At 51.5% G+C, this 172293-nt stretch carries 142 protein-coding genes, 1 tRNA gene and 2 pseudogenes (1 of these 145 cut by a window edge); 75 read left to right on the top strand and 70 right to left on the bottom strand.

Annotated features, from left to right (window positions below; translation table 11 throughout):
• Window positions 1-660: 660 nt before the first annotated feature.
• Together WC980_05540 and WC980_05535 are read right to left on the bottom strand one after the other, a co-directional pair.
• Complete coding sequence (locus WC980_05540; GenBank protein ID MFA5794514.1) at window positions 661-1821, bottom strand: hypothetical protein; 1161 nt, start codon at window positions 1819-1821, stop codon at window positions 661-663.
• Window positions 1822-1887: 66 nt separating this feature from the next.
• Window positions 1888-2925, bottom strand: a complete 1038-nt coding sequence (locus WC980_05535) for a glycosyltransferase family 9 protein (protein MFA5794513.1) — start codon at window positions 2923-2925, stop codon at window positions 1888-1890.
• Window positions 2926-3043: 118 nt separating this feature from the next.
• Here WC980_05535 and purB point away from each other — a divergent pair, with 118 nt between their 5' ends.
• Together purB and nifU are read left to right on the top strand one after the other, a co-directional pair.
• Window positions 3044-4438 (top strand): adenylosuccinate lyase, encoded by a 1395-nt coding sequence (gene purB / locus WC980_05530; GenBank protein MFA5794512.1) that lies wholly within the window; start codon window positions 3044-3046, stop codon window positions 4436-4438.
• Window positions 4439-4511: 73 nt separating this feature from the next.
• Window positions 4512-4880, top strand: a pseudogene (gene nifU / locus WC980_05525) (Fe-S cluster assembly scaffold protein NifU).
• Between the two features lie 289 nt (window positions 4881-5169).
• On the opposite strand, the gene WC980_05520 reads toward nifU, so the two are convergent.
• Complete coding sequence (locus WC980_05520) at window positions 5170-5835, bottom strand: endonuclease III domain-containing protein (GenBank protein MFA5794511.1); 666 nt, start codon at window positions 5833-5835, stop codon at window positions 5170-5172.
• 130 nt (window positions 5836-5965) lie between these two features.
• Here WC980_05520 and WC980_05515 point away from each other — a divergent pair, with 130 nt between their 5' ends.
• The 4 genes from WC980_05515 (at window position 5966) to WC980_05500 (ending at window position 8948) form a co-directional block, all read left to right on the top strand.
• Window positions 5966-6709: a DapH/DapD/GlmU-related protein gene (locus tag WC980_05515; GenBank protein ID MFA5794510.1), complete on the top strand. Its 744-nt coding sequence runs from the start codon at window positions 5966-5968 to the stop codon at window positions 6707-6709.
• 63 nt (window positions 6710-6772) lie between these two features.
• Window positions 6773-8383 (top strand): glycosyltransferase family 39 protein, encoded by a 1611-nt coding sequence (locus WC980_05510; protein MFA5794509.1) that lies wholly within the window; start codon window positions 6773-6775, stop codon window positions 8381-8383.
• A 55-nt stretch (window positions 8384-8438) separates the two neighbouring features.
• The gene (locus WC980_05505) at window positions 8439-8807 is read left to right on the top strand and encodes a hypothetical protein (GenBank protein MFA5794508.1); all 369 of its coding nucleotides are present in this window, start codon (window positions 8439-8441) and stop codon (window positions 8805-8807) included.
• Between the two features lie 3 nt (window positions 8808-8810).
• Window positions 8811-8948 (top strand): hypothetical protein, encoded by a 138-nt coding sequence (locus WC980_05500; protein ID MFA5794507.1) that lies wholly within the window; start codon window positions 8811-8813, stop codon window positions 8946-8948.
• On the opposite strand, the gene WC980_05495 is transcribed toward WC980_05500, so the two are convergent.
• From WC980_05495 to WC980_05480, 4 genes are all read right to left on the bottom strand, one after another.
• Window positions 8945-10207 carry a trypsin-like peptidase domain-containing protein gene (locus WC980_05495; GenBank protein MFA5794506.1) on the bottom strand — a complete coding sequence of 421 codons (1263 nt, stop codon included), beginning with the start codon at window positions 10205-10207 and terminating at the stop codon, window positions 8945-8947. The two genes, WC980_05500 and WC980_05495, sit on opposite strands and share 4 nt — an antisense overlap.
• A gap of 41 nt (window positions 10208-10248) precedes the next feature.
• Window positions 10249-10800, bottom strand: a complete 552-nt coding sequence (locus WC980_05490; protein ID MFA5794505.1) for a recombinase family protein — start codon at window positions 10798-10800, stop codon at window positions 10249-10251.
• Window positions 10801-10973: 173 nt separating this feature from the next.
• The gene (locus tag WC980_05485; protein MFA5794504.1) at window positions 10974-14177 is read right to left on the bottom strand and encodes a glycoside hydrolase family 20 zincin-like fold domain-containing protein; all 3204 of its coding nucleotides are present in this window, start codon (window positions 14175-14177) and stop codon (window positions 10974-10976) included.
• Between the two features lie 24 nt (window positions 14178-14201).
• Window positions 14202-15197, bottom strand: coding sequence for a beta-ketoacyl-ACP synthase III (locus WC980_05480; protein MFA5794503.1), 996 nt, complete (start codon window positions 15195-15197; stop codon window positions 14202-14204).
• 93 nt (window positions 15198-15290) lie between these two features.
• Here WC980_05480 and glyS point away from each other — a divergent pair, with 93 nt between their 5' ends.
• The 3 genes from glyS to WC980_05465 all read left to right on the top strand — a co-directional run bounded on the left by glyS (window position 15291) and on the right by WC980_05465 (window position 19492).
• Window positions 15291-17477, top strand: a complete 2187-nt coding sequence (gene glyS / locus WC980_05475) for a glycine--tRNA ligase subunit beta (protein ID MFA5794502.1) — start codon at window positions 15291-15293, stop codon at window positions 17475-17477.
• Between the two features lie 376 nt (window positions 17478-17853).
• Window positions 17854-19092, top strand: a complete 1239-nt coding sequence (locus WC980_05470; protein MFA5794501.1) for a prenyltransferase/squalene oxidase repeat-containing protein — start codon at window positions 17854-17856, stop codon at window positions 19090-19092.
• A 94-nt stretch (window positions 19093-19186) separates the two neighbouring features.
• Window positions 19187-19492 carry a zinc ribbon domain-containing protein gene (locus WC980_05465; GenBank protein ID MFA5794500.1) on the top strand — a complete coding sequence of 102 codons (306 nt, stop codon included), beginning with the start codon at window positions 19187-19189 and terminating at the stop codon, window positions 19490-19492.
• 805 nt (window positions 19493-20297) lie between these two features.
• Here WC980_05465 and WC980_05460 read toward each other — a convergent pair.
• The 3 genes from WC980_05460 to WC980_05450 all read right to left on the bottom strand — a co-directional run bounded on the left by WC980_05460 (window position 20298) and on the right by WC980_05450 (window position 23192).
• Window positions 20298-21482 (bottom strand): ATP-binding protein, encoded by a 1185-nt coding sequence (locus WC980_05460; protein MFA5794499.1) that lies wholly within the window; start codon window positions 21480-21482, stop codon window positions 20298-20300.
• 176 nt (window positions 21483-21658) lie between these two features.
• Complete coding sequence (purE, locus tag WC980_05455; protein ID MFA5794498.1) at window positions 21659-22111, bottom strand: 5-(carboxyamino)imidazole ribonucleotide mutase; 453 nt, start codon at window positions 22109-22111, stop codon at window positions 21659-21661.
• A 148-nt stretch (window positions 22112-22259) separates the two neighbouring features.
• The gene (locus tag WC980_05450) at window positions 22260-23192 is read right to left on the bottom strand and encodes a histone deacetylase (protein ID MFA5794497.1); all 933 of its coding nucleotides are present in this window, start codon (window positions 23190-23192) and stop codon (window positions 22260-22262) included.
• A gap of 284 nt (window positions 23193-23476) precedes the next feature.
• Here WC980_05450 and WC980_05445 point away from each other — a divergent pair, with 284 nt between their 5' ends.
• From WC980_05445 to hydG, 10 genes are all read left to right on the top strand, one after another.
• A complete protein-coding gene (locus WC980_05445) occupies window positions 23477-24454 on the top strand; it encodes a hypothetical protein (protein MFA5794496.1) in 978 nt (325 codons plus the stop codon).
• Window positions 24455-24478: 24 nt separating this feature from the next.
• The gene (locus tag WC980_05440) at window positions 24479-25054 is read left to right on the top strand and encodes a 4Fe-4S dicluster domain-containing protein (protein MFA5794495.1); all 576 of its coding nucleotides are present in this window, start codon (window positions 24479-24481) and stop codon (window positions 25052-25054) included.
• The gene (locus tag WC980_05435) at window positions 25051-25917 is read left to right on the top strand and encodes a CoB--CoM heterodisulfide reductase iron-sulfur subunit B family protein (protein MFA5794494.1); all 867 of its coding nucleotides are present in this window, start codon (window positions 25051-25053) and stop codon (window positions 25915-25917) included. Before WC980_05440 ends, WC980_05435 begins: the two co-directional genes overlap by 4 nt.
• A 54-nt stretch (window positions 25918-25971) precedes the next feature.
• The gene (locus WC980_05430; GenBank protein ID MFA5794493.1) at window positions 25972-29055 is read left to right on the top strand and encodes a CoB--CoM heterodisulfide reductase iron-sulfur subunit A family protein; all 3084 of its coding nucleotides are present in this window, start codon (window positions 25972-25974) and stop codon (window positions 29053-29055) included.
• A 15-nt stretch (window positions 29056-29070) separates the two neighbouring features.
• Complete coding sequence (locus tag WC980_05425; GenBank protein ID MFA5794492.1) at window positions 29071-29520, top strand: hydrogenase iron-sulfur subunit; 450 nt, start codon at window positions 29071-29073, stop codon at window positions 29518-29520.
• 11 nt (window positions 29521-29531) lie between these two features.
• Window positions 29532-30482 (top strand): methyl viologen-reducing hydrogenase, encoded by a 951-nt coding sequence (locus tag WC980_05420; GenBank protein ID MFA5794491.1) that lies wholly within the window; start codon window positions 29532-29534, stop codon window positions 30480-30482.
• 37 nt (window positions 30483-30519) lie between these two features.
• Window positions 30520-31965 (top strand): Ni/Fe hydrogenase subunit alpha, encoded by a 1446-nt coding sequence (locus tag WC980_05415; protein ID MFA5794490.1) that lies wholly within the window; start codon window positions 30520-30522, stop codon window positions 31963-31965.
• Between the two features lie 55 nt (window positions 31966-32020).
• Window positions 32021-32521, top strand: a complete 501-nt coding sequence (locus WC980_05410; protein MFA5794489.1) for a hydrogenase maturation protease — start codon at window positions 32021-32023, stop codon at window positions 32519-32521.
• Between the two features lie 79 nt (window positions 32522-32600).
• Window positions 32601-32849 carry a hydrogenase maturation nickel metallochaperone HypA gene (locus WC980_05405; GenBank protein ID MFA5794488.1) on the top strand — a complete coding sequence of 83 codons (249 nt, stop codon included), beginning with the start codon at window positions 32601-32603 and terminating at the stop codon, window positions 32847-32849.
• 124 nt (window positions 32850-32973) lie between these two features.
• Window positions 32974-34350: a [FeFe] hydrogenase H-cluster radical SAM maturase HydG gene (gene hydG, locus WC980_05400; protein ID MFA5794487.1), complete on the top strand. Its 1377-nt coding sequence runs from the start codon at window positions 32974-32976 to the stop codon at window positions 34348-34350.
• Between the two features lies 1 nt (window position 34351).
• On the opposite strand, the gene rfbD is transcribed toward hydG, so the two are convergent.
• The 11 genes from rfbD to WC980_05345 all read right to left on the bottom strand — a co-directional run bounded on the left by rfbD (window position 34352) and on the right by WC980_05345 (window position 47517).
• Window positions 34352-35197, bottom strand: a complete 846-nt coding sequence (rfbD, locus tag WC980_05395; protein MFA5794486.1) for a dTDP-4-dehydrorhamnose reductase — start codon at window positions 35195-35197, stop codon at window positions 34352-34354.
• 109 nt (window positions 35198-35306) lie between these two features.
• A complete protein-coding gene (locus WC980_05390; protein ID MFA5794485.1) occupies window positions 35307-36032 on the bottom strand; it encodes a succinate dehydrogenase iron-sulfur subunit in 726 nt (241 codons plus the stop codon).
• 119 nt (window positions 36033-36151) lie between these two features.
• Window positions 36152-37861 carry an FAD-binding protein gene (locus WC980_05385; protein ID MFA5794484.1) on the bottom strand — a complete coding sequence of 570 codons (1710 nt, stop codon included), beginning with the start codon at window positions 37859-37861 and terminating at the stop codon, window positions 36152-36154.
• On the bottom strand, window positions 37858-38259 hold the full coding sequence (locus tag WC980_05380; protein MFA5794483.1) for a succinate dehydrogenase, cytochrome b556 subunit: 402 nt from the start codon (window positions 38257-38259) through the stop codon (window positions 37858-37860). Before WC980_05380 ends, WC980_05385 begins: the two co-directional genes overlap by 4 nt.
• 3 nt (window positions 38260-38262) lie before the next feature.
• Window positions 38263-38628 carry a hypothetical protein gene (locus tag WC980_05375; GenBank protein ID MFA5794482.1) on the bottom strand — a complete coding sequence of 122 codons (366 nt, stop codon included), beginning with the start codon at window positions 38626-38628 and terminating at the stop codon, window positions 38263-38265.
• Between the two features lie 107 nt (window positions 38629-38735).
• On the bottom strand, window positions 38736-39275 hold the full coding sequence (locus WC980_05370; GenBank protein ID MFA5794481.1) for a Fe-S-containing hydro-lyase: 540 nt from the start codon (window positions 39273-39275) through the stop codon (window positions 38736-38738).
• Window positions 39276-39499: 224 nt separating this feature from the next.
• On the bottom strand, window positions 39500-40342 hold the full coding sequence (locus WC980_05365; GenBank protein MFA5794480.1) for a fumarate hydratase: 843 nt from the start codon (window positions 40340-40342) through the stop codon (window positions 39500-39502).
• 1684 nt (window positions 40343-42026) lie between these two features.
• Window positions 42027-44519 (bottom strand): transporter substrate-binding domain-containing protein, encoded by a 2493-nt coding sequence (locus tag WC980_05360; GenBank protein MFA5794479.1) that lies wholly within the window; start codon window positions 44517-44519, stop codon window positions 42027-42029.
• Window positions 44520-44908: 389 nt separating this feature from the next.
• The gene (locus tag WC980_05355; GenBank protein ID MFA5794478.1) at window positions 44909-45424 is read right to left on the bottom strand and encodes a hypothetical protein; all 516 of its coding nucleotides are present in this window, start codon (window positions 45422-45424) and stop codon (window positions 44909-44911) included.
• 192 nt (window positions 45425-45616) lie between these two features.
• Window positions 45617-46519 (bottom strand): quinolinate synthase NadA, encoded by a 903-nt coding sequence (gene nadA, locus WC980_05350; GenBank protein ID MFA5794477.1) that lies wholly within the window; start codon window positions 46517-46519, stop codon window positions 45617-45619.
• 107 nt (window positions 46520-46626) lie between these two features.
• Window positions 46627-47517 (bottom strand): tetratricopeptide repeat protein, encoded by an 891-nt coding sequence (locus WC980_05345; GenBank protein MFA5794476.1) that lies wholly within the window; start codon window positions 47515-47517, stop codon window positions 46627-46629.
• Between the two features lie 423 nt (window positions 47518-47940).
• Here WC980_05345 and WC980_05340 point away from each other — a divergent pair, with 423 nt between their 5' ends.
• Genes WC980_05340 through amrS form a run of 3 tightly spaced genes read left to right on the top strand, consistent with a single transcriptional unit; the run spans window position 47941 to window position 51054 of the window.
• The gene (locus WC980_05340) at window positions 47941-48933 is read left to right on the top strand and encodes a hypothetical protein (GenBank protein ID MFA5794475.1); all 993 of its coding nucleotides are present in this window, start codon (window positions 47941-47943) and stop codon (window positions 48931-48933) included.
• Window positions 48934-48961: 28 nt separating this feature from the next.
• Complete coding sequence (locus WC980_05335) at window positions 48962-49912, top strand: hypothetical protein (protein MFA5794474.1); 951 nt, start codon at window positions 48962-48964, stop codon at window positions 49910-49912.
• Window positions 49913-49917: 5 nt separating this feature from the next.
• Window positions 49918-51054, top strand: a complete 1137-nt coding sequence (amrS, locus tag WC980_05330; GenBank protein MFA5794473.1) for an AmmeMemoRadiSam system radical SAM enzyme — start codon at window positions 49918-49920, stop codon at window positions 51052-51054.
• A gap of 29 nt (window positions 51055-51083) precedes the next feature.
• Here amrS and cysS read toward each other — a convergent pair whose 3' ends face one another.
• From cysS to WC980_05305, 5 genes are all read right to left on the bottom strand, one after another.
• Window positions 51084-52712 carry a cysteine--tRNA ligase gene (gene cysS, locus WC980_05325; protein MFA5794472.1) on the bottom strand — a complete coding sequence of 543 codons (1629 nt, stop codon included), beginning with the start codon at window positions 52710-52712 and terminating at the stop codon, window positions 51084-51086.
• A gap of 2 nt (window positions 52713-52714) precedes the next feature.
• Window positions 52715-53170 (bottom strand): 2-C-methyl-D-erythritol 2,4-cyclodiphosphate synthase, encoded by a 456-nt coding sequence (ispF, locus tag WC980_05320; protein ID MFA5794471.1) that lies wholly within the window; start codon window positions 53168-53170, stop codon window positions 52715-52717.
• A gap of 142 nt (window positions 53171-53312) precedes the next feature.
• Window positions 53313-54713 (bottom strand): alginate export family protein, encoded by a 1401-nt coding sequence (locus tag WC980_05315; GenBank protein ID MFA5794470.1) that lies wholly within the window; start codon window positions 54711-54713, stop codon window positions 53313-53315.
• 351 nt (window positions 54714-55064) lie between these two features.
• Complete coding sequence (locus tag WC980_05310) at window positions 55065-55916, bottom strand: 3-hydroxybutyryl-CoA dehydrogenase (protein ID MFA5794469.1); 852 nt, start codon at window positions 55914-55916, stop codon at window positions 55065-55067.
• A gap of 119 nt (window positions 55917-56035) precedes the next feature.
• Window positions 56036-66493 (bottom strand): fibronectin type III domain-containing protein, encoded by a 10458-nt coding sequence (locus WC980_05305; GenBank protein MFA5794468.1) that lies wholly within the window; start codon window positions 66491-66493, stop codon window positions 56036-56038.
• A 309-nt stretch (window positions 66494-66802) separates the two neighbouring features.
• On the opposite strand from WC980_05305, the gene WC980_05300 reads away from it, so the two are divergent.
• The 3 genes from WC980_05300 (at window position 66803) to WC980_05290 (ending at window position 77922) form a co-directional block, all read left to right on the top strand.
• Window positions 66803-69697, top strand: a complete 2895-nt coding sequence (locus WC980_05300) for a bifunctional serine/threonine-protein kinase/formylglycine-generating enzyme family protein (protein MFA5794467.1) — start codon at window positions 66803-66805, stop codon at window positions 69695-69697.
• A 1-nt stretch (window position 69698) separates the two neighbouring features.
• The gene (locus WC980_05295; protein ID MFA5794466.1) at window positions 69699-70454 is read left to right on the top strand and encodes a hypothetical protein; all 756 of its coding nucleotides are present in this window, start codon (window positions 69699-69701) and stop codon (window positions 70452-70454) included.
• Between the two features lie 247 nt (window positions 70455-70701).
• Window positions 70702-77922 carry a fibronectin type III domain-containing protein gene (locus WC980_05290; GenBank protein MFA5794465.1) on the top strand — a complete coding sequence of 2407 codons (7221 nt, stop codon included), beginning with the start codon at window positions 70702-70704 and terminating at the stop codon, window positions 77920-77922.
• A gap of 615 nt (window positions 77923-78537) precedes the next feature.
• On the opposite strand, the gene WC980_05285 is transcribed toward WC980_05290, so the two are convergent.
• On the bottom strand, window positions 78538-78846 hold the full coding sequence (locus WC980_05285; protein ID MFA5794464.1) for a DUF4234 domain-containing protein: 309 nt from the start codon (window positions 78844-78846) through the stop codon (window positions 78538-78540).
• Window positions 78847-79048: 202 nt separating this feature from the next.
• Between WC980_05285 and WC980_05280 the strand changes: the two genes are divergently transcribed.
• Complete coding sequence (locus tag WC980_05280) at window positions 79049-79576, top strand: hypothetical protein (GenBank protein ID MFA5794463.1); 528 nt, start codon at window positions 79049-79051, stop codon at window positions 79574-79576.
• 29 nt (window positions 79577-79605) lie between these two features.
• Here the strand turns inward: WC980_05280 and WC980_05275 are convergent, their stop codons facing one another.
• The 6 genes and pseudogenes from WC980_05275 to WC980_05250 form a co-directional block, all read right to left on the bottom strand.
• Entirely contained in the window at window positions 79606-80733 is a 1128-nt protein-coding gene (locus WC980_05275; GenBank protein MFA5794462.1) for an ABC transporter permease, read from the bottom strand.
• Between the two features lie 2 nt (window positions 80734-80735).
• On the bottom strand, window positions 80736-81866 hold the full coding sequence (locus WC980_05270; protein MFA5794461.1) for an ABC transporter permease: 1131 nt from the start codon (window positions 81864-81866) through the stop codon (window positions 80736-80738).
• On the bottom strand, window positions 81847-82818 hold the full coding sequence (locus WC980_05265; GenBank protein ID MFA5794460.1) for an ABC transporter ATP-binding protein: 972 nt from the start codon (window positions 82816-82818) through the stop codon (window positions 81847-81849). The genes WC980_05270 and WC980_05265 overlap by 20 nt, the downstream gene beginning before the upstream one ends.
• Before the next feature lie 67 nt (window positions 82819-82885).
• Window positions 82886-83536: pseudogene (locus tag WC980_05260) on the bottom strand (ABC transporter ATP-binding protein).
• Between the two features lie 2 nt (window positions 83537-83538).
• Window positions 83539-84363: an efflux RND transporter periplasmic adaptor subunit gene (locus tag WC980_05255; protein MFA5794459.1), complete on the bottom strand. Its 825-nt coding sequence runs from the start codon at window positions 84361-84363 to the stop codon at window positions 83539-83541.
• On the bottom strand, window positions 84356-84802 hold the full coding sequence (locus tag WC980_05250; protein ID MFA5794458.1) for a MarR family transcriptional regulator: 447 nt from the start codon (window positions 84800-84802) through the stop codon (window positions 84356-84358). The genes WC980_05255 and WC980_05250 overlap by 8 nt, the downstream gene beginning before the upstream one ends.
• Window positions 84803-85082: 280 nt before the next feature.
• Here WC980_05250 and WC980_05245 point away from each other — a divergent pair, with 280 nt between their 5' ends.
• Window positions 85083-87281: a carboxypeptidase regulatory-like domain-containing protein gene (locus WC980_05245; GenBank protein ID MFA5794457.1), complete on the top strand. Its 2199-nt coding sequence runs from the start codon at window positions 85083-85085 to the stop codon at window positions 87279-87281.
• A gap of 125 nt (window positions 87282-87406) precedes the next feature.
• The gene (locus tag WC980_05240; GenBank protein MFA5794456.1) at window positions 87407-87799 is read left to right on the top strand and encodes a tetratricopeptide repeat protein; all 393 of its coding nucleotides are present in this window, start codon (window positions 87407-87409) and stop codon (window positions 87797-87799) included.
• 1 nt (window position 87800) lies between these two features.
• Here WC980_05240 and WC980_05235 read toward each other — a convergent pair whose 3' ends face one another.
• Together WC980_05235 and WC980_05230 are read right to left on the bottom strand one after the other, a co-directional pair.
• A complete protein-coding gene (locus tag WC980_05235; GenBank protein ID MFA5794455.1) occupies window positions 87801-88568 on the bottom strand; it encodes a hypothetical protein in 768 nt (255 codons plus the stop codon).
• A 6-nt stretch (window positions 88569-88574) separates the two neighbouring features.
• Window positions 88575-89177, bottom strand: a complete 603-nt coding sequence (locus WC980_05230; protein MFA5794454.1) for a cyclodeaminase/cyclohydrolase family protein — start codon at window positions 89175-89177, stop codon at window positions 88575-88577.
• Window positions 89178-89270: 93 nt separating this feature from the next.
• Here WC980_05230 and WC980_05225 point away from each other — a divergent pair, with 93 nt between their 5' ends.
• The 7 genes from WC980_05225 to rpsU all read left to right on the top strand — a co-directional run bounded on the left by WC980_05225 (window position 89271) and on the right by rpsU (window position 97682).
• The gene (locus WC980_05225; protein ID MFA5794453.1) at window positions 89271-90245 is read left to right on the top strand and encodes a hypothetical protein; all 975 of its coding nucleotides are present in this window, start codon (window positions 89271-89273) and stop codon (window positions 90243-90245) included.
• Window positions 90246-90503: 258 nt separating this feature from the next.
• Complete coding sequence (locus WC980_05220) at window positions 90504-91103, top strand: TetR/AcrR family transcriptional regulator (protein MFA5794452.1); 600 nt, start codon at window positions 90504-90506, stop codon at window positions 91101-91103.
• Between the two features lie 83 nt (window positions 91104-91186).
• A complete protein-coding gene (locus WC980_05215; protein ID MFA5794451.1) occupies window positions 91187-92527 on the top strand; it encodes a TolC family protein in 1341 nt (446 codons plus the stop codon).
• An 18-nt stretch (window positions 92528-92545) separates the two neighbouring features.
• The gene (locus tag WC980_05210) at window positions 92546-93709 is read left to right on the top strand and encodes an efflux RND transporter periplasmic adaptor subunit (GenBank protein MFA5794450.1); all 1164 of its coding nucleotides are present in this window, start codon (window positions 92546-92548) and stop codon (window positions 93707-93709) included.
• Window positions 93710-93735: 26 nt separating this feature from the next.
• Window positions 93736-96846 (top strand): efflux RND transporter permease subunit, encoded by a 3111-nt coding sequence (locus WC980_05205; protein MFA5794449.1) that lies wholly within the window; start codon window positions 93736-93738, stop codon window positions 96844-96846.
• Window positions 96847-97067: 221 nt separating this feature from the next.
• Window positions 97068-97361 carry a zinc-ribbon domain containing protein gene (locus tag WC980_05200; GenBank protein ID MFA5794448.1) on the top strand — a complete coding sequence of 98 codons (294 nt, stop codon included), beginning with the start codon at window positions 97068-97070 and terminating at the stop codon, window positions 97359-97361.
• A gap of 60 nt (window positions 97362-97421) precedes the next feature.
• A complete protein-coding gene (rpsU, locus tag WC980_05195) occupies window positions 97422-97682 on the top strand; it encodes a 30S ribosomal protein S21 (GenBank protein MFA5794447.1) in 261 nt (86 codons plus the stop codon).
• A gap of 15 nt (window positions 97683-97697) precedes the next feature.
• On the opposite strand, the gene WC980_05190 is transcribed toward rpsU, so the two are convergent.
• On the bottom strand, window positions 97698-98282 hold the full coding sequence (locus WC980_05190) for a hypothetical protein (GenBank protein MFA5794446.1): 585 nt from the start codon (window positions 98280-98282) through the stop codon (window positions 97698-97700).
• Window positions 98283-98404: 122 nt separating this feature from the next.
• On the opposite strand from WC980_05190, the gene WC980_05185 reads away from it, so the two are divergent.
• Window positions 98405-99286 carry a hypothetical protein gene (locus WC980_05185; protein ID MFA5794445.1) on the top strand — a complete coding sequence of 294 codons (882 nt, stop codon included), beginning with the start codon at window positions 98405-98407 and terminating at the stop codon, window positions 99284-99286.
• Between the two features lie 100 nt (window positions 99287-99386).
• Here the strand turns inward: WC980_05185 and WC980_05180 are convergent, their stop codons facing one another.
• The 4 genes from WC980_05180 to clpB form a co-directional block, all read right to left on the bottom strand.
• Window positions 99387-99785 (bottom strand): hypothetical protein, encoded by a 399-nt coding sequence (locus WC980_05180; protein MFA5794444.1) that lies wholly within the window; start codon window positions 99783-99785, stop codon window positions 99387-99389.
• Between the two features lie 17 nt (window positions 99786-99802).
• Window positions 99803-100585 (bottom strand): enoyl-CoA hydratase-related protein, encoded by a 783-nt coding sequence (locus tag WC980_05175; GenBank protein MFA5794443.1) that lies wholly within the window; start codon window positions 100583-100585, stop codon window positions 99803-99805.
• A 705-nt stretch (window positions 100586-101290) separates the two neighbouring features.
• A complete protein-coding gene (locus WC980_05170) occupies window positions 101291-101995 on the bottom strand; it encodes a SprT family zinc-dependent metalloprotease (protein ID MFA5794442.1) in 705 nt (234 codons plus the stop codon).
• Window positions 101996-102082: 87 nt separating this feature from the next.
• Entirely contained in the window at window positions 102083-104689 is a 2607-nt protein-coding gene (gene clpB / locus WC980_05165) for an ATP-dependent chaperone ClpB (GenBank protein ID MFA5794441.1), read from the bottom strand.
• 130 nt (window positions 104690-104819) lie between these two features.
• Between clpB and WC980_05160 the strand changes: the two genes are divergently transcribed.
• From WC980_05160 to WC980_05140, 5 genes are all read left to right on the top strand, one after another.
• On the top strand, window positions 104820-106061 hold the full coding sequence (locus tag WC980_05160; GenBank protein ID MFA5794440.1) for an inner membrane CreD family protein: 1242 nt from the start codon (window positions 104820-104822) through the stop codon (window positions 106059-106061).
• Between the two features lies 1 nt (window position 106062).
• Window positions 106063-106911, top strand: coding sequence for a substrate-binding domain-containing protein (locus tag WC980_05155; protein ID MFA5794439.1), 849 nt, complete (start codon window positions 106063-106065; stop codon window positions 106909-106911).
• Window positions 106912-107000: 89 nt separating this feature from the next.
• The gene (locus WC980_05150) at window positions 107001-107663 is read left to right on the top strand and encodes a hypothetical protein (protein MFA5794438.1); all 663 of its coding nucleotides are present in this window, start codon (window positions 107001-107003) and stop codon (window positions 107661-107663) included.
• 60 nt (window positions 107664-107723) lie between these two features.
• On the top strand, window positions 107724-108338 hold the full coding sequence (locus tag WC980_05145) for a HEAT repeat domain-containing protein (GenBank protein ID MFA5794437.1): 615 nt from the start codon (window positions 107724-107726) through the stop codon (window positions 108336-108338).
• 10 nt (window positions 108339-108348) lie between these two features.
• Window positions 108349-108909 (top strand): DUF366 family protein, encoded by a 561-nt coding sequence (locus WC980_05140; protein ID MFA5794436.1) that lies wholly within the window; start codon window positions 108349-108351, stop codon window positions 108907-108909.
• Here WC980_05140 and WC980_05135 read toward each other — a convergent pair.
• From WC980_05135 to WC980_05125, 3 genes are read right to left on the bottom strand one after another with little or no spacing between them, the layout of a single operon-like run.
• The gene (locus WC980_05135; GenBank protein ID MFA5794435.1) at window positions 108902-109918 is read right to left on the bottom strand and encodes a VanZ family protein; all 1017 of its coding nucleotides are present in this window, start codon (window positions 109916-109918) and stop codon (window positions 108902-108904) included. The genes WC980_05140 and WC980_05135 overlap by 8 nt on opposite strands.
• Before the next feature lie 4 nt (window positions 109919-109922).
• On the bottom strand, window positions 109923-110903 hold the full coding sequence (locus WC980_05130) for an electron transfer flavoprotein subunit alpha/FixB family protein (protein MFA5794434.1): 981 nt from the start codon (window positions 110901-110903) through the stop codon (window positions 109923-109925).
• Window positions 110904-110925: 22 nt separating this feature from the next.
• Window positions 110926-111684, bottom strand: coding sequence for an electron transfer flavoprotein subunit beta/FixA family protein (locus WC980_05125; protein MFA5794433.1), 759 nt, complete (start codon window positions 111682-111684; stop codon window positions 110926-110928).
• A gap of 211 nt (window positions 111685-111895) precedes the next feature.
• Between WC980_05125 and WC980_05120 the strand changes: the two genes are divergently transcribed.
• The 3 genes from WC980_05120 (at window position 111896) to WC980_05110 (ending at window position 114326) form a co-directional block, all read left to right on the top strand.
• Window positions 111896-112636, top strand: a complete 741-nt coding sequence (locus tag WC980_05120; GenBank protein ID MFA5794432.1) for a thymidylate synthase — start codon at window positions 111896-111898, stop codon at window positions 112634-112636.
• A gap of 84 nt (window positions 112637-112720) precedes the next feature.
• Window positions 112721-113686 (top strand): tRNA dihydrouridine synthase DusB, encoded by a 966-nt coding sequence (gene dusB, locus WC980_05115; GenBank protein ID MFA5794431.1) that lies wholly within the window; start codon window positions 112721-112723, stop codon window positions 113684-113686.
• A gap of 31 nt (window positions 113687-113717) precedes the next feature.
• Complete coding sequence (locus tag WC980_05110) at window positions 113718-114326, top strand: hypothetical protein (GenBank protein MFA5794430.1); 609 nt, start codon at window positions 113718-113720, stop codon at window positions 114324-114326.
• A gap of 154 nt (window positions 114327-114480) precedes the next feature.
• On the opposite strand, the gene WC980_05105 is transcribed toward WC980_05110, so the two are convergent.
• Window positions 114481-115899 (bottom strand): hypothetical protein, encoded by a 1419-nt coding sequence (locus tag WC980_05105; GenBank protein ID MFA5794429.1) that lies wholly within the window; start codon window positions 115897-115899, stop codon window positions 114481-114483.
• Between the two features lie 739 nt (window positions 115900-116638).
• Here WC980_05105 and WC980_05100 point away from each other — a divergent pair.
• The 9 genes from WC980_05100 to WC980_05060 all read left to right on the top strand — a co-directional run bounded on the left by WC980_05100 (window position 116639) and on the right by WC980_05060 (window position 123596).
• Window positions 116639-117292, top strand: a complete 654-nt coding sequence (locus WC980_05100) for a hypothetical protein (GenBank protein ID MFA5794428.1) — start codon at window positions 116639-116641, stop codon at window positions 117290-117292.
• A 14-nt stretch (window positions 117293-117306) separates the two neighbouring features.
• Window positions 117307-117711 carry a hypothetical protein gene (locus WC980_05095; GenBank protein ID MFA5794427.1) on the top strand — a complete coding sequence of 135 codons (405 nt, stop codon included), beginning with the start codon at window positions 117307-117309 and terminating at the stop codon, window positions 117709-117711.
• 207 nt (window positions 117712-117918) lie between these two features.
• Complete coding sequence (locus tag WC980_05090) at window positions 117919-119268, top strand: ATP-binding protein (protein ID MFA5794426.1); 1350 nt, start codon at window positions 117919-117921, stop codon at window positions 119266-119268.
• On the top strand, window positions 119261-119860 hold the full coding sequence (locus WC980_05085; protein ID MFA5794425.1) for a DUF4276 family protein: 600 nt from the start codon (window positions 119261-119263) through the stop codon (window positions 119858-119860). The genes WC980_05090 and WC980_05085 overlap by 8 nt, the downstream gene beginning before the upstream one ends.
• A 530-nt stretch (window positions 119861-120390) precedes the next feature.
• Window positions 120391-121119, top strand: a complete 729-nt coding sequence (locus WC980_05080; protein ID MFA5794424.1) for a serine protease — start codon at window positions 120391-120393, stop codon at window positions 121117-121119.
• 50 nt (window positions 121120-121169) lie between these two features.
• Window positions 121170-121403 carry a hypothetical protein gene (locus tag WC980_05075; GenBank protein MFA5794423.1) on the top strand — a complete coding sequence of 78 codons (234 nt, stop codon included), beginning with the start codon at window positions 121170-121172 and terminating at the stop codon, window positions 121401-121403.
• Window positions 121400-121585: a hypothetical protein gene (locus WC980_05070; GenBank protein MFA5794422.1), complete on the top strand. Its 186-nt coding sequence runs from the start codon at window positions 121400-121402 to the stop codon at window positions 121583-121585. The genes WC980_05075 and WC980_05070 overlap by 4 nt, the downstream gene beginning before the upstream one ends.
• A 103-nt stretch (window positions 121586-121688) precedes the next feature.
• A complete protein-coding gene (locus WC980_05065) occupies window positions 121689-122492 on the top strand; it encodes a hypothetical protein (protein MFA5794421.1) in 804 nt (267 codons plus the stop codon).
• Between the two features lie 141 nt (window positions 122493-122633).
• A complete protein-coding gene (locus WC980_05060; GenBank protein MFA5794420.1) occupies window positions 122634-123596 on the top strand; it encodes a hypothetical protein in 963 nt (320 codons plus the stop codon).
• A 599-nt stretch (window positions 123597-124195) separates the two neighbouring features.
• Here WC980_05060 and WC980_05055 read toward each other — a convergent pair.
• Together WC980_05055 and WC980_05050 are read right to left on the bottom strand one after the other, a co-directional pair.
• Entirely contained in the window at window positions 124196-124948 is a 753-nt protein-coding gene (locus WC980_05055) for a PD-(D/E)XK nuclease family protein (protein ID MFA5794419.1), read from the bottom strand.
• Window positions 124949-124960: 12 nt separating this feature from the next.
• A complete protein-coding gene (locus WC980_05050; GenBank protein MFA5794418.1) occupies window positions 124961-126355 on the bottom strand; it encodes a hypothetical protein in 1395 nt (464 codons plus the stop codon).
• A gap of 329 nt (window positions 126356-126684) precedes the next feature.
• On the opposite strand from WC980_05050, the gene WC980_05045 reads away from it, so the two are divergent.
• Genes WC980_05045 through WC980_05035 form a run of 3 tightly spaced genes read left to right on the top strand, consistent with a single transcriptional unit; the run spans window position 126685 to window position 129069 of the window.
• Window positions 126685-127506, top strand: coding sequence for an AAA family ATPase (locus WC980_05045; GenBank protein ID MFA5794417.1), 822 nt, complete (start codon window positions 126685-126687; stop codon window positions 127504-127506).
• Window positions 127506-128891, top strand: coding sequence for an HD domain-containing phosphohydrolase (locus WC980_05040; GenBank protein MFA5794416.1), 1386 nt, complete (start codon window positions 127506-127508; stop codon window positions 128889-128891). Before WC980_05045 ends, WC980_05040 begins: the two co-directional genes overlap by 1 nt.
• A 4-nt stretch (window positions 128892-128895) precedes the next feature.
• Window positions 128896-129069, top strand: a complete 174-nt coding sequence (locus tag WC980_05035) for a hypothetical protein (protein ID MFA5794415.1) — start codon at window positions 128896-128898, stop codon at window positions 129067-129069.
• A 10-nt stretch (window positions 129070-129079) separates the two neighbouring features.
• Here WC980_05035 and WC980_05030 read toward each other — a convergent pair.
• The 3 genes from WC980_05030 to coaE form a co-directional block, all read right to left on the bottom strand.
• Window positions 129080-129153: transfer RNA gene (locus WC980_05030), tRNA-Met, on the bottom strand.
• 86 nt (window positions 129154-129239) lie between these two features.
• Window positions 129240-130529 (bottom strand): transcription termination factor Rho, encoded by a 1290-nt coding sequence (rho, locus tag WC980_05025; GenBank protein MFA5794414.1) that lies wholly within the window; start codon window positions 130527-130529, stop codon window positions 129240-129242.
• A 168-nt stretch (window positions 130530-130697) separates the two neighbouring features.
• A complete protein-coding gene (gene coaE / locus WC980_05020) occupies window positions 130698-131333 on the bottom strand; it encodes a dephospho-CoA kinase (GenBank protein MFA5794413.1) in 636 nt (211 codons plus the stop codon).
• Window positions 131334-131600: 267 nt separating this feature from the next.
• Here coaE and WC980_05015 point away from each other — a divergent pair, with 267 nt between their 5' ends.
• The 7 genes from WC980_05015 (at window position 131601) to recJ (ending at window position 139381) form a co-directional block, all read left to right on the top strand.
• Complete coding sequence (locus tag WC980_05015) at window positions 131601-132818, top strand: hypothetical protein (GenBank protein ID MFA5794412.1); 1218 nt, start codon at window positions 131601-131603, stop codon at window positions 132816-132818.
• 6 nt (window positions 132819-132824) lie between these two features.
• Window positions 132825-134174, top strand: coding sequence for a BRCT domain-containing protein (locus WC980_05010; GenBank protein ID MFA5794411.1), 1350 nt, complete (start codon window positions 132825-132827; stop codon window positions 134172-134174).
• Window positions 134175-134253: 79 nt separating this feature from the next.
• Complete coding sequence (gene tatC / locus WC980_05005) at window positions 134254-135000, top strand: twin-arginine translocase subunit TatC (GenBank protein ID MFA5794410.1); 747 nt, start codon at window positions 134254-134256, stop codon at window positions 134998-135000.
• A 3-nt stretch (window positions 135001-135003) separates the two neighbouring features.
• Entirely contained in the window at window positions 135004-136083 is a 1080-nt protein-coding gene (locus WC980_05000) for a DUF933 domain-containing protein (GenBank protein MFA5794409.1), read from the top strand.
• Between the two features lie 3 nt (window positions 136084-136086).
• On the top strand, window positions 136087-137148 hold the full coding sequence (locus WC980_04995) for an argininosuccinate synthase (protein MFA5794408.1): 1062 nt from the start codon (window positions 136087-136089) through the stop codon (window positions 137146-137148).
• Window positions 137149-137161: 13 nt separating this feature from the next.
• The gene (locus WC980_04990; GenBank protein MFA5794407.1) at window positions 137162-137626 is read left to right on the top strand and encodes a CinA family protein; all 465 of its coding nucleotides are present in this window, start codon (window positions 137162-137164) and stop codon (window positions 137624-137626) included.
• Window positions 137627-139381: a single-stranded-DNA-specific exonuclease RecJ gene (gene recJ / locus WC980_04985; protein ID MFA5794406.1), complete on the top strand. Its 1755-nt coding sequence runs from the start codon at window positions 137627-137629 to the stop codon at window positions 139379-139381. It abuts the gene before it with no gap.
• Here recJ and pdxA read toward each other — a convergent pair.
• The 4 genes from pdxA to WC980_04965 form a co-directional block, all read right to left on the bottom strand.
• Window positions 139370-140380: a 4-hydroxythreonine-4-phosphate dehydrogenase PdxA gene (gene pdxA, locus WC980_04980; GenBank protein MFA5794405.1), complete on the bottom strand. Its 1011-nt coding sequence runs from the start codon at window positions 140378-140380 to the stop codon at window positions 139370-139372. The genes recJ and pdxA overlap by 12 nt on opposite strands.
• A gap of 36 nt (window positions 140381-140416) precedes the next feature.
• Window positions 140417-140791 carry an FHA domain-containing protein gene (locus WC980_04975; GenBank protein ID MFA5794404.1) on the bottom strand — a complete coding sequence of 125 codons (375 nt, stop codon included), beginning with the start codon at window positions 140789-140791 and terminating at the stop codon, window positions 140417-140419.
• 6 nt (window positions 140792-140797) lie between these two features.
• The gene (locus WC980_04970) at window positions 140798-141523 is read right to left on the bottom strand and encodes a YebC/PmpR family DNA-binding transcriptional regulator (GenBank protein MFA5794403.1); all 726 of its coding nucleotides are present in this window, start codon (window positions 141521-141523) and stop codon (window positions 140798-140800) included.
• Between the two features lie 63 nt (window positions 141524-141586).
• Window positions 141587-142378, bottom strand: a complete 792-nt coding sequence (locus WC980_04965) for a segregation/condensation protein A (GenBank protein MFA5794402.1) — start codon at window positions 142376-142378, stop codon at window positions 141587-141589.
• A gap of 99 nt (window positions 142379-142477) precedes the next feature.
• On the opposite strand from WC980_04965, the gene WC980_04960 reads away from it, so the two are divergent.
• The 5 genes from WC980_04960 to WC980_04940 all read left to right on the top strand — a co-directional run bounded on the left by WC980_04960 (window position 142478) and on the right by WC980_04940 (window position 149641).
• Window positions 142478-143248 carry an ABC transporter ATP-binding protein gene (locus WC980_04960; GenBank protein ID MFA5794401.1) on the top strand — a complete coding sequence of 257 codons (771 nt, stop codon included), beginning with the start codon at window positions 142478-142480 and terminating at the stop codon, window positions 143246-143248.
• 10 nt (window positions 143249-143258) lie between these two features.
• The gene (locus WC980_04955; GenBank protein ID MFA5794400.1) at window positions 143259-144599 is read left to right on the top strand and encodes an ABC transporter permease; all 1341 of its coding nucleotides are present in this window, start codon (window positions 143259-143261) and stop codon (window positions 144597-144599) included.
• Between the two features lie 2 nt (window positions 144600-144601).
• Window positions 144602-145849, top strand: a complete 1248-nt coding sequence (locus WC980_04950) for a hypothetical protein (GenBank protein ID MFA5794399.1) — start codon at window positions 144602-144604, stop codon at window positions 145847-145849.
• Window positions 145850-145894: 45 nt separating this feature from the next.
• Window positions 145895-148207, top strand: a complete 2313-nt coding sequence (locus tag WC980_04945; protein ID MFA5794398.1) for a sodium-translocating pyrophosphatase — start codon at window positions 145895-145897, stop codon at window positions 148205-148207.
• Between the two features lie 294 nt (window positions 148208-148501).
• Window positions 148502-149641 (top strand): hypothetical protein, encoded by a 1140-nt coding sequence (locus tag WC980_04940; protein ID MFA5794397.1) that lies wholly within the window; start codon window positions 148502-148504, stop codon window positions 149639-149641.
• 617 nt (window positions 149642-150258) lie between these two features.
• Here the strand turns inward: WC980_04940 and WC980_04935 are convergent.
• From WC980_04935 to WC980_04925, 3 genes are all read right to left on the bottom strand, one after another.
• Window positions 150259-151155 carry a hypothetical protein gene (locus WC980_04935; protein MFA5794396.1) on the bottom strand — a complete coding sequence of 299 codons (897 nt, stop codon included), beginning with the start codon at window positions 151153-151155 and terminating at the stop codon, window positions 150259-150261.
• Window positions 151156-151190: 35 nt separating this feature from the next.
• A complete protein-coding gene (locus WC980_04930; protein ID MFA5794395.1) occupies window positions 151191-151322 on the bottom strand; it encodes a hypothetical protein in 132 nt (43 codons plus the stop codon).
• Between the two features lie 68 nt (window positions 151323-151390).
• Entirely contained in the window at window positions 151391-152449 is a 1059-nt protein-coding gene (locus tag WC980_04925; protein MFA5794394.1) for a kelch repeat-containing protein, read from the bottom strand.
• A gap of 341 nt (window positions 152450-152790) precedes the next feature.
• Here WC980_04925 and larE point away from each other — a divergent pair, with 341 nt between their 5' ends.
• On the top strand, window positions 152791-154005 hold the full coding sequence (gene larE, locus WC980_04920; protein MFA5794393.1) for an ATP-dependent sacrificial sulfur transferase LarE: 1215 nt from the start codon (window positions 152791-152793) through the stop codon (window positions 154003-154005).
• A gap of 141 nt (window positions 154006-154146) precedes the next feature.
• Here the strand turns inward: larE and mtnA are convergent, their stop codons facing one another.
• From mtnA to WC980_04880, 8 genes are all read right to left on the bottom strand, one after another.
• The gene (mtnA, locus tag WC980_04915; GenBank protein ID MFA5794392.1) at window positions 154147-155187 is read right to left on the bottom strand and encodes an S-methyl-5-thioribose-1-phosphate isomerase; all 1041 of its coding nucleotides are present in this window, start codon (window positions 155185-155187) and stop codon (window positions 154147-154149) included.
• 60 nt (window positions 155188-155247) lie between these two features.
• Window positions 155248-155538, bottom strand: coding sequence for a 30S ribosomal protein S16 (rpsP, locus tag WC980_04910; protein ID MFA5794391.1), 291 nt, complete (start codon window positions 155536-155538; stop codon window positions 155248-155250).
• Between the two features lie 212 nt (window positions 155539-155750).
• Entirely contained in the window at window positions 155751-156887 is a 1137-nt protein-coding gene (locus tag WC980_04905; GenBank protein ID MFA5794390.1) for an MraY family glycosyltransferase, read from the bottom strand.
• A gap of 4 nt (window positions 156888-156891) precedes the next feature.
• Entirely contained in the window at window positions 156892-157791 is a 900-nt protein-coding gene (gene pyrF, locus WC980_04900) for an orotidine-5'-phosphate decarboxylase (GenBank protein ID MFA5794389.1), read from the bottom strand.
• Window positions 157792-157811: 20 nt separating this feature from the next.
• On the bottom strand, window positions 157812-159119 hold the full coding sequence (gene hflX / locus WC980_04895) for a GTPase HflX (protein MFA5794388.1): 1308 nt from the start codon (window positions 159117-159119) through the stop codon (window positions 157812-157814).
• Window positions 159120-159192: 73 nt separating this feature from the next.
• Window positions 159193-160065: an agmatinase gene (speB, locus tag WC980_04890; protein ID MFA5794387.1), complete on the bottom strand. Its 873-nt coding sequence runs from the start codon at window positions 160063-160065 to the stop codon at window positions 159193-159195.
• 49 nt (window positions 160066-160114) lie between these two features.
• A complete protein-coding gene (locus WC980_04885) occupies window positions 160115-160693 on the bottom strand; it encodes a DUF4416 family protein (protein ID MFA5794386.1) in 579 nt (192 codons plus the stop codon).
• 27 nt (window positions 160694-160720) lie between these two features.
• Window positions 160721-160984: a hypothetical protein gene (locus tag WC980_04880; GenBank protein MFA5794385.1), complete on the bottom strand. Its 264-nt coding sequence runs from the start codon at window positions 160982-160984 to the stop codon at window positions 160721-160723.
• Window positions 160985-161168: 184 nt separating this feature from the next.
• On the opposite strand from WC980_04880, the gene WC980_04875 reads away from it, so the two are divergent.
• From WC980_04875 to rsmA, 5 genes are all read left to right on the top strand, one after another.
• Complete coding sequence (locus WC980_04875) at window positions 161169-162638, top strand: hypothetical protein (GenBank protein MFA5794384.1); 1470 nt, start codon at window positions 161169-161171, stop codon at window positions 162636-162638.
• A 28-nt stretch (window positions 162639-162666) separates the two neighbouring features.
• Window positions 162667-163707 carry a type II secretion system protein gene (locus tag WC980_04870; GenBank protein MFA5794383.1) on the top strand — a complete coding sequence of 347 codons (1041 nt, stop codon included), beginning with the start codon at window positions 162667-162669 and terminating at the stop codon, window positions 163705-163707.
• Complete coding sequence (locus tag WC980_04865; protein ID MFA5794382.1) at window positions 163704-164117, top strand: prepilin-type N-terminal cleavage/methylation domain-containing protein; 414 nt, start codon at window positions 163704-163706, stop codon at window positions 164115-164117. Before WC980_04870 ends, WC980_04865 begins: the two co-directional genes overlap by 4 nt.
• Window positions 164118-164195: 78 nt before the next feature.
• Entirely contained in the window at window positions 164196-164903 is a 708-nt protein-coding gene (locus tag WC980_04860; GenBank protein MFA5794381.1) for a HEAT repeat domain-containing protein, read from the top strand.
• Between the two features lie 67 nt (window positions 164904-164970).
• Entirely contained in the window at window positions 164971-165873 is a 903-nt protein-coding gene (rsmA, locus tag WC980_04855; GenBank protein MFA5794380.1) for a 16S rRNA (adenine(1518)-N(6)/adenine(1519)-N(6))-dimethyltransferase RsmA, read from the top strand.
• Between the two features lie 967 nt (window positions 165874-166840).
• On the opposite strand, the gene WC980_04850 is transcribed toward rsmA, so the two are convergent.
• Window positions 166841-168037: a glycine C-acetyltransferase gene (locus WC980_04850; protein ID MFA5794379.1), complete on the bottom strand. Its 1197-nt coding sequence runs from the start codon at window positions 168035-168037 to the stop codon at window positions 166841-166843.
• A gap of 14 nt (window positions 168038-168051) precedes the next feature.
• Window positions 168052-169095, bottom strand: coding sequence for an L-threonine 3-dehydrogenase (gene tdh / locus WC980_04845; protein ID MFA5794378.1), 1044 nt, complete (start codon window positions 169093-169095; stop codon window positions 168052-168054).
• A gap of 177 nt (window positions 169096-169272) precedes the next feature.
• Between tdh and WC980_04840 the strand changes: the two genes are divergently transcribed.
• Window positions 169273-170232, top strand: a complete 960-nt coding sequence (locus WC980_04840) for a hypothetical protein (protein MFA5794377.1) — start codon at window positions 169273-169275, stop codon at window positions 170230-170232.
• Window positions 170233-170254: 22 nt separating this feature from the next.
• Here WC980_04840 and WC980_04835 read toward each other — a convergent pair whose 3' ends face one another.
• The 4 genes in view from WC980_04835 to WC980_04820 are tightly spaced (at most 36 nt apart) and all read right to left on the bottom strand, a layout consistent with a single transcriptional unit that may run on beyond the window.
• Window positions 170255-170653, bottom strand: a complete 399-nt coding sequence (locus WC980_04835) for a thioesterase family protein (GenBank protein ID MFA5794376.1) — start codon at window positions 170651-170653, stop codon at window positions 170255-170257.
• A 21-nt stretch (window positions 170654-170674) separates the two neighbouring features.
• On the bottom strand, window positions 170675-170995 hold the full coding sequence (locus WC980_04830; protein ID MFA5794375.1) for a hypothetical protein: 321 nt from the start codon (window positions 170993-170995) through the stop codon (window positions 170675-170677).
• Window positions 170996-171031: 36 nt separating this feature from the next.
• The gene (locus WC980_04825) at window positions 171032-171895 is read right to left on the bottom strand and encodes a polysaccharide deacetylase family protein (GenBank protein ID MFA5794374.1); all 864 of its coding nucleotides are present in this window, start codon (window positions 171893-171895) and stop codon (window positions 171032-171034) included.
• Between the two features lie 13 nt (window positions 171896-171908).
• A protein-coding gene (locus WC980_04820; GenBank protein ID MFA5794373.1) for a prenyltransferase/squalene oxidase repeat-containing protein crosses the window boundary here: on the bottom strand, window positions 171909-172293 show its end. Its footprint extends 671 nt past the window's final position; the window shows 385 of its 1056 coding nt (coding positions 672-1056); the start codon falls outside the window, past its right edge — the gene reads right to left on this strand; it ends in the stop codon at window positions 171909-171911.

The following is a 172293-nucleotide window of genomic DNA, read 5'->3' as shown; positions in this document are numbered from 1 at the left end:
AAAACGAAACGTTAAATCGTAGAAAGAAAGTAAATAGTAGAAGATTTTCAGGAGTCGGAAATGCAACTTAGTTTTAACCCCTTAAAACTATCACTTGCGCTGAAGACGTACACCCTCACCCTCTATCCTATCCAGACTCTTCTACAATAACTACCGGCCTAACCTACAACTTGTACCGGCCTACCCTACAACTTGTACCGGTCTACCCTACAACTTGTACCGGTCTACCCTACAACTTGTACCGGCACCACCTGCAACTTGTACCGGCCCTACCTACAACTTCTACCGGACTCACCTACAACTTCTATCGGCCCCACCTACAACTTGTACCGGCTCCACCTACAACTTGTACCGGACCCGCCTACAACTTGTACCGGTCCTACCTACGATAACTACCGGCATTACCTACGTATTGAACCGGAATCCATATCCCCTTTCATGGCTTTGAATACAGAAAAAAAATGCTTTAATGTTGGACGTCCGACAATTTTATGACGGGAAGTGAGTTATATTAAGAATTTCGGCGGTAAACCGACGGATTTGCCAAAAATAGCGCCCGGGAATGAGCCTGGCAGGCGGATTATAAAATTAGGTGTGTGTCACCGGATTGAACAAAATACCATGCCGTGGAGACCTCTGTCCTTGAGTAAACCTGTATAACTAAATATCTCTATTTATAATCCTATCTTCAGTGTCACTTCTTGCCTCCAGATATTTTGAGAAATTATAAGGCGTCGTCATTGTCTTTTTTATTTCATCTATCTTTTCTTTATTCATTGGAACCGGGAATCCCGCTTGTAGATACTGGATATAAAAACTATAAGGTTTATTCTTTTCTAAAAATTTAATAAACCCCCTGAAAGAATCTATCACTTTTACGGCATCATCATCCTTGATACAAAAGTTGCCGTAGTTAATTTTATTTGACAGATACTCATACGAGAGAGGGACCAATTCTTCCATGCTCAATAAACCCAAGTCTAATACGTCTAAAGAAACTAACACATCTTCTTCATTTCTTAATAGTCCATGGGCAAGAGGATTTCTGTACCTTTCTCGTATTTTAATAAACTCATCATAAAATCCTTTGGCTTCCGCATCCTTATTCACGGGAAATACTAACTTGAATCTTTCCTTAAAATCCATCTTCTTGTATTCCCAAAAGTTATCGGTTGGCCGTTCAAAAGAATATATAGCATCAAGCATAAATTCCAATAAAGAGAAAAACGACACTATTAGTGCGAAAGAATAATTTGATATCTTTGATTTTAAGTCGTGATTACGAGCAATATGTGTTACAAGACCCATCATTTTACCATCGCTGGTGCGAGAACTATTATACTGCTTTTCAGTGTCCAAAATCTCTTTTTCATAGAAGTGGTAAATACCAGATAATTTATGATATACATTTTGCAAGGAGAAATCCCCCATTTTTACTTTACTCCGTAACTTATTAGATAAAATACCATCTAATACCTTTACGGCCTTTGTAATTTTATTTTGTACTTCTAACCCTATGCGAGGTATCTCTTTTTTTCTATCCACGGGCCCGTATAGACACCAACTTCCCTTCCAATCACTTACCTCAAAAAGATAATTTTTATATTTAAAAGAAGTACCCCACAATGATTTATCTGCTATTCCGCGGTCTTTTAGATGAAGTATTTTTAATAAAAGGAATCGTACAATATAAGCTGGTGGATTAAAATATTCTTTTAAGAGTGCAGTTTTAGAAGTGGGGTCGGTTGCTTCATTCAAAGGAATAAAATTCTTAAGAATTTCACAAATCTGATCTATTTTGTTTTGGGATTCCGGTAACATACAAATTCCGGGAACATCCTTATTTATTTTCTATGCCACCACCTATATCCAATTTTACCGTTACTGTCAAGACAAAATCTCATTGGCCGTGGCAAATACGTCATCCACGATAATAGCATCCATGCACTTGGGAGCGTCGCAGGAGCGCTTGGTGCAGGGCGAGCAGTCCAGCTCTTTGCGGACGATAATAGCGTCGGCTCGGGCCGGCCAGGGGCCGTAGACCACCGGGTCTTTGGGGCCGTATAAGCCGATGAGCGGACGCCTGAGTATATTTGCTAAATGCAGCGGAGCCGAGTCGCTCCCGATAAACAGCGTCGCCTTTGACAACAACATCGCCAACTGCTTAAGAGTCAGGGAATAGTCCAGGATAATCGGTTTGTTTTTGGCCATAGCGGCTATGCCGTCAACTAATTCTTTTTCGCCCGGTCCCCAGGACAACAAAACCTGGCACTTGAGCTCGTTGATGAGCCGGTCAGCCAGCTGGGCATACCTGTCCGACGACCAGCGCTTATAAGCTCCGAAGGCGCTGGTGCCCGGGTGAAGAACGACCACCCTATCGGGAACCACGAATGGACACGAATTAACACGAATTAAATTTTCTATATTTATAATTGGCTCCTTGGGCAGGCCGGTCTCGTAGATGCCTATCGCCCGTAACAAATACAGGTTCTTCTGGATGCGGTTGATTCTTTGTTCGGGCAATGGCACGGTTTGGTTATTGAACAGGTAATTATATTCTTTCGAGGCCGGCGGGGCGAAACCGATGCGCTGTTTGGCCCGGCTGAGATATGACACCAGCCCGCTCTTGAGGTTGCCCTGGAAATCCAGCGCCAGGTCGTAATCGGTGTGGCGCAAGGCCTTGATGAAGGCCGGCACGGCGCTGAAGATATTGCCCGGAGACAGCGCGTGCCTGGTTCGGCGGAATACGATGAGTTCGTTGATGTCCAGGTCGCCGGCCAGGATTTCACGGGCACGTTCTTCCACGGCCCAGCCGATATGGGCATTGGGATAATGTTTCCTTAACAGGCGCAGGGCCGGCAAAGTGTTTATCACGTCGCCGACGGCGCTTAATCTTATTATCAATATTTTCTTGATTTCGGTCATCGGATTAATACGATAGTATTTTTCGCTCTATTGGCAAGGAAATAAATACAAGTAAGCTGATTAAGCAGATTAATCGGATTTTATCGGCTGAATCCGCTAAATCCGTGTACTAAACACTATGGACAAGAAAATATACCAATCGCCCCTGGTGACGCGCTATTGCGACGAGAAGATGGTTTACAACTTCTCCGACGAGCACCGGCTTATCACCTGGCGCCGGGTCTGGGTGGCGCTGGCCGAGGCGGAACGGGCGCTGGGCCTGCCCGTCTCCAAAGCCCAGATAGCCCAGCTCAAGCGATTCCAGTCCAGAATCAACTACGACAAAATTGCCCAATACGAAAAGCTGACCAAGCACGAGGTAGTCGGCCACATCAAGGCTTACGGCGAGCAATGCCCCAAGGCCAAGCCGATTATCCACCTGGGCGCCACCTCGGCCCTGGTGACCGATAACGCCGACCTGATTATCTACAAACAGGCGATTGATTTCATCAGGCAACAACTAAAAGACCTCATCCGCGAGCTGTCCCGGTTCGCGCTGAGATACAAGGATATGCCCACCTGCGGTTATACGCACCTGCAACCGGCTTTGCTGACCACCGTGGGCAAACGAGCCTGCCTGTGGCTCCAGGACCTGGTTATGGATTACCAGGATTTGGTTCATATGCAAAAAGGACTTAAATTCCTGGGCGCTAAGGGCGCCATCGGCACACAGGCTTCGTTCCTGGCTCTCTTTAACGGCAACGCCAACAAGGTTCAGCAGTTGGACAAACTGCTGGCCCGGAAACTGGGCTTCAACGATACCTTCATCATTGCCTCGCAGACCTACACCCGCAAGCAGGACTACCAGGTGCTGGCCGTGCTTTCGGGCCTGGCCCAGTCGGCGCATAAGTTCAGCACCGACCTGCGGCTGTTGCAGAGCTTCGGCGAGATGGAAGAACCGTTCTCAAAGGACCAGGTCGGCTCATCGGCCATGGCCTACAAGCGCAACCCGGTGCACAGCGAGCGGATAACGGCGCTGTCGCGCTACCTGATATCGCTGCTCAGCAACGCCGAGTTCACTCACGCCAGCCAGTGGCTGGAGCGTTCGCTGGACGATTCGGCCAACCGGCGGCTGACCATGCCCGAGTCGTTCCTGACGGCCAACGCCATACTTAACCTTTACATATATATAGTCAAGGGCATGAGCGTCAATCCGTCCGGGATACAGAAAAGGATAAACCAGGAACTGCCTTTTATGGTCACCGAGGATATCCTGATGGCCGCGGTCAAGGCCGGCGGCGACCGCCAGCAGTTGCACAAGTCCATCCGCGACCATTCCATGGCGGCCGTGGCCCGGATCCGCCGGGGCGAGGATAACGATTTGATAGACCGCATCCGCAACGACCCGGCCTTCTTAAAGATTACCCACCGCCTGGACGCGCTGACCAAGCCGGAAAGACATACCGGACTGTCGGCCAGACAGGTGGAAATGTTTACCAAGGAAGCGAATAGAATAATAAACTCTAAACACTAATTTCTAATGCGATAAACACGGGGCGTTTAGGATTTAGATATTAGTATTTAGAAATTACTCCAACGGAGGCATTATGGCTTATACCGACAAAGTAATGGATCATTTCCGTAATCCCCGTAATGTGGGCGAGATAGCCGACGCGGACGGCGTGGGCGAAATCGGTAACCCGGTCTGCGGCGATATGATGACTTTTTACATCAAGGTAAAAGATAACAAGCTGGCCGACGTCAAGTTCAAGACCTTCGGCTGCGGCGCGGCCATTGCCGTGTCATCAATGGTCAGCGAGATGGCCATCGGCAAGACCCTGGAAGAGGCCAAGAAGATTTCTCGCCAGGACGTGGCTAACCAGTTAGGCGGATTGCCGCCCAACAAGATGCACTGCTCTAACCTGGGCGCCGATGCCCTGCACCGGGCCATAGAGAATTACGAATGCAAGAAACAGGCCAAGCCCGCGGGCACGACTAAAGAAGCAGTCACCGCCGCGGCCTGTAAACCTCAATCAGAAGACAAGTGCGCCTGCCCGATGTGCGCCCATAAGTTATCCAAAGAATTACATTGCGAACCCTGCAATAAGGAATTTATAACCTGCCCCAACTGCAAGAAACCCATTCCAAAAGGCGTAAAGGAATGCCCGTTCTGTAAGGCTAAATTTTAGTCTGCCACAGAGACACTGAGCACACGGAGTAATCCGCATAATCTGCCTAATCCGCGGTTTCGTATTTATTCGTGGTTTAAGGAATCGGCGGGTAATCGTTAATACCGTTGAGCGGACATTCGGCGCAGAGCGGTTTGGATTTCTTGCAGAACTCCTTGCCTAATCTCACCAGCAAGGCGTGGTATTCGTTGAATAACTTCGCGTCCTTTTCCAGACTATCCTCAAAGAAGGCCTTGAGCTCGTCGTAGCCGGTATCTTCCTCGGGCACGTATCTGTGGCGCGAGAATATCCGGTAGGTGTAGGCGTCTACCACGAATGACGGCTGGCCGGCGGCATAGAGCACGATGGAATCGGCCGTTTCCGGACCAATGCCGCGCACGCTCAGCAACGCCTCGCGCAATGAAGCTGTGGGCAGTGCCAATAACCGGTCCAGGTCGCCGTCGTAGTTCTCCATCAGCCAGTCAATGAAGGTTTTCAGCCGTTTGGCCTTGACGTTGTAATATCCGGCCGGGCGGATGAGTTCGGACAGCTCGGACAGTCTGGTTTGGTGAAGCTTGTCCGGCGTAAGCGCCTTGGCTTTCTTGAGGTTGTTGATGGCCTTTTCCACGTTGGACCAGTTGGTGTTCTGGGTCAGGATGGCGCCGATAATCACCTCGAACGGCGTATCGCCCGGCCACCAGTGCTGCGGGCCGAAGCGCTTGTATAACCGTTGGTATATTTCTAACAGGTCTTTTTTAGCCATAATATTCAGTAAGCGGATTCATCTGACTGAACTGATAATAATAGTTTTTGTTGATAAGACAAGAATAATCAGGTGTTACTATGATTAATATTCTATTGACACTGTCTTTTTATAATGTAAGTTCACGCGCATGGATATATTCATTCACCGAACGGCCAAGGTCGGCAAGAACTCATCTATAGGCCAGTATGCGGTCATCGAGGGTGATGTGCGCATCGGCCGGAATTGCGACATCGGACATCACGTGGTCATCAAAAGCGGCACCGTCATCGGAGATAATGTCCGGATAGACGAGCATACCGTCATCGGCAAACAACCGATGAAGGCCAAGCGCTCGGCTACCACCAAAGTCCAGTCCCTGCCGCCGGCCCGCATCGGCAACAATGTCCTGATCGGCGCTTCGGTCATCATCTATTGCGGCTGTAAAATCGGCAACGATATTCTCATCGCCGATTTCGCATCCATCCGGGAAAACGTGGCCATCGGCAACGAGACCATCATCGGCCGGGGCGTGGCCATAGAAAACAAATGCTCCATCGGCAAGCGCTGCAAGGTCGAGACCGAGGTTTATATCTGCGCTTATTCCACGGTCAGTGACGACTGCTTCATCGCGCCGGAAGTAACCTTCACCAACGATAACTTCCTAGCCCGGACCAAAGAACGGTTCAAGCATTTCAAGGGACCGACCCTGAAGCGCGGCGCCCGTATCGGCGCCAATGCCACCATCCTGCCCGGACGAACGCTCGGACCGGACTGCCTGGTGGCGGCTGGGTCTGTCGTGACCAAAGACGTGCCGGCCCGGACGGTGGTGATGGGCGCTCCGGCCAGGCCAATCAGGCCGGTGCCTAAGGAACAACTGCTGGAGAATCAATAATACCAGTATGTAGTAGATAGAAGGTAGTATGCAGGGAAAATCCAGCCTACCTCATTATCCAGAATGAAATCATTATTAGACTACATCAAAAACCATCAATGGGCTATCATCCTTACATTAATAATCCTGGCCATCGCGGTCAGGCTGGTGATTGTCTGGAACACCTACGTCATCTCCAGCGACGGGCCGGTTTACATCAGTGTGGCCAAGGATTATTACGCCGGTAATTATAAGGCCGCGCTGAGCCACCCCTATCACCCGCTCTATCCGTTCCTGATGTCCGTTGCTTATCACCTGCGCGGCTCCTGGGAATGGGCCGGACTATTTATCTCCATCCTCTTCGGCGCGCTGGCAATAATACCGCTCTGGTTCATGGGCAAGAGAATATTCCCCGGAATTGACGGCAAGGCATCGCCGCTGATATTCATCGGATGCCTGTTTTACATATTCCATCCGTTGGCGGCTAGGTATTCGGCCGAGGTGCTGACCACCGGATTATTCATGAGCTTCCTGTTCTTTACGGCCTGGATGATGTTGTTGTCATTGTCAGTGGATTGTGAACGCAGTGCTCCATGGCGCTTCGGCGCCAAATGGAAATACCGTTATTTCTTCCTGACCGGAGTCGGCGCCATGATGGCGTACCTGGTCCGGCCGGACGGATTGATACTGCTTTTTACAGCCATGGCCCTGACGGTTCTGATAGATATCAGGCGCAATTACCTAAAAACTTCCGGCAAGCGGGCGCTGGCCGTATTAATCCTGACACTGCCCTGGCTGCTGGCCGCCACGCCTTATTTATATCATATGTATAAAACCCAGGGCCGGATAGAGATAACCCAGAAATTCTCGCTGGCCAAGGTCAAGGCCTTGTTAGGCAGCGCTGAATTGTCCGACGAAACGCCCGCGCCCGAGAAACCCGGCCCAAACCGCTATCTCAATGCGGTCTATATCGTGGCCAAGGAATCAGTCAAGGGCGTGCACGTCCTGCTGTTGCTGTTCCTGCTGGTTTATATCGTCAGTGTGGTGCGCAAGAACCCCGAACCGGCGACGGACCCGAAATCATCACTCATCATCTGGTTCACCTTCGGAGTATACATCATAGCCCTGCTGGGGTTCGCGGTAATATTCGGCCGGGTAAGCAAGCGTTACACCGTGCCGTTGGGAATTCTCTTGGTTTTCTTCTCCGCATCCGGGCTGGACTACCTGCTGGCTAAGATGCGCCTGACCAATCTCAGGTGGCTGGGCATTACGCTAACATTGCTAATCCTCTCGGTGCATACATTCGCGCCGGTGAGCAAGGATAAAATCGGACAGAAGATGGTCGGGTTTACTATCCGCAATGATTTCGCAGGAAAACATTCCGGAACAACAACCCAGGGCAAGACGGAATATCCACCCAGGATTATCACATCCATAAACAGGGTTCCTTATTACGCCCGCGGATACCAGATTGCTCCGGAAGGTAACCTTTTAGAAACCCTGAAAACAGCCGACTATCTGGTGACCGACAAGAATATCGAACTCGCATGGCCTGAAGTAAAATCATGGAGCGAATCCGTCGAATATCCGGATTTCAAAGTGTCGCTGGTCCGAAAACGCTCGGAATTTCCTTTTGAATCTTATAAAGTATATTGCATTATTGACAAAATCACAGGGAGGCACAGAAACAGATAACATAGTTTTATTTGACAGTGCTGAAAATATTTGTTCTATTCTCCCCAATTCCATTATGAGAAAAGTTCCTATTAGGAAGGACACACCGATGAAAAAGGTTGAGCTCAAGGACGTTGCCGAATCTCTAAAACTTGATATGGGACTGGTGCGCGACGCGCTGAGCGAAAGACCCGGCATTAATATCACCAAAGACGAACAAGACCGCATATTCCAAACCGCCCGGAAAATGGGTTATGATCTCAAGAAGCTCAAACTGGGCAAACGCCTTAACCTGCGCCAGGAAATAATCGGCGAAATCCTCTCTCAGATAGAAACCAACGCCAAATGGAAGCGTAAAGAAATAGTGGAATACCTCAAACGCTCGGCTGAAATGGTCGACCGCGTCCGTAAAAGAACTTTCATCGACGAATTCGACTGGCTCTAAACCATGGCATTACTGGTTCTAGCCCTGTGCTTCGCACAGGATAAGAGCCAGTACGTCCCGTTCACTTCGTTCAGGGATAAGTACCAGATAACTCGCTTTGCTCAAACCGGCACTAATGCACTTTGTTCCTACTGGCTCTAATCCCCATTACCAACCGGATTCACCGTCAAACCCTCGAACGGCATCGCCTTTATTGCGGGATTATACAGGAAATCCAGCCTCTTGCTGCTCAGCCATTGGAATATCGTTTCGGCCGGCACCATCAGGCCCAGGTGCGTCACCGGCGTGGGAATGACCTGGTTATAAACGCAGACCATAGATGAAATCCCGATTAAATCGTAAGTATCGCCCATGAAAATACCGCCGCCCGAGTTGCCGAATATTGTCGGGGCATTCATCACCCAGAATTTCTCGCCGTTCATCTGCTTGTACAGGCTGGAGATCTCCCCGCTGGTCGGCAGCGGGTCATAACCCAGCGGGCAACCTACCGCGTAGACCGGGCTGAAGACCTTGATTTGTTGAATCCTGTCCCTGGAAACAAAGTGCGCCGTGTGCTTGAACTGTTTGGAGACCTTAAGGTGCAGTATGGCCAGGTCCTTGACTTCGTCGTAAATAACTATTTCAGCCTTGAACTCATCCATGGCCGAGAAATCATCCCGGTAAACATCTATGTTTATCTCGGAAGCCTTATTAACGACCGGCTGCTCAATGCTGTCTTCCGGAGAGTTATCCTCAATCGACAAAACCGTGCCTTTAACCACGTGATAGGCGGTCAGGATATAGGTCTGGTACTCATCCTTGAAATACGGCTGGCTGTAGATGATGATTCCGCCGCCCACGTTACCCTTGGTCCGGACCCGGACCGACGGCAGAAGCAATTCCTCGTAAAGCCTTTCGTTGCGGACGGAATTATTGAGCGACTGCTTCAACCGATAGACCTCATCCAGGTTATTGACCAAACGGTCAGTGGTGGCGTTAAGCTGCTTTTCTATTACGCCCAGCTTGGTGCTGACCTTCTCGTCAGCGCTGGAAACTTCCTTGAGGAAGTCGGTCAGGCCGGCCCGTAAAGAAGCCACCTCTTCTTTGGTCATCTGGGACTCAATTTCCGTCCGCTTCAAAAGTATATTGATTCTCTGGCGAAGCGCCAGGATGGTATCGTCAGCCGACCGGATCTGTTCGTTGGCATCGGACAGCGATCCCTGCTGCGATATCTGTCCGGCCTGGAGTTCTTCCGAGAAGTTAATCAGGCTGTTAATCTGGATTTCCAGCACGGCCCAGACCGCGACTAATCCGGCGATGAACAGCGCTAAGGTGGACGGCTTTATCCTGATAAAGGCGCCGGAAAAGATCCGAATCAATCGCCTGATGATAACTGATTTCCGATTCTTGTTGTTTTTCATAAGCCACCTCCTTGCCTGATTTCCCGCCCCGGTAATCTGTATTACCCACTCCGCTTGTTTCCTCCTTTTATCTTCTGCACCATGTTAAACACAATCGGAGCAATGATAGCCTCGTGTCCGCCGTTAGCCTGAATCTGGCCGTAAGTCACCCGGCCCAGGTAAACCGGGTTGCTGAGCATAAAGCCCAGCGCCTGCCTGGACCAGACCGCGCCGGAGGGCGAAGGGATATTCATCTCGTTCATCCGCCTGGCCACCTTGCCCAAGCTCCTAAGCCTGAGATATTCACGATAAACCATCCGGACTATTGATGACTCAAAAACCTCCGGTCTCAGCACGAATCGTCCCTGGATAGGGTCAAAGTTCTTGCGGTATCCATAAGGCGTTACCCCGCCCTGATGCCGGCCCTGGCTGGCCGCACGGCGCTTGCCTGCCTGTATCCGGTCTAGCCAGGCATCTAACCCTATAACCTTAGCCCTTTCGGCTTCGGCGGACCCCTTTCTTAACTCAACCTTCTTTACTACAGGCATCTTCCCCTGCTGGTAATCAGATATCTTGCCCTGGTTCTGAATTTCCGGTTCCGGCGAATTTACCATATAATTACTCCTTTTTCAACCCAATTAGAGCTAATAACCAATTATCCTTAACAACCTTTCTTCTCTCTCCCTCCACATGTTATATCGGTATATTGTCAAAGATTCTTTAGAATATTTTACATATTTAGGCGATATTTTTATTAGATACTTATATGTGGGTCTATTCATGATGGCTATTCCCGGGCCTCGCCTTTGCCCCTCTGGATGACGAGCGTCCGGCTAGCCTGGTCTGCCGAATCAACCAAGCTGAACACCGACATTATCCGGTTCATCAGCTTGAACTGGTCCTCTTCGGTCCGGTCGCAATAGACCACGAAATGCGCTATGCCCTGCCGGTTGTCAATACCGCTCAAGTCTTTGCCGGCCACGTAATGTCCGGCCCGGTTATCCGGCGTGATGAATCCAAATGCCAACCCGTCCTTACGCTTGAGTACGGACCAGAATGCCTCCGGGCAATCCACCCGCCCGGAGCCGACCTGACCAGTCTGGTAATTAGAAAACAAATACTGCCCTTTTTCGAAGTTATCACCAAGCCCATTATTAAAACACTGGTTTAATCCGGCATTAGATAAAATATCCACTACCGGCAGGTCTTCATAAAATGTATATTGCCGGTAAAATCCGCCCGGCGCGACGGCCCGGTAGCGAGCCATCAGCGGCCCAACCGCCTCGGATTCCAGTTTGTAGCCGCCCTTATCGCCTCCCGACCCCAGCAAAACCCCGGGCGCTTCCAGTATGGCGCCCTTTCCGCCCAGTACGTTCAGGCTGCTGAATATCCCGGCGCCGATATCGCGGACATGCCATCTTCTGATGACGCCCTCCGCTTCCGGTTCCAGATAAGCCCTTATCCTCTCGTTTTTGACGCCATTGTCCCCGGATGGTTTAACCTGTAAAAGATTGTACGACTGTTCAGGTTTGGGCTGCTTGTTGTCAACATCAAAATAGATATAGAAATACCTGGTAGTATTCATATAAGCCTTCCCCCGAAGCGCCCAGTAAACATTGACCCGCGCGCTGTTCCGGGCGTCAAAGCCCGGCTGCTTATCGACCTGGCAGGGAGCCTCGCCCAGCGGCACGCCGGCCTCGTCATACTCCACCACCCGGATTGAATCCAAATCCAACCCAGCCTCCGGCTTTCGGCGCTGTACGCCCACCGGCAACCCGCGCACCTCGGGAAAGGCCTCGGATAAAAGCTGGCTGAAATCAAGGCTGACCTCGACCGGGCAGGCAAACTGGTTGGCGCCCAACGGCTCGCGGGTAACTTTGTTCTCCAGCCTGACAAATACCCGGTAAGGCCAGTCCTTTTGCCACCAGACAAACCTCTTGGCCACCTCCTGCCCCGGCATAATTACCTCCGGGTTAACCGCCCGGGCCGGGAACGATTTAAGCATAAAACCTATTTCCGCAGAAGATGCCAAACCGGCTCTTCCGGAAATCATTACTGCTTCCAGAATGTTTTTTAATTTAGCCGACTTATCCTCAAATAGTTTTACCAACTGCGCATAGTTATCATGTGATTTTTCATATTGACCGCTCATAAAACCATTGCTTATTGATTGTATCGCAACGGTCTTTTCGCGCAATAAGCGCAAGGTATTAATATATTCATTTATTACCCTCTGGTAATTGATTTTTTCCAGCTCAGTAAAATACAAATCATTATATGCATTTGCTACGACATGGCTCATCAGAAATTTATATGCCAGGTATTGCCACTGCTCAGCCACATATTTCCAAGTGTTGATATATTGTTTATGGCTATGCGCCCTTGCCTCCAACCGTCCCAACAACTTCTGCGCTTCGCCGGCCAATCTGACCACCTCGTCCAGCCGGGCGTTGAACTCCGGCACCTCCAAATGGAAATCGCTGGCAAAGGGGTCTTCATAGAGTCGGCTGACCACATCGTCCGGAAACCCCAGCAACCGGTTGCATTGGTTAAAAATATCAGCCACCTCGAAACCGGTATCGGTATCAATCCCGAATAACGAGCGCGAGAACCGCGCCGGGAACGAGCCATAATCCGCCTTGTCCGGACCCCAAGCGCATTCGGCCGCCCAGAGCACGTTGAGCCAGTTGGCCTCAAAGAACTCCGGCCCGGGCCGGCGCCAACCCAGTTCCAGCACCACGCCCAGCACCGGTTTGCCCGACTCGACAAACGGCACGCCAACCCGGCAAAATTCCAGAATACTGTCCCTGGCGTCATCTATTAACGGGAATATCCGGCCCTCGGCGTATCCTTTCGGGCACAGGAACTGCCCCAGCCCGGCCTTGCCAATCGCCTCGATGGATGAACGGTAACGCTTCGGGTCGCGGGTATTATTCATTATCACCGATTTGTCCGGTATCCGGGTCAACAGCTCCTGGTATTTCAGGAACATCTCGCCCCAGAACACCGGCGTCTTGTAATAAATCCGGGCTAGGTGCATCACCCGCTGGATGTGCGTATTAAATTCCAGCATGCTGTCGGTCGAACTGCCGCTAACCTCATCACCGCAGTTGAAATGCAAGTACTTGGACTCAAACGCTGGCACCGCCTTCTCATAAACCTGCTCCAGGTAATCGTAATAATCCTCCTGCCGCGGTGTTACCGACCCGTCCGGTGATTTAAGCGGAACCCCGGACTGGATATTGCCGATAAGCTCAATGTTATGCGCCTTGGCGTCGGCAGATACTTCCCGGATTTCGTCCGGAGTCAGGATATCCAGCGTTGATTCCACTGAGAACGTCAGCAGGTTCATCTTGTATAAAGCCAGGGTCCGGATGATGTGCTTGAACTGCTCCACGGTCGGGACGGCGTTATGGCTGATATCCATCTGTACGCCGCGGTATTTATAAATCGGGTAATCGGTGATGAAAACCCCCGGCACCAGCGCCTGGATACCCTGTCTCGTTATCAACTGGCGAAGCGTCTGGGCCGCGTAGAAAACTCCCTCAGGGTCATTACCCAAAAGCATCACCGCGTTCTGCTCCACCGACAACAAATAGCCCTGTGGTTCGAGCGCGTCGTTGACAACAACACCCCGCTTGACGGCCCGCTCGTTAACACCCTTATCGCGCTTGGGCACGCCCAACACTATAGAATTAGGCCTGGTCCGGGCATCGAAATCATCCAGCTCCACCGGCACCTTGACGCCGTAATCAAATTCCAGGTCTATGCTTATCTGCTCGGCCGCCCGGCGCTCCAGTCCGGTGCTGGTGCTTTCCAAAACTATCCGCCAGTCCGGGCTGATGGCACAGCCGTTATTCCGGTAAGTTACCTGCCTGGGCCGGGGAATGACGTTGATTTGTGATTTACCAGATTGACTGTCTGCCGGAGCGGATGACAAATCGCCGCAGCAGGAAATGATAACAAGTATGATTAGTAGTGCTTTACGCATTATGATTTAACGGGACGGTTAGAACTACCAGCGGATAACCGCTGAAGCCCAGGTCAGCCCGCCGCCGAACGCAACAAGAACCGCGATGTCGCCCTTCTGGAGCTTGTCGGCCCGGGTGACTTCGTCAAACGCTATCGGCACCGACGCCGACGAGGTGTTTCCGTATTTATGGATATTAACGAAGACCCGTTCCATAGGGAAGTTCAGCCGCTCGGCCGCCGCTTCCAGTATCCTCAGGTTGACCTGATGCGGCACAATCAGCTTGATGTCGTCCATGGTCAGCCCGCATTCCTGGACGGCTTTGCGGATCAGGTCGGACATTTTGGTCACCGCGAATTTATATACCTCGCGGCCTTTGAGCTTGACGCAGTGCCCGCGTTCGTCTACGGTTTTGTGACTGGGCGGGTTCCGGCTACCGCCGGCCGGCTGGTAGAGTAAATGGGTGCCGTTGCCGTCCGCACCCATATAGGTGTAAATTATCTCGTGTCCGTGGACCGTGTCGCCCGAATGCAGCACCACCGCGCCGGCCCCGTCGCCGAACAATACGCAGGTGCCCCGGTCTTTATAATCGGTAATCCGGGTGAGCGACTCGGCCCCGATGACCAGGGCGTATTTATAATTACTGCCCAGCATCAGCCTCGTGCCTACGCCGAAACTATACATAAACCCGCAACAGGCGGCTGAAATGTCGAAGGCCGCGGCGTTCTTGGCGCCCAGCCGGCTCTGCAAGTAACAGGCCGTCGACGGAAAAGGATGGTCCGGAGTAACCGTGCCGATGACTATCACATCCAGCTCCTCGGCTTTTATCTTGGCCGCCTCCAGCGCCTTTTTGGCCGCCTCAAAGCACATATCCGACGTGGCCATCTTCTCGTCTATCATCCGGCGTTCCTTGATGCCCGACCGGGTGACTATCCACTCATCGCTGGTATCGACTATACTCTCGAAATATTCGTTGGTCAGCACCTTGGACGGCACAAATGAGCCCGTCCCTATGATGCCTACTTTTCGGATTTTATTCATAGGCGGCCATTATACTCACGAATGCCTAATGTCAAGAAGATTTTATGTTATTATCTTGATTTCTGATAAAACCTTGCTTTACTACCAGCCTCTATGACAGACTTCCTGCTGGAACTGGGTTGCGAAGAAATCCCGGCCGGGTACATCAATCCGGCCCTGGAGCACAGCCGTAAATACCTGGCCGGATATCTCGGTGAAAAACGGCTCAACCCGGGACAGATCACGGCCCTGGCCTCACCCCGGCGCCTGGCATTCTTCGTGCCCGGACTGCCCGACGCCCAGGAGGATATCAACAAGGAAATACTCGGCCCGTCCGTGACCATAGCCTTCGACCATAACAACGACCCCACCGCCGCGCTCTACGGCTTCTCCAAAAAGAACAACGTCCAGCCGCATCAGGTCAAGATAAAAGATTCGCCCAAAGGCAAAATCTGCTACCTCCAGATAAGCATCAAGGGCGAAAAGACCGAAAAGCTCCTGGCCGACGCCGTGGCCGGACTGGTCAAATCAATACCATTCCCCAAATCGATGTGGTGGCTGGCCTCCAAAGAAGGCGGCAAATCGCTCACCTTTGCCCGGCCCCTGCGCTATATACTGGCTGTATTCGGCGCAAAAACGCTCAAGATAGAACTGTCCGGAGTGGCATCGGCCAAAACATCGGCCGGCCACCCATTCTATACCGGCAAGCCGGTGGACATCAAATCATCCGACCCGGCCAAGTACAAGGACGCCCTGCGCAAGGCACGCGTCATCGTCGACCCGGCCGAGCGCAAGGACATCATCCTCAAAGGCATCCGGGACATCGCGCAAAAGTGCGACGCCGTCTGCGACGAGCCGGCTCTGCTCGACGAGGTCACCCATCTGGTCGAGTTCCCATCCATCATCGAGTGCTCGTTTGACGAGTCGTTTCTGAAGATACCATCGGCCGTCATCGAATCGGCTATGAAATCGCACCAGCGCTATTTCCCGCTCAAGGATTCCAAGGGCAAGCTCCTGCCCCGGTTCGTGGTGGTCAGCAATAATCCCAATAATAGCCCTCTCATCAAGGAAGGCAACGAGCGCGTGCTCCGAGCCCGGCTGGCCGACGCCGTCTTCTTCTGGGAAAACGACCGTAAAATACCGCTGTCCGAATACGCCCAACGGCTTGAATCCATCACCTTCCTAGGCAAACTCGGCACTATGAAAGAAAAGTCGGCCCGCCTGAAAGAGCTGTCCGTATTCCTGACGGCCGAACTCAACTGCCAGGCCGCCGAGAAGACCGCTGCCCGGGCCGCCGAGCTCTGCAAGGCCGACCTGATGACCGGTATGGTCGGCGAATTCCCCGACCTCCAGGGCATTATGGGCTATGAATACCTCAAAGACTCCGAACCCGGCGTGGCCCTGGCCATCAAGGAGCACTACCAGCCCCGCTTTGCCGGCGACGCCTTGCCGCAAACACCGGCCGGCATCTGCCTGTCGCTGGCCGAGAAGTTCGACAACCTGGCCGCCTGCTTCATCAGCGGCCTGATTCCCACCGGCTCCAACGACCAATACGGGCTCCGGCGCCAAGTACTGGGCATCATCAATATCGTCGTCAAAAATAACCTCAGCCTGTCGCTCGGCAAGGTCTGGAAAAAAATACTCCCGCTTCTGGTCGAAACCGGCCGTCCAAAGGCCCCGGAACTGGCCAAGTCGCCTTATCCGGGAGCCCAATCATTCTGGACCAACGTAGCTAAGGCCGGCAACCCGTCCGACGCCGACATCCAGGCATTCAAAACCGATATCACCAAGTTCATCGAACAGCGCTGCTACCAGATGGCCGTCGAGGACGACGCCATCCCGCACGAAATCTTCAACGCCGTAATCATCCCGCACGGCATAGACAACCTGATTGACCGCTACCAGCGGATAAGAACGCTCCACAAGCTGTCCCAAGAACCCATCTGGGGCGAGCTGGTCGAGGTGGTCGAGCGCACCCATAACATCGCCAAAGGCGCCTCAAGCACGGGCGGCATCGACGAATCACTGCTCAAGGAAAAGGAAGAGCAGGAATTGTACGCCGCCTATAAAGATAACAAGGACCAAATCGCCCAACTGTCCGGCCGGGCCGACTACGAAGCCGCCTCGCGCTTATTCCACAAAACATTTGCCCAGCTGGCCCACACATTCTTCGATAAGGTCTTCGTCAACGTCGAAGACAAAGCGCTCCGGGACAACCGCATCGCACTCAACCGAAATATCAACCGGCTCTATTTTGACAACATCGCCGACCTGTCGCAGATACCTCGTAAAAAGTATTAGTGACACTTCGAGTGTAACGAGTTAGTGTCACTTATCCCCGAAGCGCAGCGAAGTGGGATTAGTGCGAATTACTGTCACTTATCCCCGAAACGCAGCGAAGTGGGATTACTGACAGTACGCAGCCTCCTGTAAGGACTTATCCAGTGCAAATATTAATACAATTGTGATTTGCACTGAAAAATAGCCCACAGATTTAAACACGAAAACTCTCCTGCTTTCCTGGACTCCTTATTAAATATCTTCTTCGTGCCCTCCGTGCCTCTGTGGCTAAACTAATCCGCCTTATCCGCTCAATCCGCGGTTACTGACTCGAATTACTTGCTTCTTCGCTCCAAATAGGCTATATTATATACACTTAAATAAAAGGAGGCCTTATATGAAATCATTCCTGTGTCTATTAGCCCTGGCAACAGCACTGCTGATTTACCCGTCCGCGCCGGGCGTCTCCGCCCCCAAGCCGGCCGAAAATAAACCGGCCGAGGAAACCGAGCAGGACAAAATCAACAAGGCCGTGGACCGGGGAGTGGAACTGTTGTTAAAACAGAAATTCGGCCGCGGCTCGAGCGAACTGGAACTGGTCGTGCTGACCCTGTCCCACTCCGGACTGAATGAAGACAACCCCAAATTCAAGGAATTGGTCGCGTCGATGCTTCAGAAAAACGAGCCGCAGGTCTATCCCGTCTCGCTCCGGGCCATGGCCCTGGAAAGCATCAACCGGGTCAAATACCAGGAGCAAATCGCCGACTGCGCCCAATCCTTAGTCAACTACCAGGCAACCAATGGGCAGTGGGGCTACGACGCTATGTTCCGCAAGGGTAAGGACATCAAGCCGGTGGTCACGCCTGACCCGCCCAAGGTCATCGAGGTCATCTCCGACGCGGCTGTGCCGGCGCCCCAGAGAAAAGACAGCAAAACCGAATCCAAAAAGGAAGACAAGCTCAAAAGCTACGCCGTCAACCGCAACAACCCCAAGCGCCCGCCCTCGGGCGATAATTCCAACACCCAGTTCGCACTGCTCGGGCTTAGGGCCGCCGCCCGGGCCGGCGTAGCCATCCCCAAAGAAGTCTGGGAGGACTCGGCCAAATGGTGGATAAAAGACCAGGAAAAAGAAGGCGGCTGGGCTTATTCCTACGGCACCACTTTCAAAGGCTCCCCCTACGGCTCGATGACCGTGGCCGGCATCTGCGGCCTGGCCATCTGCAAATGTTACCTGGGCGAGGACTACAAGAACGACCCGATCATCAAAAAGGCCATGGACTGGCTCAGCTCCGGCCTCAACTTCAGCGAGAACACCGGTTGCGGCAAATTCGTCTTGTTCTTGGATAAAACAACCTGGCTCTATTATTATATCTACGGTGTTGAGCGGGTCGGCGCCATAATGGATACCGATAAGCTCGGAGAAAAAGACTGGTATAAGATGGGCATCGAATATCTGTTGGCCAGCCAGGCCCGGGATGGTTCCTGGAACAGCTCCATCGACGACCGGTTCGGATGCACCTCCATGGCCGACACCTGCTTTGCTCTGATGTTTCTAAGAAAAGCCACGCCGGTGATGAAGACCAAGACCCCCAGCCCGGAAGAAAAGAAGATAGAAACCCCGGATAGCGGGAAGTAAACAAAATACAAAGTCGCAGAGGCGCAAAGCGAGCAAAAACTAAAAATAAAGCTATTGTCTTTTTCGTGTAACTTCGTGATTTCGTGGTAAAAGTATGAAGAAATGTCCTTTTTGCGCTGAGGAAATACAGGACGAAGCCATCAAGTGCCGGTACTGCGGCGAGTTCCTGAACAAGGTAAAATGGTATTACAAGACCAGCACCCTGATACTCGGGTTCCTGTGTGTCGGTCCGTTGGTCCTGCCACTAATCTGGCTCAATCCGCATTACAACAAATGGCTGAAAATCGGCCTGACCATTGCCTGCCTGGTAGCCGGATATTATATGGGCCTGGCCGTGATGGACTCCATCCGGATACTCAAAGACCTCTCCCGCGACCTAAGACAACAAGGATTATATTAGTGGCACTTATCCCAACACGAAGTGTTGGGGCTAGTGACACTTCAAGTCCCACCCAAAGGCGGGATAAACTCCGCGAGTTATACTCTGGCAGTTTGAGCGTTAGCAAATTATCTGCCAGGTATCCTCGGCTGTAACTCATTACATTCGAACAGCCGATGGGGCCAGCACTTATCCAGCGACCCTAGGGAGCTGGGTTAGTGACACTTCGAGTGTAACGAGTTAGTGTCACTTATCCCCGAAACGAAGTGGAGCGGGATTAGTACGAGGCGTAAAACAGGGTACCTCCCCCCTCCTCCCCACTATCCCCCTAGTAGTATGCCCCATACCCTCTAAGCGTATACCCCATACCTTAAGCTTATTAACCCAATACCTTAAATTTATTAACCCAATACCTTATACTTATCAACCCAATACCTTAAGCTTATTAGCCCAACATCTTATACTTATTAATCTAATAGCTTATGGATATTAATCCCATAGAGGAATAAGGTATGTCAAAAAACCGTTAAAATGTAAGATTGGGGTAAAAATGGGTGTTTTTTAGAAAAGATGCCTTGGAATACCCGTATTTACTGCTCTAGGAAATAAAGTGTCCTTACCCATGATGGTTCTTATAAAGACCCATCAGGGTCTAAGGGCAGGGGGCTTCGCTCTGTCATCGGATACCACTATCAGTGGCCTCAGAGCTCTCAGCGGTTTAATTCCCTCATCGGGATTAACCTATTTCGGTTGGGCCGCTTCCCGGCGGTGCTTGAGCAAGGCGCTCTGTCAATCCGTAGATGCGCCCGCTCTTTTTATTTTGGCCCTATAAATTATGGGCTAATATCGCCCGGGGAACCTCGGAATAATCACGGACGGCTAAATAATATTCCTTTATCTTTAAGCCGGAGGCGATTCTTTTTAACCTGTTTAAGTCGGAATTATCGCCTTTTATCTTGGCTTCAAACGCGGTCTTCTTGTTCAGGATAAAATCCACTTCCGGCCCTTTATATTTTTCGTAGTAGTTTAACGGGCCGTATTTTTTCAGGTTCAGGAAAACGGCGTTCTCAAAAACGGCGCCTTCGGTCAGACGGCCCAAATAGTTAAGCAACCCGGTATCGCAGAAATAGACCTTCTTTGCGCCCCGGACCTCTCCGTCAATGCCGCGGGAAAAGGGACTGAGCACGAATATGAAATAGGTCTTTTCCAGGAAGTTCAGGTAGGAATAAACCGTTTCCCTGGCCAGCCCGACTTCAGAGGCAATCTTACTGATTTCCGTTTTTGAGCCCACCCGGCCGGTCAAAAGCAGTATCAAATCCCTGAGTTTTCCTAATTCCTTGAAGTCCGATATGGTCTTTACGTCCTTTTCAAAATACGATTTGAAGACATCCTCTAATATTTGCCTCTTTACGGCCCGGTCCGGCTCGGCCACCACGGCCGGGAAACCGCCGAACTCCAGATACTCGTTATAAAACTTCTTGTGCAGTTCAAAAGCCACCTTATTCTTGCCTTTTGCCCCGGCTGAGAAACTGCTGAATATCCTGGTCGACTTTTCCTTGAACACCAGGAATTCTTCAAAATCCAGCGGGAAAAGCTCGTAAACCGCTTTTCTGCCGGCCAGCGATTCGGGAAAAAGATTTTTAAGGTAGTAACTGCTTGAGCCGGTCAGGAAGAACTTGATGTGATAATGGTCAAAAAGATACTTGATGGCCTTGACGATATTCGGGGCAACCTGCACCTCATCTAAAAAGACATAGGATTTCTTGCCTAATGAGAATCCGGCTTCCTGCAGGTTGGCAATGATATTATCGAAATTATCCTCTTCAAATATCTTCTGATTGAGCGGGTTTTCCAGGTCCAGAAATATTTTATGCGGACTTTTGATTTCCTGGAATATCCGGCGCATCAGGGTGGTTTTGCCGACCTGACGCATGCCGGTTAAAACAACAACCCGGGGTAGGTTAATCTCTTTCAACAACTGCCCGGACAGCCTTCTTTCGTATATCTTCATGGCTCGTGATTATACAGGATGTTTCAAAAGTGTCAATATATACCAGACAAAATTGGTATTAATTTGATAGCCATATTTATCCTGTCTGCTTCGCCTGTCCCCGCTAGTTCGGAAATACTCACTACAAGCAAAATCCGCTCGCCTGCCTCAGGCAGGGGCAGACGCCCGCGCTAACCTTACTTCGGCTGGGCCGCTTCCCGGCGGTGCTTGAGCAAGGCGCTCTTCAGCGACGGGTTGTTCAGGGCCAGTATCTGCACGGCCAGGTAGCCGGCGTTTTCGGCTCCGTCCACGGCCACGGTGGCTACCGGGATGCCTTTGGGCATCTGGACCGTTGACAGCAGAGCGTCCAGCCCGTTCAGGGCGCTGCCGGAAAGCGGGATGCCGATGACCGGCAGGACGCAGTTGGCGGCCACCGCACCGGCCAGGTGCGCGGCCATGCCGGCCCCGCAAATCAATACCTTGATGCCCCGCTGGTCGGCCTTCTGGGCGTAGTCGGCCACCTCTTCGGGCATGCGGTGAGCGGACAGGGTCTTGAACTCATATTCAACCCCAAAGTTCTTCAATACTTCAATGCATTTGTCCATCCTGGCCGTGTCGCTTTTACTGCCCATCAAAATTCCTATTTCCATATTTAAAATCTCTGGCGCCGAAGCGCCATGGTCCCGAAAGCATTCGGGACCACTTTCTTTAGTAAGCTGATTTAGCAGATTTAGCGGAAAACTAATTTATACAAATATTTTCGGCTTAATCCGTTCAATCCGCGTACCTACCTAATCATTACTCCATCAACGCCGCCAGGTGCGCTTCGATGCACAGCGGCAGGTCACTAAGGTTATATCCGCCTTCGAGGCTGGAGACTATCCGGCCTTTGCAGACGTCCTTGGCCAGCGCTTTGGCGATGCGGGTCAGCTGGCCGTAGTCGGCGATATTCAGGCCCAGCCCGCCCAGCGGGTCGTTCTTGTAAGAGTCGAACCCGGCCGAGATGAATATCAGCTCGGGCTTGAAAGTCCTTAGGTGCGAATCCAGCACTTCGCGGAACTCTTCGAGGTATTCGCCGGGCGAGACGTCGAACGAGAGCGGCAGGTTGATGGTGTAGCCGACGCCCGGGCCATGGCCGACTTCTTCGGCGTCGCCCGAGCCGGGGTAATACGGGGAGCGGTGCATGGAGAAGAACAGCACCGTATTGTCATCGTAAAATGCCTCCTGGGTGCCGTTGCCGTGGTGCAGGTCCCAATCTATGACGGCGACTTTTTTAAGCCCGTGCTTTGCCTGGGCGTAGCGGGCCGCGACGGCCACGTTGTTGAACAGGCAAAAGCCCATGGCGTGGTTCTTGGTGGCGTGGTGTCCGGGCGGCCGGACCAGGCACAGGGCGTTGGACTGGGGCGTTGACAGGACGGCGTCGACCGCGGCCATAACGCCGCCGGCGGCATAGAGGGCCGCTTCATAAGACCGGGCCGAGACAACCGTGTCGGCGTCGAGGTAGCGCTGGCCCGATTCGCAGAAGTCCTTGAGCATCTTGATATAAAATGGGTTGTGCACCCGGGCGATTTCCTCTTCGGTGGCCGGACGGGGCGGCACCTGGCTGAGTTTGCCCCAGAGCTTGGTGTTTTTCAGGTATGCCATGGTGCGCCGGAGCCGCTCGGCGTTTTCCGGATGCTCGCCGGTATCGTGCTCGAGGTAGATATCGGAATAGACTAAATGTGTTTTCATAGCGCTTTACTTCGGCAGTTGGAGTGGTCCCGAAAGCATTCGGGCCCAGGCTTACTGCCGAGTATCCTCGGCTGTTCCCGCTTCGGCGGGACGAACAGCCGATGGATAAGGAAATTTCTTAACATTTGTCCGGGCAAATACAACAAAATCAGCAAACTGATTTTTCGGGCCGCCAGCCAGCGGATAATGATTTTTACGGGCCGGGCTTGACGTAAAAGTCTTGACTAAAACAAATAGAAAAGGTAGAAAACGGTTTATATTTATCTATAAAGGAGTCTACTGCTATGGATGAAAAAATTCTGGTTCAATGCAACGGATGTCCGGCCCAGTATAACGTAGCCAAGCTCCAGCCCGGAGCCAAGTTCAAATGCGCCAAGTGCGGCACCATCAATATGGTTCCGGATTTAGGAGCGCCTGAAGAAGCTCCGGCAGAACAAGAACAGGCCCCGGCTCCGGCGCCACAGCGTCCGGTTGCGCCGCCCAGGCCAACCGCGTCAGCTCCGGCCGCTCCTAAAATCGGCACCTCCAAGATAAAAGTCAATATCGGCCCTAAGAAGACCAGCAAGTTCTCCAAACCCGTCACGGCAAGAACAGCCGCGGCCGGCGGAGAGGACAACGATATGGGCGGCATCCAGGTCAAGAAAAGCAACAAGAAGTTATTCATCATCATCGGCGCGGCCGTAGCGGTGATTTTAATCATCATTATAATCGCCATGAGCGGAGGTCCGAGCAAGGAAGAGCTTGCGGCCCAGGAAAAGGAAGCCCAGAAGACCGAGAAGAAGGATAATAAGAAGGAAGAAAAAAAGGTCATCAGGAGAACGGCCGATGACACCGACGAAGGCGCCGAGGAAAAGAAGACTGAAGAGAAAAAAGCCGAACCGGTCAAGGAAGAAAAGAAGGCTCCCAAGAAGGTCAAGTTTGCCGATTTCGTAGACGCCGACGTCAAGAAAGAGATATTTGAGATTCTGCAGAAGATGCCCAACCAGAAAGACGACGAGTTCAAACAGAACTCAGACGCCATCAAGGCCAAGGGCGAGAAGGCCATCCCGGTATTGATACTGGCCATCGGCATCACCGAAGACACCGACGACGCCAAGCGGATAGGCTCTTTTGCGTCCGATATCCTCAGAAAAATGGCCAAGTGGGAAGACGCGCCCAACGTCAATCCGATGATCGGAAAAATACAGATGAACGACTTCTGCGAGGACTGGAAGGAATGGTACCTGGAAAAATACGGGCCCAAGGAAGATACCGACAAGTAGAATAATTAGAATGTGAGCTGTAGGATGTCAGGAAAAACCACGGCCGCCACACCCAATGCGGCCTTTATGCAGGATATTCTCAGGGAAACCGGCGTCAACGCAAACCTGTGCTACCAATGTCGCAAATGCTCGGCCGGATGCCCGATGAGCTGGGCGATGGACTATTCCCCGGCCCAGATTATACACGCTATCCGGCTGGGACTTGAAGACAAGGTGCTCAGCTCCAAAACGATGTGGCTGTGTTCGGCCTGCATGACCTGCTCGACGCGCTGCCCCCAGGAAGTGGACATAGCCCGGCTGATGGACGCCTGTAAAATCATCGCCATACGCAAGGGCTACAAGTCACCCATTTCCAGAGTCCGCAAATTTAACAGTGCCGCCATGCGCAATGTCATGTGGTTCGGCCGGATGTACGAACTGGGCATGATCGGCGACCTGAAACTGCGCACCCTGGAATTCTTTACCGACGTCGGGCTGGGCATAAAGATGCTCCTCAAGGGCAAGCTGTCCATCATACCGTCCCTGTCGCTGTCCCGGAGCATAACCACCTGGAACATTTTCTCCAAGGTCAAGGCCAAAGACAAGGAGGCGCACCGATGAAATACGGTTATTATCCGGGTTGTTCGCTTCATTCGACCAGCGCGGAATACGATATCTCGTTCCGGGCCATAGCCGAAAAGACCGGCATCGAGCTGACCGAAGTACCTGGCTGGGTCTGCTGCGGAACATCGCCGGCGCACGCGACTTCGCACCTTTTGTCCATCGCCCTGCCCATCAAGAACCTGGCGCTGGCCGAATCGTCCGGGCTGAATGATTTAGCCGTGCCATGCGCGGCTTGTTTCTCACGGTTCAAGATTGCCATGCACGAAACCGGCAAGGACGCCAGGCTCAAAGCCGATGTCAAAGAGGTTACCGGCGTGGAACTGCAGGGGAAAATCAAGGTGGTCCATCCGCTGGAGATATTCGACGCCATGGACCCGGCCAAAGCCAAGGAGCTGGTCAAGAAAGACCTGTCGCACCTGAAAGTGGCCTGCTATTACGGGTGCCTGCTGACCCGTCCGCCCAAGGCCATGGCCTTCGATGACTGCGAATATCCCATGTCGATGGACCGGATTCTGGCCAAGTTCGGCGCCAAGACGGTGGACTGGTCGTATAAAACCGAGTGCTGCGGCGCGACATTCGCCCTGACCGAAGTCGACGCGGTGCTGAACCTGACCCATAAGATACTGGAAAACGCCAAGGCGGTCGGCGCCAACGCCATCGCCGCGGCCTGCCCGCTGTGCCAGTCAAACCTTGATACCCGGCAGGCGGAAATCGAAGCCAAATACAACACCAGTTATAATCTGCCGGTCCTGTATTTCACCCAAATAATCGGGCTGGCATTGGGAATAGAGCCCAAGAAACTGGCGCTGTCCAAGCATTTTGTGCCGGTAGAATCGGTATTGTCATCCGTAACCGGATAGGATTTATATTTTTGGGGTAGTTTGTGACATTTGTAACGAATTACGAGGACTGATATGAACAACGGCAATAAAATCGGCGCGGTCATGGTGGTGGGCGGCGGCATCGGCGGGATGCAGGCGTCGCTGGACCTGGCCGAATCCGGTTATAAGGTTTACCTGGTCGAGCAGTCGCCGTGCATCGGCGGAACCATGGCCCAGCTGGACAAGACGTTCCCGACCAACGACTGCGCCATGTGCACCCTGGCTCCGCGCATGGTCGATGCGGGCAGCCATCTTAATATCGAAAAGCTGACTTATTCCAACGTCCAGGCCATCGAAGGCGAACCGGGCAATTTCAAGGTGCGCGTCCTGCAGAAAGCCCGCTCCATCGACCCGGCTAAATGCACCGGCTGCGGCGTCTGCACCGAAAAATGCCCGGTCCAGAAACGGGCCAACGCGCCGCGCTCAGAATACGACGCCGGCATCGTGGCCCGGCCGGCCATCTATATCCCCTTCCCGCAGGCTATGCCCAAGATACCGGTGATTGACCGGGCTCATTGCCTTTATTTCCAAAAAGGCATCTGCCGGGTGTGCCAGAAATCCTGCGAAGCCAAGGCCATCGACTTCGACCAGAAGGACGAGACCAAGGAAATCAGCGTCGGCGCGGTCATCCTGGCGCCGGGATTCGAGCTGTTTGATTCCAACCTCAAGAAAGAATTCGGCTTCGGCCGCTACCCCAACGTGGTTTCATCCATCCAGTTCGAGCGGATACTTTCCGCGTCCGGCCCGTTCCAGGGCGACCTGCTCCGGGTGTCGGACAAGAAGCATCCGCGCAAGATCGCTTTTATCCAGTGCGTCGGCTCGCGGGAAACGGAACATAATTTCTGCTCCTCGGTCTGCTGCATATACGCCACCAAGCAGGCCATCATCGCCAAAGAACACAGCCCGGAGCTGGACTGCCATATTTTCTACATCGATATCCGCGCCTTCGGCAAGGGGTTCGAGCAGTATTACGAGCGGGCCAAGGAAATCGGGGTCAAGTACACCCGCTGCCGCCCGTCCAGCGTCAAGGAGGTCCCGGCCAGCAAGAATTTGGCGGTCAATTATTTCGACGAGGCCAACCAGCTGGCTAACGAAGAATTCGACATGGTGGTGCTGTCCTGCGGGCTGATGCCGCCGGAATCGATAAAGGAGCTGACCAAGATATTCAATATCGAGACCAATAAATTCGGGTTCTGCACTACGACCACATTCACTCCGGTCGAGACCAACCGGCCGGGCATTTACGCCTGCGGGCCGCTGACCGAGCCCAAAGACATCCCGGAAACGGTGATGCAGGCCTGCGGCGCGGCGTCCAAGGCGATGGGACTGCTGGCCGAAAGCCGGGGCACGCTGATTACCAAGCGGGAATTCCCCAAGGAAAACGACGTGTCCGGACAGGAGCCGCGCATCGGCGTGTTCGTCTGCCACTGCGGCAAGAACATCGGCGGCGTAGCCGACGTGCCGTCAATCAGGGATTACGCCAAGACGCTGGCTAACGTGGTTTACGCCGATGATAACCTTTACACCTGCTCTTCGGACACACAGAAGAAAATCAAGGATAAGATAAAAGAGCACAACCTCAATCGCGTGGTGGTGGCGGCCTGCACGCCCCGGACGCACGAGCCGCTCTTCAAGAACACCTGCCGCGAAGCGAACCTGAACCCTTATCTCTTCGAGATGGCCAACATCCGCGACCAGAACACCTGGGTGCATATGTCCGAGCCGGCCAAGGCCACCCAGAAAGCCAAGGACCTGCTCCGGATAGCCGTAGCCAAGTCGCGCCTGCTGGAACCGCTCAAGAACCGATTCCTGGATATCGAGCACGACGCCCTGATTATCGGCGGCGGGATAAGCGGCATGACCGCGGCGCTGGAACTGGCCAACCAGGGGTTCACGGCGCATCTGGTCGAGCGCTCGGCCGAGCTGGGCGGCAATATGAAACATCTGTTCTATTTAATCGAGGAAACCTGCAACCCCCAAAAAGAGCTGGCCGCAACCATAAACAAAGTCAGGACCAATCCCAAGATAAAACTTTACACCTCATCGAGCATCAAGACTGTCGAAGGCTCGATGGGTAATTTCAAAACCACCATCCAAACACTCAAAGGCGATGTATCCTTCAAGCACGGCATCATTATCGTGGCCACCGGCGGCGAGGAATACAAACCCAAGGAATACCTTTTCGGACAGGACGAAATGGTCATCACCCAGGTCAAGTTCGAGGAAAAGATAGCCCGGATGTTAAACATCGGGGCGGCCAACCCGACCCAGGCGGACCTAGCCAAGGTCAATTCGGTGGTAATGATACAATGCGTCGGTTCGCGCAACGAGGAACACCCCTATTGCAGCCGGATATGCTGTTCCATGGCCGTCAAGAACGCCCTGAAGTTCAAACAGCTTAAACCGGACGCCAATATCTACGTTTTATACCGCGATATGCGGACTTACGGGCTAAACGAGGAATACTACACCACGGCCCGCCAGCAGGGCGTAATCTTTATCCGATACCCCGAGGAAGATAAGCCGGAGGTGGTCCGCAAGAACGGAAAGCTGGCCGTAACCACCCACGACCCGATGCTCAACGAAAATATTACCATAGAAACCGACCTGTTAGTGCTGTCGGCCGGCAACGTGCCCGAACCAACTAACGAACAGTTGGCCCAGCAGTTGAAGGTGCCGCTTAACCAGGATAAATATTTCCTGGAAGCGCATATGAAACTCAGGCCAATCGATTTTGCCACGGATGGCATCTATTTATGCGGCCTGGCCCATTCTCCCAAGAACGTGGATGAAAGCATCATCCAGGCCGGCGGCGCGGCGTCACGAGCCTCGACCATACTGGCCAACAAACAGGTTGAACTGGACGGCATCGTTTCCGAAGTGGTTGATAAATACTGCGACGGGTGCGCCTACTGCATCGAATTATGCCCATACCACGCGCTGACCCTGATTGAATATACCCAAGACAACTCCGTTAAGAAGAAAATAACCCGCGACCAGGCGCTCTGCAAAGGCTGCGGCGTCTGCCAGGCGACCTGCCCCAAAGGAGGCATCGTCATCAACGGGTTCAAGCCGGAACAGCTGGCCGCTATGATAGATGCGGCGCTGGAAGTATAACCCAAGGAGTTTAATATGGCTGAGACAACGATTAAAAACACGGCGGCTGAGACTAAGTTCGAGCCTCTTATTGTGGCCCTGTGCTGTAACTGGTGCTCTTATGCCGGGGCCGACCTGGCCGGCACCTCGCGCGTCCAGTACCCGACCAATATCCGGATTATCCGGGTGATGTGTTCGGGTATGGTCCATCCCGGCATGGTCATAGACGCCCTGACCAAAGGCGCGGACGGCGTGCTGATGCTGGGCTGCCACATCGGCGACTGCCATTACCTGGAAGGCAATTATAAAACCCAATCGCGCAAAGAGGCGATTGAGATGATACTGGACGATATGGGCATTGAGCAGGGGCGCTTCCGGCTGGAATGGGTTTCGGCCTCCGAAGGCCAGCGCTTCGGACAGGTGGTCACCAATATGGTCGAACAGGTCCGAAAACTCGGGCCCAGCCCTTTTAGAAAAACTAAATAGAGGATAAATTTATGCCTGTCAGAGTATCCGAAGAATGGCTGAATATTTGCGGCGGATGCGAGGTCACCATCCTTGATATCGGCGAACCGCTGCTGGACCTGCTCCCGCATCTCCAGTTTGTCCATATACCGGTGCTGGCTGATAATAAATATTTCGGCCAGACCGGAGAGAAGACCAAGATGGAACTGCCCCAGGCCGACGTGGGCATCATCTCCGGCGGCGTCCGCAACGAAAAGGAACTGCACGTGGCCGAGGAGATGCGCCGGACCTGCAAAACCGTCATCGCTTTGGGCTCGTGCGCCTGTTTCGGCGGCATACCGGCGCTGGCCAATATGAGCAAGCTCAGCGACGTCTGCGACAAGATTTTCCGCGGTTCGGTTACCACCGAGTCTGGCCCGACGCCCTCGGAAAACCTGCCGCCGATGCTGGAATCCGTCAAGGCGCTGGACGAGGTCATTAAGGTTGACCTGGCCATACCGGGCTGTCCGACCTCGCCGGAACTGGTAGCCCAGGCGCTAACCGCTCTCCTGCAGGGCAAGCCGTTCAAGCTGGCCGACAAAAGCGTCTGCGACGAATGCCCCACCCGGCGCGAGAAAAAGTCATCCGACATAAAAATAAGGCGGCCGCTCGAACCGCTTAAATTCGACCAGTCATCATCCTGGGACAAAACCCGCTGTTTTCTGGAACAGGGCGTCCTGTGCCTGGGCCCGGCCACCCGGGCCGGCTGCGCCGGCATAACCACCGAAGCGGGCGAGACCAAGGTGCCCCGGTGCATCAAGGGCTATATGCCCTGCCGCGGCTGTTTCGGCCCGGTCCGCGACGGCGCCAACCCGCTGGTTGATATGATGACCGCGATTTCTTCCATCGGCCTGGACCTGAAACAGATTCCCGACCGGCGGGGATTATTCCTGCGCTATGTCGGTGCACAGGGTAGGTTGAAACCGTTGGCCGAGAAAAAATAATAAAGTCCCGCAAAAAAGAGGGATAAGGAGATACACAATGGGTAAAACTATTACCGTGGCCCCGGTTTCCCGGATAGAAGGCCACTGCAAGATCACCGTCCAGCTTGATGATAACGGCAACGTCGCCGATACTTTTGTAAATGTAGTCGAGCTCCGGGGCTTCGAAAAATTCTGCCTGGGCCGGCCGGTCGAGGAACTGCCCCGGATAGTCACTGCCATCTGCGGCGTCTGCCCCTGGTCGCATCACCTGGCTTCGGCCAAGGCCTGCGACGCCGTTTTCGGCGTCACGCCGGCGCCGACCGGAAAAAAGCTCCGCGACCTGTGCAACAGCGTGGCATTTACCGAAGAGCATATCCTGCACTTTTTCTTCCTGAGCGGTCCTGATTTCGTGATGGGGCCGGACGCCGACCCGTCCATCCGCAACGTCATCGGCATCGCCCAGGCCAACCCGGAAATCGGCAAAGCGGTGGTCCGCAACCGGCATCTCGGCTCGCGCCTGCTCAATATCATCTCCGGCAAATCCATCCACCCGGTCACGGCCGTGCCGGGCGGGTTCTCCAAACCGCTGACCGAAGACGAGCGCAAGCACTGCCTGCCCATGGCGCAGGAAGTGCTGGAATTCGCCAAGTTCGCCATCAAGTTCGCCAAGGAAAATATATTTCCCAAATACCTCGATGTAGTCAAGACCCTGGCCGTAATCAAGACCGGATTTATGGGCACGGTCGCCCCGGACGGATCGCTCAACTGCTATGAAGGCAAGATCAGGCTGATGAAGCCGGACGGCACCTATGTCGATTTCGCCTACGACAAATACACCGATTACATCAGCGAAAAGATTCTCAACTGGTCCTATTTAAAATTCCCCTACGCCAAGAGCTGGAACGAAGGGTTCTCAATGGACCTGGACAACCCCAAAGGCATCTACCGGACCAACACCCTGGCCCGGATAAACGTGGCTGAGAAAATGGCTACGCCGCTGGCCCAGAAAGAGTTCGAGGAATTCCGCAAGAACTTCGGCCGGCCGGTCCAGCTGACGATGTTATACCACTGGGCCCGGCTGATAGAACTGCTTTACCACGCCGAGCATATGGTCGAGCTCCTGAATGATAAGGACATCACCGGCAAAGACACCTGGACCAAGGTAACGCCAAGAGCCGGACGGGGCGTCGGTTGTGTCGAAGCTCCGCGCGGCACGCTCATCCACGACTACACCACCGACGAACAGGGTATGGTCACCAACTGCAACCTTATTGTCGGCACCACCCATAACAACGCGCCCATAAATATGTCCGTCAAGCAGTCCGCCAAGCTCCTGATTAAAAACGGCAAATACGACCAGGGCACGCTCAATCGGCTGGAGATGGCCATCAGGGCTTATGACCCGTGCATGTCCTGCGCCACCCATAAACTCGACGGCTCACTGCCGGTCAAGCTGACGATTCTCGACTCCACCGGCAAGGTAGTTGATACACTAATAAACTAAAAAAACTGAATTATGTCTTAAGCCCTCCACCAAGAACCGGAGGGCTTATGTTTTTATGGAAACTATTCCAGAATATTATAAGAAAGAAATCCTGGTCTTGGGCTGCGGGAATATCCTCTATAAAGACGACGGTTTCGGCCCGGCCGTGGCCGATTACCTCAACTGCAATTACCGCATCCCGGATAACGCGGCGGCCCTGAACCTGGGCCTGAGCACCCGCGGATTCATATTTGATATGCTCCTGTCCGAGGAAAAACCGCGCCGGCTGGTCATCGTCGACGCCATGACCGTGCCTGGCCGCAAGCCGGGCGAGGTATTCGAATTACCGCTGGACGGCTTGATTAAAGAAAAGATTGATGACTTCTCCCTGCACCAGGGGCCGACATCAAACCTGTTAAAAGAGTTGCGCGATATCTGCGGGCTGGAGGTTGTGATCATCGCCTGCCAACCGCAGAATATTCCCGGGGAAATGCAGTCTGGCCTGTCCGAACCGGTGCGTCAGGCTGTGGTTAAGGCCAGCCAGATAATATTCGAACGCTATTTAAACGCTATTTAGATACAGCGTCCACAGGGGCTTTGGGAATAATACTTTCGGCTTCCGTGTTCTCTGTGCCTCTGTGGCAAAAGGAGTCCATATGCACGAATGGGGAATCGCTCAAGACCTGGTGGATGAGGTCAAGCGCCAGGCAGCCAAGAACGGGATAACCAAGGTAACCAAAATCGGCGTATCGCTGGGCAAGCTGTCGCACCTGACGCCGCTGTCGCTGAAAACCTGCTTCAAGGCGCTGACCAAGGAAGACAAGATGCTCAAGCGCGCCCGGCTCCAGGTCAAAAAAACCCTTGACCACGCGGTAATTATTGATACAATACAAGGAGAAGCGTAATTCGTGGTTCGTTATTCGTAGTTTCGCTTTCGCAATCATTATTAGAAGCGTTTATCATGGCTACGAGTTAATCCCGATTCACAGGCAGACGAACTACAAAAAACGAAATACGAACAACGATTATATGATACCTAAAACATTGGAGACGGTTTTCCTGGATGGCGTTTTAAGCACTACCGCCAAACCGTCCCGCGAACAGGTACTGGCGGCAATCAAACGGGCTCAGGCCAAGCAGGGGCTGAACCTGACCGAGGTCGGTTATCTGGTCAATATGGATTACCCGGACCTGGTTGAACAGCTCTTTGAGACCTCCACCCGGATAAAGCGGGAGATTTACGGCGAGCGGCTGGTGTTCTTCGCGCCGCTGTATATCTCCGATTACTGCGCCAATGACTGCGAATACTGCAACTTCCACGTCCGCAACAGCCAGATGGCCCGGCGGGTGCTGACCATGGACGAAATCGCCGAGCAAACCAAATTCCTTATTAACCTGGGACACAAACGGGTATTGCTGGAACTGGGCGAAGACCCGCTCAATAACGGCATTGATTATGTCACCAAGGCCATAGCTGCCATCTATTCCGTGCGGACGGACAAAGGCAATATACGCCGGGTCAATGTCAATATCGCCGCCACCACGGTTGAGGATTACCGGAAACTCAAGGGCGCCAATATCGGCACTTACCAGCTCTTCCAGGAAACTTATCACCGCCCGACCTACAATAAACTGCATAAGGTCGGGCCCAAAGCCGACTACGAGCGCCAGCTGACCGGACATCTCCGGGCGATTGAGGCCGGACTGGACGACGTCGGGCTGGGCGTGCTGTTCGGACTGTATGACTGGCGTTTCGAGGTGCTCGCAATGGTGGCACACGCCCAATACCTGGAAACAACCTGCAAGGTCGGGCCGCATACCCTGTCCGTGCCAAGGTTCTGCGAAGCGCCAACCGTTAGTTACAAACCGGAGTATCCGGTATCGGACGCCGATTTCCTGAAACTAATCGCCATCCTCAGGCTGGCCGTGCCCTATACGGGAATGATAATATCCACCAGGGAACGGCCGGACATCCGGCATCAGGCGTTCAAGATAGGCATCTCCCAGGCCAGCGCCGGCTCGGTCACCACCACCGGCGGATACGGCAACAAGCCCAAGCAGCCGCAGTTCACCGTGCACGACGAACGCTCTCTGGAAGAAGTCATCGACAGCGCGCTGGACGCCAAGTTCCTGCCCAGTTTCTGCACGGCCTGTTACCGGAGCGGCCGGACCGGCCATCGGTTTATGGACCTGGCCAAGCCGGGCGAAATCCAGAAGCTCTGCCGGCCCAACGCCATACTTACTTTTGCCGAATATCTGGCCGACTTCTCCGGAGAAAAACTGGCTAAAAAGGGAAAAGGGCTTATAGACAAATACCTGTCGCAGATAGAAGACCAGTCCATCAAGAAAGAAACCCTTAAGCGGTTGGAATTGATTGCTAAGGGTAAGCGGGATACATTCTTCTAAACTACTTCTTCCGCTTGCTGATGTAATCCTTGAGCGCATCCTGCCAGGACCTGAGCGGCTGGAGCTTGGTGCTGTTGAGCACTGAATAGAGCGGGCGCCGGACGCCGGCCTGTTCCTCGGTCTCTTCCTTAGGCTCTATCTTGACCTTAAGCCCGACCAGCTTGTCTATCTCCTGCGCGAATTCATACCAGGAACACGAACCGCTGTTGGTCAAGTGGTAAAGACCCGAAGGCATATCCGCCTTGAGCATGGCTTTTATCTGCAGTGCCGCGTCGTAGGTGTAGGTCGGGCTGGAAATGATGTTGGATGTCACCTGAAGAACGGGCTTCTGGGCGGCGTTCTTGATGATAGCTTCGATGAAGTTGGTGCCTCCTTTGCCCATGCATCCGGCCAGGCCGAACAGGCCGGCCACCCGGATAAGGTAATGCTTAGGGGCCAGGGTGGCGAATAACTCGCCGGCCAGCTTGGAGATGGCGTAAACATTCAGCGGATGCGGCGAATCATTCTCGGTATAAGGCGACTTCTTCCGGCCGTCAAAGACGTAATCGGTGGAGATGTGTATCAGCCGGGCGTCGATATCGCGGCAGATCAACACAAGATTCCGGACGGCAATGGAATTTATCAGAAATGCCTTATCCGGTGATTTCTCGCATTCGGGCACGTTGTGGTAAGCCGCCGTGTTGATGACCACGCCGGGCCGGTGCTTTTCTATGACCGCACGGGCCTGGGCCGGGTCGGCGATATCGATGTCCTCAACGGTCAGCGGCACTAGCTCGAACTCTTGTTTAAAGACCGAACTGACATCCGTGCCCAACTGGCCGTTAGCGCCGATGAGAAGTACTTTCATGGATGTGATACTAATAAATACGGCTCAACAGTCAAGAAGTAAGAGATGTAATGCGAAATACGCGATGCACGATACGCGTATCGTGAATCACGCATCGTGTATCAGATTATTAACCGCCGAATATCCGCTTGACCTTATGCCAAAGCGCCTTGCGCTTGAGCTGGGTGATGGCTCCGGCCGGGTCAAGGTCCTTGGGACAGGCCGCCTGGCAGTTGAATATGGAATGGCAGCGCCAGACGCCCAAGTTGTCGGCCACCACGTTCAGGCGCTCAGTCTGAATGGTGTCGCGGGAATCGTTTATCCAGCGGGCCGCCCGCAGGATGCTGTGCGGTCCGATGTAATCCGGGTTGCTTCCGGCCACCGGGCAGGAACCGTAGCAGGCGCCGCACAAGATGCAGTCGATGAAGTTGTCTATCTTCTTGCGCTCCTCGGGCGATTGCGGGAATTCCTTCTCGGGCATGGCCGTGCTGGGCATCAGGTACGGCTTGATGCTTTCGTAATGCTTGAAGAACCGGCCCATATCCACCACCAGGTCTTTATGGATGGGCAGGTGGGCGACCGGCCGGACCGTTATGGTATCGCTGTTCAAGGCCTCAACCTGGGTCTTGCAGGACAACCGGTACTTGCCGTTGACGTGCATGGCGCAGGAACCGCACACCGCCGCCCGGCAGGATGACCTGAATGCCAGCGTGCCGTCCAGGTTTTCCATTATGTAATAGAGCCCTTCCAGCACCGTCAGCCCCTTTTCGAACGGCACCGTAAAGCTGTCAAACCGGCAATCCTTGTCCTTGGCCGGATCGAACCTGAATACCTTGAATGTTACCGAACTATTCATATTCTTAATTCTATTCTATAACTGGCTCTAGCCCCGATGTCGCTACATCTCTCCTGGCTCTAATCCCATTCGCTTCGCTCAGGGATAAATGCCAGTAAGTCGCTACGCTCCAACTGGCATTAATATTTCCTCTCCTGCGGTTGATACTTGGTTATAGTCACCGGTTTATATTTAATCTCCGGCCCATCCATCTTGTAATAGGCCAGCGTATGTTTCAGGAAGTTGACGTCGTCCCGCTTCAGGAAGTCCCGGCGGGAATGCGAACCGCGGCTTTCCTTGCGCTCCAACGCGCCTTTGACCACCACCTCGGCCACGTCCACGTTGGCCACCAGGTCCAGCCTCCAGAGCACGTCGTAGTTCCAGGATGAAAACGGCGTGCAAGGCTTCAGGTATTTCAGCCGCTCCTTGATGGACCGGACTTTTTCCAGCGCCTTCTGCATATCGGCTTCGGTCCGGAATATACCGACATTGTCGTCCATCGCCTGGCCCATTTCTTTCCTTATCTTGTATGGGTCTTCCTTGCCGGTATCGTTGCAAATCAGTTTGATCTCGGTCTCCTGCGCCGTCTTCATATGCGCAACCAGGTCGTCGACAAAACGTTTCTTATTGCTATTAGCCTGAGCGTATTCGGCCGACTTGAGCCCGACCCGTTCGCCGAATATGATGGTTTCCAGGAGCGAATTGCCGCCCAGCCGGTTGGCGCCGTGAACGCTGACGCAGGCGCATTCGCCGGCCGCGTAAAGCCCTTTGACCCCGGTGGCGCCGTCAACATCAGTATCAACCCCGCCCATGGTATAATGCTGAACCGGATGAATCGGTATCGGGTCTTTTATCGGGTCAACCGCCAGGAAGTCCATGCATATATCCCGGATGCCCGGCAGTCTTTCCTTAATCTTGGCCTCGCCCAAATGCCGCAGGTCGAGGTGAACATACTTGCCCCAGGGCGACTCGAACCCGCGCCCCTGCTCGATTTCCGTGGTAATGGAGCGAGAAACCACGTCGCGCGGCGACAACTCCATTGAGTTGGGCGCGTATTTGCTCATAAACCGCTCGCCGTCCTTGTTAACCAGATAACCGCCCTCGCCCCGGCAGCCTTCGGTCATCAGGATATGCTTGCCGATGATGCCGGTGGGGTGGAACTGGATAAACTCCATATCCTTCAACGGCGCCCCGGCCCAGTATGCCACGGCCATACCCATGGCGGTAGAGGTCAGCGCGTTACTGGTCCGGCCGTATATCCGGCCGGCGCCGCCGGTGGCCAGGACTACCGAGTGGCCCAGAATATGCTCTAATTTGCCCGAAGCCATGTCTATGCCGACCACTCCGTAGCAAACATTATCTTCAACCAATAACGAGGTGATAAAGAATTCCTCGCGGACCGGGATATTGCGCTTGAGCACCTGTTCGTACAGGGTGTGGAGCATATAATGTCCGGTCCGGTCGGCCCCGTAGCAGGTACGCGGATAACCGGCGCCGCCGAAAGGACGCTGTGCGATTTTGCCTTCATCGGTCCGGCTGAACGGACAGCCCCAGTGCTCCAAATCGTATATCGCCTTGGGCGCGGTCGAGGTCATCAGTTCCACCGCGTCCTGGTCGGCCAGGTAGTCGCTGCCTTTAATCGTATCAAAACAATGCCGCTCGGGCGAATCGTCCTTGCCGGCCGGGTTATTAGCCAGCGGCGCGTTGATACCGCCCTGAGCCGCGCCGGAATGCGACCGGAGCGGGTGCAGTTTGGAAATGATCAACACCCGGACGCCTTTGGCCTGCGCCGCAATGGCCGCCCTCATTCCGGCCAGCCCGCCGCCCACTATGATTACATCATAATTCATAAAGATTTCAATATGTGCGGAACGAACACCGCCAGCGTGGCCGCCATCCCGACCAGGAACAGCAACACCATAACCCAGAGTATTACCACGTGCTTGCGGGTCAATCCGAATAAATCTATGCCTATCAGCCTCAGGCCGTTGAATACGTGGCTGAATATGACGCCGACCAGGCAGATTTCCATCATCCGAATCAACGGATTCTTGAACATACCCATAAGGAAATTGAACGAGCCCGCCCCGAAGACAAACTCACTGCTCAGCACCACCAGGTGCATAAAGATGTATCCGGCCAGGACCAGGCCGGTCAGCCGGTGAATCACCCAGCTGAACGTGCCGGCATTGCGGTTTAGCAACACGTCGCTGATATTGCCGATGGCTCTTTTAATCATCTCGTTCATATATTAAACTATTTGCCTGGTTATCCATTCCCAGAGCGTGGCCCCACCCCAGTAAAGCGATATCACGCCGACAAACCAGAATCCAACGGCTATGGACATCTTAATCCATCTGGGCGGTTTGTAATCGTCGATTATCTCGTAGACGCCGTTCAGGGCGTGGAATAACGTGGATGATAAAAACGTCATGTAAAAGATAGACCAGAAAAGACTGGACTGAATGCGGACCAGGACCGACTTGAAATCTATGACCTCGCCACCGGTCAGGTGGATGACCACCACGTGAGTAATCAGGCAGGCCGAAAGGATGATGCCCGTAAACCTCTGCAAGAACCAGCGTAAACCACCGGCCCCCTTAGGTGTTTCCGACATACTAAACTATAGCTTTCTAACCCCGCTGCAATAAGCGGGATAACGTAGCATGTAACTCGCGCAATTTATCCCGCCTTTGGGCGGGACTCGAACTGCCACTAACCGTTTTACCTGCGGTACTTATTAACACCCTCTTTGAACAGGTCGTTACCGTGTATATCATTAGCAACCGTCAGAGGAAAGTCAAGAACTTCAAGACGTCGCACCGCCTCCGGCCCCAGGTCCGGGTAGGCGATGACCTGAGCTTTCTTAATGCATCCGCGTATCAAAGCGGCCGCGCCGCCGGTGGCTACCAGGTAAACGGCCTTGAATTTCTTCATGGCGTCTATCACGGCCGGAGCCCGCTCGCCCTTGGCGATGGTGGCCTTCAGCCCGCGCTCCAGCAGAAACGGAGTGTAGGCGTCCATCCGGTAAGCCGTGGTCGGCCCGGCCGAGCCGATGACCTCGCCCGGCCGCTCCGGGGTCGGCCCGACGTAATATATCACCTGGCCCTTAAGGTCAAAAGGCGGTTTGCCGGCCTTGATATCGTCCACCATGCGCTTATGGGCCGCGTCGCGGGCCGTATAGATAACGCCCGACAGAAGCACCTTGTCGCCAATCTTCAGATTGGCCACTGCCTCGTCGGTCAACGGTGTCGTAAGTTTCATATCTTAAATTCTCTAATCAGTTTATTCAATCCCTATTTATTATTAACAGTGACTTTGAAGAGACTTTTATGAGATTAATTTAGCCTCTTACTAGTCTCATTTACACTGAGCAAAGCGAATGTGTCCAGTCCCTGTTTAAATATTCTTCGTGCCTCAGATCCTTCGTGCTTTCGTGGTAAAATTAATTATAAAATTATCCGTAACAATCTGCGTTAATCTGCGTACTATAAAATAACCGTTTTATGCCGCGCCGCATGGCAATTGATATTAACCGCCACCGGCAGCGCCGTAATATGGCACGGGCCGTATTCCACCTGAACGGCCAGCGCGGTCACCCGTCCGCCCAATCCCTGCGGGCCGATACCCAGGTTATTTATCTCGGTGAATAATTCCTGTTCCAGCTTGGCATAGACCGGGTCCGGGTTAGCCGAGCCGGCCGGCCGCAGGAGCGCCCGCTTGGCCAGCACCGTCACCCCGTCAAAGTTACTGCCCACGCCCACGCCGACGATAATCGGCGGGCAGGGATTGGCTCCGGCCTTCTTAACCATCTCCACCACGAACCGCTTAACGCCCTCGACCCCGGCCGAAGGCGGCAGCATTATCATCGCGCCCATATTCTCGCTCCCGCCGCCCTTGGGCAGGATATCAATCCTCAGCTTATCGCCCTTGACCAGTTCGGTATGGATGACGGCCGGCGTATTATCTCCGGTGTTCTTGCGCCCGATCGGGTCGGAGATGATGGACTTGCGCAGGTAGCCCTCCTTGTATCCCTGGCGCACGCCCTCGTTGATGGCATCGTAAAGATAGCCGCCGTCGATACGGACGTCCTGGCCCAGTTCCACGAAGATAACGGCCGTGCCCGTATCCTGGCACATCGGAATCATCTTTTCCCTGGCCAGGTTGTCGTTATCTATGATTTGCTGGATGATTTCCTTGCCGGTGGGCGATTCCTCTTTGGCGATGGACTTTTTGAGCAGGTCCAGCACGTCATCGCCGATGAGGCAATTGGCGTCTATGCACAGCTTCCGGACGGCGTCGGTAACGATGTTGGTTTTTATTTCTCTCATACAGCCCGCTCCGCAGTGGTCGTAAAAACCTTGATTGTTAAACATTTCACTTGGTTTGTCAAGAGAATTAGTGCCAGTAGGAGTATAGCGACGTACTGGCACTTATTAGAAATCTCTTTCCCGACTTTGTCGGGATTAGAGTTTCTTATCCCGCTTTAGCGGGGACCCCGAAGCCCCGCCCAAAGGCGGGATAAACTGCGCGGAGCGGAATTATTAGTGCCCGTTAGTTATCACCCGATAAATATCGGGGGAGAACGTTACTGGCAGTGCGCAGCCTCCTGCCCTTAGACCCTGAGGGGTCTTGAGAAGAACCCTCATGGGCAAGGACTTATCCCCGAAGCGCAATACCAAAAACATTAATACGTATTTTTTATGCGGATATGAGTTATCTATACCACCTACCCCCATTTACGATACACCCAGTCCCGGTTTACGATACGCCTAATCCCAGTTATTGACATCCCTAATACCGGTTATCGATACCACTAATACTAGTTATTGGCATCTCTAATACCGGTTATCGATATCCCTAATCCAGGTTTACGATACGCCCAGCCCCGGTTATTGATACCCCTAATACTAGTTATCAACATCCCCAATACCGGTTTACGACATATCCTATAGGGGTTATCGATACTGCTTATAGATATTATCCATATGTTCCATAGTAGTCATCCACACACCTTATAGGGATTATCGATACCGCCTATGGGTATTATTGGTACTCCCTATAGCAGTCATTCACACCCCCGATAGAGGTTATCTATACCACCTATGGGGGTTATCCATACTCCCTACAGGGGTTATCGACATAGGGAGTAGGAGTTATGGGGGGAGGGGGTAGGTATCCCCCCCCCTCCGAATATGCATTATAATCATTATTTAAGCAAAATGTTACGTTTTTTTATGGGGTAGGTACAGATGGGGGTGTCCCTCCCCCCTAACCACCTTCTCTACCCCTACCTACCCACCCTCCCCCCTACCCCCTCAAGATGTGGGAATTACCCCCCGAAAGTGCCAGGGATAGAACATGAAGAGTTCTGGACTACTACTTCTATATGGCAGGAATACGGTGTAAAGACCCCAGGGGTAGCCCCCGAAAGCGGCACGGATAGACCATAAAGATGTGAGAACTACCGGCCATGTAAAACAGGGTACGGTGCCCCGGAAAATCGTTGCCTGACAGCATCCTTATGGGAAAGCGTATAAACAGTAAAAAATACCAGGGGATACGGTTCCCGGCTACCGGGGGTATGATTAGCGGCTATGGGGGATATGCTATTTGCTATGCGGGGGTATGCTCTGTGGCTGCGGGGGATATGCTCCGCGGCTTAAGGGGGTATGACTATTGTCATAAAGGGATATGATTACCGGCTACAGGGGGTATGATTCTCTGGTTCGGGGGGTATGCTTGCCGGGCATCAGGGGTATGATTAGCGGCTATGAGGAGTATGATTCGTGGCCAAGGGGGGTATGATTACCGGGATAGAGGAGTATGATGCTTGCTATCGAGGGGTATGCTTATCGGAACCGGGGTGTATGATTACTGAGTCCGGGGGGTATGAGGGGTGTATATACCCCCCACCGGTGTCCGGGCTGGAAATGCATTATATTAGTTTCTGAGCCAGAAATCTATCAATTTGGGGTATCCCTAATGTCTGTCGCATCTACATCAGGTTACCTGTTATTTTTCCAGGGCTTCTTTGACCTTGAGCGCCAGGTTTTTTTGCGAGAATGGTTTCTGGATGAAATTCACTTCTTCAAAGAGCATTCCCCGGTGCGCGATGACGTCAGCGGTGTATCCGGACATAAAAAGGCATTTTATGGCCGGCCGGGTCTCCTTAACGCGCCCTGCCAGGTCGCGTCCGTTCATATCGGGCAGGATGACGTCGGTCAGGATCAGGTGGATGCCGCCGTCGTGTTCCTGGGCCAGCCGGATGGCTTCCCTGGGCGAGGATGCGGTCAAAACGGCATAGCCCAATTTTTTCAGTAATTCGGTAAAGAGTTTCCGGAGGGAGTCTTCGTCTTCGACCAGCAGTATCGTCTGTCCCTGGCCCCGTGGGATTTCAGCGGCGCTTTTGGCATGGGACTGGTCAACCGGGCCGCGGTGCCGGGGCAGGTAGATTTTGAAAGTGGAGCCTTGCCGGGGCTCGCTATAGACGTTGATGAATCCGTTATTCTGCCTGACTATGCCGTAAACCATGGCCAGGCCCAGGCCGGTGCCTTTGCCTATGCCTTTGGTGGTGAAAAACGGCTCGAAAAGATGGCCCAGCGTTTCTTTGTACATGCCGCAACCGGTGTCGCTGACGGCAATCATGGCATATTCCCCGGGCATATAATTAGCGTTGTTGGCGCAGTAGTTTTCGTCAAAGACGCTGTTGGCGGTCTCGATGATGATTTTACCGGTCCCGGTGATGGCGTCCCGGGCGTTGACGCACAGGTTGGCCATGATTTGGTCGATTTGGAGCGGGTCTACCTTGACCGGCCAGAGACTGGGCTCGGGCTGCCATTTAAGGTCGATGTCTTCCCTGATAAGGCTTTTGAGCATCTTGAGCGTTCCGGATATTTTTTCGTTCAGGTCTATGATCCTGGGCTCGACCACCTGCTTGCGGGCGAAGGTAAGCAGTTGCCGGGTTAGTCCGGCGGAATGATGGGCCGCTTTGAGGATTTCTTCCAGGTCGGAATGGAGTTCCTGTTCAGGTCCGGTCTTGCTCAGGGCGGTTTCGGCGTTTCCGATAATAACCCCAAGCATATTATTGAAATCGTGCGCCACGCCGCCGGCCAGCCGGCCGACTAAATCCATCTTTTGGACTTGGAACAATTGCTCCTGGAGTTTATTCCTTTCGGCTTCGGCGTGTTTGGCGGCGGTGATATCCATTATGTTGCCGTTGACGCGGATGACTTTACCGTTTTTGACGACCGGCCGGCTGGTGGTCCAGACCCAGATATGCCGGCCGTCGCCGCGGATTAATTCCAGCTTGAGGTCGTAGGGCCGGCCTTCCTCAACGGCCAGCCGGAAGGCCTTTTCGATGATGGGCGCGTGGTGCGGCGCGTAAGAACTGATGTTACGGTAGGCGTCGCCGGGGTCGTAGTCGAGGCCGACTCCGTAGATGCGGTAAACCTGGTTGGTCCATTTCATATGCCGGGCGTTCGGGTCGTATTCCCAACCGCCCATACCGGCGATGGTTTGGGTTTCATCGAGGAGCTGATAGGCTTCCCGGATCGCCGATATTTTTAAGGCCACCTGGCGCCTCAAAAGCAGGGCGAAAAGCCCGATGATTATCAACAGCCCGGTTATGACGGCCAGGGCATATTTGATATAGTTCGGGACCAGCGCCGGAGGCCGGATATCCAGCCAGCGTTTGAGCGACAGGTAATAGGCCGAATTCAGATTGTTTTTCATGGCCACGATATGCCGGTCGATGGTTTCAACCAGGCCGGCATCGATATTTTTGGGGAAGGCAAAGTGCAATCCCTCGCTGCGGAATATGACATTAGCCGGCACGATGTTGGCGTCACGTTGCGACGAGAAGCTGAAAAACCTGGAGGCCACCATGACATCGGCGATACCTGATTTTACGGCCTTGATGCCGGCTGGATAATCGGGATAAGGAAGCAGGGTAAAATCGATGCCTAAGGTGGGTTTAATCACTTCAAGCAGGTATTTTTCCTGGACCGACCCTTCCAATACGGCGATTTTTTTCATATTAAGGTCGCGTATCGAGCTGATGCGGACCTCGCGCTTGGAATAAACGTCGAGCCAGGATTCCAGCACCGGGGTGCGGTTGAAGGCGAATTGTTCGGCCCTTTCGGCTGAAAAGGATACATCCACCATCAGGTCAATCTGTCCGTTGCCGAGGCGCTGGATGTTTTCGGCCCAGGTGCCGTAAAGGTAATCGATTTTCCAGTTTTCGGACCGGGCGATTTCGTCGAGGATATCGACAAATATGCCTTTGGGCGTAAGGCTGGCATCGACAAAGACTTTGGGGTTGTTTTCATAAATGCCCACCCGAACGGTCCTGGCGTAATCGGGGTTTTTGGCGTGGGCCGGGGAAAGCGGCAATAAGAATAAAACAACGGCCAGAATAAAAATGGACCGGAGAATCTTCCCGACCGGGAAAGGCCGGGAGACGGGCTGAACTGTTCGGCGCGGGTGATTTGTATTTTCTGATGCCACCGGACGTCTCCTTTGGCTAAAATAAAAGACACGAACTCAAACTACCACTGAGACCGCAGCATTATTTTATTTCCCCTTACGTATGGGGGAGCGCCTCTGGCGCCCGGAGTTTATTTTCTGGGTACCAATTACTATATGTTTGGTATGAAAAGTGTCAAGGATTTTTTCGGCGAACCCGCAGATTTTACCGTAATGCCTTTATCCCATTTATGCCCGGTGACAAACACCATCGTCCAGTAACACACACCCAATTTTCTTTCCCGCTGTCTATGCGGCTTCCAAGGCGGAGTTTTTACCAAACACTCCATTCTTCCTTTCGGTTCTAGGTTCTAGGATTTTAACTGCCCCCATACTATAAACCGTTTGCTTGGCTATGTCAAATAAATAGATTATTTCCCGGATTTGTCGAACAGGCGCTGGGCCGGACAGCCGAGCTCCCTCTGCCGGCAGTGTTTACAGGCCATCTGGCCGCGCACCAGCGCGCTTCCCAACGATATGAGCAGTGCCAGCAGGATAATCATTCCCAATAACAGCCAGTCGAACCCTTTTATCAGGATAACAATACCGGCGATAATGGGGATGATGCCGACCAGGAAATCGGGGACGATATCTTTCCAGGTAATCTGTTTGCAGTTGAACCTTTCGGGTTTGCCGGGCTTGAAGAACCAACTGCTGAGTTTGCCCTTGCCGAAGGCGCAGTATTTGCCGTAATACCAGCAATCGACGCAGTGCCCTTTCAGGAGCCGCACCTCCAAACCAACGATATAGGCCAGATAAACAGCCACCCAGCCAATCCCCAGCCGGTATAGGATGAACGCTCCGATGAAGTAAGTGGCCAAGGAAACCAGGTTGGCCAAAGCAATCATCCAGAACGGGTAGTTGTCGTAATATTTGGGCTGTTCCATTTATGTATTGTTAACCAGGGTCTGTAATATTAACCGCTAAAGAATCTGAGTACCTTTTTTACCACGAAACCACGAAACTAACAAAGCACTAAATTTCTAATTTCGAGCCTTCGCCCGTTCCGGGTTCTTGCTCTGGAACCCTTCAGGGTTCGTAGAGTGGTAGAATTAATTCTCCGTATCTCCCGTGGCAAATCAGGCTTCCAGCATGCGCTGGATGGCGCGCAGGGCCTTTTGGGCGATGTCCGGCTCGACGCTGACTTTATATTCCAGGTCCTCCAGCGACCAGAGCAATTTCTCCAGGCTGTTGAGCTTCATATTGGGGCAATCGGCCAGGGCCGAGACCTCGATAAACACCTTGCCCGGGCTTTCCTTTTTCAGCCGGTGAATCAGCCCTATTTCGGTGCCGATGATGTATTCCTTGGCCGAATCGGTCCGGCAGAATTCCAGGATGCCGCTGGTGCTGGCCACCTTGTCGGCCATATTAACCACCTCGGTGGAGCATTCGGGATGGACCACCACCAGGGCCTGGGGATGGAGCGCCTTTTTGACCCGGATGTCCGATGCCAGTATGCGCTGGTGCGTCGGGCAGTAGCCGTGCCAGAGTATCATCTGCCGCCCGGTCTGGGCCCGGACGTAGTCGCCCAGATGCTGGTCAGGAATGAATATAATCGGCCGGTCCTTGGGCATCGACTGGACCACCCGGACGGCGTTGGACGATGTGCAGCAGCAGTCGCTTTCGGCCTTGATGGCGGCGCTGGAGTTGACGTAGGTAACCACCAGCGCGTCGGGATACCGGTTCTTAAGCTGGCGCAGTTCGCGCACGGTTATCATATTGGCCATCGGACAGCCGGCATTGGGGTCGGGCATAATCACCGTCTTATCCGGGCAGAGTATGGCCGCGGTCTCGGCCATAAAGTGCACGCCGCAGAAGACAATCAGGCTGGCCTCGGTCTTGGCGGCGGCCTGGGCCAGGCCGAGCGAGTCGCCCAGGTAATCGGCGATGTCCTGGATTTCCGGACGCTGGTAGTTGTGCGCCAGTATGATGGCGTCGCGCTTGGACTTGAGTTCGTTTATCTTTTGTATCAATTCCGACATATATCCTTAAGGCAACCGCGGACCCGCCTGACTGTCGGGCAGGTTATACGGATTCTGCAAACAATCAGCTCAATCAGCAAAATCAGCGGTTTCGTGTTTATTCGTGGCTAATCATCCTCACGTTCTATGCTTTGTATCATTTCCTGAGCGCCGGGGTAGTCGGGCTCGATATCAACAGCGGCGCGGAAATCGGACACGGCCCGGTCGTAATCGTCCTTATTGAGATAGGCGATGCCGCGGTTAAAGCGGGCATCGGCGTTTTTGGGGTTGAGTTCCAGCGCCCGGTTATAATCGGCGATGGCCTTGTCGAATTCGGACTGCTCGTCGTAAGCGATGCCGCGGCTGACGTAGGCGAAGGCGTCGGCCGGGTTGAGCCCGAGCGCCCGGTTGTAATCGATGATGGCCCGGGCGTAATCACCCAGCCGTTCGTAGGCGCCGGCCCGGCTGCAATAGGTCAGGCTGTCGGCCGGGTTGATGTTGACGGCTTTGGTGTAGTCGAGCACGGCGTTGTTGTATTCGCCCAGCCGCTCGAACATCAGCCCGCGGTTGATGTAGATGGCCGCGTCGTTGGGCCGGAGCTCCAGCGCGCGGGTGTAATCAGTCAGGGCCTGTTCGTAGTTGCCCTGGTTGTCGTAAAGGAATCCACGGTTAACGTAAGCGTTGACGTCGCCGGGATTGAGCTCTATGGCTTTGTTATAATCAAGCACTGCCTTTTGGTAATCGCCGGCTTCATCGGATTCCAGCCCGCGGTAAAGGTAGGCATCGGCCAGCTCTTTGCGCAACTCGACCAGATTGAAGTTGCCCGGGTCGGCCTGGAGTGCGGTATTGACGGCCTCGGCCGCGGCGTCCAGCCGGTTTTCGGACATCAGGACCCTGACGGCGGTGATGTCGACCTTGGCAGCCTGCTCCGATTGGTCGGGCTGGCGTGAATCGCATCCGGCGATGATAATGAATGCTCCCAGAATTATTGCGGCCCAGGTATCGCGGGTCTTCGGCATAAGCACCTCCTTGTTGGTTATAGCTGGTTAATTTATTATCAATTTGCCGGCTTAAGTCCAGAAATAGCGGCAAGGATTTTATGATAAATTAAGCCACAGAGGCGCAGAGAACACGAAGCGTTTTTTATTTTAAGCTTTTACTATCCCTTCTTACCAAGGCCTCTGTGGACTCTGCGCCTCTGTGGCCAGATTAGGCATATTATAAATGTATAACGTCCGGGACGAAGGAATTATTGTCATCACTGCGGATACAATAATTTCCGGGGCTCGCTCGTTATAATATACAGCGATAGTGAAAATATGGAATGTAGGATGTAGGTGGCAGTTGTGCGGAAATTATACTGCCACCTATAGTCGGCTGTAACTCCCCCGCTTGGCTCCACAGCGCCAATCGGTGTCTAACAGCCGAACTAAGGAGTGTTTATGAAAAGACGTTTGTTAGGCGCGGGACTGCTGGCCGCCATTTGCCTGGTTATGCCGGCCAATATCAGGGCTCAGGAAACAGATGACGACAATATCCACGCCCAGGCCGTGGAGCTCAGGGCGGAAATCAGCCTGGTCAACCTGGTCAACGGGCTGAACCTGACCGAGGCGCAGCTAGAGCAGTTAATCAGCGTCAACAAGGAGGCCGAGGCGGTCCATAACAGCTTCAAGGAAAAAGGCAAGGCCATGTCCGGCGAGCTGTTGTCCAGCCTGACGGCGCTGAAGCAGGCGCTGATAGAATACGGGTCCAACATCCCGCCCGAAGTGGGTAAGAAAGCCAATGAGATGAAGGAAAAGGCCGAACAGCTCAAGGAAGAGTTCGAGGCCGCCCTGCCCGGATTGCAATCCAAGGTGGACGCGGTGCTGACCGACGCCCAGAAAGAGGTCATCTCTACGTTCAAGCCGTGCCTATTGCCGCCCAAGAACCAGAAAAACCCGGTCCGGGTGGGACAGGCCTCATCCAACGAGGCGGCCATCAACGCACTGCGCAAACTGCGCACCATACCGGAAAAGGTCTACGAAACCAAGAAGAACGACATCCTCGACAGGCAATTCGCCCGGTTCGAGGAGAAGCACGGCAAGCTGACCGACGAAGAGAAGTCCAAGGAGCAGGAACGCCTGTTCGGGCTGGTGGACAAGGCCCGGGCCATGAACGACGATGAATTCGAAATCAGCAAGGAAGAACTGGCTAACGAGTTCAAGATAAAAGACCTGCGCGAAGAGTTATCTGATCGTTTAAAGATAATGACCGAATACCGGGAAAAAGACAAACCCAAGCTGGGGAAAACCGGTAAGTTTTTCCTGGCGCCCAAGATGTGCCAGGTGCTGGAAGCCAAACTGACGGCATTGAAGAACTTCAAGCCGATGCCAAGCAAGGACTGGAACGCCGAGCAACCAACTAACACCAACACTCCGAACAAAGATAAGAAATAATTGTAGATGCGAAAAAAGGAGGCTGTATATGTATAGAGCGATTATTTTATTGGCTCTGGCCGGGCTGGCCAGCACGGTATTGTGGCAGTCCCCGGCGATTAACGCGGCTGACAAGGCCGATGAGGCCGCAGTCTGCCCCATGCCGCAGGCACCCAAGCCTGAAGAACAGATGCGGATGCTTTTCGAAGACATCAGCTTCCTGAACCTGCTTAACGCACTTAACCTCAACGAGAAACAGATAACCGATATCATCGCCTGCAACAAAGATGCCCAAGCCATCCGCGAAGAGGCCGGCGCCCGGAACGAGAAACTGCTCAAGGAATGCGTAGCCGCTTACCAAACGCTGAAAGATACGCTGGAAAAGAACCAGCAGGTGCCGCAGGAAACGGAACAGCGGGCCTTCCGCATCGAACAGGCCGTGAAGAAGGAACTCCAGACCGAGAACAACCGCCGGTTGAAAGAGGTCGAGTCCAAGCTGGACGGCGTCTTTTCCGACGCACAGAAAGAGGTCATCAACACATTCAATCCCTGCCTAATACCGCCCAAGAACCTCAAGGACCCGGTCCGGGCCGGCCAGGCCAGCGACAACACCATGTTTTCCAATATGCTCAAACGCCTGCGGGGCATACCGGACAAAGAGTGGCAGACCCGGCAGGATGATTTCGTCCAGCGGTTTATGGGCGACGCCCAGCAGCACATCGGCAAGCTGACCGAGGATGAATACGCCAAGGAAAAGGAACGTATAATCGGACTGGTGGACAAAGCCCGGGCCATGAATGACGCCGAGTTCGAGCTGAACCTGCCCCAACTGTCCGAATCGCTCAAGCCGACCCATAAGGTCAAAGAACTTAGGCAGGAGCTGTCCAGCATGGAAGAACAGCGTTTTAATATGCTCGGGCGGACAGGCCATTTCTTCCTTAAGCCCAACATCACGCCGATATTGACAAAACGGCTGGAGCTGGTTAAATCGGGCAAGTAATGGTTATGAAGAAATGTTCCCGCAGGGAGTTCCTGGAGCAGGCTTTGAAACTGGGCCTGGGCGCGACGGCGCTGCCGGCGCTGGGATTAATGCCGGCATTCGCGGCCAGGGGCGCGCCTGACCCGGCCGTACTTAAAGAAGCGCTCTATTACCGGAAACTGCCGGACGGCAAACTGCAGTGCACCCTCTGCCCCAACCAGCATACCTACAAGGACGGCGAATTCTCATACTGCCGGACCCGCTGCGTCATCAAGGGCAAGATGTACACGCTGGCTTACAACAATCCTTGCACGCTCAATATCGACCCGATAGAGAAGGGCCCGTTTTATCATATAAGGCCCAATACCAACGCGCTGGGCATCGCCCTGGGCGGGTGCAACCTGAGATGCGCTTATTGCCAGAACTGGGACATATCGCAGAAACGGCCGGACGAGCTCAAGAACATAGATTTCACCAAAGCGGACGCCCTGAAATGGGTCAATGAGAAAGAATGCAAGACGATTCTCTGGAGTTATACCGACCCGGCGGTTTATCCGGAATACCTGCTCGAGGTGGCCGGATACACGGCCAAGGAGGGCATCAAGAACGCCATCTGTACGGCCGGATTCATCAGCCAGCAACCGCTCAAGGATATCTGCAAGGTGTCCGAGGCGTTTGCCGTGACGCTCAAAGCCTTTAACGACAAGTTCTACCAGGAGGTCTGCGGGCAGACGTCATACAAGCCGGTGCTCCAGTCGCTGGAGACCATCAAGGCCGAGGGCAAATGGCTGGAGGTGGTCAACCTGATTATCCCGTCATATAACGATAACATGGACGAGATAAAAGAGATGTGCAAATGGCTGGTCAAGAACCTGGGCCCGGATACGCCGCTGCACGTGGGCCGGTTTGTGCCGTCGTACAAGCTCAACAGCCTGCCCATGACGCCGGTCAAGACCGTGGAACAGGCGCGGCAGATAGGGCTGGATGCCGGGCTGAAGTTCGTCTATGCATTCAATGTGGCCCCGCACGAAGGAAATTATACTTACTGCCCCAAATGCGGCAAGACACTGATAAAACGGCTGGCTTTCAAGGTGCTGGAGAATGTTATGGTTAAAGGCGCCTGCCCCGGCTGCGGACAGAAGATACCGGGGATATGGAGTTAGTATTTACCACAAAGAACACAGAGGAAATTTCAGAAGCCACCTTTCTCTAATTCTTCTTCTATCACTTGTCGCGGTACTTGATTTCCTGATATTATTTTACTAATAGCCCCAAGTGCTATTGCTCCAGAGTGCGGGAACGGAATAGCTTCAACAGTTTTAATATCATGATAATATATTAAGTCATATTTATATCCTCTTTTGGTAGTATAAAATCCCAATCCCCTTACGAATTTTATCCGTTGTCCCTCAACCTTATCTTCAACAATAATCCCCCAGCCTCTTATAAGTTGTTGTCTTATCTCGTCGGAACGCTTGAAATCCCTGCGTTTGCGGGCGTCCTCGCGTTCCCTGACCAGGGCTTCTATCTCAGGCGGAACGGCCGCGGCCGGTTCGGCCAGCACGCCCAATACGCTATCAAATTCTTTCAGAAGCTGAACTGCCGATGCGGCAAAGCCCGAAGTCAGGGTAGTTTTGTTGGCCTCGCGGATGAAATCAAAGATGCGGGCCAGAGCCTCGGAGATATTCAGGTCGTCATCCATGGCCGCCTCAAACTCGGCCCGGACAGACGCCAGGAGCTTTTGATGGCTTTCCGTAGGCGCGGTTTTAGCGGACGTATCCGCCGATTTCTCGTTGAGCATAATCCTGAAATCAGCCAGCCGCTGCAAAGCGTTCTTGGCGGCCTCAAGGTTTTCCAGTGTAAAGTTCAACGGCTGGTGGTAATGGGTGTTGAGCAAGGCGTACCTTAATGTGAGGGATGAGAACCCCTTGGCCAGGATATCCCTAACCGTATAGAAATTACCCAGCGATTTGGACATCTTCTGGTTATTGACCAGCAGGTGTTTGATGTGGAACCAATAATTAATGACTTTATGGCCAAGCGCGCCTTCGGACTGGGCGATTTCGCATTCGTGGTGCGGGAAGATGTTGTCCTCGCCGCCGGTGTGGATATCAAATCGCTGTCCTAGGTATTTCAGCGACATGGCCGAGCATTCGATATGCCAGCCGGGGAAACCCCGGCCCCAGGGGCTGTCCCACTGCATCAGGTGCTTGGGGTCCTGCTTCCAGAGCGCGAAGTCGAGCGGGCTTTTCTTCTCGGAGTTGACCTCGACCCGGGCGCCGGCTATCAGCTGGTCCAGCGGGTTGCCGGAGAGTTTGCCGTAAGCGGGAAATTTGCTGATATCGAAATAGACGTTACCATTAACCTGGTAGGCGTAACCTTTATCAAGCAGCGTCTTGACCATATTTATCATTTCCGGGATATGCTCAGTGGCCAACGGGTATTTGTCGGCCGGCTTGATATTCAACAGCTTGGACAGCTGCTGGAATTCATCGGCATAAAAGCGGGTGATTTCCAGCGGGGTCTTCTTCTCCTTGCGGGCGGCCGCCTGGACTTTATCTTCTCCGGCATCGCCGGACGAGATATCGTCGTCTGTAGTCATATGGCCGACATCGGTAATATTCATTATTTGGGTCACCTGAAATCCTTTGTATTCCAAATAGCGACGGAGCAGGTCGGCGCAGATAAAGGAACGGAAGTTCCCGATGTGCGGATGGCTGTAAACGGTCGGTCCGCAGGAATAAATCAGAACCTTGCCCGGAGTGATGGGCTTGAATTCCTCTTTGGTCTTAGTCAGCGTATTGTATAAATGCAAGGCCATATTCAGATTACTACCAGAACCAGGGCGGCGATGGCGTTCTTGCCGCCAATCGGCCCGAGCCCTTCCATAGTCTTGGCTTTGACGTTAACCAGTCCCGGCCTGATGCCCAGCAGCCGGGCGATATTGCGGCCGATAGCCTTTTTATGCCGGCCCAGCTTAGGCGCCTGGGCGAAGATGATGCTGTCAACCTCTTTCGGTTTTCTCCGGCCGACAGACTTAAGCGCGCGCTTAAGAAGCTCGGCGCTGGAAATATCCTTGTAAGCCGGGTCGGTGTCCGGGAACATATCGCCGATATCGCCGGCCTTGGCCGCGCCGAGGATGGCGTCTATCAGGGCGTGCAGAAGGACATCGGCGTCCGAATGGCCGAGCAGGCCCTTGTCGTATTTTATCCGCACCCCGCCGATGACCAGTTTGCGGTTCCGGGCCAGGCGATGAATATCAAATCCGATGCCGATCATATTAGTAAGCAGATTAAGCGGATTAAGCAGAATGCCTCATCCGTAAATCCAATTATTTAGTTTACTATTATAGCAGTGTGTGTCAATAAAAAAACCCGGCCTCGATCCTGAATCGAGGCCGGGTATATAGGATTTGACCAGCTTAGAACTTTAGTTTGCTATCCAAAACTATCATCTGCATGCTGTCTTCCTTTACGCCGTATCCGCCAGCTGAGGTGAAGAAATCTCCGCCGGAGAGTGTGGCATAACCCAGGGTGAAGGACAGGCTCTTGTTGAAATGCAGAGTGGCCACAACGTCTATTTCGGTGCCCAGGTTCTTGCTAACCGTCTGACCGGCTGTCTTTGAGGCCGGGTCAGCTACCAGCGAGAATGTACCGAAAAGCAGTTTGACATTGAGCGGTTCGGCTGTGCCGTCTTTATCGACGTCCAGCTTATGCGTCAGGCCGGCTTCCATTTTCAGAACCTTATAGTTGCTGTCGATGTCAAGCCCCCAGATGTTATCTTCCAGAATCATGGTGGACTGGACATTTTCATAAGACATAAAGTTCTTATTCTTGGTGGTTGAGCCGCCGCCGCTGAGATACCAGTAGGAAACGTCGACATAAGGTTTGAGCTTTTCGTTCTTAATGTCGTACTTTCCACCGATCCGATAAGCGGATGAGGCCTGGTCAACCGTGGCCGAGAAGTCGCCGCTCTGGGTGTAATATTCGCCGTAGAGTTCCAGGTTGGGCATGGAGCCGAAGTAATTGCCGCCCACGCCGATGGTCTGGATGCTCAGTTTGGTGCCTTCATTGAAGGTCTTGCTGATGGTGCCGGTAGCGATATTCCTGGGGTCACCGCCCGGTATCTTGTACCAACCAGCCAGTCCGGTCAGCCTTTCGTCGGCGCGGCCGGTGAGCGATTCGTTAACTACGCCCCAGTAGAAGCTGGCTTTGTAGTTGTTGTTCTTAAGCGAACCGTAATCAAAACGGAAGCCGCCGAATTCACAGGTGTCTTTAGCCAACGCACCAACTACCTTGTAGATATTGGCTTCGGTGTACGGCAAAGCCATTATCCTGGAATTGTTGGTGTCCATGAAGAAAGCATCACCGCCTTCGCGGGCGCTGAACTTTAGGCTCTGGCCGCCGTACTTTAAGGTCAACTCTTCAATGATAAGCTTTTCCACCTGGATGTAGGCCTGTTCCACGGCCATTTCGATGTTGTCGCCGCCGAAGAAGTCGACGTTAGCAGTGGTGCCGAGCGCGGCATCAAGACGCCGGTTCTGGAGCTGGACCAGGGCGGTAACCTTGTCGCCCACATCGACTCCGAAATTCAGGGTGATCAGCGGTGACCAAAAAAGGTCGCTGGCCTGCTTACCCGGTGCGGGCATGCAATCCAAAACGCTGGTAACACCAGAATCGCGAGAAACCATGGTGTTGTCGAAACTACCGTTGATGGTAATTTCCTTGGCGCTGGAAGCTTCCTTGCCGGTTGATACGCCGGCCTGGACGCTCAGCCCCAACACAAACACCATTACTAAAACCAATAACCCTATTTTCTTCATATATTCCTCCTTAGTTGACGGCATCATGTCTTCTCACCCCTGATATGATGCCTGATATCAGAGCGTGATAGCAAAACTAAATTAAAACTAAACTAATCATCTCCTTTCGTTAGTATATTTGCAGGCTGACGAGGATTGCTCCCCGGCAGACATAATACCGGCGTCGATACTTGGGCTGTTAGAGTCCCGCAAAAGCGGGACGAGTTACAGACCAGTATAGTTGGCATAAAGCCACACTACATTTAATATATTTTTCGTCAAGACAGGATGATAACTTTAATAAAATACTAAGATTGGCTAATGAAATAGAACGAGGCAGGGTTTGTAACGCCCTGCCCCGTGGAGATGAGCTTATTTCGCGTAGTTATAGAAACCAATGCCGGTTTTCCTACCCAGGTGTCCGGCTGCAACCATCTTTTTAAGAAGAGGGCAGGGACGGTACTTGGGGTCGCCCAGTCCGGTATGCAGAACTTCCAGGATAGCCAGACAGACATCCAGCCCAATCAGGTCGGCCAAAGCCAGCGGCCCGATGGGGTGGTTCATGCCCAGCTTCATAACCTCGTCTATCGCTTCTTTGGTAGCCACGCCTTCCATTAAAGCGTATACAGCCTCGTTTATCATAGGCAGAAGAACGCGGTTGGATATAAAACCCGGCGCATCGTTGACCTCTACCGGTATCTTGCCCAGCTTTTTAGACAGTTCGTTAACCAGCTGGACGGTTTGGTCTGAGGTGACCAGCCCGCTAACGACTTCGACCAGCTTCATTATCGGAACCGGGTTCATGAAGTGCATACCGATGACCTTATCAGGACGCTTGGTAGCGGCGCCCAGTTCGGTTATAGATATCGATGACGTGTTGGACGAAATAATCACCTCGGGACGGAGCATGGCATCCAGCTTGGCGAATAACTCCCTTTTGAGCTTGATATTCTCTATGACCGCCTCGACCACGAAATCGGAGTTCCTGAGCTCATCCACATTAATTGAGGTTTTGATGCGCTTAAAAATGCTGTCGGCCGTTTCAGTCAGAAGGCTTTTCTGTTGCATCTTGTCCAAACTGGTCCGGATAGTTTTCATACCGCGGTCCACGAACTCCTGTTTGATATCGACCATAGTCACGTTATGTCCGGACATGGCAAATACCTGGGCGATGCCGTTGCCCATGGTGCCGGCACCGATTACAGCGACGTTGGAAATAGGCATATAAAATCCTTTCTATTTAAAATCAGTGTAATATTTAGTTAACTTAACTTCTAAGTGTCAGTATGTCAAAATAATCGTGACATGAAGTCGAGAAAGAAAGTGAGGATGCTCTGCCCATACTAAAACGGGCTTTTAATATTTATCAATCCGTGTCCAGTTCGAACGCCATCGATATTATCCTGATTGTTGCCATTGTTAAATGAACCACCGCCGCCACCACCATCCCTTGTATTCCCTACTGACCAAGCACCACCACCGCCGGAATATCCGCCACCGCCACCGCAGGCATATGTACCGCCGCCGCCACCACCGTATCCACCGGCAGAGCCATAATTGCTGCCACCCGCACCGCCTGTTAGCCCATTAGCCCAACTAAGTCCGCCGGTGCAATTATCTCCCCCATTGACTCCATTACTATTAAATCCACCGCCTCCGCTGCCATTCCAACTTGAACCGGAAGTGGAACCGCCATTGCCGCCTGACCCACCAGCACTATTACCCGTTCTATCATTTGTACCTGTATTCGCCGAAACAGCATTCATGCCAGCGGTGCTGCCACTACCACCTCCACCACCTGCTATTATAAGCGGAACTCCACTTCTAACCACGAAAGAACCACCACCGCCACCTGATGATCCACTTCCATTAACACCCTGTTGTCCAACAACAATACTAAGCACATCCCCATTATTAAGAACAAAATCACCTCTCATTCTTGCCCCTAAGCCACCACTATTACCACCCTGCGCACCCCAGACCTCTATACGGTAAACACCAGTTTGGGTTATTGTTAAATTTTGTATTGATCCATTTCGGCCGGTTGATGTATTATTGAAAGTAAGATTTACAGGGGTGAAATTTATTGTCGTCTGGCTAACCGTATTGCTATAAGCGCTGATGCCGATACCATTATAGGCGTAAACCCGATAATTATATGTTGTTCCCAAGGTCAGCCCGCTGTTGGTATACGCAGTGGTATTAGGCGGCAACGTGGTGATTAACGCGAAACCTGTATTAGTTGGCAGGATATTACGCTCTATCTTAAAACCCTGTTCGCCATCAGAATTATCGGTCCATTGCAGGCCGATATCAGTTGTGGTAACGGTGGTTGTTATCATGTTAGACGGAGCCAAAGGCGCTATGGTTTGGGCAATAAACTGGTTGGAATAAGGATGGTCCAAAAGGAAGTTATAAGAGCAAACCCGATAATAATAGATATTGCCACCTGACACGCCCGTATCGGTATATACCGTGGCATTGGCCGATGCGGTATCAATCTGGGCCCAACCCGAACCGTCCGGGGAACGTTCAATCTTGAATCCGTTCTCAGTAGGTGAATTATCCTGCCAGGTCAGTACTATCTCGGTCGCGGAATTCACTTGCGCAACCAAATTAGTGGTTACATTATCACCGCCATACAAATATCTGACTATGACTATACCGGAACCACCAGCACCTCCAGTACCTTGATGATTGCCGCCACCGCCGCCACCGCCTGTGTTTGTTCCACCATTAGCGCCCGGGGCGCCAGCTGCGCTAACGACCCCGTTTGCGCCATTAGCTGTTCCACCGGTACCGCCTGAACCAGCAGTTGAAGGTGCGGTCCAGGTACTGCCTCCTCCTCCTCCTCCCAAACCACCATTTCCGGCCGGTCCGGCGCTATGAGCCGCGCCACCACCGCCGCCGCCATAATAATACGGTGTTCCGGAAATAGAAAATTGCAAACCGGAGCCACCATGACCGGCACGAGTAGCGTTAACCGCATTAACTTGGGAATTGTCTCCGGCACCGCCCCCTCCGCCGGCATAATAATCATTATTAACAGAGGGGGAATTACCGCCAGCGGTACCCTGCTCGTCAGTACCAATGGCCCCAAATGTTTGGCCGGCACCGCTATACATATAACGAGCCGCTGCACCGCCACCCGAACCGCCAACTAAAGCAGGGCCACCAACCCATGTCGGGTCGGTACGATGACCGCTGCCGCCGCCGCCTCCTCCGATAGCCACAAGTGAATTAAACACAGAATTCTGGCCGATAAATCCCGAAACTGGAGTCCCATTATATGGTCCAGGAGAACCAGCGCCACCGGCACCGACGGTTACGGACATCGCGCAAGGAGTAATGGCATAAGCGCTTCTATAAATCACGCCGCCTCCTCCGCCGCCGCCACCCATATCAGCGCCACCGCCTCCTCCTCCGGCCACCACCAAAACTTCAACATTCCCACCGTCAGTTACATTCAAGATACCGCTTGAAGTAAAAGTATGTATTTTGTAACTTCCCAAATATGTAATTGTTCCTCCTGTTGCTTTTATAATCGGGGTGGTTTCGACAATCTCATTGGAATAATTACTGTTATCGATAGCGTTATAAGCCCGAACTCTGTAGGCATATGTTGTTGCCATTAGGACAGTGCTATCAGTATAGGAAGTAGTATTCGGAGCAAGCGTATCAAGTACAGTATAGTTTACACCGTCTAATGTACGCTCTATTTTAAAACCGTCCTCATTCAATGAGGTGTCCTGCCATTGCATGCTAATTAAATTAGTGGTAACAGATGTGGTTATTAAATTAGTCGGGCCATCAGGTTTCTCGGTGCGGTTGAACGATGCGTTGGAATAATCGCCGTCGCCGGTAAAGCCATAGGACCTGACCCGATACCAATAATTAGTGGTCGGAGTTATCGGGGTATCCGAATAAGAATCGATATTGGCGCCGACCGTGTTTATCTGCTCATAATTAACACCGTCAAGAGAACGCTCTATCTTGAAACCCAGCTCGTGCGGTGAGGTATCATGCCAGCTCAGGTCAATCCGGCTGTCACTGACCAGGGCGGCCACCAAATTAGAGGTAATGTTAAATTGGCCTTCGGCCGAAGGCGTTTCGGCTGTCGGCGCCGGGGTAGCTGTTTTGCGCAGACGCACTACAGGATTAAATGTCGTGGAATCATAACTGTTATTAGCGTTCTGGTTAACCCTAAAATAAACAGCATCACCACTTGAAACCACGGTGTTAAGGACATAATTATACCCGACATTGTCGTTAAATACCACGGCCTGTGACCATAGCGGATTGGTATTATTATATATTGAAGCGGTTATGCCATCACCACCGCCAAGATTACTTTTTTGAACATTGCCCGTAATAGTTAACCCATAATTAGCCGGGCTCATCCACTTTCTGGCCGGCTCGTATGTATCCGGATGACAGGCGCTGCTCCAGAGCAGATTATAAACATAGCTCCCTTGCCATCTATTATTGGCCGGATCCCAATTCATATCCTGATAAAAACCACCGGTCCACTCCTGATAATACCAATTATTGGCTCCCTGGGTGGAGGTAAATCCGGTTGAGGCCTGGTAGACAAAAACAAAAGCATTATCCGTACTGGCGCTTGTGCCTGAGATATTGCCGTAATACATATTAATTATCGTTGAGCCATTCGGCAATGACGGTATTTTGACCCAGTACTTATTGTCATTTTCCTGCCAGTAATAAAGCTCTTGGTCCATGGTCTCATTTGTAAAGCGGACATCACTATAATCCGGCTTAATCTTAAAGGAATTGCTGTAACGAGCCCCGACCTCGCTTTCGGAAAGCGCCCTGTTCAGTATTTTGACCTCATCAATAACGCCCTTAAAATTATTACCAATGTAAAGGTTGCCGGCATTGGTATTGATCGACCCCGTTAAAGTCCCTTGGGCTTTCAATGTGCCATTGACATAAAGCTTCTGCTGGTTTGAAGAATCATTTTTATTATATGTCATGACGATATGATTCCAACCCGGGGAAAGCGAGGTACTGATGAATGTCCGGTTTATCTGCCCGGCAAAGGTTGAGCCGTTAAATGATATGCCATAAGCATCCATTTTATAGATGCCGTCCGTCATCATAATACTCAATGGTGTTAATTGATATGAAGACGCCTCACCCATGCCGGCGCTGACTTTATTACCGTATGCTATTTCCTGGTCAGCGAGAATCTTGAGCCATGGACCGGCAGCTGACGTTGCATACCTGAGCGATAATTTATTGCCTTTTCTTTTATGCATGAAATAATAACCGGTGGGTTGCGCGCCTTGGCCGTTGATAGGCGAATGATACTGCCCGAAGTATGTTCCGGTATAACCGCTCGGGAATCCCGAGGTATTAAGCGAGCCCCAATAAGGACCGCTACCGTCATTAGACCAGCCATTCCAGTCGTAATGGGAAACATTCGACCCATAGACCATACCGAACCCACGATAATCATGCGCCCAATATGAAACAACCTCGAAATCCTCTCCGGCGTCAAAAGTCCTATCAAAAACAATACTTGAGTAGTTGCTTCCAGCGGACCAGGTCCTGTTGTTATTTGAAAGAGTCCCTTTGGGGGGCGATGCTATGAATTTTATCGGTTGGTTTGCCGGAGAATTGGTTGTATCAACCCAGGCCTCTATGCTAATGGCATCAGTCAGATTCAGGCTGGAAGCGTTCCGAACCTCGACATATTCGCCAACCCCCTGGAAAGACAAGGCCTTCCCGTAACGACCATCCACCCGGGCCGGCAAAGCCGCATTGAGCTTATAATCATCCACATAAGCCGTGCCACTGGGATTATCTGATGTGTTCCACCAAGCCATATCTACGTATATATATACCGTCCCGTTTACGTTATCTGGATGCAATGCGTTCGAAGTAGCCACCGCCTGGGAAAATTGCTGCCATCCGGTAGTGCTGGTGGTTATAGTTTTCCAGTCCTTATGAGTAATATAACTATTACTGGCATCATAATACTGGATTCTCAGGTAGAAAGTACTTGTTATCACAGTAGCGTTAACCCAGGCTGATACAGTAAATGATTTCCCGGCCAAGTAAGAGGTTACAACCGGGCTTGATTTGTTTGAGGTCGCGCTAACACCGCTAGCAACCAGCTTACCCGAATAAGCGCCAGTATATTTCTGAGTATTATCCCATGTCTCGGACCCACCCCAGTTGCCGCTTTCGAAACCGGAGTTATCAATCAAATTATAATTTATAATCCCGGTATTATTGTATCCCGAGCAATCCGCCGCGGTTGAACCGGAAGTTTCGGAAAAATGATATGAGGCAACCAGTCCGAATTCGTTAATAAATGCGGAATCAGAAAACGGCGCTATAGCTACCTGATAATCATTTAAAGCACTACCGGTATTATTTATGGTTATCTGCCTGAGGTACGGCCAGGAACCGTTACCTGAATTAGACATTATAGTGACTATACTCCGTGTCGGGGACCAGGCCGATACACCATTCACATTTATTCCCTGCACCCGCCAATAATAAGTATTAAAAGGCATCAAATTAGTTACTGTATAAGAAGTAGTTGTTAATCCGCTTTGATCAACTATAGTTGTAACGAAATTAGCATCTTTACCGAATTGAATGTGGTATGTCTCATTATAAATACCCTGACTCCATGTCAATATGCAATTATCGGCCGGTATTATTGCCGCATCCAGCGGTGCGGTAGGACCGGGAATTCCAATAGTCGAAAATGACCGATACAAAGACCAATCGCCTTCGCCGCCGCTGTTATAAGCTTTCACCTGCCAGTAATACGTCGTCGCATGTGATAAAGCCGGAACATAAGATGTTACGGCAACAGCATTTTGATCAATCATTAAAGATGAGAAAAATATATCCGTAGAAACCCTTACTCTATATGTTACGGCCGTCGGCACATCAAACCACGAAAGTGTCTGATTGCTCGGGTATCCTGTGCCAGTATTAAGCGGAGAATTCAATGTCGGCAACCCAGGCGGAGCAATCGCCGTGGTGAAAGACCAAGTCTCTGACCAATTACTGGCCCCGGCGCTGTTAACCGCATGGACACGCCAATAATAAACGGTTGAAGCCGACAATGCCGAGGCATAATATGAAAGCACCGTAATAGAGCCCTGATCCTTAACAAGATTAGCAAATGACGGCGTTTCGGAAACCTGTACCCGATAGGAGGTAGCTCCGGGCGAGGCGTTCCAAGTCATGGTCATATTTACCGGCACATTTATCGCCGAATTGCCCGGTAAAGCCAACGTTGGTTGGGGCGGAGGTATGACCAAAGTCGTGAATTGATACACCTCTGACCATGACGAGGTTCCGCCGATATTGTTGCTCTTTACCCGCCAGTAATGGGTGGTGTTAACAGCTAGGTTAGCCACCTGATAATTGGTAACAACAATAGAATTTTGATTAACTATTATATTATTGAAACTCTCGTCTGTGGCTATCTGAATCTGGTAATCATCAGACCTGTCTGCCGGATACCATGATAAAACCGTATTAGTAATCACGCCGGTAGCGCCCTGTATGGGTGATTGCGGTATGGGTATGGCCGGAAACGCGATTATGGTGGTAAAACTCCAGGTATTGGACCAACTGCTGGAACCGGCGATATTGTTGGCCAGGACCCGCCAGTAATATGTGGTTAAATTATTAAACGCCGGCGTAAAAGTAGTACCGGTTATTTGGTTCTGATCCAAGACTATCTCGGAGAATCCGGCGTCAGTCGCGACCTGCAGTCGGTAAGAAACCGCCCGATTGGCCGCATTCCATCTTATTGTGTCATTGATTAACCAATTAACAGCCCCGTTTGCCGGGGCATTAAGAGTCGGCTGTGCCGGGATATCTATGATGGTATCGAATTTGAACACCTGCGACCAATCAGAAGTCCCGGCGCTATTTACGGAACGAACCCGCCAGTAATATGACGTTAAATTACTAAGCACGCAGCTCGTTGAAGTGGCCGCAATATTGCTCTGATCTAAAACTACAACCGAGAAATTCGCCGCGGTTGAAATCTGGATATGGTAAGAAGTCGCTCCTTTAGACGCATTCCAAGTTAAGCTTACCGGCACCGATTCATTTACGGAATAATTTACAGGGCTGACCAAAGCAGGTATAGCTACAATTGTCTGGAAAGATCTGGCGGTCGAGAAATCCCCTTCACCTCCCGCATTGACTCCTTTTACCCGCCAATAATAAACAGTGCCGTTCGCTAAATTATTGACAGTATAAGACAGTGACGACGTGGCAAAAACGTATGTTGCGGACACTTCGAAATTAATATCACTGGAAATATTCAACGTGTACGAGGCCACACCGCTAACCGCATTCCAGGACAAGGTCGGATTTACAGACAACGCTACGGTAGGATTATTGGACGGAGCGACAAGTTCCGGAGGCGGAAGGAGCGTAGTGAAATAAAAAACTGTCGACCAATCAGACCCACCGCCGACATTGTAAGCTTTAACTTTCCAGTAATATCCAGAGTAATAATTCAGTCCGCTGACAGTCACGTTTGTCCCTGTAATATTGCTCTGGTTAAAAATAACACTTGCAAATCCGGCATCGGCCGCGACTTGAGCCTGGTAAGAGGTGGCCGTATTTACCACCTGCCATGATAATTGCGGAATCTTTAAAATAGCCGCGGCGTTATTTTGCGGTGTTACCAGGACCGGCTGGGCCGGAGCAGGAACATTTATGGTGAAGCGGCTGGCGTCGGACCAGACACCCTCACCGCCAATATTACTGGCTTTGACTCTCCAGTAATAAACCGTCAAATGGGTCAGGTCATTCGTCTGGTATGACAATCCGGCTATTCCGCTCTGGCTGATAAGCACAGAATTGAATCCGCTATCAGTAGACACCTGCAGAGAATAAGAAACCGCGCCAAGCGCGGTATTCCAAACCAGCTGGGGGCTGAGTATATTGACAGTTGAGTTATTTGACGGGGCTGACAAAGCCGGCATGGCCGGAACCGCGATTATGGTGGTAAACGACCTGATGACGGACCAAGCTCCGGTCCCGCCAGCATTGCTTGCCCGAACCCGCCAGTAATATACCGTTGAATTACTAAGGGCCGGTACGTAAAAAGTATTCTCAATATTGCTCTGGTCGCAAATGAGTCCGGAAAAACCGTCGTCTACAGCAACCTGCAACTGATAACTGGTAGCCGTGCTTGAAGAGTCCCATGTTAATGTTGGGTTAACAGAAATATTTGCGGCGCTGTCTGAAGGCAAGCTCAGTACCGGTCCGAGCGGTGGCGAAATATTTGTGACGAATGACCATATTGCAGACCAACTGCTCAAGCCGGCAACATTGACGCCCCGAATGCGCCAGTAATAACTTGTTGAGTAACTAAGCGCCTGCGAGAGCATAGTCGATGTTACTGTGGAAGTGGCGGTTAAAGGCGCCGCAAATGAAATATTATCGCTTACCTGTATTTCATACGATGCGGCATAATTTGATACGTCCCATGTCAGCGTCGGGTTAATTGACAGGGCCAAGGTACCGCTGACCGGAGTAGCCAACAACGGCAGCGCCGGTAAGGCTGCTATTGTAACAAAGGAGCCGGTTTCAGACCAAACTCCGGTCCCGCCAGCATTGCTTGCCCGAACCCGCCAGTAATAGGTGGTGTTATAATTCAAGACCGCGGTGGTATATACGGTCGAGGTAATATTATTCTGATTAATCACAAAACTGCTGAAATTAATATTTGAGGAAACCTGCAGATTATAATAAGACGCCCTGTTTGCCGCGGCCCAAACCAACTCCGGCGTCAATGAGATACTGGTGGCGCTCATTATCGGAGATGACAGCACAACTTGAACCGGGGCTTCTATAATGGTTGTAAAATTACCAGTGCTTGACCAATTTCCTGTGCCGCCGGGGTTGACACCGCGTACGCGCCAATAATAGGTCGTCAAATAATTGCCCGCATAAGCCAACGATGTGGCCGTGATTCCGCTGGCCTCGCTGATGATGCTGGTAAAACCAGAATCAATTGAAATCTGGATCTGATAAGCCGTGGAGTTATTGGCTGCCTGCCAGAATAAGCTGATGTTGATCGGATTATTGGACGATCCGTTCGCCGGCGAGGTCAAAATCGGGCTAGCCGACTGGATATACAAAGTAGTGGTGGTTGATTGGTTGGAATAAGCGCTGGTACCGCCGTTATTCCAGGCTAAAACCCGGTATGAATATGATGTCCCGATTATCAGATTCCTGTCGGTATAAACATTGGTATTGGTAAACACCGAACCTATCTGGATATAATCCGCATCCGAAGGGCTCTTGCGCTCTATCCGGAAACCGTTTTCATTGCCGGAGCTGTCCTGCCAGCTCAGGCTGATTTGAGATGTGGAATCAGCCGTGGTTATCAGGTTGCGCGGCGACTGGAGCACTTGCCAGTTTCCTTTTGAGTTTGATGCGCAGTTGAGCTTGTGATTATATACATCAAGATAAGCAATATAGACCTTGTTTGTTTCGATAACCAAAGAAGTATATTCGGCCCTGACGCTATCAGCATTGACAATGCTCCATGATCCGGCCTCTTTTCTGGCGTATTTGACAGCTTTTGCCGTAACATCATAATAACTGATGTGAGCCTCATTAGCCAGGTCCAACGTAATCCCGGTAAACTTGCCGACATCCCCGACGGAATCAACCGTGGAACAAACGAACACGCCCGAGGCGTTGGTCGCATATTTCAGGTCCTTGTTTGTCGCATCATAATAACTGATATGAACCTTATTATTGGGGTCCAAGGACATGTCCGTATATAACCCAACATCGTTCGAGCTGTCCACCGTCGAAATAACCCAGGCTCCGGACAGATTGGTTGCATATTTCAGGTTGCCATCGGTTTGGTCGTAGTAACTGATGTGGGCTTTATTGTTCATATCGATAGCCAGAGAGGTAAACATCCCTGTATTCCCTACCGAATCAATCCTGGCAATCGCCCAGCTTCCGGAGATATTGGTCGCATATTTGAGGTCACTCGAAGTATTATCGTAATAACTAATATGGATTTTATTGTTGAGGTCAACGGCTATCGATGAATAAAACCCCACATATCCGTCCGCGTCAACCGTGTATGTCTGCCAGGCGCCGGAGACGTTAGTAGCGTATTTAAGGTCGACATTATTCCTATCATAGTAGCTGATATGAACCTTATTGTTCCTGTCCAGCGCCAAAGAGGCGTATTCGCCGACCTCGTTATCAATGGTTATCGTCGCCCAGTTCCCTCCAGCATTGGTGACATATTGCAACCTGTAATTCGAGATATCGTAATAACAACAATGTATTTTGCCGCTAGTATCAATAGCGATAGGCGTATTACCGCCAGCCGAGCCCGAAGCCAGTGTGATTATTGTCCAGGGCGTAATCACCGACACCTCGTTGGAGTAATCGCTTCGGAAGTTGGTGTTGAATGCTGTTATGCGGTAATAATATGTGGCTATTTCCGTTACGTTAGTATCCGTAAAAAGACGGTTGTTGGCCGATAAGGTGGCAATCTCGTGATAACTCCCGGAAGCCCCGGTTTTCCTTTCGACTGAAAACCCATCCTCGTTTTCGGAATTATCAATCCAGCTAAGGTTGATCTGGGAAGACGAAAAGGCTGTAGCCGTTAAGCCGTAAGGAATTTCTATCGGCGTGCTGCTTCCGGTCAAAATATTCTTGACATTATCCTGACAAACACCGCCATACCCCAAAACAATAACGGCTACCAGCAAAATCCCAAGAAATCTGCGATAAAACCCTTTATTCAGCATAATTATACCCTATTATTTGCACTAATTTTGTCAAGAGAAATTCCTCTATAACCTTCTTTCCTTACACTATATAGTTAGCAAAAAGCATACCTGCTAAATAGCCTTTTAATAGGGGTTCACGGCGTTTTGCTTAGTTTTCATTACAAAGCTGTAATCCATACCAAATTAGGTTACATTTCCGTAACATCCCAGCCACTGATAAATCCCGAGATAATTCAAGGTATTTACCCTTCTAGTGCCCATCGGTAGCTTAAACTGCCTTCTAATTTTGTTGACATAATAAAACAAGCATTATACCATCTTGCTTTTATGCCTGATATATTAAGCGGTGATTTCGAGTTTGACAAGAGTAAATTCCTCGGTAAAGGTGCTTGGGGCGACGTTTACCTGGGCAAACAAGTCTCGCTTAACCGGCCGGTAGCCATCAAAATCCTCAAAAAAGAGCTGACCGCTGATTCGGATTTCGTCAAACGTTTCCGCCGCGAGGCCGAATGCCTGGCCAAATTAGCCAACGAACATATCATCCAGGTTTATAGTGCAGGTGAGCATCAAGGTTCGTATTTTTTTATAATGGAATTTGTCCAGGGTATGCCCCTGTCCAAGTTTGTTGAACAAAAACACAAATTCACGCATGACGAACTGGCTTATGTCGGATTGTCGGTCGCCCAAGCGCTTAAAGCCGCATGGAACAGCCCGGCCAAAATCGTCCACCGGGACATAAAGCCCGCTAATATTATTGTTTCTTTGTCTTCGGCTATAATTTCCCCCAAGGGCGAACCTTCGGGCATAGTCGAAAATATGCCCACGTCCGGAATCAACATAAAAGAAGGCATTGTCAAGGTTATGGATTTCGGTCTGGCCAAAGTTTCCCAAGAAGGCGATAATGACGCTACTTTGGCCGGCACGGTCATCGGCACGCCCAAATATATATCGCCGGAACAGGGCATGGGCAATCCGGCAGATGTCCGCTCGGATATATATTCACTCGGCATCGTTATGTATGAAATGGCCACCGGACAGATTCCGTTCCAGGGCGACAGCGCCGTAAGTATGATTCGTCATCATATTTATGATTCGGCCCTGCCGCCATCACAATTAAATAATGAAATCCCGCCCAATCTGGATGCCATTATAATGAAATGCATCCATAAGGATCCTAATAAGCGCTACTCTAATCCGTCCCAATTAATAGAAGACCTGACGGCATTCCAGCAAGGCGCCGCTCTTAAGTTCGCTGAAAGTAGCGTTTCCACGCTTGACGCCACGATGCTCGGCCCGTCTGTCGTCAAGGCGAAATCAAAGAAAAAAGTTATTTTCATAACCGGTGGAGTGATGGTTGTTTTAGCCACAGCCGTGGTTATCTGGCAAACGACTTCCGGCAAAAAACCGGCCCCGTCCTTGCCGTTAAATCAAGCGTTTAATACTAATGCAGCTACTCCCTCAAACACGTCCGCGGCTCTTCCACCGGTTCCGAATAAAATAATCGAAACCGCCGAAACCAAAGAAGACCCTCTGGCCAAGGAAATAATGGGTCTGCTTAACAAGGCCATTGAATTAATCGAGGCTAATGACCTGGAAGGCGCAAAGGATATCGTCAATCAGGTATTGACAAAGGCGCCAACCCACCCCAAAGCCAAAGAACTGATTGACGACATTAATAAGCGCATTGATGTCCGGGAAAAACTCCGTTTGGCCCAGGCTTACTTAAAAGACCCCATCGCGCCGATTGACAACCCTCTTATCAGCGACCAGAAAAAGTTTAATTATGTGGTCGAGCTGATCGGAGAAAACAAGTTCTCCGAAGCTAAAGACGAGATTTCAAAATTAATAGACCGCGAGGATGCCATCATCTCTCCGGGCGCTATTTATTTCGGCATGCGCTTGATTCTGCTGGAAAAAGGCACCGCATATCTGGACAACATGAGCAAATATTCCGCCAAGCTTAAACGGCTTTACCCCAACAGCGATTGCATTACGCCCGGCGAAGAACTGCTCAAAAAAGCCGCAGAACAGGCCGACGCGGACGCTTTCGATGAAGCCGTAAAACAAACCCAAAAGACCAAAGATTACACGGACAAAACCAAAATCATATCCGAATTCATAGCCCGCAATCCCAATAGCCGTTTCCTGGACAAAGCAAAAGAGTTATTGGAGCAATTCAAAGCCGAATTAGCCAAACAACGCCTGGCGGCTTATAAAGCCGCCTTCCTGGATGCCCAGAACTATTTCGGGCAGAACCAGTTTGACGAATCCCTAAAATCGCTGGACAAAGCCCTGACCCTTTCGGATGACCATGCGGAGGTAGAATCATTCCGTGAAAAAGTCGACCTGGCTATGTGGAAATTCCGCGGCATCGAACCGTTGGGCAAGGAACGCGACCCGGCTTCCAAGGCTTATCTTAAAGTTAAAACCACCAAAGACGGGGTGGAAATGGTTTTGATAACCGGCGGCGATTTCACCATGGGCGGCAATGACGGTTCGCCGGGCGAAAGACCGGTCCATCGGGTAACCACCGTCCCTTATTATGCGGATATTTACGAAGTAACCAACGCCCAGTTCAAGAAATTCGTCGACGCCACTAATTACAAAACCGACGCGGAAAAAACCGGTAAAGCCTGGGCGTTTATCGACGGCGTTCTGGAACCGGATGTCAAGGGCGCTTCCTGGAGGACGCCGACCGGCCAGGGCTCGAGTATTGACGCCATTATGGATTACCCGGTGGTCCATGTCAGCTGGGCCGATGCCAACGCCTACGCCCAGTGGGCCGGTAAAAGACTGCCCACCGAGGCCGAGTGGGAAAAAATGGCCCGAGGCAATTCAACCCTTAAATATCCCTGGGGCAGCGAATGGTCCGCCCAAAAATCCAATACCGTGGAAAATAACGCCGGCCAGCCGGGAAAAACCGGCAGTTACCCAATGGACAAAAGCCTCTCCGGCTGTTTTGACATTATCGGCAACGTGGCTGAATGGTGTTATGATTTCTACGACGAAAATTACTACTCCCGGAGCGCGGCAAAAGACCCGCGCGGCCCGGAAACCGGCATATACAGGGTCGTCCGGGGCGGTTCGTGGATAAGTAAAGGCGAGGATACCAAAATCACCACCCGTAAAAAAGGCGGCATCTCCTCGCGCAAACAACCTGTCGAACCGGTTAACTTCTGGTCTAATTACATTGGTTTCAGGTGCGTAAAGGATCTTAAATAAAATGAAACATTATTACCTTGCCTTGTTGCTGTTATTGATTATTTCAGCCGGCTGCGCCGGGCCGATGGAAATAACCCGGACGCTTGACGTAAATGACACCTATGTCCAGGACGTCAAGAAAATATCCGGACTGAACCAGAATGTCGTGCTGGCTCCGATTCATATCGACCCGGCCCCGGACCAACCGGTCAAGGACGAAAAATTCGTAATGCTCGAGCCGGAACTGCTGACCACCCAGTTGATGGAAACATTCCGGTCTTATATGGTGTTCGACAAGCTGGAAAAAATCCCGGCCACGGTTAAGACCAAAAAAGAACTCATCGCCGAAGCCCGGGCCAAAGAAGCAACCCTGATTATGAGCCTGACCGTAAAAAAATACCGCATCTATTATATCGGCGGAAGCGACGCCACCCTGGGCAATACCGTACTCTGGTTCTTCGGCACTATCCCCTGCTTCTGGACACACGACCAGATGTACGGAGTGGAAATAACCGCCGAAACATCGTTCCTGGACCTGGCCACCTCCGAGGAATTCGCCCTGCCCCTGACTTCTTACACCACCACTTTTAAGGTCGAAGGCAGTCTCAGTTTCCTGGAACGCGGTTTCAGCCCGCTGATACTAATCCTGCCGCCCCAGCTCTGTTCCATAAACTGGAATAACATCCAGGAACTGGTCAACCAGAAAGCGTCATCCTACTTCCTGATAAAGCTGGCCGAGCAAACCAAAAAAGAACTGCTCCAGAAATTATCCTCTTAATAATCAGATCCCGGACGGTCTTTCCGGCATTACCCAAAAGTAACATCTTCACATATAAATCACCCTAAAGTAACAGCGCCGCATAATTCTTGCCTAAAAACCATTTATACCCAAATTTAAAGCGTATTTTACGGCTATTTGGCTGGTACGCTTTTTGCTTACATTATATCCCAGAATTTAGTTGACATTTTTCAGGAAGAAGGCTATATTGTGATTAATATAAATAATTCAAGGAGAGCGTCTAAAAATGAATAATAAGATTCCGCGCCTAAGCATCTGGATTATTCTGTGCCTGCTTTTCCCTCTGATTTCAGGCTGCATCCTTTTCTGGACCCTGCCCATCGCCATGAGCGGCAGCGGCAGCAGCGGCGGTAGCGACTCGCCGACCGGCAGCAGCGGCGGGCTTAAGACCGTCACCGGCATCATCTACGAAACCATTTACGGCTCGGTCAAAATCGCCCCCAGCGGCGGCGTCCAGATAACCTTCGTCAAAGACGGCACCACTTACAATGCCACCACCGCCTCGGACGGCAGTTTCTCCATCACCGGCGTACCCGAAGGCATCGGCCAAATGACCGCTTCAAAAAACGGCTACACCTCGAACGACTTTACGGTTAACACCTCAGTTGCAGCTAACCTTTCCCGTTCCATCACCAAACGCAATACTAACCACGTATTCATCTCCGCCGGCGGCGGCGCAATCAATACCTTCAGCGAAACCACTTATCCCAGATGCCAGGTGACTGTTCCGGCCGGCGCGGTCACCGCAGACACGGAAATGGAACTGACGCCCTATATCACCGTCAGCGACCTGCCCGGCAACTTCCCGGCCGGCGTCCTGCCACTGGCCGGCGCCAACCTATCCAGCGGTTCGGTTTACCAATTCAACGGCGGCAATAAGGCCGATGCTTATACCATACTGCCGTCTTCAATGCGGCCGGAAAACCTGACCGGCGCCACCATCAAGCTGATGGAATACATCAGCGGCCAATGGGTCGAAGCGTCCGGCGACGGCGAATACATCAGCGCCGGGCTCTGGGCCGGCTATCTCGGACCCAAAACCAGCTCGCCGGCCAAGATATCCGGCTGTTATCCCTGGTGTTACGTGGTCAAATTCGCCAATACCAGCTTGACCAATTACGCCTATGTCAGAGGCAAAGTCTCCGATATATCCGGCGCGGCCCTGGAAAAAATACTGGTGGTCGGCTACGGCGCCGCCGCCACCACCGACATCAGCGGCAATTATAACCTCGGCCCGTTGACCGTCGTCAACGCCACCGATAACACCCTTATCCCGGTCACGGCTTATCTCAACGGATATCTGCCCAATAACCAGTTCATCTCGCTCAAGACCGGCGACATCAAGGAAAATATCGATTTCACCCTCAGGACCATAGATCAGGTGGCTATTCTGGGCGGCTTGGTTACCGACAGCATCAACGGCACCGCGCTGAACGGCGTCCAAGTCAGCTACAAACGCTCGCCGGCCATCAAGACGCTCTCCTATGACAACCGCGGCACCACCAGCGATATCTCCGACGACACCTTCACGGTCATCCCCTCAACCGGCGTCAACCCTTCGGCTTACCAGTGGGTGGTCACCAAAAACAGCGTGCCTTATACCTCGACCCTTTACACCGGCGCCAGCGTCAATATCAACAACATCGTTACCGAAGCCCAGAGCCAGGGTATGACTGTCGATGTCGGCGCTTATCGCATCGGCTGCAATGTCACCCTGGCATCCGGTACAGTCAGCGTTGACGGTGGATTCCAGATTGCTCTGGTCGGTATGCTCCCGGCCATCACCGACATTCAATTGCCCATCATGGTCGAATTCGGCGCCGAGGTACTGGCCACTACCAATGCCAACGGCGGTTATTTATTCTTCGACGTGCCGTATGGAGAGCCGCTTACCGTGACTGCTAAGGCCACCGGTTATAACACCTCTGAGACCAGTATGGCACCAATAAGTACGAATTTCAACACCAAGGATTTTTCCCTCGTGCCGACTACTGGCGATTTCACTCCGCCCTCCGTCATTGCCGTCAGCCCGGCCGATAACGCCCAGGATGTGGCCATTAACAGCTCCATCCAGATAACCTTCAGCGAAGCCATGAACAACTCGACCATCAACACCTCATCGTTCAGGGTGACCGGCTCGTCCGGCGATATCGGCGGCCAGGTATCATACAACAGCGGCAATTATACGGCCACCTTCTCGCCCTCGGCCCAGCTGGCTTACAATACCACTCATACGGTGACCCTTTCCATAGCCGCCCGCGACCTTTACGACAACGCCATCACCGGAACCTACTCATCGACCTTCAGGACCGTCAGCGACCTGCCCAATACGCCGTCATCATTCACGGCTACGGCATTGTCCTATTCGCAAATCCGGCTGGCCTGGCAGGATACCTCCACCAACGAGACCGGCTTCGAAATCGAAAGCAGTCCCGATGGCGCCACCTGGTCCAGTCTCTACCTAGCGCCGCCCAATACCACCATCTACGTCAACAGCAGCCTGACCGCCTCGACCACCTATTACTACCGGATAAAGGCGTTTAACCTCAGCGGTAACAGCAATTATTCCTCAAGCGTTTCGGCCACCACCTTTGCCATTCCGACCATACCGCCCAACGCGCCGACCGGGCTGTCGGCCACGGCCGTTTCCTCGGCCAAGGTCAACCTGTCCTGGACCGACGCCTCCACCGACGAGGAAGGATTCTATATCGAACGCAAAGTGGCGGGCGGCACCTATGCGCGCATCGCCACTCTTATGCCCAACATCGTTATTTATTCCGACACTACCGGTCTGTCCGCCACTACCACATATTATTACCGGCTCCAGTCGTTCAGCGTGGCCGGCAACAGTTCTTATTGCACCGAAAAGAGCGTGGTCACACCGGCCCCGGCTCCCACCGCGCCGGTGGCTCCGTCCGGCCTGGCCGCAGTCGGCGTTTCCTCGGCCCAGATAGACCTGTCCTGGACCGACAACTCCGATAACGAAAACGGGTTCAGGGTCCAGCGCAAGCAGGGCGTAGGCGGCACCTATTCCACCATCGCTTCCTCGCTCGCCCAGAATACCACCATTTATCACAACTCCGGCCTTAATTCTAACACCGAATATTATTACCGGGTCCAGGCATATAACGCCTACGGTTACAGCGCCTGGTCGACTGAAGCCAACGGCACCACCGCGCCCCCGGCCGACACCCCTCCAATCATTCCTTCCGACCTGACCGCCACGGCCATATCGGCCGCCCAGATTACGCTCCAGTGGAGCGACAACTCCACCAACGAAGACGGATTTAAGATATACTACAACAACACCGGCATCTCCCCGTTCTCTTACTACGGCGGCGAGGCCTCGGCCAATACCACCTCGTACACGGTCAGCGGGCTTAATTCCGACACCACTCATTACTTTATCATCAACTCGTATAATGCCGCCGGTGACAGTCCGGAGTCCAACTCGGCCTCGGCCAAGACCTGGCCGCCGGTGCCCAGCGCGCCTTCGCCCAATACGCCTTATAACGCCGCGGAAAACATCTCGCTCAAACCGACGTTCATCTGGAGCCAGTCCGGCACGGTCAGTTCCTACCGACTGCAGGTCTCATCCAATTCCGAATTCTCGGCCATAGTCGCTGATACCGGCGGCATCACTAATACTACCTACACCCTGACCACGGCCCTGGCCAACCAGAACACCGTCTATTACTGGCGCGTCAACGCCACCAACGTCAGCGGCACCGGCCCCTGGTCATCCGCTTACAGTTTTAAAACCGTCTCGGCACCATCGGTGCCTACCGGGCCCAACGCATCCGCCTCCGCCACCAACCAGATTAATCTGTACTGGTCCTATAACGGCAGCGCCGCGGAAGGATACTATGTTTACCGCTGCACGGACGGGGTCAGCTTCATACCGGTGGCCACCTCGACATACACCAGCTTTGTCGACACGGGATTGACATCCTACACCACTTATTATTACAAATTCACAGCTTACAACTCGGCCGGTGAAAGCGTTCGTTCCTCCTCGACCAGCGCCACCACCTGGCCGCCGCTCCCGGCCATGCCCACTCCGGACCTGCCGGCCGATGCCGCCATAAATATCAGCATCAACCCGACCATCAGCTGGAGCGCCGTCACTTACGCCCAGTCTTACCACCTCCAGGTGGCTAAAGACAGTATCTTTTCCGCCGGCAATATGGTCTATGATAATCAGTACGTCTACAGTAATTCTCAAAATATTTACAGCCTCATCCAGTCGACCGCCTATTACTGGCGCGTCAGCGCTCGCAACCAAAGCGGCGACACCGACTGGCCGGCCACGCCCCGGAGCTTTACCACCACCGACGTTCCCAACGCGGCGCCCAGCGCCCTGAGCGTTACGGCCGTTTCCTCATCGCGGATTAACTTCAGCTGGACCGATAATTCCAATAATGAGGATATTTTCGATATTCTATACAGCACAGATAACAGCTATTTCTACTCCCTGCCTACGGCCCCGGCAAATGCGATCACCTATTCCTTAACCTCCGCATATTATAACACGCTTTATTACTTCAAGGTCCGGGCCGTCAACAGCGTCGGTTACAGTAACTATTCCAATACGGCCAGCGACACCACCTGGCTGCCGGTGCCCGAACCTACGAATATTTATTCCCCATCCAGCAGCGCTATCAATGTTTCCCTGGACACATATCTTTATTGGAATTCTGTTTGGTCCGCCACCAGTTATAAGCTCCAGGTGGCCACCGATACCGGTTTCGCCTATATCGTCCGCGATTTCAGCGGCATCGCCACTAATTACTTTTCCATTACGCCATCGCTCAATTCCAATACCGTCTACTACTGCCGCGTCAAAGCCGTCAATATCAGCGGCGAAAGCGCCTGGTCAACCAACACATATTACTTCACCACCGCTTTATTCCAGCCTGACCTGGCCGTAAGCGAAGACAACATATCCTACCTCGGCGACAATATTTTTAATTATACCGGCCTGAGCCAGACCCTGAACGACTCCGTTGATTCAGGCAACACCGTCAAATATTACTTCCAGATAAAAAATGAAAGCAACCTTGACGACTATTTCACCTTTGCCGGCACCAGCGGTAACGCCCAGTGGACTATAACCTACTATAACGAATACAACGATGACATCACCACCAATGTAGTCAACGGCACATACAATCGCTATTTCAACGCAAATGGAACCCAATATTATTCGGCGGATGTAACACTCATAACCGATACCGCTGTAATACCGCTAAATCTCTTCTTTACCGGCACCAGTTGGTTCGATATCGCCTGCAAAGACACCGTAAAAATAGTTGCCGACATGACCAAGTGGCAATCGGTAGCGGCCGGTATCCAGCACAATATTGCAATCAAGAACGACGGCTCGCTCTGGGCCTGGGGCGACAATTCTAGCGGCCAGCTCGGTCTGGGCGATTCCAACCCACGCTGGGGTCCGGTCCAAGTCGGCGCCGATAAGGATTGGTCTCAGGTCAGCGCCGGTAACGGATTTAGTATGGCCGTCAAGACCAACGGTACCCTCTGGACCTGGGGCTATAACTGGAATGGCCAGCTCGGCCAGGGCGACAGCGGCAACGGCACCAACAGGCTTGTTCCAACCCAGGTGGGTTCCGACACTGATTGGAGCAAGGTGGCAGCCGGAGGCTATCACGCCATGGCGCTCAAAACCAATGGCACCCTCCTGACCTGGGGCTGGAACAACTACGGACAATTGGGCTTTGGATACACCGGCGGAAGTTCTATTCTCATCCCAACCGTCGTTACCGCAGTAGGAACAGCCTGGTCCTATATTTCAGCCGGCATATATCACTCAATAGCGTCCAACAGCGATACCAATACCTATACCTGGGGTTATAATGGTTATGGCCAATTAGGACACGGCGATTATGCCCTGCGTAATTCTCCGGTGGCGCTGACCACGTCCGGTTGGAGTGTGGTCAAAGCCGGCTCTTTCCATACCGTAGGCATTATCTCCGGACAATTATGGGTCTGGGGTTGGAATCTCAATGGCCAGCTCGGCCTCAATGATACGAATAATCGAAACTATCCTTGCAGATACGTTTCGGCTACCAGCTGGGTCGCCGTCGCCGGCGGATATTATCATACCCTTGCCCGCAACAGCTTAGGTACCATCTATGCAGCCGGAGACAATGCGTCCGGCCAGCTCGGCCTTGGCGAATCAGTTTCCTACACATGGAAATTCCTGGCTATTACTACCACTCTCGGAGCGCAACTGGCCGCCGGGCGCGACCACAGCTTTACCATCCGCTCGGACGGCACGCTTTATTCCTGGGGCTGGAACCAATACGGCCAGCTCGGCCACGGTGACACAAAAAACCGCTTCTGGCCGACTAAGGTCTATCTCCAGTGGCTGATGGTTTCCGGCGGATACGGCCATACCATAGGTCTCAAGAGCGATGGCACGCTCTGGTCATGGGGATACGGCTATGACGGCCAATTAGGCCATGGCGACACATCCTACAAGTACACGCCTACCCAAATCTCTACCGGCACAGACTGGTCATTCGTTGATTGCGGGGATTATTATAGCTTAGGCGTTAAGACCAACGGCACTCTCTGGTCATGGGGCGATAACTGGTACGGCCAGCTCGGGCAGGGCACCAGCGGCAGCGGTACCAACAAATATTCGCCCACCCAGGTAGGCTTAAACACCAATTGGGCCTCTGTCAGCGCCGGGAACTACCATTCATTAGCCGTTACCAACGGCGGCCAACTTTGGTCTTGGGGTTATAATGCTATGGGCCAGCTCGGCCTGGGCATAGGCGATTACACCAACAGGACTGTGCCCACCTATGTTACAAGTTTAGGCACCGTTACGCTTATCAGCGCCGGAACTTATCATTCGGCCTGCGTTGCCGCCGGAATCCTCTATACATTCGGATATAATTATTATGGCGCATTAGGGACAGGAGATCTTACTGATCATAATCATCCGGATCCCCAACCCATTAGAAGTGGAATTATATCCGTCAGCGCCGGATACCAACATACCGTGATTACGGACGGCCAGGGAAAACTATGGTCTACTGGATATAACTCCGACTATGGACAGCTGGGCACAGGTAATAACACCAATACAAATTACCTTGTACAGGAAGTAACGCTGGCTACTGATTGGGTCAGCGCAGTTGCCGGTAATAACCATACTATGGCCGTCAAAACCAACGGAACTATATATGCCTGGGGCGCTGGTTCCTATGGGCAGTTAGGTCAGGGTATAGATTGGGCCAATTGGAATAACCCCAGGTTAGTAGGCTCGGATACAGACTGGTCCAAGATTGGGGCCGGTTCTTTTCATTCCTTGGGCGTAAAGAGAAACAACTCGCTCTGGGGCTGGGGTTATAACAACTCCTATCAACTCGGTCTAAACAACACCGACAATAAAAACACGCCCACCAAGATTAAGTAACTAATGGGCGGTCAGATGTTTCGGAACATTGGGATCATTTTTTCCTTTGGTTCTATCAAAAAATAACCCCTCTTTATCACCAGAAATGACATAAAAAGCAGATTTAATGCGGTTTTTTAGGTAATTTAGCCTAAAAGTTATCCACAGGAGTAGCCCCCCCACCCTCCTTAATATATTGTAACCTACCCTGTATAGTAATCCAGGCCGACTTGTCATATACTAAAGGCCGAGTTGTCATATACCAGAGGCCGACTTGTCATATACTAGAGGCCGACTTGTCATATACTAGACGCCGACTTGTCATATACTAGAGGCCGACTTGTCATATACTAAAGGCCGACTTGTCATATACTAGATGCCGACTTGCCATATACTAGATGCCGACTTGTCATATACTAGATGCCGACTTGTCATATACTAGACGCCGACTTGTCATATACTAAAGGCCGACTTGTCATATACTAGATGCCGACTTGCCATATACTAGAGGCCGACTTGTCTTATACTATAGCGGTATTTGAGAAAAATAGAAATTCCAAGAATACCATACTCAATTACATCCCTTGGCCCGGGAGCATGGCATGGGTGCGGAAACAACGCCTGCCGGAAAACCGCCTATGCCGGTTTGGCCAGTTTATTCAGCTCTGATTGGATTATGGCCGGCATAACTATACTGACTATGATATACAGGATGAACCAAAGCAAGGCGTTATTGTCTTTCTTGACGTTCTGGGCGAAACCCTCGCAATATTTATAGGCCCAATAAATGTTCGCTATCGGGACTATTATCAGCCAGGCGGTGGGTATTTTCGCGCCCAGCCTGTTTATTTCATTCTTGGTCGAAACCACCCAATAAAGATAATAAATCCCGAAGGTTATTATTGAAAATATATATACCAAAACCACGTTTCTGTGCTTTACCATTTTCCGCCTCCTTTTTTTCGATTAAACAGTTACTCTAAAATACTTGATAGCATTTATCTCTAACGTGGTCAAGGGAATATACAGAATAGTGCCCGGCCGGGCAACCGTTTGTTTTCTTGACCGGATAATGTTTTTCTGATAATATCCGGATTGTTATCCAATAAGTAATTACCGCGTTGAAATCTTATAAGAAAGGATTTTTATGGCCAAGATATCGTTATGTTTGCTGGGAACCCTGGCGGTTTGCCTGCTGGCCTGCGGTTGCGTGGTGGTTACCGAAGACCCGCATTATCAGGGCACGGTGGAAATATATCCGGAGTTCATCCCGCCGCCGTTCCAGCTGGCGCCGGGTATGGTGCTGATGCCTTCGATGGCCGGGGTGTATTACGCCCGCGACGGCTATAACCTGTTTTTTTATACCGACTCGTGGTATTATTATTGGGGCGGCTACTGGTTCATCGGCTCTTCATTCAACGGTCCCTGGGTCTATGTCGAACCGGCCCGGTTGCCGGTGATGATGACCAGAATCCCGCCCGGACACCTCAAAACCCCGCCCGGCCAGCTCCGGCGCAATGAGCATCATCCCAGGAACCGCCCGCCCGACCGCCGGCAAACAGCCCCCGGCCCGCGCAAGGACAATGACCGGGATAATGACAGGGACAGGGAAAAAGATAAGGGCCGTGACAAGGACAAAGACGACTCACCCGGCCATAAGAAAAAGGACAAATAACCGCGGCCGGTCTTTTCAACCTGCTTACATTAAGATACTCTCTTGCGGAAGCGCAGGGTGCTGAAGCTGATGATGGCCACGCCGATAATCAACAGCGCCAGCATCTGCGGCCAGAGCACGCCCAAACCCGTTCCTTTGAGGAATACCCCCCTGATGATTACCAGGAAGTATCTTAAGGGATTAAGATAGGTCAGATACTGAATACCCTGGGGCATATTCTGGATGGGAAAAACGAACCCGGAAAGCAGAAGGGCCGGAAAGATGAGCAGGAAGGTGGTCATCATTGCCTCCTGCTGGGTTGAGGCGATGGTGGAAATGAACAGCCCGATGCCCAGCGTGGTCAAAAGATAAAGGATGACCGAACTGAAAAGAACCAGCGGGTTGCCCCGGATGGGCACGTCGAACCAGAAGACGCCGACCACGGCCACCAGGACCACGTCGGCCAGCCCGATGACGGCAAAGGGTAATAACTTACCCATAATCAATTCCCACGGCGCTATCGGGCTGACTATCAGCTGTTCGATGGTGCCCATCTCTTTCTCCCGGACAATGGCCATCGAGGTCAACAGCAGGGTGATGATGGTGACAATCAGGGCGATGACGCCTGGGATGAAGAAGTTGCGCGAGACCAGGTCCTCGTTGAAGAGCACCCGGCTGCGCAGGTCTATTCCCGGTAATTGGCCGGTCGAGAGCAGGATGGCCGCACGGTCTTTAAGAATGTTAGTCGAGTAGGCCTCGACTATCCGGCTGGCGTAGGTCATTATCACGGCGGCGGTGTTGGAGTCGGTGCCGTCGAGTATCAGCTGCAGTTGGGCGGTGCGCCGGGCGCTCAGATCGCGTTCAAACCCTGGATTGAAGCGGAGCACGGCGCTGACCCGGGAATCGTTGACGAGCTGCTCGGCCTCGCGGTCGGTGGACACGCGCTTAACCAGCTTGAAGTAAGGCGAATTGACAAACCGGCCGGCCAGCTCGCGGCTGGCCGCGCTGTTGTCCAGATCGTAAACCGCCGTGGGAATGTTCTTGACGTCGGTCGAGACAGCATATCCGAAGATTATCATCTGGATGATGGGCGGGACGAATATAATCATGCGCATGCGCGGGTCGCGGAACATCTGGATGAATTCCTTGATGACTATCTGTTTTATCCGCTCGAACATATCTATACCACCCGCTTTCTGAACATCATCACGGCCAGGTTCAGGACCGCTAATGTGAACAGGCACAGCAACAGCGCCTCAATGCCCAGGACTTCCAGCCCGATGCCCTTCAAATAAATACCCTTGAGTATGGTCACGAAATAACGGGCCGGGATGACGTAGGTGACGGCCCGGATGACCGTGGGCATATTGGCGATGCTGAATACGAACCCGGACAACAGGAATGCCGGCAGGAAGGTCGAGACCAGCGCCAGCTGGCTGGCCAGCAGCTGCTTTTTGGTGACGATGGAGATGAGTATGCCTAAACCCAGCACGCCGACCAGGAACAGGCTGCTCAAGGCAAAAAGAAGTATGACGCTGCCGTTCAGGGGCACGTCGAATATGAACTCGCCCATCAACACGGCAATCAGCACGTCAACCAGGCCGATGGCGAAATATGGAATAATCTTGCCGATGACCAGCTCGCGCGGCTTGATGGGCGTGGAGATGAGCTGTTCCATAGTGCCGCGCTCCCATTCCCGGGCCACGGTCAGCGAGGTCAACAGCGCGGCAATGACCATCATGATAACCGCAATCAAGCCGGGTATGATGAAGTTACGGCTCTTGAGGTCCTGGTTGAACCAGACCCGGCTGCGCATATCCACCGGCAGGATGCTCTTGACGCCCAGGCCGGCCAGCCGGTCGGTAACCAATTTCCGATTATGCAGGGCCGTGACCGCGCTGGCATACCCCAGCGCGATGGTGGCCGTGTTGGAATCGCTGCCGTCAACCAATAACTGCACCGGCGCAGCCCGGTCGGAAGCCAGTTGGCCGGCGAAATCGGGCGGAATCACCAGCGCCATAATTGCCCGGTTCCGGTCGATATGCCGGTACAGGTCGTTGTAGTTGTCGGAATAACCGATTATCTTAAAGTAGGGCGACTGACTGAAATTGAGGATATATTCCTGCGAGGCCGGCGACTGGTCCTGGTCCCAGACGACCATGGGCACGTTATCGACGTCGAGCGTAAGCGCGTAACCGAACAGCACCAGCATGACCATGGGCAGTGCGATGGCCAGACCCAGACTGCGCGGGTCGCGCCAGACCTGAATGAATTCCTTGCGGGCAATGGCTTTAATCCTGGTCAGGTTCATTAGGCACCTTTAGTTTGGCTGATGATTTTATCAACGAGACGAAAACATCCTCCAGCGAGGGCTCAATCCGTTTTATTCGGTAATCAAGGCCCGGTTCTTTGGCCATCAGCTCTTTTATCGCGGCCGTGGCAACCGGTTCGTCGTCAACGATGGCGTGCAGGACGGTGCCGAACAGGGCCGTCTCTTTTACGGACTTGAGCCGGTTGAACGGCTCGATCCATTCCTCCGGCCGGTCCAGACTGACGGCCAGCACCGATTCTTTCATCAATTCCGTTTTTAGCCGGTTGGGCGTGCCGGTAGCGATGATGTTGCCGTCGTAAATCAGGGCCAGCCGGTCGCAGTTCTCTGCTTCGTCCATGTAATGGGTGGTGACGAATACGGTCACGCCGCTGTTGGACATTTCTTTTATCAGTTTCCAAAACATCTGTCGGGCAATCGGGTCAACCCCGGCCGTGGGTTCGTCCAGGAAGAGTATCTTCGGTTCGTGGATGATGGCGCAGCCCAGGGCCAGGCGCTGTTTCCAGCCGCCGGCCAGGATGGACGTCCGGCTTGCCCGTAATTGCTCCAGCCCGGCCATCCGGAGCACCCATTCTTTGCGGGCAGATTTCTTTTCGGCCGGCACGCGGTAGATGCCGCTGTAGAAATTGATGTTCTCCTCGACGGTCAGGTCGTCGTAGAGCGAAAAGCGCTGGGACATATAGCCGATATTCTGCTTGATCAGGTCGGGCTGGCTGGCGATGTCGTAGCCGCCCACCCGCCCGGTTCCGGAAGTGGGGGCAAGGATGCCGCAGAGCATACGGATGGCGGTGGTCTTGCCGGCGCCGTTGGGGCCGAGGAAGCCGAAGATTTCGCCCGGCTTGACGCTGAAAGAAATGCGGTTGACGGCCGTGAACCTGCCGAACTTCTTTTCCAGCCCGGTTACCTCGACGGCGTTGATGATGTCATTTTTCATATTGGTTTATGATGGAAATAAAGGCGGCTTCGAGCGAGTCGGCCTTGGCCTGGGCCTTGATATCGGCCGGCGCGTCGTACCTGAGCAGTTTGCCCTTGTGCATCAGCCCGATTCTTTTACAGCGTTCGGCCTCGTCCAGATAAGCGGTGGAAAAGAAGATGGTCACCTTATCCTTGAGCAAGCGGTAGAGGATCTGCCAGAAATCGCGCCGGGAAACCGGGTCGACGCCGTTGGTCGGCTCGTCCAGGAAAAGCACGCGCGGCTTATGGATCAGGGCGCAGGCCAGGCCCAGTTTCTGTTTCATGCCGCCGGAGAGGTTGCGGGCCAGCCGTTGCCGGAATTCGCCCAGATTGGTGAAGGCCAACAGCCGGTCGATCTGAGGCGCCCGTTCGGCCTGGGGCAGGCCGTAGATGTCGGCGTAGAAGTTGATGTTTTCCATGACGGTCAGGTCTTCGTAGAGCCCGAAACGCTGGGGCATATAGGCGATGTTTTCCTTGAGCGCCTCGGCATCCTTGGCGATATGATAGCCGGCCACCCAGGCGTCGCCGCTGGTCGGCTCGAGTATGCCGCAGAGCAGGCGCATGGTGGTGGTTTTGCCGGCGCCGTCCGGTCCGACCAGCCCGAAGATTTCACCTTCTTCAACGGTAAGATTCAGGTTATCGACGGCTGCCACGGCCCCAAACCGCTTGGTCAAGCCCTTGGCTTTGATGGTTATCATGGTTATTCGATGGCCAGATAGACGTCGGCCGGCATGCCGGATTTGAGTTCCTGGCCGGCGTTGTCCACGGATATTTTTACCCGGTAAACCCGGTTGATTCTTTCTTCGCGGGTCTGAATCTGCTTGGGCGTGAATTCCGATTCGGGCGAAATGAAAGACACGTAGCCGTCGTATGACTTGTCCGGATAGGAATCGGTCTTGATCCGGGCCTTTTGGTTGAGCTTGACCCGGCCCAGGTCTGTTTCCTTAATGTAACCGGTGACCCAGAGGTTGCGCAAATCGCTGATGGTATAGACGGCCGAGCCGGGCTGGACGATTTCGCCTATCTGGGCGCTTTTGACGGTGATGAATCCATCGATGGGCGCGACCAGATCGGTGTAACCCAGCTTCAAAACGGCTAGGTCCAACCCGGACTGGAGCGTGGCCAGGCGCGCCTGCGACATCTGGTAGTTGGCTTTGAGCGTGTCGCGCTGCTGAACCGTGAAGCCGCCGGACTGAATCAGCCGCTCGGCACGCTCGTAGTCGGCCTTAAGGCGGTCGCTGTTGAGCTGGGCCTCCTGCAAGGCAGATTCGGCCTGGCTCTTTAAGCTGAGAAACTCTTCCTTGTTTAGCTGGGCCACCAACTCACCGGCCCGGGCGGTATCGCCTTCGTTCTTGAGCAGTTCCTTGATTTTGCCGCCGACCTGGAAGGCCATCCGGGTTTCGGTGGCTTCGATCGTGCCGGAGATGAAAACGGTGTTGCCGTTCTGTTTCCGCCCGAAGATGCTGGCCAGCAGGGCAACCAACCCGGTGATGACGACAATGACGATAATCAGTTTCTTATTCATCCTGCTCGACCTCCTCGATTCTGGCGGCTATGTTTTTCAGTGATTTCAAGAGCGCGGTGATTTCCGGATCGGGCATGGCGCTGAAAATCCGCTGCCACCTGAGCTGGAGCATGATTTTAAACTGCCTGATAAAGGCGGCGCCTTTGGGCGCCAGCCTGATAAGCACCACCCGCCGGTCATTGTCCAGACTGGTCCGGCTGACCAACCCGGTCTTAATAAGCCGGTCAACGATGCCGGTAGCCTGCGGATAGGACATCTTCATGGTCCGGGCCAACTGCGACATCTTGCAGTCCTGGTAACAGGACAGGGCTACCAGGGTCAGGAATTGCAGGTGTGTGATTTTCTGGGACGCCAGAAACTCTATTTGCGCGCCTTTGATGATCCGGGGGATCAGTTCCGACATGAAAATGCTGGTCTCTTTGACCTTGCTGTTTGGCATAACGGGCTCCTTATATAATGTATTAATATTTAATATATATGAACTAATTTGTCAAGAAAAACCGGAGCCTTAAAACGGGCTAGAAATGATATCCTAAATATTAAATATATCGGCCGGCCCGTCCGATGATCCTCCCTGGGACAAAACACGATGCTGCGAAATAAACAACTTGACAGAACGGCTTTTTTATGTTAGACATATACAAGTAATACAAGTAATTATTATTAAATAGCGGCGGTTATTCATCGATGAATACCTGCCCAAAAAGGAGGAAGAGGATATGACCAAGACATTGTTAGGTAAATTGTTGGTTAGCACCCTGCTGTTCAGCGTCGTTTTCTTGGGCTATGGCGGACTTTGCGGGACGACAAGCTCCAGCGACAATAATACCGGCAGCAGCGTCGTCGTTACCGGCACTGTCAACGGCGTTATCAGGACCGTATCCGGAACGGGCATGGCCAACGTGACCATTAATTTCTACAACCAGAATAATGTTTTGGTCGGAACTTTTATAACCGATATCAACGGCGCTTATACGGCCAACCTGCCGGCCGGCACATACACCATCCGGGTTCTGGCCACCGGCTATATCAATGACATCATTTCCGGGCTAACCGTCCAAAACAACATAAATACCACGGTTGAACCGGTTGAGCAAGTCCCAACGCCGACATTTGTTACCGGCACCGTTACCGGCATAATCACCGACGCCTATACCGGCCTGGGACTGAGCGGCGCAACGCTTTTATTCCGGTATGGAATCGGCGCAAATACCGGCACCGTCTCAGGAACAGCCACCACGGCTTCGGACGGCACTTATTCCGCCTCTCTGACCGCCGGAAATTACACCGTTGAGGCATTCCTTAACAGTTACACCGCGCTGTTCTTCACGGCCACCTGCCTGGGCGACGGGCAGACCAATACCAACCAGAATTCTTCGATGACACCGGTACTGTCATCAGGCCAGACCAGGATTGTCCTGACCTGGGGCGAACAGCCCTTAGACCTGGACAGCCATACCACCGGCCCGGTATCGGCCACGGCTAACAGCACCTATAAATTCTTTGTCCATGACTATTCTAACGGCTCATTAACCACAAGCAGTGCCATGGCCGCATCTTCGGCCCAGGTAAAGGTCTATCGCGGCAATCTCCTGGTAGCCACCTACAACGTGCCTAACCAGGCCGGAACGCTCTGGACCGTATTTGAGATGACCGAAGATACCATCACGCCGATTAATACCATGACTTATGCAAGCGTCTCCTATGATATCGGCGGCGTATCCTCCAATTATGATATGTTCCACGTCTATTTCTCAGCCATAGGCAATTTGACTGCCTCGCCCTATACCGAACTGGATGTCGATGATACCTCCAGCTACGGACCTGAAACCACCACAATTCTGCCCAGCGGTTCGGCCATTATCGTCGGCACGGCAACCGGCGTGGTCAAAAGCGCTGCAACCGGACTGGCCATGTCTGGCGTAACCGTTGAGTTCTGGACGCTGGCCAACACCTTGGCCGGGACTTACACCACGGATACTAACGGCACCTATACCGCCTCTATGGCCACAGGCACCTATAACGTCAATATCATATATTCCGGCTACAATACCGGGGCCATCTCCAACGTTACTGTCACGGGCGATATCACCACCACCCTTGAAACGGTCTCGTTGACCCTGATAAACACCACGCCTGGAACTGTTACCGGCGTTATCAAAGACGCATTTACCGGCATAGGCATCGGCAACGTGTCGCTTTCATTCAGATCCGGGATCAATGCGGCTACCGGCACCGTGGTCATGACCGCCACCACGACCTCGGGCGGCGCTTATACCGCGGCTAACCTGCCCGCCGGCAACTATACCGTTGAGGCTTCGTTAACCGATTACGCCACCATGTTCTTCACTGCGGTCTGCATCGGCAATGCGACCAATCCCGACCAAAACGCCACGATTACCCCGGTCCTGCCGGCCGGCCAGACCAGGATTGTCCTGACCTGGGGCGCGACGCCGTCCGACCTGGACAGCCATATGACAGTGCCGGTTACCACCGATATTACAACCAGACCGCATGTATATTACAACTCCAAGGGTAGCAGCTCAGCTGAGCCTTATGTTAACCTAGATATTGATGACATGGTTAGCTATGGCCCGGAAACTATCACCATCTACGTCCAGCGTAGCGGCGTATACAGGTATTCTATCCATGACTACTCTAACAAATCATCAAACACTAGCAGTGCATTGGGAGCCTCAGGCGCCCAGGTGAAGGTCTACCGCGGAAGCGGCCTGATAGCCACCTATAATGTGCCCAATCTGGCTGGAACGCTATGGACGGTATTTGAATTAAGCGACAGTACCATTACGCCGGTTAACTCCATGACCTATGAGAGCGACCCGGTTAACGTTAAACGCCTGGGTATGCCTAATACGGGTAATGACGTCGAATTGATACGGAATCTGCCCGCTAAGTAAACAAATAGACCCTAAACCTTAAGCCGCCCTGCGACATAGAATCGCAGGGCGGTTTTTTATCTACGCTGTCTCCGGCGCCCTAAATATTAAATATATTGACAAGCCTGTCCGATATAGTATCCATTATGATGCTTAATATGAAGAAAAAAGATGACACCGGTTTTCAGGATTTCGAACTGCGGCTTTACGAGTCGGCCGTCCGGGGCAATCCCAATAACATCCCGGCCTTGTCGGCATTAGGCTCTCTTTATACCCGGATGTCCCAGCTGGAAAAAGCCCTGGAAATCGACAAACGCCTGGTAACCCTGATACCCGAGGATTCGGTCTGCCATTACAACCTGGCCTGCTCGTTCGCCCTGATGAACCAGCCCGATAAAGCCTTCAACGAGCTGGAGATGGCCATCCTGTTAGGTTATAATAATCTGGAACATATGTTAAAAGACCCGGATTTTAACAGCATCAGAAACGACCTCAGATTCCAGGAAATCGCCAAGAAGCTTTCTTCCAAACCAAGCTGATTCAAATCTTAAACTCAAACAGCCGGCTGAATTCGTCTCTTAATGAAATGAGTTCTTCCGGAGGAATATCAATATCGGGTACTTCGTATGTCTTTATGATTGGAACGGCTTTGGGGTCGAGCGCAGCCTTGGGGTTTTCAATGGTTCTTTCCAGCACCAACCAACGCTGGTTTTCACGCACAGCGGTCTGCTTGAGCTTGAGCAGGCGTTTTCTGATAAGTATCAGTGAGAATAGGTAAACCACCCGGGACTTGAGTACCGGGTCAAACACCGGCATAGCAACTGCGGCTGAAGCCGCCATCGTTTCCTGGCCTGACTGTGCGGGCGAACCGGACGCAGACAAGGGTTGAGGGTTAACCATATTGTCGTAAAAGTTGAGAAGTATCTCTTTAGGCGTCTTGGGCTGTTCCTTGACCACCTGCTTCATCTGCCAGAAAGAAAACACGTCCGGCTGCTTGGCGCCGGACTGTTCCCAGCAGGCGCTGCAGAAATCCCTGCGCGTGAACCGTTCCTGTTCATCATTAACCAACACTTTTGGCCTGGGTTTCACTTTTTTGGATGTTACTGCTTGTGGCAACTCGTCCGGTGTCGGTATAACCTGGTTTGCCGGCGTCGTATCCGCGGCAGGTTCTGCCCGAACGGACGCCGTTACCGCGCTGGCCGGCGAAGCCATGGCAAGTGAAGAGAAATACGTCTCGTCAGCAATGAACTCTTTCTGACAGGCATTGCATTTCTTGCTTGTTTTGGCTATTGAAGTGTCCCAAACCATTATATTCTACACCCAATTTTCGAGTTTAGATAATACTTCTTCGGCCGCCTTGTCAAGGTATTCCAACCGTTTCTGCAGGGCCGCCGCCATTTTCTCATCCTTGATTGATTCCAGGTTTACCAAGACATTGAGCCGGGCGCCGCGCAACGCATTTCGGGTGAGCATAAATCCGATGTTGATGTCACTGAGTATCTGCGCCGGGCAAAGATGCTTTATCCGGTTAATCTGAAAAAGGTTCTGGATGCACAGGTCCATAGTCCGGGCCGGCACCTCGGCCGCCTTGACCAACGCCAGATTTATCCGGTGCCGCCGGTCAAGTTTATAATGGGGTATTTTATAAGCCTTGAGCACCAATTCGTATGACTTGCTGTCTTCCTCAGCCAACTTCAGGAGCTTGCGCCAGTTGGCATTAAATATACTGCGGCTTTCGGAACAGAGCCGGAATTTACCTTTTTCCTTCATCTTACGGCAGGTAATAGCCACGGCCATAGCGGCCAATGATGAACCTAAAGCCCCGGCATAAGCCGATACGCTGCCGCCTCCGGGCACGGCCGTCGGCTCGGATATCATCTTCAGGTATCGCTCTAATGTTATATTTCGGTAACTCATGGTTGTATTTTTACCTTTTAATATAACAGGGTCAAGGATTTTTGGGTTATTATTGACAAACCGGGCCGATAAAACTATTCTGGCTACTGAAATATGATTATTATCCCAACATCCCGGCATCTTACATTATTCATTGCCTGCCTGGCCTTGTGCTTGGCGGGGCAATCTGTTCTGCTGGGCGCGGCCGGCGATAAAATAATATCCAGCCGATCGTCGGTGCTGGACGATTTTACGTTGGACCTGTCGCTTCAGCAATGGGACACCAAAGGTAACTTCAAAATGCTGGGCGGCCCGGCCGCCACATCTAACCGATGGGAGCTTACCCACCCGGTGGACACAAACTTCCTGGTCTGGTCAGCCCAGTTTATCAGCACTAAAGATGACGCGCCTTTTTATATGTCCTACTCCCTGGGCCAAGGCGCTATCAAGGAAGATACAGTCCGCGATACCGACTGGGATACCAACGGGATGATATCCGACCTTTCTTATTCAACCAGCCGGGGGCATAATATCATTCATGATTTTAAAGTCGGCTACCGGCTGACCGGTCCGGAATCGCTTCATCCGGATAACCGGCCGGTCATATATTTCACCCTGGGTTATTTTTATCTGAAACAATCGGCTAACTATTACGACCCAACCGTGACCATATCCTCCTACAACCCGGTCAATATCTCCTGGTCTGAGAAGTGGGAAAAGTACAGTCTGGTTTACTCCGGCAATGAAATCGGTTTTAAAGGATTTTCCAAAATAAGCAAAAGGCTCAGCCTGGATATGTCCTTCGGCTATATGCCAACGCTGGGCGCTTCTTACAACGGGCTAAGATATCCTCAGCGGCCGCCGGGCAGTGAACGGGCCGAAGAAATAATCGCGACCGGAGACGGACTGAGTTATACCATACTCATTTCTTACAAACCTGCCCGTAACCTGTCCATCCAGGCGGGTTCGCAATACCTGCGGCTCTGGACCAAAGGCCAGGACCAGAAGGGCACAGCCTGGGCCGGCAGCTGGGAAAAGCTATCCACCAATTTTAAAGGATTGTCCTGGGGTGTCTTCTACAATTTTTAGCGTCACTGAAAGATAATACTATTGTCGTTAACGGCGTGGCTGACGGTTTTGTCAGGTTTTGTATCATCAAACAAACCGATATCGCCTCTATCAAGCCATGAATCCTCAAGAATACCCTCATCCCCGTGCACGGCTGCCCAGCCCGGTTATTCCAATATCCGGCACAAAAAACTTGACATATTCTTTTATTCCTGTATTATTTAGGCGGACTTACGAGTCCGTCTATTTATTATAGCAAAATAAAGGGACAGAAAACCCGTGAAGAGAAAACTGCGGTCGAAAGAAATCAAGGTGCGCCGCCAGGCGGACATACTGGATGCGGCCGCCGAAATCTTCGCTAAAACCGGCTATCACCTGACTGACGTCGAAGTCATCGCCGACCGGCTCGGCGTGGGCAAGGGCACCATCTACCGCTACTTCCCCACCAAACAAAAACTCTTTACCGCAGTAATGGAACAGATGATGAAAAAACTGGCCGGCCAGATGGCCAGTAAAATTGGCTCTATCACAAACCCGATCGACAAGCTAAAAGCCGTTATCCGCAGTCATATGGAGTTTTTCGGGAATAACATACACCTGCTTGAAATATTCATCCATTACCGGAGCGAATATAAAATCCAGTCCAAAAAAATATACCTCAAGCATTATGCCCGGGGGTTCAGGGGCACCGAGAAATTAGTGCAGCAGTGCGTTGACTTGGGACTGATTAAAAAGATACCGCCTCGAGCCATAGCTAACCTTCTGACGGATATTTTCTATGGAATACTTTTTACCACTTTTCTGGGCGTGAGCAAAAAGTCTTTCCTGGAAAAAGGTAAGTATTTGGAAGAAGTTTTTATTAATAACCTACTTTTATAGTCTAGCGGTCTGTGAAGAATAATGCCAACTATAGTAGGCTGCAACTTCGCAGGCAACCACTATAATAAATGAAAGGATTTTGTATGAGAAAATTTATCTCCTGCCTAATAATACTAACTCTTAACCCGGTTTTAATGCTCTATCCGCAAGAAGCCGGTTCGGAGCGCAAAAACAGTCCTCTTTCGCTGGATGAATGTATCCGAATTTCTATGGAAAATAACCGCCAGATATTGCTGGTTAACGAAGCGGCTAATCAGGCCGATGCTAAGTATGCTGAGGCGCGCGCCAGGCTTTTCCCAAGTGCGACGATTACCGCTTCTTATACCCGCCTAGATACCGTCCAGTCGTTTGAAGTTATGCCCGGTAAATCGGTGGAAATGGGCTCTCTCAATAACTATAAGGCCGACCTTGCGCTAAAACAGTCTGTTTATATGGGCGACCGTATCTGGGCCGGAATCCGCTCCGGTAAACTGGGCCAGCTTATGAGCTCAACCCAAAAAGATGACCTAGTCCGGGCCATTGTTTTCCAAACCAAGAGATCCTACTATGATGTAATTTTTAACGAGGAGATCGTCCGGGTTAATCTGACCAGTGAAGACGTTATAACCGCCCACCTAGATGACGTGGTCAAACAAAACCGCGAAGGCATGGCCTCCAACTATGATGTTTTGCGGACCCAAGTCCAGCTTTCCAATATCAGAACCCTGCGACTGCAGAGCCAGTCCAACCTGCAAAAAAGCAGGCTCGTCCTGATGAGCTTGATGGGGTTACCGCTTGAAGATGCCGCAAACATCAAACTAACTGACCGGCTGGTCTATACCGAATCTATGCCAACCCTGTTTGATCTCGAAGAAAATACCTTTACCAACCGGCCCGATCTGCGCTCGGCCCAGATAAAGATCGACCTTCAAAAAGAAATGGTCAAAATAGCCAAAGCCGAACACCTACCGACTGTGTCAATATCCGGCAGTTATGGCGAAGAAAAACCATCTCGTTATCTGGTTGGCCAGGATAAATGGGGCGATTACTGGTCGCTGACCGCGGTGCTATCCATCCCGGTTTACGAAGGCGGCCGGGTCAACGCCCGGGTCCGCCAGGAAAAATCCGCCCTGCAACAAGCCGAAATACTCCAGAATGACCTCAAGGAACGCATTCGACTGGAGCTGGCCCAAGCCGTTCTGGGCCTTAAAGATTCGCTGGCTTTGGTTATGTCCCAGAAAGATAATGTCAAACAGGCTGCCGAAGGCCTGCGTCTGGTGGAAATCGGATACAAAAACGGAGCCAATACCCAACTAGAGGTTATGGACTCCCAGATGGCGCTTGATACCGCATCCAAAAACTACGTCATGTCATTATATCAATATAATCTTTCTTTAGCAAACCTGGAAATGGTTACCGGTCAAATCCAGAACCTGAAAAAGTAGAAGATCGGGGTCGTGATTATGAGAAAACTTATTATCGGCATTTTGATTATCGCCGTCATGGTCGGCGGCGGATTACTTCTGCTAAAACGGATCCAGGAAATGCGAAAAAAAGACAAGAATAAAAATGCCGTGGCCGAAAAATTTATCCCGGTAATAACCCAAGAAATCATCCGAACGGATATGGTAGAAACGGCATCTACCTTCGGCTCAATAAAGGCTATTAACCAGGTTGACGTATACACCAAGGTCAGCGGCCGGGTGATAGAGCTCCTGGTAAAAAATGGCGAAACGGTCAGGGAAGAAGACACCCTGGCCATACTTGAAACATCCGCGATTGAAGCCCAGATGAGACAGGCTGTTTCGGCGCACGAGTCCGCCCAGGCCCAACTTAAGCAATTAAAAATCAGCATCGCCAATGCGGAAAAGGAACTATCCCGTATCCAGGAACTGCATAAAGAAGGGGCCGTATCTGATTCCCGGCGCGACCAGGTAGAAACACAGTATAAAACCTCTCTGGCCCAGAAAGAAGCTATCGAAGCCCAGATACGTCAGCTTGACGCCACACTGGAACTGGCCAATATAAATTATACCGAAGCCCATATCGGCGCGCCCATATCCGGCATTATTTCCCAACGTTATATCGACCTAGGCGATATGGTCACGCCACAAAGGCCAGTCTTCACTATCATTCAAACGGAAAAGGTCAAAGCTACGGCAGCCATACCGGAAAATATCATCGCCAGAGTCATCGTCGATAAAACTCCGGCCATCATCACCGTCGACGCCTACCCCAATAAAAACTTTGACGGCCTGGTCACCTACGTCTCCCCGGCCGTCGACCCGCGAAGCCGCAGCCTGGACATAGAAATCGAACTTGATAATAAAAATGTCCTGCTCAAAGCCGGTATGTTCTGCCGAATCGAACTGATGCTTGAACAGAAAAAGAATGTTATCGCCGTGTCCAAGGATATGCTGGTTTATAACCTAGCCGGTAACGACATCCAGGATTATGCGTTATTCGTGGTGCAGGGAAACAAAGCCAAGAAGATAGTGGTCAAAACCGGCATTTATTCCAAAGGACTGGTCGAAATAAAAGAAGGCCTCATGGAAGGCGATAAAGTTATTACTACGGTCGGCTCGCATTTATTCGACGGCTGTAAAATCGAAATAGTTAATAAATAACAAATCATTCATCATCAGGGTAAATCATGCTATTATCAGAATTTGGCGTAAAGCGACCCGTTACTAACTTAATGATATTCCTGGGGATTATCGTCTTGGGCGGCATGTCCATACTGTTCCTACCCATAGACCTGATGCCAAAAATGGAATGGCCGGCCATTACGGTTATGACCTCTTATCGCGGCGCGGCGGCCGAAGACGTGGAAACATCCATCACCAAGCCCATAGAAAACGACCTCTCGATTCTTACCAACTTAACCGAGGTCAACTCTTATTCCCGCGAAGGCGTTTCCAACGTCGTCTGCCGTTTCAACTGGGGCGCCAACCTCGATGAAGCCGCCAATGAAATCAGGGATCGCCTGGATTTCACCAAGATGCGCCTACCTTCGGACGCCGACAAACCCATTATGGTTAAATTCAGCACCAATGCCATGCCCATCCTTGCTTACGGATTCACGGCCCGGAAAAACTGGTCCAGGTTACACGAAATTCTGGACCAGGAACTAGCCACACCCCTGAAGCAGATTGCAGGCGTCGGCGCAGTTCAACTTATCGGCGGGATGATACGACAGATTAATATAGAAATAGACAAAAATAAGCTACTGGCTTACGGCACATCCATCAACGAGGTGGAATCGGCCATCCGTCTTCATAATTACTCCTTGCCGGCTGGCAGTATCAAGGTAGGACCTAATGAGTTTGCGCTTAAAACCCCCGGAGAATACAAATCCGTCGCGGAAATCAGCGGAACTATTATTAAAACAACCGGCGATAACATCCCGGTGCGCCTGCGTGATATCGCCGCGGTCAATGATTCTTTCCAAGAACCCAGCGGTATGGTCTATGTCAACGGCGATCCGGGAATTATGGTAATGGTACAGAAACAATCTGGCTCAAATACCGATACGGTCTGTAAGGCGATTGTCGATAAATTAGAACTAATAAAAAAGCGGATGCCGACCGACGTTAATTACTACGAAATGTTCAATACCGCCGACATGATTAACCTAACCATGAAAAATCTTTCCCAAACCGTGTTTATCGGCGGCATCCTGGTTATCTTAATCACCCTTATTTTCCTGGGCGAAATCCGCTCCAGCTTGATTATATCACTGACCATTCCGTTCTCGCTGATTTCAGCGTTCATCTTCATATACATCTGGGGCAAAACCATCAACATGATGTCTCTGGCCAGCATCGCCATTGCCATCGGCATGGTCGTAGATAACGCTATTGTCATTATGGAAAATATCTTCACCCACCGGGCTAAAGGCAAAGATGCCACCCAGTCCGCCATCGTCGGAGCCTCGGAAGTTGGCCTGGCCGTCAGCGCCTCTTCGCTTACTACCATTGTCGTCTTCGTCCCACTCATTTTTCTGTCCGGAATCACCGGCATTATCTTCAAAGAGCTGGGCGTTATGGTTATCGTTACCATTGCCGCCTCATTATTAACCGCCTTGACATTCACCCCCATGCTGGCTTCTAAAATACTCAGTTCCAAATCATCATTTGAGAAAAAGGGCTGGTTTATTTATGTTGAACACTTCTACGCCGGAATACTAGAATGGGTCCTCCACCATAAGGCCATCACCGTAACCATCGCCGGACTGGTATTAATCGGTTCTGTTGCGCTCTACCCGTTATTGGGCATAGAGTTTATCCCCGAAGAGGACAGCGGCGACCTGCAAGCCACCATGGAACTGGCTGCCGGCAAGAAGATGGAGGAGTCAACTCGGGTCGGAATGGAAGCACAGAAAATATTCAAGGAAGTGTGTGGTAAAGACATAGTCGCCATTTACATCCGGGCCGGTTCAGTCGGGATGGGCGGCGCAGCTATGGGCATGAAAGAAGGCCTTAACATCGTTATGATCGGCGCCAAACTGGTCAATGTCAAACAGCGTAAACGCTCCGATAAAGACATCGCCAGGGAAATCAGAGAAAAAATCAAAAATATACCGGGGCTGGTCAAAACGGACTTAAAAACCGGTAACCCCATAGGCTCTTTAATGATCAGCGCCGGGAAATCGCTGTCGGTAGAAATCTACGGCAACGATATGAAGGAAACCGACAAAATCGCCCTGGCCATCAAAAACATAATGGATACCACCGAAGGCGCCGTTGACACCACCATCAGCCGCGATATCGCCAAGCCGGAATGGAAAATTATGGTCGACGACGAAAAGGCTTCCAGCCTAGGCTTAACCAAAAATTATATTGCCAACACCTTAAGAACCTATTTCTACGGTAAGGTGGTTTCCAAGTACCGCGAGGACGGAAACGAGTATGATATTTTTATCCGTCTCCGCCCCGAAGACCGCAAATACTTAGAAAACGTGAGTGACGCTTTTATCGGTCTGCCCTCGATAGGCGGACAGCCCGGACAAAATATACAGGTTTCAAATATCGCCAAAATCAAGGAAGAATTCGGACCCATTGAAATAGAGCGAAAAAACCAAACCAGGATTGTCAGGGTTGAGGCCAATCTTGACAAACGGACACTGGGCGATGTGGCCAAAGATATCGAAACTAAAATATCCAAACTACCGATAAAAGAAGGCGTCAACATAAAAATCGGTGGCCTGGTTACCGAACAAAAAAAATCATTCCGGGACTTGGGGCTGTTATTGCTTTTAAGTATTTTTCTGGTCTATGCCGTCATGGCCAGCCAGTTTGAATCGCTCCAAGACCCGTTTATTATTCTTTTCTCGGTGCCCTTCGGATTCAGCGGTGTATTCTTGTCGTTATTCATAAGGGGTTACCCCATCAGCATGATTTCTCTACTCGGCGCAGTCTTGCTGGTAGGCGTGGTGGTCAATAACGCCATAGTTCTGGTTGATTATACTAATTTACTGAGACGACCGCTGTCAGAAGGTGGTTACGGCATGGGCCTCTTTGATGCGGTCTTCGAATCGGGCAAACGCCGACTTCGGCCGATTATGATGACCACCCTGACCACCGTATTCGGGCTCCTGCCCATGGCCATGCAAACCGGCGAAGGCTCCGAAAGCTGGCGCCCACTGGGCACAACTATTTTGGGCGGCCTGTTATTTTCAACTCTGGTAACCCTGTTCCTGGTGCCAGTGCTTTATATGGCGTTCAATAAGGACAAAAAACCCCAGCCCGGAGTCGAAGCTTAGCTCAAAATAAAATTGCGTATTGGACGTATGTTTTTCTTGACAAATAATGGTTATTATCTAAACTAAAAATTGCTCTATCTTGATTCTGGCATAGGAATATAAGTAAGGTCGGGTGCCAGGGGAGAGAAGAGAAAATGAGAAGTATCAACCACCGGACCTTTGGGACCTATTGAAGTAGGATACCGAGGAAAGGACAATCCGACCGAAGGAGAAAAGGACACATGGCAGACAAGCAACTGAAGTGTATGGAATGTGGCGGGGACTTCGCGTTCACGGAAGAAGAACAGAAGTTTCACCAGGAGAAGGGGTATACCAACGAGCCTAAACGTTGCCCCAAGTGCCGCCAGAACCGCCGGACCAAATTTGGACCGGGCAGTTCCGGATTCAGGGAAAGAGTTGAAGCCGTTTGCGCAGACTGCGGACAGAAAACAACCGTCCCGTTCAAGCCGGTTTTAAATAAACCAGTATATTGCGATTCTTGCTTCGCAAAAGTTAAAGGACAAAGAAACGGTTAAGTAAACCTATCGGGCGGGGGCGCTCAATGCGCCCCTGTCCTAAAATACAGGAATAACCAAATGTCTCCGGTAACTATCAGAGTTGAAGGTTCGATTGACAAAGCCCTGCGCCAGTTCAAAAGGAAATGTATTGACGCCGGTATCTATAACGAGCTCAAACGAGTCGCCTACTACGAAAAACCCAGCGAAACCAGGCGTAAAGCCGAGATAAAAAAAGGGAAAGTCGTCAGAAGCCTGCAGATGAAAAAACCGCCTCGCGGAGCCAAAATCCCGCTTCGTCCCAATTCTAGGCCGGGCTTTGGACCCAGGCCACCCAGGTAATCCAGGCAAATAAAATCACTCACCTGACAGAATAACCTCTCCGTCCAATTCTTTAAGCCGCACCATAGTTCCGCCCCGGATAAGCGCCGCCGACGCCCAATCAACTTCCGCCTGGTCTATCCGTATCCAGCCGACTGATTTGCCCTGAAAAATCACGTTGTATTCGTTCTTGGATTTAACGCCCTGAGTGCTACCCGCCGAAATAATTATCAGGTTCAGTCGTTCGTTTACGGACAGTATCCGGCATTTAAGCTCTGTTTTAGATTCCGTTTTAGTCTCCGTCCGGGCCAGGTTGTCATTTCCGTCCGTATTGTTCGCCGTATTTGCCGCCGGCTTTTTAGCCTGAGCTAAGGCCTCGGCGCTTTCACGGGCCAGCTTTAATTGGTCTCCCAGCTTGCCAATATTGGCCGTTAACTCCGATATCCGAACCTGCAACTGCTCATTTTCCTTCTGTAAAAGGTCCAACTTCTCGGAATAGCTCTGCTTGATGTTTTTCTCCCGCTTCTGGTAAATCCTATCATTGGACGGAGCCGAAGAGCACCCCGCCAGGACGGCTGCAAGAATACCCCCACAAATTACGGCTAAACAATGATTTATCATATAAATTATACTCCTCAAATACGCAACTGCCCGCTTACAAAAATCTATCTAACACATTAACCCACCCGGGTCAATTATTTCCGGCTTTAGATTCCACGTCAAATTGACGATAAAAATAGGGTATGAAATTCCTGTTTAACGGACTCTTATATATTGCCCGGCGCTGGGGTCTCCATATTATCGCCTTGGTCGGCATCAGCTTCCTTCTGCTTCTGGTCCACCGCAAGGCCTACGAATCATATTCCAACGACGAACGTTTTCGGATAAACCTGGACGTATTGCAGGTCATGGCTAACCCTGAATGGCTCACCGGCACTGAGCTGGAACCGCCGGTCAAGTCGTCGCTGACGCTCAATGTCAATACTAGCATCTTCGACAAATCCATAGTGTCCAGAATCCGCAGCCACTACGAAGCCAACCCCTGGGTAGCCAGGGTCGACTCCATTGAAAAGCGTTATCCCAACGAAATCGCCGTCAAGCTGGAAATAAGAAAGCCGCTGGTGGCCGTCGAGGTCAAACGCACCAAGAACCGTTCTTATTATTACCTGGTGGACGAGCAATCCGTACGCCTGCCGGGCGAATATGCCAAACTGCCTGAACTGCCCGTAACTCTACCGATTATCGTCGGCGTCAACACTGCTCCGCCAGCGGCCGGCATCAGGTGGAACGACCGCGGGCTTAACGACGCCCTAGCCGTAGCCGCGACTATGGAAAACTACCAGCTCTACGCCAAACTCGATATCGGACAGATAGATGTATCCAACTCTGGCGGCCGGCGCAATCCCAAGGAAAGCGAAATAACCCTCTGGACTAAGGACAAGATCGCCATTCAGTGGGGCCGGGCGCCCAATACCGACAAATACGGCGAGCTCTCGGTCGAGGAAAAGGTAAAGAACCTCAATTATGTCCTGAGTATCGCCCCGAAGTTACAGGGCATCAAATACGTCAAAATACAATTCCATAACCCCTGCATCGCCCTGAACGACCAGCCCAATAAGAAATAACCGCTAATAAAATATGGCTGGGGTTTATTGTTTAAGACTTGTTCCCGCCGCTATACCGTCCCGAATAAATATCCTATCTAAAACTACGTGACGGGTTTAATTAGTAAGGCCGGTATTTAAGGTTGTTCGCTTTCTGGCGTGCTATTGCCGCGTCAGGCCGGTCCGGATACCAGTCGGCGTATTCCTCGTAATGGCGTCCGGCCTCCTTGGTCTGCATACTCTGCTCCAGGCAATAAGCCAGCCACCACTTGGCCTCGGGATAACGCGCGTGGGTCGGGTAGCGGGACATAAAATTATTATACACCACCACGCCGTGATTGGCCCTGAACGTCCAGCGGTAAACACTACCTATCTTCATCAACCAGTCTGGAGCCGAAAGATTACCCATATTCTTCTCCGCGTAGTTCTCCATCAACCCCATCGAATAATTACTTATGATAATCAGCGGTAAAGCCAGAATGAAAAGTACCACCGCGACTATAATCAGTTTCTTGGCCATTATATTTCCTCCTATTGTTACTTATTCTTAAACTGGGGCGGACGTTTCTCAAGGAACGCCTTCAAACCCTCCTTACTGTCCGCGCTGGCGCTGTTAACCGCGAACAGGTTGGCCTCTAGATTCAGCCCTTCGGCCAGCGACATATCCATTCCACGATGCACCGCCTCCATCGCCGCTTTGACAGCCAGCGGCCCGCGCGACATAATCTTCCTGGTTATCGCCTCCGCCTCAGCCATCAACTGCTCCGAAGTACAGACCTTATTAACCAAACCCAATCGGTATGCCTCCTGGGCGTCTATCACATCGCCGGTCAGGATAAGTTCCATCGCCTTGGCCCGGCCGATAAGCCGTGGCATCCGCTGGGTGCCGCCATAGCCCGGAATAACACCCAGGTTAACCTCCGGCTGGCCGAACTTGGCCTTATCCGAACACAACCTCAGCGTGCAGGACATAGCCAACTCACAGCCGCCGCCCAAAGCAAACCCGTTTATCGCTCCGATAACCGGCTTGCCCAGATTCTCGACTAATAGCGTCAATCCCTGGCCCTTATACATCTTAGCCTTACCCGAAATCTGGTCCAGCTGAAACAGTTCCTCTATGTCAGCTCCGGCCACGAATGATTTATCGCCCGAGCCGGTCAGGATTACGGCCTTAACCGCATCATTATTCTTGATAACGCCAAAAACGTCGTATAACTCATTTATGGTCTGAGCATCCAGCGCGTTAAGCTTCTTGGACCGGTTGATGGTAACTATACCGATACCATCCTTTTCCTGGAATAGAATATTCTGGTAATCCATAAATACACCTTTCTCTGTAAATATAATATAATCATATTACCATATCCTATCACCTTATTGCAAGTTTTTTAGTGCCAGTTCCCACCAATGAAGGACCAACTTTCGGCGAAAAACCGTTATTGTCTCTTCTACAATCAAACCTATCTTAACTGAACAGTCGCATTGGGTTAGCACCTGCTTCAAACTCAAGGTTAGGCTAACCGCGTTATCAAGCAATATGGCTTAAGCAAACCAAATATTCATATTTTGGAGGTAAAATAACCTATAATTACAAAAAACCGGCAGGAAATGCAGGTTTTATACCATTTCCAAAGTAAATACTGGTTAGGGGGTACTACCCCCCTACTACCCCTCCCCCCATAGAGTACTACCCCCTACCCCACCCCTATACTACCTATGGGTATACCATATCTTATCCATAGGTAGCTCTTGTCGTATCCGTAGGCTATGGTTAGTATAGGAGTAGGGAGTGATACGACTAACCATAGGGTATGGCATATCTAACTATGGGTAGCCGGTAGTATACCTACAGGATATGGGTAATATATCCATAGGCTATGGTCAGTATAGGAGTAGGGAGTGGCACTACTAATCATAGGGTATGGCATATCTAACTATAGGTAGCCGGTATCGTACCTATGGGTGGAGGCATAATTATGAGTGGGGTGGCTGATTTGATGGGGACAACGCTTGAAAATGGACCAACTATAAATCTTTTCCGAATACGGAACTATCCCCAATTGTTAACAGATGGTCGTTTTCTCTGAGCCATTTCCGTGATTGCTTGTAGTCGGGGAATAATGCCGAGACCTTGTTCCAAAACCTCCGGGAATGGTTCTTGTGCTCCAGATGCGCCACTTCGTGCGCCACGACATAATCTATAATTCGCAGCGGCGCCATTATCAAGCGCCAGCTGAAGTTTAAATTGTTATTCCGTCCGCAAGAACCCCATCTTTTCCGCGCTTTGGTTATGCCCAACCGGTTATATTTCAAGTCGGTCTGCGTTAAATACAGGTTTACTCTTTCCGTTATCTTGCTACGGGCCTGGGCTTTATACCAATCGAGGAAGATACTCCCGGCCCGATTCAGGTATTCCTGTGATAGGAAGAACGCTTTATCAAACAATAAAGGACTGGCTTGGTTTTCTACTACAACTAACCTGTAACTATCCCCCAAATACAGGAATTCTTCACCATTCACGAACTCCTTGGGTTTGCCAGCCCGCACCTGTTTCTGGGCGATGCCTTGATGTTTCATTATCCAGGACCTTTTACGTTCGACTATTCGGTTAATATCAGTCTCGCTAACCCTGAACGGAGCCCGGACTATCAATGAGGCGTCACGGCATATCTGTAAACCGATTGACCGGCGCTTTGACCTGATTATCTTTGATATCTTAATCTCTGTCATTATGAAACCGCGAATTGGGCTGATTATACGGAAGGTTCTCGTTTATATTATCAATTACCGCTTCTGCAAAATCCGCTTAATCTGCGGTTACCTTTTGGTGCTGAATTCCAGCTCGCCGGGTTGGGCTTTACTGGCCTTTACATATACGGTATCGCCTGGCTTGAAGGTGCCTTCCAACAAAGCCAGTGCTAGGCCGTCCTGAACCTTTTTCTGGATGAGCCGCTTGAGCGGCCTTGCTCCGAAGAGCGGGTCGTAGCCGTCCATAGCCAGCAGTTCCTTGGCGCCGTCGGTAATCTGCAGTTTTATCTTCTGCTCGGCCAGCCGGGCTTCCAGGGACTTTACCTGGATGTCGACTATCCGGACTATCTGGTCTTTCTTGAGGGCGTGGAAGATGACGATGTCGTCGAGCCGGTTAAGAAACTCGGGCTTGAACTGTGCCCGCAGGGCGGTCATGGCCTGGTCCCGGAGCTTGCCCATATCGAGCGAGCCGGCCGCGTATTCCTGCATCAGGTGGGCGGCAATGTTAGAGGTCATTATGATAACGCAGTTCTTAAAATTAACCACCCGGCCGTGGCCGTCGGTCAGCCGACCGTCGTCAAGCATCTGGAGCAGGACGTTGAAGACGTCGGAGTGTGCCTTTTCTATCTCGTCAAAAAGCACCACGGCATAGGGTCGGCGCCGGATGGATTCGGTCAGCTGGCCGCCTTCGTCGTAGCCGACGTAGCCGGGCGGAGCGCCGATTAACCGGGCGACCGTGTGCTTTTCCATATATTCGGACATATCTATCCGGACCAGGGCGTGTTCGGAGTCAAACAGGAACTCGGCCAGCGCTTTGGCCAGTTCGGTCTTGCCCACACCGGTCGGACCCATGAACAGGAACGAACCGATGGGCCGGTTGGGGTCCTGCAACTGCGACCGGGCCCGGCGGATGGCATTAGATACAGCCTTGATGGCCTCGGCCTGTCCAACCACTCGGCCGGTCAGGCGCTCTTCCATCTTGACCAGCTTGGACTTCTCGCTTTCTAGCATGCGCGATACCGGCACGCCGGTCCAGCGCGAAACCACCTCGGCGATGTTCTCCTCACCTACCTCTTCCTGAAGCATCCGCGTTCCCTTCTGCTGTTCAGACAGTTTCTTGTTCTCGGCCTCGAACTGCTTGGTCAGCGCCGGGATGCGGCCGTATTGGATTTCGGCCACCTTGTCCAAGAAGCCCTTGCGGGTGAACTCCTCAGCTTGGGTCTTGAGCTCTTCTATCTCTTCTTTTATCCGGCTAACCTTCTGGATGTGGCTCTTTTCAGACTGCCAGCGGGTCTTTAATCCGTGCGCCTGCTCCTTGAGGTTGGCCAGTTCCTTTTCAGCCAGGGTTAAACGTTCTTTGGAGCCGGGGTCTGATTCCTTCTTGAGGGCGGATATTTCGATTTCCAGCTGGGTCATCCGGCGCTCGATGGCATCTATCTCGCGGGGCATGCTGTCCAGCTCCAGGCGCAGTGCGGCGGCGGCCTCGTCGACCAGGTCAATGGCTTTATCAGGCAGGAAGCGGTCGGCGATATATCTCTGGGACAGCGTAGCAGCGGCGACTAAAGCCGCGTCCTGGATGCGCACGCCGTGATGGATTTCGTAGCGTTCCTTGAGTCCGCGCAGTATGGAAATGGTGTCTTCCACGGTCGGCTCGCCGATGAGTACCTGCTGGAAACGGCGTTCCAGAGCAGCATCTTTTTCGACATACTTGCGGTATTCGTTCAACGTGGTGGCGCCGACGCAGCGCAGTTCGCCCCGGGCCAGCGCCGGCTTGAGCATATTGGAGGCATCCTGTGCGCCGCCTTCGGTAGCCCCGGCGCCGACCACGGTGTGGAGCTCGTCTATGAACAATATTATTTTACCTTCGGCCCCGGTGACTTCCTTGAGCAGGGCCTTGAGCCGGTCCTCGAATTCGCCCCGGAACTTGGTGCCGGCGATGAGGGCGCCCATATCCAGGGCCAGGACACGGCGGTTCTTCAATGGTTCGGGCACGTCGCCGGAGACGATGCGCCGGGCTAGACCTTCGACAATGGCCGTCTTGCCCACGCCCGGCTCTCCGATGAGAACAGGATTGTTCTTGGTGCGCCGGGATAGGACCTGCATCACCCGGCGGATTTCCTCGTCACGGCCAATAACCGGGTCGAGCTTTCCACGACGGGCCAGCTCGGTCAGGTCGCGGGTGTATTTAGCCAGAGCCTGGTATTTGCTTTCCGGCTCCTGGTCGGTAACGCGCTGGTTGCCGCGTACTTCGGTCAGGGCGGAGTAGAGTTTGTCTTTGGTGATACCAGCCCGCTTGAATATGGCGGACAGGACGCCGGATTTCTCCTCGGCCAGAGCCAACAGAAGGTGCTCGGTGGAAACGTATTCGTCCTTGAGCCGTTCGGCCTCGGCCGAGGCCGATTCCAGGATGGCCCGGAGGCGCTGGGACAGATAAGGCTGGCCGGTGGCACCCTCTACCCGGGGGAACTTGGACACAGCCTCCTCGATTTTAGCCATCAGCTCGCCGGACTCGACACCAACCTTCTGGAGCAAAGGCCCTACCAAACCTTCGGATTGATTCAAGAGGGCAAGGAGCAAGTGCTCGGGCTGGAGCTCCTGATGCCCGCGCTTGTCCGCCAAGGACTGGGCGTCCTGGATAGATTCCTGCGACTTGGTTGTGAATTTATCTAATTTCATAATTATTTATTATACCAGATTATCCGTATAATTCAAGAAAATAACATCCCGGAATGTGGTCTCTTTTTTATGGACAGAATTGGCTTTGGAAGTATATCTTAATCAAGTATTAATAACGAAAGGAGTTTTTATGGTCGGCAGAATAATCAGCATAGTTTTCATATATATTTGCACTTCAATTGCCTGGGTAATCCTGGGCGGCACGGTCAACTGGCGTTCCACCCAGCAGGATAAGGAGTTAAAGGAAGCTGTCGGCCAGTTGTGGGGCACCACCCAACGCCAGGAAGCGCCCGAGGTCTATTACCAGACATCCAAAGAGGTTAAGGTTAAGACCATCGAAGGCGGACAGACGGCTTATGAGACCAAGACCGAGACGACCAATCATTACCTGACGCTGGCCGGAAGCAACATCGACGCCGATATCAAGCTGGAATACAGGCAGAAAGGCCTGCTGTGGTATTCGACCTATCGTGTGAAGTTCACAGCCAAGTACCAGGTGGCTAACCCGACCGACGAAGCGCGCGAGGTGTTCTTCGAATTCCGCTTCCCGGTACAGAAAGCGGTTTACGATAATTTCAGGTTCGCCGTGGCCGGCAAGGAAATCAATAACATCAACGTCTCCGGCGGACTGGTCCGGCGAACACTAAAACTCAATCCCAACCAGGCCGAGGAGGTGGAAGTATCCTACCAGTCGCAGGGGTTGGATGAATGGTGGTACGGCTTCGGCGAAGACGTCAACCAGATTAAGAATTTCTCGCTGACCATGCACACCGATTTCAACCAGATTGACTTCCCGGAAAACAGCATCTCGCCCACGGAGAAGCAGAAGTCCAACAACGGCTGGACGATGCTGTGGAAATACAACAACCTGCTTTCGGGCATCCAGATAGGAATGGTTATGCCCAAGAAGCTCAATCCCGGCCCGTGGGTCAGCCAGGTGACCTATGCGGCGCCGGTGTCGCTATTCCTGTTCTTCTTCCTGCTTTTCATCCTGACCACGGTCAAGAACATCAGGATACATCCGATGAACTTCTTCTTCATCGGTGCGGCGTTCTTTAGCTTCCACCTGCTATTGGCTTACCTGGTCGACCACGTCTCGATACACGTGTCGTTCCTGATTTGCTCGGCCGTATCAATATTCCTGGTGGTCTCTTATATGAAATTGGTGACCGGCAGTAAGTTCGCCTTCCTGGAAACTGGTATTTCGCAATTCGTCTACCTGGTGCTCTTTTCGTACACATTCTTCTTCAAGGGGCACACCGGGCTGGCCATCACCATACTTTGCATCATCACGTTGTTCCTGGTGATGCAGTTCACCGGGCGGCTCGACTGGGACAAGGTTTTCGCCCGGCCCAAAAAAACAGGAGAATAGCGTGCTGATTAAAGCGAAACTGATATTCCTGACAGCGCTGGCAGTAACAGCACTGGCCTGGACCGGATGCGGTTCGGGTAATAACAACATCATCCTGGCCACGACCACTTCGGTCCAGGATACCGGGTTCCTGGACAAAGTCATTCCGTTATTCGAATCCGCACAGGGCTATAATGTCAAGGTCATTGCGGTCGGATCCGGCCAGGCGCTGGCCATGGGCCGGCGGGGCGAGGCCGACCTGCTTCTGGTGCACAGCCCGGACGACGAGGAAAAATTCGTCAAGGAAGGCTGCGGCATAAGCCGGCGACCGCTGATGTTCAACTTCTTCGTCATCCTCGGCCCGGCTGACGACCCGGCCGGAGTGTCCAAAGCCGGATTCCCAACCAACGCCTTCAGATTCATCTACGAAAAACGGGCTCCATTCGTGTCCCGGGGCGATAATTCCGGCACGCACCAGCGGGAAAAGAAACTCTGGCAGGTGACCGGCATCTTCGCGCCGGGGCAGTCGCCCGATTACCCGGGCTATATCCAGACCGGACAGGGTATGTCCGAAACCATCACCATCGCCGACCAGAAAAAAGCTTATACGCTTTCGGATTATGGGACATATCTAGCCCGCAAGGATAAAATATCGCTCAAACCGGTTTTCAATGAGCCATCTCAACCAACTGACTCCTCGCTCATCAATATTTACAGTGTCATCGAACTTAACCCCGAGCGGTTTGCCAAAATAAACGCCACCGGCGCCAAGGCGCTGGCCGGCTTCTTGGCCTCGAAAGAGGTTGCGGAGATAATCAGGAATTACGGCCGGAATAAATACGGCGAACCGATGTTTTCCATCATAAAGTAATCGCTCACCAGATAAAGGTTGACAGGTAACCGCCAAGATATAGATTTGCACCAAAACAACCGAAAGCCTTAACGGCAAAGGAGGTCGCGATGGAAGAAGCCAAAAAACCGGAACAGCTGGCCAGGTCACCGGAAACCTGCCAAGGATGCAATAAAGAAATCCCTGAAGGACAGGCGTCTTTCCTTAATAACGCCGCATTCTGCCGGGCCTGCCGAGACCAGACCATTACGGCGCTTGAGGCTGAGGAAGCTACCGGCAGAGATATGTTCACGGCCATATTAGGCGGCTGTGCCGCAGCCATTATCGCCGGTATTGTCTGGGGGTTGATTGCTATCTGGGTTAATTATGAAATCGGCTATATGGCCATCGGCGTGGGCGCACTGACCGGTTACGGCGTGTTCTGGGCGACCGGCAAAAAACGCGGACTGTCCCTGCAGGTGATTGCCTCAGCCACCAGCCTCTTGGGCATTCTGATTGGTAAATATATCAGCTTTCACCACTTCTTCCGGAAGGGCGTCGAGACCTACCTTAAAGAGAATGAAGCCAACTTAACGGCGCCCATCAACGAATTGATGAGCCAATTTTCCCTTTTCAGCGGAAAGATAATATCCTCGTTTTTCGCCAATATCTCTAATATGGTTTCGGGATATGATTTCCTCTGGATAATCCTGGCCATCTGGTCGGCATACAAGATAACGGCCATGCGCAAGGTGCAGTTTACCAATACCAAAGCCAATATTAACGCTAAATAATTCTGCGCCTTTGAAGCGGTTTTTATTGACGCTGGGGCAAAAATTAATACCATTGGGGCTATGTTAATGAAATATCTAAGCATTATTTTCGCCTGCTGCTTCTTGGCCGCCTGTGCTTCACGGCCTAAGCCGTCCATTTCTTCGGTCGACCCGGACCTGAGGCGCGAGGCCATCGTGCAGATGTCCAACTCAAGCGAGGCCGCCAAGCACCTGCCTGTTTTCACGGAGATGCTCCAGAACGACCAGGACCCGCTGGTCAGGGCCATTGCGGCCCGGAGCCTGGGCCAGCATAAATACCAGCCGGCCGTGCCGGCCCTGATAAAAACGCTGGAAGACAAAAACGCCTTCGTGCGCCAGGATGCGGCCATGGCTCTGGGCCAGATTGCCGACAAATCGGCCTTGCCGGCCCTGCTCAAGTCGCTGGACAGCGACACCTACGCCGATGTCCGCCGGACGATTGCCCAGGCGCTCAGGCCGCCGTTCATATCCGAGCCGGATTTGGCCGTGGTTAACGGATTGCTCGAACGGTTTAATGACGTCAGCAAAGGCGTCGGTTTTGCCGCCTTCCAGTCGTTGCAACAAGTTACCAGGCAAAACCTGCCTTTCGATGTCAAGGAATGGGAAAAATGGCGCGATGCCGAAATGAAACCTCAGATTAGCACTGATAAAAACTGATACCAATACCGTGATAGCTTCATTCATCCCCAAACAAATAACTTATAACGGCCGGCAGATAGAATCGCTCTGGGCCTACAAGACGTTCCGCATCCAGGGCGACAGCATCGTCGCCTTCATCGGCCGGTGCAACATACCCTTTTCCAATATGGTCGACCAGGAAGACCGGCTGGCTAAGAGCAAAATCTACGGCCCGCTGATGCTTCATTTCATGGTGGAACATTTTGATACTGATTTGAACAAAGCCATATTAAAACAACGGCTGCTGTCGGTGATTGTCAAGGACGTGCTCGAGAACGATTATAAAATCCGCGGCATCCGTCGCGCCGGCGACGACCTTTATGACGGAAAATACAAACTGTCTATTTCCATCGCCACGGCCAGCCCGGTTTCCACCAAGATACATTTCGGCATCAACATCAAGTCAAAAGGAACGCCGGTGCCGACCAGGGGGTTAGATGATTACAAAATCAAGGCGGTCAAGTCGTTCGCCCTGGAGGTGATAAACCGTTACTGCCAAGAGATGGTTGCTGTCCAGAAAGCCCGGACCAAGGTGAACTGGATCAAGTAGGATTTATTCTGTCCTGAGGTAACGGTAATTCTTCCGCTGTTTTATCCGCATCTAATAAAACTGTTTCAGGCCCGCCGGCGGATTTTGCTATCAGCCAAAGGTTAACCAAATTAATCAGAAAATGTGCCGTTATCGGCGCAATCAGGTTATGCCCGGTGTAATCGTAAAGCCCGCCTAAAATAAATCCCATCACTATCGCGAACATGGTCCAGGGTATCATAAACCGGGAAAGCGGGAAGTGCATCAGACCGAACAGGATACTGGTGATTATCAGCCCCAGGTGCGGCTGGAGCGCGCCCCGGAATATGGTCTCCTCGGCCACGCCGCTGGCCAGCGCGATGACAACAACCTCGTAGAGCTTTAAGCGTCCCAGTATCCGCCGGAACTCCTCCTCCAACTGCCGGAATACCCTGATATTCGAAAGGAACCGCGTGGCGGCAATGATAATGACGGCTACTCCGGCGCCGAAACCGAAATATAGCGGTGAATCCTTTCCGGCCCAGAACGATTGAACCAGCCCGATGCCGGTGGATTTCTCAGTCATCAATATGGCAAAGCCGGCCCCCAGCAAACCGATGCCGTAAACAACCACCACAAACGGCAGCAGGCTGATGCTTCCGGAGCCGGTGGCGGACGCATCCGCCGGCCCGGCTTTGACCGGCCTGAATCGGGTCATCGCCAGCACGACCGCGATACCGCCAAGGGAATCAAACAGAAAATCCCACTCGCTCATCTGCCGGCCGGGAACGAATAATTGGTGCCACTCGTCGCTGAAGGCGTAGATAACCGCAACCAGCACGCTGATGACCGGCGCCCTGGCCCTAAGCCAGCCGCCCGAATCGGCGCAGGCGCGGTAAAGGAAATAACCCAGTATGGCGTATTCGAAGAAATGGGCGATTTTATCGGCTGATATGGCCGGACTGGCCGGCAGGGGCGGAATCTGAAAGCTGGAAACCAGGAATATCAGTCCGGCATAAACTCCGGTCAATAACCAGTAACGGTTTTTCATCCGGTTACTTCTTAATCTTCCTTATTTCCTGGGTCAGCACCGGCACCACCTCGAACAGGTCGCCCACCACGCCGTAGTTAGCCACCTTGAATATGGGCGCTTCGGGGTCCTTGTTTATGGCCACGATGCATTTGGACGACGACATCCCGGCCAGATGCTGGATGGCGCCGGATATGCCGCAGGCGATATAAACCGTTGGGCAGACGGTCTTGCCGGTCTGGCCGACCTGGTCGTCGTGCGGGCGCCAGCCCGAATCGACCGCGGCGCGCGATGCGCCCACCGCGCCGTTGACGGTCGCGGCCAGCTCTTCCAGAATCTTGTAGTTCTCCGGACCCTTCATTCCCCGGCCGCCCGAAACGATGATGTCCGCCTCGGTCAACGGCATCTTCTTGTCGCCGGATTTTACGGCTTTCTTGAAGACCACCCGCAGGTCGTTGGCATCGAGCGACACGGCCAGCTTCTCGACGGCCGCGCTCTTCGAGGCGTCCGGCGCTGACAACGGAAACATCTTGGGCCGGAGCGTGATGATGGCCGGAGATTTGTTTATCTTGATGGTCACGATGGCCTTGCCGGCGTAAACCGGGCGGCGGACGATGAAGCTGTTGTCGTAGGAAACGCTGATGCAATCCTGGGCCGCGCTGGTCTGCAGAGCAGAACCGACACTGCCTGATAAATCCTTGCCCACCGGCGTAGCCGACATAAAAACGGCCAGCGGCTTGACCTTTTCCACCGCCTGATTCAATGCTTTTGTATAAGCCGCCGTGGTATACGCCTGGAACTCCTTGGCGTCGACGACCAGGACCTTACCCGCGCCGTAAGCGCCCAGACCCTGAGCCAGCGATTCGACCTGATGCCCGACCAGCAATCCGATTACCTCGGACTGGGTTTTATCGGCCTGCCGCTTGGCCTCGGACAGGGCCTCCAGGGATAACTTCTTCACCGCGCCGTTCGATACCTCGATAAATACTAAAATAGGTTGTGACATCTCAGACCTCCGCTAATAAAATTTATATTACTTTCGCTTCTTCATTGAGCAGTTTCACCAGTTCCGGTACGGCCTCAGCGCCTTTGCCGACGATGCGTCCGGCCGGACGGCTGGGCGGATATTCCATCTTGATGACTTCCAAGGCCGGCTGGGCGCTGATGCCCGCGTCCTTTTCCTCGAGCGGTTTCTTCTTGGCCGACATAATCCCCTTGAGCGACGGATAACGCGGCTCGTTCAAGCCCTTCTGCGCCGTGAATACGGCCGGCAGTGTCACCTCCAACACCTCGGAACCGCCTTCTATCTCGCGGTTGGCCGTGGCCTTGGCGCCGGCCGGTTCCAGCTTGATTACCAGGCTGGCAAACGGGATATTGAGCAATTGAGCCAGTATCGACGGCACCTGGGCGTTGTCGTCATCCACCGCCTGCTTGCCGGCCAGGATGATATTGTAAGGCATCTGCTTTATCTGGTTGGCCAGAGCCGATGCAACGATGAACGGGTCGGTCATGAACTGGGCCGGTGTCTTAAGCAGCACCGCCTTGTCCGCGCCCATGGCCAGGCAGGTCCTCAAAGTCGTGGCTGATTCGGCCGGGCCGACCGTGATGACGGTCACCTCGCCGGCGCCCAGCTTTTCCTTTATGCGCAGACCTTCCTCTAGTGCGATTTCGTCAAATGGGCTGAGAATGTACTCCACTCCGGTCGTGTCCAGTGATTTGCCGTCCGGCGCCACGCGGACGTTGGTTTCCGTGCTCGGCACTCGCTTGATGCAAACGATTACGTTCATACTATTCCTCCGATTCGATTATACGTTCATATCCCTTTTCTTGCTTGTCACAAGACACTTAAAGATATTAAGCGTCGCGGTAATTTCAAGAAATACCGAATGAAAAACTAACCGCTTAATGCTTGACCGCCCCGGCCGGAGTTGTTAAAAGTGCATTCATATTCATTCACGCTTGCCGTGAAATCTGCGTACTGAAAAAAGGAGTATTCGGATGACCGAAAACAAAGGCCTGACGCCGGTATACATCGAAGCCTTCAACCTGGACGACGCCTGGTTCCAATGCCTGAGCAAGATACTCGACCACGGCCACACCTACACCATCACCCGGGGCAGTTTCGAAGGCCAGCGCCGGCTGGAGTTCGACTACGTGGCGGTGCAGATAAAAAATCCCGGCCAGCGCCCAATCATACCGATGATGCCCGAGGGCTCATCCATCCCGGCGCCCACCTCGATGGAATACGTCGAGCAGTATATGAACTACCTTTTAACCGGAGTCAAGCAGGCCGGCGAAGATTACACCTACGGCGAACGCCTGGTCGACCCAAGAGTGAAAGTGCCCGGCACCCAGGACGCGAACAATATGCTCAAGGAAATGCCGCTCGACGTCAACCAGATAGAAGAAGTCATCAAGATGTACAAGAAAGACGGCCACGGCACCAACCAGGCCACTATGGAAATCGGAATGCCGTCGGACATCAAGCTGGTCGACCCGCCGTGCCTGAGGATAATCGACACCCGCATCCGCTACGGCAAACTGCACTTTATGCTTTACTTCCGCTCCTGGGATTTATGGGCCGGATTCCCGTCCAACCTGGCCGGGCTGCAGCTCCTGAAAGAATATATGGCCGGCGAAATCGGGGTCGAAGACGGCGAAATCATCGCGGCCAGCAAGGGGATGCACCTGTACGAATACACCTGGGAAATCGCCAAACTGCGGACACAGAAGAAATAAATATTCACCGCTGAGCACGCTGAAAACCCTGAAGCATGGCAACCCTAAAACTCTATAACACTGTAACTCTGTAACTTATATCAGATGCTAAAAATCGGCAATATCGAAATACCCTCGCGGCTGGTCCTGGCGCCGATGGCCGGCGTCAGCGGTCTGCCGTTCCGGCTGATAAACCGCTCATTCGGATGCCAGCTGGCCTTCCTGGAAATGACCAACGCCCGGACCCTGTGTTTTATGAAACGGAGAACCCAGCGCATCCTGGCCACCGTCCCGACCGACAGGCCTCTGGGCATACAGCTGTTGGGCGCCGAGCCGGACATCATCCGCCGGGCTATGGAAATACTCAGGCCGGAGAACTTCGACATCATCGACCTCAACGCCGCCTGCCCGGTCAAAAAGGTGGTCAACCGCGGAGAAGGCGCCGGCCTGCTCAAGGATCCGTCCAAACTCAACCAACTGCTCAAAATAATGGTTGCTAACACCGACCGGCCGGTCACCGTGAAAATACGCTCCGGCTGGGACGAGGATTCCATAAACGCGGTGGACACGGCCTTGGCCGCCCAGGACGCCGGCGTCAAGGCGCTGTTCATCCACGGGCGCACCCGGGCCCAGGGTTACAGCGGCGATGTCGACTACGGGACCATCCGCCGGGTCAAGCAGGCGCTGGCCATCCCGGTCATCGCCAGCGGCAACGCGCTCACGCCCCAGCTGATAAAAAAGCTTTTCGACCAGACCGGCTGTGACGGGGTGGCCGTAGCCCGGGGCGCCATGGGCAATCCCTGGATATGGCCGTCCGCGATGCAGTTCCTCGGCACCGGGATAATACCGCTGGCACCGGACCCGTCGGAGATATCCGACACGATGATAAAGCACCTGGACCAATGCCTGGAATTCTACGGCCAGCGCACCGGGGTGATAAGGTTCCGCAACTTCTTCCACTGGTACGCCAAAGAACTGCCCGGCATCAGGCACCTGCGCCAGGAGATATTCCACGCCAATACCAAAGAACAGATACTGGATGTGGCCAAGAAGGCGCTGCTTTTAAGGTAGGCGGGTGGAGTTGTCAGCGGAGAATTAATATATGGAAAATATCGAAAACCCCAACCCCAACAAAAAACCCGAGATTTCACGCACGGGAATGATAGCCTTCATGGTATTGATATATTCTCTTAGCGCCGTGTGCCTTAGCTACGGCATTCATTCGCTGGTGACAGAAGGTTTTTTTACGGGGAATGTAGTGCTAACACTCCTTTTCGGCGTCGGCCCCGCATTTATCGGAATTTATGTCTGGCTGATTTACAGGAAAGGCCAGAATTTAGACATGGGAAATTACCCTAATTTTACCATCTTCCAAAAAAGCCTGGCCATACTATTCACTGTTATTTGTGCGGTGATTATGTTTATTGGATATGTAATCTTCCTTACGTTTATCAAGTTTGTATTGCCCTCGCCATTTCAATACATAGCAGATGCGCTATTTATAGCCTTTAATTTGCTGCTTATCCTCCCGGAAATTTTGGGATATATAACTAAAAATAAGGATAGCGAATTCATTGAGCCTTTTATTGGCATACAAATATCCGTAAAAGTTAAGGGCGACACCTTTATGTCTTTTGTATTAGGAATGGTTTCGCTGACTTTCTATACGCTTTATAGAATGCTGGAGTATTTTGGTTTGTTAGTCCGGTAGGACTAATCTGAAAAACGGGACAAACCAGAGCTACTACCTCCTGCCCTTAGACCCTTAGGGGTTTTGATAATAGCCATCACGGGTAAGGACTTATCCCCGAAACGAAGTGGAGTGGGATGGTCTGCAATCCTTTTCCCCGGATGCCCTCCATCACCTACTTATTCGTCGCGTACTTGATGGCGCTGTTGGTCCCGTCCGCATAACTGATATGCGCCTTGCCGTTGGAATCCAAGGCCAGGCAACAATAAGCCCCCACGTTGCCCGCGTCATCCACCACCGCCGTCACCCACGAACCCGAGGCATTGGTCGCATACTTCAGCCGATACAGGCTCGAATTGTAATAACTGATATGAAGTTTGCCGTTTGAATCAATGGCCATGGACGAATACTCTCCGGTATAGCCGCTGGTATCCACCAGCGATTTCTGCCACGTGCCCGAAACATTGGTCAGGTAATTCAGGTAACCCGTGCCCGACGCCTCAGTCGTATAGCTGATATGCACCTTGCTGTCCGCATCCAGGACGATGGCCGTATACCAACCCGCACCCACGGCCGTATCCACCGTCGAATATACCCACGAACCCAGCGGATTAGTCGCGTACTTCAGCGTCTTATTAATCGAATCGTAATAACTGATATGCACCCTGACCGTACCCGTCCCGGTCACGGCAATGGACGTAAAAGAGCCCAACTGCGACGAACTGTCAACCACCGACAACTGCCACAAACCCGAAGCATTGGTGGCGTAATTGAGCGTATTATTATCCTTATAACTGACGTGAATCTTACCGGCCGCGTCTATGGCTATGTCATTATCAGTGCTCACATCCACATCCGCATCGACGATGGTTATCTGCCACGAACCCGAGGCATTGGTCGCATACTTCAGGTCATAACTGTTGGTATCCTCATAAATGATATGGACCTTGTCATTGGCATCGACCGCAATCGAAGAATTAATCAATATGCCCGAATTATCAATGGTCGTAACCACCCAGGCCCCCGACGCATCAGTCGCGTACCTCAAGGCAAATCCCGGATACTGGGTATAAGCCAGATGCACCTTATCATTAGAATCCACGGCGATGGACGTCGGCACGAACCCGCCGCTGGTGTTGGTGGCAATAACCGTCTTCTGCCACGGACTGGTAGCCAAAGTGGTGAACGCCCGGTTGGCCCCGTAAATAGTCGTTCCCGCGGAATCCTTGGCCGCAATCCTGAAATTATAACCCGTGTTCAAGGTCAACCCGCTCAAGGTCTCGGTGATGACCGCGCTGACCGTGCCGCTGATGACCGGTTGCTCCGCAGTCGTGTTCCCGTAAGCAGTGGACAAACCCCACTGGAAATAAGCCGTGGCCGACAAGGCGTCGGTGCTGACCAGGCCGCCCAGGACCGCCGAACCGGCCGTAACGCTGACCGCCGGGCTGGTCGAAACCGCAAAAGCATCCGCCGCCGTACCGCTGCTGCCGGTGCTCCCGCCGCCGCCACCGCCGCCGCAGCCGCCATAACCGAAAGCCGTTACAAAAGCAATAACCGATAAAGTCGCCAACACATAATACATTCTGGTTTTCATAGTTGCTTACTCCTTTTAATGCCGCCAGGAATAACCACGACGCGCCGGCACTTTGACCCAGTTAAACCATTCCTTACTTGTCCTGAGCCCTTCGTGTACTCAGGAGCTTGTCCTGAGTATTCCCGAAGGATAAACATGGTTTAACAGGATATCCACATTACTAATAATCCTTTTTAGCCATTGTACCAACCACGCAAATATAAGTCAATATTAATATTTACGGCTCGAGCCCACCCCCGGGTAAAGCGGGACAAACCAAAGCTACCGCCTCCTGCCAGACCACAAAAAAACTTCACGAATTATGCTAAAATAAATGTTCCGAAGGGTTTAGTGCCACTTGGAACAAAGTGACGTAGAAGCACTTATCCCTGAGCATAGCGAACGGGGCTCGCGCAGCGCCACTTTTTCCGGGGAAAAGTTCACGAATTATGCTAAATAAAATGAACTTTTTCCCAGATTTTACGTTTAATATATATAGGGGAGGATATAGTATCTATTAGGTAGTATGTAGGGCTGGAAACCCTATAAAACATGTATTTGCGAGCGATTATTTTAGCAGAATTCTCATTATTTTGCAGTAAAATAGCCTCGCCGATCATATATATAGTAGGGAAGGATGTAGTATACAGTAGGTAGTATATAGGGATTTAAGGCTGACGGGGTGAACGGGCCGCAACACGCCCCTGAAACCGCAGCCTTTTGAGATGGCCCTTTGAGGCCTGCCTCTAAGAAAGGATAGGTGACGCTGTCGTGTTGTGTCACCGAAGGAGACAATACAGGGGAGCCGGACAGCCGTGATGACCGCGATAGCAACGGCCAGTCAGATGCCCGTCAAAGGCCGAATAATGACCCTGGTACGGGGAATACTTGCCCTAAACGCAAATACACTTCCGATAAACTCTCCCGGTTCGAAGTCGCCATTGACAAGGGCGATTACAAGCTGGTGTCCGAACTGGCCCGGCGGGAACTGACCTTAGAGGACTATATAGACGGTTTCGTCACCCTCTGGCGCAGATTTGGTTTTCCGGCCGGGAAAATTCTTGACTTCCTTATTGTATATCATACACTGCAATTCAGCAGATACGCAACCATAAAGCAACTGGGCATGACCCTGCGGGAGCTTGAACTGATTCTGGAAGGTTTAAGCAATCGTCTGGGCCTGCCGGACGGCGCGACCATAGAGCAATCCATAGACGGGTTCATCCACCTATGGCGCCGGCTGGGTTGTCCGGAAGGGGAACAGATTAACTGGATGCTGGTCTATAAGACGCTCGGGTTTGACCGCAAGGCCGCGGCAGCAGAACTCGAGATGACCAAAATCGGGTTCAAGTTGAAACTGCACCGCTTCAAGAAAGAGTGCAATATCAGGGAACGCTCGGCCAAGGCCGGGTAGGAAAAGTAAAATACATGGCAAACTTTGAGAAAATATATGCCGGGTTGCTCAATTACTGTAAACCACTGCCGCTTAATCTTAAACTTGTTTCCCCTAAGCTCAAGCCGCTTCTTAACCGGTTATATGACGCGGTAATCAAAAGGCCGATAGACACGGAATCCATAAAGCACTCATTGGTAAATCTGCTGACATTCCTTACCACGTCCGAAGGCAAGACGAAGGATAATATATGGATGGCGGACCTTTTTATTACATTTGGTGACTGGTGGAAAGTAAAAGGGGTTAACAGTTTGCCTGAACCATTTCAGTATATCCACGGGCGTATGATGGCCATGAACGATACGCTTGAAGATCCGGGAATAGCCAAGCAATTCGGAGCTACGCCGGAGGAATTGCTGGAGCAGGCAATGAAACTATAATCTAAAGGAATGCAATATCAAGGATAGTTTGTCTTGTTTACAATGAGTTTGCGAAGTGAGTATGCGAAGGACTCAGCCAAGGCCGGGTAGTAGGATAAGGTTTTAATATACTACTGGTAATATTGACGTAGTCATAAAAGCATAGTAGTTTATTCAAAATAATGAGCACTAATTATAATCTTATGGATTATTTAAGAGGAGCTGTAGATGATAACATCAATAAACGTTAATGGGTTTCGTTCGCTTTCGGATTTTTCGTTAGATTTGCGACCTGGATTAAATATCTTGGTTGGTCCTAACGGTTCTGGGAAGACAAACATAATAACTTTTTTTGAGTTTTTATCGCACCTTATTTTATATGGCCCATCTGAAGCGGTTAATCAACTTGGTGGAGCAGGCTCTGTTTTTACGAAGCTAAGTGGAGATGAATTCGAAAAACATATAAAAGTAAAACTTTACGGATGCGCAGAAATTTCAAGCCATAAATACATTAAATATTGCTACTCTTTTACCATTGCAGCTTCAGAAAACTTTGATTCAATTGGGTTTAAGGAGCAAGAGTTGGTACTGCAAAAATCAAGTGTATTTTCTCAGTCTAATTACATGCATGAAAAATCTTTTTGCATTAAACAAAATGTTGTCGAGCGCAAAAAACAAGTAATTAGTACTCAGAATTATAAAAAACAAATGGTTGATTCGTCTTTCCTGCCGCCCCCAATGAGAAACAAAATTACTAACGACAAAACCATAATAGAAGACTTTTTGAGACATAATGATAAAGACGCCCCTCTTGTTAACAGTCTTGCATTTCTTGTCGAGGTGGTACGTTTTGTTGCTGCGGATTTAAGAGGCGGGCAAATTTTCAATATTGTTCCTTCACGTGTAAAGCAACCAGAAGAAAGCTCGAGCCCCGTAGGAATAAAAAAGGATGGTTCTGGATTAGCCGCGACACTTTACGCAATAATAAATAAGAAAAAACACCAAGGAGATATATTTTTCCCCGGACGATTTGTAATTCGAAGGTATACCCGTGATGTGGATTTGAAACATACATCAATTGGCGATATTGTAAAGTACTTAAAAACTGCGAATGCTGCTATAAACAAAATCGATGTAGTGAATGATCGTTTCGATAATCTATTAAAAATACGTTTTTGGATCGAGAAAAAAGATGTCTCGACAATGTTACCGTTGTCGGCAATGTCCGATGGCACCGTTAAATGGCTTACTTTGGTTACAGCAATTCTTACATCACCATCTATCTTTTCGCTAGAAGAACCTGAGAATTTCCTTCATCCTTTAATGCAATCGGAAGTTGTTAAACTAATGCGTCATGCGACAGAGGGAAGAAAAAAAAAGACCAGTATTTTTATGTCAACACATAGCGAGACAATTTTAAATAATGCTACACCATCAGAAGTTGTTGTTATTTCATTTGAAGGTGGTCGTAGTCGGGCAGATAGGTGCTCTAACCAAAATGAATTAAGGGAGGAAATTAAAAGAACAGGTTTTGGACTCGGATTTTATTATATTTCTGGGAGCTTAACAAATGAGTAATCCAGCATTTATAGTAGATGGGCAAATGGAGCAAAAAATCATTCAAAAAATATGCCCAGGGCAGCCGGTAAGACTTCTTCAATGTAATGGTAGGAATGTTTCATATGAGGCGGCTGCAAAAAAAGCTGCTTCTTTGATTAGACTTCAAAAGAGATATCAACCAATTATTATTATCTTTGATAGGGAAGGTAGGCCGGATAATCATAGGTTTATTGCTAATGCCCTTTATAGGGCTATTGAAGATCAAGGTATCCCTAAAGTGACCGTAATAATAGGTGTGCCAGATCGAATGATAGAAAATTGGTTACTTGCTGATATTAAGGCTGTTAATTGTTATTACTCAAAAATAAAACCAATTAAACAAAAAATATTTGAAGGAAATAGTGGTAAAAGTCGTATCCGATCACTTATAGGTCGTTCTCAATATAGCGAAACACAAGATGGCCCAGAAATATTTATTAAATGTAATCAATCATGTATGTGTCAAAACAGTGATAGTTTTAATGAGTTTTATGGTAAGATTAAAACAATAAAATGTAGATGGTTGCATAATGTTGTTCCGACAACACATAATACCCCTAATAAATCTTAATTTTTACGGACTATCATTTCCCTGAAATCATTTCCTTGCCCACCGTACCCTGTTCTACAAGTCTGGTAGTTCTCACATCTTAAGGGGGTATCCGTGCCGCTTTCGCCTACTACCCCTGTAGTCTTCACCTAGTACCCCTGTAGTCTTCACATGGTATCCCTGCCGCTTTTGCCTGGTAGCCCTGACATCTTCGGGTGCTATGCCTGCCGCTTTCAGGGGGTAATTACTACCTCTTTATGTGCCGGAAGAAGAGGCGTATGGGGGGAGGGGGGAGGGTGGGTAGGGGGTGGGGACACCCCCCCGGCACGCCCATAAATTGAGCAAAGGTTACATCTTGTCAAAATCCGGCAATTCCGTAAAAAATATTTTTCGACCTAACCTCTTATAATTCAATGGGTTATGAAAAACCGCCCAAATCCGGCACCTCAGAATAGGTTACAAACACGTAACCTTCGCCACCTTATGGAGGATGAGACAGCGACAAGAGACAAGCGATAAGAGACAAGAATCCTCCGGAAAGGCAGGGGAATATGAAAAGAAGCCACGGATTAACACTGATGGGATTGATAATGGCAATTGGCATATTCCAAATTTCAAATTGCAGATTAGAATCTGAAATCTGGAATGTGGAATCTGAAATTCTGGTGGTTGACCTTTCCAAGAAACTGCCGGATAACCCGTACCAGACGGAATACGAGCGGATGCTTTGGCCGACCGTGCGCATTAAAGCGCTATTTAGCACAGGTTCGGGGGTGGTTATCGGTGATTACATCATTACTGCTGCTCACGTGGTTGGTAATAACAGCACGGTTGAGATAGAATTATTTTATCCTATTACGGATGGTCTCAGTGTCCTCTGTGGCTCTGTGGCAATGACGGATACCGCCAAAGACTTGGCTTTAATCAAGCCTTCCCGGCCGTTGTCATACACGGCCAAACTCGCCCCGGCGGATTACCGGCCATACATCTTCACGCCTGTGTATTCGGTCGGCTGTTCACTGGGGTTTCCTCCTCGCCCGTCTAACGGAATCATATCCGTCATTACGGATAAGTACTGGGAAATAACATCTCCCATACTGCCGGGAAACTCCGGCGGGCCAGTATACGATGGAAGGACCTACGAGGTTATAGGAATCGCTGTTTGGGTTCGTGTTTATAAAGACCAATTAGTAACCACCATGGCCGGAGTAGTACCAATACAATCAATCTACGAATTTATTAACAGCAACCACGAAAACACGAAAGGGGAAAAGCACTAAATTTCGTGTTTTTATTACTTCGTGCCTTCGTGGTAAGAAAGGGGTGCTTTATGGAATACGGAAAGTGTTGCAGGTGTGGGGAAGACGTCGGGCCGTACAAGGGCTGTGAGCAGGACTGGCTGTGCAAGGAGTGTTACGACCGGACCCATCGCCGGCCGCCTCTGCCTAACCCCCGGATGGGCGGGCGCAGGCTGACCACGGCATACGAGCGCGAACAGTCAATGAAGTGGATAACTGAGATTGATGAACGTTTGGACGCGGAAACCACGGATAAACACAGATGAACACGAAGGTCAGATTGGGGGTGACAAGTTATGTTCAAGATGATGTCTGGATTCTGGAGAAGGATTATCGAGGTGATTGTGGGTATTGTTCTGGATTACTTAGAGAAGAAACGAAAACAGTAGCCACATCGGCGTTTGCCGAAGGCCAAGGTGAGCGCCGTTTCGGCGCAGTTGTGAATTGAGTATGTCCCGATGATGCTGCGCTCATCGGGATCTAATTGGCTGTAACGCCATTTCCGACTGGCATCGGAACTGACTAACAGCCACTAAGAGGGGGTGATTAACATGGCAGACGAGGTAAAATTGGACATCCTGATAACCGTCCCGACCAGCGTTGAACCGGCCGGAGATATGCCGGAACGCTGGGCCGCAAACCTGACCGGTAATGCGACTATCCTCTACGACAGGATTTTGGAAGTCCTGCCGGACGAGAATGAGTTCAATAACCGGGTGGCTGAACCGGCCAACGATAAGTGGAAGCCGATGGTTGACCCTGGTTTCGTGTCCCAGGCCGGACACGATAAGGCGGAAATCCAGAAGGCACACTATAAGGGATTGGCGGGCGCCTACAACAAGTTCATAAACAAGCTGGGCTTTGCTTTCGCGACGGTTGACGGCATCCCGGCCAAGCGGTTTAAGGATGGTGTCAACAACGCCAAGGATAACTGGGCCGACGGAGCGGCCCGGAGTTCACTGCGCATCACCGGCGACCGGATACGCGGCTTGATTCTCCCGCAGGTTATCTATTGGCTGACCGGCGACCGTCTGGCTAACCAGATGACCAAGCACATGGAGGTCATCCAGGGCGAGCCGTACAATTTCACGCTTAGCGGATTGCGCCAGCAGTTCCGCTCGGCCGTATCCAGTCTTTTGATGACCGCGGGCATTACGATTATCAAGGCGGATATGGAATCGGCGGTAGTCGCGACCCAGAACGGGCGGCTGAAGGACCTGGCCAACCTCTTCAAGTCCGCGGCGGTAAAACCGTTCGTGGCCGGAGGAGTCGCCACTGATTCACTGCTCCAGTTTGAATACAGCGAGGGCGAAGACGCCAAACTCAAACTGCACGCAAGAATCGTGCTGGTGTAGTATGACAGTGCGAGTGGGACGCTTCGCCCGGGCGGGGCGTCCCCGACCGCACTTTAATTTAACCACGAAATTAGGAAAGGACACGAAGACACGGAATTATTTAGTGCTTTAATATTTTCGCGCTTTCGTGGTAAGATTTATATGTACAGAAGAAGATATTTTCCGTATCTGTCGGTGCCGACTTCGTCCATACAGGAGGATGCCATAACCACCGATAAGATAGCGGACAACGCGGTGACATCGCCGAAGATAGAAAACAAATCCATCCGAACCGAGGATATCGCCGATAAGGCCGTTACCCTGGCCAAGCTGGGCGATGACGTCCCGGCCGTGGGCATACCGGACAACTCCATCACCGGAGCCAAGATCGCCCTTGATACAATAGAGAAACAGAATATGAAATCGGCTTCGGTGGACACGGCGGAGCTGGCAACAGGCGCAGTAACCGAGGAGAAAATCAGGGATGGCGCGGTGACCCCGGCCAAGCTGTCGTTCAGCGTGCCGAGCAGGCCGCTCGTCCCGCCGGTGGCGAGTGACGAGTTGGCAGATGCCAGTGTAATAAACACCAAGATAGCCGACCGGGCCGTGGATTGGGTCAAGATTGCGCTGAGCTCCATCAACCACGAACTGCTTTATAACCTGGCTCCGCCCACGGACGGGCAAATCCTGTCTTTCGACGCGGCTACCGGCAAGTTCAATTGGATAGCTCCGCCCAGCGGCGGTGCGGGCGGGATGCAGTTGACCCTGTTGCCTTCGCAACCCTTGGTGTTTTCCGAGAACTCGATGGCGGATGTTGACCAGCTCATAGACCTGTCGGCTTACATACCAGTTACGGCCCAGGCGGTGATTGTGGAGATGCAATTAAACGCTATGTCCGTCCCGGTCGGGATGGAGCAGATACTGACCGTGCTCGGCAGGCGCTCCGGTTCTGATTATGGTTCTTCAACCATACACTTTATCTGGCAGAATGTACCTAACCTTAATCAGAACGCATACAAGGAAGCCACGCTAGCCACTGATGGGACACGGATGATTCGGGTGATGGCCACTAAGGGAGGACAATTCTGTTCGATTAATATATGGGTCCGTGGATATATTGAGTAGCCACGAATGAACACTAATATGCACGAATACACACGAAAGTTAACAGTGACTTGAAGAGACTCTTACGAGATGGGGCGCTGGGCTACGCCTGGCGCCCGGGGGATTGGGTTTTGTTATCTACCAAATACAGGTAAAGACGGGATGGAAATCATAAGGGACCAAGAAACGAATACGCTCCATAAAAGAATTATAAGTGATATCAAGATAGGGTATAATTTTCTTGTAAAAACTATATTATGCAAAAACCATAGCAAAAACAAAGGGGAGAATATTATAATATCAAGTATCAGTAAGGTTGATACATCAATCTTTAGCAATAATAATATAGTTGTTATGCTAAGTATGCAGCTACTAATAGCAATAGCTATAGATAATATAAGCCCCGTAGCATTCTTGATGCTCTTCTCTTGTACATCCTTCCGGTATATCAGATATTTTTTGTAAAATGAGCACAAAAACAGCACAGCCAAAATACTTGCTACTCCCCAATATGGAGAAAACACAAGCAACATCGTTAGTATTGGAGGATATTGATTAACATAATCAATCATATTTCATCCCCCGCCTATAGTCTATGGTCTATAGTCTTCCCGTCTGGGCTATTTCTTCCCCTTGCCCGCCGGTTTCAGCGTCTGGACGGCCGAGGCGTAGGCGCAGAGCTCGCATTCGGCTCCGGAGCCGGGCGGGGTTTCGGCGCTTAAGCATTCCCGGGCTTCTTTGAGCCGGGTTTCGACCCAACCGGCGTCGCCGTCATAAGGAAATATCTCCAGCTCGAAGTCGAGCCGGCCGTTGAGGCCTTCGCGGTCTTTGCGGCCGTTGCAGTAAACGAAGTACCCGGTCTCGGCCACCTTGAAACCGTTCTGCCGGAAAAGCCATTGGTATACCTCCATCTGGCGTTTCCAGCCGGCCTGCCAGTCGGAGTCGAGGTTGAGCGCGTCGGCTTTGGAGGTGGCTTTGTAGTCCACGATGTGCAGGCGGCCGTCGCTGTTTTCCCAGACGTCGTCCACGGCGCCGGTTATCAGGAAGTTGGTGCCTTTGTGGTGGTGCTGGATGCCGACGAAGTTCTGGCGCCATTTGTCCAGGTCCTTGTGCTGGTAAGGCTTGGCGCTGAGGCTGTATTTGGTCATCAGCGGATGGGGCTGGCCCTTGGCCCGGTAGGCGTCGAACTCCTTTTTGAGCAGGTGGTCGACGGCGTTGTTCAGGGTAAACGGCAATGACCCGGGCGGCTTGACGCCCAGGCGCATTTCCAGATAGAAACAGCGCGGGCATTCGATGAACTTGTCGATACGGGAGCGGCTGAGCCTGAACGGTTCGGCCGAGGCCGGGTCGAATAGCGAACTCTTTTTAGGCATACGGTCCTTTCTTCATTTGGCCAGCATAAAGGAATTAACGGTTTCGGCCAGGATTATAGGCGTTCCGCCGTCAAGCGGCGCGGACTTGAGCCGGCCGTCGCCGGTGATATATATGGCGTATCCGTCGCCGGGCGCGATGTCCCAGGCGCTGGTGACATTAGTATCCAACACTATGGCGCTGCCGCCGGACATAGGCGCGACCTTGAGCTGGCCGGTCAAGGATACCGAATCGAAACTATCCATAAAGACGACCCTGGCATTGTCGGAAGTGGCCTGCCACATTGTCGGCGCGGTGTCGGTGATGGTGACGGGCGTACCGCCGGCGATGTCGACACTCCGGAGCTGGCCGGAGCCGTTGAGATACAAGGCCATAGCCGTATCGGGGCTGAGCTTTAACGACAGGACCTGGCTGTCCAGTATGACCGAACCGCCGCCGGCCACGGCCACGGATTTGAGGTTGCAAAACCCGGTAGTGGCGTTGTAGTTGCCCAGATAAACGACCCGGGCGCTGTCATTGGTGATATGCCAGCTGCCGGGATAGACGTAGGTGCTGATTCTGATGGCGCCGGAGCCGTCGGTATTGAGCGAGCGCAGACTGCCGCCCTTGACTAACGGGTCGTAATCGGTCAGGGCGATGAGCTTGGTCCGGTCGGGCGTGAGCAACCAGTCGTCGAACCCGCTGACCAGGTCGGTTGGCGTGCCGCCGGTGATGGGCACGGTCCTGAGTATCATTTCCGGGGTGCTGTAGATGACGTTGGTCTGGTCGGCGTCGACGTTGGTCTTGACATAAGACAGCACGTCGCCGGAGAGCAGGTCGTTTGACCCGCCGGTAATGGGCGCGGCATACAGTTCGCCGGTTATGGCCGCGACGTTGACGATGGTGGCGTAGATTACGCCCTGGCTGTCGGGCAAGACGCTGAATGAACCGACTGAGCCGGCGATGGAGGAGGAGGCGCCACCGGTTATGGGCACGGACTTGAGGTTGCCGTTGCCGGCGGTCAGGTAGATTAGGCGCGAGCTGTCCGGAGTAATTTGACCGTCAAAGACGCCGGAAGCTAGGTCGGCGGCCGGGCCGCCGGCCACGGGGACGGATTTGAGGTTGCCGTTGCCGGACAAAAAGAAGGCCTTCTTTTTATCAGGGGTAATGTTCCAGGCGGTGACGCCGGTGCCCAGCAGGACCGGGTCGGTGCCGGTGACGGGCACGGACATCAGGGCGCCGGACGAGGTCATAAGGCTGTAATTGGACAGGAAAAAGACCCGGGCGGAGCTGTCGACGACGCTGTCCGCGGAACTGCCGGTGGCGTGGTCGTTGGGGGAGTCCTTGCCGCACATCCCGCCCCAGCCCAAGGCCAGGACGGCCGCCAGCCCCAGGCAAACCGACCAGTTACGGTATGAATCGCGGTGCATATATATTATATATATCGGAATCCGCCATATTAAACGGTACGCAAATAATACTTCGGCAGTTGGAATCCCGCTAAAGCGAGACGACTTACTGCCGAGTATACTGGGCTGATAACTCACCACACCTGCCTCCCAGCAGGCAGGTTCTAACAACCCAAGTAGCGCAGAGCCCTGTGGGCTACGCAGATTATACAAGTAACCGAAATATTGTCAATACTTCTGCTGGGTCCAAGTGGCCCTAAGTTCAACCCTGTGTGCAAAATACATCATTTTAGTGCTAGTAACTCTTATTACTTGACAACAGGCCATATGATAGCTAAATTCAGTGGTATATGTACCTGGAATTTTGGGGATTGAAAGAGAAGCCATTCGAGAACACGCCTGACCCGCGGTTTTTCTACGCTACGCCGCGGCACGAGGAGGCGCTGACCCGGATGCTTTACGCCGTGTCCGAGCAGAAGGGCGCGGCGATGCTTTCGGGCGAATACGGGTCGGGCAAGACACTGCTGACCCGGATAGTGACCAACCAGCTATTGGGCGAGAACGACCGCTACAAGATAGCCATCATCATAAATCCCAACATACCGGCGGACGAACTGCTGGAGGAAATCCTGTACCAGCTGGGCAAGAGCGTGGCGCCGGGCGCCCGGCGCAAGAGCGAGTGCATCCGCCAGCTCAACGCGGCGCTCTACGAAAACGCCAATGCCGGCTCGCATACGGTCATCATCATAGACGAAGCCCAGGCCATTAAGGACGAAAGCACTTTCGAAGAGCTGCGGCTATTGCTCAATTTCCAGCTTAATAACCGGTTCCTGCTGACATTGCTTTTGTTCGGCCAGCCGGAACTGCGGGAGAAGATAGGTAACGTCAAGCAGCTGGAACAGCGGCTGGCGGTGAGGTTCCATCTTTCGCACCTGACCGAGGAAGAGACGCGCAACTACGTCCGGTACCGGTGCAAGGTGGCCGGCGCGGAGAAGGAGCTGTTCTCGGACGAGGCACACCGGATGATTTACCGGGGTTCGGAAGGGATTCCGCGGGTGATAAATAATATTTGCGATATGGCGCTGGTGGCCGGGATGGGCGGGTCGGACCCGGTCTCGGGGCCGATTATCCAGAATGTCGTCAAGGACCTGTGCGGGATTGAAGTAAAATAATGGTGCGTTTTCAGGACATATTCAAGAAGATGCGTCCGGTCGAACCCGAGATTAAGCCGGCGGAAGCACCAAAGCCTCAGGACAAGCCGGCATCGACCGACAATAGAGACAAGAAAGCCGGGCCGGTTTCTTACCATACCAACCAGGCGTTATTCAAATCTAACCTGAGCAAACTGCAGGAGAAGTCGGCCGACCCGATGATAAGCGCGCTGCCCGAAGCGGCCAACCCGCGGCTGGTGCGTTCGGGCGACGAGGAGAAGAAGCCGTCGCCGTTCCGGTCCGCGCCCGTACCCAAGGAGCCGACTGTCGATTTCCCGTTTTCCCAGAAAGTCCAGCCCCAGCCGGCCAAGCCCGAGGTGTCCAATACGCCGTTCAGCCGGGCGGCGCAGGAGTCCATAGGCCAGAGGACGGAGCCGGCGCGGCCGACACCGGTCCAGCTTTCCAGCGTAATCAAGGCGCAGGATTTGCAGGAAACGGAAAAGGCGGTGGAACTTTACGAAAAGCTGGCGTCATTGAGCCAGGCCGTGCTGGATATGGTCGCTAAGAAGTCGTCGCTCAGGGAATTGGACCTGCCTGAATTCACCGGCGTGATAAAAGAATCGGTCAATCTGATTTCACGGGGCGACCGGAGCATGCTCGATTTGATATACCGGACATCGAGCGGCAATTATTTGATAGCCCACCAGGTCAATACGGCAATCCTGGCGATGGAGATAGGCAAAGGCATCGGCTACAGCGAGGACAAGCTGGAAGATTTGGGCTTGTCGGGACTGCTTCACGACGTCGGCATGCAGGAAGTCTATCCGATGATAGACCGGAAGGATAAGCTTTCGAGCCAGGAATACGAGCAAGTCAAAAACCACATAACAACCGGCGCTAACCTGTTAAAAGGAATCCCCGGACTGGCGGACGTGGTCTGGGAGGTTTGCCAGCAGCATCACGAGCGGATAACCGGCAGTGGATATAAAGGCCTTAGCGGCAAGTCGATAAATGAATACGCCCATATTATCGCATTGGCAGATACTTTCGAAGCCATAACCCATTCCCGTCCGTACCGCCGTAAAAAGAGCGGGCAGGAGGCGGTAAAGGATTTGATAGAGACATCCGGCAATGACTTTGACCGGCAGGCGCTGAAGGTATTGGTCAAGCGGGTGGGCATTTATCCGGTCGGGACGTGGGTGGAAATGAATACCGGCGAGATAGCCCGGGTGGTTAGAATCAACGAGACTTTCCCGCTCAGGCCGACGGTCGTATTGATGTATTTGGCGGACGGCAGTCCGGTGGCCGAACCCAGAAGCATTGAACTGGCCAAAAACCAGATGATCAGCATTAAAAGTACCCTGGACGAGGGAGAACTCGCCAGGAGACAAATAAAGGAGGTGTAGGTTTATGAAGATGCTAAGTTTATTGTTTATCGGAGCGGGCGGGCTGGTATTTTTGCTGGGCGCGGCATTCAGATTGATGGACAAACAGTTGATGGGCATTCCGCCTCAATCATTCCTGGAATTCACCACGGCGTGCCTGCTGTTTTCCATCGCGATATCTCTGCACCGGAAGGATTAGGAAGAGATTATAGCAGGGGTGGGATTTGAACCCACGGCCGGGAGCTTATGAATCTCCTGCTCTACCGGGCTGAGCTACCCTGCCATGACATAGGCCGTTTGCCCTTATCAGGCCAGTCCCGTGAACCACGGGAAAATTCATTAACCACTTCTGTGGCAAGTTGTCAAGAATTATATTTTGAATCGCATCAGGAATTCGGCGTTGCTCTTGGTCTTTGATACGTTCTCGATAAGCCAGGTCATGGCTTCGAGCGAGTTCCTCTTTTCGGCCAGCAGACCTTTTCTGAGGAACCAGACGCGGCGGAGCTCTTCCTTATCCATAAGCAATTCTTCCTTGCGGGTGCCCGAACGCGAAACATCGATGGACGGGAATATCCGGCGGTCTGCGATTTGGCGGTCCAGATGCACTTCCATATTGCCGGTGCCTTTGAATTCCTCGAAAATAACGTCGTCCATGCGGCTGCCCGTTTCCACCAAGGCTGTAGCCAGAATGGTCAGCGAACCGCCGCCTTCGATTTTGCGGGCGGCGCCGAAGAACTTCTTGGGGCCCTGGAGCGCGCTGGAATCGATGCCGCCGGTAAGAATCTTGCCGCTATGGGGCGCTTCGGTGTTATAGGCCCGGCCCAAGCGGGTGATGGAGTCGAGAAGTATCACCACGTCCTTGCCGTATTCGACCATGCGCTTGGCCTTTTCCGAGGCCATCTGGGCGACCTGGATATGACGGCTGGGCGGCTCGTCAAAGCAGGATGAGATAACTTCGCCTTTGACCGAACGTTCCATGTCGGTGACTTCTTCGGGGCGTTCGTCGATAAGCAGAACGATCAGCGAGACCTCAGGATGGTTTTTGGTAATGCTGTTGGCTATTTTCTGGAGCAGAACCGTTTTACCGGTCCGGGGCGACGCGACAATCAATCCGCGCTGGCCTTTCCCGACCGGCGCAATCAGGTCGAATATCCGCATCGAGATTTCGTCGGGCGTAGTTTCCAGAATCAGCCTTTCGCACGGATGGAGCGGGGTAAGGTTGTCGAAGTAAACCTTTTCCGAAAGGGTCTCGGGCGATTCGTAGTTGATGGCCTCGACCTTAAGCAGGGCGAAATACTTTTCGCCTTCTTTGGGCGGGCGGATTTGGCCGGTCACCACGTGGCCGTTACGCATGCCAAAACGGCGGATTTGCGACGGTGAGATGTATATATCGTCCGGCGAGGGCAGGTAGTTATAGTTCGGCGAGCGCAGGAATCCAAAGCCGTCGGGCAGAATTTCCAAGACGCCTTCGCCGATGGCCAGGCCATTATGGTTGGCGCGTTCTTTAAGTATCTTGAATATCAGGTCTTGCTTTTTGAGCCCGGTGTAATCCTGGATGCCTTCCTTTTTAGCCAGCTTGAAAAGGTCGGTGATGGTCATCTTCTGGAGCTTATTGAGATAGAGCTCTTCTTTTTTAACCTCTTCATATTTAGCGTCCATATTTTTTTCCTTACAGACGGGCTTTTCTTCCGTGGGAAGCGGTTCCGGCTCGACCGGCTTGGGCCGCTCAGCTGCGGTTGAGCGCTTTGTTTCAATTGTTTTCTTGACGGGTTCGTCGTTTTCCTTGATGGTTTTCGGGGGGCAGGCCATAAATACCTCTCCTTCTTTCTAATTAGATAATGCGTTTATAAATTTATATATTTCATTAACCTGGCAGAACAGGTCTTTGAGCGATCCGTTATTATGTATAACAAAATTAGATTTCCCCTCTTTTAGCTTAAGAGACATCTGGAAGCGTTCTCTTCGGGCCAATTCTCCTTTATTCCAACCCCGGGATTCTGAAACGCGCATCCGGCGGATGTCCTTTGGAGCTTCCACGAAGATAAGCGTATCGCAAACGGCATCAAGACCGGCCTCCATCAGCAGGGCGGCGTCCAGGATAATAAATTTCTTGCGCCCGGGATTGCCGGATTTGCTTCTGGCGATGATGTTAACAATCTCCTTTTTAATGAGCGGGTGAACTATTTTGTTCATCCGCCGGACATTCTTTACACTGCCGAATACAGCGGCCGCTAATTTGTCATGGTCGACAGAACCATCGGCATCAAATACTCCGCTGCCCAACCAGGAACGCAGGATTTTTTTGACCGGACCGAGCTGGATGACCTTGTGGCCGATTTTATCGGCATCTATGAGCAATCCGCTTTTTTTTTCGAGCAGTTCTCCCACCTTGCTTTTTCCGCTGGCAATGCCACCGGATAGTCCGATAACGGTTAAAAATCTCTTGGATTGTTTAAGAATCACTTGGACAACAACACCTTGTTTTGTAATCTGGTATGAAAGGCTAATTAAATATTACCTTTAAACCGGAAACTAAATGAAATTAAATTGCACTAAAGTCAGGGATTGTTCAGACATTCCAGTATTTGGTTAATTTTTCACTGTACCTATTAAAGATATGGTTTGATATCTTTTAAACTGGTACTATTTGTAGAACTAATATAAACCTTGTCAAGCATTTTGTGATTTTTACTTGACAAAAAAAGAACTCCATAATATAAAGAAATGCCTATGAACAACCGCGGATTAGCTAATTGGATTCTGATTATTATAACAGCCTTTGCGATTATAGGGCTGTTCATAACTTATATCCTGTCCGGAGAAGAGAAAAACATCGATGCCCAGATTCAAGCCGCGCAGGCCGCTCAAGCAGAAGCCAAAAAGCAAAAAGAGGCCTTTAACTCTTTCACAATGGATATTTCACCTCTGATTATGTCTTTGGATCCGGGAATCCCTCTTAAACCCGAAGATATGGACAAATACATCGCCACCAAGAAAAAGAAGACCAAGCCATCCAAGGGCGCGGAAGAACTAAAGATGGAAAAAATAGTCCGAGAGGCGATTGATCGGGCAACCGAAACAAGAATCCGGCTCGAAAGAGCAACCTACGAAAAAGAAACCGCCGCCCGGAGAAGCACCGGAGTGAAAGATTTCGTTAGCGTGGTCAAGGAGGCAAAAGAAGGCATTGTTGCCGGGCTGAAAACCCAGATTAGCGATATGAATGACAAGCTTTCCTCTGAAACGGAAAAATACAACGTGCTCAAGGACAAGCTGACTTCCGCTAAAAAAGAGCAGGAAGATAAGCTGCCCAAAATGCAATCCCAGTTTGAAATGAGCAAAACAAAAATGGAGAATGATATCGCCTTGATAAAATACAACCTTGAAGAGCTGGCCACTAAAGAAGTGTTTAACAGGGATATCGTAGAAACCCACGGAAAAATCATCCAGCCTAACGTAAACAACCGATTTGCGTTCATAACACTTGGAAATGAAAGTAATATAAAACTCGGCTGGAAGTTTATGGTATTCCGCCGTGACAAAACCGGTATAAGGGAATGGAAAGGTCAGGTTGAGGTAAAAAAGATATACGAGACACAATCGCTAGTATCAATAACCGCTTTAAAAAACCCGATGGACCCAATTACCGAGGGCGATTCCATAACTAATATTTTTTATCATCCGCTGGGAGCAAGAAATGTAGTGCTCATAGGAAAATTCGAGCGCGGTGACTTCAAATACGACAAAGCTGAGGTCGAACGACGCCTGACCGACATCAGCGTAACTGTAGAAAAAAAGGTCTCTCTCAAAACGGATTTTGTAATCATAGGCAAAGATCCGGAAGAAACGGATATTGACCGCAATAATTATGTTGTGGTAAAAACCATGAATATCCCTCGCCTGGAAGGCACTGAAGCGCGTGAAGCGTTGGAATTCTATCTGGGCGACTAAAAAAATATGGCTAGAAGAATTATAAAAAAGAAGGCTGAGGACCCAGGCGCCATAGTATTATTGGCCGCGTCAAGCATTCTGCTAATTATTGCTTTGTACTCTATTTATTCTTTGAATGGCGGAATTGAAGAGAAGTCGAAGACTCTCGAAAAAGGAATAAAGGATGCGGAAACTTCTGAAGCAGAGTCTAATGTATTCAAAGCCAAGGCGATGGAAATATCAAAGCGAATCGGGTGGGAAGCCCGCCCAGTCACTCAGCCAACGGGAAAGGATGAAAAACCGGTATTAGAACTGCATCCGGAGAAGCTTCAAGGTTTAAGCAATACTGAAGATGTGGCTAGATTTTTAAGCGGGTGGACTACCAAGCTGGCGGACGTATACCAAAAAACACAATATGGACTCCGCGATAAACGCGAAGATGATGCCAAGCCAAAACTTAACCTTCAGGTTTTAATCACTGATCTGGAAGAAATAGCAAAATCAAATGACGAAAAAACAAAAGCACTCATATCGGCCAGGCAGACCTCCGAACAAGAAACGGTAAAAATAATCGGAACAAAAGAGGATCTTAACAGCGGGGAGTTGATTAAAATTATCGAGGAAAAAGATGCGGAAATAAATAAATTAAGAACCGATTTCTCGACCTTGGAAAAAAGAGTTAAAGATATTGTTGAGCAAGGCGAACGCGACATTCTTTATCTGCAAGAAGGTTTGAATCAGGTTAATGAAGAAGTTGTCAATGTCGCTAAAAAACAAGAAGAGACTATGGCTAAATTGCTTAAAGAGAAGCAAGAATATAATGACCGGCTTGATAAACTAAGAAAAAGGCTAGAGCTTGAACGCGAAGGCGTTGAGATAGACGGACAGATTACTTTCTCTGACGCCCCAAACGGATATGTTTACATAGACCTTGGTAAGAATGACGCTATTACTGAAAAAATGGATTTTGATGTTTTTATAATAGAAAAACACGGAGCACCCAGAAATAAAGGGAAAATTAAGATAATTAAAATTTATGATAAATTCAGCCAGGCATCGATTTTAGAAGGATCAATGGACTCCCACAACCCAATCGGCGCTGGAGATTACATAAACAGTTCTGTTTACAGCCGAAAAAAAGCAAAGATATTTGTTTTGTGCGGCAAGTCTACAGGCCGGTATTCATTCTCTGAATTAAAGAATAAAATAGAGGAATTTGGCGGAAAGGCTTCAGTAGAAATAACACCTGAAATTACATATGTCGTGGCGGGAGAAAACTACGATAAAGACGAAAACTACAAAAAAGCGGTTCATCTGGGCGCGGTGGTTCTCAGGGAAAAAGAACTTTATGCTTTAATGGGGTTGCCGTGGTATTAAAAAATCTATTCGGGACCGCTATTTCAAAATAGCGTAATCCAACGCATAAAAAACCTTCCGCTATACTGAGATTCTAAACATGGAAGAAAAACATATCTCACTGGGAGAACACCTTGATGAACTTAGAAAACGACTTATATATTCGGCTATTTTCTTCTCTGTTTGCCTAGCAGTTTGCTTCATATTCCAAAACAAAATAATGGAAATTATCTGCTGCCCCCATTTCAAAGCAACCAATTCTTTGCTTAAAGCTTTTGGCCCAGCTGAACGCTTTGTGGTTTATTTTAAAGCGGTAATGATTGCCAGCGCGCTGATGGCTACTCCTTTCGCGCTATATCAATTATGGAAATTTATTAGCGCCGGCCTTTACGAAAAAGAAAAAAAATATGTTTTATTTTACGCGCCTTTTTCCCTGGGCCTTTTTGTTGCTGGCGTTTTGTTCGGTTACTATTTATTTATCCCGCCCACATTAAAAATACTTTACTATTACGGCGACAATGCGGTCGTGGAATCACTAATAAATTTTAATGAGTATTTTAGTGTTTTTGTAATGCTTACACTCCTTCTAGGACTGGTTTTTGAACTCCCCCTTTTGATGCTTTTTTTAGTGCAAATAAAAATAATAAACCCAAAGACATACACCTCTCAAATAAAAGCAGCAATATTGATCGCCTTTATCCTGGCGGCAATAATCACCCCTACTGGAGACCCGATCACACAAACGTTAGTGGCCGTGCCATTATTGTTGCTATATGGACTGGGAATAGTAATATCGTTTATTTATAAGTACAAAACAAATCGTCTTGATAAAGAAAGAGCTAACTGATCTATGAAATTAGGAATAATGGGATTAACTTCCAGCGGGAAAACCACCTTATATTCGTTGCTTTCGGGCATCAAATACGAAGCCGCTTCTCTTTTGCAGCTAGAACAAAAATTAAAGGTTGCTACCGTAAAAGTTCCGGACAAGCGAATTGAAATGTTGTTGGATAAGGAAGGTCCCAGTGATAAACTAACCTACCCTACAATTGAAATTTACGATACTCCCAGTCTAAATATCCCAGCAGAAAAAGTTGATGGAAACGCACAGGCAATATCTATCTTAAGAGACGCGGATGGATTGATTTGCGTTGTTCGTACTAATTCGGAAAGCTCTCCAGAATCAGTTCTCGGAATAATAACTGACATAAAAAACGAATTACTAGTCGCTGATCTTAGTATTATAGAAAAAAGAGCCTCCAAGTTGCAGCAACAAATACTTCGTGGTGGTTCGATGGTAGAGCAGGATAAAAAAGAACTGGCCGCTCTAGGAAAAATGCAGACACAATTAGAATCAGGAAAAGACTTGCATATTCTTAAGGCGGATGCCGATATAAATCGAGCCATCAAAAACTATGGGATTCTTGCAATAAAGCCGTTAATTATCGTTCTCAATTTATCAGAATTTCAGTTGCAACCAGAAGTGCAGGATAAATTTAAGAAAATTATTGCTGCGCAATATTCTGATTATATTGCTTTATCGCTTAAATTAGAGTATGAATTAAGCCAGCCTGAGTTTAGCGAAGAAGAAAAAAAAAGCTTTATGGATGAATACAAGCTTCCTGGATTACACATCCATGATATATTGCCTCTATGCTATAAAAAATTAGGACTAATAACTTTTTTTACTGTTGGCAAAGATGAAATCCGGGGGTGGACCATAAAACAGGGGGATACCGCCTTAACAGCGGCCGGAGCAATACATACGGATATATCTAGGGGGTTTATATCGGCAGAAGTTATTCCTTTTCAACACTGGATTGAGGGTGGAAATTACAAGAATGCAAAAGAGCGTGGCAAATTAAAACTTGAGGGCAAGAACTATATAGTTCATGATGGAGATATTGTTCATTATAAATTTAATGTATAAACTATGAGTAAAGTTGTTTTAGCTTATTCAGGAGGAACAGATACTTCTATTTGCGTGCACTGGCTGCAGTCTAAAGGATTAAAGGTTATAACTTTTATGGCCCAGCTGGGACAGCTGGAATATCTAGAACCTCTGGGAGAAAAAGCCGTCCAGCTTGGCGCTGAAACGGCTTACATTGCTGATCTTAGGCATCGTTTTGTCCAAGAATTTATTCTGCCCTGCATAAAAGCCGGGGCTAAATACGAATCAGATTACCTCCTTTCTTCAGCCCTAACAAGGCCATTAATATCCCAAGAGCTGGTCCGAATTTCCAATGAAGAAAACTGTCGTTATGTCGCTCATGGATCCAGAGGATTCGGAAATGATTACATCAGGTTTAACAATTGCATAAAAGCTCTTGATCCTGAAATAGAGATAATTGCTCCCCTGAAAGAGCTTAATTTGCAAACAATAAATGACGACATAAAATATGCTCAGGAACGCAATATTCCCCTGGGAAGCCGCCGGCAATCCCTTTACAATCTGGAATGTAATCTTTGGGGATGCAACATACAGCTTGGTCAACCTGATGAATTATGGCAAACAGCTCCGCGCGACACCTATATCATGACCACTCCAATAGAAGAGTCTCCAGACAAAGCAATAACAATAGAAATTACTTTTAAAAAAGGTGAGCCCATAGCCCTCAACAATGCGGCAAAAGACTACTTGGAATTAATAGAAATCCTTAATAAAATAGGCGGCCGCCACGCTATCGGCAGAAGCGATATTGTAGAGAATAAAATATCAGGGGATAAATCAAGGGAAATTTACGAATCCCCGGCGGCATCTATATTATACAATGCATTCCATGCTATATCCTATCTTGTTTTACCGAAGGAACTTTTACACTTCCAGGCCACCCTGTCCCAAAAATACTCGCAACTTGTATATCACGGAGATTGGTTTTCTCCGTTAAGAGAGTCAATGGATGCTTTCTTCAACGCCTCTGCAAATAAAATAAACGGCAAAGTTACAATGAAGCTGTTTAAGGGAAACTGCATTATCTTGGAAATAGAAAAATAATTGGGCGCAATTCATGAAAAAATTAATCTCCTTTTTAGAAAAAAAAGGGCTGACTCTTTCAGTGGCCGAATCTTGCACCGGAGGATTAATATCTCACAAAATAACTCAGGTTCCGGGCGCTTCTAAAGTTTTTCACGAAGGAATCATTTGCTACAACAACGAATCCAAGATAAATCGTTTGAGAATTTCCCCAACCACGCTAAAAAAATACGGCGCGGTTAGCCTGCAAATCTGCCGCCTTATGGCTAAAAAAGTAGCTGGAAAATCCAAAATTGGATTGGCGACGACAGGCATAGCCGGCCCCTCCGGCGCAACAGATACGAAACCAATCGGGTTAGTATACGTGGGTGTTAAATTAACCGGCAAAGTAACCGTCAAAAAACTCATACTTAATGGCTCAAGAAAAAAAATAAAGCAGCAAGCTGCTGATATCGCTCTGAATATTTTATTTGACCTGGTAAAATGCAGGTACCAATAAATGAGAAAACTTGGGATTAAAAGTCGAGATTGGAAATTACGGTATGCTGAGAAAATGATGCCTTTTGAAATCCCGGGAATTTCACCAGTCATTAGTAAAATTCTATCCGGCCGCGGAATCCAGGACTTGAAACAAGCCCATATTTTCCTAAAACCAGAATTAAAAAATCTTGTCGAACCCAGCTCAATAAAAGGCATAAAAGAATCTGTAGAAAAAATAAAAGAGGCCATAGAAAATAAGAAGAAAATAGTCATATACGGTGATTATGATGTCGATGGAATCGCCGGCGTGGTTATTCTGGTAAGATTATTTGAGCTTTTGAAGTATCCGGTTAATTACTATATTCCACACAGAATAAACGAAGGCTATGGACTTAATAAAACGGCCATAAAAAAACTAAAAGAAGACGGGGCAAACCTGATTATAACGGTTGATTGCGGGATCTCATCTAAAAAAGAAGTTCAATACGCCAAGGATTTAGGAATTGACATAATAATTACAGACCATCATGAACCAAACGTTCACAACCAAGCTCTTCCCGAAGCCGTGTCTATCATTAATCCTAAATTGACCGATGAAAGTTTCATTAGAGATTTATGCGGAACAGGTGTAGCTTTTAAATTGGCCTGGGCGATACTGAATAATTTTTCTTTTATTGATAGATCAGGACCACTATTTCATAGATTTATAATTGATGCCATAACCCTCGCGGCCATTGGAACAATAGCTGATGTTGTTCCATTAATAGGCGAAAATCGCATATTAGTTTATTATGGATTGCAATCTCTAAAAGCATGTAAAATACCCGGACTAAAAGCATTGATGAATAAAACCCGCATTTCCGGCAAGGAAATCCAGCCCAAAGACATTGCTTATGGCTTAGCGCCCCGCCTTAATGCCGGCGGCCGTTTATCCACCGCCACTAAAGGCGTTGAATTGCTTCTTTCGGAATCAGATACAGTCGCAGAAGAAATAGCCAAATATTTAGACATGGCCAATCGCGAACGCCAGAAAATCGAAGTAAAAATACTAGAAGAAGTCCGCTTTAAAATACAAGAAGAATATGATTTATCTAAAAATCCAATATTAGTGGTTGCCTCTGATGCGTGGCACCCGGGTGTCATCGGCATTGTGGCTTCGCGTATAGCAGAAGAATTTTACCGACCAGCAATAATCATATCAACAACAAAAAATATCGGTAAAGGGTCCGGACGTTCAATCCCAGGTTTCCATCTCTATAACGCACTAAATAGCTGCAATCATCTTTTTGAATCTTTCGGCGGTCATGCGTTAGCGGCGGGGCTGGAAATAAAAACCGAACTGATACCTGAGCTGATTTCTCATTTATCAGCCCAAACCAATATAACCCCACTGCCTGTCGGATCAGCACCTATTTTAATCGATTCGGAAATAGAATTATCCAACATTAACAGAAAATTATCCCGGGAAATAGACATGCTCCAGCCTTTTGGAGAAGGCAATCCGGAGCCAGTACTGGCAACCCATAATGTTAATCTGGCAGGCCAGCCGCGGTTAATGGGCAGGAATGCGGATCATCTTGAGTTTTTTGTCAAGCAGAATAATAAAGCTTTTCGTGTTGTGGCGTTCGGGCAAGGACAACAAATTGACATAATCGAATCCTTAAAAGACGAGGGCTTTTCCATAGCGTACAATATTCGCTTCAATGATTTTAACGGCAAAGATGATGTGGAGCTTCACTTAAAGGATATAAAATATCCAAACTCAAAACAATAGGGCTTTATTCTCTATCATCTCCCGGGCTAATCGTATCGCGGCAATCATCGAGCCAGGGTCAGCGACATTTTTCCCCGAAATATCGAAAGCCGTCCCGTGAGCAACCGAAGTTCTGATTATAGGAAGCCCCAAAGTAATCTGAACCATCTTGAAAAATGATATGGTTTTGACCGGGATAATACCCTGGTCATGGTAAAGAGCCACCACCGCATCAAACTCGCCCTTTTGCGCCCTGTAAAAAAGGCTATCCGCGGGAAATGGGCCATAACACAGAATGCCAAGTTGCTTAGCAGCCTCAACTGCGGGACCAATAATTTCTTTCTCCTCTTTTCCGAATAAACCATCCTCGCCGGCATGAGGATTCAATCCGCATACAGCGATGCTTGGTTCAGGCAAATTAAAATATTGTTTCAGAGAATCATTGGTTATTTTTATCGTGTTTAAAATAGCGCCCGTATTAAGATGGAGCAAAAGCTTTTTATATGGTACGTGGGTGGTAACCAAGGATACCTTTAAATTATCAGAAACAAACATCATTACATATTTTCTAGAGTTTGTTTTTCGGGCTAATAATTCCGTGTGACCCTTAAAAGAAAATCCGTTTTTATTAATAGAGTTTTTACTGACTGGCCCCGTGACGATAGCGTCAATTATTCGAGGTTTTTTGGTATTTCCCTGATATGCTGCATCTATCGCGGAAATAATGTATCCCAGAGACATTTCACCGGTTGACTTACGAACGGGTATCGGGTTGAATAAAAATAAATTACTTTTATTGTTGTCTTTGTCAACCTGATCCAAAGCGCTAATTAAGCTGCAATCAAAAGCCGTCCCTAACTTTAGAGCGGTCTTTGCGAAGGTATCATCATCACCGAAAATTATAAATCTGGTAGAGTTTTTGATGTGCTTTATTTCTTCCGAGTTAAAGGCCTTAACTATGACTTCCGGCCCGACTCCAGAAGGGTCACCCATTGTTATGCCGATGGTTTTAACAGCCATGATTGAGGAATACTAGATAAACAAGAGGACTCAAAGCTACTTACTGATTGTATCAGCCGAGAGTAAAAATGTTTCGGTTGTTCCCAGTTTAATTTCATAAGATTTATCAACAATATCCGTAATGAATATCTTGCGGATCGCCCGGCCATTAACAAAGGTTCCATTAGAGCTTAAATCTTTCAGCTGAACAGAATGCGTATTATAAAAAGATATGCGCAGATGTTCGCGGGAAATATTCAGGGTGTAGTCTCTGGACTCGTCCTTTGGATAATTCTTAAAATCCTGGTAAGAAATCTCACAGTAAGGGGCTCGTCCGATATTAACTATTTGCCCGTAATTGACATAAAATGTTTCATCCTGAGCCAGGCCTTTAGTTCCCTTCAAGATAAGGCGCCCGACGATTTTAGGCATAAAATGCTATTCGATTATGTCAAAATTCGCATAAACATTCTGGACATCATCCTGATCTTCCAGGGCTTCCAACAAGCCCATAATCTTTTGTCCGGCATCTTTATTAAGGGAAATATAATTCTTGGGGATGAAAGTAATTTCTGCGCTCTGGGGAGTGAAGCCCTTTGCTATCAAAGATTTTTTTATATTCTCCATCTGGTCCGGCGAGCTGATAATTTCAAAGATATCACCGGCAAGAGAAGCGTCATCAGCGCCGACATCTAAAGCAACCCCGATAATCTCATCCTCGCTAGCTTTCGCCGCAGGAATAGTGATAAGCCCTTTTCTTTCAAACATCCAACTGACAGAATTTGCGCTGCCTAAAGAACCGCCCCGGGCATCAAATATTTTTCTTATTTCCGGCGTTGTCCGGTTACGATTATCGGTGAGCACCTCAACCATGATAGCCACGCCATTAGGACCGTAACCTTCAAAAATAGTGCTTTCCAAACGCACGCCTTCCAGTTCGCCGGCCCCCTTTTTAATGGCCCGATCAACATTTTCTGCGGGCATATTAACGGACCGGGCTTTCTCCATGGCATATTGCAATTTGATATTAGTATCCGGATCGCTCCCTCCATCACGCGCAGCCACCATCAAAAGGCGGGCCACCTTGGAAAACTCCTTACCTTTTTTGGCGTCAGCTGCGCCCTTTTTATGTTTTATTGTAGACCAATGCGAATGTCCTGACATAGTAAGAGAAAATACAATTTATCAGTGTAATGTCAAGAAAATAGATGAGGTGTTGCTGCGAAATTAATTCTGACCGGCCGGACCCGTCCCTTCAGGCGCCGGCGGCGCATCAGCCCTCAGCCTTAGTTTTATATCGCCGAAATCTCGCTCTTGTTCCATATCAATTTGCTGAAGCCTAACCAGTTCCAATGAAGCAATCAGGTTTTTAAGGGTATAAAAACGCTTTTGCTCCGGTTGATTTGCCAGCAAATCAAGAAATGACATCTCTCCCTTTTGCTTAAGCCGCTCAATTATCATTCCCATAAATTTCTCTATGGGAATGTCGTCATAAATTATCGAAGACGGCACATCCAGTATTATTTCCTGCGATATCCGGGAAAATGTTCGTGCCAGATTCCAAAGATCCAGCTCAACGACTGGCTTTTCTTCGGCTGATTCTTTTTCCGCGTCCGGCGTCAATTGGGCTAAATCAAAATAAGGCCGGCACGATGTTCTCGAGGCAATGGCCATGCATTCCCGCAACCTGGCCGACAAGTCCTTGAACTTCTTATACTCCAGCAAACGCCTGATCAGTTCAAATCGGGGGTCTGCTTCTTCCTCCTCCAGATCCTCTTCCGGTGGCGGCACCAGTAAACGCGCCTTAACTTCCATCAAAGTCGAAGCCATTACCAGAAACTCTCCGGCAATCTCGATATTAAGTTTCTCCATCAACGCCAGGTAATTAAGGTATTGCTCCGTCACCCGTGAGATAGGGATATCATAGATGTTAAGCTCGTCTTCCCTAATCAGGTAAAGAAGCAGGTCCATCGGGCCGTAAAAGTTTGAAAGGGTAATTTTGTGGTCAAGTATTTCCATGAATAGTAGTTAAGAACAAACCGATTAATAATCAAGCTAAAGAGATGTAAAATTTCTTGCTGTTAATCCGAGAATATCTATACTTAACGGCTAATCTATATGCAAAAACAAGTAATTGACGTAGAAAAGCTGACCAAGATATTTAAAAGCCCTTTCAACCGCTACGAAGTAAAGGCGGTTGATGCGCTAGATTTAAAGGTTTGCCAGGGGGAAATATTCGGCTTCCTTGGGCCTAACGGCTCGGGCAAAACTACCACCATGAAAATCCTGCTCGGCCTACTCAAGCCGACCAGCGGCGAAGTGCGTGTCCTTGACAAGCCGCCTTACGATATCGTGGTCAAAGACCGCATCGGCTTCCTGCCCGAAGAATCTTATCTTTACCGATTCCTGAACGCGGAAGAAACCCTACATTTCTTCGGCAGGATTTTCCGTATGCCCGGAAAGGAAAGAGACCGTAAGGTATCCGAACTCATAGAACTGGTCGGGCTCCAAGACGCCCGGAAAAGGCCGGTCCGGGAATATTCCAAAGGTATGGCCCGGCGCCTGGGATTCGCCACCGCGCTTATCAATAACCCCGACCTGATATTCCTAGATGAACCCACTTCCGGACTCGACCCCATTGTCTCCCGGTTGGTAAAGGATATTATCCTCGACCTGAAGAAACAAGGTAAAACTATCTTTATGTCCAGCCACTTGTTGGGCGACGTCCAGGACATCTGCGACCGGATTGCCATAATGCATCTGGGCCAGCTTCAGACAACCGGCAATGTAAAAGACCTCCTTTTGCCCGGCGAAACGCTGGAAACTGTTTTCCTTAAAACCATCTCCGCTAAAAGCGGCCCTGCTTCAGGCGTAAAACGCAGTAATTAATCATTAACTTATGGGCAAACTTTTCGCAATCGTATCTCTGGCATATAAAGAATCCATCCGCAAGAAAATATTCCTGGTCATCATCATATTTACTTTCCTGCTGGTCATACTTTCCTCATTCATGCCCGTGGTAAAATCAGTCGACCGGATACGGCTGATAGAAATATGGTCGCTTCAGGGCATAAGTTTTCTAGGCGTCCTAATGGCCATATTCTTGGCGGCTGTTTCTCTGCCGGACGACATAGAACTCAAAAGACTCCTCCTGATACTGCCAAAACCGATAAGCCGCGAAACATTGCTCCTCGGCAAACTGATGGGCTTTGCCTTAACCCTTGGAATATTCGTCCTGATAATGGGCATAGTCAGCCTGTTTTACCTGTATATTGTCGCCGGCCTCAGCGGCACCTTAAAAACCCTCCAGGTCAACCAACAAATCAAGCCGGCAGAAATGTATTTTCAGAACGTGGAACCAGACAAACCAAACGAATTAAACCAATCGGACAAAATCAGCGGCAGTTACCAGCCCAAAGAAGGCGTTTCGGTCAGAATAGAAGGCAATAAGAATAACTTTGTCGCCTGGCGTTTTCAGGACCTAAACAAGTCAGCCCCGCCCACCCAGGCCAGAATATGCCTCATGCTCGGCGAGGGATTGAAAATATCTTCCAGCGTTAATATCAGATTCCTGAACCCAACGACAAAAGAAGAATTTACCAAAGAGCTTCATCTTAATTATAAACAGGCCGAGGTCATAGAATTCCCCCACGACTTGATCGACCCAACCGGCGCGCTGAAAATATTCGTTAACCGCGTTAATCCCGAAAGCTACGTCACGGCCACGCCGGACAGCATACTCCTGATGTCCACTCCGGATAACTTCGCTTGGAACTATATCAAAGCAATGGCTTTAATCTGGCTCCAAATAATAATAGTTCTGGCATTCTGCATCGCCGGCTCGACGCTTCTTTCAGCCGGCATCAACGTATTCTTGAATATAGTCATTTATATGGTCGGAAGCGGCGTCCGCTTCTGGGAATCATCCCTGGAAATGATGAAAAAGGCCATGGAGCAGGTGATAAAAACCAGGGCGCAGGAGCTGGCCCAGGCCCTGCCTCAAGCCGCGCCGCAGGGCGATGCCATGCCCCTCTGGCTAATGCAGACATCTGATTTTATAGTCCGGTTTGTCCTGAAGATATTCCCGGATTTCAGCAGGTACGACGGCTCTGAATATCTCATAAACGGCCAGACCATCAGCCTGGGCCTTTTCCCCGGCCTGCTGGGATATCTCTTGATATTTGTCCTGGCCTCTTTTATTATCGGCGTCGTAGCCTTCAGGCTCAGGGACGTTAACTGATTATGAAAATACGTTACATTATAATTATCATAGTGGCCCTTTGCCTGTTGCAAATCCCCGTCCTGAAAAGCATAGAGGCAACTCCGGAACGCCAAGAAATCATCAAATCCAACCCCTTTAACAGCCTGCCGCCCACCGATTACCTGGGCACCTATATGGCCAATACCATGCTCGGCGGATTCAAGCCGCTTCTGGTCGATTATCTTTGGCTCAAAACCGAAAACCTCCAGAAGGACAAGCAATACGAAACCGTATTGACACTGCTAACCATAATTGCCAAACTCCAGCCTCATCTGACGGCCGTCTGGTCATACAACGCCTATCACATGATTTACAATATGTCCAATCAAGAAAAAACACCCGAAGGCAAATGGCTTACCGTCAAAAATGGCCTGGAGTACATCCATAAAGGCATGTCTTACAACCCTGAAAATTCCTCGCTTACCGGATATCTGGCTTTCTTTTATTATCACCGCATCCCGCAGGACCGGTTTCTTATGGACATGGTCGCCAAAGAAGAAGGCAAAAGCACCTATCTTATGGCCGCCAAATGGTATTACAAAACCATGGAACTGTATCAAGCCAAAGGCTCCACCGGATTTGCCTATGACTGCGAAATAATGTTCCTGGCCAGCCGCTATTTCTACGCCTTCGAACTGCTCGACCAACGGCGCTTTGACGAAGCCCTCAGTGAAATATCGTCATTCCGGCAATACATCGAAAAAGACCTTATTCCCCGGTCCGGACCGGATTACAGCCGCTGGACCACCGAACTCCAGGGCTACGACCAAATTATCAGCATAATCAAGGCTGAAAAAGCGCTGTTTGAATCCGACGGCGCCAACCCCGGCCCACTCCTGGATATGTACGGCAACCTCATCAACACCCACGTCGGACTGGAATTCATGCCCATCTATAAACATATTGACGCCATATTTTCGGCCTATCTCAAAAAGGTTTACGGCTTGATTGACCAGAGCCGGCCCAAAGACGCCCAACAGCTCTTCCTTATTCTGGCCGACCGCTTCAGAAAAAGTACTCCAAAACTTGACGACCACCCGTCCAGTTGGTATTTTCTGGCCTTTAATCAACGTATCGCGGAACTGGAAGATATACTTATCAGCGAGGCTAAGGGCGAACCTAAGGACAAAATAGCCGCCGCTTACGAACTATACATTAAGAAATACGGTAAAGTTTTCTTAACCGAGGAGGAAAAATCAAGGCTGGCCAAAATAACCCGGACCAAATAAAAACCAAATTTTCAGTATCAATATTATAGAAAGGAATGGTGGAGAATGAGTAGCCTACTTGGAGCAACGACTTTTGAGGTCGTGGCTATATGGGGTGTTCTGGGAATTTCTCTCATGGGTCTGGCCTATGCCTTGTTCCTGCGCGCCCAGATTCTGGGCAAGGACAAAGGCACCGACAAGATGCAAATGGTTTGGAACGCCATCCGTACCGGCGCTGATGCTTACCTGGGGCGCCAGCTTAAAACTATCCTGCCCTTAATCCTGATTCTCACCGTCGTCCTTTTCCTGTCAGTCTATATCGTTCCGCCCAGCGAAGAAGCGATTATCCGCTTCACCGGGCTTACAGTAGATACATTCAAGACGGCTACGCCCGAACAGCTTGACCACGTCAAGATTATTGTCGGTATCGGCCGGGCGCTGGCGTTCATTATGGGCGCCTTCTTCTCGCTTATGGTCGGCCAGTTCGGTATGAGAATGGCCGTCCAGGGCAACGTCCGCGTCGCCGCAGCGGCCCGGACCAGTTTCTCCGAAGCCCTTAAAATCGCCTATCGTTCCGGCACCATCACCGGTATGCTTACCGACGGCCTGGGCCTGTTCGGCGGCACCATCATATTTATGTATTTCGGCATGGCCGCGCCGGACGCGCTGCTCGGGTTCGGGTTCGGCGGCACGCTCCTGGCCCTGTTCATGAGGGTGGGCGGCGGCATCTACACCAAAGCGGCTGACGTCGGCGCCGACCTGGTCGGTAAAGTCGAAGCCGGCATCCCCGAAGACGACCCCCGCAACGCCGCGGTCATCGCCGACCTGGTAGGCGATAACGTCGGCGACTGCGCCGGTATGGCCGCCGATATCTTCGAATCATACGAAGTCACCATCGTTTCCGGCCTGATACTCGGCCTGGCCCTGGTCGGCATCACCCACGAAATTAAATGGATTATCTTCCCGCTCCTGGTCCGCGGCATCGGCGTGCTCTCGTCCATCATCGGCACCTATGTGGTCAAGGGCAAAAAAGGCGAGGAACGCGGCAATGCCATGTCCTCGATTAACAAAGGATTCTATACCTCGGCCGCCATCTGCCTTGTTTCCTTCGCATTCCTGGCCCATTACTATATGGACGAATGGCGCGCCTTCTTCTCGGTCGGCGTCGGCATCCTGCTGGCCATCGTCCTCGACGAGGTTACCAAATACTTCACCGACACCCATTACAAACCCGTCAAGGATATCGCCGACGCCTCCAAAACCGGCTCGGCCACCCTGCTGTTACGCGGACTGGCTGTCGGCTTTGAAGCCACCGTCTGGCAGATTATCGTCATCGCCATAACCATCCTGGCCGCCGTCCTTATCTACTGGGGACAACCGGTGGTTTATGTCCTTTACGGCGTGGCTATGACCGGCATCGGCATGCTCACGCTCACCGGCAATAACGTGGCCATGGACTCCTTCGGCCCCATTGCCGACAACGCCAACGGCATCGGCGAAATGGCTAAGCTGGAACCCAAGGCGCGCCAGATTATGGCTGACCTGGACGCCGTCGGCAACACCACCAAGGCCATCACCAAGGGCGTGGCCATCGGCTCGGCCGTCATCGCCGCCGTATCGCTGTTCGGGTCGTTCCTGACCGACGTTGATAAGGTCCAGGCCATGATGAACGTCCCTGAAAACCTGCGGTTATTCTTCACCGGCATCCGCGTCTCGGTTCCGACGGTCTTTATCGGAATGCTACTGGGCGGCGCCATACCCTGGCTGTTCTCGTCGCTGACTATTAACTCCGTAGCCCGCGCGGCCGGCCTGATTGTCAACGAAGTCCGGCGCCAGTTTAAAATCCCCGGCCTGATGGAAGGCAAAGTAGAACCCGATTACAAACAGGCCGTAGGCATCTGCACCGCGGCGGCCCAGAAAGAACTTATCAGCCTGGCGCTGATTGCCGTGCTGTCGCCCCTGGTCGTCGGCATGCTCCTGGGCGTGGAAGCCCTGGGCGGATTCCTGGCCGGCGTAATCCTTTCCGGACAGCTCCTGGCCGTATTTATGTCCACCACCGGCGGTGCCTGGGACAACGCCAAGAAAACCATTGAAGACGGCCTGCACGGCGGCAAAGGCTCCGAAGCCCACAAAGCGGCTGTAGTCGGCGATACCGTCGGCGACCCGTTAAAAGACACAGCCGGCCCGGCCATGAACCCGATGATTAAGGTCATCAACCTGGTTTCTCTTATCGCCGCACCGATACTGATACAATATCCCAACAGCCCGGCAGTCATCGGCATCGGCATAGCTTTCGCCATAGTGGTAATCGGCTCGGTGCTTTACTCCAAGAAAGGCGGATTCACCGCGCAAAAGGAAACCGGCGAAGCCAAGTTCTAAGGTAAATTAGTGGCAGTAGGAACAAAGTGACGTACTGCCACGTTATCCCGACTATTCCGTCGGGGATAAATGGATAAAATAAGGGCGACCGGATTAAAGTGGTCGCCCTTATTATTTTAGTGCCAGTTTGACTAAAAGAAGTTATCCCTAGACCCTGAGGGGTCTTGGGACAAGAACCCGTATGGGCTGGCACTTATCCCGCTTTAGCGGGGTTAGTGTCACTTCAAACCAAGTGCGTTAGCGACACTTATCCCTGAGCGATAGCGAATGGGATAACTTACTGAAGGAGAAACTATGCTATACACCCGTTCATTCACCGCGCCGGCACTGATGCGCCGAATCTCGACCAACCTACTCTACGAATATTTTACCTCGCGCAAGGTGCTCCAGGACTTCAACTGGAACTCCTTCCAGCGCTCGCCCGACCAGCTTATGGACGAACTCACCGCCGAATTCCAGAAAATACCCATTGCCAAACAGGACGAAATCGAAGAAGAACTGCGCGACGTCCACAACCTGTCCGGGTTTGCCGCACAGGAAACCCTGCAGTCAGTGGCAAAGCAGTTCAAAATCCTCTGGGACGACGAGATGCCGCCCGAAGACCGGGCCATCCGGGTGCTGATGGAAAACCCCGAAGCATTCCGGACCGCCTGCAACTGGGCTGAACTGGAAAGCTACGAAAGTTTCCAGGACTACGTCGGGCCCAAAGCCAAGGACGCCAGTGACTGGTCCGACATCAAAGCCAACTTCACCGAAGCCTGGAAACTGCTCCTGCACAATCAGGCCAAGGGCTACGGCCGGGTCTATATCGAACACTACCAGTCCGACGATCGCCAGGCCTACCTGGTCTATTATGAAGCGCCAAAAAAGTTCGTTACCCGGTTCGACGACAAGACCGACAAGCCGGCCGAGAAACCCGAAAAACCGGTGCTGGAATCGCTGATGATATACTATCCCAAACTGGGCAAGCTCAAGATTAAGGCCAGGCACGAAGACATCGCCGAGCAGGCCCGCGACGCCTACTCCCGGCTGGCACTGGGCCAGGAAGACTTCCTCAACGCCGGCAAAGAACGCGTCTACGACCTGAACCAGTTCAAGAAAAAGCTCGAACCCCAGGATTTCCCCACCGACCCCAAGGACGAAATAGTCTCCGTGCAGGTGGTTTCATTGCGCTTCCGGCTGGACGGCCTGACCAACGACACCATCGAGGTCAACTCCGTCAAAAGCATCAAGGCCCGGCTCAAGACGCACAATCTCAACCTGACCGACGCGCTCATCAAAAAGGTCCGGCTCCAGGTCAAAATGGCCAGCACCGGGGCCGGCTCAACCAAGACCTTCAGCCTGACTATGCCCAATAAGAATACATTAGGCGACTCCCTCAAAGACCGCCTACTCGAAAAATATCTGGTCAAATGGGGAATAGCAAACCGTTAAACTGATAAAAGAACTCATAGTAACCAGTTTGTCGTAAATGAAGTGGTTCTGCTTGTGGTGATGGTCTCGAAAGCATTCGGGGCCAGAATCCATATGTAGGTGCTACACACATCAGGGATGACAAAAATTGGCACTTTTTACCCAGAATATGGGCTTTTTTGAGGGCGAAGTGACAAAAATTGTCATCACACCAGTGGACAAAAACAGTTTTTTAACTTTCCTTGGTGCGGAGTAACACTCTTACAGGCGCGGACCAAGTCTTTTACGGGCGCGGATTAAGGCTCTTACGGACGCGGACTAAGTCTTTTACGTACGCGGATTAACACTTTTACGGGTGCGGACTAAGGCTTTCACGTATGCGGACCAATACTTTTACGGGTGCGGATTAATACTCTTACGTACGCGGACTAAGTCTTTTACGGATGCGGATTAAAAGTCTTACTGTACGGGAATAACAGATTTGACATCCCGGACATCTAAAGACCCCGGGGGGGATATACCCCTAGGGGGGTCCTCCCCGGAGGGGGTGGGGGGTACCCCGTATTACGCCTCGTACTGGTATTGCTTGCGTTCGGCCTCGGTCAGGCAAATACTGATTTTTAGGATGAGGTTCATAACTATTTTCCCTTACCATTATTCTTGTCGTACCATTCTTGCCATTGGGTTTTAGTCCAGCTGGCTTTCTGGCCGGTTAGCTTGCATAGGGCCTTGTTGGCGGCCTCCCTGCCGCCTTCGCCCTCTTTGCCTATCTGGTTTATCAGGACGGGGATGTCTTCCGGTTTGCCGCAGTTGGCCAGTTCTTCCATCAGCGCCGGTTCAAAACAACAGTCGTGGTAGTCTGATTCGGCAATGAGCTTTAATATTTCATCTCGTGCTTTTAGTTGGCCCAGAACATGGACCAAATAGGATAAGTCGTGCTTGTATTCCTCATTCCGGATTTTGGCCATTATTTTATCCTTCAGGCGTCTTATGTATTCCCAGCTTCCTTTGCCGGGACCCTTAAAGGCTTGACGCACCGCAAAAATCGGGAATAACGGATCCAATGACTCCTTACATTCCCTCAGGATGTAAGGGAAAAAGGCATCGGGCGTGGCCATCTTGATTTTAGACCATTCCGGTTTCCAATAGTTGGTCATGGGGTGATAGGGCACGGTTTCCATATCCAATTCTAATAAAGCGTAGCCGGGCGAATAACATACGTTTTTCCGGTCGGCACTGATAAAACCGTCCGGCGTAAAGTATAACTTTTTGGACGAACCGTCTTTGAAAGTGAACTTTAAAACGGTTTGGTATCTGGTTTTTCTGGTCGTAGTGACCGGGCTGAAATATTCCAGCGACCTCAGGAATTCCGGTGCATCACTTAATTTTGAGGGGACGAAATAGGCTGGGGGTTTGACGCCTTCGCCGATATCCACGAAGCGCTTTTCCTTCAGGAGCGGGCTGTATATTTCACCCTGAATACGGGCAATATCGGAGACATTGGCGCCCAAGGCCGCGATAAAGCCCTTTTCCACAGGGGGCGCGTCCAGGAATGTTATCTCGGGCCAGGTTATAAATGATCGTTGGTTGTTTCCTCGCTATTAGTTTCGAGGGTATTATCAATAATAATAACGCCGTAGACACCAATACCGAGCAGAACCAGTCCGGTCAGGCAGATACTCAGCTTTAAGAATATATTCATAATTGTTCTTTCCCAGTGCCACTAATTTGTTATACTCGAAGTGTCACTAATCAGGAAGAGGTTCATAGCTATTTCCCTATACTGTATCTAGTCCAACTGTTGGTGGCCGGGTCATAGGACCAAACGTCGTTTCTCAGGCTCTGGTCGGCTCCGGCAATCATAACCGCCGCCCGGCCGGTCCAGCCCATGCTGTGCCCGTGCCGTTTGGGCAATACTTCGCCGTCTATCCCGTTGATTTTATTAACCCAAGCGTTGCTGTCCGGATTATACCACCACAAGTCGCCGAGCACGCCGGTATTATAGCCTCCGAATAAAATAATCCGGCTGCCGTCCCAGGTAAGAGAGTAACATCGGCGTCGGGCCGGAACCCCGGCCTGGCCGTCGGCAACCTTCTGGACCCATTTATTGCTGTCCGGGTTATAATGCCACAGGTCGTTGAGGTCGGTGTCGGTGTAACCACCAAACATTATGATTCGGTCGCCGATCCAAGCCATGTCGTGCAGCCGCCGGGGTGGAGGCGAGCCGGGCTGGTCTTTGGCAACCTTTTGCGTCCATTTATTGCTATCCGGGTCGTAACTCCAGAGGTCGTTGACGTTCCGCTCGGTCGAGTCCCAGCCGGCAAACATAATAGCCTGTCCATAGGCCCAGACCATGGAATGGTCGAATCGTCCGGTGGGCGAACCGGTTTGGTCTTGGGTAAGTTTCTGGGTCCAGGTATTAGTTTCCGGGTCGTACCACCACAAGTCATTCTTGTAAGCAGTACCATCCCAGCCGCCGAACATGATGACCCGCTGTCCGTCCCAGACCATGGTATGGTTTTTCCGGGCGCTGGGCGAGCCGGTTGATGACTGGGCTATTTTTCTCACCCAGGTATCTGACTTGGGGTAATACCACCACAGGTCGTTGTAGAAGTTCCTGAGCCCGTCCGCCGGGTTGGGGTCGCCCCCGAAGAGGATGAACTTTTCGCCGTCCCAAACCGCGGATTGGAATATCCTGGCCGGCGGCGCGTTCGGCACTGAAGGTTGATTACTTTTCGGTTGTGCTTGAAACAGATGGCTGTCGTCAACCGGCACGTAACAGCCAGCCAATAAAAAGGCGGTCAGAACGATGCTGATGCGCAGAAACATAAGCGCAGAATAGCATAGAAATAAAAGATGTCAAGTGAAATTCCGGTGTGTCTAAAGAGTTTAGAGAGTTTAATTAATCCAACTCTAAAAACTCCATAAACCCCAAACCCTTAAAACAATTCCGGATGTTCCGCTCGCACAGTTTATCCTTGCAGGATGCTATGCTGTCCCGCCTTTGGGCGGGGTTTCGGGGAGTGCGTAGCCTCCAGTGCAAATATTACTACAATTGTCATTTGCACTGGATAAGTGCCAGTCCCTAAAGGGAGGCAGTAGCTCTACGTCATTTCACTCCTACTGGCACTAATTCTTGACGATAGACAGAGTTTAGATACATTACCCTCATGCCGGAAGATATTATAGAATCCAAATACCAGAAGCTCCTGGAAATCCTGCGCTCTTATGATGGCGTGGTGGTCGCCTTTTCGGGCGGGGTGGACAGCACTTTCCTGGCCTATGCCGCCCAACAGGCGCTGGGCGACCGGGCCATGGCCGTGACGGCCGTTTCGGAAACCTATACCAAGAGCGAGCGTGACGAGGCCGTGACACTGGCCAAACAATTCGGCATCAGGCACATCGTCATCCGGACCGATGAACTGCACCAACCGGAGTTCTCGGCCAATCCGCCGGACCGTTGCTACTGGTGCAAGAGCGAATTATTCAAGAAGCTAAAAGCCATAGCCGATAAAGAGAACATCCGCTATGTGGCGGATGGTTCGACGGTAAGCGACGGAGCCGATTATCGGCCCGGGCGCCGGGCCGCTTGCGAACTGGATGTCAAGTCGCCGATTGCCCAAGCAGGGCTGACGAAGGAGGAGGTGAGACAGCTTTCCCAGAAACTGGGTATCCCGACATGGGATAAACCTGCTTATGCCTGCCTGGCTTCGCGGATTCCTTATGGCGAGGCCATAACCGAATCCAAACTCAGGCGGGTGGAAAAGGCGGAAGACTTCATCAGGTCGCTCGGCTTTAAGGAATTGCGGGTGCGCTCGCACGGCAGCATGGCCCGCATCGAGGTGGCGCCCGAACAAATCGGGCTGGCTATAGGACTCAAAGACAAGATTATCGCCGAACTATCTGCGCTCGGATATAACTACGTTACATTAGATTTAGAGGGGTATAGGAGTGGAAGTATGAACAAGGATATAGAAACAGGTCTGAGCGCAACGACCCTGGAAAGAACTACCGAATCCTGCGATTGCCCGGCGTGCTCCGAACAGCACCTGGACAGGAAATCCGACAAGGGCGTCCGTTACGAGCAATGCTCCAATTGCGGCGGGGTCTGGTTCGGCATCAACGAACTGAGCAAGGCTCTGGGCAGTAAGATAGATTTCGAACTACCGGCCGGCGCGCCGTCAAGCATGACAGGCAAAACGACGCTGATTTGCCCGACCTGCGCCACCAACCTGATAAAGATAAAGTCGCTGGAATCGCCTCACATCGAAGCCTTCGCCTGCACCGTCTGCCAAGGCCGCTGGGTAGACAGCAAGGAAATCGCCCGGCTCAAGCAACGCGGGCTGTTTAACAAGATAAAGAACTTCCTGATGAGCCTGTTCTAAAACATATACAAGCCTTTAATGGCTTTTGCAAACCGCCTTAGGCGGAATTGAACCCCCGAGCCCAACTCGGGGGTTCAAGCATTTTAGGGGGAAAATAACCACGAAGGCACTTAGATCCCGCGTGACAAAGTTCATCAAGAATTATCGATCTTCTCTGTGTTCTCTGAGTCTCTGTGGCAAAATTATTCCCTTTTCCGTTATCCAGCCGGTAATCAGCTTGGCCGGAGTGACGTCAAAGGCGGGGTTATAAGCCTTGATGCCGGCCGGAGCGATGGGCCGTCCGCTCATATGGGTAACCTCTTCGGGGCGTCGAAACTCGATAGGAATCTGCCGGCCGCTCTTGAGCTTGAAGTCGAAGGTCGACATAGGCGCGGCCACGTAAAACGGTACGCGGTGATACCGGGCCAGCACAGCCAGCTGGTAGGTTCCGATTTTGTTGGCCGTATCACCATTGGCGGCAATCCGGTCTGCTCCAACAATAACTAAATCCACATTGCCGGACGACATCAGGCTGCCGGCCATATCGTCACAGAGCAGGGTCACGTCTATATGTTTCTGCTTCAGCTCCCAGGTAGTCAATCTGGCGCCCTGAAGGAGCGGGCGGGTCTCATCGGCGTATACTTTGAATCGTTTACCCAATTTCTTGGCCCGATAAAGAACGGATAGCGCCGTGCCGGCCCCGGCCGTGGCCAGGAATCCGGTATTGCAGTGGGTCAGCACGGACATATTATTCTTTATCAACCGGACGCCGTTACGGCCGATGGCGTCGCAGGTGGCCAGGTCTTCACGGAATATGCGCATAGCCTCGGCAAAAATGGCGGCCTTGAGCCAATCTAGAGGTCTATTCCTATTAAACAAAACCAGACGGTTAATCCGGTCCACGGCCCACTTAAGGTTGACCGCGGTCGGCCGGCTGGACACAAGTTGTTTAGTTAAAGAGTTATAGAGCTGATAGAATTGCCGGAATGAATTCGCCTTGATACTGCGCGCGGCGATGAAGGCGCCGAATCCGGCCGTTACTCCGATGGCCGGCGCGCCGCGCACCTGCAGAGTCTTGATGGCTTTAATTATCTGGAGAAGTGTCCGGCATTTGACATAGGTCAGTTTAGCGGGCAGTTTGGTCTGGTCTATGATTTTTAGATAACCCTTGGTCTGACTGCCGACCCATTGGAGGGAGAACATATATAATGCCTTAAACGCAGTATCGCCCGCCCCTCGCGGGCTGGCAGGAAACGCTAACGTCTACTTGGTTTTCTTCTTGGCCGCCGGCTTGGCCGCCTTTTTGGCGATGATGCCAGTCTTGCGGAAGATGGCCGTTAAAGCCTCGCTCGGCTTGGCGCCGTGCTTCATCCAATGTTCCAAGCGTTCCTTATTGATGACGATTTTCTTGTCCTCGTCCTTGGCTGTGGGCGTATAATGACCCAATCGTTCCAGGTAAACACCATCGCGCCGGGTCCGGCCGTCGAACACGGCAATCCGGAAAAACGGCGTATTCTTGCGTCCCGCCCTTGTGAGTCTGATTCTTACTGCCATTTTAATCTCCTTTTAGAACCAGTTAGTTACAGACCGATATAATCGGGATGTAACTTTACTGGGTCTTATCCCGCACCAATCATTTCTACCGGTGCGGGGCTAGAACCTTGTTTGATTCGTTCAATCCGTATAATAACGAGGAATAAAGATATACTAACCGCCCTTAAAGGTCAAGAATTTGGTGACTTAGAGCTCTGGTTTTTACGAGTATGTCAATTTTTTTTGGTCCGGCCGGTATATTCCAGGAAGGTGATTATCAGGAGCAGTAGAACCACCTGGGCGAAGATTATCACTGGACCGATATATCCGCTGTCCGGTCTGATGTGGTAAAGCAGAACGGCCGAAAGGCCGGTGCAGAATGTCAGGAAGTAGATGACCAGCACGGATTGGGGTACACTCATGCCCAATGCCACCAGTCGGTGGGCAAAGTGGTTCATATCGCCTTTGAATATGGGCTTTTTATTCTTCAACCGAATTACTATTACAGCCATAGTGTCAAAGACCGGGATGGCTACGACCAGCAGCGGAGTAAAAATGGAATAGAGCTGATATGATTCTTTATAAAAGGTGAACAGCACGGTCAGCACGGCAATGAGGTAACCGATGAACAGGCTACCGGCGTCGCCCATGAATATCCGGGCCGGGTGGAAGTTGAATATCAGAAATGCAATACAGGCTCCGGCTATAGCAGCCAGGAACGAGGCGATAAAGTCCTGCCCAGTCTGAAGCGCCACGACCAGGAAAATGGCGGCCACGATGGCCGAGATGCCGCCGCTCAGGCCGTCCATATGGTCAAGCAGGTTGAAAGAGTTGGTGACAACCACCAGCCAACCGACGGTTATGGCGCCGGAAAGTATCCGGCCGGCCATACCGTACTTATCCATAAAGAGTGAGAACGTCAGCCCGTCAGCCACCAGAAAGGTCAGAATGATAATCTGGAATATCAGCTTGGTCCGGGCAGGTAGGGCTTTCATATCGTCATAAAGGCCCAGGAAGAACATAGCCGTGCCGGCTAGGAATATCTTGGACAAGAGCGGCAGCATCTTGAAAACACCGGGCAGGTAGTTGTAAATTTCCGAAGGCAGCCAGCCAAGCAGAGATTTATCGCCCGGAACGGACGGTCCGCGTTTATCCAAATAATAAGCACTGGCAACAGCCAGCATAAGCGTTAGAAGAATACCCAGGAACAGGGCGATACCGCCGCCCAGCGCTATCGGCGTTTTGTGGACCTTGCGCTCGCCCGGCTCATCCACGAACCCGATAGTCGCGGATATCTTGCGGACCAGCGGCACCAGTCCCAGGGTAATTACAAACGCCGTAACGCACGTCAGCAAAACTACTATATTCATTGTTTTATTTCTGGGTGGTTTCCAAATCTGTTTTCATCAGCCGAACGGCTTCTTTTATCCGGGCCTGCCAGTCGGCGGCCCCGGGTTCTTTATAAGCAAAGATGATGCTCCGGCTGGCGTTGACAATGGCGCCCAGTCCGTCATTATTGAAATATCCTTTGAGGTCTTTGGCCGTCGCGCCCTGAGCGCCGTAACCGGGCACCAGGAAAATGGCGTTGGGCATCTGTTTCCGGAGCACGGCCGCTTCTTCGGGGAATGTGGCGCCGACCACGGCGCAAACCGAGCTGTAACCGGACTGGCCGACCAGCTCCTTGCCCCATTTAACCACCTCGGCGCCGACCAGCTCATAAAGGCGTCTGTCCTTGCCGTCCGAATTGATGATTCGGTCCTGGAAATCTTTGGAGCCAGGGTTAGAAGTCTTGACCAGGACGAAGATGCCTTTGCCGGTTTCTTTGGCCACCTTGGCAAACGGCTGGACGCTGTCGCTACCCATATAGGGATTGACCGTCACGGCGTCAGCCGCTGAATTCTTAAAATAGGCCAGGGCGTAGGCCTCGGCGGTCGAGGCGATATCGCCGCGCTTGACGTCGGCAATGACTATCAGGCCTTTGCCGGCGGCGTAAGCCATGGTTTCGTAAAAGGCGCTTATGCCCGGCACGCCGTATTGCTCGTAGAAAGCCACCTGGGGCTTGACCGCCACGGCGGTGTCGGCCACCGCATCGATAACGGCTTTGTTAAAATCTATTATGACCCTGGCCGCGTATTCGTTCGGGCGGGACTTGAGATTTTCGTGGCGCCCGGTTATTTCCTGCGGCATCAAGTCCAGCCGCGGGTCCAACCCGACGCAGATGGCGTTGCCTTTTGCCCGGATTGAGTCAATCAATCTGTCCGCGAAATTATTCATATGATAGCGTCCTGAATTTACTATTTCGGTTTTATCTCCGTTGCGCCCATGCCGATAGCCTTGTAGGCGTCGCGCTGTCCCAGACGCACCCGGATTTTCATGTATTTATTGGTCACCGATTGCTTGGTTATTTTCCCCCGAGCCGCCAGGTAAGCCATGGCTTTGCCGTTGCCTATGGGTATCCGGAAATTCCATTCGCGCTGGTGTTCAGATATAACCTTTTCCATTTCGGCGTCAAGAACTTCCAATCCTGTGCCGCGCAGCGCGGAAATGGCTATGCCGCCGGTCTGCTTCTGGATGATGGCCATCTCCATTGGGTCGGCCCGGTCGACTTTATTGAGCAAGACCATGGTCTTCTTGTCGGCGCATTTCAAATCCTTTAGAACCTGATGGACCGCCTCGATATGCTTTGAGGCCTCAACCGAACTGCTGTCAACAACGTGCAGAAGCAGGTCGGCCGTCGATACCTCTTCCAGCGTGGCGTAGAACGACGCCACCAGGTGGTGCGGCAGTTTATGGATAAACCCAACCGTATCCGAAAGAAGTATCTTCTGCCCGCTCTTGAGCTTCCAGACGTGGGTCTTGGTGTCCAGGGTGGAAAATAATTTATCCTCGACCAATACATCGGTGTTGGTGAGTTTATTCATCAATGTGGATTTCCCGGCATTGGTGTATCCAATCAGGCAGACATTAAAACTTTCCGCCCTGGAAGACGCTTCCTGCCGGCGCCGGTCCTGGATATCCTTGAGTTCGCGCTTGAAATGGACAATCCGGTTTCGGGCCATCCGCCGGTCCAGTTCCAACTGTTTCTCGCCGGGACCGCGGCCTATCATCACCCGGCCGGCCAGCTTGGAAAAATGGCTCCAGAGATGTTTCAATCTCGGCAGATTATATTCCAGCTGGGCCAGCTCGACCTGGAACTTGGCCTGCTTGGTCCGGGCGTGGGTGGCGAAAATGTCCAGTATCAGCTCGGTCCGGTCGATGACCTTGACGCCTTCGATTTCACTTCTGGGTTTGTCCGGGTTGAACACTTCTTCCAGGTTGCGCTGGTGGGCCGGCGAAAGGTCGCTGTCAAATATAACCGCGTCGATATATTTATCGGTATCTTTATAATCGCGGATTAGGTCGGCGATTTCCTGGGCCTTGCCGCGGCCGATGTAATACGCCGGGTCCGGCCGTTCACGCCGCTGGGTGACTTTTTCTATAACTACCGCGCCGTCCGTATCGGCCAGCCGTTCCAGTTCTTCCATATTGGCCGGCGCGCCGTCACGGTCAAGCCCGACCAATAATACCTGAAGCTTGTGAACCGTTAAAAATGAGCGTTCCATAGTGGGGCTGATTATATGATAAAAGCGGATGTTATCAAGACTTTTATGTCTGTTTTAGGGGAAATGCGGGACTCTAGCCAAGGTAACCCATCAGTCGGTAGATTAGCTTCGCGGCGGTAAATTCGGAAACGGTCTGGCCCTTGAGCGGCATCAGCTCGACCACGTCAAGCCCAACGACATTCTTGTGCCGGCAGACCAACCGCAATATATCCAGCACCTGATACCATCCCAGGCCGCCCGGTTCGGGCGTGCCTACGCCGGGAATGACCGACGGGTCAAAAGCGTCTAGATCAATGGTGATAAAGACATCCTTGGATTTCAACGCCTTGAGCACCCGGGCCGGCAGGTTCGGCTTCCGGCATTCGCTGTGAGCTTTGAAAGTGGTCAACGGCCGGCGTTTCATCAGTCCGTTGCATTCCGGTGTCAGGCTCCTGATGCCAACCTGGACTATTGATGTAGGTTTCAGCCCGAGAATACGGCGCATAACGCAGGCGTGGCTGTATTGGGAACCGTCGTATTCGTCGCGCAGGTCGGAATGGGCGTCAAAGTGCAATACCGAGAGCTCCGGATATAATCGGCGGTACGCCTTGACCAGCGGATAGGTGACGCTGTGCTCGCCGCCCAAGCCGATAACTATCTGGCGTCGGGAAAGCCGGCTGACCAGGTTGTCGGCGTATGCGGACAGCGCCGGGATAAACTTTTCCGGCCCGGAGAGAAAATTCAACTGCTTCGAATGAATGGTTATGATGCCGTTCCGGCGGAAGGTTTCCTTGTCCAGCTCTTCGTCGTAGCGCTCGACCTGGGCAGAGGCGTCCAGTATCGCCTTGGGCCCACGAGCCGTGCCTTTGCCGTAAGATGTCGTTTGCTCGTAAGGCAGCGGCAAGACTACGAACCGCGCATCTTTAAGAGCCGCCGCCGGCACGCCCAGAAAATTCACCTGTTTCATAAATGTGATTTTATCCCGGGCGGATTAATTGTCAACCATTTTAGGCCGGCTATGATTGGCTGACTTGCTTGGCGTAAATGGTCCGGGCTTTGTTGAAGAAGTCAAGGTATGGTTTCGTCCGGTAATCCGGATAGGCCCAGGGAAACGGCTGGAATCCTTCCTTGGCCTTGTATTGCAAAGTAACCTCGGCGTAGATGCCGTCTTTAAGGTAAATCCTGTGGTTATAGTCTTTGGTCGTCACCAGAATCATCTTGCTCCGGTCCAGGTAGCCCGGGTCGATGTTTATCGGGCGGGTCACGGTTTCTCCCCGCATAAGTGCGGGATTGTCTGCGGACTTACCCGACAACTGTCCGGCCAATTCTTTTTCCATCCGGTTGGTAAGCAGTTTTATCCGGGCGATTTCGTCCGGCATCACCGGCTTCTGGAATGAAAGAAATACGCGCTTCAGGTTGGGGCCCATCTCCTTGTCGTAATAATCGGTGAAATCGAAGACCATCGGGTCGCTTCTCAGCTCTATCGGACCGAACTCACTGGCCAGCGCCGATTCGGCCTTGCTTAAAAGCTGCGGATATCCGGAGATGAGTCCGGCAAAAAGCTTTACCGGAGGCTGTGTAAGGATTTCACCCATTTGATTATTTAAACCCGCGCAACTAAATTACTTCTCTGCCATGAAATCAGCCAGATGCTCCGCGGTGCGCCGGATTCTATCTTCGGTCTCGTACCGGCCGCTTTCAACTAGGGCTTTTATGCGCATGACCTTATCATACCTGATGCCGGTCAGGCTTAAAAGCGGCTTTAAGAACCTTTTGGCCTCAGAGCGGTTAGTCTTGCGGCAACCGGATTTATGGTTAGGCGGTTGTTGTGGGTTGTAATCCTGTGATTTAGGGTTCAATTCCGGCGAGTCTTCTTCTATACGCATACACCCCCTCCTTTAACCCCCTAAACTGTGATACTCTCTGGGCACTCTCGATGCCCATTATATGTATCGGCCGCTATTTTATAAAACTTTAATAATCTGGCGGATTAAACGGCCGCGGCTCAAACATCCCGGTCAGCGCCGGTTTTTCTTGTAAGAATCGGGCTGCATACTATAATATCGCTTTATGCGGTTAAAACGACTCGTCAGCTTTTGGGCCATTCTGGCTGTTATCGGCGGCGCGGCTTTCCTGGCCGGCTGGGCCGAACCGGCCGGCGATTCCGGCGCGCCTAACGGCCCGAATACTCCACCGGAAGTCAAGAAATCATCCCCGTCTACCGGCGAACTGTCGCCCGAAAACCTACGCAACCTGCAATTCACCATCAGCCGGCTAAGGGACCTGGAATTCAAAACCTCGGTGGCGGTCGACAGCAAGAACCGCGACGCGCTGAAACGCAAGATGGTGGAAGACTTCGAGAAATCCGCCAATCCGGAAGAAACGGCCAAGATAAAGAAAGCCCTGGTCAAGTTCGGGCTGGTGCCGCCGGACATAAACCTGGACAAATTCATGGCCGACCTTTACACAGAGCAAATAGCCGGTTATTACGACGCCGAAGCCAAAGAGCTTTACACCATTTCGCCCGGGTCGGAAACAAAGGTCGAGACCCAAAAAGAGATCTTCGGCGTGCCCTGGGAACGGCTGACGGTCGTGCACGAAATGACCCACGCCCTGCAGGACCAGCATTTCGACCTGCTGACCATGCCGATGGATTCGATAGAAAACGACGACCTGGCCTCGGCCGTAAAGGCCCTGGTCGAAGGCGAAGCCACCTTTATGATGTATGACTATCTTTTCCGCCAAGGCGGGCTCAACCTGCTGCTCTTCCCCGATGTCTCCGATCAGGGCGAAGAAGCCCCGGCCGGCGCCAACGAAACCGTTCTGGACCAGGCGCCGCCTTACATAAAACAAGGGCTGCTTTTCCCGTATGTCAAGGGCCTGGAGTTCGTAAAGTTCATCAAGCGCCGCGAGGGCTGGGCCGGCATCGACAAAGTATATTCCGACCTGCCTTCGTCCACCGAGCAAATCATCCATCCGGAAAAATACCTGACCGAAAGCCGCGATTACCCCATAACCGTCGGCCTGCCCGAATTAAAGGACGTCCTGCCGCCGGATAAATGGCCGCTCCAGCTCCAGAACGTCATGGGCGAGTTCAACGTCGAACTGCTCCTGCGCCAGTTCCTGCCCACCCTAAAAACGGAAAGGATTGCCGAAGGCTGGGGCGGAGACGAATTCGCGGTCTGGGAAAATAAGGCCTCCGGGCAGCTTTTACTGGCCTGGTTCACCAACTGGGACACCGTCCGCGACGCCAAGGATTTCTTCATCGCCTACAACAAGCTCATAAACCGCAAATATAAGGGGCTGGAAAGCCTCAAGAAAGAGCCGACATTACGAACCTGGAAAGAGGCCGGCAAAGACAGCTTTATTTTCCTTGAACGGCAAGAGCAGGATGTTCTAATAGTCGAAGGCGTTCCCCAGGAACTGCTCGAAGCGTTCACCGGAACGGTCTGGAAAGACACCACCAAAGAACCCCTGAAAAAGGTAAAACGGCTGGACCCGTCCAAGAAAAAGAAAGCTCCGGAGACGGAGAAAAAATAATCAGTCATTGACCGGGCCGATTTTATTTATGGCAACTATGAGACCAAACCGCTATTCACCCGCCGCCGGATTCACGCTGGTCGAAATCCTGGTGGCTATGGGCATATTCGCCTTTATCGTCACCCTTCTGGCAATGCTGTTGACCTCCGGCCTGGGCATCTGGCAGGACAGCGAAGGCAAGGGCGACGCCGCGGTCCGGGCGCAGATGGTACTGGACCAAGTCCAGAAAGACCTGGCCTCGGTATTCGCCGAAAAGGAGAACAAGGTCATCGTCAAGAACGATTTCCGCCAGGATGATTTCCCGGATTACGTCTATTACCCCGAACCCAATTTCTGCTGCCAGCCCAACGCCGCGACCAATAACCAGGCGCTCTATCTCACCTGTCTGGACAGCGATACGGCGCTGGTAAACGGCACCACCTCGCTGAGCTACCAGCTCAACCGTAACATCAAACGGCTCTGCTACGGCATCGGGGACGGCGCCGACGCAAATAACCTCATCCGGGCCGTCATTACCAAAGGGGCGGCCGCTAATTTCTGGCAGGCCGGCATGGGCGCGCCCCAGGACCTGTCGCCGCTCTTGAACGCCGCCACCGAAAAACGCACCTTCGACGGCGTCGCCTACCTGGGCCTGCAACTGATGCCTCCGGTCCTGTTCGGGCAGGAAACCCGGCTGGCCGAGTGGGATTCGCGACAGGGCGATGCCTTCGAACTCCTCCGGGCCGGCACCCGCCAGCCCCAGGCCGATACCCAGACGGTCATCACCCAGACTCTGCCCTGCACCATTGAATTGGAGGTGATTGTCCGTCCGTCCGGCGCGGGCAAGGTGACCTTATTCTCCAATGTCAGCGCTTCCGATAACGAAATCAAGCTCAGCCAGACCCGGCCGCTGGTCGGGCCGCCGGGTTATATCAAGATAGATAACGAATGGATGTCCTTCTCCAAGAAAACCAATTTCACTATTAAGGTAGACCAGCGCGGGCTCAAGGGCAGCACGCCGGCCAGCCATAACAAAGGCGCCGAGGTAATCTACGGCGAATCGTTCAAGGTAAACTTCATAATAAAATGACGCCTAACAATAAAACATCGCCGCGCCCGGGAACCCGCAAAGGATTCACCCTGCTGGAAATCCTGGTCAGCCTGATGATACTGTCCATCGGCCTGGCTAGCGTCTTCGGGCTTTTCGGAGCCGGCGCCCGTTCATACCGCCGGAGCATCAACGACATCACCGTCAGCCAGATGGCCCAGACCATCTTCACCGAGCTCACCAACAAAGAAGACCTGAGGCCGGAAGACCTGTCCAACCAGGTTCATCCCGCCTTCCCGGCCATATACAAATACGACCTAATATTCCAGGAAATAAACGACCTGCCCGACAAGACCATCCTGGTAATACTCTGGATAAAGAAGAACGACGGCCGAGACGGCGAAGAAGAGTTCCAGCTGCTCCTGAAACCCCGGGCCAAAACGCCTTTTTAATTGTGTAGTCAGTGGCTAAAAATAAATAATACATATTCTCGGTGTCTCAGTGTCTCAGTGGTTAAATAAGGTGATATTATGAATTTATTTGTGAAAATCTGTGTTGTTCTGACCGGACTAATCCTGCTCGGGGCTTCATTATTGCTTGTGCATACTGACATTCAGAATAACCAAATCAACCAGTTAATTATTCGTCTGGAAAATTATAATCCCTCCCACCATTTCTGCGAAGAGTATTGGGGCAATCCTGATTTTCCCGAATATGCTAAAGAGTTTGCCAGTATTGGAAAGCCAGCTATTCCCGCCTTGATCAAATTGATAAATCACAAATGGCCTCATGTGCGTTATGCTGCTACATTATCATTAAGTGAACTTAATGCTAAGGAGGCTATCCCATATTTGATAGAAAGAATCGGCATCCCCAGCAATCCAGAATTAGATCGAGTAACAACAGAAGCTCTTATTAAATTAGATGCCAGGGAGTCTATCCCGAAATTTACCAGCAGTATTGACATCAAATACACAAGCAAAAAAACATTCGCAGCTTTTGCCTTAGGCAAGTTTAAGGCAAAAGAAGAGATCCCGGTTCTAATTAAGCTATTAAAGGATAACGGTACTGCTGGTGATTTTGCCGCAATTGCTTTGGTGGAAGTTGGTGCAAAAAATCTAGTGCCTAAAGAATTTATCCCAAGGATTAAATCTTGGGCAAATAACCCTATTTATGGTTCTGGTGCCCGGGCGGCGCTGAAGGAGCTGGGCGTGGAAGTGCCGGAAGAAAATAAATAGTTCTTCGTGTTTTGATTATTTCGTGCTTTCGTGGTAAAATTCTCGGTGCTCTCAGTGGTTTAATACTATGAAATCAGCCCTGATACAACTGCTCCTCAAGAAGAACATCTTCGTCACGCGCCGGTTGGGCCAGAACTTCCTGATAGACCCCAACTTCTTCGACTACATCATCCGCACCGCCGGCATATCCGGCTTAGACGACGTCATCGAAATCGGCTCCGGCCCGGGCATACTGACCGGACTGCTCTCCCAACAGGCGCGCTCGGTAACGGCCGTCGAAATAGACCAGAAACTGGTCAGCCTGGCCCAGGAATCCCTGTCCGGGCGGACCAACGTCCGGTTCATCAATGACGACATCCTGGACAAACCGCGCACCGGGATAAATGCCCAGGTCATCCGGCAACTGGACTCCGGCGCCGGCTACAAAATAGTATCCAACCTGCCCTACAAAACAGCCGTGCCCATAATAATGACACTGCTCGAATCGCGCCTGGCCGACGGCGGGCTGAAAATAAAATCAATGCTGGTAATGGTCCAGTGGGAGGTAGCCGAGCGGCTGGTGGCATCGGTCGGCACGGCCCAATACGGCTCGGTCTCGGTCCGGGCGCAGTATCTGGCTGACATCAAGATAGAGCGCAAGGTGCCGCCGGAGGTATTTTACCCCAAACCCAAGGTCCAGTCGGCCATGATTTCCATCGTCCCCAAAGACGGCGTTGACGCGGCCTTGTATCACGGGCTAAAAAAACTGAGCTCAGCCGTATTCAATTACCGCCGCAAGACGGTCCGGTCGGCCCTGAAACAAAGCGCCGTAGTGGACGGTTGGGTTGTGAACGCAGTGCGCCATCCCGCTGTAGCGGGAAAAGAAGACATAGAAAAGATGCTGTCCCAAGCCGGTATTAACGGCGAGACCCGGCCGCAGGACATCCCCTTGTCCGGATATCTTGACCTATGCCGTTCTATAACTTTATAACTCTGTAACACTAAAATTTTGTAACTTATAACGCATGCTAAAAATTAGTAATATCGAAATACTGTCTCGGTTGATCCTGGCGCCGATGGCCGGCGTCAGCGGTCTTCCATTCCGGATGATTAATCGCTGTCAGGTTTTAGCCATTACCAACGACTTATGAATACTCTTGAATACCCTTCCGCTTATTTACCTACGATTCCATAACGGGTATATTCCTCTTACCCAATAACGGTATTCCTCTTGCCCGGAGAGGGTAATAGGCCGGGTCAAAGGGGTTAATGCTTTGGCTGAAGGAGTGTTATCCGATTACTCAGGGGGTATATGACCCTTTCATCTGAGGTATTATTCTTGCCTCCCAAGGGGTTATCAGGATTATCCAGCGGGTATAACACCTTCGGATAATGGGGTTATATCCAGCGCCTACAGGGGTTATTCCCCATACTCGACCGGGTTATTTGCCTACCATACCCCCCACCCCCCACTACCATAGCCACCCTATGCCATTCCGAAACTTGCAATTTTGGCGACTCGTGAAATTTTACCTAACCGCATACTATATTTGCACTTGTATCAAAAATCGTATTTTATGAAATTCCGAAACTCCAGAATACCTCCCTATATAGTGAAAGGACAAAGAAGCCTTTCAGCCCGACGGAATAGCCTCCAAAGGGAAGTTATCGCTCTCTGGATAAGGGGTAGTAACTCGATGTGCTCGAAACGGCCCTAACCAGTGTAAATATCATTAAGCCTATTTTTTGCACTAGGTAAGACCCTCTAACTCACTTTGCCTGTCTGCAGCAGACAGGCTCCTATTGGCTGGCACTAATCCCACTCCGCTGCGCTGCGGGGAGTGCCCGGGATAAACTCCACCTCCAGTACAAATATTACTACAATTGTGATTTGCACTGGATAAGTGCCAGTCCCTAAAGGGAGGCAGTAGCTCTACGTCGTTTCACTCCTACTGGCACTAAATTATCCTTAACTCCTGCCCGACCTTTTTCATCTTTTCCAGCGCGAAGCGCAGTTCTTCTTCGGTATGGGTGGCCGTGACGATGGTCCGGATGCGCGCTTTGCCCTTGGCCACCATCGGGAATATTATCCTCAGCCCGAAGACGCCTTCTTCGAACAGCCGCTGGCTGAACTTTTCGGTCAGCACTTCGTCGCCTATCATTATCGGGGTTATGGGTGTCTCGGAATTGCCTATGTTGAAGCCCAGCTTGCTCAGCTCGGCTTTGAAGAACTTGCTGTTGCTCCAGAGTTTTTCGTGGCGCCAGGGTTCGCTTTCCATCACGTCTATGGCGGCGATGCAGGCGGCGGCCACGCCCGGCGGATGGGCCGTGGTGAACAGGAACGGGCGGGCGCTTTGTATCAGGTAATCGGTCAGGTTTTTGGTGCCGGCGATATAGCCGCCCAGGCAGCCCATGGCCTTGGAGAGCGTGCCCATATCGATGTCCCACTGGCCCTGGAGGCCGAAATGGTCGATGGTGCCGCGTCCGTTGCGGCCGAGGACGCCTTCGCCGTGCGCGTCGTCGACCATGGTAAAGGCGCCATACTGCTTGGCCAGCTTGGCGATTTCCGGCAGGGGCGCGATGTCGCCGTCCATGCTGAATACGCCGTCGGTGATGATCATTATCCGGGGCGCGCCCTGCGATTCCTTGAGCACTTTTTCCAGCTCGGCCATATCCTTGTGCTTATAGACCTTGCGCTGGGCTTTGCTCAGCCGGACGCCGTCTATGATGCTGGCGTGGTTGAGCTCGTCGCTGATGACCACGAACTTTTCGTCTTCGCCCTTGATTTTACTGGAAAGCACCGACTGGATGCACCCGCGGTTGGCGGCGATGCCGGCCACGAAGACCAGCGATGATTCCATATGCTTGAACTCGGCCAGTTTCTTTTCCAGTTGCAGGTGGATGTCCATAGTGCCGATGATGGGCCGGACGGCGCCGGCGCCGGCGCCCCATTTCTTGGTGGCCTCAATCATGGCTTCCTTCATCTTGGGATGGGTGGCCAGCCCGAGGTAATTGTTCGACGACAGGTTGACGACCTTTTTGCCGTTGACAATGCTGGTGGGCAATTGCTCGCTGCCCAATACACGCAGGGGCTGGTACAGTCCCTGCTTTTTAAGCTCATCCAATTCCACCTTCAGAAAATCCAGTCCTGGCATATACGCTCCTTCTTTTACGGGAATAATACCACTTTGGAAGATTTCCTGTCGACCGGTTTAATCAGGGCGAATGCTTCCTTGAATTCGGACATCTTGAATTTATGGGTTATGACCGGGGCCGGGTTAAGCCGTCCGGAATTGAGCAGTCCGGCCATCTGGTACCAGGTCCGGAACATCTGGCGGCCGTTGATGGCGATAATCCGGGCGCCCTTGAATATCAGGTCGTTCATCCTGATGCTGACGGTTTGCTCCGGCGCCAGGCCGAAGGCCGTATAGCGCCCGCCCTTGCGGACGATTTCCAGGCCCTGGTTCATGGCCTCGGGACTGCCGGACATTTCCAGGACCACGTCGACGCCGACGCCGTCGGTGGCTTTCATTATCTTATCCACCAATTTGGGGTCGTCCCAGGCGATAATCATGGTCGAGCCCATCTTTTTGGAAAGGTCCTTGAGGAAATCGTTGCGGATGATATGGATGATTTTGGCCGCGCCGCCGGCATTAGCCACGCCGACCGTGAGCATTCCGGCCGGGCCGCAGCCGAATACGGCGGTGGTCTGCCCGGCCACGTCTTCGCACAGGGTGGCATAAACCGCGTTGCCCAGGGGTTCCTGGATGGATGCGATTTCGGGCGGCAACGATTTGTCGTTCTTCCAGGCGCAAACCGACGGCAGCGCCACGTATTCCGCGAAGCAGCCGTTGATGTCCACGCCCAGGATTTTAAGGTTGGAGCAGATGTGCTGTTGGTCGTTCCGGCACTGGTAGCAATATCCGCAGGGGATATGGCTTTCGGCCGAGATAAAGTCGCCCTTGGCGAAGCCGCGGACCATCGGGCCGATTTCGACCACCTCGCCGGCGAACTCGTGGCCCATAATGAGGGGCGGCTTAATACGGCTCTGCGACCAGGCGTCCCAGTTATAGATATGCGCGTCGGTGCCGCAGATGGAGGTGGCCTTGACCTTGACCAGCAGGTCGGTCGGTCCGATTTTGGGAATGTCGACGTCGACCAGCTCAGCGCCCGGAGCGGCCTTGGGTTTTATGATAGCTTTCATCTTTGCCATAACAACTCCTATTCTAGGAATGAATAATAGTAATATTTTCTTTTTACCACCTTTGCCCATCCTGTCAACCAAAACAGAACATACCTGTTTTATTGCCGATATTAAATTTCTTGACTTTTTGAATGCCCGGCGTATAAGGCGTATCTATTCTTGCTTGTATGTAAAAGGAGTCGCCTTATGAAAAAACCTTTTTTGATTATCCTGTCGGTGCTTATTTCCAGCCTGATCCTGCTGGGCATAGTCGGCTTGATGAAAGCGGGGCTGGTTTCGGCGGCGGACGACCCGAACAAGACATTCGCGCTCAAGCCGGCGCCGGTAAAGGGCGGCGATAAGGAAAAGATTATCTACAAATTCGAGGCCACGGCTACGGCCAAGTTTCCTTCTATGGGCAGCCACCCGGCTACGCCCATGTATTCGCGGATGGAGCGGGAGACGGAACAGAAGCTGGTGGAGATAGATTCCGACACCATGGAAATCGTCAAGATTGAGCGCAATTACAAGTCGTCAAAGGTTCTTCTGTCCAAGACATCCACCGAGGGCAAGACGGACATATTCAACGGCAAGGTGTTGATGATAGACAATATGAACGACATCGCGCTGAAAGACGCCTCGGCCAGCAAGGACCCCAAGAAGGCGGACGGCGGCATCACCGATGAAATCAAACAGACCATGTCCATAGATGAGAATAACTTCAGGCTGATTTTACCGCCGTCAAGCGAGGTAAAAATAGGTGATAAGTGGGATGTGGACGGCCGGGCGGCCGAGCGGATATTCAACTTTGCCAATCCGCGGGTCAGGCCGCTTCATCACGGATGCCGGGAAATCGGCATTAATTGCAAGCTGACCCAGGGCAAGATGAGCTGCACGCTCAAGGAGGTCAAGAAGCCCAAAGGCGTTTCCGATGAGTGCGCCATCATAGACATCAGCGTCAACTTCAAGGGCAACGACAGCGGGCTGGAGCTGAGCGCGGCCATGAGCGGCACGGCGACTTTTAACCTCAAGAAGGGCAAGTTCATCAAGGTCGAATGCAAAGGACCGCTGACCATGAAGGGGCAACAGCCCTGCACCGGCACTTACGGTTCGATCGGCCCGGTGGAATGCGTCGGCGAGGTCAAGGTGGCGGTGGAATTCAAATAGACGTCTGCCGGAAAAAGCGGGCTTACTTCGGGACGGCGGATATCTTTTTCATAAACCAGGGTTCCAGTTTCCAAACCTTCATATTCTTCTCCACGGCGACTATCTTGGTCGAGCCCTGATTAATCAATTCGCCGGTCTCTTTATTGCAGACCTTATAGCCGAAAACAAAGCTGGCTTTGGACACTTCGGTGATGAACGATTCGATGACGATGGTATCGCCATAGCGGGCCGGTTTCAGGTAGGAGGCCTGGGCGGTAACCACGGCAAACATCACTCCGCGGGACATCAGCTCCTTGGGATGCAGGCCCAGCGCGGCCAGGTAATCGGTCCGGGCGCGTTCGTAGAACCTGAGGTAGTTGGCGTAATAGACCACGCCGCCGCAGTCGGTGTCCTCGTAGTAAATCTGTATCTCGGTTTTCATATTATAAGCCAGCCTTGTTTTTTATGATATCCGACAGCCGGGCGGGACAAGCTTGTCCGGCACCAGCGGGACGACCTCGGTTCCGGTCGAAGCGGCCAGAATCATAGCCTGGCTTTCTATTCCGCGGAGTATTACCGGCTCAAGGTTGGTCACTACCGCCACCGTTTTATTGAGCAGTTGCTCCGGAGTCAGGTAAGGCTTTAGCCCGGCGCAGCTCTGTTTTATCTCGCCGCCGATGTCTATCTTAATAAGATAAAGTTTGTCGGCGTTGGGGTGGTTTTCCACGGAAATAATCTTGCCGGTGCGCAGTTCCAGTTTCTTAAACTCTTCAAACGTTATCATATTCGCTCTCCTGTCAGTTTTATAAACAAACGCTGTTTAAAACTTCTCGCGCTGGGGCGTCATAATCGTGTCAGGCAACCCGTTTTTAGCCTCCCATTCGGCCAGCGAGACCACTTTTATCCGGTGTTCTTTAAGGTATTTTATCAAATCGGCTATATAGGCTGAGGCGGTCCGGTCGTGCATGAGGATTATGCCCCGCTTGCCATTGTCGAGGTCCGAGACAATGTTATTGAATATCTCCGAAGGCTTCAGGTTCGGCCGCGGTTCCGGGTTGATGTGCCAGAACACGTGCTTGTAATTATTTTCCTTGAGGTAAGCGGCAACCTCGGGGCTGATGGAACCGCCCGGACTGCGCACGTAGGACGAGGCGTCGTACCCGGAGACATCTTTTATCCGTTTCCGGGTATAAATAAACGAATCGGTCAGCTGGTCCCGGTTCTGCTTAAAGTATTGCGTGTGATTATAGTCGTGGACGCCGACAATATGGCCTTCTTCGAACATGCGCCTGACCCATTTGCAATAGCATTGGTAAGTTATGCCGGTGGAAACCTTTTTGGTATCTAGCTGCCAGCCCAGCAGGAAAAAGGTAGCCGGTGTTTTCTCGCGCTTCAGGACATCAAGGATTATTTCGGTATGCTCGGTAGTGGTGCCGTTGATATTGCGGTAAGGACCGTCATCGATGGTAAAAACGACTTCGCTTATTTCACCGCCGTTGCCGTTGGCCGGCAGTTGGCAGAACAGCGGTAATTGTTTTTCAGCGGTGATGTCCGGCACGGCATTGATGCGGGATAGCAATTCATCCTGGGTCCGAAGTTCTTTATTCGACGAGCTGACGTATAATCCGCCCAAAGCGGCGGCGATAAAAACAAAGATAACAAGCGACAGCGCTATTTTTTTCATTTGAACTGGTTGCCTATCTCTGTATTATCGGCAAATAATCATTTTCGACTTGTAAAATTATGCAGGCCATAGAAGTGGCGTATGTTTTCCCGACGTCATCAGCCCAGGAACCGTCGGCCAGTTGTTTGGGCAAGAGCTCTTTCTGTAAAAGCGGCAGGTAGGTATCCCAGTATCGGCCTCCGGCCTGGTGTAATGCCTGGGCGGTATAGTAATGCGCATAGAAATAGTGGTAATCGCCGTAAATGGGATAATACGGGTGCTTGCGCCCCTTGGAAACGATATCCATGATGAAATTAATCCCGCGCAGAACTTCAGGCGCGTCGTATTCGCCGGCGCACATCAGAGATGTAACTCCGGCCGAGGAAAGCGCCAGGCTTTGCCAACGGCTGCTTGGCAGC

It is taken from the genome of Candidatus Brocadiia bacterium (assembly GCA_041658285.1).
Lineage (GTDB): Bacteria > Planctomycetota > MHYJ01 > JACQXL01 > JACQXL01 > JBBAAP01.
Note: the sequence above shows the minus strand (reverse complement) of the source record. Positions and strands in the feature narration are given on the sequence as shown.

Excerpts from the sequence above, each read along its gene's own strand:
- WC980_05540 (MFA5794514.1), bottom strand. The coding sequence starts at position 1,821 with ATGTTACCGGAATCCCAAAACAAAATAGATCAGATTTGTGAAATTCTT.
- WC980_05535 (MFA5794513.1), bottom strand. The coding sequence starts at position 2,925 with ATGACCGAAATCAAGAAAATATTGATAATAAGATTAAGCGCCGTCGGC.
- purB (MFA5794512.1), top strand. The coding sequence starts at position 3,044 with ATGGACAAGAAAATATACCAATCGCCCCTGGTGACGCGCTATTGCGAC.
- WC980_05520 (MFA5794511.1), bottom strand. The coding sequence starts at position 5,835 with ATGGCTAAAAAAGACCTGTTAGAAATATACCAACGGTTATACAAGCGC.
- WC980_05515 (MFA5794510.1), top strand. The coding sequence starts at position 5,966 with ATGGATATATTCATTCACCGAACGGCCAAGGTCGGCAAGAACTCATCT.
- WC980_05510 (MFA5794509.1), top strand. The coding sequence starts at position 6,773 with ATGAAATCATTATTAGACTACATCAAAAACCATCAATGGGCTATCATC.
- WC980_05505 (MFA5794508.1), top strand. The coding sequence starts at position 8,439 with ATGAGAAAAGTTCCTATTAGGAAGGACACACCGATGAAAAAGGTTGAG.
- WC980_05500 (MFA5794507.1), top strand. The coding sequence starts at position 8,811 with ATGGCATTACTGGTTCTAGCCCTGTGCTTCGCACAGGATAAGAGCCAG.
- WC980_05495 (MFA5794506.1), bottom strand. The coding sequence starts at position 10,207 with ATGAAAAACAACAAGAATCGGAAATCAGTTATCATCAGGCGATTGATT.
- WC980_05490 (MFA5794505.1), bottom strand. The coding sequence starts at position 10,800 with ATGGTAAATTCGCCGGAACCGGAAATTCAGAACCAGGGCAAGATATCT.
- WC980_05485 (MFA5794504.1), bottom strand. The coding sequence starts at position 14,177 with ATGCGTAAAGCACTACTAATCATACTTGTTATCATTTCCTGCTGCGGC.
- WC980_05480 (MFA5794503.1), bottom strand. The coding sequence starts at position 15,197 with ATGAATAAAATCCGAAAAGTAGGCATCATAGGGACGGGCTCATTTGTG.
- glyS (MFA5794502.1), top strand. The coding sequence starts at position 15,291 with ATGACAGACTTCCTGCTGGAACTGGGTTGCGAAGAAATCCCGGCCGGG.
- WC980_05470 (MFA5794501.1), top strand. The coding sequence starts at position 17,854 with ATGAAATCATTCCTGTGTCTATTAGCCCTGGCAACAGCACTGCTGATT.
- WC980_05465 (MFA5794500.1), top strand. The coding sequence starts at position 19,187 with ATGAAGAAATGTCCTTTTTGCGCTGAGGAAATACAGGACGAAGCCATC.
- WC980_05460 (MFA5794499.1), bottom strand. The coding sequence starts at position 21,482 with ATGAAGATATACGAAAGAAGGCTGTCCGGGCAGTTGTTGAAAGAGATT.
- purE (MFA5794498.1), bottom strand. The coding sequence starts at position 22,111 with ATGGAAATAGGAATTTTGATGGGCAGTAAAAGCGACACGGCCAGGATG.
- WC980_05450 (MFA5794497.1), bottom strand. The coding sequence starts at position 23,192 with ATGAAAACACATTTAGTCTATTCCGATATCTACCTCGAGCACGATACC.
- WC980_05445 (MFA5794496.1), top strand. The coding sequence starts at position 23,477 with ATGGATGAAAAAATTCTGGTTCAATGCAACGGATGTCCGGCCCAGTAT.
- WC980_05440 (MFA5794495.1), top strand. The coding sequence starts at position 24,479 with ATGTCAGGAAAAACCACGGCCGCCACACCCAATGCGGCCTTTATGCAG.
- WC980_05435 (MFA5794494.1), top strand. The coding sequence starts at position 25,051 with ATGAAATACGGTTATTATCCGGGTTGTTCGCTTCATTCGACCAGCGCG.
- WC980_05430 (MFA5794493.1), top strand. The coding sequence starts at position 25,972 with ATGAACAACGGCAATAAAATCGGCGCGGTCATGGTGGTGGGCGGCGGC.
- WC980_05425 (MFA5794492.1), top strand. The coding sequence starts at position 29,071 with ATGGCTGAGACAACGATTAAAAACACGGCGGCTGAGACTAAGTTCGAG.
- WC980_05420 (MFA5794491.1), top strand. The coding sequence starts at position 29,532 with ATGCCTGTCAGAGTATCCGAAGAATGGCTGAATATTTGCGGCGGATGC.
- WC980_05415 (MFA5794490.1), top strand. The coding sequence starts at position 30,520 with ATGGGTAAAACTATTACCGTGGCCCCGGTTTCCCGGATAGAAGGCCAC.
- WC980_05410 (MFA5794489.1), top strand. The coding sequence starts at position 32,021 with ATGGAAACTATTCCAGAATATTATAAGAAAGAAATCCTGGTCTTGGGC.
- WC980_05405 (MFA5794488.1), top strand. The coding sequence starts at position 32,601 with ATGCACGAATGGGGAATCGCTCAAGACCTGGTGGATGAGGTCAAGCGC.
- hydG (MFA5794487.1), top strand. The coding sequence starts at position 32,974 with ATGATACCTAAAACATTGGAGACGGTTTTCCTGGATGGCGTTTTAAGC.
- rfbD (MFA5794486.1), bottom strand. The coding sequence starts at position 35,197 with ATGAAAGTACTTCTCATCGGCGCTAACGGCCAGTTGGGCACGGATGTC.
- WC980_05390 (MFA5794485.1), bottom strand. The coding sequence starts at position 36,032 with ATGAATAGTTCGGTAACATTCAAGGTATTCAGGTTCGATCCGGCCAAG.
- WC980_05385 (MFA5794484.1), bottom strand. The coding sequence starts at position 37,861 with ATGAATTATGATGTAATCATAGTGGGCGGCGGGCTGGCCGGAATGAGG.
- WC980_05380 (MFA5794483.1), bottom strand. The coding sequence starts at position 38,259 with ATGAACGAGATGATTAAAAGAGCCATCGGCAATATCAGCGACGTGTTG.
- WC980_05375 (MFA5794482.1), bottom strand. The coding sequence starts at position 38,628 with ATGTCGGAAACACCTAAGGGGGCCGGTGGTTTACGCTGGTTCTTGCAG.
- WC980_05370 (MFA5794481.1), bottom strand. The coding sequence starts at position 39,275 with ATGAAACTTACGACACCGTTGACCGACGAGGCAGTGGCCAATCTGAAG.
- WC980_05365 (MFA5794480.1), bottom strand. The coding sequence starts at position 40,342 with ATGAGAGAAATAAAAACCAACATCGTTACCGACGCCGTCCGGAAGCTG.
- WC980_05355 (MFA5794478.1), bottom strand. The coding sequence starts at position 45,424 with ATGGAACAGCCCAAATATTACGACAACTACCCGTTCTGGATGATTGCT.
- nadA (MFA5794477.1), bottom strand. The coding sequence starts at position 46,519 with ATGTCGGAATTGATACAAAAGATAAACGAACTCAAGTCCAAGCGCGAC.
- WC980_05345 (MFA5794476.1), bottom strand. The coding sequence starts at position 47,517 with ATGCCGAAGACCCGCGATACCTGGGCCGCAATAATTCTGGGAGCATTC.
- WC980_05340 (MFA5794475.1), top strand. The coding sequence starts at position 47,941 with ATGAAAAGACGTTTGTTAGGCGCGGGACTGCTGGCCGCCATTTGCCTG.
- WC980_05335 (MFA5794474.1), top strand. The coding sequence starts at position 48,962 with ATGTATAGAGCGATTATTTTATTGGCTCTGGCCGGGCTGGCCAGCACG.
- amrS (MFA5794473.1), top strand. The coding sequence starts at position 49,918 with ATGAAGAAATGTTCCCGCAGGGAGTTCCTGGAGCAGGCTTTGAAACTG.
- cysS (MFA5794472.1), bottom strand. The coding sequence starts at position 52,712 with ATGGCCTTGCATTTATACAATACGCTGACTAAGACCAAAGAGGAATTC.
- ispF (MFA5794471.1), bottom strand. The coding sequence starts at position 53,170 with ATGATCGGCATCGGATTTGATATTCATCGCCTGGCCCGGAACCGCAAA.
- WC980_05315 (MFA5794470.1), bottom strand. The coding sequence starts at position 54,713 with ATGAAGAAAATAGGGTTATTGGTTTTAGTAATGGTGTTTGTGTTGGGG.
- WC980_05310 (MFA5794469.1), bottom strand. The coding sequence starts at position 55,916 with ATGCCTATTTCCAACGTCGCTGTAATCGGTGCCGGCACCATGGGCAAC.
- WC980_05305 (MFA5794468.1), bottom strand. The coding sequence starts at position 66,493 with ATGCTGAATAAAGGGTTTTATCGCAGATTTCTTGGGATTTTGCTGGTA.
- WC980_05300 (MFA5794467.1), top strand. The coding sequence starts at position 66,803 with ATGCCTGATATATTAAGCGGTGATTTCGAGTTTGACAAGAGTAAATTC.
- WC980_05295 (MFA5794466.1), top strand. The coding sequence starts at position 69,699 with ATGAAACATTATTACCTTGCCTTGTTGCTGTTATTGATTATTTCAGCC.
- WC980_05290 (MFA5794465.1), top strand. The coding sequence starts at position 70,702 with ATGAATAATAAGATTCCGCGCCTAAGCATCTGGATTATTCTGTGCCTG.
- WC980_05285 (MFA5794464.1), bottom strand. The coding sequence starts at position 78,846 with ATGGTAAAGCACAGAAACGTGGTTTTGGTATATATATTTTCAATAATA.
- WC980_05280 (MFA5794463.1), top strand. The coding sequence starts at position 79,049 with ATGGCCAAGATATCGTTATGTTTGCTGGGAACCCTGGCGGTTTGCCTG.
- WC980_05275 (MFA5794462.1), bottom strand. The coding sequence starts at position 80,733 with ATGTTCGAGCGGATAAAACAGATAGTCATCAAGGAATTCATCCAGATG.
- WC980_05270 (MFA5794461.1), bottom strand. The coding sequence starts at position 81,866 with ATGAACCTGACCAGGATTAAAGCCATTGCCCGCAAGGAATTCATTCAG.
- WC980_05265 (MFA5794460.1), bottom strand. The coding sequence starts at position 82,818 with ATGAAAAATGACATCATCAACGCCGTCGAGGTAACCGGGCTGGAAAAG.
- WC980_05255 (MFA5794459.1), bottom strand. The coding sequence starts at position 84,363 with ATGAATAAGAAACTGATTATCGTCATTGTCGTCATCACCGGGTTGGTT.
- WC980_05250 (MFA5794458.1), bottom strand. The coding sequence starts at position 84,802 with ATGCCAAACAGCAAGGTCAAAGAGACCAGCATTTTCATGTCGGAACTG.
- WC980_05245 (MFA5794457.1), top strand. The coding sequence starts at position 85,083 with ATGACCAAGACATTGTTAGGTAAATTGTTGGTTAGCACCCTGCTGTTC.
- WC980_05240 (MFA5794456.1), top strand. The coding sequence starts at position 87,407 with ATGATGCTTAATATGAAGAAAAAAGATGACACCGGTTTTCAGGATTTC.
- WC980_05235 (MFA5794455.1), bottom strand. The coding sequence starts at position 88,568 with ATGGTTTGGGACACTTCAATAGCCAAAACAAGCAAGAAATGCAATGCC.
- WC980_05230 (MFA5794454.1), bottom strand. The coding sequence starts at position 89,177 with ATGAGTTACCGAAATATAACATTAGAGCGATACCTGAAGATGATATCC.
- WC980_05225 (MFA5794453.1), top strand. The coding sequence starts at position 89,271 with ATGATTATTATCCCAACATCCCGGCATCTTACATTATTCATTGCCTGC.
- WC980_05215 (MFA5794451.1), top strand. The coding sequence starts at position 91,187 with ATGAGAAAATTTATCTCCTGCCTAATAATACTAACTCTTAACCCGGTT.
- WC980_05210 (MFA5794450.1), top strand. The coding sequence starts at position 92,546 with ATGAGAAAACTTATTATCGGCATTTTGATTATCGCCGTCATGGTCGGC.
- WC980_05205 (MFA5794449.1), top strand. The coding sequence starts at position 93,736 with ATGCTATTATCAGAATTTGGCGTAAAGCGACCCGTTACTAACTTAATG.
- WC980_05200 (MFA5794448.1), top strand. The coding sequence starts at position 97,068 with ATGGCAGACAAGCAACTGAAGTGTATGGAATGTGGCGGGGACTTCGCG.
- rpsU (MFA5794447.1), top strand. The coding sequence starts at position 97,422 with ATGTCTCCGGTAACTATCAGAGTTGAAGGTTCGATTGACAAAGCCCTG.
- WC980_05190 (MFA5794446.1), bottom strand. The coding sequence starts at position 98,282 with ATGATAAATCATTGTTTAGCCGTAATTTGTGGGGGTATTCTTGCAGCC.
- WC980_05185 (MFA5794445.1), top strand. The coding sequence starts at position 98,405 with ATGAAATTCCTGTTTAACGGACTCTTATATATTGCCCGGCGCTGGGGT.
- WC980_05180 (MFA5794444.1), bottom strand. The coding sequence starts at position 99,785 with ATGGCCAAGAAACTGATTATAGTCGCGGTGGTACTTTTCATTCTGGCT.
- WC980_05175 (MFA5794443.1), bottom strand. The coding sequence starts at position 100,585 with ATGGATTACCAGAATATTCTATTCCAGGAAAAGGATGGTATCGGTATA.
- WC980_05170 (MFA5794442.1), bottom strand. The coding sequence starts at position 101,995 with ATGACAGAGATTAAGATATCAAAGATAATCAGGTCAAAGCGCCGGTCA.
- clpB (MFA5794441.1), bottom strand. The coding sequence starts at position 104,689 with ATGAAATTAGATAAATTCACAACCAAGTCGCAGGAATCTATCCAGGAC.
- WC980_05160 (MFA5794440.1), top strand. The coding sequence starts at position 104,820 with ATGGTCGGCAGAATAATCAGCATAGTTTTCATATATATTTGCACTTCA.
- WC980_05150 (MFA5794438.1), top strand. The coding sequence starts at position 107,001 with ATGGAAGAAGCCAAAAAACCGGAACAGCTGGCCAGGTCACCGGAAACC.
- WC980_05145 (MFA5794437.1), top strand. The coding sequence starts at position 107,724 with ATGTTAATGAAATATCTAAGCATTATTTTCGCCTGCTGCTTCTTGGCC.
- WC980_05135 (MFA5794435.1), bottom strand. The coding sequence starts at position 109,918 with ATGAAAAACCGTTACTGGTTATTGACCGGAGTTTATGCCGGACTGATA.
- WC980_05130 (MFA5794434.1), bottom strand. The coding sequence starts at position 110,903 with ATGTCACAACCTATTTTAGTATTTATCGAGGTATCGAACGGCGCGGTG.
- WC980_05125 (MFA5794433.1), bottom strand. The coding sequence starts at position 111,684 with ATGAACGTAATCGTTTGCATCAAGCGAGTGCCGAGCACGGAAACCAAC.
- WC980_05120 (MFA5794432.1), top strand. The coding sequence starts at position 111,896 with ATGACCGAAAACAAAGGCCTGACGCCGGTATACATCGAAGCCTTCAAC.
- dusB (MFA5794431.1), top strand. The coding sequence starts at position 112,721 with ATGCTAAAAATCGGCAATATCGAAATACCCTCGCGGCTGGTCCTGGCG.
- WC980_05110 (MFA5794430.1), top strand. The coding sequence starts at position 113,718 with ATGGAAAATATCGAAAACCCCAACCCCAACAAAAAACCCGAGATTTCA.
- WC980_05105 (MFA5794429.1), bottom strand. The coding sequence starts at position 115,899 with ATGAAAACCAGAATGTATTATGTGTTGGCGACTTTATCGGTTATTGCT.
- WC980_05095 (MFA5794427.1), top strand. The coding sequence starts at position 117,307 with ATGGCAAACTTTGAGAAAATATATGCCGGGTTGCTCAATTACTGTAAA.
- WC980_05090 (MFA5794426.1), top strand. The coding sequence starts at position 117,919 with ATGATAACATCAATAAACGTTAATGGGTTTCGTTCGCTTTCGGATTTT.
- WC980_05085 (MFA5794425.1), top strand. The coding sequence starts at position 119,261 with ATGAGTAATCCAGCATTTATAGTAGATGGGCAAATGGAGCAAAAAATC.
- WC980_05080 (MFA5794424.1), top strand. The coding sequence starts at position 120,391 with ATGAAAAGAAGCCACGGATTAACACTGATGGGATTGATAATGGCAATT.
- WC980_05075 (MFA5794423.1), top strand. The coding sequence starts at position 121,170 with ATGGAATACGGAAAGTGTTGCAGGTGTGGGGAAGACGTCGGGCCGTAC.
- WC980_05070 (MFA5794422.1), top strand. The coding sequence starts at position 121,400 with ATGAACACGAAGGTCAGATTGGGGGTGACAAGTTATGTTCAAGATGAT.
- WC980_05065 (MFA5794421.1), top strand. The coding sequence starts at position 121,689 with ATGGCAGACGAGGTAAAATTGGACATCCTGATAACCGTCCCGACCAGC.
- WC980_05060 (MFA5794420.1), top strand. The coding sequence starts at position 122,634 with ATGTACAGAAGAAGATATTTTCCGTATCTGTCGGTGCCGACTTCGTCC.
- WC980_05055 (MFA5794419.1), bottom strand. The coding sequence starts at position 124,948 with ATGCCTAAAAAGAGTTCGCTATTCGACCCGGCCTCGGCCGAACCGTTC.
- WC980_05050 (MFA5794418.1), bottom strand. The coding sequence starts at position 126,355 with ATGCACCGCGATTCATACCGTAACTGGTCGGTTTGCCTGGGGCTGGCG.
- WC980_05045 (MFA5794417.1), top strand. The coding sequence starts at position 126,685 with ATGTACCTGGAATTTTGGGGATTGAAAGAGAAGCCATTCGAGAACACG.
- WC980_05040 (MFA5794416.1), top strand. The coding sequence starts at position 127,506 with ATGGTGCGTTTTCAGGACATATTCAAGAAGATGCGTCCGGTCGAACCC.
- WC980_05035 (MFA5794415.1), top strand. The coding sequence starts at position 128,896 with ATGAAGATGCTAAGTTTATTGTTTATCGGAGCGGGCGGGCTGGTATTT.
- rho (MFA5794414.1), bottom strand. The coding sequence starts at position 130,529 with ATGGACGCTAAATATGAAGAGGTTAAAAAAGAAGAGCTCTATCTCAAT.
- WC980_05015 (MFA5794412.1), top strand. The coding sequence starts at position 131,601 with ATGAACAACCGCGGATTAGCTAATTGGATTCTGATTATTATAACAGCC.
- WC980_05010 (MFA5794411.1), top strand. The coding sequence starts at position 132,825 with ATGGCTAGAAGAATTATAAAAAAGAAGGCTGAGGACCCAGGCGCCATA.
- tatC (MFA5794410.1), top strand. The coding sequence starts at position 134,254 with ATGGAAGAAAAACATATCTCACTGGGAGAACACCTTGATGAACTTAGA.
- WC980_05000 (MFA5794409.1), top strand. The coding sequence starts at position 135,004 with ATGAAATTAGGAATAATGGGATTAACTTCCAGCGGGAAAACCACCTTA.
- WC980_04995 (MFA5794408.1), top strand. The coding sequence starts at position 136,087 with ATGAGTAAAGTTGTTTTAGCTTATTCAGGAGGAACAGATACTTCTATT.
- WC980_04990 (MFA5794407.1), top strand. The coding sequence starts at position 137,162 with ATGAAAAAATTAATCTCCTTTTTAGAAAAAAAAGGGCTGACTCTTTCA.
- recJ (MFA5794406.1), top strand. The coding sequence starts at position 137,627 with ATGAGAAAACTTGGGATTAAAAGTCGAGATTGGAAATTACGGTATGCT.
- pdxA (MFA5794405.1), bottom strand. The coding sequence starts at position 140,380 with ATGGCTGTTAAAACCATCGGCATAACAATGGGTGACCCTTCTGGAGTC.
- WC980_04975 (MFA5794404.1), bottom strand. The coding sequence starts at position 140,791 with ATGCCTAAAATCGTCGGGCGCCTTATCTTGAAGGGAACTAAAGGCCTG.
- WC980_04970 (MFA5794403.1), bottom strand. The coding sequence starts at position 141,523 with ATGTCAGGACATTCGCATTGGTCTACAATAAAACATAAAAAGGGCGCA.
- WC980_04965 (MFA5794402.1), bottom strand. The coding sequence starts at position 142,378 with ATGGAAATACTTGACCACAAAATTACCCTTTCAAACTTTTACGGCCCG.
- WC980_04960 (MFA5794401.1), top strand. The coding sequence starts at position 142,478 with ATGCAAAAACAAGTAATTGACGTAGAAAAGCTGACCAAGATATTTAAA.
- WC980_04955 (MFA5794400.1), top strand. The coding sequence starts at position 143,259 with ATGGGCAAACTTTTCGCAATCGTATCTCTGGCATATAAAGAATCCATC.
- WC980_04950 (MFA5794399.1), top strand. The coding sequence starts at position 144,602 with ATGAAAATACGTTACATTATAATTATCATAGTGGCCCTTTGCCTGTTG.
- WC980_04945 (MFA5794398.1), top strand. The coding sequence starts at position 145,895 with ATGAGTAGCCTACTTGGAGCAACGACTTTTGAGGTCGTGGCTATATGG.
- WC980_04940 (MFA5794397.1), top strand. The coding sequence starts at position 148,502 with ATGCTATACACCCGTTCATTCACCGCGCCGGCACTGATGCGCCGAATC.
- WC980_04930 (MFA5794395.1), bottom strand. The coding sequence starts at position 151,322 with ATGAATATATTCTTAAAGCTGAGTATCTGCCTGACCGGACTGGTTCTG.
- WC980_04925 (MFA5794394.1), bottom strand. The coding sequence starts at position 152,449 with ATGTTTCTGCGCATCAGCATCGTTCTGACCGCCTTTTTATTGGCTGGC.
- larE (MFA5794393.1), top strand. The coding sequence starts at position 152,791 with ATGCCGGAAGATATTATAGAATCCAAATACCAGAAGCTCCTGGAAATC.
- mtnA (MFA5794392.1), bottom strand. The coding sequence starts at position 155,187 with ATGTTCTCCCTCCAATGGGTCGGCAGTCAGACCAAGGGTTATCTAAAA.
- rpsP (MFA5794391.1), bottom strand. The coding sequence starts at position 155,538 with ATGGCAGTAAGAATCAGACTCACAAGGGCGGGACGCAAGAATACGCCG.
- WC980_04905 (MFA5794390.1), bottom strand. The coding sequence starts at position 156,887 with ATGAATATAGTAGTTTTGCTGACGTGCGTTACGGCGTTTGTAATTACC.
- pyrF (MFA5794389.1), bottom strand. The coding sequence starts at position 157,791 with ATGAATAATTTCGCGGACAGATTGATTGACTCAATCCGGGCAAAAGGC.
- hflX (MFA5794388.1), bottom strand. The coding sequence starts at position 159,119 with ATGGAACGCTCATTTTTAACGGTTCACAAGCTTCAGGTATTATTGGTC.
- speB (MFA5794387.1), bottom strand. The coding sequence starts at position 160,065 with ATGAAACAGGTGAATTTTCTGGGCGTGCCGGCGGCGGCTCTTAAAGAT.
- WC980_04885 (MFA5794386.1), bottom strand. The coding sequence starts at position 160,693 with ATGGGTGAAATCCTTACACAGCCTCCGGTAAAGCTTTTTGCCGGACTC.
- WC980_04880 (MFA5794385.1), bottom strand. The coding sequence starts at position 160,984 with ATGCGTATAGAAGAAGACTCGCCGGAATTGAACCCTAAATCACAGGAT.
- WC980_04875 (MFA5794384.1), top strand. The coding sequence starts at position 161,169 with ATGCGGTTAAAACGACTCGTCAGCTTTTGGGCCATTCTGGCTGTTATC.
- WC980_04870 (MFA5794383.1), top strand. The coding sequence starts at position 162,667 with ATGGCAACTATGAGACCAAACCGCTATTCACCCGCCGCCGGATTCACG.
- WC980_04865 (MFA5794382.1), top strand. The coding sequence starts at position 163,704 with ATGACGCCTAACAATAAAACATCGCCGCGCCCGGGAACCCGCAAAGGA.
- WC980_04860 (MFA5794381.1), top strand. The coding sequence starts at position 164,196 with ATGAATTTATTTGTGAAAATCTGTGTTGTTCTGACCGGACTAATCCTG.
- rsmA (MFA5794380.1), top strand. The coding sequence starts at position 164,971 with ATGAAATCAGCCCTGATACAACTGCTCCTCAAGAAGAACATCTTCGTC.
- WC980_04850 (MFA5794379.1), bottom strand. The coding sequence starts at position 168,037 with ATGCCAGGACTGGATTTTCTGAAGGTGGAATTGGATGAGCTTAAAAAG.
- tdh (MFA5794378.1), bottom strand. The coding sequence starts at position 169,095 with ATGGCAAAGATGAAAGCTATCATAAAACCCAAGGCCGCTCCGGGCGCT.
- WC980_04840 (MFA5794377.1), top strand. The coding sequence starts at position 169,273 with ATGAAAAAACCTTTTTTGATTATCCTGTCGGTGCTTATTTCCAGCCTG.
- WC980_04835 (MFA5794376.1), bottom strand. The coding sequence starts at position 170,653 with ATGAAAACCGAGATACAGATTTACTACGAGGACACCGACTGCGGCGGC.
- WC980_04830 (MFA5794375.1), bottom strand. The coding sequence starts at position 170,995 with ATGATAACGTTTGAAGAGTTTAAGAAACTGGAACTGCGCACCGGCAAG.
- WC980_04825 (MFA5794374.1), bottom strand. The coding sequence starts at position 171,895 with ATGAAAAAAATAGCGCTGTCGCTTGTTATCTTTGTTTTTATCGCCGCC.